General features: G+C 64.1%; 216 protein-coding genes and 1 pseudogene. 116 read left to right on the forward strand and 101 right to left on the reverse strand.

Annotation, left to right across the window (positions count from 1 at the left end; all coding sequences use genetic code 11):
- The first annotated feature begins 149 nt into the window (after positions 1–149).
- From hpnC to IVB13_RS18985, 5 genes are all read left to right on the forward strand, one after another.
- Positions 150–1,034, forward strand: coding sequence for a squalene synthase HpnC (gene hpnC / locus IVB13_RS18965; RefSeq protein WP_018456924.1), 885 nt, complete (start codon positions 150–152; stop codon positions 1,032–1,034).
- Positions 1,024–1,863 (forward strand): presqualene diphosphate synthase HpnD, encoded by an 840-nt coding sequence (gene hpnD / locus IVB13_RS18970; protein ID WP_018456923.1) that lies wholly within the window; start codon positions 1,024–1,026, stop codon positions 1,861–1,863. The genes hpnC and hpnD overlap by 11 nt, the downstream gene beginning before the upstream one ends.
- A complete protein-coding gene (gene hpnE / locus IVB13_RS18975) occupies positions 1,863–3,116 on the forward strand; it encodes a hydroxysqualene dehydroxylase HpnE (protein WP_085352235.1) in 1,254 nt (417 codons plus the stop codon). Before hpnD ends, hpnE begins: the two co-directional genes overlap by 1 nt.
- A 76-nt stretch (positions 3,117–3,192) precedes the next feature.
- On the forward strand, positions 3,193–5,160 hold the full coding sequence (shc, locus tag IVB13_RS18980; RefSeq protein ID WP_247490020.1) for a squalene--hopene cyclase: 1,968 nt from the start codon (positions 3,193–3,195) through the stop codon (positions 5,158–5,160).
- On the forward strand, positions 5,157–5,906 hold the full coding sequence (locus IVB13_RS18985) for a phosphorylase (protein WP_026233265.1): 750 nt from the start codon (positions 5,157–5,159) through the stop codon (positions 5,904–5,906). Before shc ends, IVB13_RS18985 begins: the two co-directional genes overlap by 4 nt.
- Positions 5,907–5,987: 81 nt before the next feature.
- On the opposite strand, the gene hpnH is transcribed toward IVB13_RS18985, so the two are convergent.
- Both hpnH and ispH read right to left on the reverse strand, forming a co-directional pair.
- Positions 5,988–7,148: an adenosyl-hopene transferase HpnH gene (gene hpnH, locus IVB13_RS18990; RefSeq protein ID WP_007593619.1), complete on the reverse strand. Its 1,161-nt coding sequence runs from the start codon at positions 7,146–7,148 to the stop codon at positions 5,988–5,990.
- A 35-nt stretch (positions 7,149–7,183) separates the two neighbouring features.
- The gene (gene ispH / locus IVB13_RS18995) at positions 7,184–8,110 is read right to left on the reverse strand and encodes a 4-hydroxy-3-methylbut-2-enyl diphosphate reductase (protein ID WP_035993095.1); all 927 of its coding nucleotides are present in this window, start codon (positions 8,108–8,110) and stop codon (positions 7,184–7,186) included.
- Positions 8,111–8,571: 461 nt separating this feature from the next.
- Here ispH and IVB13_RS19000 point away from each other — a divergent pair, with 461 nt between their 5' ends.
- Positions 8,572–11,160, forward strand: coding sequence for an MMPL family transporter (locus tag IVB13_RS19000; protein WP_018456918.1), 2,589 nt, complete (start codon positions 8,572–8,574; stop codon positions 11,158–11,160).
- Here the strand turns inward: IVB13_RS19000 and IVB13_RS19005 are convergent.
- Positions 11,128–11,760: a DUF2147 domain-containing protein gene (locus IVB13_RS19005; RefSeq protein ID WP_204510664.1), complete on the reverse strand. Its 633-nt coding sequence runs from the start codon at positions 11,758–11,760 to the stop codon at positions 11,128–11,130. The two genes, IVB13_RS19000 and IVB13_RS19005, sit on opposite strands and share 33 nt — an antisense overlap.
- Positions 11,761–11,901: 141 nt before the next feature.
- Between IVB13_RS19005 and hpnO the strand changes: the two genes are divergently transcribed.
- Positions 11,902–13,293 (forward strand): aminobacteriohopanetriol synthase HpnO, encoded by a 1,392-nt coding sequence (gene hpnO / locus IVB13_RS19010; RefSeq protein ID WP_026233264.1) that lies wholly within the window; start codon positions 11,902–11,904, stop codon positions 13,291–13,293.
- Positions 13,294–13,408: 115 nt separating this feature from the next.
- Positions 13,409–13,813, forward strand: a complete 405-nt coding sequence (locus IVB13_RS19015; RefSeq protein WP_247394057.1) for a GFA family protein — start codon at positions 13,409–13,411, stop codon at positions 13,811–13,813.
- A gap of 15 nt (positions 13,814–13,828) precedes the next feature.
- Here IVB13_RS19015 and IVB13_RS19020 read toward each other — a convergent pair whose 3' ends face one another.
- The 5 genes from IVB13_RS19020 to IVB13_RS19040 all read right to left on the reverse strand — a co-directional run bounded on the left by IVB13_RS19020 (position 13,829) and on the right by IVB13_RS19040 (position 18,397).
- Positions 13,829–14,584 (reverse strand): anti-sigma factor, encoded by a 756-nt coding sequence (locus tag IVB13_RS19020; RefSeq protein WP_247490023.1) that lies wholly within the window; start codon positions 14,582–14,584, stop codon positions 13,829–13,831.
- Positions 14,581–15,129 (reverse strand): sigma-70 family RNA polymerase sigma factor, encoded by a 549-nt coding sequence (locus tag IVB13_RS19025; RefSeq protein ID WP_247394035.1) that lies wholly within the window; start codon positions 15,127–15,129, stop codon positions 14,581–14,583. Before IVB13_RS19025 ends, IVB13_RS19020 begins: the two co-directional genes overlap by 4 nt.
- Positions 15,130–15,286: 157 nt before the next feature.
- Entirely contained in the window at positions 15,287–15,622 is a 336-nt protein-coding gene (locus IVB13_RS19030) for a cupredoxin family copper-binding protein (RefSeq protein ID WP_247394006.1), read from the reverse strand.
- Positions 15,623–15,645: 23 nt separating this feature from the next.
- Positions 15,646–16,590, reverse strand: a complete 945-nt coding sequence (locus IVB13_RS19035) for a metallophosphoesterase (RefSeq protein WP_247394004.1) — start codon at positions 16,588–16,590, stop codon at positions 15,646–15,648.
- A 187-nt stretch (positions 16,591–16,777) separates the two neighbouring features.
- Positions 16,778–18,397 carry a GMC family oxidoreductase N-terminal domain-containing protein gene (locus IVB13_RS19040; RefSeq protein WP_204510668.1) on the reverse strand — a complete coding sequence of 540 codons (1,620 nt, stop codon included), beginning with the start codon at positions 18,395–18,397 and terminating at the stop codon, positions 16,778–16,780.
- Positions 18,398–18,597: 200 nt separating this feature from the next.
- Here IVB13_RS19040 and IVB13_RS19045 point away from each other — a divergent pair, with 200 nt between their 5' ends.
- Positions 18,598–19,770: a M20 aminoacylase family protein gene (locus IVB13_RS19045; protein WP_018456909.1), complete on the forward strand. Its 1,173-nt coding sequence runs from the start codon at positions 18,598–18,600 to the stop codon at positions 19,768–19,770.
- A gap of 87 nt (positions 19,771–19,857) precedes the next feature.
- Here IVB13_RS19045 and IVB13_RS19050 read toward each other — a convergent pair whose 3' ends face one another.
- From IVB13_RS19050 to IVB13_RS19060, 3 genes are all read right to left on the reverse strand, one after another.
- On the reverse strand, positions 19,858–21,486 hold the full coding sequence (locus IVB13_RS19050) for an inorganic phosphate transporter (protein ID WP_247490025.1): 1,629 nt from the start codon (positions 21,484–21,486) through the stop codon (positions 19,858–19,860).
- Between the two features lie 98 nt (positions 21,487–21,584).
- Entirely contained in the window at positions 21,585–23,027 is a 1,443-nt protein-coding gene (locus tag IVB13_RS19055; protein ID WP_247490027.1) for a UdgX family uracil-DNA binding protein, read from the reverse strand.
- Positions 23,027–24,262, reverse strand: coding sequence for a putative DNA modification/repair radical SAM protein (locus IVB13_RS19060; RefSeq protein ID WP_247490029.1), 1,236 nt, complete (start codon positions 24,260–24,262; stop codon positions 23,027–23,029). Before IVB13_RS19060 ends, IVB13_RS19055 begins: the two co-directional genes overlap by 1 nt.
- A gap of 162 nt (positions 24,263–24,424) precedes the next feature.
- Between IVB13_RS19060 and IVB13_RS19065 the strand changes: the two genes are divergently transcribed.
- From IVB13_RS19065 to IVB13_RS19075, 3 genes are read left to right on the forward strand one after another with little or no spacing between them, the layout of a single operon-like run.
- Entirely contained in the window at positions 24,425–25,213 is a 789-nt protein-coding gene (locus IVB13_RS19065) for a DNA repair protein (RefSeq protein ID WP_247490031.1), read from the forward strand.
- On the forward strand, positions 25,110–26,702 hold the full coding sequence (locus IVB13_RS19070) for a DNA polymerase Y family protein (protein WP_247490033.1): 1,593 nt from the start codon (positions 25,110–25,112) through the stop codon (positions 26,700–26,702). Before IVB13_RS19065 ends, IVB13_RS19070 begins: the two co-directional genes overlap by 104 nt.
- Complete coding sequence (locus IVB13_RS19075; protein WP_247490034.1) at positions 26,699–30,067, forward strand: error-prone DNA polymerase; 3,369 nt, start codon at positions 26,699–26,701, stop codon at positions 30,065–30,067. The genes IVB13_RS19070 and IVB13_RS19075 overlap by 4 nt, the downstream gene beginning before the upstream one ends.
- Before the next feature lie 114 nt (positions 30,068–30,181).
- On the opposite strand, the gene IVB13_RS19080 is transcribed toward IVB13_RS19075, so the two are convergent.
- Both IVB13_RS19080 and IVB13_RS19085 read right to left on the reverse strand, forming a co-directional pair.
- Entirely contained in the window at positions 30,182–30,952 is a 771-nt protein-coding gene (locus tag IVB13_RS19080; protein ID WP_247393969.1) for an SDR family oxidoreductase, read from the reverse strand.
- Between the two features lie 175 nt (positions 30,953–31,127).
- A complete protein-coding gene (locus tag IVB13_RS19085; RefSeq protein ID WP_007593600.1) occupies positions 31,128–31,415 on the reverse strand; it encodes a hypothetical protein in 288 nt (95 codons plus the stop codon).
- A gap of 54 nt (positions 31,416–31,469) precedes the next feature.
- On the opposite strand from IVB13_RS19085, the gene IVB13_RS19090 reads away from it, so the two are divergent.
- From IVB13_RS19090 to IVB13_RS19100, 3 genes are all read left to right on the forward strand, one after another.
- A complete protein-coding gene (locus IVB13_RS19090; protein WP_247490036.1) occupies positions 31,470–32,882 on the forward strand; it encodes a CoA transferase in 1,413 nt (470 codons plus the stop codon).
- Between the two features lie 145 nt (positions 32,883–33,027).
- Complete coding sequence (locus IVB13_RS19095; RefSeq protein ID WP_247490038.1) at positions 33,028–34,272, forward strand: efflux RND transporter periplasmic adaptor subunit; 1,245 nt, start codon at positions 33,028–33,030, stop codon at positions 34,270–34,272.
- A gap of 38 nt (positions 34,273–34,310) precedes the next feature.
- Positions 34,311–37,427 carry a CusA/CzcA family heavy metal efflux RND transporter gene (locus IVB13_RS19100; RefSeq protein WP_247490040.1) on the forward strand — a complete coding sequence of 1,039 codons (3,117 nt, stop codon included), beginning with the start codon at positions 34,311–34,313 and terminating at the stop codon, positions 37,425–37,427.
- Positions 37,428–37,436: 9 nt separating this feature from the next.
- Here the strand turns inward: IVB13_RS19100 and IVB13_RS19105 are convergent, their stop codons facing one another.
- The 7 genes and pseudogenes from IVB13_RS19105 to IVB13_RS19135 all read right to left on the reverse strand — a co-directional run bounded on the left by IVB13_RS19105 (position 37,437) and on the right by IVB13_RS19135 (position 43,082).
- On the reverse strand, positions 37,437–37,832 hold the full coding sequence (locus IVB13_RS19105) for a LysE family transporter (protein ID WP_247490256.1): 396 nt from the start codon (positions 37,830–37,832) through the stop codon (positions 37,437–37,439).
- A gap of 1 nt (position 37,833) precedes the next feature.
- Positions 37,834–38,058, reverse strand: a pseudogene (locus tag IVB13_RS40465) (permease); the annotation flags it as partial.
- A 200-nt stretch (positions 38,059–38,258) separates the two neighbouring features.
- The gene (locus tag IVB13_RS19115) at positions 38,259–39,221 is read right to left on the reverse strand and encodes an amidohydrolase family protein (protein WP_247490042.1); all 963 of its coding nucleotides are present in this window, start codon (positions 39,219–39,221) and stop codon (positions 38,259–38,261) included.
- Between the two features lie 51 nt (positions 39,222–39,272).
- Positions 39,273–39,830, reverse strand: a complete 558-nt coding sequence (locus tag IVB13_RS19120) for a hypothetical protein (RefSeq protein WP_247490044.1) — start codon at positions 39,828–39,830, stop codon at positions 39,273–39,275.
- 24 nt (positions 39,831–39,854) lie between these two features.
- On the reverse strand, positions 39,855–41,252 hold the full coding sequence (locus IVB13_RS19125; RefSeq protein ID WP_247490046.1) for a TolC family outer membrane protein: 1,398 nt from the start codon (positions 41,250–41,252) through the stop codon (positions 39,855–39,857).
- A 222-nt stretch (positions 41,253–41,474) separates the two neighbouring features.
- The gene (locus IVB13_RS19130; RefSeq protein ID WP_018456894.1) at positions 41,475–42,254 is read right to left on the reverse strand and encodes an enoyl-CoA hydratase; all 780 of its coding nucleotides are present in this window, start codon (positions 42,252–42,254) and stop codon (positions 41,475–41,477) included.
- 162 nt (positions 42,255–42,416) lie between these two features.
- Entirely contained in the window at positions 42,417–43,082 is a 666-nt protein-coding gene (locus IVB13_RS19135) for a hypothetical protein (protein ID WP_247490047.1), read from the reverse strand.
- 293 nt (positions 43,083–43,375) lie between these two features.
- Here IVB13_RS19135 and IVB13_RS19140 point away from each other — a divergent pair, with 293 nt between their 5' ends.
- Together IVB13_RS19140 and IVB13_RS19145 are read left to right on the forward strand one after the other, a co-directional pair.
- A complete protein-coding gene (locus tag IVB13_RS19140) occupies positions 43,376–43,921 on the forward strand; it encodes a sigma-70 family RNA polymerase sigma factor (protein ID WP_247490049.1) in 546 nt (181 codons plus the stop codon).
- A gap of 2 nt (positions 43,922–43,923) precedes the next feature.
- The gene (locus IVB13_RS19145; protein WP_247371002.1) at positions 43,924–44,562 is read left to right on the forward strand and encodes a DUF1109 domain-containing protein; all 639 of its coding nucleotides are present in this window, start codon (positions 43,924–43,926) and stop codon (positions 44,560–44,562) included.
- A 10-nt stretch (positions 44,563–44,572) separates the two neighbouring features.
- On the opposite strand, the gene IVB13_RS19150 is transcribed toward IVB13_RS19145, so the two are convergent.
- A complete protein-coding gene (locus IVB13_RS19150) occupies positions 44,573–45,676 on the reverse strand; it encodes a DUF2336 domain-containing protein (RefSeq protein ID WP_247490052.1) in 1,104 nt (367 codons plus the stop codon).
- A gap of 63 nt (positions 45,677–45,739) precedes the next feature.
- Complete coding sequence (locus tag IVB13_RS19155; RefSeq protein WP_018456889.1) at positions 45,740–46,897, reverse strand: GGDEF domain-containing protein; 1,158 nt, start codon at positions 46,895–46,897, stop codon at positions 45,740–45,742.
- Between the two features lie 433 nt (positions 46,898–47,330).
- On the opposite strand from IVB13_RS19155, the gene IVB13_RS19160 reads away from it, so the two are divergent.
- The 4 genes from IVB13_RS19160 (at position 47,331) to IVB13_RS19175 (ending at position 51,461) form a co-directional block, all read left to right on the forward strand.
- Positions 47,331–47,897 (forward strand): sigma-70 family RNA polymerase sigma factor, encoded by a 567-nt coding sequence (locus IVB13_RS19160; protein ID WP_247490054.1) that lies wholly within the window; start codon positions 47,331–47,333, stop codon positions 47,895–47,897.
- Positions 47,894–48,589 (forward strand): hypothetical protein, encoded by a 696-nt coding sequence (locus IVB13_RS19165; protein WP_247490056.1) that lies wholly within the window; start codon positions 47,894–47,896, stop codon positions 48,587–48,589. Before IVB13_RS19160 ends, IVB13_RS19165 begins: the two co-directional genes overlap by 4 nt.
- A 15-nt stretch (positions 48,590–48,604) precedes the next feature.
- Entirely contained in the window at positions 48,605–50,311 is a 1,707-nt protein-coding gene (locus IVB13_RS19170) for a S8 family serine peptidase (protein WP_247490058.1), read from the forward strand.
- A 508-nt stretch (positions 50,312–50,819) separates the two neighbouring features.
- On the forward strand, positions 50,820–51,461 hold the full coding sequence (locus tag IVB13_RS19175; protein ID WP_018456886.1) for a TIGR03809 family protein: 642 nt from the start codon (positions 50,820–50,822) through the stop codon (positions 51,459–51,461).
- Positions 51,462–51,488: 27 nt separating this feature from the next.
- Here IVB13_RS19175 and IVB13_RS19180 read toward each other — a convergent pair whose 3' ends face one another.
- The 15 genes from IVB13_RS19180 to IVB13_RS19250 all read right to left on the reverse strand — a co-directional run bounded on the left by IVB13_RS19180 (position 51,489) and on the right by IVB13_RS19250 (position 65,742).
- The gene (locus tag IVB13_RS19180; protein ID WP_085352260.1) at positions 51,489–52,859 is read right to left on the reverse strand and encodes a TIGR03808 family TAT-translocated repetitive protein; all 1,371 of its coding nucleotides are present in this window, start codon (positions 52,857–52,859) and stop codon (positions 51,489–51,491) included.
- A 92-nt stretch (positions 52,860–52,951) separates the two neighbouring features.
- Positions 52,952–53,605, reverse strand: coding sequence for a pyroglutamyl-peptidase I (locus IVB13_RS19185; RefSeq protein ID WP_018456884.1), 654 nt, complete (start codon positions 53,603–53,605; stop codon positions 52,952–52,954).
- Entirely contained in the window at positions 53,602–54,591 is a 990-nt protein-coding gene (gene meaB / locus IVB13_RS19190; RefSeq protein ID WP_247490060.1) for a methylmalonyl Co-A mutase-associated GTPase MeaB, read from the reverse strand. The genes IVB13_RS19185 and meaB overlap by 4 nt, the downstream gene beginning before the upstream one ends.
- A gap of 51 nt (positions 54,592–54,642) precedes the next feature.
- The gene (locus IVB13_RS19195; RefSeq protein ID WP_247490062.1) at positions 54,643–56,157 is read right to left on the reverse strand and encodes a tripartite tricarboxylate transporter permease; all 1,515 of its coding nucleotides are present in this window, start codon (positions 56,155–56,157) and stop codon (positions 54,643–54,645) included.
- 4 nt (positions 56,158–56,161) lie between these two features.
- A complete protein-coding gene (locus IVB13_RS19200) occupies positions 56,162–56,656 on the reverse strand; it encodes a tripartite tricarboxylate transporter TctB family protein (protein ID WP_007608177.1) in 495 nt (164 codons plus the stop codon).
- A gap of 174 nt (positions 56,657–56,830) precedes the next feature.
- A complete protein-coding gene (locus tag IVB13_RS19205; protein ID WP_247490064.1) occupies positions 56,831–57,823 on the reverse strand; it encodes a tripartite tricarboxylate transporter substrate binding protein in 993 nt (330 codons plus the stop codon).
- 366 nt (positions 57,824–58,189) lie between these two features.
- A complete protein-coding gene (gene scpA, locus IVB13_RS19210; RefSeq protein ID WP_247490065.1) occupies positions 58,190–60,346 on the reverse strand; it encodes a methylmalonyl-CoA mutase in 2,157 nt (718 codons plus the stop codon).
- On the reverse strand, positions 60,343–60,528 hold the full coding sequence (locus IVB13_RS19215; protein WP_018456878.1) for a hypothetical protein: 186 nt from the start codon (positions 60,526–60,528) through the stop codon (positions 60,343–60,345). Before IVB13_RS19215 ends, scpA begins: the two co-directional genes overlap by 4 nt.
- A 9-nt stretch (positions 60,529–60,537) precedes the next feature.
- Positions 60,538–61,002, reverse strand: coding sequence for a GFA family protein (locus IVB13_RS19220; RefSeq protein WP_007608185.1), 465 nt, complete (start codon positions 61,000–61,002; stop codon positions 60,538–60,540).
- Positions 60,999–62,870: a methylmalonyl-CoA mutase family protein gene (locus tag IVB13_RS19225; protein ID WP_247456208.1), complete on the reverse strand. Its 1,872-nt coding sequence runs from the start codon at positions 62,868–62,870 to the stop codon at positions 60,999–61,001. Before IVB13_RS19225 ends, IVB13_RS19220 begins: the two co-directional genes overlap by 4 nt.
- 81 nt (positions 62,871–62,951) lie before the next feature.
- Positions 62,952–63,443, reverse strand: a complete 492-nt coding sequence (gene folK, locus IVB13_RS19230; protein ID WP_018456875.1) for a 2-amino-4-hydroxy-6-hydroxymethyldihydropteridine diphosphokinase — start codon at positions 63,441–63,443, stop codon at positions 62,952–62,954.
- A gap of 1 nt (position 63,444) precedes the next feature.
- The gene (gene folB, locus IVB13_RS19235) at positions 63,445–63,813 is read right to left on the reverse strand and encodes a dihydroneopterin aldolase (protein WP_018456874.1); all 369 of its coding nucleotides are present in this window, start codon (positions 63,811–63,813) and stop codon (positions 63,445–63,447) included.
- Positions 63,810–64,670: a dihydropteroate synthase gene (folP, locus tag IVB13_RS19240; RefSeq protein ID WP_247394557.1), complete on the reverse strand. Its 861-nt coding sequence runs from the start codon at positions 64,668–64,670 to the stop codon at positions 63,810–63,812. Before folP ends, folB begins: the two co-directional genes overlap by 4 nt.
- A gap of 272 nt (positions 64,671–64,942) precedes the next feature.
- Complete coding sequence (locus IVB13_RS19245) at positions 64,943–65,350, reverse strand: DUF4332 domain-containing protein (RefSeq protein WP_018456872.1); 408 nt, start codon at positions 65,348–65,350, stop codon at positions 64,943–64,945.
- A gap of 26 nt (positions 65,351–65,376) precedes the next feature.
- A complete protein-coding gene (locus tag IVB13_RS19250; RefSeq protein WP_018456871.1) occupies positions 65,377–65,742 on the reverse strand; it encodes a hypothetical protein in 366 nt (121 codons plus the stop codon).
- Between the two features lie 347 nt (positions 65,743–66,089).
- Here IVB13_RS19250 and IVB13_RS19255 point away from each other — a divergent pair, with 347 nt between their 5' ends.
- The 3 genes from IVB13_RS19255 to IVB13_RS19265 all read left to right on the forward strand — a co-directional run bounded on the left by IVB13_RS19255 (position 66,090) and on the right by IVB13_RS19265 (position 70,628).
- Complete coding sequence (locus tag IVB13_RS19255; protein ID WP_085362366.1) at positions 66,090–67,718, forward strand: helicase HerA-like domain-containing protein; 1,629 nt, start codon at positions 66,090–66,092, stop codon at positions 67,716–67,718.
- 133 nt (positions 67,719–67,851) lie between these two features.
- Complete coding sequence (locus IVB13_RS19260; protein WP_247456206.1) at positions 67,852–69,180, forward strand: glycosyltransferase family 87 protein; 1,329 nt, start codon at positions 67,852–67,854, stop codon at positions 69,178–69,180.
- Between the two features lie 53 nt (positions 69,181–69,233).
- A complete protein-coding gene (locus tag IVB13_RS19265) occupies positions 69,234–70,628 on the forward strand; it encodes a M20/M25/M40 family metallo-hydrolase (protein ID WP_247490067.1) in 1,395 nt (464 codons plus the stop codon).
- A 196-nt stretch (positions 70,629–70,824) separates the two neighbouring features.
- Here the strand turns inward: IVB13_RS19265 and IVB13_RS19270 are convergent, their stop codons facing one another.
- Together IVB13_RS19270 and IVB13_RS19275 are read right to left on the reverse strand one after the other, a co-directional pair.
- Positions 70,825–71,604 carry a class II aldolase/adducin family protein gene (locus IVB13_RS19270; RefSeq protein WP_018456867.1) on the reverse strand — a complete coding sequence of 260 codons (780 nt, stop codon included), beginning with the start codon at positions 71,602–71,604 and terminating at the stop codon, positions 70,825–70,827.
- A gap of 187 nt (positions 71,605–71,791) precedes the next feature.
- A complete protein-coding gene (locus IVB13_RS19275; RefSeq protein WP_247456204.1) occupies positions 71,792–73,441 on the reverse strand; it encodes a glycosyltransferase family 39 protein in 1,650 nt (549 codons plus the stop codon).
- A gap of 312 nt (positions 73,442–73,753) precedes the next feature.
- Here IVB13_RS19275 and IVB13_RS19280 point away from each other — a divergent pair, with 312 nt between their 5' ends.
- A complete protein-coding gene (locus IVB13_RS19280) occupies positions 73,754–74,629 on the forward strand; it encodes a DUF308 domain-containing protein (protein ID WP_247490068.1) in 876 nt (291 codons plus the stop codon).
- 189 nt (positions 74,630–74,818) lie between these two features.
- The gene (locus IVB13_RS19285; protein ID WP_018456864.1) at positions 74,819–75,235 is read left to right on the forward strand and encodes a MucR family transcriptional regulator; all 417 of its coding nucleotides are present in this window, start codon (positions 74,819–74,821) and stop codon (positions 75,233–75,235) included.
- 5 nt (positions 75,236–75,240) lie between these two features.
- On the opposite strand, the gene IVB13_RS19290 is transcribed toward IVB13_RS19285, so the two are convergent.
- Together IVB13_RS19290 and IVB13_RS19295 are read right to left on the reverse strand one after the other, a co-directional pair.
- Positions 75,241–75,672, reverse strand: coding sequence for a SufE family protein (locus IVB13_RS19290; RefSeq protein WP_018456863.1), 432 nt, complete (start codon positions 75,670–75,672; stop codon positions 75,241–75,243).
- A 68-nt stretch (positions 75,673–75,740) separates the two neighbouring features.
- Positions 75,741–76,166, reverse strand: coding sequence for a DUF5330 domain-containing protein (locus IVB13_RS19295; RefSeq protein WP_018458485.1), 426 nt, complete (start codon positions 76,164–76,166; stop codon positions 75,741–75,743).
- Between the two features lie 384 nt (positions 76,167–76,550).
- Here IVB13_RS19295 and IVB13_RS19300 point away from each other — a divergent pair, with 384 nt between their 5' ends.
- The 3 genes from IVB13_RS19300 to IVB13_RS19310 are packed head-to-tail and all read left to right on the forward strand — an operon-like array spanning position 76,551 to position 79,555.
- Positions 76,551–78,467, forward strand: a complete 1,917-nt coding sequence (locus tag IVB13_RS19300; protein ID WP_247490069.1) for a PAS domain-containing sensor histidine kinase — start codon at positions 76,551–76,553, stop codon at positions 78,465–78,467.
- Positions 78,460–79,155: a peptidoglycan-binding protein gene (locus IVB13_RS19305; RefSeq protein WP_247490070.1), complete on the forward strand. Its 696-nt coding sequence runs from the start codon at positions 78,460–78,462 to the stop codon at positions 79,153–79,155. Before IVB13_RS19300 ends, IVB13_RS19305 begins: the two co-directional genes overlap by 8 nt.
- Positions 79,156–79,210: 55 nt before the next feature.
- Positions 79,211–79,555 carry a DUF1491 family protein gene (locus IVB13_RS19310; protein WP_018458488.1) on the forward strand — a complete coding sequence of 115 codons (345 nt, stop codon included), beginning with the start codon at positions 79,211–79,213 and terminating at the stop codon, positions 79,553–79,555.
- Here IVB13_RS19310 and IVB13_RS19315 read toward each other — a convergent pair.
- Complete coding sequence (locus tag IVB13_RS19315) at positions 79,552–80,538, reverse strand: DUF2336 domain-containing protein (RefSeq protein WP_085352274.1); 987 nt, start codon at positions 80,536–80,538, stop codon at positions 79,552–79,554. The two genes, IVB13_RS19310 and IVB13_RS19315, sit on opposite strands and share 4 nt — an antisense overlap.
- A 254-nt stretch (positions 80,539–80,792) precedes the next feature.
- Between IVB13_RS19315 and IVB13_RS19320 the strand changes: the two genes are divergently transcribed.
- Entirely contained in the window at positions 80,793–80,981 is a 189-nt protein-coding gene (locus tag IVB13_RS19320) for a hypothetical protein (protein WP_018458490.1), read from the forward strand.
- Between the two features lie 15 nt (positions 80,982–80,996).
- Positions 80,997–81,758: a hypothetical protein gene (locus IVB13_RS19325; protein WP_247370947.1), complete on the forward strand. Its 762-nt coding sequence runs from the start codon at positions 80,997–80,999 to the stop codon at positions 81,756–81,758.
- Here the strand turns inward: IVB13_RS19325 and IVB13_RS19330 are convergent.
- A complete protein-coding gene (locus IVB13_RS19330; protein ID WP_247370944.1) occupies positions 81,755–82,612 on the reverse strand; it encodes a LysR family transcriptional regulator in 858 nt (285 codons plus the stop codon). The genes IVB13_RS19325 and IVB13_RS19330 overlap by 4 nt on opposite strands.
- A gap of 95 nt (positions 82,613–82,707) precedes the next feature.
- Between IVB13_RS19330 and IVB13_RS19335 the strand changes: the two genes are divergently transcribed.
- Entirely contained in the window at positions 82,708–83,535 is an 828-nt protein-coding gene (locus tag IVB13_RS19335) for an MBL fold metallo-hydrolase (RefSeq protein WP_026233595.1), read from the forward strand.
- A gap of 9 nt (positions 83,536–83,544) precedes the next feature.
- Here IVB13_RS19335 and IVB13_RS19340 read toward each other — a convergent pair whose 3' ends face one another.
- The 3 genes from IVB13_RS19340 to IVB13_RS19350 form a co-directional block, all read right to left on the reverse strand.
- Positions 83,545–84,138 carry an amino acid synthesis family protein gene (locus IVB13_RS19340; protein ID WP_018458494.1) on the reverse strand — a complete coding sequence of 198 codons (594 nt, stop codon included), beginning with the start codon at positions 84,136–84,138 and terminating at the stop codon, positions 83,545–83,547.
- Between the two features lie 9 nt (positions 84,139–84,147).
- Positions 84,148–85,011, reverse strand: a complete 864-nt coding sequence (locus tag IVB13_RS19345; RefSeq protein ID WP_247490071.1) for a fumarylacetoacetate hydrolase family protein — start codon at positions 85,009–85,011, stop codon at positions 84,148–84,150.
- A gap of 93 nt (positions 85,012–85,104) precedes the next feature.
- Complete coding sequence (locus IVB13_RS19350) at positions 85,105–85,806, reverse strand: FCD domain-containing protein (protein WP_018458496.1); 702 nt, start codon at positions 85,804–85,806, stop codon at positions 85,105–85,107.
- 112 nt (positions 85,807–85,918) lie between these two features.
- On the opposite strand from IVB13_RS19350, the gene IVB13_RS19355 reads away from it, so the two are divergent.
- From IVB13_RS19355 to IVB13_RS19370, 4 genes are all read left to right on the forward strand, one after another.
- Positions 85,919–86,911 (forward strand): zinc-dependent alcohol dehydrogenase family protein, encoded by a 993-nt coding sequence (locus IVB13_RS19355; protein ID WP_085352435.1) that lies wholly within the window; start codon positions 85,919–85,921, stop codon positions 86,909–86,911.
- A gap of 16 nt (positions 86,912–86,927) precedes the next feature.
- A complete protein-coding gene (locus IVB13_RS19360; protein WP_085352436.1) occupies positions 86,928–87,833 on the forward strand; it encodes a VOC family protein in 906 nt (301 codons plus the stop codon).
- A gap of 75 nt (positions 87,834–87,908) precedes the next feature.
- Positions 87,909–88,886: a tripartite tricarboxylate transporter substrate binding protein gene (locus IVB13_RS19365; RefSeq protein WP_247490072.1), complete on the forward strand. Its 978-nt coding sequence runs from the start codon at positions 87,909–87,911 to the stop codon at positions 88,884–88,886.
- Between the two features lie 497 nt (positions 88,887–89,383).
- The gene (locus tag IVB13_RS19370; RefSeq protein ID WP_247490073.1) at positions 89,384–90,445 is read left to right on the forward strand and encodes a carbohydrate porin; all 1,062 of its coding nucleotides are present in this window, start codon (positions 89,384–89,386) and stop codon (positions 90,443–90,445) included.
- 34 nt (positions 90,446–90,479) lie between these two features.
- On the opposite strand, the gene arsC is transcribed toward IVB13_RS19370, so the two are convergent.
- Genes arsC through IVB13_RS19385 form a run of 3 tightly spaced genes read right to left on the reverse strand, consistent with a single transcriptional unit; the run spans position 90,480 to position 91,937 of the window.
- Complete coding sequence (gene arsC, locus IVB13_RS19375; RefSeq protein ID WP_018458501.1) at positions 90,480–90,881, reverse strand: arsenate reductase (glutaredoxin); 402 nt, start codon at positions 90,879–90,881, stop codon at positions 90,480–90,482.
- The gene (locus IVB13_RS19380) at positions 90,878–91,582 is read right to left on the reverse strand and encodes an MIP/aquaporin family protein (RefSeq protein WP_247490075.1); all 705 of its coding nucleotides are present in this window, start codon (positions 91,580–91,582) and stop codon (positions 90,878–90,880) included. Before IVB13_RS19380 ends, arsC begins: the two co-directional genes overlap by 4 nt.
- Positions 91,575–91,937, reverse strand: coding sequence for a metalloregulator ArsR/SmtB family transcription factor (locus IVB13_RS19385; RefSeq protein WP_018458503.1), 363 nt, complete (start codon positions 91,935–91,937; stop codon positions 91,575–91,577). Before IVB13_RS19385 ends, IVB13_RS19380 begins: the two co-directional genes overlap by 8 nt.
- A gap of 129 nt (positions 91,938–92,066) precedes the next feature.
- Between IVB13_RS19385 and IVB13_RS19390 the strand changes: the two genes are divergently transcribed.
- From IVB13_RS19390 to IVB13_RS19400, 3 genes are all read left to right on the forward strand, one after another.
- On the forward strand, positions 92,067–92,384 hold the full coding sequence (locus IVB13_RS19390) for a helix-turn-helix domain-containing protein (protein WP_018458504.1): 318 nt from the start codon (positions 92,067–92,069) through the stop codon (positions 92,382–92,384).
- 51 nt (positions 92,385–92,435) lie between these two features.
- Positions 92,436–93,803 carry an NAD(P)-binding domain-containing protein gene (locus IVB13_RS19395; RefSeq protein ID WP_247490077.1) on the forward strand — a complete coding sequence of 456 codons (1,368 nt, stop codon included), beginning with the start codon at positions 92,436–92,438 and terminating at the stop codon, positions 93,801–93,803.
- A gap of 115 nt (positions 93,804–93,918) precedes the next feature.
- Positions 93,919–95,100: an MFS transporter gene (locus IVB13_RS19400; RefSeq protein ID WP_018458506.1), complete on the forward strand. Its 1,182-nt coding sequence runs from the start codon at positions 93,919–93,921 to the stop codon at positions 95,098–95,100.
- A 12-nt stretch (positions 95,101–95,112) separates the two neighbouring features.
- Here IVB13_RS19400 and fetB read toward each other — a convergent pair whose 3' ends face one another.
- Genes fetB through IVB13_RS19415 form a run of 3 tightly spaced genes read right to left on the reverse strand, consistent with a single transcriptional unit; the run spans position 95,113 to position 97,544 of the window.
- The gene (fetB, locus tag IVB13_RS19405) at positions 95,113–95,913 is read right to left on the reverse strand and encodes an iron export ABC transporter permease subunit FetB (RefSeq protein ID WP_247456200.1); all 801 of its coding nucleotides are present in this window, start codon (positions 95,911–95,913) and stop codon (positions 95,113–95,115) included.
- Entirely contained in the window at positions 95,910–96,506 is a 597-nt protein-coding gene (locus IVB13_RS19410; protein ID WP_247456199.1) for an ABC transporter ATP-binding protein, read from the reverse strand. The genes fetB and IVB13_RS19410 overlap by 4 nt, the downstream gene beginning before the upstream one ends.
- A 3-nt stretch (positions 96,507–96,509) precedes the next feature.
- A complete protein-coding gene (locus IVB13_RS19415; RefSeq protein WP_247490079.1) occupies positions 96,510–97,544 on the reverse strand; it encodes a Cj0069 family protein in 1,035 nt (344 codons plus the stop codon).
- A 481-nt stretch (positions 97,545–98,025) separates the two neighbouring features.
- Here IVB13_RS19415 and IVB13_RS19420 point away from each other — a divergent pair, with 481 nt between their 5' ends.
- From IVB13_RS19420 to IVB13_RS19475, 13 genes are all read left to right on the forward strand, one after another.
- A complete protein-coding gene (locus IVB13_RS19420) occupies positions 98,026–98,259 on the forward strand; it encodes a hypothetical protein (protein WP_247456198.1) in 234 nt (77 codons plus the stop codon).
- A gap of 16 nt (positions 98,260–98,275) precedes the next feature.
- Positions 98,276–99,184: a DUF1259 domain-containing protein gene (locus IVB13_RS19425; RefSeq protein WP_247490081.1), complete on the forward strand. Its 909-nt coding sequence runs from the start codon at positions 98,276–98,278 to the stop codon at positions 99,182–99,184.
- A 154-nt stretch (positions 99,185–99,338) separates the two neighbouring features.
- On the forward strand, positions 99,339–99,650 hold the full coding sequence (locus IVB13_RS19430; protein ID WP_247490082.1) for a conotoxin: 312 nt from the start codon (positions 99,339–99,341) through the stop codon (positions 99,648–99,650).
- Positions 99,651–100,060: 410 nt separating this feature from the next.
- Complete coding sequence (locus IVB13_RS19435) at positions 100,061–100,651, forward strand: Fe-Mn family superoxide dismutase (protein WP_247456195.1); 591 nt, start codon at positions 100,061–100,063, stop codon at positions 100,649–100,651.
- 388 nt (positions 100,652–101,039) lie between these two features.
- Complete coding sequence (locus IVB13_RS40225; RefSeq protein WP_256467037.1) at positions 101,040–101,174, forward strand: hypothetical protein; 135 nt, start codon at positions 101,040–101,042, stop codon at positions 101,172–101,174.
- A 90-nt stretch (positions 101,175–101,264) separates the two neighbouring features.
- On the forward strand, positions 101,265–102,014 hold the full coding sequence (locus tag IVB13_RS19440; RefSeq protein ID WP_085352285.1) for a sulfite exporter TauE/SafE family protein: 750 nt from the start codon (positions 101,265–101,267) through the stop codon (positions 102,012–102,014).
- Positions 102,015–102,021: 7 nt separating this feature from the next.
- Positions 102,022–102,291, forward strand: a complete 270-nt coding sequence (locus IVB13_RS19445) for a hypothetical protein (protein WP_247490084.1) — start codon at positions 102,022–102,024, stop codon at positions 102,289–102,291.
- Positions 102,276–102,869 carry a hypothetical protein gene (locus tag IVB13_RS19450; RefSeq protein WP_247456194.1) on the forward strand — a complete coding sequence of 198 codons (594 nt, stop codon included), beginning with the start codon at positions 102,276–102,278 and terminating at the stop codon, positions 102,867–102,869. Before IVB13_RS19445 ends, IVB13_RS19450 begins: the two co-directional genes overlap by 16 nt.
- A 14-nt stretch (positions 102,870–102,883) precedes the next feature.
- Positions 102,884–103,399: a heme-binding protein gene (locus IVB13_RS19455; protein ID WP_085352286.1), complete on the forward strand. Its 516-nt coding sequence runs from the start codon at positions 102,884–102,886 to the stop codon at positions 103,397–103,399.
- 285 nt (positions 103,400–103,684) lie between these two features.
- Positions 103,685–104,050: a hypothetical protein gene (locus IVB13_RS19460; protein WP_198959269.1), complete on the forward strand. Its 366-nt coding sequence runs from the start codon at positions 103,685–103,687 to the stop codon at positions 104,048–104,050.
- Positions 104,051–104,181: 131 nt separating this feature from the next.
- Positions 104,182–106,143, forward strand: coding sequence for a PAS domain-containing sensor histidine kinase (locus IVB13_RS19465; RefSeq protein ID WP_085352288.1), 1,962 nt, complete (start codon positions 104,182–104,184; stop codon positions 106,141–106,143).
- A gap of 236 nt (positions 106,144–106,379) precedes the next feature.
- A complete protein-coding gene (locus IVB13_RS19470; protein WP_085352289.1) occupies positions 106,380–106,568 on the forward strand; it encodes a hypothetical protein in 189 nt (62 codons plus the stop codon).
- Between the two features lie 264 nt (positions 106,569–106,832).
- A complete protein-coding gene (locus IVB13_RS19475) occupies positions 106,833–107,228 on the forward strand; it encodes a response regulator (RefSeq protein ID WP_247490086.1) in 396 nt (131 codons plus the stop codon).
- A gap of 36 nt (positions 107,229–107,264) precedes the next feature.
- Here the strand turns inward: IVB13_RS19475 and IVB13_RS19480 are convergent, their stop codons facing one another.
- The 3 genes from IVB13_RS19480 to IVB13_RS19490 all read right to left on the reverse strand — a co-directional run bounded on the left by IVB13_RS19480 (position 107,265) and on the right by IVB13_RS19490 (position 109,032).
- Positions 107,265–107,459 carry a hypothetical protein gene (locus tag IVB13_RS19480; RefSeq protein WP_026233604.1) on the reverse strand — a complete coding sequence of 65 codons (195 nt, stop codon included), beginning with the start codon at positions 107,457–107,459 and terminating at the stop codon, positions 107,265–107,267.
- A gap of 658 nt (positions 107,460–108,117) precedes the next feature.
- Positions 108,118–108,531 (reverse strand): nucleoside diphosphate kinase regulator, encoded by a 414-nt coding sequence (rnk, locus tag IVB13_RS19485; protein WP_039800433.1) that lies wholly within the window; start codon positions 108,529–108,531, stop codon positions 108,118–108,120.
- 9 nt (positions 108,532–108,540) lie between these two features.
- A complete protein-coding gene (locus tag IVB13_RS19490) occupies positions 108,541–109,032 on the reverse strand; it encodes a GreA/GreB family elongation factor (RefSeq protein ID WP_018458525.1) in 492 nt (163 codons plus the stop codon).
- A 478-nt stretch (positions 109,033–109,510) separates the two neighbouring features.
- Between IVB13_RS19490 and IVB13_RS19495 the strand changes: the two genes are divergently transcribed.
- The 9 genes from IVB13_RS19495 to IVB13_RS19535 all read left to right on the forward strand — a co-directional run bounded on the left by IVB13_RS19495 (position 109,511) and on the right by IVB13_RS19535 (position 117,529).
- Complete coding sequence (locus IVB13_RS19495) at positions 109,511–109,666, forward strand: hypothetical protein (protein ID WP_247455573.1); 156 nt, start codon at positions 109,511–109,513, stop codon at positions 109,664–109,666.
- 163 nt (positions 109,667–109,829) lie between these two features.
- Positions 109,830–112,751: a monovalent cation/H+ antiporter subunit A gene (locus tag IVB13_RS19500; RefSeq protein WP_018458527.1), complete on the forward strand. Its 2,922-nt coding sequence runs from the start codon at positions 109,830–109,832 to the stop codon at positions 112,749–112,751.
- Complete coding sequence (locus tag IVB13_RS19505; RefSeq protein WP_018458528.1) at positions 112,751–113,092, forward strand: Na+/H+ antiporter subunit C; 342 nt, start codon at positions 112,751–112,753, stop codon at positions 113,090–113,092. Before IVB13_RS19500 ends, IVB13_RS19505 begins: the two co-directional genes overlap by 1 nt.
- The gene (locus tag IVB13_RS19510) at positions 113,089–114,720 is read left to right on the forward strand and encodes a monovalent cation/H+ antiporter subunit D (RefSeq protein ID WP_018458529.1); all 1,632 of its coding nucleotides are present in this window, start codon (positions 113,089–113,091) and stop codon (positions 114,718–114,720) included. Before IVB13_RS19505 ends, IVB13_RS19510 begins: the two co-directional genes overlap by 4 nt.
- On the forward strand, positions 114,717–115,205 hold the full coding sequence (locus tag IVB13_RS19515; protein ID WP_085352293.1) for a Na+/H+ antiporter subunit E: 489 nt from the start codon (positions 114,717–114,719) through the stop codon (positions 115,203–115,205). The genes IVB13_RS19510 and IVB13_RS19515 overlap by 4 nt, the downstream gene beginning before the upstream one ends.
- A complete protein-coding gene (locus IVB13_RS19520; protein ID WP_085352294.1) occupies positions 115,202–115,483 on the forward strand; it encodes a K+/H+ antiporter subunit F in 282 nt (93 codons plus the stop codon). The genes IVB13_RS19515 and IVB13_RS19520 overlap by 4 nt, the downstream gene beginning before the upstream one ends.
- Positions 115,480–115,830 carry a monovalent cation/H(+) antiporter subunit G gene (gene mnhG, locus IVB13_RS19525; protein ID WP_247490088.1) on the forward strand — a complete coding sequence of 117 codons (351 nt, stop codon included), beginning with the start codon at positions 115,480–115,482 and terminating at the stop codon, positions 115,828–115,830. The genes IVB13_RS19520 and mnhG overlap by 4 nt, the downstream gene beginning before the upstream one ends.
- Before the next feature lie 415 nt (positions 115,831–116,245).
- Positions 116,246–116,419: a hypothetical protein gene (locus IVB13_RS19530; RefSeq protein WP_247490090.1), complete on the forward strand. Its 174-nt coding sequence runs from the start codon at positions 116,246–116,248 to the stop codon at positions 116,417–116,419.
- 207 nt (positions 116,420–116,626) lie between these two features.
- Positions 116,627–117,529 (forward strand): universal stress protein, encoded by a 903-nt coding sequence (locus IVB13_RS19535; RefSeq protein WP_247490092.1) that lies wholly within the window; start codon positions 116,627–116,629, stop codon positions 117,527–117,529.
- Between the two features lie 82 nt (positions 117,530–117,611).
- On the opposite strand, the gene IVB13_RS19540 is transcribed toward IVB13_RS19535, so the two are convergent.
- The 4 genes from IVB13_RS19540 to IVB13_RS19555 form a co-directional block, all read right to left on the reverse strand.
- Positions 117,612–117,788, reverse strand: coding sequence for a hypothetical protein (locus IVB13_RS19540; protein ID WP_018458535.1), 177 nt, complete (start codon positions 117,786–117,788; stop codon positions 117,612–117,614).
- 425 nt (positions 117,789–118,213) lie between these two features.
- Positions 118,214–118,798, reverse strand: coding sequence for a DUF1254 domain-containing protein (locus IVB13_RS19545; protein ID WP_018458536.1), 585 nt, complete (start codon positions 118,796–118,798; stop codon positions 118,214–118,216).
- Positions 118,795–119,373, reverse strand: a complete 579-nt coding sequence (locus IVB13_RS19550; protein WP_007593444.1) for a DUF1214 domain-containing protein — start codon at positions 119,371–119,373, stop codon at positions 118,795–118,797. Before IVB13_RS19550 ends, IVB13_RS19545 begins: the two co-directional genes overlap by 4 nt.
- 8 nt (positions 119,374–119,381) lie before the next feature.
- Positions 119,382–121,670 carry a PBP1A family penicillin-binding protein gene (locus tag IVB13_RS19555; protein ID WP_085352296.1) on the reverse strand — a complete coding sequence of 763 codons (2,289 nt, stop codon included), beginning with the start codon at positions 121,668–121,670 and terminating at the stop codon, positions 119,382–119,384.
- Positions 121,671–121,965: 295 nt separating this feature from the next.
- Here IVB13_RS19555 and IVB13_RS19560 point away from each other — a divergent pair, with 295 nt between their 5' ends.
- Both IVB13_RS19560 and IVB13_RS19565 read left to right on the forward strand, forming a co-directional pair.
- Positions 121,966–122,481 (forward strand): YcgN family cysteine cluster protein, encoded by a 516-nt coding sequence (locus IVB13_RS19560; RefSeq protein WP_026233606.1) that lies wholly within the window; start codon positions 121,966–121,968, stop codon positions 122,479–122,481.
- A 155-nt stretch (positions 122,482–122,636) separates the two neighbouring features.
- Positions 122,637–124,217, forward strand: a complete 1,581-nt coding sequence (locus tag IVB13_RS19565; RefSeq protein WP_018458540.1) for an MDR family MFS transporter — start codon at positions 122,637–122,639, stop codon at positions 124,215–124,217.
- 6 nt (positions 124,218–124,223) lie between these two features.
- Here IVB13_RS19565 and IVB13_RS19570 read toward each other — a convergent pair whose 3' ends face one another.
- The 3 genes from IVB13_RS19570 to IVB13_RS19580 all read right to left on the reverse strand — a co-directional run bounded on the left by IVB13_RS19570 (position 124,224) and on the right by IVB13_RS19580 (position 129,109).
- Positions 124,224–126,725, reverse strand: a complete 2,502-nt coding sequence (locus IVB13_RS19570; protein ID WP_247490094.1) for a GAF domain-containing protein — start codon at positions 126,723–126,725, stop codon at positions 124,224–124,226.
- 114 nt (positions 126,726–126,839) lie between these two features.
- Positions 126,840–128,474 (reverse strand): thiamine pyrophosphate-requiring protein, encoded by a 1,635-nt coding sequence (locus IVB13_RS19575; protein ID WP_247490096.1) that lies wholly within the window; start codon positions 128,472–128,474, stop codon positions 126,840–126,842.
- 215 nt (positions 128,475–128,689) lie between these two features.
- Positions 128,690–129,109: a hypothetical protein gene (locus tag IVB13_RS19580; protein ID WP_085362453.1), complete on the reverse strand. Its 420-nt coding sequence runs from the start codon at positions 129,107–129,109 to the stop codon at positions 128,690–128,692.
- Positions 129,110–129,307: 198 nt separating this feature from the next.
- Here IVB13_RS19580 and IVB13_RS19585 point away from each other — a divergent pair, with 198 nt between their 5' ends.
- Positions 129,308–130,750: a hypothetical protein gene (locus IVB13_RS19585; RefSeq protein WP_247490098.1), complete on the forward strand. Its 1,443-nt coding sequence runs from the start codon at positions 129,308–129,310 to the stop codon at positions 130,748–130,750.
- Position 130,751: 1 nt separating this feature from the next.
- On the opposite strand, the gene IVB13_RS19590 is transcribed toward IVB13_RS19585, so the two are convergent.
- The 7 genes from IVB13_RS19590 to IVB13_RS19620 all read right to left on the reverse strand — a co-directional run bounded on the left by IVB13_RS19590 (position 130,752) and on the right by IVB13_RS19620 (position 136,348).
- A complete protein-coding gene (locus IVB13_RS19590) occupies positions 130,752–131,435 on the reverse strand; it encodes a class I SAM-dependent methyltransferase (protein WP_162496368.1) in 684 nt (227 codons plus the stop codon).
- An 8-nt stretch (positions 131,436–131,443) separates the two neighbouring features.
- Positions 131,444–132,439, reverse strand: coding sequence for a glycosyltransferase family 2 protein (locus tag IVB13_RS40470; RefSeq protein WP_085352302.1), 996 nt, complete (start codon positions 132,437–132,439; stop codon positions 131,444–131,446).
- A 175-nt stretch (positions 132,440–132,614) separates the two neighbouring features.
- Entirely contained in the window at positions 132,615–134,177 is a 1,563-nt protein-coding gene (locus tag IVB13_RS19600; protein WP_247490100.1) for a hypothetical protein, read from the reverse strand.
- A gap of 185 nt (positions 134,178–134,362) precedes the next feature.
- The gene (locus tag IVB13_RS19605) at positions 134,363–134,527 is read right to left on the reverse strand and encodes a Flp family type IVb pilin (RefSeq protein WP_018458549.1); all 165 of its coding nucleotides are present in this window, start codon (positions 134,525–134,527) and stop codon (positions 134,363–134,365) included.
- Between the two features lie 192 nt (positions 134,528–134,719).
- Entirely contained in the window at positions 134,720–134,902 is a 183-nt protein-coding gene (locus IVB13_RS19610; protein WP_018458550.1) for a hypothetical protein, read from the reverse strand.
- A gap of 168 nt (positions 134,903–135,070) precedes the next feature.
- Entirely contained in the window at positions 135,071–135,307 is a 237-nt protein-coding gene (locus tag IVB13_RS19615; protein ID WP_018458551.1) for a hypothetical protein, read from the reverse strand.
- A 57-nt stretch (positions 135,308–135,364) separates the two neighbouring features.
- Entirely contained in the window at positions 135,365–136,348 is a 984-nt protein-coding gene (locus IVB13_RS19620) for a Ku protein (RefSeq protein WP_247455583.1), read from the reverse strand.
- A gap of 233 nt (positions 136,349–136,581) precedes the next feature.
- On the opposite strand from IVB13_RS19620, the gene IVB13_RS19625 reads away from it, so the two are divergent.
- The 14 genes from IVB13_RS19625 to IVB13_RS19690 all read left to right on the forward strand — a co-directional run bounded on the left by IVB13_RS19625 (position 136,582) and on the right by IVB13_RS19690 (position 153,578).
- Entirely contained in the window at positions 136,582–136,737 is a 156-nt protein-coding gene (locus IVB13_RS19625; protein ID WP_007593402.1) for a hypothetical protein, read from the forward strand.
- 231 nt (positions 136,738–136,968) lie between these two features.
- Complete coding sequence (locus IVB13_RS19630; protein ID WP_018458554.1) at positions 136,969–137,640, forward strand: response regulator transcription factor; 672 nt, start codon at positions 136,969–136,971, stop codon at positions 137,638–137,640.
- A gap of 121 nt (positions 137,641–137,761) precedes the next feature.
- The gene (locus IVB13_RS19635) at positions 137,762–139,138 is read left to right on the forward strand and encodes a sensor histidine kinase (protein ID WP_018458555.1); all 1,377 of its coding nucleotides are present in this window, start codon (positions 137,762–137,764) and stop codon (positions 139,136–139,138) included.
- Positions 139,139–139,296: 158 nt separating this feature from the next.
- Positions 139,297–140,697, forward strand: a complete 1,401-nt coding sequence (locus tag IVB13_RS19640) for a hypothetical protein (protein WP_018458556.1) — start codon at positions 139,297–139,299, stop codon at positions 140,695–140,697.
- 100 nt (positions 140,698–140,797) lie between these two features.
- Positions 140,798–141,067: a hypothetical protein gene (locus IVB13_RS19645; protein WP_007593394.1), complete on the forward strand. Its 270-nt coding sequence runs from the start codon at positions 140,798–140,800 to the stop codon at positions 141,065–141,067.
- Between the two features lie 131 nt (positions 141,068–141,198).
- Positions 141,199–142,314 carry a c-type cytochrome biogenesis protein CcmI gene (gene ccmI / locus IVB13_RS19650; protein WP_026233608.1) on the forward strand — a complete coding sequence of 372 codons (1,116 nt, stop codon included), beginning with the start codon at positions 141,199–141,201 and terminating at the stop codon, positions 142,312–142,314.
- A 37-nt stretch (positions 142,315–142,351) separates the two neighbouring features.
- Positions 142,352–142,861 (forward strand): cytochrome c maturation protein CcmE, encoded by a 510-nt coding sequence (gene ccmE, locus IVB13_RS19655; RefSeq protein ID WP_026233609.1) that lies wholly within the window; start codon positions 142,352–142,354, stop codon positions 142,859–142,861.
- Positions 142,858–144,840: a heme lyase CcmF/NrfE family subunit gene (locus IVB13_RS19660; protein ID WP_247490102.1), complete on the forward strand. Its 1,983-nt coding sequence runs from the start codon at positions 142,858–142,860 to the stop codon at positions 144,838–144,840. Before ccmE ends, IVB13_RS19660 begins: the two co-directional genes overlap by 4 nt.
- Positions 144,841–144,844: 4 nt before the next feature.
- Positions 144,845–145,327 carry a cytochrome c-type biogenesis protein gene (locus IVB13_RS19665; RefSeq protein WP_026233610.1) on the forward strand — a complete coding sequence of 161 codons (483 nt, stop codon included), beginning with the start codon at positions 144,845–144,847 and terminating at the stop codon, positions 145,325–145,327.
- Positions 145,328–145,559: 232 nt separating this feature from the next.
- Positions 145,560–147,143, forward strand: a complete 1,584-nt coding sequence (locus IVB13_RS19670; protein ID WP_247490104.1) for a Do family serine endopeptidase — start codon at positions 145,560–145,562, stop codon at positions 147,141–147,143.
- A gap of 283 nt (positions 147,144–147,426) precedes the next feature.
- Positions 147,427–148,107, forward strand: coding sequence for a response regulator transcription factor (locus IVB13_RS19675; protein WP_035969420.1), 681 nt, complete (start codon positions 147,427–147,429; stop codon positions 148,105–148,107).
- Positions 148,091–149,545 carry an ATP-binding protein gene (locus IVB13_RS19680; RefSeq protein WP_247394488.1) on the forward strand — a complete coding sequence of 485 codons (1,455 nt, stop codon included), beginning with the start codon at positions 148,091–148,093 and terminating at the stop codon, positions 149,543–149,545. Before IVB13_RS19675 ends, IVB13_RS19680 begins: the two co-directional genes overlap by 17 nt.
- Positions 149,542–152,532, forward strand: coding sequence for a bifunctional [glutamine synthetase] adenylyltransferase/[glutamine synthetase]-adenylyl-L-tyrosine phosphorylase (locus IVB13_RS19685; protein WP_247490106.1), 2,991 nt, complete (start codon positions 149,542–149,544; stop codon positions 152,530–152,532). The genes IVB13_RS19680 and IVB13_RS19685 overlap by 4 nt, the downstream gene beginning before the upstream one ends.
- Before the next feature lie 152 nt (positions 152,533–152,684).
- On the forward strand, positions 152,685–153,578 hold the full coding sequence (locus IVB13_RS19690; protein ID WP_018458564.1) for a LysR family transcriptional regulator: 894 nt from the start codon (positions 152,685–152,687) through the stop codon (positions 153,576–153,578).
- A gap of 3 nt (positions 153,579–153,581) precedes the next feature.
- On the opposite strand, the gene IVB13_RS19695 is transcribed toward IVB13_RS19690, so the two are convergent.
- The 14 genes from IVB13_RS19695 to IVB13_RS19760 all read right to left on the reverse strand — a co-directional run bounded on the left by IVB13_RS19695 (position 153,582) and on the right by IVB13_RS19760 (position 170,189).
- On the reverse strand, positions 153,582–155,912 hold the full coding sequence (locus tag IVB13_RS19695) for a PAS domain-containing sensor histidine kinase (RefSeq protein ID WP_018458565.1): 2,331 nt from the start codon (positions 155,910–155,912) through the stop codon (positions 153,582–153,584).
- A gap of 227 nt (positions 155,913–156,139) precedes the next feature.
- Positions 156,140–157,513 carry a cation-efflux pump gene (locus IVB13_RS19700; protein WP_085352309.1) on the reverse strand — a complete coding sequence of 458 codons (1,374 nt, stop codon included), beginning with the start codon at positions 157,511–157,513 and terminating at the stop codon, positions 156,140–156,142.
- A gap of 120 nt (positions 157,514–157,633) precedes the next feature.
- Positions 157,634–158,203, reverse strand: coding sequence for a hypothetical protein (locus IVB13_RS19705; protein WP_240544104.1), 570 nt, complete (start codon positions 158,201–158,203; stop codon positions 157,634–157,636).
- A 424-nt stretch (positions 158,204–158,627) separates the two neighbouring features.
- Positions 158,628–159,596: a zinc-binding dehydrogenase gene (locus tag IVB13_RS19710; protein WP_247370875.1), complete on the reverse strand. Its 969-nt coding sequence runs from the start codon at positions 159,594–159,596 to the stop codon at positions 158,628–158,630.
- A gap of 25 nt (positions 159,597–159,621) precedes the next feature.
- Positions 159,622–160,617: a nitronate monooxygenase family protein gene (locus IVB13_RS19715; RefSeq protein WP_247370872.1), complete on the reverse strand. Its 996-nt coding sequence runs from the start codon at positions 160,615–160,617 to the stop codon at positions 159,622–159,624.
- A gap of 1,026 nt (positions 160,618–161,643) precedes the next feature.
- A complete protein-coding gene (locus IVB13_RS19720) occupies positions 161,644–162,291 on the reverse strand; it encodes a hypothetical protein (RefSeq protein WP_247490108.1) in 648 nt (215 codons plus the stop codon).
- 70 nt (positions 162,292–162,361) lie between these two features.
- Positions 162,362–162,562: a hypothetical protein gene (locus IVB13_RS19725; protein WP_007608336.1), complete on the reverse strand. Its 201-nt coding sequence runs from the start codon at positions 162,560–162,562 to the stop codon at positions 162,362–162,364.
- 183 nt (positions 162,563–162,745) lie between these two features.
- Positions 162,746–164,152 carry a hypothetical protein gene (locus IVB13_RS19730; RefSeq protein WP_085385855.1) on the reverse strand — a complete coding sequence of 469 codons (1,407 nt, stop codon included), beginning with the start codon at positions 164,150–164,152 and terminating at the stop codon, positions 162,746–162,748.
- A gap of 274 nt (positions 164,153–164,426) precedes the next feature.
- Complete coding sequence (locus IVB13_RS19735; RefSeq protein ID WP_018458571.1) at positions 164,427–165,212, reverse strand: fumarylacetoacetate hydrolase family protein; 786 nt, start codon at positions 165,210–165,212, stop codon at positions 164,427–164,429.
- On the reverse strand, positions 165,212–166,231 hold the full coding sequence (locus IVB13_RS19740) for a 2-dehydropantoate 2-reductase (protein ID WP_247404495.1): 1,020 nt from the start codon (positions 166,229–166,231) through the stop codon (positions 165,212–165,214). The genes IVB13_RS19735 and IVB13_RS19740 overlap by 1 nt, the downstream gene beginning before the upstream one ends.
- Before the next feature lie 104 nt (positions 166,232–166,335).
- Positions 166,336–166,761, reverse strand: a complete 426-nt coding sequence (locus IVB13_RS19745) for a CBS domain-containing protein (RefSeq protein ID WP_018458573.1) — start codon at positions 166,759–166,761, stop codon at positions 166,336–166,338.
- A gap of 174 nt (positions 166,762–166,935) precedes the next feature.
- Positions 166,936–168,258, reverse strand: a complete 1,323-nt coding sequence (gene oxlT, locus IVB13_RS19750; RefSeq protein ID WP_018458574.1) for an oxalate/formate MFS antiporter — start codon at positions 168,256–168,258, stop codon at positions 166,936–166,938.
- Positions 168,259–168,513: 255 nt separating this feature from the next.
- Complete coding sequence (oxlT, locus tag IVB13_RS19755; protein ID WP_026233613.1) at positions 168,514–169,800, reverse strand: oxalate/formate MFS antiporter; 1,287 nt, start codon at positions 169,798–169,800, stop codon at positions 168,514–168,516.
- Positions 169,801–170,051: 251 nt separating this feature from the next.
- A complete protein-coding gene (locus IVB13_RS19760; RefSeq protein ID WP_018458576.1) occupies positions 170,052–170,189 on the reverse strand; it encodes a hypothetical protein in 138 nt (45 codons plus the stop codon).
- 280 nt (positions 170,190–170,469) lie between these two features.
- Between IVB13_RS19760 and IVB13_RS19765 the strand changes: the two genes are divergently transcribed.
- Positions 170,470–171,801, forward strand: coding sequence for an Hsp70 family protein (locus IVB13_RS19765; protein WP_018458577.1), 1,332 nt, complete (start codon positions 170,470–170,472; stop codon positions 171,799–171,801).
- A gap of 39 nt (positions 171,802–171,840) precedes the next feature.
- Here the strand turns inward: IVB13_RS19765 and IVB13_RS19770 are convergent, their stop codons facing one another.
- Complete coding sequence (locus tag IVB13_RS19770) at positions 171,841–172,284, reverse strand: SRPBCC family protein (RefSeq protein ID WP_026233614.1); 444 nt, start codon at positions 172,282–172,284, stop codon at positions 171,841–171,843.
- A 398-nt stretch (positions 172,285–172,682) separates the two neighbouring features.
- Here IVB13_RS19770 and IVB13_RS19775 point away from each other — a divergent pair, with 398 nt between their 5' ends.
- The 3 genes from IVB13_RS19775 (at position 172,683) to IVB13_RS19785 (ending at position 173,511) form a co-directional block, all read left to right on the forward strand.
- On the forward strand, positions 172,683–172,892 hold the full coding sequence (locus IVB13_RS19775) for a cold-shock protein (RefSeq protein ID WP_007593324.1): 210 nt from the start codon (positions 172,683–172,685) through the stop codon (positions 172,890–172,892).
- Positions 172,893–172,989: 97 nt separating this feature from the next.
- Positions 172,990–173,232 (forward strand): hypothetical protein, encoded by a 243-nt coding sequence (locus IVB13_RS19780; protein WP_026233615.1) that lies wholly within the window; start codon positions 172,990–172,992, stop codon positions 173,230–173,232.
- Positions 173,233–173,286: 54 nt separating this feature from the next.
- Complete coding sequence (locus IVB13_RS19785; RefSeq protein ID WP_247490110.1) at positions 173,287–173,511, forward strand: hypothetical protein; 225 nt, start codon at positions 173,287–173,289, stop codon at positions 173,509–173,511.
- 64 nt (positions 173,512–173,575) lie between these two features.
- On the opposite strand, the gene IVB13_RS19790 is transcribed toward IVB13_RS19785, so the two are convergent.
- From IVB13_RS19790 to IVB13_RS19805, 4 genes are all read right to left on the reverse strand, one after another.
- Positions 173,576–173,758 carry a hypothetical protein gene (locus IVB13_RS19790; RefSeq protein WP_007608360.1) on the reverse strand — a complete coding sequence of 61 codons (183 nt, stop codon included), beginning with the start codon at positions 173,756–173,758 and terminating at the stop codon, positions 173,576–173,578.
- Between the two features lie 373 nt (positions 173,759–174,131).
- Complete coding sequence (gene frc, locus IVB13_RS19795; RefSeq protein WP_018458582.1) at positions 174,132–175,409, reverse strand: formyl-CoA transferase; 1,278 nt, start codon at positions 175,407–175,409, stop codon at positions 174,132–174,134.
- Between the two features lie 64 nt (positions 175,410–175,473).
- Entirely contained in the window at positions 175,474–177,207 is a 1,734-nt protein-coding gene (gene oxc / locus IVB13_RS19800) for an oxalyl-CoA decarboxylase (RefSeq protein WP_007608367.1), read from the reverse strand.
- Positions 177,208–177,285: 78 nt separating this feature from the next.
- Positions 177,286–177,978: a GntR family transcriptional regulator gene (locus tag IVB13_RS19805; protein ID WP_162496371.1), complete on the reverse strand. Its 693-nt coding sequence runs from the start codon at positions 177,976–177,978 to the stop codon at positions 177,286–177,288.
- A gap of 348 nt (positions 177,979–178,326) precedes the next feature.
- On the opposite strand from IVB13_RS19805, the gene IVB13_RS19810 reads away from it, so the two are divergent.
- From IVB13_RS19810 to IVB13_RS19860, 11 genes are all read left to right on the forward strand, one after another.
- Entirely contained in the window at positions 178,327–180,456 is a 2,130-nt protein-coding gene (locus tag IVB13_RS19810) for an acetate--CoA ligase family protein (protein ID WP_204510723.1), read from the forward strand.
- Positions 180,457–180,517: 61 nt separating this feature from the next.
- Positions 180,518–181,360 carry an IclR family transcriptional regulator gene (locus IVB13_RS19815; protein ID WP_247490254.1) on the forward strand — a complete coding sequence of 281 codons (843 nt, stop codon included), beginning with the start codon at positions 180,518–180,520 and terminating at the stop codon, positions 181,358–181,360.
- Positions 181,361–181,463: 103 nt separating this feature from the next.
- Positions 181,464–182,432: a tripartite tricarboxylate transporter substrate binding protein gene (locus IVB13_RS19820; protein WP_247490113.1), complete on the forward strand. Its 969-nt coding sequence runs from the start codon at positions 181,464–181,466 to the stop codon at positions 182,430–182,432.
- Positions 182,429–182,914, forward strand: coding sequence for a tripartite tricarboxylate transporter TctB family protein (locus IVB13_RS19825; RefSeq protein WP_247490115.1), 486 nt, complete (start codon positions 182,429–182,431; stop codon positions 182,912–182,914). Before IVB13_RS19820 ends, IVB13_RS19825 begins: the two co-directional genes overlap by 4 nt.
- Positions 182,914–184,413 carry a tripartite tricarboxylate transporter permease gene (locus IVB13_RS19830; RefSeq protein ID WP_018458588.1) on the forward strand — a complete coding sequence of 500 codons (1,500 nt, stop codon included), beginning with the start codon at positions 182,914–182,916 and terminating at the stop codon, positions 184,411–184,413. The genes IVB13_RS19825 and IVB13_RS19830 overlap by 1 nt, the downstream gene beginning before the upstream one ends.
- A gap of 52 nt (positions 184,414–184,465) precedes the next feature.
- On the forward strand, positions 184,466–185,266 hold the full coding sequence (locus tag IVB13_RS19835; protein WP_018458589.1) for an NYN domain-containing protein: 801 nt from the start codon (positions 184,466–184,468) through the stop codon (positions 185,264–185,266).
- An 85-nt stretch (positions 185,267–185,351) separates the two neighbouring features.
- A complete protein-coding gene (locus IVB13_RS19840; RefSeq protein ID WP_247490117.1) occupies positions 185,352–187,154 on the forward strand; it encodes an adenine deaminase C-terminal domain-containing protein in 1,803 nt (600 codons plus the stop codon).
- A 153-nt stretch (positions 187,155–187,307) separates the two neighbouring features.
- Positions 187,308–189,098 carry a glyoxylate carboligase gene (gcl, locus tag IVB13_RS19845; protein WP_247490120.1) on the forward strand — a complete coding sequence of 597 codons (1,791 nt, stop codon included), beginning with the start codon at positions 187,308–187,310 and terminating at the stop codon, positions 189,096–189,098.
- 11 nt (positions 189,099–189,109) lie between these two features.
- Positions 189,110–189,895 carry a hydroxypyruvate isomerase gene (hyi, locus tag IVB13_RS19850; protein ID WP_247490122.1) on the forward strand — a complete coding sequence of 262 codons (786 nt, stop codon included), beginning with the start codon at positions 189,110–189,112 and terminating at the stop codon, positions 189,893–189,895.
- Positions 189,896–189,907: 12 nt separating this feature from the next.
- Complete coding sequence (locus tag IVB13_RS19855) at positions 189,908–190,795, forward strand: 2-hydroxy-3-oxopropionate reductase (RefSeq protein WP_247404482.1); 888 nt, start codon at positions 189,908–189,910, stop codon at positions 190,793–190,795.
- Between the two features lie 115 nt (positions 190,796–190,910).
- Positions 190,911–191,294, forward strand: a complete 384-nt coding sequence (locus IVB13_RS19860) for a DUF1236 domain-containing protein (RefSeq protein ID WP_018458594.1) — start codon at positions 190,911–190,913, stop codon at positions 191,292–191,294.
- A 43-nt stretch (positions 191,295–191,337) separates the two neighbouring features.
- Here IVB13_RS19860 and IVB13_RS19865 read toward each other — a convergent pair whose 3' ends face one another.
- The 3 genes from IVB13_RS19865 to IVB13_RS19875 all read right to left on the reverse strand — a co-directional run bounded on the left by IVB13_RS19865 (position 191,338) and on the right by IVB13_RS19875 (position 192,972).
- Complete coding sequence (locus tag IVB13_RS19865; protein ID WP_247404479.1) at positions 191,338–191,715, reverse strand: VanZ family protein; 378 nt, start codon at positions 191,713–191,715, stop codon at positions 191,338–191,340.
- A 76-nt stretch (positions 191,716–191,791) separates the two neighbouring features.
- Positions 191,792–192,394 (reverse strand): thiamine pyrophosphate-dependent enzyme, encoded by a 603-nt coding sequence (locus tag IVB13_RS19870; RefSeq protein WP_247393883.1) that lies wholly within the window; start codon positions 192,392–192,394, stop codon positions 191,792–191,794.
- A gap of 11 nt (positions 192,395–192,405) precedes the next feature.
- A complete protein-coding gene (locus IVB13_RS19875; protein ID WP_026233617.1) occupies positions 192,406–192,972 on the reverse strand; it encodes a thiamine pyrophosphate-binding protein in 567 nt (188 codons plus the stop codon).
- 264 nt (positions 192,973–193,236) lie between these two features.
- Between IVB13_RS19875 and IVB13_RS19880 the strand changes: the two genes are divergently transcribed.
- Together IVB13_RS19880 and IVB13_RS19885 are read left to right on the forward strand one after the other, a co-directional pair.
- Complete coding sequence (locus tag IVB13_RS19880) at positions 193,237–194,286, forward strand: hydroxyacid dehydrogenase (protein ID WP_247490125.1); 1,050 nt, start codon at positions 193,237–193,239, stop codon at positions 194,284–194,286.
- Between the two features lie 185 nt (positions 194,287–194,471).
- The gene (locus tag IVB13_RS19885) at positions 194,472–194,684 is read left to right on the forward strand and encodes a hypothetical protein (protein ID WP_007608382.1); all 213 of its coding nucleotides are present in this window, start codon (positions 194,472–194,474) and stop codon (positions 194,682–194,684) included.
- Positions 194,685–194,744: 60 nt separating this feature from the next.
- Here IVB13_RS19885 and IVB13_RS19890 read toward each other — a convergent pair whose 3' ends face one another.
- From IVB13_RS19890 to IVB13_RS19905, 4 genes are all read right to left on the reverse strand, one after another.
- On the reverse strand, positions 194,745–196,949 hold the full coding sequence (locus tag IVB13_RS19890; RefSeq protein WP_247474357.1) for a xanthine dehydrogenase family protein molybdopterin-binding subunit: 2,205 nt from the start codon (positions 196,947–196,949) through the stop codon (positions 194,745–194,747).
- Positions 196,950–196,956: 7 nt separating this feature from the next.
- Entirely contained in the window at positions 196,957–197,973 is a 1,017-nt protein-coding gene (locus IVB13_RS19895; protein WP_018458601.1) for a xanthine dehydrogenase family protein subunit M, read from the reverse strand.
- Positions 197,970–198,461 (reverse strand): (2Fe-2S)-binding protein, encoded by a 492-nt coding sequence (locus IVB13_RS19900; protein ID WP_018458602.1) that lies wholly within the window; start codon positions 198,459–198,461, stop codon positions 197,970–197,972. The genes IVB13_RS19895 and IVB13_RS19900 overlap by 4 nt, the downstream gene beginning before the upstream one ends.
- Before the next feature lie 139 nt (positions 198,462–198,600).
- Complete coding sequence (locus tag IVB13_RS19905) at positions 198,601–199,080, reverse strand: Lrp/AsnC family transcriptional regulator (RefSeq protein ID WP_018458603.1); 480 nt, start codon at positions 199,078–199,080, stop codon at positions 198,601–198,603.
- 134 nt (positions 199,081–199,214) lie between these two features.
- On the opposite strand from IVB13_RS19905, the gene ald reads away from it, so the two are divergent.
- A complete protein-coding gene (gene ald / locus IVB13_RS19910) occupies positions 199,215–200,330 on the forward strand; it encodes an alanine dehydrogenase (RefSeq protein ID WP_247490127.1) in 1,116 nt (371 codons plus the stop codon).
- A gap of 9 nt (positions 200,331–200,339) precedes the next feature.
- Here the strand turns inward: ald and IVB13_RS19915 are convergent, their stop codons facing one another.
- A complete protein-coding gene (locus tag IVB13_RS19915; RefSeq protein WP_204510736.1) occupies positions 200,340–200,975 on the reverse strand; it encodes a DsbA family protein in 636 nt (211 codons plus the stop codon).
- A gap of 201 nt (positions 200,976–201,176) precedes the next feature.
- Here IVB13_RS19915 and IVB13_RS19920 point away from each other — a divergent pair, with 201 nt between their 5' ends.
- Both IVB13_RS19920 and IVB13_RS19925 read left to right on the forward strand, forming a co-directional pair.
- On the forward strand, positions 201,177–201,395 hold the full coding sequence (locus tag IVB13_RS19920) for a hypothetical protein (RefSeq protein ID WP_007593267.1): 219 nt from the start codon (positions 201,177–201,179) through the stop codon (positions 201,393–201,395).
- A 149-nt stretch (positions 201,396–201,544) separates the two neighbouring features.
- Entirely contained in the window at positions 201,545–202,603 is a 1,059-nt protein-coding gene (locus tag IVB13_RS19925) for a putative sulfate exporter family transporter (protein WP_085352331.1), read from the forward strand.
- Positions 202,604–202,677: 74 nt separating this feature from the next.
- On the opposite strand, the gene IVB13_RS19930 is transcribed toward IVB13_RS19925, so the two are convergent.
- From IVB13_RS19930 to IVB13_RS19950, 5 genes are all read right to left on the reverse strand, one after another.
- The gene (locus IVB13_RS19930; RefSeq protein ID WP_026233618.1) at positions 202,678–203,550 is read right to left on the reverse strand and encodes an ABC transporter ATP-binding protein; all 873 of its coding nucleotides are present in this window, start codon (positions 203,548–203,550) and stop codon (positions 202,678–202,680) included.
- Positions 203,547–204,416: an ABC transporter permease gene (locus IVB13_RS19935; RefSeq protein WP_198288234.1), complete on the reverse strand. Its 870-nt coding sequence runs from the start codon at positions 204,414–204,416 to the stop codon at positions 203,547–203,549. Before IVB13_RS19935 ends, IVB13_RS19930 begins: the two co-directional genes overlap by 4 nt.
- Positions 204,417–204,451: 35 nt before the next feature.
- Complete coding sequence (locus IVB13_RS19940) at positions 204,452–205,873, reverse strand: ABC transporter substrate-binding protein (RefSeq protein WP_018458609.1); 1,422 nt, start codon at positions 205,871–205,873, stop codon at positions 204,452–204,454.
- Positions 205,874–206,053: 180 nt separating this feature from the next.
- The gene (locus IVB13_RS19945) at positions 206,054–206,830 is read right to left on the reverse strand and encodes a Crp/Fnr family transcriptional regulator (protein WP_198293387.1); all 777 of its coding nucleotides are present in this window, start codon (positions 206,828–206,830) and stop codon (positions 206,054–206,056) included.
- A 195-nt stretch (positions 206,831–207,025) separates the two neighbouring features.
- Complete coding sequence (locus IVB13_RS19950; RefSeq protein WP_018458611.1) at positions 207,026–207,322, reverse strand: gamma-butyrobetaine hydroxylase-like domain-containing protein; 297 nt, start codon at positions 207,320–207,322, stop codon at positions 207,026–207,028.
- Positions 207,323–207,531: 209 nt separating this feature from the next.
- On the opposite strand from IVB13_RS19950, the gene IVB13_RS19955 reads away from it, so the two are divergent.
- The 18 genes from IVB13_RS19955 to IVB13_RS20040 all read left to right on the forward strand — a co-directional run bounded on the left by IVB13_RS19955 (position 207,532) and on the right by IVB13_RS20040 (position 227,157).
- Positions 207,532–208,305, forward strand: a complete 774-nt coding sequence (locus tag IVB13_RS19955; RefSeq protein WP_085352335.1) for a ferredoxin--NADP reductase — start codon at positions 207,532–207,534, stop codon at positions 208,303–208,305.
- 104 nt (positions 208,306–208,409) lie between these two features.
- On the forward strand, positions 208,410–210,152 hold the full coding sequence (locus IVB13_RS19960; protein WP_247404460.1) for a fumarate reductase/succinate dehydrogenase flavoprotein subunit: 1,743 nt from the start codon (positions 208,410–208,412) through the stop codon (positions 210,150–210,152).
- Between the two features lie 28 nt (positions 210,153–210,180).
- Complete coding sequence (locus IVB13_RS19965) at positions 210,181–210,414, forward strand: ferredoxin family protein (protein ID WP_007593252.1); 234 nt, start codon at positions 210,181–210,183, stop codon at positions 210,412–210,414.
- Between the two features lie 2 nt (positions 210,415–210,416).
- Positions 210,417–211,394: a HEAT repeat domain-containing protein gene (locus tag IVB13_RS19970; RefSeq protein ID WP_085352336.1), complete on the forward strand. Its 978-nt coding sequence runs from the start codon at positions 210,417–210,419 to the stop codon at positions 211,392–211,394.
- A gap of 111 nt (positions 211,395–211,505) precedes the next feature.
- Complete coding sequence (locus tag IVB13_RS19975; RefSeq protein ID WP_026233621.1) at positions 211,506–212,678, forward strand: fumarylacetoacetate hydrolase family protein; 1,173 nt, start codon at positions 211,506–211,508, stop codon at positions 212,676–212,678.
- A gap of 445 nt (positions 212,679–213,123) precedes the next feature.
- Positions 213,124–214,089: a galactofuranose ABC transporter, galactofuranose-binding protein YtfQ gene (gene ytfQ / locus IVB13_RS19980; RefSeq protein ID WP_018458617.1), complete on the forward strand. Its 966-nt coding sequence runs from the start codon at positions 213,124–213,126 to the stop codon at positions 214,087–214,089.
- A 119-nt stretch (positions 214,090–214,208) separates the two neighbouring features.
- Positions 214,209–215,753 (forward strand): sugar ABC transporter ATP-binding protein, encoded by a 1,545-nt coding sequence (locus tag IVB13_RS19985; protein ID WP_247490129.1) that lies wholly within the window; start codon positions 214,209–214,211, stop codon positions 215,751–215,753.
- The gene (locus IVB13_RS19990; protein WP_018458619.1) at positions 215,750–216,742 is read left to right on the forward strand and encodes an ABC transporter permease; all 993 of its coding nucleotides are present in this window, start codon (positions 215,750–215,752) and stop codon (positions 216,740–216,742) included. Before IVB13_RS19985 ends, IVB13_RS19990 begins: the two co-directional genes overlap by 4 nt.
- A complete protein-coding gene (gene yjfF, locus IVB13_RS19995; RefSeq protein WP_247404455.1) occupies positions 216,739–217,719 on the forward strand; it encodes a galactofuranose ABC transporter, permease protein YjfF in 981 nt (326 codons plus the stop codon). Before IVB13_RS19990 ends, yjfF begins: the two co-directional genes overlap by 4 nt.
- Positions 217,716–218,495, forward strand: a complete 780-nt coding sequence (locus IVB13_RS20000; protein ID WP_018458621.1) for a FadR/GntR family transcriptional regulator — start codon at positions 217,716–217,718, stop codon at positions 218,493–218,495. The genes yjfF and IVB13_RS20000 overlap by 4 nt, the downstream gene beginning before the upstream one ends.
- Positions 218,492–219,418: a Gfo/Idh/MocA family oxidoreductase gene (locus IVB13_RS20005; RefSeq protein ID WP_247490131.1), complete on the forward strand. Its 927-nt coding sequence runs from the start codon at positions 218,492–218,494 to the stop codon at positions 219,416–219,418. The genes IVB13_RS20000 and IVB13_RS20005 overlap by 4 nt, the downstream gene beginning before the upstream one ends.
- 2 nt (positions 219,419–219,420) lie before the next feature.
- A complete protein-coding gene (locus tag IVB13_RS20010; protein WP_247394442.1) occupies positions 219,421–220,497 on the forward strand; it encodes an aldose epimerase family protein in 1,077 nt (358 codons plus the stop codon).
- The gene (locus IVB13_RS20015) at positions 220,497–221,375 is read left to right on the forward strand and encodes an SMP-30/gluconolactonase/LRE family protein (protein ID WP_018458624.1); all 879 of its coding nucleotides are present in this window, start codon (positions 220,497–220,499) and stop codon (positions 221,373–221,375) included. Before IVB13_RS20010 ends, IVB13_RS20015 begins: the two co-directional genes overlap by 1 nt.
- Positions 221,376–221,444: 69 nt before the next feature.
- Positions 221,445–222,518 carry a multiple monosaccharide ABC transporter substrate-binding protein gene (gene chvE / locus IVB13_RS20020; protein WP_007593237.1) on the forward strand — a complete coding sequence of 358 codons (1,074 nt, stop codon included), beginning with the start codon at positions 221,445–221,447 and terminating at the stop codon, positions 222,516–222,518.
- A 185-nt stretch (positions 222,519–222,703) separates the two neighbouring features.
- Positions 222,704–224,281 carry a multiple monosaccharide ABC transporter ATP-binding protein gene (gene mmsA / locus IVB13_RS20025; RefSeq protein ID WP_247393849.1) on the forward strand — a complete coding sequence of 526 codons (1,578 nt, stop codon included), beginning with the start codon at positions 222,704–222,706 and terminating at the stop codon, positions 224,279–224,281.
- Positions 224,278–225,468 (forward strand): multiple monosaccharide ABC transporter permease, encoded by a 1,191-nt coding sequence (gene mmsB / locus IVB13_RS20030; RefSeq protein ID WP_007608442.1) that lies wholly within the window; start codon positions 224,278–224,280, stop codon positions 225,466–225,468. Before mmsA ends, mmsB begins: the two co-directional genes overlap by 4 nt.
- Positions 225,469–225,538: 70 nt before the next feature.
- The gene (locus IVB13_RS20035) at positions 225,539–226,198 is read left to right on the forward strand and encodes an HAD family hydrolase (protein WP_247404428.1); all 660 of its coding nucleotides are present in this window, start codon (positions 225,539–225,541) and stop codon (positions 226,196–226,198) included.
- Positions 226,199–226,206: 8 nt separating this feature from the next.
- Positions 226,207–227,157 (forward strand): sugar-binding domain-containing protein, encoded by a 951-nt coding sequence (locus tag IVB13_RS20040; RefSeq protein ID WP_204510750.1) that lies wholly within the window; start codon positions 226,207–226,209, stop codon positions 227,155–227,157.
- Positions 227,158–227,268: the final 111 nt, after the last annotated feature.

A 227,268-nucleotide genomic window follows, 5' to 3' on the forward strand; every position in this document is an offset into this window, starting at 1 on the left:
TGATGCAATATTCGTTGTAATCATTGATAATTTCGCTCTTTGCCATCTCGCTTATATTCCCCTATATGGGGGCCGCGGCGGCATCGCCCGCACGGGCTCGCGCGAGCGAAAAAGCCCTTCCTGTCCAAACGATTGTAGACCAGCCCTCGATGACCTCTGCGAGCGAATTGCGATCCGGCAAGGGTGAGCGCGACGAGAATTTTCCCGTCGCGTCCTGGATCATTCATCCGCGTCATCGCGCGCTGATCCTGGCGTATTACAATTTCGTCCGCACCGCCGACGACATCGCCGACCACGCCACGCTGCCGCCGGACGAGAAGCTCGCTTATCTCGACCTGCTCGAGGCGGAATTGCTCGGCAAAGGCGACACCCAGGCCGAGGCCGTCAGCCTGCGGCACGCACTGGCCGAACGCGGCATGGCGTCGCGCCACGCGCTCGACGTGCTCATCGCGTTCCGTATGGACGTGACCAAGTTGCGCTACGAGAATTGGGACGAGGTCATCCATTATTGCCGCTACTCGGCGATGCCGGTCGGCCGCTTCATGCTCGACGTCCATGGTGAGAGCACCTCGACCTGGGCCGCGTCAGATGCGCTCTGCGCAGCGCTGCAGATCAACAACCACCTCCAGGATTGCGGCAAGGATTTCCGCGAGCTCAACCGCGTCTATCTGCCGCGCGATGCGCTGGCCGCGAGTGGCGCCTCGGTCGAGCAGCTCGGACTGGCGCAGTCGCCACCGGCGATGCTGGCCTGCCTTCAGGCTCTCGCCGTCCGCAACGAAGCGCTGCTCGCCGAGGGCAGGTCGCTAGCTGCGGAGATCCGGGATTTCCGCCTCGGCGTCGAGGTCTCGGTGATCCAGGCCTATGCCGACCGCATCGTGCGCCTGTTGAAGGTGCGCGATCCCCTGCGCGAGCGCGTGCACCTGAACAAGCTCGAGCTCCTCACCTTCAGCCTCGCCGGCATGATCGGCGAAGTCGGCCGCCGCACGGTCGGACGCAAGGCCATTTCCAGACCGGGGACTGCACATGACGCTTGAGGCGACCTCGCCCGGCGCCAATTATGGCTCGACCGCATCCGGCAGTTCGTTCTACGCCGCGATGCGCATCCTGCCGCACGACCAGCGTGAAGCGATGTTCCAGATCTACAGCTTCTGCCGCCAGGTCGACGACATCGCCGATTCCGATGGCCCGCGCGACGAACGGCTCGCCGCCCTTCAGGCGTGGCGCAACGACATCGATGCGCTCTACCAGGGCAATCCGCCGCCGCGGCTGAAGGACTACGTCACCTCGGTGAAGACCTTCGGCCTCAAGCGCGAGGATTTCCTCGCCATCGTCGACGGCATGGAGATGGACGTGCCGCAGGACATCCGCGCGCCCGACATGGCGACGCTGGATCTCTACTGCGATCGCGTCGCGAGCGCCGTAGGGCGGCTGTCGGTCCGGGTCTTCGGCTTGCCAGAAGAAGACGGCATCGAGCTCGCCCATCATCTCGGCCGCGCGCTCCAGCTCACCAACATCCTGCGCGACATCGACGAGGACGCGGGCCTCGGCCGGCTCTATCTGCCGCGCGAAGCGCTGCTGCATGCCGGCATCACCTCCAACGATCCGGACCGCGTGATCGTCGAGCGCGCGCTGCCGAAGGTCTGCCTGCCACTGGCGCAGCGCGCAAAGGTGTATTTCGAGAAGTCGGACGAGATCATGAACCGCAACCGGCGCCGCGCGGTGCGCGCGCCGCGGATGATGTCGAAATACTATCATGCCATTCTGGATCTCCTGATCGCGCGCGGGTTCAACGCGCCGCGCGAGCCGGTGCGTGTGTCGAAGATCACACGTATCGCCATCCTGCTCCGATACGCTCTCATCTGATGCAAAAAACAGCTCACATCATTGGCGCTGGAATCTCCGGCCTCTCCGTCGCCGTGCGACTTGCCAATGCCGGCTTCAAGGTCGCCGTGCACGAAGCGACGCAGCAGGCCGGCGGCCGTTGCCGTTCCTATTTCGATGGCGCCACCAATCTCACCATCGACAACGGCAACCATCTGCTGCTGTCCGGCAATAGCCATGCGCGCGCCTATGCGCGTTCGATCGGGACCGAGGCGGGCCTCGTCGGTCCGGAGCGCGCGCAGTTTCCCTTCGTCGATCTCAAGACCGGGCAGCGCTGGCAGATCGACCTCGGCGACGGCCGGCTCCCGACCTGGGTGCTCGACGAGAGCCGCCGCGTCCCCGACACTGGGCTGACCGATTATCTGAAGCTGGCGCCGCTGATCTGGGCATCGGAAGAGACGCTGGTCGGCAAGTCAATTCCGTGCGAAGGCGTTCTCTATCAGCGCCTGGTGCAGCCTCTGCTGCTCGCGGCCCTCAACGTCGATCCACCCGAAGGCTCGGCGGGGCTTGCCGGCGCGATCGTGCGCGAGACGCTGCTCGCCGGCGGGCAGGCCTGCCGTCCCCTGATCGCGCGCGACGGGCTCAGCGCGGTACTGATCGAGCCCGCCGTGACGTTCCTGCAGGGGCGCGGGCACAGCGTTCAGCTCGGCCATGAGCTGCGCTCGTTTGCGACCCATGACGGCAAGGTCGGCGCGCTGAATTTCGGCGGCGAGGATGTGATCCAGATCAGCGAAGGCGACGTCGTCGTGATGGCAGTGCCGCCGCGCGCTGCCTCCAACCTGCTGCCGGGCCTGAAGACGCCGACCGAATTCCGCGCCATCGTGAATGCGCATTTCCGCGTCGAGCCGCCGGCGGGATCGGCACCGATCCTCGGCGTGATCGGCGGCGTCGTGGAATGGCTGTTTTCGTTCCCGAACCGGCTGTCCGTCACCATCAGCAACGGCGACCGTCTGGTCGACATGCCGCGCGAGGAACTCGCGCAGGCGATCTGGAACGACGTCTGCAAGGCGGGCGGTGTTTCCGGCGAGCTGCCCCCCTGGCAGATCGTGCGCGAGCGCCGTGCCACATTTGCGGCGACGCCGGCGCAGAATGCCCTGCGTCCAGGGCCGGTCACTGCGCTGAAAAACCTGTTTCTTGCAGGCGATTGGACTGCTACGGGATTGCCTGCAACCATCGAGGGATCGGTCCGATCCGGTGATCGCGCCGCCGATCTGGTTCTGGCCGCCAAGGGATAGTGACAGGCGGCCCTGACGGGCATTTGTCCCAGTCAATTTCGGCCCATTCAATCGACTATCGGAGCAATCGAGCGAGATGGATTCCGTGAACGCGACCAGCCGCGAAGCCCAAGAATTCAGGAACTTGGAATCGAGCATTGCGTCGGCCACCGAAGGCGTCCTCGGCTTCCAGCAACCCGACGGCCATTGGGTGTTCGAGCTCGAGGCAGATTGCACGATTCCGGCCGAATACGTCCTGCTGCGCCATTATCTCGCCGAGCCGGTCGATGCCGTGCTCGAAGCCAAGATCGCCAATTATCTTCGCCGCGTGCAGGGCGCCCATGGCGGCTGGCCGCTGGTGCATGACGGCGAGTTCGACATGAGCGCCAGCGTCAAGGCGTATTTCGCGCTGAAGATGATCGGGGATTCCATCGACGCGCCGCACATGGTGCGTGCGCGCGAGGCGATCCATTCCCGCGGCGGCGCCATTCACAGCAATGTCTTCACGCGATTCATGCTTGCGATGTTTGGCCTCGTGACCTGGCGCGCGGTACCGGTGCTGCCGATCGAGATCGTGCTGCTGCCGTTCTGGTCGCCGTTCCACATCAACAAGATCTCCTACTGGGCGCGCACCACCATGGTGCCGCTGATGGTCATCGCCGCGCTGAAGCCACGGGCGAAGAATCCCAAGGGTGTCGGCATCGACGAGCTGTTCCTGCAGGATCCGCGCTCGATCGGCATGACCGCCAAGGCGCCGCACCAGAGCATGGCCTGGTTCGTGCTGTTCCGCGCGCTCGACGGCATTTTGCGCGTGGTCGAGCCGATGTTTCCCAAGAGCCTGCGCAAACGCGCCATCGACGCGGCGCTCGCCTTCACCGAGGAGCGGCTGAACGGCGAGGACGGCATGGGCGCGATCTATCCGCCGATGGCCAACATCGTCATGATGTACGACGCGCTCGGCAAGGACGAGAACTTCCCGCCGCGCGCGATCACGCGCCGGGGCATCGACAAGCTGCTCGTGATCAAGGACGACGAAGCCTATTGCCAGCCCTGCGTCTCGCCGGTGTGGGACACGACGCTGACCGCCCACGCGCTGCTCGAAGCCGGCGGCGACAAGGCGGTGCCGGCCGCCAAGCAGGGTCTCGACTGGCTGATCCCGAAGCAGGAGCTCGAGGTGAAGGGCGACTGGGCGGTGAAGCGGCCCGACGTACGCCCGGGCGGCTGGGCCTTCCAGTACAACAATGCCCATTATCCCGATCTCGACGACACCGCGGTGGTCGTGATGTCGATGGACCGGATGCGCCGGGAGCACGGTGCGGCCGGCTATGACGCCGCGATCGACCGTGCCCGGGAGTGGATCGAGGGCATGCAGAGCAACGACGGCGGCTGGGCCGCCTTCGACGTCAACAATCTCGAATATTACCTGAACAACATCCCGTTCTCGGACCATGGCGCACTGCTCGATCCACCGACCGAGGACGTCACCGCCCGCTGCGTCTCGATGCTGGCCCAGCTCGGCGAGACCGCGGAGACCAGCAAGCATGTCGCGGACGGGATCGCCTACCTGCGCAAGACCCAGCACTCCGAAGGGTCCTGGTACGGCCGCTGGGGCATGAACTTCATCTACGGAACCTGGTCGGTGCTGTGCGCCCTCAACATGGCCGGCGTCCGCCATGACGATCCCATGATCCGGAAAGCCGCCGGCTGGCTGGCCTCGATCCAGAACCAGGACGGCGGCTGGGGCGAGGATGCCGTCAGCTACCGGTTGGACTACCGGGGCTGGGAGGCCGCCCCCTCGACCGCCTCGCAAACGGCATGGGCCTTGCTTGCCTTGATGGCTGCTGGCGAGGTTGATCACCCGGCCGTCGCCCGCGGGGTGGAGTACCTGATTGCAACACAGAACGAAAAAGGACTGTGGGACGAACAGCGGTACACCGCCACGGGCTTTCCCCGTGTATTCTATCTACGGTACCATGGTTATCCGAAGTTCTTCCCGCTGTGGGCGTTGGCGCGGTATCGGAACTTGCGGAACACCAACAGCAGGGTGGTAGGGGTCGGAATGTGACTTTGGGGACGGGGGACTATCTTACCGCGGGTCAAACCGTTGATCCGCGGCCTATATTGATCGTGACTGGACTGGTTCAGGAGGCCCGCATCGCGGCCGGGCCTGGCATGGCGGTCATCTGTTCGTCGAGCAGCCCCACCCAGTTGCGGGCGCTGTTGACGGTGCTGGATCCCGAGACGATTCGCGGTGTGATCTCCTTCGGCGTGGCCGGCGGGCTCGACCCGACGCTGCGCTCCGGCGACGTCGTGCTGGCGACCGAGGTGCTCGCGGGCGATACCCGCTGGGCCGCTGGCCTCTCGCTCGGCGACGACCTCATCGACCGCCTGACGTCGGGGCGCCGCCGCGTTGTGCGCGGCAGCCTCGCGGGTGCCGAGGAAGTGGTCACGGGGCGCTCCTGCAAGGCGGCGCTGCATTCGGAGACGGGAGCGGCCGCCGTCGACATGGAAAGCCACATCGCGGCGGCCTACGCCGCCGAGGCCGGCTTGCCGTTCGCCGCGGTCCGCGTCATCAGCGATCCCGCCCATCGCGCGCTGCCGGCGCTCGCCCGCGCCGCCATCAAGCCGAATGGCCAGATCGACGTGCTGGCCGTGCTGCGCGGCATCGCGCGCAACCCGACTGCGCTGCACGGACTGGTCTCGACCGGCCTCGACTTCAACCGCGCGCTACGCAGCCTGCGCGGCTGCCGCGACTTCCTGATCGGCACCGAACTGGTCGACAGCGAGGCGCTGGTCTCCGAGGCGGCCTGAGCGGGTTCTGCGATCACTAAAAACAAAAGGCCCGGTCGCCATTGGCGATCGGGCCTTTTCTTGTTGGTGGGACTAGCGCGCTTACGCGGCGGTCGACGCCTTCCGTGCGGCCTTCTCCTGTGCGGCGGCGGCCTCGTCCTTGCGGATCTCCGACAGGCGCTTCTGCACTTCCGCGGAGAAGATGTACTGCGCAGGACGCTGCTTGGACATGTCGATCTCCGGCGCCATCGGACCCGTGGTCCTGATGCCGCGCAGCGACACCCACATCGCCTTCAGCGGGTTGTTGATGGCGGCGGTCGCCGCCGTCGGCTCGTAGCCGCAATGGGCCATACAGTCGGCGCACTTCTCGTACTTGCCGGTGCCGTAGGTCTCCCAGTCGGTGGTGTCCATCAGCTCCTTGAAGGTTTTTGCATAGCCTTCACCGAGCAAATAGCAGGGCTTCTGCCAGCCGAAGATGTTGCGCGCGGGCATGCCCCAAGGCGTGCACTCGTATTCCTGGTTGCCGGCGAGGAAGTCCAGGAACAGGCCGGAATGCATGAAATTCCACTTCTTGCCCTTGCCCATCGCAAAGACGTCGCGGAACAGCTTCTTGGTCTTGGTGCGGTTGAGGAAGTGCTCCTGGTCCGGCGCGCGCTCATAGGCGTAGCCCGGCGACATCGAGACGCCGACGCCGAGCTCGACGGTCAGGTCGAGGAATTTGGCGATCTCTTCGGCCGGGTGGCCGTCGAAGATGGTGGCGTTGACGTTGACGGTGAAGCCGCGGGCCTTGGCCGCCTTGATCGCGGAGACGGCGCGGTCGAACACGCCCTTCTGCGACACGGCCTTGTCGTGGTGCTCCTTCAGGCCGTCGAGATGCACGGAGAAGAACAGGTAGGGCGAGGGCTCGAACAGATCGAGCTTCTTCTCGAGCAACAGCGCGTTGGTGCAGAGCGAGACGAACTTCTTGCGCGCGACGAGGCCGCGCACGATCTCGCCGATCTCCTTGTGGATCAGCGGCTCGCCGCCGGGAATGGCGACCATAGGCGCACCGCACTCGTCGGCCGCGTCCCAGCACTCCTGCGCCGTCATGCGGCGGTTGAGGATCGCATCCGGATAATCGATCTTGCCGCAGCCGACGCAGGCGAGGTTGCAGCGAAACAGCGGTTCCAGCATCAGCACGAGCGGATAGCGCTTGCGGCCAAGCAGCTTCTGCTTGATCAAATAGCCGCCGATACGCATTTCCTTGAAGAAGGGGATAGCCATTACAAGTTTCTTTCTGGGCTTGAAATTCGGGTGGGTCAGCTCGCAGCCAGTTCGGCCGGAAGCCGGAATTCGATGTTTTCCTCGCGGCCCGGGAGCACCGAGACCTTGACCGGTCCGATCCGCCGCATTGCTTCGATCACGTCATCCACGAGTACCTCGGGCGCCGAAGCGCCAGCCGTGACACCGACGGTTCTGGCATCTTTCAACCACTCGGGATTGAGCGCGCTGCCGTCGGCAATCAGATAACTCGCGACACCGGCCTCAGTGCCGATTTCGCGGAGCCGGTTCGAATTCGAGCTATTGGCAGCGCCCACCACCAAGATCACGTCGACCAGCTTGCTCAAGTCCCTTACCGCAGATTGGCGGTTCTGTGTCGCATAGCAGATATCCCGGATATCCGGGCCTTGAATATCTGTAAAGCGGGCCTGCAGGGCCGAAATGATGTCCTTTGTGTCATCCACCGACAGGGTGGTCTGGGTGATATAGGCCACTGGCGTATCCGCCGGCAGCTCAAGGGCCTTAACCTCTTCAACGCTTTGGACCAGCAGTACGGGGGCGGGAACCTGGCCCATCGTACCCTCGACCTCGGGGTGGCCGGCATGGCCGATCAGGATCAGGGTGCGGCCCCTGGCGATGTAGCGCTTCCCCTGATTGTGAACTTTCGTGACCAAGGGGCAGGTGGCATTGAGCACCGGAAGGTCGCGCGCGGCCGCTTCTTCCTCGACGCTGCGGGCGACGCCATGAGCGCTGAAGACCGTCACCGCCTTCGGCGGCACCTCCGACAGTTCCTCGACGAAGATCGCGCCCTTGTTCTTCAGGCTCTCGACGACGTACTTGTTGTGCACGATCTCATGGCGCACGTAGACGGGCGGGCCGTACTTCTCCAGCGCCCGTTCCACGATCTCGATCGCACGCACTACCCCCGCGCAAAAGCCGCGCGGTTGCGCCAGATAAACTTCCATTGGACGGCCATCACGCAAGTTGCACCAATCCGCTCTCAAGTTCAGGGGACACCCCGATACGAACCAATGAGTTGCAATATCCGCACCATCGGTTCGGCGCACGCGGTAGCCGCCCACCCCTGCCGGGGCCCCGGTGCATGGAGGGGCAGTACTTTGTGTCAAAAAATCGGCAGTAAGGAAAGGTGGAATGAACTTTGGTTCCCTGCCGGATCAGTTTCGCGGTATTATAGTAGAGGGTGCCCGTGGCAGCAACGTGGCGACATTTGTGCGCACGCTTCGTCACTTTCCCGCCTCAACTCCTCGGCTATACCGATGGCCCGCATGATTATGCCATGGTCTTCCGCCGTTTACCTCGAAGCTTCTGACGGCGATAACCACTCAAAACAGCAATAGGTTTCGGCCGGGAACTCCGTTAAACAGCGGGCGTTTCCGGCAAGCTGTTAACCGCAGAAAGAAAAGTAGTGCTGCAAAGCGTCGTCGTTGCCATCGTCAGGGCCTGCACCCGGTTTGCCTCCCTCGTCGTCGTTCTCGGGCTCCTGCTGGCGGTGGGGGCGGGCTATTACACGTCCCAGCATTTCGCCATCAACACCGACATCAACTCGCTGATTGCCCAAAATCTGGACTGGCGCCAACGCGACCAGCAGTTCGATCGCGCCTTCGACCGCGATGCGACGATTACGGCGGTGGTCGAAGCCAAGACGCCGGAGATGGCGACCGCGGCGTCGGACGCGCTCTATGCCAAGCTGAAGGACAACAAGACCGAATTCCAGTCGATGCAGCAGCTCGGCACCGGCGAGTTCTTCGAGAAGAATGGTCTGTTGTTCCTGCCGACAGAGGAAGTTGCCAAGGTCACCGGCCAGTTCGAATCCGCAGCACCCCTGATCGAGATCATGGCGGGCGATCCCTCGATCCGCGGCCTGACCGGCGCGCTCGAGACGGGACTTGCCGGCGTCAAGCGCGGGCAGGTCAAGCTCGACAACACCGAACGGCCCTTCAACCAGATCGCGCAAACGGTCGAGACCGTGCTCAACAAGGGCAATGCGACGTTCTCCTGGCGCCAGCTCGTCAGTGACGAGCCGCTGACGGATTCGGACAAGCGCGCCTTCATCGAGTTCAAGCCGATCCTCGACTACAACGCGCTTGAGCCCGGCAAGGGCGCAACCGACGCGATCCGCAAGGCCGCAGCCGATCTGGATTTTGCCACCAAATATCAGGCGCGAGTCCGGCTGACCGGGCCGGTCCCGATCGCCAACGAGGAATATGCAACCGTCCAGGAAGGCGCCGTCGTCAATGGCATCGGCACGGTCCTCGTCGTGCTGCTCATCCTGTGGCTGGCGCTGCATTCGGCGAAGATCATCTTCGCGGTGTTCGTCAATCTCTTCGTCGGTCTTGCGCTGACCACCGCCGCCGGCCTGATGATGGTGGGCTCGCTCAATTTGCTGTCGATCGCATTCGCCGTGCTGTTCGTCGGCCTCGGCGTCGATTTCGGCATCCAGTACAGCGTCCGCTATCGCTCCGAGCGCTACAAGCACAACGATCTCTCGGGTGCGCTGATCCTGGCCGCCAAGCGCTCGGCAATTCCGTTGTCGCTGGCGGCAATGGCGACCGCGGCTGGCTTCCTCTGCTTCATCCCCACGGACTACAAGGGTATCGCCGAACTCGGCCAGATCGCCGGCGTCGGCATGCTGGTCGCGTTCCTCACTAGCATCACCGTGCTCCCGGCGATGCTGAAGCTGTTGAACCCGCCCGGTGAGAAAGAGCCGGTCGGCTATGCCTTCCTGGCGCCGCTCGATCACTTCCTGGAGAAGCACCGCGTGCTGGTCGTCGGTGGCACCATGTTTCTGGCGGTCGCCGGCCTGCCGCTGCTCTATTTCATGAAGTTCGACTTCAACCCGATGAATCTGCGCAACCCGAAGGCAGAGTCGATCGCGACCTTCCTCGACTTGCGCAAGGATCCCAACACGGGCGCCAATGCCATTAACGTGATGACCACGTCGGAAGAGCAGGCAAGGCAGGTGGAGGCGAAGCTGGAGAAGGTGCCGGAGGTGTTGCGGGTGATGTCGCTCAACAGCTTCGTTCCTGAAGACCAGCCGCCGAAGCTGAAGCTGCTCGCGCAGGGCGCCAAGGTGCTGAACCCCGCGCTCAATCCCGACCAGATCGACGCCGCGCCGTCGGACAAGGAAAACGTCGATGCGCTGAAATCGTCGGTCGACAATCTGCGCCGGACCGCAGGCGATGCGAAGGGCCCGGGTGCGGTTGCCTCGCGTCGGCTCGCGGATGCGCTGGAAAAGCTCGCCAATGCCGATGAAGCCACACGGAACAAGGCGCAGGACGTGTTCGTCGCGCCGATGAAGATCGTGTTCGACCAGCTCCGGAACGCGTTGCAGGCCGAGCCGGTCACCCTGAAGTCATTGCCGGCAGATCTCGTCAGCGCCTGGAAGAGCAAGGACGGTATCATCCGCGTCGAGGCGCTGCCGAAGGGTGATCCCAACGACAACGACACGCTACGCAAATTTGCGGCGGCGGTGCTCGTTGCCGAGCCGACCGCGATCGGCGGTCCGGTCTCGATCCTGAAATCCGGCGACACCGTGGTGAAGGCGTTCATCCATGCCGGAATCTATGCGCTGCTGGTGATCGGCCTGTTGCTGTGGATCACGCTGCGCCGGTTCGTCGACGTGTTGATGACGCTGGTGCCGCTGTTGGTGGCAGGCGCGGTCACGCTCGAGATCTGCGTGCTGATCGGCTTGCCGCTCAACTTCGCCAATATCGTCGCGTTCCCGCTGCTGCTCGGCGTCGGCGTGGCCTTCAAGATCTACTATGTCGTGGCCTGGCGCTCGGGCAGGACAAACCTGCTCCAGACCAGCCTGACGCGCGCGATCTTTTTCAGCGCGCTGACAACGGCCACCGCGTTCGGCAGCCTTTGGCTGTCGAGCCATCCCGGCACGTCCAGCATGGGCAAGCTGCTGGCGTTGTCGCTGGTGACGACGCTCGCCGCCGTGCTGCTGTTTCAGCCCGCCCTAATGGGCAAACCCCGCAATCTCAGGGAGTAGGCAGATGTCGCCGACCTGGTCGGCGGCGCCCTTCTGACCGGGTTTGGCGGTGCCGGCGGCCTTCGGGGCTGCGGGCGCAGGCTGCGCCACCGTAGCGCCGGTCGTTCCCGGGGCTTTCGGTGCCGCGCCGGTGGGCTTCGGCGCGCCCTTGGCCATGGCGTTGGCGGAGCTCAAGGGAATCGGGGGGCTGACCCGGGTCCAGGTCTCGCCACCGCACAGGAACCCCATCACGCAGCCCTTGATCTCGAGCTGGTCGGTGCCAACCGGCGTGATGGTTGCGCTGTAGAGCTGGCCGTCCTTGGCATTGTAGACCTGACCTTCCCATTGATCGGCGCCGGGCTTTTTCTTCATGTCGATCAGGGTCGCCATGCCCAGCGTGGGCCGGGTCTTTTTCGACGCGTCCGGATTGTTCTCGTCGCGGCCGCCGGGCTGTTTTTCCCAGGAAACCGCGCCCCACATGCTGCCATTGCATTGGGCGACACGAATGTTGGCGACGCCGTCGGCAACCCGCCAGTCGCCGGTCGGATCGGCCGCGAGCGCCGGGTTCAGGCAGGTGTAACCGCCAGCCAGTATTAGTCCGGTGTAAAGGGCTAAACGCATGATAGTTCCTTGGCAGTGCAACATGGTCTAAAGCTCTGCTTGCGAAGATGGTCCGAAAAAGGGCAAAAGGCCGCACAGACCGTTTTCAGCGACGTTCCGTTTTCAGTTGACGAGACGGCCCTCAACCGAAGTATGTAGCGGATGCACAGCCCAAATCCAGACATGTCTCAGCTGTTCGCGGACCGCCAGGCCCAGCGCAGCGCCCTGCATAATCGGCATCTGAACGAGCAGTTCGTTCGGGTTCTGAAGACCATCGGCTACGATGTCGGCTTCCAGAAGGGGCAGGGACAGTATCTCTACGACCGCGACGGGGCCCGCTATCTCGACCTCTTGTCCGGTTTTGGCGTGTTTGCGATCGGGCGCAATCATCCTGTCATGCGTGAGGCGCTCAAGAGCGTGCTCGATGCCGACCTGCCCAACCTCGTCCAGTTCGACGTCTCGGTGCTCGCCGGCGTGCTCGCCGAGCGGCTCCTGAAATACGTCCCCTATCTCGACAAGGCGTTCTTCGCCAATTCCGGCGCCGAATGCGTCGAAGCGGCGATCAAGTTCGCCCGCGGCGCCACCGGCCGTCCGGGGATCGTCTATTGTGCCCACGGCTATCATGGCCTGACCTATGGCGCGCTGTCGCTGACCGGTGATTCGAACTTCCGCACCGGCTTCGAGCCGCTGCTGCCGGGATGCACTTCGATCCCGTTCAACGATCTCGCCGCGCTCGAAAAGGCGCTGGCCTCGCGCGAGGTGGCGGCCTTCGTCGTCGAGCCAATCCAGGGCAAGGGCGTCAACATGCCCACCGACGAGTTCCTGCCGGGTGCAGCTGCGCTCTGCAAGAAATACGGCACGCTGTTCGTCGCCGACGAGATCCAGACCGGCATGGGCCGCACCGGCCGCTTCCTCGCGGTCGAGCACTGGAACGTCGAGCCCGACATGGTGCTGCTGTCGAAGTCGCTGTCCGGCGGCCACGTGCCGGTCGGCGCGGTGCTGACGCGCAAGAGCATCTTCGACAAGATCTTCAACCAGATGGACCGCGCCGTCGTGCACGGCTCAACTTTCTCCAAGAACGACCTGGCGATGGCCGCCGGCATCGCCACGCTCGACATCATGGAGTCCGAGAAACTGATCGAGTCCGCCGCCAAGCGCGGTGCCGAGCTGCGCCTCGCGCTCACGCGTATGGTGCCCGGCTACGAGCTGTTGAAGGAAGTCCGCGGCAAGGGCCTGATGATCGGCGTCGAGTTCGGCCCGCCGAAATCGCTGCGGCTGCGGGCGTCCTGGAACGTGCTGGAGGCGGCCAATAAGGGCCTGTTCTGCCAGCTCATCACCGTGCCGCTGTTCAAGGACCACAAGATCCTCACGCAAGTCGCCGGCCATGGCAGCCACACCATCAAGCTGTTGCCGCCGCTCACCATCACCGAGGAAGATTGCGGCTGGATCGAGCGTGCGTTCGACGACGTCATCGCCGGCAGCCACAAGGTTCCCGGCGCGATCTGGTCGCTCGGCAAGACGCTGGTGGACAATGCGGTGCGAAGGTCTGCGTAAGGCCTCTGCTGCGGCCTGATGTCGCGACGTGCGACCTGCTGAAGCAGTCCGTCTCCCGAAATTCCAAATCGACGCTTATTTTCCGGCATTGACCTGACCGGGAGAGGAGTGGGCGATGCCTTTGACTGGCGGCTGTCATTGCGGCGCGATCCGTTATGAAGTGAACGGCGACATGATGGTGCATGCGCTCTGCCATTGCGCGGATTGCCGCCGTCACTCCGGGGCACCGATGGTTGGCTGGGCGATGTATTCGCTCAAGGCGGTCAAAGTCGTGCGCGGTCAGCCGAAGATCTATCAATCATCCGAACATGGACGACGTCACTTCTGTGCCGATTGCGGCACGGGGCTGTTCTACATCAACGAAAACCTGATGCCCGATATCATCGATATCCAGAGCGGCACCTATGATGACCCCGATGCCATGCCGGCGACGATGCACATTCAGGTCGCCGAGCGGATTGGCTGGATGGAGCGGGCTCACGAACTGCCCGTCTTCGAACGATTTCCTCCGCTCGAATGACTGGATGCGCAGAGGCTAACCGTTCATCGCCGCCTCGAACTTGTCGACGAATTCGGCAAGCTCGTCTGCGCCGAGATCGCTGACGGCCCAGAAGCTCAGGCCGCGATTGCCCCAGCGCCGGCAGTTGAAGCCCTGCATGGTTTCGGTCTTGGGCGCGCGGTATTCCGCGTTCGATGTCTGCGACACGAACAGATTGACGACGTGCTGCCGGCGCTTGTAGACGACCGCACCGATCGCACGTGCGTCGATATAGTCGAGCCTGCCGCCGACCAGCGTAAACCCTTGCGCGGTGAGGTCGACGACGGGCGGAGCGACGTCGAGCTTGCCGTTGAACCACGGCTTCACCGTGTGCTGGTCGGTCGAGACCACGTCGATGAGGTGGCCGGCCTGGAGCGAGCGAAGATGCGCGGAGACGACCTCCGACAGGATGCGCTGCTGGTCGTCCTGGCGCAGCACCAATGCGGCGACGCCGGAGGCGGCGAGCGCGGAGACTGCCGAGCCCATCGCAAAGCCGCGCAGCACGGAGCGGCGGCTCGGCTGTTGATGCTGCGGCTGCGGCAGCGAGGCCTCGATACGCGCACGCAGGCTCGCCGGTGCGGTGTAGCGCAAATCGGCGTCTGCGAGCACGCGCTGCATCTCGCGCTGCGCGGCGAACTCCGCAGCGCAGGCCGGGCAGCCGGCGATATGGGCTTCGACCTCGCGCGCGTGGCCGGCATCGAGCTCGTTGTCGAGCAGCGCGTGAAGCAGGATTCTTGCTTCGTCGCAGGTCATCTTGCTTGCTCCTCATCCGCCGTCCAGCCCGCGCGCAGCATGGCGCGGGCGCGGGCGAGGCGGGACATCACAGTGCCGACGGGCACGCCGGCGGCCTCGGCGATTTCACGATAGGACAGGTTGTTGATCTCCCGCAGCACGAACGTTTCCTTGAACGGCTCGGCGAGCGCGTCGATCAGCTTGCGGATCGCGCTCGCATCGCGGCTGCGCAGCACTTCGGTTTCGGGGCTGGCCTCGGTCTCCTGCCAGATCGGCGTCTGCTCGGCAGCGCCGGGCGTATCCTCGATCGCGGTGTGCCTGTGTGCGCGCCGTGCATATTCGGCATTGCAGACGTTACGCAGGATCGCGAATAGCCAAGGCTTTATCGCCGGCCCACGATAGCTGTCGAAATGCTTCAGCGCGCGCAGATAGCACTCCTGCACCGCGTCCTCGGCATCGGAGGGGTCACGCAAGAGATAGCGCGCGAGCGTGTAGACGTCGTCGAGATGGGGCAGCGCCGCCTCGCGGAAGCGTTGCGCCTTCTGCAAATCGTCGTTGGCGGGCATCGCTCCTCGCTTTGCCTCTTGTTCTGCTCGTTGCTTGGTTTCGTCGCTGTTCGTCTCGTCCCTATTCGTTTCGTCCCTGAGTGTGACCGAAGGCACACGGGCCCGGCCGGTGTGGGACCACCGGCCGGGCAAGACGTTGATGCCTTGGTTCGAGGTGTTACTCAACCTTGATCATCCCCGTCATGTGCGGGTGCAGAGAACAAAAATATTTGTAGTCGCCCGCATTGGTGAAGGTGAACGAGAACTTGTCGTCAGTGTCCAGGGTCTTGGACCTGAATTTGCCGGCCGACACCACGGTGTGGGGGATGTCGTCCCGGTTGGTCCAGGTCACGGTGGTGCCGACCTTGATCCTGAGCTCGGCCGGCTGGAAGACGAAGTTGTCGATATGCACCTCCATGTCCTCGGCACGGGCGGTTGTGACGGGTAATAGCATGGCCGCGGCCAGAGCGAGACCGAAGGCGACACCGAGGTCGCGGCGATTGAGAATCTTCATTGTCAGCTTCCGTTAGCCTTGCATCAACCCTGGAGCGGCGTGTCGATGATCGCGAGCCGCTGCTCGTTCTGCTTGAAGTTGATGCTGGCAACGCCAAGCATCGCGCGGAGCTTTGCGTCCTCGACCTTCATCGGTCCAGGCGAGGGGGCAGCTCCCGGCGTCGGCTGCGGGAAGGCGGTCGAGCGTGCAGTGTGGAAGGTGACGTTGCCCTCGACCTTCTGCATCACCTGGTGAATATGGCCGTTCAGCACGGTGACCGAACCAAAGCCTTTTACCTGGTCCAGCGCGCGAGCACCGTCCTCGGTGCCCCAGCCCCATTCGGGGTAGACGGTCCAGAGCGGAATGTGGGCGAACAGCACGATCGGCGTCGATTTCGACTTGCCGCGCAGATCGTCCTCGAGCCAGGCGAGCTGCTCGGCACCGAGATTGCCGAGGCCGCCGGCCTTGAGGTCGACGACATTGACGAGGCCGATGAAGTGCACGCCGCCGGCGTCGAACGAATACCAGCCTGCGCCCTTGGTACCGCGGCCGTAGCGCTCGCGATAAAACTTCACCTCCTCGTCGAGGAAATCATGCTCGCCGGGCACGTAGTGCACGTCGAGCTTGCTCTGCGAGATGATGCGATCGGCATTGTCGAACTCGGCGGCCTTGGAGAGATGCGTGATGTCGCCAGTGTGGATCATGAACGACGGCTTGACCGGCATCGCGTTGATCTTGTTGACGGCTTCCTCCAGCGTGCCGAGCGCGTTGGGATTGGCCGGCTTGTCGAAGCCGACATGGCTGTCGCTGATCTGGAGGAAGGTCATTCCGGGCGCCGCCGCGGTCGCAGCCTGCGCGGAATCGATGATGCCGAGCGAGCGCGGGACGCCACCGGTGACGGTCCAGAGCACCCCGGTGCCCGCCCAGGTCATACATTCCAACACCTTGCGGCGGCTTAAGCCGTCCTCACCGTGATCGTGTCCGCTCATCGCGCAGCTCCACTCCGCCCGGAATTGGGCTTCGGAGATGTGATTGGGAGAGGAGGGGACTTATTCCCGGACGCGATGACGTTTTCGTGAGGTGGTTGGACGCGTAGCCCGTATGGAGCGTAGCGGAACACGGGACCAGACTTACGATACTCCCTGGATTTCGCTACGCCCGATCAAAGCTACGCATTCACTTTGCATCCTCCAAAATCATCGTCGCGCCTTTCTCGGCGATCATCGCGGTCGGCGTGTTGGTGTTGCCAGACGTGATGGTCGGCATGATCGAGGCATCGACAATGCGAAGGCTGCCGAGACCGTAGAAGCGCAGGCGTTCGTCGACCACCGCCATCGGATCATTTGCTGCGCCCATCTTCGCGGTACCGACGGGATGGAAGATGGTGGTGCCGATGTCGCCGGCGGCCTTGGCAAGAGAGGCATCGTCGTCGCCGACGGCGGGGCCGGGCAGATATTCGCTTGGGCGGTATTTTGCCAAGGCCTTCTGCTGCATCAGGCGGCGGGTGGTGCGGATGGCATCGGCGCCGACCTGACGGTCGTCGTCCGTTGAAAGATAATTCGGCGCGATGATGGGCTTCTCGTCCGGCGCCGCCGAACGCAGACGTACGGTGCCACGCGATGTCGGCTGGAGATTGCAGGCGCTCACCGTGATCGCGGGAAAGCGGTGCAGGGGATCGCCGAACTTGTCGAGCGACAGCGGTTGCACGTGGAACTGGATGTTGGCGCGTGCGCGCGTCGCATCGGAGCGGGTGAAGATGCCGAGCTGCGACGGCGCCATGGTCAACGGCCCGCGGCGGCGGAAGGCGTAGTCGAGGCCCATCAGGCCGCGTCGAACCAGGTTGTAATAGGTCTCGTTCAGTGTGCGCACGCCTTCGACCTTGTAGATCGCGCGCTGCTGCAGATGATCCTGCAGATTGCGGCCGACGCCGGGCTTGTCCATCACGATGTCGATGCCGAGCGGCGACAGCCAGTCGGCAGGTCCGATGCCGGAGCGATGCAGCACCTGTACCGAGCCAATCGCGCCTGCCGAGAGGACCACCTCGCGTTTCGCACGCGCCTCGATGATCTCGCCATTCTGGATGAAGCGCACGCCGACGGCGCGGCCCTGTTCGATGATCAGACGATCGACCAGCACATGCTTTTCGAGCCGCAGGTTCGGGCGGTTCAATACCGGCTTGAGAAAGCCGCGCGCCGACGACCAGCGCCGGCCGCGCTTCTGATTGACGTGGAAATAGCTGGTGCCTTCGTTGTCGCCGGTATTGAAATCCGGGATGCGCTTGATGCCCATCTCCTCGGCCGCATCGCCCACGGCATCGAGTATGTCCCAGGACAGCCGCGGCGCCTCGATGCGCCAGCCGCCGCCGGCGCCGTGATGCTCGCTTGCGCCGAGGAAGTGATCCTCGAGCCGTTTGAACAGCGGCAGCACGTCGTCATAACCCCAGCCGGTCATGCCGAGCTGGCGCCAGTGATCGTAATCGGCGGCCTGTCCACGCATCGAGATCATGGCGTTGATCGCCGAGGAGCCGCCGATCACCTTGCCACGGGGATAGGCGAGCGAGCGGCCGTTCAGGCCGGGCTCGGCCTCGGTCCTGAACATCCAGTCCGAGCGCGGATTGCCGATGGCGAAGAGATAGCCGACGGGAATGTGGAACCAGATCCAGTTGTCGTCGCCGCCGGCTTCGAGGAGGAGGACGCGATTGCTGGAATTGGCCGACAGCCGGTTGGCGACGATGCAGCCCGCCGTGCCGGCCCCAACGACAATATAGTCAAACTCACCTTCGAGCCGCCTTGGCATTCTGCTTCCACCCAATAGGCATTATGCCCAGGCTTGTCCCAGGCATCCACGCACTTTCCGTTCTAATAGTCAGACGTGGATGGCCGGGACAAGTCCGGCCATGACGGGAGGACAGAGCTACCCCAGATCCCCGCCAGTTGGGTGGACTGGTGCTTGCATGGTAGACAGGCCTGCATTTTCAACAAAGCTTGAGACCCTCCATGCCCATCGTGAACCGCGTCGCCGACCTTCAACCCGATATTCAGGCCTGGCGCCGGGACATCCACCAGCATCCGGAGCTGCTCTACGACGTCCACCGCACCGCAGCATTCGTCGCGGACCGCCTGCGCGAATTCGGCTGCGATGAGGTCGTGACGGGCATCGGCCAGACCGGCGTGGTCGGCGTGATCAAGGGCAGCAAGCCGGCCGGCGAGGGCCTCAAGGCCATCGGCCTGCGTGCCGACATGGATGCCCTGCCGGTCGAGGAACAGACCAACTTGCCTTACGCTTCGAAGACCCCCGGCAAGATGCACGCCTGCGGCCATGACGGCCACACCGCGATGCTGCTCGGTGCTGCGCGCTATCTCGCCGAGACCCGCAACTTCGCCGGCGATGCGGTGGTGATCTTCCAGCCGGCCGAGGAGGGCGGCGCGGGTGGCTTGGCCATGGTCAAGGACGGCATGATGGAGCGCTTCGGCATCGAGCAGGTCTACGGCATGCACAACGGTCCGGGCATTCCGGTGGGCTCGTTCGCGATCCGGCCGGGTCCGATCATGGCGGCGACCGATGAGGTCGATATCATGATCGAGGGCCTCGGCGGCCATGCCGCGCGGCCGCACAAATGTGTGGATTCCGTTCTGGTCGGTGCACAGGTGATCACGGCGCTGCAGTCGATCGTTGCGCGCAGCGTCGATCCGCTGGAATCGGCCGTGATTTCGATCTGCGAGTTCCACGCAGGCAATGCCCGTAACGTGATTCCACAAACCGCGACACTGAGGGGCACCATCCGCACGCTGTCGCCGGAGGTGCGCAAGCTGGTGGAGAAGCGCGTCCACGAGGTTGTGGCGGGCGTGGCGCAGATCACCGGCGCCAAGATCGATCTGCACTACAAGCGGAATTATCCCGTGGTGAACAATCACGCCGCGGAGACCGAGATCGCACGTCGCATCGCGGGGCAAGTTGCGGGCGAGGCCAATGTGCTCGAGATGTCGCCGCTGATGGGCGGCGAGGATTTCGCCTATATGCTGGAAGCGCGCCCCGGCGCCTTCATCTTCTGCGGCAACGGCGACAGCGCCGGCCTGCATCACCCCGCCTACAATTTCGACGACGACGCCATCGTTTACGGCACATCGTATTGGGTTAAGCTGGTCGAGGAATCGCTCGCGGCATCGTAAGGCCAAGCGCAAGATCAAGCCGAAAGCACAAACGAAAAAGGGCCCGCGCATCGCACGGGCCCTTTGTCTTCGAGTGACTGATCGGCTTCAGAAGATCCGCGAGAAGATCACGTACAGCGTGCCCGACAACAGGATAGCGACGGGCAAGGTCAGCACCCAGGCCATCACCATGTTCCTGATGGTGGCGACCTGGAGACCCGAACCGTTCGCGGCCATGGTGCCGGCGACGCCGGACGACAGCACGTGGGTGGTCGAGACCGGCAGGCCGAACGCGTCGGCGGCGCCGATCGTGGCGGCGGCGACGAGCTCGGCGGAGGCACCCTGCGCGTAGGTGAGATGGGTCTTGCCGATCTTCTCGCCGACGGTGACGACGATGCGCTTCCAGCCGATCATGGTGCCGAGACCGAGCGCGATCGCGACCGCGACCTTCACCCAGGTCGGGATGAACTTGGTCGCGCTGTCTAGCCCGCCTTTGTAGGCGTTCAAGGTCGCGACCTCTTCCTTGCTGAGGTCGTTTTCCTTGTCCTTCATCAGGAATCGGATCGCTTCCGAAGTCAGGTACATGTCGTTGCGGGTGTTGCCGACGACTTCCGCCGGCACCTTGTTCAGCGAACCGTATTTCGCGACCTGCTCGCCGACATCCTTCACCAGCACTGACAGCGAAGGGTAGGTGCCTTCGCTGATGTGATGCGAGGTGACGTACTGCGTCACCGCAGGACGGGGATCGCCGATGATCGCATGGCCGGCGCCCTTGGCCGCAACCACCTTGGAGGCGGCATCCGAGACCTTCGCGAACTGGGCGACCTGCGACTCCGGCAATGCGCGGTTGAGCGCATAGGCTGTGGGCACGGTGCCGATCAGGATCAGCATGATCAGGCCCATGCCCTTCTGGCCGTCGTTCGAACCATGGGCGAAGCTGACGCCGGTGCAGGTCAGGATCAGCAGGCCGCGAATCCACATCGGCGGGGCTTTGTGACCCTCAGGGGCGGCATAGAGCGCCGGGTTCTTGATGATCAGCTTGAGCAGCAGAAGCAGGCCGGCGGCGCAGATGAAGCCGACCAGTGGCGACAACAGAAGCGCATAGCCGATCTCCGTAGCCTTGCCCCAGTCCACGCCCGAGGTGCCGTCGCGGCCGCGCATCAGCGCGTTCGCAACGCCGACTCCGATGATCGAGCCGATCAGCGTGTGCGAGGAGGAGGCCGGCAGGCCGAAATACCAGGTGCCGAGGTTCCAAAGGATCGCGGCGATCAGCAGCGCGAACACCATCGCGAAACCGGCGCTGGAGCCGACCTGCAGGATCAGCTCGACCGGTAGCAGCGAGACGATGCCGAAGGCGACCGCGCCGGACGAGAGCAGCACGCCGAGAAAGTTGAAGAAACCCGACCACATCACCGCGACTTCGGCCGGCCGCGAATGGGTGTAGATCACGGTCGCTACCGCGTTGGCGGTGTCGTGGAAGCCGTTGACGAATTCGAAGCCGAGCGCGATCAGCAGCGCGACAAACAAGAGGATGTAGGGCAGATAGCTCGTGACCCGCGTGCCGGTCGCATCGACATCCGAATAGATGCTGTAGGCCACATAGAGCAGGCCCGCGGCGAGGATGCCGAAGAACAGGATCATCGTCAGCGGATTGAAGCCCTTGTCGAGATTTGGCCGCGAGGCCGGCTGGATCGGCGCGGGATCGGCTACCGCGCGGTCGAATGCAACATCGGTCATGTCTGGAGGCCCCTTAACTTTCTGTAGGGGCTATTGTCCGCGATGGATTTGAAGGCTGGATGACAGGCGAGGCATGAAAGGGGTTTTCCCGCCCGTATTCAGGCGGCGCGCGCGGCTTTCTTCTGCAACCCGGCGACGATCTTCAAATCTTCGACAAAGCGCCGATATTCCAGCACCTTGGCTTCCGGATCGGGCAGCCGCAGCAGATAGGACGGGTGCACCGTCACCAGCGCCTTGTGACCGTCGGGCAGGTCGATGAGCCGGCCGCGGTTCTTTCCGATCGGGGTGATCTTGCCGAACACGCTCTGCGCGGCGGTCGCGCCCATCGCGACGATGAGATCGGGCTGGATGACGGAGACCTCCCGCTCATACCACTGCCGGCAGGCCTTTATCTCCGGCGTATTCGGCTTCTGATGCAGGCGAATCTTGCCGCGCGGCACGAATTTGAAGTGTTTCACCGCGTTGGTGACATAGACCTTCTTGCGGTCGACGCCGGCCTCCTGCAGCGCCTTGTCGAGCATCTGGCCGGCTGGACCGACGAAGGGATGGCCGGCGAGGTCTTCCTTGTCGCCAGGTTGTTCGCCGACCAGCATGATATTGGCGGACTTCGGACCCTCGCCGAACACGGTCTGGGTGGCGTCCTTGTAGAGATGGCAGGCGCGGCAGTGGGCGGCCTCCTCGCGGAGCGCTTCGAGATCGTCGGCAGCGGTCTTGCGTTTCATCGGAGCCTCCGGCCGCTTTTGAGGCTTGTGCGGATCGGTTGGGGCATTGGCGATCATGGCGCCGGTCATGCGCTCGGCGTCCTCAATCAGGGGCTTAATGATCGAAGCCTCGGGCAGGTTCCTCCAATATTTCTTCGGCATCTCGGTCTGCATTGCCTTCACCTTCAGGCGGGCCGGATTGAAGATGCTGGCGTAGTAGCGCCGCCAGGTTTCCTCCAGCCGGTCTTCGCTCGGTGCCTCGCTCTTGCTGACGCCTGATGTGAACGAGAGCGCGTGGCCATCCCAATGCGCGCACAAATCCGGCGTCAGGATCGACCAGGGCATGTCGGCAAAGCGCTTGGCGAAGAACGGCGCGGCGAGCTCGACGATGTGATGCTCCGGCTCGAACCAGGCGACGTAGTGTGCTTCGCGTTCCCTGCCGATCTCACGGAAGCGCACGAAGGCATGCATCTTGTGCTCGTCGCGGTAGACCGCCTTTGCCATGGCCGCGACTTGCGCGACATCGGGATCGGTCGCGACCTCGATGAGGTAGTGATTGTCCTTCAGCCGAAACAGCAGGCGATAGAGGATCGCGAAACGCTCGGGATCGCGATGCAGGATCGCGGCCTTGGCGAGCTCGACGAATTTTGCCGGCACGTTGAAGGTACCGTCGCCAGCCGCCGGCAGCGCAGACGGCGAGGGCGTCGCGAACAGCTCCGCTTCGCCGCCCTGCACGGCCCAGGTGACATCGGCCGGTTTCGTTTGGTGAAGCACGAGGCTACGTGCGGCTTTACGCCAGCCGTCGAAATCGGTTTCGTTCTCGAGGGTGATGTACTGCATCAGAAGCCAAATCCCAGTTGTGTGGCCTTCGGCTTGAACCGTTCGATCAGCCGTGCCTCGTCGAGGCGGTGCGGCGCGGGCCGGTGATCGCTCAGCACGATGAACGGCAGCGCTTTGTTCCGGGGCACATGCAGCCGCGCGAGATCGGCGACGCGGATGGTGGTCGTGCGGCGCGCCGCGATGATGCGCTCGACCGCCTTGGTGCCGAAGCCCGGCACGCGCAACAACTCCTCGCGGCTGGCGCGGTTGACGTCGAGCGGGAAGCGGTCGCGGTGACGCAGCGCCCAGGCGAGTTTTGGATCGATGTCGAGCGGCAGCATCGCGCTATCGTCGGCGATCTCGCCGACGTCGAAGCCGTAGAACCGCATCAGCCAATCGGCCTGATAGAGACGGTGCTCGCGCAGCAAGGGCGGCGCGCGCAGAGGCAGCGCGCGGCTGGCATCGGGGATCGGGCTGAACGCGGAATAATAGACGCGCCTCAGCCTGTATGAACCGTAGAGATTGGCGCTGGTGTGGAGGATGGTGTGGTCGGAGGCCGCGTCGGCGCCGACGATCATCTGCGTGCTTTGGCCGGCCGGTGCGAAGCGCTGCGGCTTGGCTTTTGTGTTCGCGCTGCGGCTTTCCTCGGCCTCGTCCAGCTTCAGCCGCAGCCGGCCCATGGTGCGGCGGATCGCGCGCACGTCTTTCTCGGGCGCGAATTGCTGCAGGCTCGTCTCCTGCGGCATCTCGATGTTGATGGAGAGACGGTCGGCATATTTGCCGGCCTCGGAGATCAATGCATCGTCGGCCTCGGGGATCGTCTTGAGATGGATGTAACCGCGGAAGTGATGCTCCTCGCGCAGTTTGCGCGCGACGCTCACCACCTGCTCCATGGTGTAGTCGGGGTTGCGGATGATGCCGGAGGAGAGAAACAGTCCTTCGATGTAATTGCGCCGGTAGAAGTCGAGCGTCAGCTTGACGACTTCGTCGATGGTGAAGCGGGCACGCGGCACGTTGGAGGAGGCCCGGTTGACGCAATAGAGGCAGTCGTAGTTGCAGGCGTTGGTCAGCAGCACCTTGAGCAGCGAGATGCAGCGGCCGTCCGGCGCGTAAGAATGGCAAATGCCCATGCCGGGCGCGGTCGATCCCATGCCCTTGCCGTCGCTGGAATCCCGCCTCTCGGTGCCGCTGGAGGCGCAAGACGCGTCGTACTTGGCGGCGTCGGCCAGGATTTCCAGCTTGCGTTGCACGTCCATATTGGAATCCCTTTGATTCAGCTCATGAATCCCAAGGCCCGCCAATTCGATTGACTCCCGGGGCGTCGTTAGCTTTATATTAGAACATATCATGAACAAATGAGCTAGCCGCTGGTTCTCTTTTTGAGAGCCACCGGCGATCACCCTTGAGGAGCGGCGTATATGAGCGGCGCACGAACAAGCGCGCTTGCAGCCTTGCGCGGCCAGATCGAGCGCATCGAGACGGCGGAGGTCGTGCATCATCGCGACCGTGTCGCGCTCGGCCATCGCAAGGCCGACAGCGCGCTGAAGGGCGGGCTCGCGCGCGCGGCAATCCACGAGGTATTTTGCGAAGGACGTCAGGGCGCGGCCGCGACCGGCTTTGTCACCGGTCTTGCAGGGCGCGTGACGGCTCGCAAACCGCTGCTGTGGGTGCGGCAGGATTTTTCAGAAATTGAAACCGGTGCGCTGTCGATGAGCGGGCTCGCCGAGATCGGTCTCGATCCGCACCGCATGGTGATGGTGCGCGCCGCCGACGTGGAGAGCGCGCTGCGCACGTCGGCCGATGCGCTCGCCTGCGACGCGCTGGGTGCGGTCGTGCTCGAGCTCTGGGGCGAGACGAGGCAGTTCGATCTCGTGGCGAGCCGCAAGCTGACGCTGGCTGCGCAATCTTCCGGTGTCACCGGCCTGTTGCTGCGGATGGCCGCGCAACCTTTACCCTCGACCGCCGAGACCAGATGGATGCTTCGCGCGGCGCATTCGCCGCCGGGCGCGATGTGGAGCGCCTGGGGGGCGCCGCGCTTCGATGCCGAGCTCCTGCGCAATCGTCACGGTCCGTGCGGCCGGTGGATCATGGAATGGAAATGTGATGAGTGCCAGTTCTCTGAATCGTCGGCGTATCCTCAGCCTGTGGCTACCGCGCCTGCCCATCGATCGGATCCAGCGGTTCTTCGGCAACGTCGGACTGCATAAAAATAATGCGCCTAGCATCGTCGTTGCCAAGGATAGCAACGCGCTGGTGATCCATGCGCTGGACGAGGCGGCCGAGCGCCTCGGTCTGCATATCGGCCAGCCTCTAGCCAATGCCCGGGCGATGTGTCCAAATCTCAAGGTGTTCGACGCCGATGCCGTGGCCGATGCGAAGACGATCGGCGACATCGCGGACTGGTGCGACCGCTTCACGCCGCTGGTGGCGCTCGATCCGCCGCACGGACTGTTCCTCGACATCACCGGCTGCGCGCATCTGTTCGGCGGCGAGGCTGCGCTGTTGCAAACCCTTGTCCGTGCCCTCGACCGCCAGGGCTTTGCGGTCAGCGCGGCGATCGCCGGTACCTCGGTCTGTGCGCGCACGCTGACGCGCCATGCATCTGGTAGTATCGTTGCCGATGGCGGGGAGGCGGCGGCAATCAGCCGGTTTCCGGTGTCCGCGCTTGGTGCAGGCGAGGCCATCAGTACCGGCCTGCGTCGCGCCGGCCTGAAGACGGTCGGCGATGTCGCTTCCCGCGAGCCGCATGAAATCACGGCGCGGTTCGGCGCACGGTTCTCCACGCTGCTCGCGCATGCGCTGGGGCAGGGCGATGCGCCGATCAATCCGCGCAAGCCGCTGCCCGATTACATCGTGGAGAAACGCTTTGCCGAGCCGATCGCGACCGACACCATGATCGCGATGACGCTGTCGCGCCTGGCGGACACGCTGATTGCGTCTATGGAGAAGCAGGGCAAGGGCGCGCGCCGCCTGGAAGCTGCCTTCTTCCGCACCGACGGCGCGGTGCGCGCGATTATGGTCGAGACCGGACGTCCCGTGACGCAAAGCAAAGTCATCGACCGGCTGTTCCGCGAGCGTCTCGATGCCCTCGCCGATCCGCTCGATCCTGGCTTCGGCTTCGACATGGTGCGACTGTCGGCAAGCCGCACCGAGATCGTGCTGCAGGAGCAGCGCGATCTCGACGCCCATGTCCACGACAATGACGAGCTTGCCGCGCTGATCGACCGCATCGCCGCGCGCATCGGCGGAAAGCGCGTCGTCGTGCACCTGCCTGAGGATACCCATATCCCTGAATGTGCGGTGCTGGCGGCCCCTGCGCAACATCATCTCGCCGTGGCCATGCAGGCCGAATGGCCCGCGCGCACCGAGGGTGAGCCGCCGCTGCGTCCGTTGCGGTTGTTCGACAAGCCTGAGCCGATCAATGTGCCGTTTGCGACCGTGCCCGACGGCCCGCCGCATCAATTCACCTGGCGCCGCGCGCAGCATGCGGTGGTGCGGGTAGAGGGCCCCGAGCGCATCGCCATGGAATGGTGGCGGCAGGACGGCAAGCAACTGACGCGGGACTATTTCCGCATCGAGGATGCCGAGGGCCTGCGCTTCTGGATCTTTCGCGACGGTCTTTACGAGGGGGAGTGCTTCGACGGCGACGGCAAGCCTGCTCCTCCCGGCTGGTATGTGCACGGTCTCTTCGCATGAACACGCCCGCTTATGCCGAGATCGGCATCACCACGAATTTCTCCTTCCTGCGCGGCGGCTCGGATCCGCGCGACTATGTACATCAGGCCAGCATCCTCGGCATTCCCGCGATCGGCATTGCCGATCACAACACGCTGGCCGGTGTGGTGCGCGCCTACAAGGAGCTCGACAATGACGAGGTGCTGCACAAGCCGAAGCTTTTGATTGGCACCCGCATCGTCTTCATCGACGGCACGCCCGATATCCTGGTCTATCCGCGTGACCGCGCCGCCTATGGCCGGCTGTGCCAGCTTCTCACCCGGGGCAAGCGCGGCGACGGTATCACGCGGATCGCGAAGGGCGAGTGCCATCTCACCTTCGCCGATCTCCTTGCGTTTTCCGAAGGCCAGCTCCTGATCCTGACGCTGCCGCATCGCTTCGATGCGGCGCAAGCGCAGGACATCCTCGCCAAGCTGAAGGCAAGTCGCGCCGAGGGCGTGTGGCTGGCGGCGAGCCTGGTCTATCGCGGCGACGATCGCCGTCGCCTCGCGCAGCTCGATGATCTCGCCGCAAAAGCAAAAGTGCCGCTGCTTGCGACCAACGAGGTGCTCTATCACCACCCCGCGCGCCGTCCCCTCCAGGACGTTCTGACCTGCATCCGGGAAAAGACCACGATCGAGGCGGTCGGCCGGAAGCTGGAAGCCAATGCCGAGCGATTTCTGAAGACGCCCAGGGAGATGGCGCGGCTGTTCCGCGATTTCCCTGAGGCTATCGCGGAGACCATGCGCTTTGCGGACAAAATCACCTTCTCGCTCGACCAGCTCAAATACCAGTATCCGGATGAGCCGGTGCCACCGGGGAAGACCGCGCAGGGGCATCTGGAGGATCTGACCTGGGCCGGTGTCGACAAATATTTTGGCGGCAAGATCGACGACAAGCTGCGCGCCACCCTGAAGAAAGAACTCGCACTGATCGCCGATCTGAAATACGCGCATTACTTCCTCACCGTGCACGACATCGTGCATTACGCCCGCAGCCAGAACATTTTGTGCCAGGGGCGGGGATCGGCGGCGAATTCGGCGGTCTGCTACGTGCTCGGCATCACCTCGGTCGACCCGACCAAGGTCGATCTGCTGTTCGAGCGCTTCATCTCCAAGGAGCGGCTGGAGCCGCCCGACATCGACGTCGATTTCGAGCATTCGCGGCGCGAGGAGGTGATGCAATATGTCTATCGGCGTTACGGCCGCCATCGCGCCGCGATCATCGCCACCGTCATTCATTATCGCCCGCGCAGCGCCATCCGCGACGTCGGCAAGGCGCTGGGCCTGACCGAGGACGTCACTGCCGCACTCGCCGACACCGTCTGGGGAAGCTGGGGCAAGGGCCTCAACGACATGCAGGTCAGGCAGGCCGGCCTCGATCCGCAGAATTCAATGATCAACCTCGCAGTCGAGCTCGCGACCGAGCTGATCGAATTCCCCCGTCATCTGTCCCAGCATGTCGGCGGCTATGTGCTCACGCAGGACCGGCTCGACACCTATGTGCCGATCGGCAATGCCGCGATGGACGATCGCACCTTCATCGAATGGGACAAGGACGACGTCGACGCGCTCAACATGATGAAGGTCGACGTGCTCGCGCTGGGCATGCTGACCTGCATCCGCAAATGCTTTGATTTGATCGAGCAGCACAAGGGCGAACGCTGGATGCTGGCGAGCGTCCCGCAGGATGATTCCAGGGTTTACGACATGCTGTGCGACGGGGAATCGCTCGGCGTGTTCCAAGTCGAGAGCCGCGCGCAGATGAACATGTTGCCGCGGCTGAGGCCGCGGACCTTCTACGATCTCGTGATCGAGGTCGCGATCGTGCGGCCTGGTCCGATCCAGGGCGACATGGTGCATCCTTATCTGCGGCGGCGGAACGGCCTGGAAAAGGTGAGCTATCCGTCTCCGTCGCCGGATCATGGCGACAAGGACGAGCTTTACAGGGTGCTGCACAAGACGCTCGGCGTGCCCTTGTTCCAGGAGCAGGCGATGCGGATCGCGATCGAAGCCGCGAAGTTCACGGCCGAGGAGGCCAACGGCCTGCGCCGTGCGATGGCAACGTTCCGCAATGTCGGCACCATCGGCAAGTTCGAAGACAAGATGATCGGCAACATGATCGCACGCGGTTATGCGCCGGATTTTGCCAGAAACTGTTTCGAACAGATCAAGGGTTTTGGCAGCTACGGTTTTCCGGAGAGCCATGCTGCAAGCTTCGCGCAGCTTGTCTATATCTCCTCATGGCTGAAGCATTATCACCCTGATGCATTCTGCTGCGGCCTCCTGAACTCGCAGCCGATGGGCTTTTACGCCCCGGCGCAGATCGTCAGCGACGCTCGCAAGAACGGCGTCGAGGTGCGCGAGATCGATGTGTCCTACAGCTTTGCGCAGAACACGCTGGAGGAAGGAAGTGGCAAATATTGCGCCGTGCGCCTGGGCTTCCGCCAGATCGACGGTTTTCATTGGCTCGATGAGGATGAGGAAAGGCTGAAAAGAGGCGCGTCCCGGAATGACCGTGTGGAGAGAGCGCCCGACTGGGCCGACCGCATCGTCTCCGCGCGCAACCGCCGGCCCTTCACCTCGCTGGAAGATTTCGCCCGCGACACCGGACTGCCCAAGCGCGCGCTGATCCTGCTTGCCGATGCCGCCGCGTTTCGCTCGCTCGGGCTCGATCGCCGCGAGGCGCTGTGGCAGGTGCGGCGCCTGCCCGACGATGTGCCGCTGCCGCTGTTCGAGGTGGCCACCGCACGCGAGCAGCCGGACGAGCACGCCAAGCCGTTGCCGGTGATGCCGCGGGCCGAACAGGTGCTCGCGGACTATCAGACCATTCGCCTTTCACTCAAAGGCCATCCGGTGGAATTCTTGCGCGAGATGTTTACGCGCGAGCGCATCGTCGCCTGCAAGGACATCAATCACGACAACGAACGGCGGCGCGTCTGCTGTGCCGGCGTCGTGCTGGTACGGCAGCGGCCGGGCAGCGCCAGCGGCGTCGTGTTCATGACACTGGAGGACGAAACCGGCATCGCCAATGTCGTGGTGTGGCCGAAGATCATGGAGCAGTACCGGAAAGAGGTGATGGGCGCGCGCCTCATCCTGGTCGAGGGCTACATCCAGAGCAGTCCGGAAAAGGTGACGCATCTAATCGCCCAGCGGATGATCGACCGTTCGCACGATCTGGTCGGCCTTGCCAACGACGCCCTCGGCCGCAAGCATCCGGTGCCGGCAGGCGCCACCGTGGTCGAACCGCTCAACGACGACCCCCGCGCCCACACGGATGCGCCCGCGCAAAAAATCCGTCATCCCCGCAATGTCCGTATCCTGCCGCCGTCGCGGGACTTTCATTGAGGTTGTGGGACGCGCCGCTCTCGCACCGTCATTGCGAGCGCAGCGAAGCAATCCAGACTGTCACCGCGGAGAGATACTGGATTGTTTCGCTACGCTCGCAATGACGAGTTTGTTCTAGAAATTCACCCGGTTCGAGATCGCGCCGTCCACCACCAGGTTTGAGCCCGTAGTGAACCCCGACACCGGGCTTGCCAGAAACACCGCTGCGCTCGCGATTTCCTGCGGCGTCGCCATGCGGCCGGTGGGGTTACGCTTCATCGCATCATTGTAGCGCTCGGGCATGTTATGCTCGATCGTCTCCCAGACGCCGCCCTTGAAATAGACCGTGCCGGGCGAGACCACGTTGACGCGGATCTTCTTCTTCGCATATTGCCGCGCCAGTCCCTTGGCCATGTGGATCAACGCCGCCTTGATCGGACCGTAGGAGCTCGCTGTGTCCGCTTGCGCCGCGGAGATCGATGAGATGATCACGAAGGCGGCGTCGCCGCTGCTCGCACCGCTGGCCTCGAGGAACGGCCGCGCGGCGTCGAACGCATGCACGGCGCCGAGCAGGTCGAGCCGAAAATTCTGTTCCCACGATGCGGCATCATGGCCTTGCGCCATCGCGCCCGCGTTGGAGAACAGCATGTCGATGCCGCCAAGCTCCTTTGCAGCATTCTCGATCCAGGATTTCAGTGCCGCGCCGTCGGTGACGTCGACCGGGCCGCCGGTCGCGCGGATCCCGCTTGCCTTCAACTCCGAAACGGTAGCGGCAACCTGATCACCGTTGCGCGCGCACACCGCGACATTGCTGCCTTCGCCGGCCAACGTCGCCGCAATCGCCCGCCCGATGCCGCGCGTGCCGCCGAGCACGATGGCGTTCTTGCCCTTGAGACCGAGATCCATTGTTTGGTTTTCCTTTTTGTTGGTTGCAGCGAGTGTAGCTGTTCCGAGGGGCGCCTAAAAGCCTCCAGATCGTCATTGCGAGGAGCTCTTGCGACGAAGCAATCCAGACTGCCACCGCGGAAAGATTCTGGATTGCTTCGCTTCGCTCGCAATGACGTTGTGGAAACAGCGGCCCTCACTCCGGTGCCGCTCCCACCGGCGGGCCGCCGGGCGGGCGGTGCAGGAATGTCAGTGAGACGTAGGCGCCGGCCCAGGAGCCGATCGCCGCGAAAGCCACATAGAAAGCGTTTTCGGTGTAGCTGATCACCGCATAGGAGGAGAGCATGTACCAGACCGCGCTCCAGTTCGCCGCGGGCACGCGCTTGCGCGCGATCACGGCCGAGGTGAACATGACATAGACCGCGTCGGTGGCCGCCGTTGCGATGAACACGGCGCCTGCGGTGAGGGGATCGATGGCGGCCATTGCATGTCCTTGTGTGCTAATGCGATGGTCGCAAACTAAAGGGAGAGAAGGGTCATGCAAAGCCCCACCGAGATTCTCAGCAACATCTGGACCTCCGCCGGCGGTGACGCCGCCGCGCTCGCGCGCGTGCGGCTGACGGGCGAGGAGCCGCAGATCCCGTCCTCGTTTCGCGTCGCAATTGCCGGCCAGACAACGATCGCCGCCGCCGGCCTTGCCGCCGCCGAAATCTGGAGATTGCGCAGCGGCGAAGCGCAGGACGTCAGCGTCGACCTGCGCCATGCCGTCGCCGAATGCCGCTCCGAGCGCTACTTGCGCGTCGACGACAAGCCGCCGCCGCCCGCTTGGGACGCCATCGCCGGCGTCTACAGAACCGGCGACAACCGCTTCGTCCGCTGCCACACCAATTTCCCGCATCATCGCGACGCCGTCTGCAAGGTGCTCGGCTGCGAACCCGAGCGCGAGAAGGTGCAGGCCGCATTGATGCAATGGAAGAGCGAGGATTTCGAGACTGCGACCTACGCCGCGGGCGGCGTCGTTGCCCTGATGCGTTCGTACGACGAATGGTCGGCGCTGCCGCAGGCCCGCGCGCTCGCCGAATTGCCGCTGGTCTCGATCGAGAAGATCGGCGAGGCCCCGCCGAAGCCATGGCCGCAACGATTGCCAAAAGGCGATCGCCCGCTCGCAGGCCTGCGCGTGCTCGATCTCTCTCGCGTCATCGCGGGGCCCGTCGCCGGCCGCACGCTCGCCGCGCACGGCGCGGATGTGCTGCTCGTGTCAGGCCCCGAACTGCCGGCCATTCCGTGGCTGACCATCGACACCGGGCGCGGCAAGCTCACCACCTTCATCGAGCTGAAAAGCGAGGCCGGGCGTGCGCAGTTGCGCGAGCTCTTGAGAGACGCCGATATCTTCTCGCAAGGCTATCGCCCGCGCGCGCTTGCCGCTCTCGGCTTCACGCCGGAGGACGCAGCGACAATCAACCCCGGCATCGTCTACGTAACGCTGTCAGCCTATGGCCATGCCGGTCCCTGGGCTGAACGGCGCGGCTTCGATTCGCTGGTGCAGACCACGACCGGGTTCAACCATGCCGAAGGACAGGCTGCCGGCATCGATGGACCGAAGGAATTGCCGGCGCAGATGCTCGACCACGCCACCGGCTATCTGATGGCGTTCGGCGCGATGATGGCCAAGGCCCGCCAGGCCCGCGAAGGCGGCAGCTGGCACGTGCGCGTGTCGCTGGCGCAGACCGGGCGCTGGCTGTGGAATCTCGGACGGCTCGAAAAGGGCCTGAATACCCCGGATATTGCGGGTGAGGCCGTACATGCTGCATTCATCGAGGGCATGCCATCTGGCTTCGGCACGTTGAAGGCGGTGCGCCATTCAGCACTGCTGTCGAAGACGCCGGCGCAATGGAGCCGTCCGGCCATGCCGCTCGGCAGTCATCCGGCAGAGTGGCCGGTGACAAGCTGACGTGAAGCTGACGTGTCGCAAATTTTTAACGCAAACCGAAAGGCGCCCGGCGTTTTTTAGGTTGTTTGAAATTACAATTCGGCACTATTAGCGCGACCGATGACGCCGGCATCCGCTGGTATCATCGCAGACATGACCGGGCCCCATGGTAGTTGAAAATACCAAGCGTTTGCAGGTGCTTACAAAACAACGGGTAATTACATCCGTAGTTTTACTAGCTCTTGCCGGTGCCGGGGCCTACGGCTTCCTCTATGCGGGAGCCAAGGAGAAGAGCCACTCCGAGATCTCCAGCCAATCGCGCAGAAATGCGCAGAACTTCACGCCGACGCCGTCCGAATGGGCGACGCTGACGATCGAGCCGGTCAAGGCCAAGACCTTCCGCGCCGAGTATGTCACCGAGGGCAAGGTCGCAGTCGACGAGGACCGTTCGACGCCGGTGTTTTCACCCTATGCAGGCCGGGTGACCAAGCTGCTCGCCAAGCCAGGCGAGGTGCTGAAGCAAGGCCAACCGCTGTTCACGATCGAGGCCGCCGACACCGTGCAGGCCCAGAACGATTTCATTGCGGCGATGAGCTCACAGAACAAGGCCAAGTCGGCGATCGATCTTGCCGATATCCAGTTCAAGCGCGCCAAGGACCTCTACGAGGGCCATGCCATCCCACTGAAGGACTATCAGCAGGCGGAAGCGACCCAGGTTCAAGCGCTGAACGACATGCGCTCCTCGGCGACAGCGCTGGAAGCCGCGCGCAACAAGCTGCGGATCCTCGGCTTCACCGACGAGACCATCAAGGCGTTCCAGGACAAGGGCGTCATCAATCCGGAAGTCACGATCTATTCGCCAATCGCAGGCACGGTCGTGCAGCGTAAAATTGGCCCCGGCCAGTACGTCAATTCGGGCGCCAGCGATCCGGTCTTCGTCGTCGGCGACCTCTCCACGGTCTGGCTCACCGCCTTCGTGCGCGAGAGCGATGCGGCTGCCGTGTGCATCGGGCAGGACATCAGCGTCAACGTGATGGCGCTCCCGGGCCGTCCCTTGACCGCCAAGGTCAACTACGTCGCCGCCGCGATCGATCCGAACACCCGTCGCCTGCTGGTCCGCGCCACCATCGACAACAAGGACGGTCTGCTGAAGCCGGAGATGTTCGCCAACGTAACGATCTATTCGTCCGGCGACCGCGCCGCGCCGGCGGTACCGAAGCAGGCCTTGATCTACGAAGCCGACAAGGTCCGCCTCTGGGTGGCACGCGAGGACAAGTCGGTCGAGCTGCGGGAGATCAAGATCGGTCTCATCAATGGCAATCTCGTCGAGGTCACCAGCAATCTGAAGCCCGGCGAGCAGGTGGTCACCAAAGGCAGCCTGTTCATCGACCGCGCGGCGTCCGGCAGCTGATCGACGGGCCGGGAAAAAAAGACAAGCTGAAGACCTGAATGGATCGCCTCGTCGCCCTTGCCGTCAACCGGCGCTTCCTGATGGTCGGGATGTTCGTCGCCGTGCTCATCGGCGGCCTGATTGCGTTCAACCAGCTCAACATCGAGGCTTATCCGGATCCGACCCCGCCGATGGTCGACATCGTGACGCAGAGCCCGGGCCTGTCGGCGGAGGAGATCGAGCGCTACATCACGATTCCGATCGAGACCCAGGTCGCGGGTCTGAAGAACGTGACGACCATTCGCACCATCTCGCTCTACGGCCTCTCCGACGTCAAACTGCAGTTCTCGTTCGCTTACACCTATGACGAGGCATTGCAGCAGGTGTTGAACCGCCTGGCGCAGCTCGCGCCGCTGCCCGGCAATGTGCAGCCGCAGATCTCGCCGCTCAGTCCAATTGGCGAAATCTTCCGCTACCGTCTCGTCGGCCCGCCGAACTACAGCGTGCTCGACCTCAAGACCATCCAGGACTGGATCCTCCAGCGGCGCTTCCGTGCCGTGCCCGGCGTGATCGACGTCACCGGATGGGGCGGCAAGAGCAAGACCTACGAGCTCCAGGTCGACTTCAACAAGCTGGTCGCCAACGGCCTGACGCTGCCGCAATTGCTCCAGGCGGTCGGCAATTCCAACGTCAATGTCGGCGGCAACACCGTCAATATCGGTCAGCAATCGGCCGTGGTGCGCGGCGTCGGCCTGATCCGCTCGATCGACGACCTCGCCAACACCATGGTCTCGCAGACCAACGGCAATCCGGTGCTGGTCAAGGACGTCGCCACCGTCACCGTCGGCCAGAAGCCCCGTCTCGGCATCGCCGGTCTCGATGAGTCCGACGACATCGTGCAAGGCATCGTCCTGATGCGCCGCGGCGAGCAGAGCTCGCCAACCATCAAGCGCGTCCACCAACTCGTTCAAACCATCAACGACTCCAGCATCCTGCCGCCCGGCGTGCGCATCGAGCGCATCTATGACCGCGGGGACCTGATCGACCTCACGACCCACACCGTGCTCCACAACATGGTGATCGGCATTCTGCTGATCGTGTTGCTGCAGTGGATATTTCTCGGCGATCTCCGCAGTGCGCTGATCGTCGGCGCCACCATTCCGTTCGCGCTGTTCTTCGCGGTGATCATCCTGGTGCTACGGGGGGAATCGGCGAACCTGTTGTCGGTCGGCGCGATCGATTTCGGCCTGATCGTCGATGCCACCGTCATCATGGTGGAGGCGATCTTCCGGCGCCTGACGCAGACGACGCCGATGTCGGAATCCGAGCAGATGTCGTCCGAGACGCTGTTCGGCATGAAAAGCCACGCCATCCTCAGCGCGGCGGCCGATGTCTCTCGTTCGATCTTCTTCGCCGCGGCCATCATCATCGCGGCCTTCCTGCCGCTGTTCACGCTCTCCGGCGTCGAGGGCAACATCTTCGGACCGATGGCCCGGACCTATGCCTACGCGCTGGCCGGCGGTCTGCTTGCGACGTTCACCGTCACTCCTGCGCTGTCGGCGATCATTCTGCCGGCGCATGTTCATGAGACCGAGACCAGGGTGATGCTGATCCTGCATCGGATCTACATGCCGGTGCTGCATTGGGCGGTCGCCAACCGCGGCATCATACTCGGCGGCGCATTCGGCCTCGTACTGATGACGGTTGCGCTCAGCCGCTTGCTTGGCCTCGAATTCCTGCCGAAGCTGGAGGAGGGCAATCTCTGGATCCGCGCCACGCTGCCGCCGACCATCTCGCTTCAGGAAGGCAACTCTTACGTCAACGAAATGCGCAAGGTGATCCGCGCGCGGCCTGAAGTGGAATCCGTGGTGTCGCAGCACGGCCGCCCCGATGACGGCACCGACGCCGCCGGCTTCTTCAACGCCGAGTTCTTCGCGCCGCTCAAGCCCGCCAGCCAATGGCCCGGCACCCGCGACAAGGAAGAGCTGACCGCGCAACTGCTCAAGCAGCTTGACGATCGCTTCCCCGGCGTCGAGTTCAACTTCTCGCAATATCTCCAGGACAATGTCTCCGAAGCCGTTTCCGGCGTGAAGGGCGAGAACTCGATCAAGCTGTTCGGCAGCGATCTCCAGGCGCTGACCGACACCGCCAACAAGATCAAGTCGGTGCTATCAACCGTGCAGGGCGTCACCGACCTTGCCGTGTTCACCTCACTGGGGCAGCCGACGATCCAGATCGATATCAACCGTGCCAAGGCCGCGCGCTATGGCCTCGCGCCGGGCGACATCAACGCCACCATCAAGGTCGCGATCGGCGGCGACACCGCCGGTGACATCTACGAGGCAGGAAGCGACCGCCACTTCCCGATCATCGTTCGTCTTGCGCCGGAATTCCGCAGGAGCGCCGAGGCGATCCAGAATTTGCGGATCGGTGCGCCCGGACCGAACGGCACCGTCACGCAGATCCCCCTGAGCGAGGTCGCCACCATCAGCCTCGTCTCGGGTGCGGCCTACATTTATCGCGAGCAGCAGGAGCGCTATCTGCCGATCAAGTTCTCGGTACGTGAACGCGACCTCGGCAGCGCCATCCGCGAGGCGCAGCAGAAGATCGCCGCTCAGGTGCAACTGCCGCCCGGCGCGCACATGGACTGGGTCGGCGAATTCGGCAATCTCCAGGACGCGATCCGGCGATTGTCGATCGTAGTGCCGATCTCGCTGGCGCTGATCGGCGTCCTGCTCTGGTTCAATTTCGGCTCGATGACCGACACGCTGCTTGCCATGAGCGTGATCCCGATGGCCATCTTCGGCGGCGTGCTCGGTCTCTTGATCACAGGTACCGCCTTCAGTGTCTCGGCGGCGATCGGCTTCATCGCGCTGTTCGGCATCGCCGTAATGGACGGCATCATCATCCTGTCGCAGTTCAACCAACTCATCGAAGAGGGCATGGACCGCATGAGCGCGGTGATACGCACCGGCGAATTGCAGCTTCGGCCGGTGCTGATGACCTGCGTCGTCGCCGGCATCGGCCTGTTGCCGGCCGCGCTGTCGGAAGGCATCGGCTCGCAGGTGCAGAAGCCGCTTGCGGTGGTCGTGGTGACAGGCATGATGCTCGCCCCTATCGTGATCCTGGTGACGCTGCCGGTGTTGATCTCCTTCTTCTCCCGCCGCGCACGCTGACGCCGCCAATCACAGCATCCGCTGCGCGATCCGCACCAGCATCATGGTGCCGAGGCCCAGCAGCATCAAGCTGGCCAACCGACTGCTCATCGACAGCATGCACGGCGTCAGCCGTGACCGCGCCATTGCCACGATCGTGCTGAGCACGGTCCACCAGATCGCGGAACCGACGAAGACACCGGCGATCAGCGGGGCTGCCGCGGTCTGCATTGAAAAGGCGTGCAGCGCAGCCAGAAACAGGATGACGGTCAGCGGATTGGTGAACCCAAGCGCGATGGCGCTGAGATAGGCCCGCGCCAGATGCACGTTGTCGACGACGTCGGTCGTCTGGAGCGCGACCGAGCCGGGTCCGGATCGCGAACCACAGCAGCGTGAGCGCCGAGACAGTGCCGAAGCCGGCGGCATTGGCCTCGACCCAGGGCTGTGCCAGCGAGCCCAGTCCCAAAACCGCGAGGGCGCTGTAGGTGAGATGCACGGTCGCGGCGCCGAAGCCGGTCGCGAGGCCCGTGGCCATGCCGGATGCCAATGTGCGCTGTATGCACAGCATGCCCATCGGTCCGATGGGGGCGGCCACGGCGAAACCAATTCCAATGCCGGAAAAAAGCGCGGCAAGATAATGCGATAAAGGCATGCACCCGCACGAACAAATGAAATCTGTGCGTGTGCGTAGCCCCGAAAAAGAACCGCCGCCTCAACCAGAAGGGTGAGAAACGAACGAGAGCACAAACACGTTCGTGTGAGTCCAACGAGTTTGTGCCTTCGCGACAACAGTTCCACGCCTCATTGTGGAACCGTGTCGCGGTCGTTGAACCGAATTGCGCTTGGCGCGACTCAGAACCCGTAGAGTTGCGCCGGGTTGTCGACCAGGATCTTCTTGCGCACATCCGCATCCGGCGCCCACACCGGAAGCTGGTTGAGCAGGCGGCCGTCGTCGATCTGGTAGAGCGGCGCGATGTCGGTGGCTTTGCGTCCCTCGACACGGCTCGAATCCGGATGCGGCCAGTCCGTGCCCCAGACGATGCGGTCCGCATTCGCCGCGATCAGTGCGCGGGCATAGGGCACCATGTCCTGATAATCGGGCGCGAGCTTCGAGGAGCGATAGGCGCCGGAAATCTTGACATAGCCCTTGCCGGATTTCACCAGCGCGACCAGGTCGGAAAATCCCGGCTGCTCCAGCCCAAGCGAGGCCTCAAGCCCGCCGAAATGGTCGAATACAACGGGTACCGGCGCCGTCTCGACGAGGTCCTTGATCGCCGAGATCATGGGAAGCGTGGTGTAGAGCTGCACGTGCCAGCCCCGCGCCTTCATGCGCTCGACTGCGGCGGTGAAGCGCGGCCGGCCGACATTGGGGTCGTTGACGCCGCCGGTCGCGAGATTGAGGCGGACACCGCGAAAGCCGTCTGCCTGCATCGTGTCAAGCTGGGCCTCGGTCGTTTTGTCGTCGATCACGGCCACCCCGCGCGCGGCCGCGCCACGCGCTTTCATGCCGAACAGCGTCGACGAGTTGTCGGTGCCGTAGACGCTCGGCGTCACGATCACCACGCGCTCGATATGCAGCGCCTTGTGCAGCGCGGCCATCTCCTCCGGCGAAGCCGGTTCCGGCGTGTAGACGCGGCCCGCGAAGAACGGAAATTTTTCGACATCGCCATGGATGTGGGTGTGACAGTCGCAGGCATGGGCCGGGACGTCGAAATTGACCGGAGTGGCGGGCTGCGCGGCACGTGCGTGGGCTTTGTTCGACATGGCAACTCCGGCGGCAAGGGAGGCAAGCAGGACGCTGCGTCGGCTGAGCATGGTTTCTCTCCCTGTATTATTATTTGGCAGTGGCATCGTGACAGTATCACATCAGCCCGGCAGCCGCTGCGCTTCGCTGCATAGCTGCTCGACGAGGTCCGCAAGCGGGCGTGAGCCGTCGACGCGCACGACCGGGCAGGGCAGCTTCGCGAGCCACGCCTCATCTCTTGCGAGACTGCGACCCTCGCGATCGCCGGCTTCGTAGTGCGAGGCCCAGTCGACGAACGACTCCGCCTCCTCATGACGCCAGCCGCCCTGTGCGACGGCATCCGCTCCGAAATGCGTAGCCTCGCGGTCACGCAGGCGCTGCAAGCGAAGCTTGCGCGGCGTCGTCACAAAGACGACGAGATCGAAGAATGGGATGAACTCGTCGCCCCAGCCGGTGACCGTTCCGCTCAGCACCCAATCGAGCCGCGGCAGAAACATCTCGCGCATCAGGCGCAGACGCTCGGCGGCGGGGCGCGTAGTCTGGTAGGGCGGCGCCGTCGGCAGCCAGAAATAATCATCGCTGTCGTGATGCGGCAGCGCAAGCCGGCTCGCGAGCGCGCGGCCGATCGTCGTCACGCCGGAGCCGGAGGCTCCCATCAGATGGATGCGGCGGCTTTTCATCGGCACCAAGCCAGACGATTGAAACTACTGCCCCGATGGCGTGCGCAGGCCGTGCCAGGCGTCGCGGACCTGCTGGTAGTGCACCTCGGGCAGATAGTCCGGCGTGTTCAGGCCCAAGGTCTTGACGTCGAGATGGCCGACGGCGCTGAGCAGCGTGTAGGAAGCGATCACGCGGTCGCGGTTGGCGCCGATCAGGCGGGCCTTGGCCTGGATCAAATCGGCCTGCGAGTTCAGCACATCCACCGTCGTGCGCTGTCCACCGGCGGCCTCGCGCTGCACGCCCTGGAGCGCGACGGTCGCCGCCTTCACTTCGGACTCCGAGGCCGAGACCGCGATCTTGGCGCCTTCATTGGCAACCCAGGCGCTGACCGCCGCCGTGCGCGCCTGGTTGCGCACCTGATCGAGCACGAGCCGGCTCTGTGCCGTGATTTCCTTGGCCTGCCGGGTCTGTGCGGCGGCCTGGCCGCCGTCGTAGATCGGCACGGTGACATTGGCGACGATCGAGGCCTGATCTTCGGCGAAGGTGCCGAGCGTCGGGTCGTTGTTGCGGCTCTTGCTGGCGCTGCCCTGGACGCTGGCGCTCGGCAGCAGCGCGCCTTCGGCGACGCGGATGTTGGTGGAGGCGACATCGACATCGAAGCCAGCAGCCATCACCGCTGGGTGCTGACGGATCGCCATCGTCAGCGCGTCCTCGCGGCTCTTCGGCAGATAGCGGTCGACGACTTCGGCGGCCCGAAGCTGCGATGGCGCATTGCCGATCACTTGCGCGTAGATCGCCTGGCTCACCGCCAGCGCGACTTCCGCGGCGTTCAGATCGGAAAGCCCGCGGTTGAGCCGCGCCTCGGCCTGGGCACTGTCGGTCGGCGTGACGTCGCCAGCGTTGAGGCGCCGCTGGGTGACCGAGAGCGTTTCGCGCAGGAAGGCGACGTTGGAGCGCTGCGCCTCGACCAGTGACTGGTTGGCGAGCACGTTGGTGTAGGCGGTGACCGCGTCGAGCAGCACGCCCTGGCCGACGTTGCGCAGCGCCTCGCGGCCCGACTGGACCTGGAGTTCGGCGGCGCGCACGTTGTTGGCGGTGCGGAAACCGTTGAACAGGGTCTGCGACACGGTGACACCGATGATCCATGGCTTCAGATTGGCGGTCTGGACGGTGTTGTCGGGCAGCAGGTTGCGCACCGATTGCAACCCGGCGCTGAGGCTTGCCACGATCTGTGGCCGGTAGCCGGCGAGCGCCTGCGGCACGTTCTCGTCGGTGGCGCGCTGCCGCGCACGCTCGGCATTGAGTTGCGGATTGGTCTGGTAGGCCTTGGCGAGCGCCTCCGGCAGCGCTTCCGCCCGTGCGGCGGAGGGCAGGGCGCAACACAGCGCCAGCGTGGTCCATGTCGCGAGCACAGGAGCCACGCCCGATCGATGCCGCGTCATCACGCGACCAGCTCTGGCGGCACGCCCAATCATGTAATCCCGCAAATCCCGGCTGTCCGCCCCCGCCGACGGCGGCTCTCTTAGCTGTTTAACCAGCCGAGGTCCCGCAGGCAAACTGCCGCGGGGGAAACCCCCATGTATTCCGTGCTTGTTGCAGGCACGTCACACGGATTCTGCGGGAAAGCGGCAGAGCCTTACACCAGCCTGACCGCTCGCCTGCCTTTACCTGTTCTTGTTCACCGGCTTCCGCTTCTCGATGAACGCCGCCATGCCCTCGGAGCGGTCCTCCAGTGCGAAGGTCGAGTGGAACAGGTTGCGCTCGACGCTCATGCCCTCGGCGAGCGTGGTCTCGAAGGCGCGGTTGACCGCTTCCTTGGCCATCGCGACCGCGGGCCGCGACATCGCGGCGATCTTCTCGGCCGCGGCCATCACCTCGTCCATCAGCTTGTCGGCGGGAACGATGCGGCTGACCAGGCCGCTGCGCTCGGCTTCGGCCGCATCCATCATGCGGCCGGTGAGGCAAAGGTCCATTGCCTTGGACTTGCCGATCGCACGGGTCAGGCGCTGGGTGCCGCCGATGCCGGGGATGGTGCCGAGCGTGATTTCGGGTTGGCCAAATTTGGCGGTGTCGGCGGCGATGATGAAGTCGCACATCATCGCGAGCTCGCAGCCGCCGCCGAGCGCGTAGCCCGCGACCGCGGCGATCGTCGGCTTGCGGCAGCGCGCGACCCGATCGCCGCCGATCGCGGCAAAATCCTCCGAGAACATGTCGATGAAGCCTTTCGGCTGCATCTCCTTGATGTCGGCGCCGGCGGCAAACGCCTTCTCGCTGCCGGTCACGACGATGCAGCCGATGGCGTTATCGGCTTCGAGATCGTCGACGGCCGCGGCGATCTCGCGGAAGACGCCGAAGGAGAGTGCGTTGAGCAGCTTCGGCCGGTTCAGCTTGATGATGCCGACCGCGCCTTTGCTTTCGACGATGATGTGTTCGAAAGTGCTCATGCTCCACCCACGCTTTTGGTTGAGCGGGCAATGTGCCCGCTGGCGCGGTGGGCTTCAAGAGGCCGCAAAGCCATCGGCGCAAGGACGGCCGGAACACGCGGCCAGATGCGCGTTCCGGACCAGGTCCCGCGGGCCGGCGATCAGGCCAAAATCAAGCCAAAGTCACGCCATGAACATGCGCGCGGCTGAGGCCAGCGTCAGCAGCGTGCCGACGCCGATGAAGATTTTTCCGATCAGGGAGCTCTGGTCCCAGGCCGAGCTCTGCTGGCTGCTTGCCATCACCGGCGCCGGACGCGGCTGCGCGTCGGTTGCGGCGATCACCGCCCTCTGCGCCGGCGTGTTGTCCTGTTGCAGGGCGCGGTCGATGTCGTTGAGCTGATCGGGTGCGACGACCTGGCTCTCGGCGTTCGGGGCGGCGGTATTATCGGCCGCGGCCTGGACGTTGTCGTTGGCCCGGCCCGTCATTGCGGAAGCGGCAGCCGCGGTCGGCGTATCGGCGGCGGCGAGTTGCGCATTGGCGTTGGCGATTTCCGGCGGCATCTGGCTCGAGGTCGGCGCGTCACGATTGTCGGCCTTCGTCTCATCGGCCGTTGCCGCGGCGTCCTTCTTGTCGGCCTTGTCGTCGGATTTTTCTGCCGTCTTGGTGTTGTCGCGGTGACGCGACGTGTGATGCCGCTGCTTGGTTGGCTTGACCGTGTCGGCCTGTTTGCCCGCGCTGTCCGACTTGCTGCTTGCGGCTGAATTCGGCGCCGCCTGTGCAACGCCCCCGAACAGCAAGAAAAGCCCGGCCAGGAGAATCAGGGCCGCGCGCCCGCTGGCTTTCATCATGTTGACGATCTCCCCAAATTCCGCCCGTCCCGGGACTGAACAGAGACCCTGGGGCGTGACCACAGCGGGGCAGAAAATGGGAATCTTCGGGCCACACCGGGCAAAAGCGCGGCAAAACCGCTGCCTTCGCAGCCGGCCGCGGGGTGCGGACTGGACCGATCGGTGTTATGAGCCGTCGCAGATCCTGACGGCCGCATCGGTCGCGTGGCCAAGCAAGATCACGAATTCGTGATCTGGCTGATGCCAGCGTAACAAACTGAAAGAGCGGCCGAATTGCATGGTGAGGGGCGCGCGTGCGCGGACGTGAGGACGAGTGGACCGGCCTGATGCGGTCGGCCATGGCAGGCGATGACGCGGCGTATCATCGCCTGTTGAAGGCGGTCACGCCTGTGCTGCGCGCTGCCGCGAGGCGCGGCCTGGCTCGGGCCGGGCAGCCTCCCGACCAAGCCGAGGATATCGTGCAGGAGATTTTGTTGGCGGTGCATCTGAAGCGGCACACTTGGGACAGCGAAGCCCCCTTCGCCCCGTGGCTGTTTGCGATCGTTCGCAACAAGCTGATCGACATGCTGCGGCGACGGGGCAGGCGGATCTTCGTCAACATCGACGATTTCGCCGAGACCCTGCCGGGCGAGGCGCCGCAGGAGACCGCTTCGGCCAGCGAGGTCGCCAGCCAGCTCAATACGCTGCCGCAGCGCCAGCGCGACGTGTTGCAGTCGATCGCGGTCGACAGCACCTCGATCAAGGACACGGCGGTGAAATATTCGATGAGCGAGGGCGCGGTGCGGGTCGCGCTACATCGCGGACTTGCCGCGCTGACTGCCAAACTGCGGGACCAGTAGTCATGGACACCGATCAACTCATTCGCTCGCTCGCGGCCGACAACGCCCATCGTCCGCCGCGCGTCGGCGCGGTGCTGACCATGGCGCTGCTGGTCGCTGCGCCGCTGTCGATCCTGATCTTCGCCACCTTTCTCGGTGTGCGTCACGATGTGATGACGGCGATGCACAACCCGTTCTTCGACATGAAATTCGCGGTCACACTGTCGCTCGCGATTCCCGCGATCATCGTCAGCCTGCATCTGTCGCGTCCCGAAGCCTTGCTGCGTGGCTGGGGCTGGCTACTGCTGCTGCCGGTCGGGCTGCTCGCGGTGGCGATCGGTAGCGAGGCGATGATGGCGCCGGCCATGCCGATGACGATGCGATTGATGGGCAAGAATTCCAGGGTATGCCTGTTCGCAATCCCTGCGATGTCGCTGCCGCTGCTTGCTGGGGCCCTGTTCGGCCTTCGCCACGGTGCGCCGTCCCATCCCGCACTCGCCGGTGCGCTCGCTGGCCTGGTGTCGGCGGGCCTTGCCGCGACGCTGTACGCCTCGCACTGTACCGACGACTCGCCGCTGTTCGTCGCGACCTGGTACACGCTCGCCACCGCGTTGGTGGCGGCAATTGGGGCGCTGGCGGGGGCGAAGGTCCTACGCTACTAGCTTGCCGGCTTCACGCCGCCGGCGTCGCGCCCTGCTGCATGCGGTGGAAGCGCAGAACCTGCTGCGCCGTCGAGCTGCGCAGCGCCTCGTAAGCGTCGCGCAGCGTCAGCATGTCGGTCCGCGAGCCGCCTGAGAGCTTCTCGCGCAGGGCAATGATGGCGCGGACGCTCGACCATTGCATGGCCGCGACCTTGGCGAGGATCATCACGCCCTCGATCCGGCTTTCGATCATCATGGTCTCGGCGGTCTCGACTGCGACGCCCGCAAGCGCCGCGAGCCCCGCATTGGTCTCGTCGAACTTGCCCTGCTCCGCGAAGGTGGCGACCTGGAGCTCGGTGAGGCGGCCGTCCTCATGCAGCGACTTCACCAGCGCGCGCGCCCTCTCGGTCTGCCTGGTCATGCTGGCGGCGCGGATTCGCTGGGCCGCTTCCTGGACCACGCTGGACACGTCGTCCGCGAACTCGGGGTGCGCGGCCTCCAGCTTCCTGCGCACGGCCAAGGAGGCCTTTGCGACCAGCTTCAAATAATGATGGCGGGGCAAGTCGGGCCGCAGGCCGATGCAACTGGCGAGGTCGTCGTCACGCTCGGCGCGGGTCACGAGGTCGGCGAGACTTCCCTCCGACAGTTGCGCACCCGGATTGCTGACGGTCGATTGCACCACGTCCTCGTCGCCGCGGGTCACCAGCACGTCGGTCAGCGCTTCCGACAGCACCCGCCGTAGCGAGATCGCCTTGAGATGGGCTTGACCCCTGGTGCGCGCGATCTCGATCAGGATCTCCTCGTCCAGCCGTTCGGATTTCGACAGCACCGGGCCGGAAACCTCAATCACCTCGTCGAGCGCGAGCGTGCGGATGATCTTCGGCGGCGCAGCCGCGATCGGTGCGAGGCGGTCGGCGAGCAGCGCCTTGGCGGACGTCTCGATCTGCTCGATCAGGCACTGGAACACGTCATCGAACACACGAACGTGGTCGTCGGAATAGTCCGAGGCGTTGCCCACGAAGAGATCTGTGACGCGGCGCAGCGTCTCGACCCGGTGCGCGACGGTGCCGTGCGAGAGCGCGGTTTGCAATTCCTCGAGCAGATTCTCGGATGATTTGGCGGATTTAGATCTCATTGCCCTGTCCTGGCGCGTTCGGCCCGGCAGCGGCTTCGGTCGCGCCGGGAGAAAATGGATTGATCAGCTGGTTGCAATGCGGTTGCGCCCCTGTGCCTTGGCGGAATAGAGCGCGCTATCGGCGCGCACGAGAAACGTGTCGGCGGTATCGTTGTCGCGCAGCGTCACGACGCCCGCGGAAATGGTCACGCGCATGCCCGGGGAGAATGCGCTCCAGTCCAGATCGGCGACGATGCCGCGCAGCCGATCGAGCGTGCGCGATGCCGCATCGCCGTCCGTCCCCGGCAGCAGCAGCAAGAATTCCTCGCCGCCGTAGCGGCCGAAGCAGTCGGCCGGGCGGATGTTGGCGAAAATGGTGATTGCGAAGGTGCGCAGCACCTCGTCGCCGACGGGATGGCCATGGGCGTCGTTGATGCGCTTGAACCAGTCGAGATCGATGAGTGCGATCGCGCAAGGGGTCGATGTCTGCCGCGATTTTTCGATCTCGGCGTCGAGAAGCCGCATGATGCAGCGGCGGTTGTAGGAGCCGGTGAGTTCGTCGAGCTCCGCCAGCTCCTCGATGCGCTGATAGGCGGCCTTCAGCTCGATGCTGCGCCGGTACAGGATCTTGCGCAGCGTGGCGCCGAACAGGCCGAGGAAGGCGCACTGGCCAATCACCAGCACGAAGCACAGCATCGAGGCGGCCCGTTGCAGCTGGGTCGTAACCGGCAGTCCGATTGGCAAGTCCGAGGCGAGGAAGACCAAGGCGAGCCCGCAAGTGGCGAGGCCCCAGGTGAGCATCGCCTGGCTCGATGTCATACGAAGCGTGCCGAAGGCGAAGATCAGAAACAGCACGGCAAGGAACGCAACTCCGACTGTCGGCACCGCGAGCAGGAACAGCAGCTGCAGCGACATATGCGCCGAGATCTGGAAGACGGTGAGGTAATGATCCTCGAACCGGTCGCCGAAGCCCGCTTCCGACAGCACGGTGAAGGTTCCGATGGTCAGAAGGCCGCCGAGCCAGAACAGTGACGGAACGCCCATGGAGATGACGCCGTCATAGGCGTAGAGCAGCAGGACGGAGGCGCCGAGCGAGTAGCTCGCCACCTGGCCGACATACATCTGGCGCCGCTGCCGGATCCGGCGCGCCAGGACCTCGGGTGCCGCAGCCGCGGTCGTCAGGGCGAGATCCGCGGCCTCAGCGGCATTCCTCTCGGGAAAGGACGTCGCAGCCGTGCTCATGGTCCCGCCCAATGGTGGATGTCAGCCCAAAAATCTACGTGGCAAGCCTTTAGGTTTGGTATCCTTCGAAACCGAATCCACGCTGTGCAGCGCAGGAGCGGGGACGTCGAGCGGCCGAGGAATTTGCCGGCCATGAGGCGTCGTGTGCGACGCGGTCGAGCCAAAGCAGGGCTTCGGAAGACATATGTCGTGCTAGGCTGCTAAGGTTCCATGCACGTCGGCCCCTCTATGCTGGACGGCATTGCTCAGGAAAGTGCTTCATTACTATGTTACCGTTCTTGAGCGCGGCGCCCAGCCGCGGGTGGCAAAAGGAAATTTCGCGTATGTGGGGTAGATCACACAGCCTCCCGTATGACTGCGGTAGGCTGAACAATTTTACCCCTCCCGTCGAACCGTCTGCCGCATCGACCCGACCAATCTTGCGAGACGGCCTTTGAGCGTGACACAAGCGGCTTCGGACGAGATCCTGATCGCCAGGATCGCTCAAGGCGACCGGCTCGCCATGCAGGTGCTGTACGGGCGGCACCATGTCAGGGTGTATCGGTTCGGCCTTCGGCTCGTGCGGGACGAGCAGGCGGCGGAAGACCTCATCAGTGAGGTATTTCTCGACGTCTGGCGTCAAGCCGGCAAGTTCGAGGGCCGATCCGCCGTTTCCACCTGGCTGCTGGCCATTACCCGATTCAAGGCCCTGTCTGCGCTTCGGCGCAGGAAGGATTTTGAGTTGGACGACGCCGCGAACGCGATCGAGGACACGTCCGACAATCCGGAAACGGCGGTGCAGAAGAAGGATACCAGTGAAGCGTTGCGGGAGTGTCTGACGGGCCTCTCGCCGGATCATCGGGAAATCGTCGATCTCGTCTACTACCACGAGAAATCCGTGGAAGAGGTGGCCGAAATCGTTGGCATCCCGGAGAACACTGTGAAGACGCGCTTGTTCTATGCGCGCAAGAAATTGGCCGAACTGCTGAAGGCAGCCGGCATTGAGCGAGGCTGGCCATGATGGCTTTGAGCAAGAAGATGCTGGAGCAAGAGCCCGGTGAAATTGAACTGCTGCTGCCGTGGCACGCCGCGGGCACGCTGAACCCGCGCGATGCGCGCCGCGTCGACGAGGCGCTGGCGCGCGATCCCGAGCTCGCGAAGCAATATGCCGCGATCCGCGGCGAGTATGAAGAGACCATCCATCTGAACGAGAGCCTGGGTGCTCCGTCGGCACGTGCGATGCAGAAGCTGTTCGCGGCGATCGACGCCGAGCCGGCGCGGGCGGCCGGTTCGTTGCCGCTGGCGGCGCGAATCGCCACCTTCTTTGCGAGCCTGTCGCCGCGCACGCTGGCGTGGTCGGCTGGTCTTGGCGCCATGGCGCTCGTGCTGCAAGCCGGAATCATCGGCGCCGTGTTGACGAAGACCCAGACTGCGACCTTCCAGACTGCTTCGCTCTCGACCAGCGCTCCGATCACACGCGACCTCGGCACGACCGTCCCGCCAGCGCGCGCGTTGGTACGCTTCACGCCCGAGGCGCGCGTCGCCGACATCACCGCATTGCTCGACGGCTACCAGGCTTCGATCATCGGTGATGCCAAGGGCGGCATGTTCCGCCTCCAGTTCGACAAGGCGATGAGCCGTGACGAACTCAACTCGCTGCTTGGCAAGATGCAGCGCGAGAAGTTCGTCAATCTCGCCGTCGCGGCGCCGTAAGGCGCTTCCAAGCTGATGACGCGCAAGTCCGAAAGTGGAGTAAGAGCCGGGGTCTGCGCTTCGTCGGTCGCAGCCGCGCTTTTGCTCGCCGCCTGTCTCGGCGTCGAGGTTGCGCAGGCGCAGGCGATCATGCGCACCCCGACGATCAGCGTCCCCTCTCGAATGCCGACCATTTCTCCTGGCATCGCCGCACGCGTCAGTCCGGGCGTTACAGCCAGAGCGGTGGCCGTCGGCCGCGGTCCCGGTCCGATCGTGACGACGAGGATTTCGGCGCGGATGGGGCCGACGCCGGTGCTGCCTTATGCGCGCTACTCCCCGAACCTCTATCCCGCCTGTACCGCGCCCGATCGCGACGCCGCCGGCGAATGCCTGGCGCAGCAGAACGCAGGCGGCGATGGCTCGGGCAAATCGGGCAAGAAGACCGCCGGAAAGCGGCGCGGCAACAACGCGCCCGTCGCCGCGGATTTGCGTACCTTCGCCGACGAATTCGTCGCAGAGATCGATGGCGGGCTGTCGTCGACCGAGGCCGACGAGCTTGCGCGTCGCCATGGCCTGACTCGCGTGACTTCCGAGAATTTTCCGCTGATCGGGGCAACGTTCGGACTGTTCCGCATCACCGACGGCCGGCCCTCCGCGACGGTGCGGCGTGAATTCGCGGCCGACGGCAGCGTGCGCTCGGTCCAGCCGAACTTCCGCTACCTGCTCCAGGACCAGAAATCGTCGGTGCCGACCGAGGGAGATCCCGCGCAATATGCGCTGGCCAAGCTCCGCCTGCCGCAGGCACATACGCTGGCGCATGGCGCCAATGTGACGGTTGCCGTGATCGACTCCGGCATCGACGCCCGACATCCGGAACTTGCCAATTCCATTGCCGACAATTTCGATGCGCTCGGTAGCGCCGAAGGCCCGCACATTCATGGCACCGGCATTGCAGGCGCCATCGTGGCGCATGCCAAGCTGATGGGCAGCGCGCCCGAGGCGCGCATCATCGCCATCCGCGCCTTCGGCGGCACCACCGGCGGGGCCGAGAGCTCGTCCTACATCATCCTGCGCTCTCTGAACTATGCCGCCGAGCACGGCGCGCAGATCGTCAACATGAGCTTTGCCGGTCCCAAAGACGCGGTGATCGAGCGGGCCATCGCGGCGACCGCCGCGCGTGGCCTGGTGCTGATCGCAGCCGCCGGCAATGCCGGCGCGAAGTCGCCGCCGCTCTATCCGGCCGCCAATCCCAACGTGATCGCGGTCAGCGCAACCGACCAGCAGGACCGGCTGTTCACCGCCTCCAACCGTGGCAACTACATCGCGGTCGCGGCTCCCGGCGTCGATATCTTCCTGCCGGCGCCTGACGGCAAATACCAGATGACGTCGGGCACCTCGTTCTCGGCCGCGTATGTCTCCGGCGTCGCAGCGCTGCTGCTCGAGCGCAACTCCGCCTTGAAGCCGGAAGCGCTGCGCACGGCGCTGGCGAAGACGGCGCGTGACCTCGGTTCACCCGGGCGTGATGATCTGTTCGGCGATGGCGAGGCCGACGCGTTTGCCGCGGTCATGGCCGTTCCCGCCGCCGGCGCGACGCCGGTCGCGGCCGCATCCGGTACAACAAAACGTGAAGATATCGAGAAGCGTCGCGACGAGCCTGGCATCCGCGCATTAGAGCAACCCTCGTTGTCGAGCACCGAGGATAAAGCCACGGTTTCTCAGGCGGATAGGCCGGCGACGCGATAACGGCTGCGACAACTTTGCGCGCGGCGCGAAGGTTGAAAAATCAAACGCCGCATTGAACGTTCGGCCCGCTGCCACGACCAAATTATGTGGGAGCGGTTATCCCTCCCCATAAGTCATATCAGGCGCGAGCGCCCATCCACCCCAAGCGCCCATATGGCTCGACCCGTCCGGTTGTCCCCCCGGACGGGTCTTTTCTTTTTGGGCGTCCAATCCCTCGAAGCCTGCGCGAGATCAGCTTCCGGTTGAGAGATCGTGGCTCACTCATCGCCACTGCTCCGCCGGCACGCCGCAAGCGCGCTATGCTTGTGCGAAGCTTGACTCCAAAACCGCTTGAATCTCCGCACGACTACGGAGTTTGGCGACGAAAACATCGTCGTTGCTGGACAAGTCAAAACTTTTCCACAAAATATTCACGTCGCGTCTAAATTGATTCGTGTGCGTTGCGTCGCGTCCGTATTTTCTCCTGACGGGCTGATTTATGACACATCGCCAAGAGGCTATTCGCGACGTGGCTATTGGCCGCGACATTGCGGCACGCTGGTGCGCTCTCGCCGAGCAGCGGCTGGTGCATCTCTCCGAGATGTTCGAGACCGGGCGCTGGCGCCGCTATCACTCCGAGATCGCATTTCTCGAAAACATCCAGGAAGCGAAGCTCGCCGTCCAGACCTGGCGCGCCCTTGCCACCGGCGCTGACGTCGCCACGGCGGCCGCGAGCGTGTCGCCCGCATTCGGCTGGTCGCCGGCGACCATGCCCCGCATGTTTCCGCGCGAGCAGCAGGCGCAGACAGTGCAGCCGAAGGCCGTGCACATCGTCCCGGAGACCGCCGTGCCGGTCAGGCTCGATCCCAAGCCGGGCGTTCTCGCCGACATCTCCGAAGCCCCGGCCGCGCGGGTCGCCGCGCCTGCCCCGATGGCACCGCTCCAAGTGCCGGCTGCCATGGCGCCGCCCACCGCGCCCGTCGCGATGACGGGGCCCAAGGTGCCGGCCGCGACGGCAGCGCCCAAGGCGCTGGCTGCGATGGCGGCGCTTCTGCCGCAGTTCTCTCCGCCGGCAGCCGAAATTGTCGCAGCCCCCGAGCGCCTGGTTGAGTTCACCTTCAGCCTCGACGGGCTCGAAGCGAAGTATCCACTGCTGCGGAACGCGTTCTAGCGTTCGGGAGGAGGCGAGCAGCGGCAGCTATCGCCGCACCGCATTCCCGCCGACCACCAATTGCGCAAACCGCTGGGCGCCGTCCACCGACAGATCGGACGTCACGGCGCGCGCATGATCGAGCCCGACCACGGCGCCGCGCGGGGTTTCCGAGATCATGTTGTTGTTGACGAGCGCGGTGCCGGCGCCGGGCACGACGGACACCCCGACGCCGGCCAGTGCCTTGCGGATCACGTTGCCCGTGATCGCGACGTCGCGGAGATATTTGCCCCAGCCGGCGACGATGCCGTAGGACGGCGCGTTCTCGATCACGTTGCCGGTGACAGATGAATCCGCCTCGATGTAGATGCCGATGCCGGCATCGTCATCCGGCGCGGTGCCGATCGGCCGCTTCGGGATCAGATTGCGGATGATGTTGCCCTGGACCACGGCGATGCGGCCGCCTTCGTTGAAATTGCAGACGGAGACGCCGACCGCGGCGCCGTCCACAATGTTGTTGGCGATCACCGCGGCCTCGAAAGCGAATTCCGAATAGAGCGCGACCTCGCGCACATCGCTGACGCTGTTGCCGGTGATGTGGATGTTCGAGGCCGAGTTGCCGCGCACGGCGGAGTAATCGCAGTTCTTGATGCGATTGCCGCGCACGATGACGTTGCCGGCGCGGAACGTGTTGATGGCGTTGCCGTACTGGCCGGAGCCGCCGGGGCCGGCCTTGATGTCCTCGATGCGGTTATCGGTGACCAGCGTGCCGTCATCGCCGATGGCCGTGCGCAGGATCTCGATGCCGTTGTCGTTGGTGCCGGTGATGGTGTTGTGGGAGACGCTGAGACCCCTGGCGTCGAACGACACCACTGCCGTCACCGCGATGTTGGTAAAGATGTTGCCCGAGATGTCGCCGGAGACCTGCTCGAGCCAGATGCCGCTGCCGCCGGAGCCGGTGATCGCGCAATCGGTGATGCGGACGTCGCGTCCGCCGAGGATCTGGATCAGCCCGCGCCGCGTCGGCAGCGGAATGCCACCGCCGTCAAAGGTGATGCCGGAAAGGCCGATTGCATCGGAGCCGTCGCTCTGGATCGCCGAGGCCCCGCCGGTGAAGACGAATTTTGTCGCGCCGCGCACGCCGATCAGTTGCGCGCCATTTGGCAAGCGTAGCAACCCACTGCGGTAGATGCCGGGTGGCAGCGCTAGCGGCATCTGCGCCCGCGCAGCCTCGTCGATCGCCCGCTGGAGCGCGCGGGTCTGATCCTCGCTGCTGCCGGGCCGCACGCCATATTGCGTGGCATCGCGGCCGAGCAGCGACGTCAGCGGCGCCGCACGCGCTGCGTCGGCTGGTATCGCGAGCGCGCCGGCGAGGCCTGCGGTCGATGCTCCAATGAGATGGCGGCGATTGAGGTCCATGACGCGTCCTCCGGCGGACGCGGGGGTCCGCGCTGGTTAGGTAGCGCAGGGCGGCTAGTCGCGTGAGGATTGTTCGCGGTAGGGTTAAATGTTTACACAGTCGTGTTCCGAGCCTTCCGTGCCAACTGTACCATCTCCATCAGCATCGCTTCCCCGGCGTCCACCAGTTCCTCCAGCGTGATCCGCGGCGCGCCCTTGCGGCGCACGGCGCCACTGCGCGCGAGCAGGGGAATATGGATAAATGCGGCGAGCTTTGGCCCGCCGCCCCTGACGTTTTCGATCGCGCGCCAGCTCAGGTAATTGCAGAGATAGGCGCCGGCGTCGCGCGAGGGCCGCGCGTCGATGCCGGTGAGGCGGGCGGCGCGCAGCAGCCTTGCGGTGTGCGGGCCGAAAATCAGCGCGTCCGCATTACCGGCGATGCCGCGCTTGCTCGAGCGGGTGTTGGCGGCATCGGGCCAGAGCATGGTGACGGCGTTGCGCGCGCGGCTCTCGATGCGCAGATAGGGCGTGCGTGCGGCGAGGCCGAACATCAGCAGCGCGTCGGGCTTCTCTTTCGCGAGCACCTCCGGCAATTGCCGGTCCACCGCGGCATAGGTGACTGGGAAGATGTGGCTGGAGATCGCGGCATCGTCGAGTGCGGGACGGCGCAATTGCACCAGCCGGGCGACCAGCGGCTGGGTCGGATTGTAGGGCGCGCCGGGGAACGGGCCGAAGGCGGTGAGGAGAACGCGGAGCTTGTCGCTCATTGCAGCAACTCCAGGATTTTTTCGGCGGCGAGCGCCGGCGTGAGACGGCCGTCGGCCACCTCGGTCTCGATCTTCCGGACCTTGGTCCGCACCGACGCCTCGCTGCGCAACCGCGCCAGCATGCGCTGCTCCAGCATCGACCACATCCACTTCACCTGCTGCTCGCGCCGCCGCGCGGCGAAATCGCCGGAGGCGTTCATGGCCTTGCGATGATCGAGGACCTTTTGCCAGATCTTCGCGATGCCGTCGCCGGTCAGCGCCGAATAGGTCTCGACCGGCGGATGCCAGTGCTCGGAGCGTGGCGTCAGGATATGCAGCGCGCCGCGATAATCGGCGGCGGTGATGTTGGCGCGCTTGAGATTGTCGCCGTCGGCCTTGTTGATCGCGATCATGTCGGCGAGCTCGACCAGGCCCTTCTTGATGCCCTGCAATTCGTCGCCGCCGCCTGGCAGCATCAAGGCCAGGAAGAAATCGGTCATGTCGCAGACCGCGGTCTCGGACTGGCCGATGCCGACGGTCTCGACCAGCACGACGTCGAAGCCGGCCGCCTCGCACAGCAGCATCGCCTCGCGTGTCTTGGCCGCGACGCCGCCGAGCGTGCCCGAGGACGGCGAGGGTCGGATGAAGGCATCGTCGGAAGCCGACAGCCGGGCCATCCGCGTCTTGTCGCCGAGGATCGAGCCGCCGCTGCGGGCTGAGGACGGATCGACTGCGAGCACCGCGATCTTGTGACCCTGTTGGATCAGATGGATGCCGAGCGCGTCGATGGTGGTGGATTTGCCGACGCCGGGCGAGCCGGTGATGCCGACGCGGAGCGCTCTGCCGGTGTCAGGCAAGAGCATCTGCACCAGCTCGCGCGCCAGCGCCTGATGGTCGCTGCGCCGGCTCTCGACCAGCGTGATGGCCCGCGCCAGCGCCGCGCGGCTGCCGGCGCGAAGGTCATGGGCGAGGGATTTGATGTCCAGTGAAGGCTTTTTCTCAACCATGCCCTGCTTTACAACGCCCGCGTGGGGCAGGCGAGGGCCGCCCGCCCGATGTCACCGGGATGTCGCCGCCACTCCGGTCCGCACCGGTTTCAGCTTTCGCCACGCCCAGACCATCACCGGCCACAGCAGCGCCCCGATCGCCATGGCGGCGAGGATCGCGGCCACGGGGCGCTCAAAAAACGGCAAAATGCTGCCGTCCGACTTGATCAGCGAAGTGACAAAAGCCTGCTCGACCATGGTGCCCATGACGATGCCGAGCACCATCGCGGCGACGGGATAACCGTTGGCTTCCATGACATAGCCGATCACGCCGAAGGCGGCCACGGTGACGACGCCGAACATGTTGTTGCCGATAGCGAACGAGCCGACTGCGCAGCACAGCATGATGATGGGCATGATGGCGGAGCGCGGTGCCAGCAGGATGTAGGCGGCAACCCGGATCGTGGCGATGCCGAGCGGGATCATCAAAATGTTCGCGATGATGAACATCAGATAGATCGCGTACATGCTCGACGCTTTCTCGGTGAACAGCGTCGGTCCGGGGTTGAGCCCCTTCATGTAGAGCACGCCGATTGCGATCGCGGCGATGGTGTCGCCGGGGATGCCGAACAGCAGCGACGGCACCCAGCCCGAGGCGATACTGGCATTGTTGCTGGCGCCGGCCTCGACCAGGCCCTCGACATGGCCGGTGCCGAACTTTTCCGGTTCCTTGGAGAAGCGCTTCGACATCGCATAGGACACCCAGGCGGCCATGTCGGCGCCGGCGCCGGGCAGTACGCCGATGATGATGCCGACGATGTTTCCGCGCGTCATCTGCCAATGGTATTTCTTGGTCAGCTTCCACTGACCGGCCATGATGCTTCCGAATTTGCGCCGCGGCAGCGGCGGCGGCTCGGGCGTCAGCATCGCGCGCATCACCTGGGCGACCGCGAACACGCCGACCAGCGCGGGGATCGGCTCGATGCCGCCGAACAGATCGGTGAGGCCGAAGGTGAAGCGCGGCACGCCGCCGGGATTTTCGATGCCGACGCAGGAGACCAGCAGACCGAGGAACATGCCGGCGATCGCCTTCACCGGCGAGGAGCGCGCCACCAGCGTCGCGCACATCAGGCCGAGCAGCGCCAGCCAAAAATACTCGAAGGTCGAGAACGACAGCGCGATCTCGGCGAGCGGCGGCGCCAGGATCATAAGCGACAGCACGCCGGCGATGCCGCCCACGGCCGAGAACCACACGCCGGCCCCGAGCGCCAACTCGGCCTGTCCCTTCCGGGTCATGGCGTAAGCCTCGTCGGCATAGGCGGCGGAGGCGGGCGTGCCGGGGATGCGCAGCAGCGCACCCGGGATGTCGCCGGAGAAGATCGCCATCGAGGAGGCGGCGACGATGGTCGCAATCGCCGCGATCGGCGAGAGATAGAAGGTGACGGGGACGAGCAGGGCGGTTGCCATCGTCGCCGACAGGCCCGGCAGCGAGCCGATCACGAGCCCGTACACGGAGGCTGCGAACATCGCGATGATGACCTCCCAGGTGGAGATCAGTGCGAACGCTTCAATCAGGGTTTTCAGCATGGGGTCACCAGGGTGTCGGCAACAGGCCGGCGGGAAGCGGCACGCGCAGCAGCTTGCCGAAGATGAGGTGGATGGCGAACGGCGCCAGCGCTGCGAGCGGCAGCGCTAGCTTCCACTTCGCCCCCAACGCGGTCGAGGTGACGTAGACCATGATCGCCGCGGTGATGATGAAGCCGAGCCGGTCGGCCGCGACCACGTAGAACAGCAGCAGCGCCGGCGGCAGCAGCGCGCGCAGGCCGTACAACTTTCCCTGAGGCGGCGGGGCAGCCGCTGCCTGGCCATCCTCGAGCGGGATCAGCTCTTCCGCCTCTTCGAAGGTGTGACCGATCCCGAACACGATCGCGAGCCCGCACAGCGCAAGCCCAATGCCGATCACGAGCGGAAATACGTTGGGGCCGACCGGCTGCCCGGGCACCGGCGGCAGCAGCCAGCCGCCATAGGCGGCTGCTGTGCCGAGCACGACGAGAAACGATCCCGTGACGGAGTCGGGAAGGCGCATGGGAGGATCCTATGAGATTTCTTATCCCTCACCCCGTTCTTACGGAGAGAGGGTGGGGTGCGGGGCTGCGTGCACGATGGCAGTGAAAGCTGGACTCGCGGAGCCTCCCCCTCACCCGAATTTGGGCTGCGCTCAAATTCGACCTCTCCCCGCAAGCGGGGAGAGGTGACAAGATCACGCCTTGCTCAGACCCGCCGCCTTCATCGCTTCGCCCATCTGGGCGTCGCCCTTGTCCATGAAGCTTGCGAACTGGCCGGCATCGCCCCACACGGTGCCGAAGCCGCGATTGCTCATGAAGTCCTTGAACTCGGCGGAGTCGTAGACCTTCTGCAGCGCCGCGGTGAGCTTCGTTGCGATCTCCGGCGGCAGGTTCTTCGGCCCGGCGATGCCGCGCCAGGCGCCGGTCGCGTAGTCGATGCCCATTGCCTCCTTCAGCGTCGGCACCTCCTTAAAGATGGGATTGCGCGCCGGCGCCATGATAGCAAGGCTCCTGGCCTTGCCGGCCTCGATGATGGCGCGAGCTTCCGGCACTGAGCAGGTGGTGAGGTCAAGGCCGCCGGCGGCGAGGTCCTGCATCGCGGGTGCGGCGCCGTTGGACGGCACCCAGGCGACCTGGTTGGCAGGCAGGCCCATCGCCTGCATCCAGCCGACCAGCGCCAGATGCCAAATGCCGCCCTGGCCGGTGCCGGAGGCCTTGAACTTGCCGGGAGGGGCCGCCTTGATGGCTTCCGCGAGCTCCTTCACCGTCTTGTAAGGCGAGGAGGAGGAGACCTGGATGCCCGGGGGGTCTTCGTTCATCAGCGCCAGCGGGGTGTAGCTCTTCGGCGCCAGCTCGGTCAGCCCTTGCCAGTGCATCATCGAGATTTCGACGGTGAGCATGCCGATGGTGTAGCCATCAGGTTGCGCGGTCGCGATCGCGGTATGGCCGACGACGCCGGAGCCGCCGGTGCGATTGACCACGTTGAAGGGCTGGCCGAGATCCTTCTCCAGAAGCGCTGCGACAATGCGCGCGGTCGCGTCAGTGCCGCCGCCCGCGCCCCAGGGCACGATCACGGTGACGGGCCGCGCTGGATAGGCTTGCGCGCGTACGGGTGTGAGACCGAATGCGGCGGATGCCGCGACTGCGGCAGATGAAGCCGCAAAGCTGCGGCGCGTAATCTTGGACATCAATGCCTCCCAGCGGCGCCCACGACGTCGGGCGCTCTTGTCTATGGCGACATTCTAGTCGGCTTTGCGGCGCGGCTGCAAGGTAGCGCTACCAGCGCTCTGCGGGCAACGCGGCCCTCATGCGTGGAATAGTGGAAGGCGAGGCCGGGAGTCTTGCCCGCCTCGGTTGAGGACGCAAACGTCACCGCGCCCATCTGAGCAGGCTCCGCTTCAATTCCGCGAACCAGTCGTCGCAGTCGCGCTCGCATCGCGCTTCATCTTTGCGACCATGAGCGATGCAGTCACCCCCTTCACCATTGCGGTCATGGCGGCGTCGTTGTCGGCGGTCTCGGTGAAGAATGGGCGGATTGCCGAGCGGCGGCCGAATTACTCTGCCGCCTCGCTATGCCCGAGCCGGGCGTTCAGCTTGCGGATCAGCTCCTCGGCCGCGTCCGCGATCACCGTGCCCGGCGGGAAGATGGCTTCCGCGCCGGCCGCGTAGAGCGCATCGTAATCCTGTGGCGGCACCACGCCGCCGACGATGATCATGATGTCGTCGCGGCCCTGCTTCTTCAGCGCGGCCTTGAGCTCCGGCACTGCGGTGAGGTGGGCGGCGGCAAGCGAGGAGACGCCGAGGATGTGGACGTCGTTCTCGACCGCTTGGCGCGCGGCTTCGTCGGCGGTCGCGAACAGCGGCCCAATGTCGACGTCGAAGCCGATATCGGCGAAGGCCGACGCGATCACCTTCTGGCCGCGGTCGTGACCGTCCTGACCGATTTTTGCGACCAGGATGCGCGGACGGCGGCCTTCCGCCTCCTCGAAGGCGTCGATCAGCGCCTGAACCTTCTCGACCCGGTTACCCATGCTGGACGCCTCCCGCTTGTAGACGCCGGTGATGGATTTGATTTCGGCGCGGTGCCGGCCGAACACCTTCTCCATCGCGTCCGAGATCTCGCCGACGGTTGCCTTCGCGCGCGCAGCGTCGATGGCCAGCGCCAACAGATTGCCGTTGCCTTCGCCCGCCGAGCGCGTCAGCGCGGCGAGCGCGGCCTCGACGTCCTTTTGGTTGCGTTCGGACTTCAGCCGCGTCAGCTTGTCGATCTGGAGCCGGCGGACATTGGTATTGTCGACCTTGAGGATATCGATCGGAGCTTCGTCCGTCGGCTTGTATTTGTTGACGCCGATCACCGCCTGCTTGCCGGCGTCGATGCGGGCCTGGGTCTTGGCCGAGGCTTCCTCGATGCGCAGCTTCGGTACGCCGGCCTCGATCGCCTTGGCCATGCCCCCGAGCTCCTCGACCTCCTGGATGTGGCCCCAGGCCTTGGCGGCGAGGTCGCGGGTGAGACGCTCGACATAATACGAGCCGCCCCAGGGATCGATGATGCGGGTGGTGCCGCTCTCCTGCTGCAGGAAGAGCTGCGTGTTGCGGGCAATGCGCGCCGAAAAGTCGGTCGGCAAAGCGAGCGCCTCGTCGAGCGCATTGGTGTGCAGCGACTGGGTGTGGCCTTGCGTCGCCGCCATCGCTTCCACAGTCGTGCGCATCACGTTGTTGAAGACGTCCTGCGCGGTCAGCGACCAGCCGGATGTCTGGCAATGCGTGCGCAGTGACAGCGAGCGCGGATCCTTCGGATTGAAAGGCTTCAGCAGCTTCGCCCAGAGCAGCCGCGCGGCGCGCATCTTGGCCACTTCCATGAAGAAGTTCATCCCGGTCGCCCAGAAGAACGACAGCCGCGGCGCGAAGCGGTCGACATCGAGGCCCGCCGCAAGGCCGGCACGAAGATATTCGACGCCGTCGGCCAGCGTATAGGCGAGCTCGAGGTCCTGCGTCGCGCCGGCCTCTTGCATGTGATAGCCGGAGATCGAGATCGAATTGTATTTCGGCATTTTTTGCGAGGTATACGCAAAAATGTCCGAGATGATCCGCATCGAAGGCGCGGGCGGATAGATGTAGGTGTTGCGCACCATGAACTCTTTCAGAATGTCGTTCTGAATGGTCCCTGAGAGCTTCTCCGGCGGCACGCCCTGTTCCTCGGCGGCCGCAACGTAGAGCGCGAGGATCGGCAGCACCGCGCCGTTCATGGTCATGGACACGCTCATCTGGTCGAGCGGAATGCCCGCAAACAGCGTGCGCATGTCGTAGATGGAATCGATGGCAACGCCGGCCATGCCGACGTCGCCGCCGACGCGCGGATGGTCGCTGTCATAGCCGCGATGGGTGGCGAGATCGAACGCGACCGAGAGGCCCTTCTGTCCGGCCGCGAGATTGCGGCGGTAGAACGCGTTGGAGTCCTCCGCGGTGGAGAAGCCGGCATATTGCCTGACCGTCCAGGGCTGGTTGACATACATGGTGGGGTAGGGCCCGCGCAGATAAGGCGCGATGCCCGGATAGGTATCGAGGAAGTCGAGCCCGGCCAGATCGGCCTCGCTATAAGCGGGCTTCACCAGAATGCCCTCGGGCGTCAGCCACGGCTCGGCGCTGCCGGTCGGGGCGCCGGCGGCGGCGCGCTCGAAGGCGACGTCGGCGAAATTGGGAATGCGGGTCATTCCTTGGGATCCTCAAACCTGCGATTGCGCTCAATCAGCTTTTGCACATTTTTCTTGTAGACGGGATCGTCCAAGCGGCTCTGAGTAATTTGGCCGGTCCCAACCCAGAGCAGCCGCGCGAACAGCTTCCCAATCTTCCATTCTGCCAGACCGAGCAACGTTTGTCCGAGCAGCTGAAACATGGCGGCGCCTCAATCATGGTCCGGATGCTGATGGCTGACGATGGTCGCCATCTTCTCCGGTCCGTAATTCTGCTGCGTGGTCTGGCTTGGAAGATTGGCGATCCCGACCACCCAGCCGAGACGGGACTCGGTGCCGAACTGCCGCGTCGGCACCACGTGGTCCGGGCGGTCGAACGCGCCGGTCATGATCTCGATGCGGTCGCCGTCGATGCGGCCGAAGCTCAACGGCGTGCCGCAGGCGGCGCAAAAGCCGCGCTCGGCGATGGAAGAGGAGCGGAAGAACGACGGCTTTCCCTTGGTCCAGGCGAAGTCCGTCTTGTTGATGTCGGCAAAAGAGGCGAACGGCGCGCCGCTGGCCTTCTGGCACATTCGGCAGTGGCAGATCGAAACCCTGTTCGGCGCCGTCATGACTCCAAAGCGCACTGCCCCGCATTGGCAGCCGCCGGTGAGAACGGGTTTGCCTGCTTCCGTCATAGCTGCTCCATCCGTCGATACGTGTTTTGCAGCGTCGCAAGCGCATCGGCACCGGCAAAGACGAAGCCGGTGACGCCGGCTGCACGCAGCGCCGCCTCGGCCTCGGTCGGGCGGCCTGCCAGATAGATAAGTCGGGCCCCGGCGGTTTGCAGGGCCTGCGCCGCGGCTTCGGCGTGTTCCGCATAAACCTTGTCGCTGGAACAAAGACAGGCGAGCCCGGCGCCGGAGGCCTTGAAGGCGGCAGCCAACTGGGCCGGATCGGCGAAGCCCTGGCTGTCGACGGCCTGGATGCCACCGGTCTCGAACAGGCTTTTGGCAAAGGTCGCGCGCGCCGTGAAATCAGCGGGCGTGCCGAGATTGGCCAAGAACACTTTCGGCCGCGCACCGTGTGCCTTGAAGGCCGCATCGGATTCGTCCCGCAGCGCCTCGAACGGTTCCGCCAGCCGGATCGGCGGCAGCGCGTCGAACTTGTATTTTTGCTCGCCATAAGGCGCCAGCGCGATCGGCGTCGCCTTCAACACCGCAGTTTCGTTCTCGTGCAGGTTCGGAAACTCGCTGGCGCCGGTCAGCACGTCGCGGCGTTTTGCGATGTTGGCGTCGCGGGCTTTTCGCGCAGCCGCGACCTTGCTCTGGAACAGGCCCTGCTGAAGCGCAGCGAAGGCGCCGCCGGCTCTCTCGCTCTCCTGGAAGAGCGCCCAGGCCGCGTCGCAGAGCTGGCCGGTCAGCGTCTCGATGCCGCCTGCGCCTGCCGCGGGATCGCTGACCTTGGCGAGGTTGCTCTCTTCCAGCAGCACGAGCTGAGTATTGCGCGCCACGCGCCGCGCGAATGGATCGGGCAGGCCGAGCGCCAGCGTATGCGGCAGCACGGTGACCGCGTTGGCACCGGCAAGTCCGGCCGCAAACGTTGCCATGGTCGCGCGCAGCATGTTCACATAGGGATCGCGCTGCGTCAGCATGCGCCAGGCGGTATCGGCGGCGATGTACAGCGGTTTTGGCGTGAGCCCGCACGCCGTCTCGATACGCGCCCACAGCAGCCGCAATGCGCGGAATTTTGCCATGGTGAGGAACTGGTCTGCATCTGCGGCAAGCCGCGCATAGACCATGCCCTGCGCCTGCTCCAGAGGAACGCCCGCGCCCTCGATCGCGCGGAAATAAGCGACGCCGCAGGCGAGCGCGAAGGCGAGCTCCTGCGCCTCCGAGCCACCGGCATCGTGGATCACGCGTCCGTCGGCCGATGTAAACGGCCCCTTGAAGCCGAGCGCGGAGAGGCCCTTGACGCCGCCGGTGATGGCCGGAACGATCTCATCCCAGGTATAGGGGCTGTGGCCCCACACCGCGCAGGCCGCGAGCGGATCGAGCCCGAAGCGGATGTCGCAGGCCCCGGGATCGATGCCCTTGCTCTTCACATATTCCGCGACGTGGATCGCCGCCATCCGTGATTGCGGACCGATCTCGAGCTCGAGGCCGATGCCGGCATCGAGATGGACGTCCTTCAAGATCCTTGCGACTGCGTCTGCGGTCGGTTCCAGCCCGAAACCGTGAGCGGCATTGCCGCCGGCGAACACCAGCGCCAGACCCGTCGCACCATTTTCGAGATCGGTCAGTGCCTGCGCATTCGCCGCACTTGCATCGGGATGGTCGATCCGCTGCATGATCCGCCAGGGCGCCGCCGCCGGCCGGCCCACCACGGGCGCAACACCTTTGGCGCGCGGATAGAGCGGATCGATCTTGAGTCCGTCATAGGTCTTGCCGACCAGCTTCTCGAACGGCGCGCCCTTTAGCACGCCATCGACCAGCTTGCGCCAGTCGTCGACGGTCGCCTTGGGAAAATCCGCCGCCAGCGGCAGGTCGTCAGTCGCGGAGGTCATGCGGCGAAGGGCTCCCGAAAATCTTGTTGTTCGCAGGCGAAATTGGCACGGCCGGCCGTCCCTGCAAACGGTTGTTTTTGGTTAACCGGTATCCGGAAGCCGCTCAATGCCTTGTGTCGAGACGCTGGCGAGACCGTCATGGACACGAATGCCTGCGATCACGCGGTCGGGCGCGATCTCGGCCAGCGGCACCAGCACAAAGGCGCGCTCGAATAGGCGCGGATGCGGCAGGGTCAGGTCAGGCTTCTGCATCGACACATCGTCATAGGCGATCATGTCGAGATCGAGCGTGCGCGGGCCCCAGCGCCGCTCTTTATCGCGGGTGCGGCCGAATTTCTGCTCGACCTTCTGCATCACGAACAGGAGCGCATGCGGATCAAGGCTGGTCTCGATCTCGATGCAGGCGTTGATGAAGGGAGCCTGGTCCTCGTCGCCCCAGGGCGGCGTCGCATAGTCCGACGAGCGCGCGATCAAAGCGGCCTGCGCCATGCCGCAGATATGGGCGATTGCCTTCTGGAAGGTCGCGCGGACATCGCCGACATTGCCGCCGAGCGCAATCAGGACGCTCGCCATGTCAGGGGTGCCGCGAGCGCGTCAGCATGACGCCGACGTCGTCGAAGATCGCGGCGATCGGCGCATGCGGCTTGTGCACGGTGATCTTGACCGCACGGATGCGCGGAAAGTGCGACAGGATAGCGTCGGCCACCGCGCCGGCCGCGCGCTCCAGTAGCTTGTAATTGGTGTTCTTGAAGGCCGCGGTGGTGGTCGCCACGACGTCGGCGTAGGACACGGTGTCGGCGAGCCGGTCGCTGCGGGAAGGCTCCGACAGGTCGGTATAGAGCTCGAGGTCGATGACAAAGCGTTGGCCGACCTCGGTCTCGTGCTCCATCACGCCGTGGCGGGCATGGATCGACAGGCCGGTTACGAAGATCGTATCGGTCATGGCTTGCTCTCGATTGCGTGCGCCACTCGCAGGGCCTGCAAGGTCTCGGCGACGTCGTGGGTGCGGATGATTTTCGCGCCGCGTTGTGCGGCGAGCAGATGTGCGGCGATCGAGCCGGCGAGCCGCTCGGTCGGCTCCGACGGCGACACCGAGGCGATGAAGCGTTTTCGCGAGGCACCAACGAGGATCGGCAGGCCGAACATGTCGAGCTCGCGAAGTCGTGCCAGCGCAATCATGCTCTGTTCTGCCGTCTTGCCGAAGCCGATGCCGGGATCGAGCACGATCTTGTCGCGGGCGATGCCGGCTTGTGCCGCGATATCCAGCGAGCGCTGGAAGAACGCCTTCATGTCCGCAATGATGTCGATGGCGGGATCGACCCTGTCGCGGTTATGCATGACGATGACAGGGACGCTCCTCGCGGCCACCAGCGGCGCCATGCCGGCGTCGCGTTGCAGGCCCCAGACGTCGTTGGCGATCGCAGCGCCCTGGTCGAGCGCAAAGGCCACCACTTCCGCCTTCATGCTGTCGATCGAGACCGGCACGCCGAGCGCCACGATGTCCGATAGCACCGGCTTGAGCCGGGCCAGTTCGTCTGCCGCGGTGACCGGGCGGGCGCCCTTGTAGGGCCGGGTGGACTCGGCACCGATATCGATGATGTCGACCCCCACCTCGATCATCGCCCGCGCCCGCGCGAGTGCCTGCTCGGGCGCGATGAATTCGCCGCCGTCGGAGAATGAATCCGGGGTGACGTTGAGCACGCCCATCACCGCCGGGATCGGCCGCTCCAGCAGCGTCCGCAGCACGTCAGGCCCGACTGAACCGGCCGCCGGGACGGATGGGGAGTGCGAGGCATTCATGCGGCCCGCTTTAGCGGTCGGGGAGGGGGAGTCAAGACGGGAAGGCGTGGGTTGCCAGCGTTTGGGACAGGGCGTCGCACACCCTCGCTGTCATTGCCCGCGAAGGCGGGCAATCCAGTATCCAGAGACAGTGCCGCGATACGGAGGAGCCGCGGCGTACTGGATACCCCGCTTTCGCGGGGTATGACGGCAGAGTTGGGATGCATTGTTGCTCATCGGGCAAAACAATGCCGAGAGAGTAGCGCCCACCCCGTATGCGGAGAGCAGCAGTCCTAATACGAAATCTTTGGCGGCAGCTTCTTCGCCTTGGCGATGATGTCGCCGACCGACTTCTCCGAGGGCAGGATGCGGAGCAGCTTTTTCTTCTCGTTGGCGTCCCGCATGCTCTGGGCGAGCCTTGCCGGGTTACGGTAGGCGAGCTCGCGCACGGTGGTGACGCCGGCGGCGCGGACCAGACCGACCTTGGCCCTGCCCATGCCGGGGATGCGCATGTAGTCGGAGACGTTGGCCCATTCCAGCAGCAACTGCTCGCTGATGCCGGTCTTCACGGAGAGCGCCTTGCGGCCCTTCACGGTCGAAGCCGCCTCGAGCAGCGCGTCGGTGGTGCGGATACCCTGCGCCTTCAACTTGTTGGCGGCAAAGGCCGACAGGCCCTCAATTTCGGAGATCGGATATGTCATGATACTCGATGTGAAATGCGCAGGCGTCAGGCGAACTGGCTGAGGCCCGGGGTCCCCGCGATGATCTTGCCCATCTGATCCGCTCCGATTTTGTCTCGGCCGAAGCGAAAAAGTTCACGGGCGATGTTCTGAATCTCGGACATGCCAAGTCCCAGGCCCATCAGGCGCGTGCCGACCGCCATCAGGCCGCCGCCCATCAGCCGCGACAGTCCTCCGCCGGTGCCGGATGCCTCGATTGCCGCTTCTGCACCTGGAATCTGGTCGATCAGGACCTGGACGCTGTCGGAAGGACCCTCGTTGCGGAGGAAGCCCAAGATAATGCCGACGGTCTTTTCGGCGACAGCACTATCTATGCTGGCGTTTGTCGCCAGCCGCCCGATTAGCTCGTCCATATGGCCGCCCCTCAGCCGGTTCACATGCCGGAGTATTGCTTTCGAAAATGATCTTGAGCCGGTGTGGTGTGAAATACAAGCGATGAACGCCATCAACGTTCCGATTCATTCTCGAACGCGCGAGAAGTGTTGCAGTGATGCAAGAGCGGAGATGAAATCGGCAAAAAAATGCCGCGATGCGAATGCGTCCTTCCTACTTTCGGCGGATGTCCACCTGCATATTTCCGACGATGTCGCATGCCCGGAGCGCGTTGAATGGTTTCAATCAGCGCGCGACATGCGTTAAACTACGGAACTGGTGCATTCGAGTTTCGATATGCGAAACAGGGCAGAGAGATCAGGGAATAATGACCGCACAGGACAGCAAGCTCGGTGATACCGACGACAAAATCTTCGTCGGTAAAGGAAACGAGCAGGCTTGGCTGACGCTGGCGTTCGCCAATCGCCACGGCCTCGTCACAGGTGCAACCGGAACCGGCAAGACGGTCTCGCTGCAGGTTATGGCGGAAGGATTTGCGCGCGCCGGTGTTCCGGTCTTCGCGGCCGACATCAAGGGCGACCTCTCGGGCATCTCCGAGGTCGGCGTGCCCGCGGATTTCATCGTCAAGCGCGCCACCGAGATGGGACTGACGTTCGAGCCCGACCAGTTCTCGACGGTGTTCTGGGACGTGTTCGGCGAGCAGGGCCACCCGGTCCGTGCGACCGTCACAGAAATGGGCCCGCTGCTGCTCGCACGTATGCTGGACCTGAACGACGTGCAGGAAGGCGTGCTCAACGTCGCCTTTCGCGTCGCCGACGACAACGGGCTGACCCTGATCGACATGAAGGATCTGCGCGCGCTGCTCGATGCCATCGTGCCCGATGCGGGCAAGAAGGGGACGGATGCCGAGGACAGTCCGCTTGCCGAGATCAAGAAGGCGGCGCAGGGTTTTGGTAATGTCACCAAGGCCACGGTCGGCACCATCCAGCGCCAGCTTCTGGTGCTCGAGAACCAGGGCGCCACCAAATTCTTCGGCGAGCCGGCGCTGACGCTGAAGGACTTCATGAAGACCGACCGCGACGGCCGCGGCATGGTCAACATCCTCGTCGCCGACAAACTGCTGCAGAGCCCACGGCTTTACGCGACATTCCTGCTGTGGATGCTGTCGGAATTGTTCGAGGAGCTGCCCGAGGCCGGTGACCTGCCCAAGCCGAAGCTGGTCTTCTTCTTCGACGAGGCGCATCTGTTGTTCAACGACGCGCCCAAGGCGCTGATGGACAAGATCGAGCAGGTGGTGCGCCTGATCCGCTCCAAAGGCGTCGGCGTTTATTTCGTGACTCAAAACCCGGTCGACGTGCCCGACCGCGTGCTCGGACAATTGGGCAACCGGGTGCAGCACGCGCTGCGCGCCTTCACCCCGCGCGACCAGAAGGCGGTCGCCGCTGCGGCCCAGACCTTCCGCCCCAACCCGAAGCTCGACACCGCCAAGGTGATCATGGAGCTCGGCAAGGGCGAGGCGCTGGTGTCCTTTCTCGAAGGCAACGGCACGCCGGCGATGGTCGAGCGGGTGATGATCCGGCCGCCATCGGCCCGGATCGGACCGATCACGCCGGAAGAGCGCAAGGCGATCATGGATGCAAGCCCGGTGAAGGGCAAATACGACACCGCCGTTGATGCAGAGTCCGCCTACGAGATGATCCAGAAGCGCATTGCCGGCACGGCGGCGACTGCCGATCCCGGCGCGGCTGGCGGCATTGGAGGCGGTGGCATCCTCGGCCAGATCGGCTCGATGGTCGGCACCATCTTCGGCACGAACGTCAAGCGCGGCCGCCTCTCGACGGGCCAGGTCATCGCCCGCGACGTGACCCGATCGGTCACCAATCAGGTAATCGGGGGGATGGCGGCCAATATCGGCAAGTCCGTCGCCGGCCAGCTTGGTGGCTCGATCGGCCGCACGCTGGTCCGCGGCGCGCTCGGCGGCTTGCTGCGCAGGTAGGCAGAAAGCCTCGTTTGAGGCAACTCCTCCGCAAACCCGCCGCTTGTGCGCGGCGGGTACAAATTCGGGTGATCAGGACTCTCCAAGCGTTCGTTGGTCTGCTAGGTGCTATGGCCCCTGACTGGACCACATCGTGACCTCACCTAAATCTTTCGTTCGATCCGGCGCACTCCGAACCCTGTCGTTGCGTGCGCCACTCGACCTGCTCTTCCTGCTCTGCTGCTTCATCCTGGCTGCCGATGTCCTTGGTCCCGAGATCTTCGGGCACGGCAAGACCAAGGACTACGGCCTGTGGTACTGGGCCGGGCAGCAGGTCTTGAAGGGTGGGCCGCTCTATCCCGGCGATATCCACCAGTACTTCGAGTTCATCTACCCACCGCTGCCGGCGATCCTGCTGGCAGTCCCGAGCTGGTTCGGCAAGATCGCGCTCTACAGCGTGCTGTCGATCCTGAATATTGCGGCGTGGTGGTACACCGGGATGCTCTCCAATGTCATGAGCGGTTCGGGCCGCACGCCTGGCCCTTGGCTGGAGGCGCTGCCCGCTCTCGTCACCGTGACCTTCGTGTTCGACATGTTCGATCTTGGCCAGCCGAACCTCGTCTTGCTGGCGATGATGCTCTACGGCTTCTGGAGTTTGCAGCATCAGCGCTCCTGGCTCGCAGGCTTCATGTTCGCGCTCGCCGCCGCCATCAAGGTGTTTCCCATTGCGGTGCTGCCCTATCTGGTCTGGCGGCGAAAGTGGGGAGCCGCCGTCGCTACGGTCGCGTTCGCCGGCATCCTTCTCTATATCGTGCCGGCCCCCATTCGCGGCTTCGAGCGCAACGCCGCCGAGGTCAAGACCTGGTATCAGGGCATGGTCGGGTCGAGTTCGGAAAAAGGATTTGGCCAGCGCGACGAGCAGAACTGGTCGTGGGTGAACCAGTCACTCATTGCTGTCACGCACCGGCTGGTCCGGCCAATCAACTACAATCAGGAGGATCCGAGCAAGCCGCCGCGCACGATGAATGTCATCGACGTCGATTACAGGACGGCGAACTGGATCGTGCTGGCGCTGTCGGCGTTGCTCGGACTCGGCTTCGTCGCGGTCATGCCACGGCAAGCGCGGCGCACGGCGCGCTCGGACGCCGAGGAACTCGGCATCCTGTTCTGCCTGATGACGGTGGCATCGCCTCTGGCGCGGCAATACTACTTCATGTGGCTGTTCTTCCCGATGACGGTGCTGATGCATCGTGCCGCCTTCGACGAGCGGGCGAACGTGCGCCTGGGAACCTGGCTCGCCCTTGGCGCCGCCGGCATCCTCATGCTGCTGGCGCTGCCGTGGTTTCCAAATGTCTTGCAGGCCTGGGGCAACAACCTCGTCGCCACGGCGGTGCTCGCAGCTAGTCTCGCATGGCACATCCGGCATCCGCCGGTTGCGGCTGGCCCCAACGCCGCGGCAGCGCTAAAAGCCGATAGTTCTTGAGAAGACATCTTGAGCCCCGACGTCTTGGGATTCGAACGCAGGGAATACGACCAATGGCAAATGCGCAGCTTCAATCCGTGCTCGACCACATCGACAAGGAGTTCGACAACAGCCTGGAGCGCCTGTTCTCGCTGTTGCGGATCAAGTCGATCTCCGCCGATCCGGCCTTCGCGGCCGATTGCAAGGCGGCGGCCGAGCATCTTGCCAGGGACATCGCGAGCCTCGGCGTTGCCACTGAAGTGAGGCCAACCGCCGGCCATCCCGCGGTCGTCGGCAAGAGCGTCGCGGGCGGCCGTCCGCATGTGCTGTTCTACGGCCACTATGATGTGCAGCCCGTCGATCCGCTCGAGCTCTGGCACCGTCCGCCATTCGAGCCTGTTGTGACCGACCATGCCGATGGTCGCAAGATCATCGTGGCGCGCGGCGCCGAGGACGACAAGGGCCAGGTCATGACCTTCGTCGAGGCCTGCCGCGCCTGGAAGAGGGTGACGGGGTCGCTGCCGATCGACGTCACGTTCCTGATCGAAGGCGAGGAAGAAGTCGGCTCGAAGAACTTCGTGCCCTTCATCGAAGCCAACAAGGACGAGTTTAAGGCTGACTACGTGCTGGTCTGCGACACCGGCATGTGGGACCGCAACACGCCGGCGATCACGACCTCGCTGCGCGGCCTGCTCTATGAGGAGCTCAAGATCACCGCCGCCAATCGCGACCTGCATTCCGGCGTGTTCGGCGGTAGCGCGATGAACCCGATCCGGGTGCTGACCAAAATTCTCGGCGCGCTGTTCGACGACGACAATCGCATCACCATTCCGGTCTTCTATGATGGGGTGAAGGACACGCCGCCGGATATTCTCGCGCAGTGGAAGAAGCTCGATTTCACGCCGGACACATTCCTCAAGCCCGTTGGGCTATCGATACCGGCCGGCGAGAAGGGCAGGCTCCTGGTCGAGCAAGCTTCCACGCGTCCGACCTGCGACGTCAACGGCATCTGGGGCGGTTATATCGGTGAGGGCTCGAAGACGGTGATCCCGTCGCAGGCCTCGGCCAAGGTCTCGTTCCGACTGGTCGAAGGGCAGGATCCGCAAAAGATCCGCAAGGCTTTCCGTGAGTACGTGACGGCGCGCATTCCGGGAGACTGCAAGGTCGAGTTCGGCGACCACTCTGCCGGGCCTGCGATTGCGCTCGACTGGAACATGAAGCCGCTCGCCGCGGCCAAGACCGCGCTGACCGAGGAATGGGGCAAGGAGACCGTGTTGATGGGCTCGGGCGCCTCGATCCCGATCGTCGCGGACTTCAAGCGTACGCTTGGGCTGGATTCGCTGCTCGTCGGTTTCGGCCTCGACGACGACAATATCCACTCGCCGAACGAGAAGTACGACCTCCGCAGTTTCCAGAAAGGCATCCGTTCCTGGGCCCGCATCCTCGCGGCGCTGGCGGAGGTGAAGTAGGGCGCTCTTTCCTCGTCATTGCGAGCGTAGCGAAGCAATCCAGAAATCTCTCTCCGGCGCCAGCCTGGATTGCTTCGTCGCTTCGCTCCTCGCAATGACAGGGCCAAATAAAAACGCCGCCCGGAATTGGGCGGCGTTTCATTCCAAAAGGCGTAGAGGTTCGTTGACCGTTACCCTACACCAAATCCCGAAAATTTCAAGAGCGGTAGCCCGGAAGCTCGCGGTCCAGCTTGCGTAGCAGCGGTGGCCACACGAGGTTGGTGGCGCGCAGCTCGGCGCGGTCGCGGTTGGCGAGCAGCTCGGTGTTCTTGTCGATCGCGACATCGTCGACCGGGTAGACCGGCGTGCCCAGCGCGCGCGTACGCACCTGCATCGAGCAGGCTCGCTCGAGGTGATACATGCGCTCGAAGGCCGAGGCGACCGAGCGCCCGACCGTCAGCGTGCCGTGGTTGCGCAAGAGCATGTGGTTGTGGTCGCCTAGGTCCTTCTGCAGCCGCGGCCGCTCGTCGTGGTCGAGGGCGATACCTTCGTAGTCGTGATAGGCGAGGTCGTGGGTGACGAGCTGGGCGGTCTGGTTCAGCGGCAGCAGGCCTTCGGCGCTGCTCGAGACAGCGGTGCCGTCGAGGGTGTGAAGATGCAGCACGCAGATGGCGTCCTCGCGAACCTCGTGGATCGCCGAGTGGATGGTGAAGCCGGCGGGGTTGACGCTGTATTCGCTCTCGGAGAGCTGGTTGCCGTGCAGATCGACCTTGACGAGGCTCGACGCCGTGATCTCGTCGAACATCAGCCCGTAGGGGTTGATGAGGAAATGATGGTCGGGGCCGGGCACGCGCGCTGAGATGTGGGTGTCGACCAAGTCGTCCCAGCCGTAGAGCGAGACGAGGCGATAGCAGGCGGCGAGATTGACCCGTTGCTGCCACTCGGCCTCCGTCATGTTCGACGGCACTTCCTTCAGGCGCGCTTCAGCTGGCGACATGGCTGATCTCTCCGAACATCGTTGTTGCAGGGAGGGAGCGTAGTCCTGCCGCGACCTGCCAGCAAGGCACACAAAGCGCGGCAGTCCAGCGTAGCCCGCATGAGCGAAGCGACATGCGGGGCTGCCTAATAGGCCCCGGATGTCGCTGCGCTCATCCGGGCTACGGTCCTACAAGAGAGAAGAATTTTTACGGCGCCGGGATCGAGAGCAGGCTGGAAATGCTGCTGCCGCGGATATCGTAGACGCGGGCGAACACCACGTCGTCGCGCTTGATCTCGACCAGCACGGGGGCGGTGAGGCCCTTGCAGTAGAACTCACCGAGCGTCATGGCGAAATCGGCGGCATTGGAATCCCAGCCAATGGTGAAGTCGGGGCCGAGCGCGACCTGGGCGGGACGCTGCGGACCGCACACGGCAACCTTCCATTTCCGATTGCGCGGCGGCACTTCCTGCCGTTCGACCAGCTGCTCGCGCAATTCGTCGGAGGCCTGCTTCAGCGCGAGGCCCCAATAATCCAGCATGAAGCGGTCGTCGGCGCCGCGCACGGTGCCGGCGATGTGGTTGAAGTGGGTGTATTGATAGGGATGCAGGCGGATCATCTCGGCGAGCGAGAGCGCAAGGCCAAAGCAGAAGGTGGCGAGCACGACCGGCTGCCAGGTGCGATGATTGGCGCGCAGGCGCTCCATGGCCCAGCCAAAGGCGACGCCGCCGAGCACCGCCATCGGCGGGATCACGAAGACGAAATGGCGGATGCCATTGTACAGCGCCGGTCGCTTCACCATCGCGATCGCGAGCGGCAGCGTCGCGGCGAGCGTGAGCATCAGCAGGATGGTCTTGCGGCGGGCTGGGACCTCGCGGCGGGGCAGCATAACCAAGGTGCCGATCACGGCGCCGAACGTCAGCACCAGCATCACCTCGGGCAACTGAAGTGCGAACAGCGTCGGCAGATAGGACCAGGGCATGTCAGGCACGGATACGATCGCGCCGTCGAACATCTCCTTCCAGGGTTTCTCGAAGAAGTGCGAGAAGTAGGTCAGCGCCTCGAAGGGATTGCCGGGCTCCATGATCGACCACGGCCAGATCAGCCCCATCACGAGATAGCCGAGCACGAGGCCGGGCAGCAGCACGTAGACGACATGAGCGAAGCGTCGGACCGACTCGCGGAGGCCCTCGCTGCGCAGTTCCTCCAGGAACAGCGGCATGAAGCCGATCACGGCATAGACCAGCGCAAGCCCGCCGAGGATGCGGGTGCCGAGCGAGAGGCCGGCACCAAGGCCGACGATGAGGATCGTGCGCGGCGAAGGCTGCGGATATTCCTCGGCGAGGCGGACGAGACCCAGCATCAGGACGATCATGGCCACGGCGAAGGGCGCATCCTTCGGGTTCATGAACATGTGGCCGTAGAAGATCGGGCAGAGCGCGAGCAGCAAGAGTGAGGCAAGTCCCGCAAGCGGGCCGCCGATACGGCGGCCGAGCCGCCACGTCACGGCAAGTCCGATCACGCCGACGACGGCGCCGACCAGACGGCGCGTCTCGAACAGCTCGAGCGGAATCACCTTGTGCAGGAGGGCCGCGACCATGTCGAAGCCGCCGCCATACATATAGAGGTTGGCGAAGGAGAGTGCCGCGGTGTCCTTGAAACCGGAACCGAACATGCGCAGCAGCAGGTCGGCATATTCGGCGTGGGTGTAGTCGTCCCAGCCGAGCCCATAGTCGCGGAAGGTCAAGCCTGCAATGACGGCGACCGCAGCCAGCACCAGCATGGCGAGATCGTCGCAAGTCCGTTCAACCGAGCGCCGTAGAGGCGTGTCGATCGCCGAAGTCGTGATGGATGTCATGGCTATTGGTGACCCGGAATCCCCTCTTGGCCCTGCTGGTGCGCGCGGGCCGCTCCCCGGAATCCCTATAGCGCAGTTCCATTACCAAGTAATTGGGCATTATGGCTAAATTCCTGATGCAACGCAGCAAATCCGACCAACTTGAGAGCAGCCTAGAAGTAGCGAGCCGTAGCTGAAGGGAATGTGAATAAGTCCCTGATTTCCTTTCCTTTAGGAACGCAGCCTATAATTCGACGTTGGCGTGGAACACCGGATGACGGTATCGTGGCGTGACGAGTGTCGCGTATGGCTGCGCGGCCGGGGGTGAGTTCGATGGCGTTGGCATTGTTGATCGCGGGGATTTTCGCCGTTTTGGCGGGCCTCCTTGCGATCCTGTTCGGCTTCACCGCCAGGGAATTCAGTCTCGGCAGTACCCTCATAATCTCCGGTACCATCGGCGTCTGCTCCGGACTGTTACTGGCCGGCCTCTACGTGGTGGTCGCGGAGTTGAAGGGCATCGCTCGCCGGCTGGCTGGATCAATTGCACCATCCGACGTTCGGGTCAGGCCCGTGCTGCCGGGTCTCGGGATTGCCGGGACGCCTGCCCCCGCGCCTGAGCCGGCGGGCGCCGAGAAGATGGAGCCGGCGCCGCCATTGCCGGCCGCAGGACCGCCGCCTTGGCAGAACGAAGCAGCCGCGCGCGAGCGTCCGCGCGTCGAGCCGCCGCCAGCGCCGGAAGCTCCGAGCCCGCCTGAGGTTCCGGAACCGCCGCGCCGGCGCAACCTGTTGTTCGCCTCGACCTCCCGCAAGGAGCGTGAGCGCGCGGAAGCGAAGACCGGCGAGGGCTTGCCGCCGCTGCCGCATGCCGAGCCGTCGGCGGAGCCTGCCGCCCCGGAGACGCCGCCTGCGAGCTTTGACGACGCCTGGCCGAAGCCGGACCGTATGAGGCCTCCGGAGCCGCCGGCCGCCGCGCGGCGCCCGCCACCGCGCTCGCCGTCGACCTTCGCTGAGCCTGCTCCGCCGCCCGCACCCGAGCCTGCGGCTGCGGCCGAGCAGGCGCCTGTGACCGTGCTCAAATCCGGCATCGTCGACGGCATGGCTTATTCGCTCTATTCCGATGGCTCGATCGAAGCCCAGATGCCTGAGGGGATGATGCGCTTTGCCTCGATCGACGAGCTGCGCTCCCACCTCGACCAGCGCGGCGCTTGAGAGCGGGCGCAGGCAAATCTGGTGCAGGCAAAGGCTAGCGTAGACAAGTAAAGCGGTGGTGTTCTTGTCACTTCGTCAGTAATCAGCCCGGATTCCTTAGTCGTCCCATTTCAGCCGAACGTATTGTTGACACGGAATACTTTGGCGTCGTCTCTCGCGTGAGACGCAAGGTGGAGAAAGGCGGGGCCGATGTCGGATGCTGGGGCTAAGAATTTCGTTGAGCTGACGGCGGGCATCGTGTCGGCCTATCTCAGCAACAATCCAACGCCTGCGGCTGAGATTCCGAATCTGATCAGCCAGGTGCATGGCGCGCTGGTGCGCGTTTCGTCAGGCCGCACCGAGACGGCGCCGCTCGAGCCAGCGAAGCCGGCGGTCTCGCTGAAGAAGTCGATCGCGCCCGATTATCTGGTTTGTCTGGAAGACGGCAAGCGCTTCAAGTCGCTGAAGCGCCATCTGCGCACCCAATACAACATGACGCCGGAGCAATATCGCGAGAAATGGGGCCTGCCGGCCGACTATCCCATGGTCGCACCGAACTATGCGGTGGCCCGCTCGCAGCTTGCGAAGCAGATGGGACTGGGACAGCAGCAGCGGAAGCGGAAGTAGAGTTTCTACGACGCTTCCGCGAGCGCCTCTTTCGCGTCGGTCTTGATCCGCTCGACCATCGAGCGCAGGCCGTTGGAACGCTGCGGCGTCAGATGGTCGCGAAAGCCGAACTCGTCGAATACGGCAATGGCGTCGGTCGCAAGAATCTCCTGTGGCGTGCGGCCGGAGTAAAGCGACAGCACGATCGCGACCAGCCCGCGCACGATGTGGGCGTCACTGTCGCCGCGATATGTCAGGATCGGCGCGCCGTCATCGCGACGATCAATCAGCTTCTGAAGCCAGACCTGGCTGACACAGCCATTCACCTTGTTCTCGGCCGAATGCTCGGCTTCGGACATCGGTTCCAGGGTGCGGCCGAGCTCGATGACGTACCGATAGCGGTCGTCCCACTCGTCCAGAATCTCGAAATTATCCCTGATTTCATCGATCGTCGTCATGCTGGCCCAAAGTTCCCGTTCAGGCCAATATAGGGACGCAAAGCGCCGAAATCGATAGGGTTTGGGCCCTAATTCGCTGTCGCGGGCGCCGGGCCGCGCCATTCCAGCGCGAGGTCGTCCTGGGACAGGGTGTCGCGCGGCGCCTCGCTCGCAGCAAGATCGCCTTCGCCGGCCAGCGCGATCGAGCCGGTGTGGTCGGGCGCCTTCTTGTCGGGCTTCTCGAGCTGCTCTTTCTTGTCGTTGATGATCTGGTAGATCTTCTTTGCGCCGTCCTGCGCCCGCTGGCCGATGATGGTGGCGGCCTGTCCGCCGACCTCGCAGGCCGCTGGCTGGCGCTTGCAGAACTGGGTCATGTCGGAGACGGCCGCGGTCGCAGCCTGCACCGCGTCGGCAGCGCCGATCTGCGGCAGCTTGTCCGATTCGGGCGTCTTGTCCCGCGGCAGGAGCACCAGCACCAGCCCGAGCCAGAATGTGATGCGAAGCAGAAAGCGCATCTTGCGACCTGTATGTTAGATCCCGCCGCGGCGATCTCCGCGGATGTCGGACCTAGCAACTCTCGATAAATCGCAAGTGATTGCCTTCCGCTTAATTCGCGGAAAATTGACTCAAGAATCTTTGCTATCGATGGTGTCGTAAATTTTCGATTGACGTCCGTGCCGTGAGCGCTGCCGCCACGCCCGTCCACCATTTCGAAACCATGCGCATCACGGTGAAACCCTGTGTTCACCATCCTCGCCGATGACGTCGTCAAATCGTCTAAAAAGCCCTGCGATGACGGGGTGTCCGGCGGCGCGCCGCGATGCCTTAGTGTTCGTTTAAGGTCGCTCTGACACGGTGGCTCAACGATAAGGAGGCGTTCCGGCGCGTCTTCTCGACGAATGAGCCGAAGCGCGAGACCCGTGACAGTTTTGAGTATCATCCGCGATTGTCTCGATGCGCTGCTGCATCCCTCCGCGCGTTACGACGCGCTGACGCGAGCGCGCCATCGTGCCTTCATGGCCCCGCGGCTGCTCGGCAGCCTAGCCGCCTTTGCCGCATTCCCGGTCTATCTCGCCATGCGCGGCGCGCCGAGCGCGATCGAGGTGGCAGCCTTCGCCTGGCTGATTGCGCCGATCCTGTTGTCCTGGTTCCTGTCGCGCACCGGCCGTTACGAAGGCGCGCATGTGCTGTCGTCGCTGGCGCTCTCGGGCCTGATCATGGCGGTTGCGGTGACGACCGGCGGCATCGAATCATTCGCCGCAATCTGGCTGGTTGTCGTTCCCCTCGAAGCTGCGCTGTCGGCCTCGCGCCGCGTCGCGGCCTTTGCCTCGCTGCTGGCGCTGTCCTGCGCCGGCATCCTGATCCTCGTCAGCCAGCTCGGCTGGCTGCCGATTGGCGATACCAGCGCTGCGGAACGCGGCGTGCTGATAGCGTTCGGCGTCGCCTCGGCGACGCTCTATGCCGCAGGTCTGGCCTTCGGAGCGGAATCGCTCGCGCGCACCAGCGTTGCGCTGCTGTTGCGTGAGGAAGAGCGTTACCGCCTCCTGGCGCGGAACATGAGCGACGTCATCTCGCGGCATCAGCGCAACGGCGCGGTGCAGTTCATTTCACCGGCGGTGGAAGCCATGCTCGGCGTGCCCGTCGCGCAACTGCTCGGCCACGGCCTGTTCGATCGCGTCCATGTCGCCGATCGGCCGGCGTATCTGACGGCGCTGTCCGATGCCGCGCGCGGCGACGTGCGCAGTGTCGAGTTCCGGTTGCGCCGGGAGCGTGCCGGCTCTGAGCGCGGCCAGGTTGATTTCATCTGGGTCGAGATGCGCTGCCGCCCGCTCGATCAGGATATGGGCCGTGATGCCACGCGCGAGGCCGATGTCGTCGCCGTGATGCGCGATGTCACCGACCGCAAGCTCGGGGAGCAGGCGTTCGATCAGGCGCGCAGCGCTGCAGAGGCGGCGGACGCCGCCAAGACGCGCTTCCTCGCCACCATGAGCCATGAGCTGCGCACGCCGCTGAACGCCATCATCGGCTTCTCCGAGATGATCACGCAGGAGCAGACCTTGATGCTGGGCGCGGCCCAGCGGAGGGAATACGCCCAGCTCATCAACGATTCCGGCCAGCATCTGCTCTCGGTCGTCAACGGCATCCTGGACATGTCCAAGATGGAGTCGGGCAATTTCGAGATGGCGTCCGAACCGTTCGCGCCGCGTGCATCATTGATGCATTGCTGCAATCTGCTGGCGCTGAAGGCGCGGGAGAACGGCGTCGATCTCGTCACCGATGCGCCGCAGGATCTGCCTGTCATTACCGGCGATCCGCGCGCCTTCAAGCAGATCGTGCTCAACCTCGTCGCGAACGCCGTCAAGTTCACCGAGCGTGGCGGTCAGGTCACCGTAACGGCCGCGGTCTCGGGCTCGCAGCTTGCGCTGCGCGTCAGCGACACCGGTATAGGCATCGCGCCTGACGATCTCAAGCGCATCGGCGCGCCGTTCTTCCAGGCCGGCAAGACCTATCAGCGCCGTCACGAAGGCACCGGCCTCGGACTTTCGATCGTGAAGAGCCTCGTGGCGTTGCATCTCGGCGAATTGACGGTACAAAGCAGGCTCGGCGAGGGCACTGCCGTCACCGTCAAGCTGCCGCTCGTCTACACGCCGCAAGCCAAGACGTCTGATATGAAGACTTCTGATGGCAAGATGTCCGACAGCAAGGCGAGCGAGAGCAAGATCGCGACCCTGACGCCGGTGCTACGCCAGGAAGTTCAGGACCATCCTCACGACCAAGTTCAGGACCAACCCGCTCTGGTGAAGAAAAGTGCCTAAAAAGTCTGCCAAGGACGAAGCCGCTCCGCGCCGCCGTGGCGCCAAGGCCGCGGTCATCGATGTCGAGACCGAGCGCAATCTCGTGCTGCGCGTGCTGCTGCATAGCCCCAAGGATACCCTGGCCGGTCTCGTCGCCGTTGCCGCCATCGGCGCGATCGTTGCCAATGCGCTGTTCCTGCAGACCGGCCGGCATCCAGCGCCGATGTTCGGCACCGTGATCAATCTTCCCGCACCGTCGTCCCTGGCGCTGTCGAACCCCTTGCCGCGTCCGCGTCCCGTCGGCGCCGATACCTCGCCGCTCGAGCCGAGAGCGACGGAGTTTCGTGCCGAACCCAGACCTGCGGAAAAGCCGCCTGAAAGGCCTATCGAGGCGACCGCATCGACGTCGCGCTCGGGCGATCCCATGACCAATCTGGTCAAGCAAACGATTTCGGCGCCGCCCTCCGTCACGCGTCCTCCGGCGCCGATCCCCGTGCAGCAGAGCCCGGCCGCGCGGCGCATCGCCGGCGTGCAGCGCGCGCTGTCCGAATATGGCTACGGGAATTTGAAGATCACGGGCGCGATGGGCGCCGAGACCCAGTCCGCGATCCAGAAATTCGAGCGCGAGCACAAGATGCAGGTCACCGGCCAGCTGTCCGACCGCCTGCTCCGCGAGCTCGGTGCCGCGATCGGACACCCCGTCGAATAGTCGTGACTGTTGCGAAGGCTGGTGCTGATTGCAGCGCTGTCCTATCGTGCGCTCCATGCGTTTGAAATCAAATATCTGGGTCTCAGCCTATCTGCGCCGGTGCCAGACCGAGGGCGTGTACGGCGCGGTGCGGCGTCGCGGCGCGGAGGAGGCGGGTGCGGTGTTCGTGAAGGTCTCGCTGCTTGACGGCAATGCGATGCTCTATGTGCCGGCGCCGCAGACCTCTTATGACGACGGTCGGCCGGTCGATCGCTTCTTTGTGCCGCTTGCGCCGCAACCGATGCCGGAGCCCGCGGTGGAGGAGCGCCTGACCAAGGAAATCCGCTTCGACTCCGATATCTGGATCGTCGAGACCGAAGACCGCGCCGGGCGACATTTTCTCGAGCTGGCGAAGGCCTAACGATCCGATCCGTCAGTCCCTGTCCGCACCGCGGGCGCGGAGCCGGGCTGCACGCCCGGGCGCGTCTGGCTTGCGCCCGCACGTGCGCGCTGGCGCTCGCTGTCATGCAGCGAGGGCTGGTACTTTGCGCGGGTGACGGCGAGCGTCGAGCCGCGCCAGGCGGCCAGCATCACCAGCGCCGCGCGATCGCTGAGGCGATCGTAAAGACGCGACAGCCGGTACACGTCGGTCACGGAGTTGCCGATCTCCGGCTTGAAGAACAGCAGGATACGCTGGAACACCGGGCTCGGCATGTCGAGCGCGCGCGCGGCGACTGCGAGCGCTTCGCCGCTTGCATCGTCGACGATCTGGGCTGCGACGCGCGAGGGCAGGATCAGGCTGTCGCCGAGCTCGGAGGTGAAATTCTCGACATCGCCCGCGATCGCCGCCATCTCGAGGATCTGGATCGCGCGCTTGGCGCGCACGATCGGAATCCGCGGCGCCGCCTTCAGCGGGGTCTGCGCCAGATTGTGCAGGATCAGCGCGCGCTCGGGGGCGCCGGCGCGGAAGAACATGTCGTGGATATCGGCCGCGTCCGTTGGCTGCATTGCCATGTTCGAGGCCATGCGCAGCTCGGCGTCGCTTGGCGTGCGAACCGGCAAGGGGGCAGGAGGGGGAGCAGAGGCGGGCGCCGGGATTTCGCGCGCGAGCGGAACCCTGCGGCCCTCCTGCGCGGCCGACAGTCCGAGCTTCTGCATGATCGGGGCGGGCGTCGACGGATAGATCGCAAGCCGCGCCTTGACGGCCGCGCGCGTCGCGTCGTCGACCTGGTCGATCAGTCGTGTGGCGAGCTCGACGAACTGGCGCTGCTCGTCGTCGCTGTGGGTGCTCGACTGGACATAGAGGTCGGTCAGCACGCGCAGCAGCGTCGGACGAACATCGACGCCTTCGCGACGGGAGAGGGTCATCAGCCCGTCGAATCCTGGAAACAACGACTTGGTCATGGAGAGATACGCGACCTGGAAGAGATACTCGCCGGCAGCCTATCGCGGGCTCCTTTAAAGGCTCGTTAAGGAAAACGAGGCGTGAAGCCGAACGCCTGCTTTGAAGCGTTCTCGTGCCGCAACGGGACGGTGGGTCCCGCCCGTGCGGTTACGGTGCCGCCGGCACGTTTACACCCCGTTAATCATGAACTGATCTTAATGATCCCCATGTTGCAGAGGCGCGCCGGGTCGCGCGGCAATTGAAGAGAGCTGATATGGGGACCATCATCGAATTTCCGGCCGGTCGCCGGGTGGGCGCGTCGGTGGACGTGGCTCCGCGCGCGGACATGGGCACGATTTTGATCCTTCCCGTGATCCGCATCGAGCGCGAGAGCGACGAAACCAGCGGCGATCACGGGCCGGAGCAGGGCACAGCGCCGGGGCGCCGTCGTCGTCGCCGTTAGCCTTCGGCCTATGCAATGCCGGAGAACCTCCGCCAGATCCGGCCCGTCGTAACGGCCCTCATGCTCGCAGTGCTGGGCGCGACGCTTGCCGCCTGTAGTGGCGGCGATTTCGGCCGGACCCGTGCCGACATGCGCAGCGACGACATGCATCGCTGGCTGGGCGCGGAAGTCACCTCCAGCGTCGGCCTGAAGCCATCCCAATTCCAGCTCACCGACGAGGAGCGCCAGCTTCGCGACCTCGCCTATCCCCTGATCGAGCCGCCGCTGTCGCGGCCTGCCTGGAAGAGCGTGTTCGGCGACTACAAGACGCTGCCCTCACCCTGGCGGCAAAAGATCGTGTTCGACCGCACCATGTACGGACGCACGCTGATCGACGAGCCGCACCGTTCGCACTCCTCGCGCTATACGCAGCTGATGGAGGACGTGCGCAACGACATCACCCGCTTCGAGCCGTTCTTCGCCTCCGCGATCCGCGTCATCGACCTCGACAAGAAGCGCAATGCCAGCATGGCGCGCGTCTCCTCCCTCTCGCCGAAGGAGAAGGAGGACGCGGTCGAGCGCATGCAGGAGAATTCGCTGATCATCCAGTGGGTGCAGCAGTGCCTCGAGCAGCGCGTCTCGTCCTATCGCTGGGGGCTGGAGCGGCTGGTGATCCAGGCGCCCGACGGCATGGCCGCCGACGCCGACCGCCTGATCGGCGAACTCGCCGCCCAGACCGCCAACCCGCCGGTCGCGGCCCAGCCGCCCTACGGCCGTGCGGTCGTCTCGAAGGGCTAGGATTTTCCGCGGGCGCGCGATCGTTGCCCCGCGGGCTTGCGCCGCTGCTTCCGGAGCTTGCTGACAAGATCCTTCAGCGCATCCGGTAGCGACACGGATGCGCGATAGGCGACCCCGACCTCGCGCTTGACCTTGACCTCGATCTCGCGCACCGCGACATCCGGATTGCCGCGCGCTACGCCTTCCGGGACGATGGCGATGCCAACGCCGGCTGCGACCAGCGCCATGGCCCAATCCTCTGATTGCGCGATCGCCGCGGTCTGTCGGGCCTGCGGGTTGCGGCGGAAGAACTCGCTTTGCTCGCAATGGCAGCGGTCGATCAAGGGGACGCCGGCGAGATCGGCGGTGCGAAGCTTCTCCTTCAGGGCCAGCGGATGCGACGGCGGCAGCGCTGCGACATAGCGCTCGCTCCACAGCGCCACGAAATGTTCGTCAGCGCGCAGCATGCTCTTGGAGATGATCCGCGCGTCGGCGCGCTCGTCGCTGCCGACGAGGCGGAGTGCGATGTCGGCGCGCGCCGTCACCGGCTTGAGCAGTGCGATCGTCCGGGGCACGTCGAGCGTGCGCATCAGGCCGAGCGTCACATTGGTTTTGGTGCTCGGTCTCCTGAACAGGCTGCGCGCCGCGTCGGTCTCGTCGATGATGCGGCGGGCGAGCGTGTGAAACTGCTCGGCCGAGGCGGTTGGCGCGACGCCCTTCTTGTGCCGGATGAACAGCGTGGTGCCGAGCTCGGCCTCCAGATGGGTGATCGCGGTGGAGATCGACGGCTGCGAAACGAAGCAGACGCGCGCCGCCGCGGTCAGGTTGCGCTCGCGGTAGACGGCGGCGAAGTAGCGGAGTTCGCGTATGTCCATAGGATATGCCTAGAGATATTATCAATATTCGATATTTTACCTATGGATCTAACGATGACAAGAACGCTCTGCTCACAACAGGCAGGGAACGCGCGATGAAAATTCACCATCTCAACACCGGCACGATGTGCCCGATGGGGCGGCGCCTCGTGAACGGCACCGGCAGCCTGTTCCAGCGCGCCCGCATGGTCTGCCATTGCCTGCTAGTGGAGACCAATGACGGGCTCGCCCTGGTCGATACCGGCATTGGACTTGGCGATATCGCAACGCCCGATCGGCTGGGACGACGATGGCTGCGGCAGACCGCGCCAAGGCTCGATCCGGCGGAGACGGCGGTGCAACAGGTGAAGGCACTCGGCTATTCCCCCAAGGACGTGCGCCATGTGCTGCTGACCCATCTCGACCGCGATCACGCTGGCGGCGTGCCGGACTTCCCGCATGCCGCGATCCATGTCCATCGCGCCGAATACGACATGGCGGTGCAGCGCAAGCCGGCGCCGCCGGAAGGGCGCTATGTCACCGGGCAGTGGAGCCATGGACCGAGCTGGACATTCTATGGCGAAGCCGGCGAAGACTGGTTCGGTTTCAAGGGCGTGCGCGCCCTCGGCGACGCAGAGGCGGACATCCTGATGATCCCGCTCGCCGGCCATACGCTCGGCCATTGCGGTATCGCGGTGCGATCAGGCGACAAATGGCTGCTGCACGCCGGCGACAGCTATTTCCATCACGGCCAGCTCGACGCATCGCCCCGCATGCCGCTGGTGCTGGGCTATTTCCAGCGTCGCGCCGACATGGACCGCGGCATGCGGATCGCCAACCAGGTGCGACTGCGCGCGCTGAAGCTGAACCACGGCGAACGCGTCACGATCGTCAACAGCCATGATCCCGTCGATTACGAGCGTTGCCGCTGCAACGCGCATTGATCGCGCCCGTCAGCGCTGTCCGTCGTGCGCGGAGATCGCGGATGCCGCGAGGCCTCCGATGCGCGCGTGAGGCCGGCCGCCGGTCGCCATCACGAGCCCGAAGGCGATCTCGTCGCGCCGTGGTGAATCCCACAGCGTCATCTCCGCGGTGCCGAAATGGCTGCGGACATAGGCGGCGTGGATGTGCCCGAGCGGAACCATGAGCCGCGTGCCCGGACCGCCGATGGTCTTCGCCGCCGGAACGATCGCCTTGGGCTGACCGAGCACCTCGCGCATGCCCTGACCGCCGGCCTCGTGCCAGACCGCGCCGTGCTCGAGCTCGCCGTCCTCGCCGACGATGATGCCCTTGCCATAGGCTTCGATCTGCGCGGCGCCGCCGAGCTGCGCGATCAGCCGTGTTGCGAGCTCGCGCCCGAGTTCGCGCAAGGATGCCTGAAACGGCATCAGGTCGGGTTCGAAGCGGCCCGCGAAAGGATTGCGGATCACCGCAATGGCCGTCCCGACCAGCAGAGGCTTCTCCAGCCGGGGACCGCGCTCGTGCCAGGTGGTCTCGACGCTAAGCGCGGTCTTGCGGATGTCATGGGACACGTCTTGAGACGACATGCGCAGGTGCTATGCTTCGTCGACGACGGGATTGCGCAGCACGCCGATGTTCTCGATCTCGACCTCGACCACATCGCCGGGCGTGAGGAAAACAGGCGGCTTGCGAGTGAAGCCGACGCCGGCCGGCGTGCCGGTGACGATGACGTCGCCGGGGACGAGGTCGAAGATGGTCGAGCTGTACTCGATCAGCCGCGGAATCGAGAAGATCAGCATCGAGGTGTCGGACGACTGCACCACCGCGCCGTTGACGCGCGTCTCGAGCTTCAATTTGGTGGGATCGCCGATCTCGTCCGGCGTCACCAGCCATGGTCCGAACGGGCCGGTGCCGACGAAGTTCTTGCCGGAGGCGATCTGCTGGGCGTGACGCTGCCAGTCGCGCACGCTGACGTCGTTGTAGATCGAATAGCCCGCCACGTGATCCCAGGCGTCGGCCTGGCTGATGTGACGGCCGCTCTTGCCGATGACCACGGCAAGCTCGCCCTCCCAGTCGAAATTGTCCGAGACTTTCGGCCGGATCACCGGCGCGTTGTGCGCGACCTGGGAGCGCCAGACCCGGAGGAAGATCGGCGGAAATTCCGTGATCTCGCGCTTCATCCCGAACGCCACGGCTTCATTGTGGTGGTCGAGATAATTGCGCACGGCGCAGACGATCTTCTCCGGACGCGGGATCACCGGCAGATATTTGACGTCACTGAGCGCCATTGTGGGCTTGTGCCCGGCGACGATGGCCTCGCGCCGCGCATAGTCGTCGCTGCCGAGGAAGTCCGCGAGAACAGGATACTGGGGCAGGGCGCGACCGAGATCCACCACGCCATTCTCGGCAACGGCGCCCCAGCTCTCCCGATTCCCATCCAAGAACGACAGCAGCTTCATGGTACGCCTCAAAGGTTGGCATTTTCGATCTTGCCTATTATTTTCGAAAATCAGGCGAGGTGCAAGCCCGCGGCGATAAAAAGCCGTTGCCGCCTATTCGGTATCGAGCAGATGCGCGGCGTAGGTCGCCACGTTGTCGGCGGTCGTGCGGATATGCGCCTCGATCAGCTGCACCGCGAGATCCGGATTGCGCGAGATGGCGGCTTGCATGATCGCCTGGTGCTCGCCGGCCTTGTCGCGCGGGCGGGGGCGGAAATTGGCCGAAAGGTGCCGATAGCGCTCGGCGCGATCGAACAGATCGGCGCGAATGGCGAGGAGTGTCGCGGAGCCGCAGGCGGACACCAGCGCCTGGTGGAATTGGCGGTGGGCGATCTTCCATTCGGGATCGCGCAGGGGATGTTCCGGATCGCGCTGCTCGATTCGCTTCAATCTGTGCAGGGTCGAGATGACGGCGATTTCCCAGTCGTCGTCGCCCCGCTCGATCGCGCGGCGGATCAATTCCACCTCGATCAGCACCCGGGCATCGGTGACTTCCACCAGGTCCTGGCGGCTGACCGGCGCCACCCGAAATCCGCGCTGCTCCTGCGCGTCGACCAGGCCTTCGGCGGTAAGCGCCGTCAGCGCCTCGCGCAGCGTCGTGAAACTTACGCCGAATCGTTCGCGCAGGACGTCGAATCGCAGCGGCTCGCCCGGCGCCAGGCCGCAGGCAATGATCTCCTCGCGCAGCCGATGGGTGATGTCGGCGGCAACGGTCTTGCCGAATTCCTTGCGGGAGCGAATGGCGCTTTCGGACATGATTTCTGTCATTTGAATCGATGGCTCAACATGCCGCGCCAACGACCATCTTGCAATAATTTTCGTAAACGGTATGATTTTCGAAAATATGGCTGGGGAGGCGTGTGACATCATGAGAGCGGTGCTGGTGCGTCAGCCGGGTGGGCCGGATGCACTCGAATTGGTTGAGCTTCCGGTGCCTGTGCCCGGACCAGGCCAGGTGCAGATTCGCGCCGAAGCGTTCGGCGTTGGGCAGCCCGATGTGCTGATCCGGCGTGGCGTCTACAAATGGATGCCGCCACTGCCGGCCAATCCGGGCAACGACGTCGCCGGCCGCATCGCCGCGCTCGGGTCCGGCGTCGAGGGGCTTGCGATCGGCCAGAAGGTGCTGCTGAGCGCACGCGACCTGTCGCAGCGCGGCGGCTGCTACGCCGACTATGTGGTCGCGCCTGCGGACGCCATTCATGTGCTGCCCGACAATGTCGATCTGCAGGCGGCCGTGTGCCTGTCGAACTACCAGGTCGCTTACGCGCTGCTGCACGAGTGCCGCCATCCGCGCGCACCGGCGAGCGTGCTGGTGATCGGCGCGGCGGGTGGTGTCGGCACAGCGCTGGTGCAGCTGGCCAAGCTCGCACAGATGAATGTCATCGGCACGGTCTCCACCGAGGAGAAGGCCGCATTCGCGCGGGGCAACGGCGCCGATGAGATCATCTTCTACCGCCGCGAAGATGTCGTGGCGCGGACCCGCGCGCTGACGAAGGGCGAGGGCGTCGGCCTCGTGCTCGATCACGTCTGTGGGCCCGAGTTCACCGGCTATCTCGGCGGGCTCGGCAAATGGGGGACGCTGCTGTCGTACAACGCCTTCGCCGGGTTACCGGAAGAAAACCTGATGGCGGCGATGCGCGACCATCTCGACATCTGCCCGGCGATACGCTGCTTCTCCTTTCACATCTACGACCACGATCGCGACGGGCGTCGCGCGCTCATGCGCAATGTGATTGACGCGCTGAGCCGCAATGCGATCAAGCCGGCGATCTCAGCGGTCCTGAAGCTCGACGAGGTCAGGCAGGCCCACACGCTGCTCGAGCAGGGCTCCGCGCTCGGCAAGATCATCATGACGCCATGAGGGGGTGGATCGCACGATGACGACACAAGCACCCATTGCACGCTTCAGCCGGCTCCGGCACGCGAGCTTTGCCTCGCCAGATCCCGAGCGGTTGCTCGACTATTACCGCGCCGTGATCGGTCTTGGCCTCGTCGGCCGCGACGGCAACCGCATCTTCCTCGCCAACGATGCCGAGCAGCTTTCGCTGGTGATCGAACCCGGCGACGCGGCGCTGACGAGCATCGCCTTCGAGATATCTCCCGATGTCCAGATCGAGACGCTCGGCGCGGCGCTGAAGCAGGCCGATCTGCGGCCCGAACTTCAGAGCGATCCGCTGCCTGGCGTTTCCAGGCTGCTGTCGTTCAGCGATCCCGAAGGAACGCGCTTCGAGTTGATCCAGGGCTGGACGCCGACGCCCGCGCAGGAGCGGATCGGAGCGCTTGCCGTCAGCAAGCTCGGCCATGTCGCGCTTGCTACGCCCGATCCGCGCGCGGCCTCTGAGTTTTACGCGAACATGATGGGCCTGCGCGTCTCCGACTGGATCGAGGATCGCTTCGTGTTCATGCGCAGCGGCTTCGAACATCACACGCTGAACTTCGCCCGCGCGCCCATCCGTGGCCTGCATCATGTCGCGTTCGAGCTGCGTGGTGCCGCCCACATGCACGAGGCCTGCGATCATCTCGCGCGGCACAAGCTGCCGGTTCTCTGGGGACCGGTGCGTCATGGCCCCGGGCACAACACCGCGATCTACCACCGCAATCCCGACGGGCATGTGGTCGAGCTGTTCTTCGATCTCGACCGCATGACCGACGAGGCGCTCGGCTATTTCGAGCCGCGTCCCTGGCATCGCGACCGACCGCAGCGGCCAAAAGTCTGGGTCGGCCTGCCGCGCGATGTCTGGGGCATGCCGCCATCGCCTGAATGCACGGAGTTCGCCCGGTAGCGGATCAAACGCGAGTTGAAGAAACGCCGCCTCGTCGCGGCCAACGATAGAACAACCAAAAGGGAGGACGCATCCATGCAACGGATGAAGCGGCTTGCTGCGGCGATTTTTCTGTTTGGCGGTTTTTTCGCAACCACTTCGGCGTCGGCGGAGAATTATCCATCGCGCCCGATCCGCCTGCTGCACGGATTTGCAGCGGGCGGGGCGGCCGACACGCTGTCGCGCATCATCGCCGACGGGCTCTCGAAAAAGCTCGGACAACCGATCATCGTCGAGGCCAAGCCCGGTGCCGGCGGCAACATCGCCGCGGATGCCATCGCGAAAGCGGCGGCCGACGGCTACACGATCGGGCTCGTCACCGGCGCTCACGCCATTTCCGCGGCGACCTACAAGAGCCTCGCCTACCAGCCGGCCGAGAGCTTCGAGATGATCTCGACGCTGGTCTATTACGCGCTCGTCATTGCCGTGCGTAGCGACTATCCGGCAAAATCGCTGGGCGAGCTCGTCGCCATGGCAAAGCAGAAGCCCGGTGCGCTCAGCTTTGGATCGGTCGGTTTCGGCAGCACGCATCATCTTGCAGGAGAGCTGTTGAACGCAGCCGCTGGCGTCGAGATCGTGCACGTGCCCTATCGCGGCGATTCCCAATCCGTCACCGCGCTGCTCGGCGGAGAGGTTCCGGTGATCGTCGGCACGCCGGTCCTGCTCGCCCCGCAGATCCAGGCCGGTGCGATCCGCGGCCTGGCGGTGACCTCGCCGACGCGCACCGCATTGTTGACCGACGTGCCGACCGTTCAGGAAGCCGGGATCAAGGGATATGACGTGCGCACCTGGGCCGGCCTGCTGGCCCCGAAGGGAACGCCGCCCGGCATCATCGCCGCACTCAATGCGGCCACGCTGGACGCTCTCAAGGATCCCGACCTCAAGCAGCGCCTGGAGACCGCCGTCGGCGGCGAGGTTCGCGGCAGCTCGCCGGAGGAGATGAAGACGCTGATCGAGACCGAGATCAGCAAATGGATCGGCGTGGTGGAGCGGGCGAAGATCCCGAAGATCTGATGGTCGAAAGTGCAAAAGTGAACATAGTACCGCCTCGCGCATGCGGTAGTTCACAGCGCGCGAATCGGATCGCCGCGCCGGCGCACATTGTTCGACGGCCCGCTTGAATGTCGGGCAGCGGCGTGCGTCATTGATCGCTCGGGAGGTGAGCGTGGACGCGACAGCAATCAGGCATTTGAGGCGGGCGTTGATCGTTGCGGCTTGCCTGGTCGCGGCTGCCCAGTCCGCGGCTCAGGAAGACAAGAAAACCGACGACGACAAGCCTGCCGATCCCGATACAGGCGAGAGCACCATCGAGGAGAAAACGCTCGGGCTGCTGCCGAACCCCTGGCAAAAGTACGGGGTGAAGTTTGCGGCCACCTATATCGGCGAGGTGCTCGGAAATCCGATCGGCGGTCTGAAGAAAGGTGCGGTCTACGAAGGCAGGCTCAATCTCGCCGTCGATCTGGATTTCGAAAAACTCGTCGGCATCGACAAGCTGACCTTTTCACGCCAACATGTTTCAGATCCACGGCGAAGGCCTCTCGCGCTCGAATCTGCAGAATTTCTTCGTCGTCAGCGGGATCGAAGCGTTGCCCTCGACGCGACTCTACGAGGCCTATTTCGAGAAGCAGTGGGGCGACAAGAAACTATCGCTCAAGCTCGGGCAGCTGGCGGCCGACAGCGAGTTCTTCAATACCAAGTACACGGATGTGTTCACCAACGCCTCGATGGGTTGGCCGGCGATCACGTCGCTTGCTTTGCCAAGCGGCGGGCCGTCGCCGCCCTTGGCGGCCGTGGGCGCGCGCCTCCTGTGGAACGTGACGGACCAGTTGTCCGTCCTTGGCGCGATTTTCGACGGCGACCAGGCCGGGCCCGGTTCCGGCGATCCGCAGGAGCGTAACCGGTATGGCGTCAATTTCCGGGTCAACGATCCGCCGCTTCTGCTCGGCCAGGTTCAATATGCCTGGAATAACAGGAATCGTGACCCGAACTTGACCGGCCAGTTCAAGGTCGGTGGCTGGCGTCATTTCGGATCGTTCGGGGATCAGCGCTTCGCATCCAACGGCGTCTCGCTGGCCGCGCCAACGAGCAGCGGGGAACCGCGGCTCTTGTCGGGCGATATTGGAGCCTGGGCGGTCTTCGAGCAGCAGATTTATCGGATGCCGAACAGCGACGATCGCGGCATCGGCATTTTCGCACGCGTGTCCGGCGCGCCGGCTGACCGCAATCTGGTCGATCTCTATGCAGATGGCGGCGTCGAGCTCATCGGGCTCAGCAATGCACGCCCCGACGACAAGTTCGGCATTGCCGCCGGATATGCGCATGTCTCAAAACGGGCCCAGACGCTCGACGCCGATTATGCCAGGTTCGTCGATCCGCGCTGGCCGGTGCGAAGCTTCGAGGGGCTGCTCACGGCCGTCTATCAATACCAGATCAAGGATGGCTGGACCGTTCAGCCGAACTTTCAATACATCGTCCATCCCGGTGGCGGCGCGACGGCTCCGGCTAGTCCGCTGCCGGGACGGGCATTGCGCAATGCCTCGGTTTTCGGATTGCGCACGACCCTGAAATTTTAAGTCGAGGCAAACGCGAGTGAGGCCATGTCGGCAATCATCGCGCCTCGACCACCTCGCCATCCTCCTTCACGAACCGGCCGACGGGATTGTCCAGGAGATCGATGACGGCTTCCGAGGGCCGGCACAAGCGTGTGCCCTTGGGCGTCACCACGATTGGACGGTTGATCAGGATGGGGTGCGCGAGCATCTGGTCGATCAGCTCGTCGTCCGACCATTTGGGGTCGTGGAGGCCGAGCTCCTTGTAGGGCGTGCCTTTTTCCCGCAGCAGCGCGCGAACGGAGATGCCGAGGGCCTTGACGAGCTCGACGAGCTTTTCGCGCGACGGCGGCGTCTTCAGATACTCGATCACGTCGGGCTCGACGCCGCTCTGCCGGATCATCGCCAGCGTGTTGCGCGAGGTGCCGCAGGCGGGGTTGTGATAGATCGTGACGCTCATCGGGTTGTCTCCGCGATTGGGATGGGGCCTCGCGCCTGGGGGTGTCCGAGCAGCCAATTCATCAACAGCATGGCGGCTAAGGCTCCGCAGAGCTCCGCGAGAATGAATCCGGGCAGGTCGGCGGGACGTATGCCCGAGAACGTGTTCGTCAGCGACCTTGCGATGGCCACGGCCGGATTGGCGAATGAGGTCGAGGCCGTGAACCAATAGGCCGCCGTGATGTACAGGCCGACCAGCCAAGGGACCGCCGTCCGCTGAAAACGGATGCCGGCCAGGATCGTCGCGATGAGGCCGAAGGCGGCGACGGCTTCGGCGAACCATTGCGGTCCCCCGGTTCGCATCTTCGCCGAGAGGTCGATCAACGGCAGTCCGAACATCAGATGCGCCGCCATCGTTCCCGCGATGCCGCCGGCAACCTGCGCGACGACGTAAAGTGCGGCGTCGTTCACCGGTAGCTCGCGCTTGCCGGTGAAGACCAGCGTGACGGCCGGATTGAAGTGCGCGCCGGAGATCGGTCCGAGCACGGTGATCAGGACGACCAGAATGGCGCCGGTCGGCAACGTGTTGCAGAGAAGCGCAAGCGCGACATCCTTGGTCAGCGTCTCCGCCATGATGCCGGAGCCGACCACGGTGGCGACGAGAATGCCCGTGCCGAGCGCCTCGGCCGCGAGGCGGCGCGGAAGATCGAATTGATCAGGCACGGCTCCGCTCCCTTCGTCTCGGCTTGCAGCAGGCTTGCAGGGTTTCGACGACCGGCTCGCAAACTTCCGGCCGCCCGCCGCAGCAATCCCGCAGCAGGAAGACCGCAACGTCGCGGAATTCGGTGAGGTTGGCGCGGTAGACGATCGAACGGCTGTGCCGCTCGGAGGTGACGAGGCGCGCGCGCGTCAGGATCGACAGATGGGCAGATAGCGTGTTCGATGGGACTTCCAGCAGGCGGGCGAGATCGCCCGCCGCAAGGCCATCGGGCTCGTGCCGGACAAGCGTTCGGAACGCCTCCAGTCGGGTCGGCTGGGACAGCGCGGCGAGCGCCAGGACGGCTTCTTCTGTTTCCATATATCCAGACTTATGGAACTAATTGGAACGCGTCAATCCGGAATTCCATGGTGGGCGACCGAATAGTTATTTCGAATATTCTAGAAATATGGTTTGACAGTTGACATCGGCAGGCGCATCGTGGCGGCCATGAAGATCGACGACGCAGCAGCACGCCTCGAAGCTTTGGGTAACCGGACGCGACTCCAGATCTACCGGGCCCTGGTCCGGGCCGGGCACTCCGGCATGCCCGTCGGTCGCTTGCAGGACAAGCTGAAGGTACCGGCGTCGACCCTGTCGCATCACATCAAGACCCTGGTCTCGGTCGGGCTCGTTAGCCAGGTCCGGGAATCGACGACTCTGATTTGCCACGCAAACTTCGACGCGATGCGGGGTCTGGTCGATTTCCTGGCGGCGGAGTGCTGCGCAGACGAAGTCGGATGCAAGACGACGCAAACGGCGGCGTGATCTTTTTTGGCTAGTGTTGTTCGACGATTCTAGAAGTATGGGAGGAGCCGAATGAACGCTAAGACGGTCGCCATCATCGGGGCAGGGCCTGTCGGCCTCGCAGCAGCTGCGCACGTCCTGGAGCGTGGCATGTCACCCATCGTTCTGGAGGCAGGATCCGAAGCGGGGCACGCGGTGCGCCAGTGGCAGCATGTCCAGCTGTTCTCGCCGTGGGAATACAATATCGACAAGGCCGCGGCGCGCCTGCTCGCGCCGACGGGATGGAATTCGCCGGACCCGGGCTCCTATCCAACCGGTGGCGAACTGCTCGATCGATATCTGACGCCGCTTGCGACGCGAACGCCGCTGCGCGAGCTGATCCGGACATCCAGTCGCGTCTCGGCCATTAGCCGCGTCGGTTTCGACAAGGCGAAGACGAAAGGGCGTGAGCAGGCGCCGTTCGAAATTCGCTACCAGAACGGCAAAGGTCCCGAAGTGCTGCGCGCCGATGCCGTGATCGATACATCAGGCACATGGTTCTCTCCCAATCCCGCCGGAGGTAACGGTCTGCCCGCAATCGGTGAACACGAATGCGCAGGCCACATTGCCTATGGCATGCCCGATGTCCGGGGGGCCGGTCGCGCCAGATATGCCGGGAGGACCGTTGCGGTGCTCGGCGCTGGCCACTCCGCGGTGGGCACGCTGATCGATCTCGTGCATCTCGCCGAGGAAGTGCCGGGGACGCAAGCTATCTGGCTGTTGCGCGCCGCCGATCCCGCCAAGGCGTTTGGTGGCGGCCGGAATGACAAGCTCGCTGCACGCGGAGAGCTCGGCAGTGCGTTCGCTGCGCTCGTTGCCTCTGGCAAGATCAGGGTGGAAACCGAATTCGGCGTCACGCATCTGGCGGAGGCCGAAGGTCGCCTCGAGATCGCGGCTGGCTCGGATGGTGGTGCGCGAAGCGTGATCGTGGACGAGCTGATCGTCTCGACGGGCTTTCGTCCCGACTTTTCGTTCCTGTCCGAATTGCGCCTGCGGCTCGATCCCGCTATCGAGGCGCCGGTCGCCCTGGCGCCGCTGATCGATCCTAACGAGCACAGCTGCGGCACCGTGCGCCCGCACGGCGCCCGCGAGCTCGCGCACGAAGAGCCGGGCTTCTACATGGCGGGCATGAAGTCGTATGGTCGCGCGCCAACCTTTCTCATGATGACAGGATATGAGCAGGTGCGCTCGATTGCGGCCGATCTCGCCGGCGACAAGAAAGCCGCCGCAAGGGTGGAGCTCGTGCTACCGGAGACCGGCGTCTGCACGCGCGGCGGCGTCGAAGCCGCCGGCGCCGTATCAGGATGTTGCGGTGGGCCGGCGAAGCAGGAATCAACGGCCTGTTGCGCCGCCGACGAAGCAGCAAAGAAGGCCGGCGCTTCGGGGTGCGGTTGTTTATGAAGTCGGTTCTTGCAGCTGATGCCGGAGAGTTATCCATTGTGGTTCGTGCGCCGTTTCGGCGTGGGGGCGGGAGGACAGCATTCGTAACTTGAGCGGCCGGTCTCTGATCGCGGTGATGTGCATCGGCCAGGTCGGCAATCTGCTGCCGCACGTGACGCTATCCGCCAATCTGGCGCAGCATCTGATGCCGACGTGGGGCCTCTCGGCGGCCGAAGGCGGCTTGATGGCGAGCGGTTACGCGTTCGGCTACATGCTCGCCGTGCCCGTGCTGACGACATTGACCGACCGGATCGACGCACGGCTCGTCCTGCTCTGGGGCTCGATCGTCAGCGGGCTGGCGACCGCAGCGTTCGGAATCTTCGCGCAAGGGTTTTGGTCCGCGACCGCGATCTGGTCCCTGGCAGGGCTTGGATTTGCCGGCGCCTACATGCCGGGCCTGAAGGCGCTGACGGATCGGCTTCCCGCCGGCGATAGTTCACGCGCCGTCACGCTATACACGTCGAGCTTCTCGGTCGGCGTCGGTCTCTCGTTCCTGGTCGCGCAGCTGATCGCCGACCGTTGGGGATGGCGGACCGCCTTTCTTGTCACCGGCTTCGGTCCGATCGCGATGGTCGTCGCGTGCCTTCTGATGCAGGAGCAGCGGCCCGCGCCGAAGGCGGGACGTCTCTTGAACTTCGCGCCCGTCTTCGCCAATCGCGAGGCGCTCGGATACATCTTCGGCTACGGCGCCCATTGCTTCGAGCTCTACGGCATCCGCACCTGGCTGGTCGGGTTCTGGACCTTCGTCGTCGCCCATCAAGGCGCCCCGTCGTGGCTGAGCCCCGTCGTGCTGAGCTTCTGCTTTGCGGTGATCTCGATGCCGGCCAGCATCCTCGGCAACGAGGCCGCGCTGAAATTCGGGCGCCATCGCGCGATCACGGTCGTGATGATCGCGTCGGCCTGCGTCGCGCTGGTCATCGGCCTTAACGCGACAGCGCCGGCATGGGTGCTGGCACTGCTGCTGCTCGTCTATGGCCTGACCGTGCCCGCGGATTCGGGCGCATTGACCGCCGGCATGTCGGCCGCGGCTGTGTCCGAACATCGCGGCGCGACCCTGGCTCTGCATTCGACGGTCGGCTTCGGCCTGTCGGCGGTCGGCGCCTGGGGCACCGGCGCCGCCCTCGATGCAGCCGGCGGCCCGCAGAGCGCGACCGGCTGGCTCTTGGCGTTCAGCGTCCTCGCGGTCGGGATTGCACTGGGGCCGCTGGCGCTGCTGTGGGCGCGGAAGGTGCAGCCTGGTGGGGCGAAGTCGATATGAGGTCGCGCAATTCTACTCGGCGGTGGAAAATCGATCGAGGCGCAATCGATGCCGATGATCGGTCAGAAGGCGAGCGCCTCCCGTCACGGCGGCGAGCGTCCCCAATCCCGTCCCGCCGGCGATCAAGAACATGATCAAGAGTTGATACTTGACGGCGTCGATCGGTTCGACGCCTGCAAGGATTTGACCGGTCATCATCCCCGGCAAAGAGACAAGGCCGATCGCAGCCATGCTGTTCATGATTGGCGTGAAGCCGCTTCTCAATGCGTCCCGCAGGACCGGCAGCAACGCCTGATACCGGGTACCGCCAAGAGCAAGGCAAGCTTCGACGGCGGCTCGTTCGCGCACCAGTGTATTCGTCAGCACGTCCAGGCCCAGGCTTATTCCCGTCATGGTGTTGCCCAGGATCATGCCCAACAATGGCAGCGCATAGCGCGGATGATACCACGGATCCGGACGTAGCTCCGTCAGAAGCGCGAACATCGTGACGGTACCGGCCGCCAGCAGCATGCATCCCGCTCCTAAGCCATAGCTCCAGATACCCGGCAGGCGTCGCTTTTGCCGAGCGACGATTTCCCGTGACGCGAAGAGAACCATGATGACGGCGGCGAGGGCGGTCCAGAGCGGCGAGACCGCGGCAAACAGGAACGTCAATACGTATCCAACGAGCACCAGCTGAAGCACCATCCGCACGGTGGCGATGGCCAGCTGCTTTTCAAGCTTGAGGCGGAGAGCGAGCGAGAGAGCGCCGTCCATGATGACAAGGAGCGCGGGCAGAACCAAATCGCCGTATGCCAAGTGAATGTAACTCACGGCCGATTGTCCTCGATCCCGCCGTCGGCATTCATCACAAGGACCCTCGACCCGACGCGGCAGGCCTGGGCGTTGTCGTGAGTGCTCCAGACGACACTCGTTCCGTTCGAAATGCGTTCCGCGATCAAAGATTCCACTGCCGCCGTCGATGCCGAATCGAGGGCCGATGTCGGCTCGTCCAGGAGAAGAACCCGCGACCGCAGCATCAGCGCCCGCACCAGCCCCAGCCGTTGTCGCTCGCCGGTCGACAGTCTTTGGACCGGCCAGGGACCGCAACTGCACGGCAACCCCAGTCTCATGACCAGCGGTAAGGCATCATCCCAGCAGCTGAAGTGATCTTGCACGATGTCTGACCACCAGCCCGGCTCGGCAGCGAGGTAGGTCACCCGCTTGCGCCAGGCCGGGGCGGGCATCGCCTCTCTGAGCGTTCCGTCCAGTTCGACCATTCCTTCGTTGGGATCGAGATCCGCGATCGAGCGAAGGAGTTGGGTCTTTCCGACGCCGGAGGGCCCTTGCAGGGCGACGCATTCGCCGTCCTGCAAGTCGAATGAAACGGAGATGTGCAAGCGCTTGAGCGCGCGGACCGTCAGCATGTGTCAAAGCTTGCGCCGGAGCCGATCGGCAACTCGCCTCGCGATCTCCGCCGGCGCCTCGTCCGGATAAGGATGCACCGAGCTGACATTGATCTCGCCGAGGACATAGCTGTCGGTCCCGTCGGGAAGGACCGGACCAAGCATGAAGTCGGCGTCCCAAATCGCAGGCAGCTCAAGTCGCGCAATATCCAGCAACGACGTCAGCTGGGGCGTCCACTCGTCTTCCATCAACCGACGCAGCCGCTGGAAACGCGGCTCCGCGTTCGAGGTGTAGAGGCGCGGTCCGGCCTCGGAACGGGCGGCCGGCGAGTCGACCAGGGCTTTGACCTTGTGATAGCCGAAGCCGGCACAGCGATCGCCCGCCATGTAGCAACGCACCACGCCTTCGCTTAAGCGAGGCTGGAATGGTTGGTCGATCACGCTGCCGTTCTCGAAATACTCCGCGCAACGACGGAGAAAATCATCCAGCGTCAGTTCCTCGGGCGCGTCTTTCGTCGCGTCCAGCACCTTTATCATGGAGGAGGTCGGCAGACTCTCGACCTTCCAGACGCCTTGGCCGCCATTGCCCCGGTTGCGCTTGATCACGCGCGGACCAGCGGCGAGCCGTGTCGGCAACTCGGCGCGCATGGCCTCGGCGCTTTGATATAACGCCGTGTCGCTTCCCCAGCTCATCGAGCGGGTACGATAGAGTACCTCCTTGGTGCCCATCTTGAGGATGACATCGGGATGAGCGCTGACCCACACGCCCCGCGCCGCGACGTCCCGCAGCAATGCGTCGAGACCAGCGCGATCTCGACGATCTTGAATGGGGTTGACCCAGACCAGCACGCCGTCCACTGCGAGCAATTGTTCACGGACGTCCTCGGCGAAGCTTTCGTCATAGATCGCCGGCTGGGCTTCAATGCCGGCGGCGGCGAGTGCTTCGAAGACGTGTACGAAGCGGCTGTTTTGCGCCGTCGCATCCCGCCGCGCGGCAGCGTCTCCGCGTGAGAGGATGGCGACGGTGTGTCGATGAGAAGGGTGTCGTTCGATGTCCATGCGCAAGCTCCACGAATGGCGTGCTGCGCAGAGCTTGGACCGAGGCCTCACGGGGAGTCTGCTTTGTCCCCACGCAAAGGACACTAGCGGGGCCGTCCGCGAGTTTCAAGACATGGCTGGCGCGGTTCCGCGGAGCGGTGAATTCTTTGTGACGTTCGCCGGCGACTTCGGTGGGCCGCCCGAAGCCTACGCCCGTTGACAGCCGCCGCCCTCGGGTTTTTACTTGGGGTTCGGGGATGTGCGATCTCCCCGTGAGGCGACATGCCCAAGCATCGCGTCCTGATCACCAAGGGCGCACCATGTCATCATACTTTCCTCGATTGCATCCAGCAGACTGGCTCGATTTCTCGGCACGGCGTCCGCGCCGGTCGCATCGCTGTGCGCATTGATGCCCGCGCTCTGTTGCGCCGTGTTGGCACCGAGTAGGGGAAGATCGCGAAACGGACTTCACCTGGGGCAGGACAAGACCAGGAGAATGATCATGCGAACACGAGCAATCTTCCGCACGGTCCTGTTGCTTGCGATCGCGGGCGTACCGTCGAGCGCGCACGCTCTGACGCAGGAGGAGTTGGTCGCCAAGATCCAGGCGGCCGGCTACGCGCAAGTCAGCGATATCAAGTCGACGGCTGAAGGCGTCACCGCCAAGGCGGTGAAGAACGGCAAGGCGGTGACGCTGGTCGTCGACAGCAGTGGTCGGGTTAAAGAGCGAAACTAAGCCGAGGAGTAGCACGATGAAAAGAATCATCTGGGCCGTGGTCGGCATTGGCGTCTGCCTTCTTGCATTTCGCTTCGCCCCCTTCATCCCGGCATATGCCCAGGATGCCGACTGGCAGAAGGTGGACGAGACCCTGGGCCGCAAGCCCGCCGTCTCGGACGACGTCCGCCGTTACGGCTTTCCCCGCACCGATCTCTCCGTGACGTTGGACGGCGTCGCGATCAAGCCGGCGCTGGCGCTCGGTGGCTGGATCGCGTTCAAGCCTGCGCATGGCGGCGCCATGGTCATGGGCGACCTCGTGCTGCTCGAGACCGAGATCAATCCGGTGATGGCGAAGATGATCGCGAGCGGGCTCGAGATCACCGCCGTGCACAATCATCTGCTACGCGCGAGCCCGGCGACGTTCTACATGCACGTCGCCGGACATGGCGACCCGCTCAAGCTGGCCTCGGCGATCCACGACGCCCTGGCCGAAAGCAAGACCCCGCTGACGGTCACGGCGCCGGCGAATCCGCCGCCCGCCATCGACCTCGACACGGCGAAGCTCGACCAGATCATCGGCGTCAAGGGGCAGGCGAACGGCGGCGTCTACCAGTTCAACGTGAAGCGGCGCGACCCCATCACGGAGGACGGCATGCTGTTGACGCCCGTCGCCGCCATGGGCGTCGCAATCGCCATCAACTTCCAGCCGACGGGCGCGGGTAGGGCGGCCATCACGGGCGACTTCGTGCTGACCAGCGACGAAGTGAACCAGGTCATCCTCGCGCTTCGGACGCACGGCATCGAGGTGACCGCGCTGCACAGCCACATGCTGGACGAACAGCCTCGGCTCTTCTTCATGCACTTCTGGGCCAACGACGATGCCGTCAAGCTTGCCGAAGGCCTCCGCGCGGCGCTCGACAAGACGGCGAGCACGAAGAGCTGATCTCGGCGAAGGAGCTGCGCACATAGATGTTCGGTGAAACGGAGCTCGGCCGAATTCGTGCGCTAGCGCCGCAGTGCAGCAGTGAAACGGATCCGATCGTTCCGAACCCGAGCTTGTGTCTGTCGTTATCCTTCAACGAACCGAGGAGGAAACAATGCGTGTCCTAGTGATCACCGCGGCAGTATTACTGTCTTGTACGCTCGGTCCCTCACGCGCCGACGAGACGGCTCCTGCACGTCAGGCGCAGGCGACCGTTCGGGTGCAGCCGGATCGAACTCCCGAGCAAGCTGAACAGGCCCGAGACCAAGACAGGAAGAACGCCGAAGACGTTAAGATCGAACGTGATTGGAAGCCGCAAGGCGGCACCGATGGCGATCGCGCCGGCCGAGCCAATCAATCGGATCAGGATCATCAAACGGTGGGACGTGATTGGCGGGCCCGGCCAGACAACGCCGAGCGTCGTTGAGCCACAATCAAATCCTCTGCGGTCCAAAGCCGACAACGACATATATGGCTGACTATACGATCACGATCACCAGCAGGTGACGAAGAGAAGCTTGGTCGGATCCGCGCCGTCTAGTTGTTAGAAACAAAGCTTCGACAGCATTGACAAATTCGACCGGCGCGTAATATTTGCCTCACGGGGAAGCGATCTCCCCGCGAGGCGACATGCCCAAGAATCGCGTCCCGGTTTCGACAAGGACGCTGCATGTCTTCCGTTTTCCGATCCCCTCTCCAAGCCCCTTTATACGTCTCGCGCCCGCCAGGGCCTCGCTGTCGGCGGTGGGATCACCGTGCCGACGGACTCTGCCGGGCGGGCAGCGATCGTGAACCATCCAACTCGAAATTTATCCGTGATCTCAACGGAGGACTGCCATGACCTACGTCATGAAGCCGCTGTCGTGCGACCCGAGTCGAATCCGCGGCATGTCGGAGCGGATGATTATCAGCCACTATGAGAACAACTATGGCGGGGCGGTCAAACGGCTGAATTTGATCGAAGAAAAACTGACCGGACTCGACTTTGACAATACGCCAGGCTTCCTGATCAACGGGCTGAAGCGCGAACAGCTCATCGCGGCCAACTCGATGATCCTCCACGAGGTGTTCTTCGATGGCCTTGGTGACGAGAGCGAGCCGGGCGCCGACCTGAAGGCGGCTCTGGCGCGTGACTTCGGTTCGTATGAGCGGTGGCGGTCCGAATTCATGGCGATGGGCAAGGCGCTTGGCGGTGGCTCCGGCTGGGTCTTGCTGACGTGGTCGCCACGCGACCGCAAGCTCGTCAACCAGTGGGCGCCGGATCACTGTCACACGCTGGCCGGCGGAACGCCGGTTCTGGCGCTCGATATGTACGAGCACTCCTATCACATCGACTATGGCGCCAAGGCCGGCAGCTATGTGGATGTCTTCATGGCGGCGGTCAATTGGAACGTCGTCCAGCGGGCTTATGACAGGATGCAGGAATGAGGCGAGGCTCACTCTATGCTTTGCGCCTGATTGGTTGTGCGGTGTCAAAATGAACTGTCCTGCGCGTCGCGCCGGACGCACCTCACGAAAGGAAAGTCGAATGCGAAATGTGGCTCTTCGCTTGTGCCTGCTGATGTGTCTCCTTGCTGCGAACGCGACGGCGCAGGCTCAGACATCCTGCGAGGTATGCGCCGAACAGCAAAAGGCGTGTATGAAGAACTACGCCGGGCCGGCTTGCAAGACCGAGTACCAGATGTGTCTCAAAGCCTGCAAGAAGTGAGGGCCATGGCGTCGACATGTTTGCGAGCGACTGGTTTCATCGCGGCTCTCGCTGCCGGCGTTGGGAGGGCCGTTCAGCTTCCACGCTGGGTTCGCTACAGCCAAGGGTATGCAGACCCTCACCGGCGAGCAGATTCGAGCAAGGTTTGCAGGCAAGCAGCTCACGGACGAAGTCCATTATCGCTTCGTCTACGACCAGGACGGCACGCTTCGAAGCTATTCGATGGGCGAGAGAAGCATCTGACATAACAACTGACGATTCGGGGATACCGAGACCTCCCCGTGAGATGGAGTCCCATCCAAGCGCTCGCCACCTCGATCCGGGGACGATCATATGGACGCACTTGGCTTCGCTATCTTTGCTCTTGCCGCCCTTGCCGGTGGCTTCGTCAGCGGCTTCTCTGGCTTCGCGATGGGCCTGGTCGTCTCTGGTGTCTGGCTGCACATCATCACGCCGATCCAGACCGCCACTTTGATCGCGGGGTACGGTCTGCTCACCCAAGGCTACGGCATTTATAGGCTGCGACATGTCCTGGATCTGCGCAAGGCATGGCCTCTCGCGCTTGGAACGGTCATCGGCATTCCGATTGGCGTTGAAATTCTCGTCTATCTCAATCCCCTCTATCTGAGGTTCGGAGTCGGTGTGTTGTTGATGATTTACTCCATTTACGGCTTGGCGCGCCCTGTGTTCGCGCCCATGAGAATCGGCACCGGAGCAGACATCGCAATAGGCATCTCGAATGGGATGCTTGGCGGGTTGACGGGGCTCGGCGGCGTGATCTCCACGATATCGTGCCAATGGCGCGGTTGGCCGAAGGATCTACAGCGGGCCGTGTTTCAGCCGGTGCTGTTCATCGCCTTCGTGGTCATCTCCTTGTCCCAGGCGGCGGCCGGCACCATTACCAGGGAAACACTGGTGCTGTACGCGTTGGGCGTTCCCTTCATGGTCGCCGGCCTTTGGTCCGGCTTCAAGATGTTCGGGACCATCCAGGACGAGACCTTTCGCAAGGCTGTGTTGGCACTGTTGCTGTTGGCGGGGCTCTCGCTGGTCGTCTCGACCCTCCCTTTTTCCGCTGATCGATGAGGGCATCATGCCATTGAAGCGACTGGGCGTCATCGCCATCCCGAACGGACTGAACAGCGATTTCGATCACGCCGCGTTCGATCCGAAGACGCGCCGCGTCTTCACGGGGGCCTCCTGGCATTCTCCGATGAGTGATGAGTGCAGATCGAGCGCGGCAGGCCGCGCGCGAATTCAATCTTCTGCATGGGCCAGGCTTGCGCTGGCATCCATGCTGGCTTTTTTGGTGGGAGGAAATGCGATGGTTTGGTGGGAGGAAATGCGATGGCCGAGACCCTGAATTTCGACAACGCTGCCGCCGGAACTTCGCCCGACGGATGGACTTTGACGATGACCGGCAAGGGACAGCCGAAATGGACCGTCGAGGCCGAGGCTACGGCGCCAAGCAAGCCGAACGTTCTCAAGCAATCCGGACGGGCGACGTTTCCCCTCGCCATCAAGCGCGATACCGCCATCCGTGACGGCTTCGTCGAGGTGAAATTCAAGGCCGTTGCCGGCTCCGAGGATCGCGCCGCGGGAGTCATTTGGCGTGCGAAGGATGCCGACAATTACTACGTGGTCCGGGCTAACGCGCTGGAGGACAATGTCGTTCTCTACAAGACGATCAATGGCGTTCGAATGTCGCTCGAGATCGTGGGTCGCAGAGGCGGCTATGGCGTCAGCGCGCCGGTGTCGTCCGGGCAATGGCACCTGCTGCGCTGCGACTTTGCAGGAAGTCGGTTCAAGGTGAGCTATGACGGAAAGCAATTGTTCGAGGTGGAAGACGCCACCATTCCGGACGCGGGCATGATCGGCCTGTGGACCAAGGCAGATAGCGTGACCCTGTTCGATGATCTGACATATGGTGAGATCAAATAGGCGTTTGGTCACCTATGCCGGAGATTGCCGTGAACGTTCGATGCCTGTCGGTCGCGACGGCCCTGCTGATTGCGTCCATCTGCCCACTGCGGGCGGAGGAAGGTCTGGTCGCCTACAAATCGCTCGGTCCGGAATTGGCGCTCGATCTTGCGCGCGCTGCGTTGGCGAACTGCCGCACCCGTGGATACCAGGTTGCAGTTGCCGTCGTCGATCGCTTCGGCGTCACGCAAGTGATGTTGCGCGATCGCTTTGCAGGCCCTCACACGCCCTCGACGGCAGCAGGCAAGGCGTGGACAGCAGCCTCGTTCAAGACCAGCACGTCCGAGCTGAATGCGATCAGCCAGCCGGGGATGATGCAGGCGGGCATTCGCAACCTTCCCGGAGCGGTCGTCATCGCCGGAGGACTGATCGTTGAAGCCGGCGGCTCCCTGGTCGGAGCGGTCGGCGTGTCCGGCGCGCCGGGCGGTGACGCGGACGAAGCGTGCGCGAAAGCCGGAATTGATGCCATACGCGACAAGCTGGACTTCTGAGAAGACGTCAAGATCGCGGTCAAAAAGTCCTTCGGCCTTTCACGAGCCTGGCGGCCGTCTGATCCACAGGGACAAGCAGACGCGCCGCCTTCGCACGCGCAGGTGTGGGGCGCTCACCGACAGGAATCGACAATATCCGATTTGTCGCGCCAACCTGAGAAGTAACACCGTCGAGCTTCCCCAACGATTGTTCTCGATAAGCCGATGTCCGCGAGAAGCCGGTCATCCAGTTCGAGAAGCTCGTCGTATTGGCGGCGCCGTGTGATGCCGTCCAGCAGCGCGAGCGTGAGTTTCCAGAACCATCCAGGGCTTGGAGAAGGAACGAAGGCTGCGCTGGATGTGCCGATTGAGCCAGTGGTGCTGTCGCAAGACATGTTTCACCTCCATAATGGAGCGAAACAACGCTTGGCTCGAAAGCTGGTCGGGCGGTTGTGTTTGACCCGATGGCTTTTTCTATCATGCTCGTCTCTGCCGCACAAGCGATCCGCTGATATGGAAGCTGGAGGCGTCGCTGGAGTGCCGGTCATGCCGAAAGGGACGTTCGGCGCCGCCCGTCCACTGGATCAAGCTGACCGCAACGCGGAGCATCACACCCTGCAAATGAGTGTATCCGACCGAGGAGCACTGATCGGAGCGCCGCCTGATGGTTGAGACCCTCGCTCCCTCACTGGTACAACTGAGATCCAGATCCCGACAGAGGCATGCAACGCACCAAGCAGCACCACGGAACAATAAAAAGACTTCGCGGTTAAACGGTTTCCCCCGACACCGGAGTCGACCATTTGCAAGCCCATCAGTCAAAACTTGACGGGATCGACGATACTGCGCGCCTTCAACTGCTCATTGACGCAATCGTTGATTACGCCATCTACATGATCGACCTCGACGGCACAGTCCGCAGCTGGAACTCCGGTGCCCAGCGGTTGAAGGGCTACTCGCCCGACGAAATCATCGGCAAGTCGTTCGCATCCTTCTATACGCCAGATGATCGCGCCAATGGGCTTCCAGAGCGCGCCTTGAGCGTCGCAGCACGAGAAGGCCGCTTCAGTGCCGAAGGATGGAGAGTCCGCAAGGACGGAAGCCGTTTCTGGGCATCGGTCATCATCGATGCCGTCCGCAATCAAGCCGGCGAAGTGATCGGCTTCGCCAAGGTCACGCGAGATGTTACCGAACGTCAGGAAGCCCATGAAGAGCTTCTCAATAGTGAGCGGCGCTATCGCCAGCTAATCGAGGCCGTGGTCGATTACGCGATCTTTCAGCTCGACCCACTGGGCAACGTGACAACCTGGAATCCCGGAGCAGAGCGGATCAAGGGCTACGCGCCGCCGGAGATCATCGGTCAGCATTTTAGCGCTTTTTACACGCCCGAAGACATCGAACTCGGTGTGCCCAAGCGTGCGCTTTCAGAGGCGGCGGAGCATGGTCGCTTCGAGGCGGAAGGCTGGCGCCTGCGAAAAGACGGCTCCCGCTTCTGGGCATCCGTCATCATCGATCGCATCACGGACGAGGCCGGAAACATTGTCGGGTTCGCCAAAGTCACGCGCGACGTTACGGACCGGAAGCGCGCCGAGGACGAGCTCAAGCACGTTCAGGAGCAACTCGCCGCATCCCAAAAGCTGGAAGCGGTGGGGCAACTCAGCGGTGGCATCGCGCACGACTTCAACAATCTGCTCATGATCGTCCTTGGCAATCTCGAAACAGCTGAGCGGCACGCCAAGGCGCCCGGAGCCAATCTGAACCGGGCGCTCGCAAACGCGAAGCGCGGCGCACAGAGAGCCGCGGCGTTAACCAGTCGCTTGTTGGCATTTTCGCGCCGACAAGCGCTCGATCCCAAGCCAATCAACGTAAACAACTACGTCAATGGCCTGCAGGAATTCCTTCAGCGCACGCTCGGAGAGCGCATCGAAGTCCAGACCGTCGGAAGTGCGGGTCTTTGGGAAATCGAAGCCGACGCCAATCATCTGGAGTCAGCCATCGTCAACCTGGCAATCAACGCTCGTGACGCCATGCCCGACGGCGGAAAGCTGACTTTGGAAGCAGCCAACATCTCCGCCGACGATGATTACTGCCGGCTCAATCCTGAACTGGCGCCCGGTCAGTACGTCGCCATTTGCGTGACTGACACCGGAGGCGGAATGTCGCGGGACGTTCTCAGTCACGCTTTTGAGCCCTTCTTTACGACAAAGGAGCCGGGCCACGGCACCGGCCTTGGCCTGAGCCAGGTCTACGGCTTCGTCAAGCAATCCGGAGGCCACGCAAAAATCTACAGCGAGGTGGGGCAGGGCACCACCATCAAGATGTACTTTCCGCGCTTCTCCGGAAGCACACGGCCCGAAGAAATCGCACCTGAGGAAATTGCCGAGGGTGAGCTATCCGAGACCGTTCTCGTCGTCGAGGACGATGAGGATCTGCGCGTCTATATTTCTGACGTCCTGCGGGATCTCAACTATCGCGTCCTCTCGGCCCGCAGCGCTCAGGCCGCTCTGACCATTCTCCTGCAAGACGATTCGAAGGTGGACCTTCTTCTCACTGACGTGGTCATGCCGGGGATCAATGGTCGCGAGCTCGGCAGGCGCGCGCATCAAATTAGACCGGGACTGAAGATCCTGTACATGACGGGCTATTCGCGTAATGCCGTGGTCCATCAGGGAAGGCTTGATGAAGGTGTCAACCTGCTGGAGAAGCCAATCTCGCAAGCAAAACTGGCGCTGAAGGTGCGAGAGATTCTGGATCAGTTTGAATGACCAGGGTCTGACCAGCGGTACTATCCTGACCGCTGGCCGGCGGCGGCCACCGTAGCACCCGTCCGTTCTCTGGGCCTTAGCCGTTATCCCTTCCCTGACTGCCTGGTGCCTCAACGGGCACCAGGATTCCCATACTGCGCTCATCCTGAGGGAGTGGATCGGTAGCCGGACTTCCCCGCTTGACCTTTTTTCGCGCCGTGAGATTTTTAAGGGTCCGAAAAAAGCCGGGGGCGGCGATGAAACTGTTGAACGAATACCTGGAGCGTGCCGTCAGTCTGGAGAAATTGGCGGCGGGCGAGCAGGATTCGACCTTCAAAACTCAGCTGTTGAACCAGGCGGCGGCTTACAGAAAGCTGGCGGCAAAGCGCGCCTTGGAATACGGACTGCCGCCACCAAGCCCGCCAGAAGACCCGCCGCAGCCCTGAGAGAGTTAAAAGATCGATCTGGATCAGGGCCGCCTGCGGCCGTGCGGCTGGTCAGCGAGGGCGACGAGGCCCGGTGGCGCATCCTCCAAGAGTATGTCGCGGGCTTTCGCGAATTGATCGGGAAGTTGCGCAAGAAGCTGCACTCCTGAAGTCGAGCTGACATCCGTTGGGCGGGGGACCCTTGCTCCCTGTGTTCAAAATGGAACATAACTCTTTATCGCGAGTTCCTTCCCGATCGCACAGCGGGGTGCGCAGGGGGCCAGCATGCAAGGGACGGGAGTTACTATCCTCGTCGTCAAAGACGAACAGCTTATCCGCGACATGGTGGCCGACGCATTGTCAGATGGCGGCTTTGAAGCCGAAGTCGCCGTCAGCGGGGAGGATGCAGTTAGTCTTCTGCAGGGCAACCAAACCAAGTATCGCGCACTCGTTACCGATATAAATTTGTTCGGAAAGCTCGATGGCTGGCAAGTCGGCCATCGCGCCAGGGAGCTAAATCCGGACATCTCTGTGATTTACATGACAGGCGCGGCGGCCGATCAATGGCCCGCCCACGGCGTGCCCAACAGCATCTTGCTGACCAAGCCATTTGCACCTGCGCAAATCGTGACCGCCGTAGCTCAACTTCTGAATACCGGAACTCCGCCCGCTCAGTCCTGAGGGGAGTGGACGAAGCCTTCTCCGACCGAGGCAGCCTTAGTTCTTCGTCAAGGGCTTGGGCGGCTCTTCGGCCATGGCCTCGACATCAATGGCAGGAAGCTCGCCAGTGCGGTCTTTCAGGTCTGCCGCACGCTGGACCAAGCCAGCAGCGACCGTGGGATTTTTTGTTGTTTTTGCCATGCGCAGCAATGCCGCTGCGGCCTCACGGGCGAACTGATTTAAGCGCGACACGGTTGGACATCCGACACTTAGCCGACGTGGAATGATTCAAGGGTCGAATATTCGTTCCGAATTCGGCTTAAAAATGCGCGCACGACACAAGAAGGGCTTCAGCTCGGGGCTGGGCCAGCTGAGGTCCTTCGTGTGTCGGCACCACGTTATTGGAGCGCGGTTCCGAATGATGCCCAACTAAAGAGGTGGTTCTTGGTTCCCGGTTATCAGCCCAAATTTCGAGAAAAAAACGGGCCCCAGCTCGCGGGGCTATTGGGGGGCATGGAGCTGGGGGCCACTCGGGGTCGCCCTTGGGGAAGGGCATCGGGAAAACTTGGCAATCGCAGGAATGTTCCTGTCTTTTCCAAAGAGCGAGTGTGTAGATCAACCGCACGGCCGCGACTTGAGACGTCCTCGTGAAGGACTTCATGACCCCCTGAGCCCCGGTCCTCCGGGGACACACCGCGTTGCAAACTCGCTATGATGGATCGAAGCCGCGCAGAGTCGTTGGGCGACCAGTCCTGCAATAGTGAGAGGCGCGGTGATCCACAGCGCTACGAAACCAAGGCGTGTGCGCTGTCGAATTCATACGAAAGGGCCAGATCCGGGCGCGACGCCCCCGGGACTACGCGCCCACATCGCAAGACGGCGATGCTCGGTCTGACTTAACGTACGTGCCTTATTCGGACACAGCGAGAACGGTCAGGCCCCTGGTGCGCTTGTGGGGCGTCTCGAAGTCGATCCGCTGCCCCGGCGATAGGCCGATCAAAGCCGCTCCAACAGGCGTCAGGACCGAAATCCGACTGAGCTCGATGTTTGCCTCATGCGGATAGACCAGCACGATCTCTCGGCTCGCACCCGTCTCGTCATCGCGATAGGTCACTTTCGATCCCATCCTGATCACGCCTCGCAAGTTGTTCTCGTCCGTCACCGTGGCACGTTCCATCTCTCGAGCCAGAAAATGGGCCACTCGCGGAAACAGATCCATGCTCGAATTGGCCAAGGAACTGAGGCGCCGTGATTCGTCCTCAGTAATCTTGATCGGCGGCAACGCCGACTGTTCTCGCCGGCTCTCAGCTTCGAAATTGCGCATTGGTCGCTCCTATGCTGCAGTTGGTCCGGGGTCGTCATCGAACGGGTTGCCTGACCGCGTCGGCCCTCTCCGGAAGAATGGGACGACCTTTGAATCCGATGGGGTCAGGCTTTGGACCCTGACGACATTCAGACATCCGGCGACGAAGTACGGCATCTGATCGCCGACCCGCAGTCCGATCAAAGCTGTACCCAGCGGGGTCAACACCGAAATGCAGGCGGGATCCGACCAGCACTCCTCGGGCCAGACCAGTTGCACGGTGCGACGCGGAACGCCCCAATTCGTGCAATGGGTGACCCATGATCCGATCGTCACGAAAGGACGGACGTTGTCCGTTTCGTCCGCGACGATATCGGCGCGGTTGATTTCGCCCATGAGGAATATCCCGTCCAAATCTCCTTTTTGGACGGCGAGGCGGGCGAGCTGTTCGAGCCGCGGATAGTCTGATGAGGTCAGTGCGATTTTCGGAAGAGGCAGCACGGCGCACTCCTTCTGCTTCAAGACGACCTCTCGAGTGGAGGTCACGAAAGCTGGAAAAGAGCCCGGACGGCGCGAACACCGTCCGGCTAACCGCCTGCTTGGAGGCGGCCGGCGTGAAGAGCAAAACGCGCGGTGCGCGCATCAATGTCGATGTCATAAGCCATGTTGCTCTGACTATAGTGGTTCATTTCCCTGGAAACATTGCGACGAAACCGCACAGCACCTGTACACGCGAAGTATCGAGAGGAGACAAGGAGCGTCATTGAAGTGAGACATCGAACAATCACGCGGGTCTACCCAGCTGCGCAAGAACGTGCGTCGAAGATTACATCGCGTGGGATGGACAGGCTGACGTTGCTGCAGGCGAACGCTCTTGTCGCACCGGTAGGCCCCGGGCGGCGGTTTGACGTGAATGTGAGCCGTAGTTCTACAGAACCATTATTATAGTCGGCATCGATCGCTTGCACCTGGCGATGGAACACTGAACGGGCGCCATGACATGCGATACCGCTTCGAGGTCAGCCCAGCTGAGGACACCGAGCCGGTCGAGATGAGTGGCTGGCGGGGGATCGCGCTCTGCGGATTCTACGCGTTGCTGGGCGCTCTCGCCGCCGTCGTTGCCGCCGCGACTGGCACCCTTCCACACTGGATCTGAACCGCTCGATCGCGGAGCCAGTGTCCGCGGGAATGGCGGTTTCCGGCCAAACCATCACAATGGCGCTAAAATCTAGCAGTGGAGATATCGATCCGCCTCGGCTAAGCAATTGAGGATCGGCGAAAGCATCTCTCCACCTCGCAGCCTGGGGCAATGAACGCAAATGTTCCTGCTTGCCGTTCTCGTCCTTCCTTTCGCGGGAAGCTTTATTGCGGCACTCTTGCGGGTCAATGCACGCAACGCTGAGGCATGGCTCGCTGGAGCGGTCGCACTTACAGCTTTTTGCCTCATCGGCGCGGCTTATCCGAACGTGACGAATGGTGGCGTTGTCGGGTGGCGAACGGACTGGGTCGCTGAACTTGGACTCGCATTTGTGCTGAGGCTTGACGGGTTCGCATGGGCCTTCGCCATGCTGATCACCGGCATCGGTTTTCTGGTGGTGCTGTATGCCCGGTACTACATGTCACCCAGTGATCCCGTTCCGCGGTTCTTCTCCCTGCTGCTCGCCTTCATGGGAGCAATGCTGGGAATCGTGCTCTCCGGCAACCTGCTCCAACTGGTTTTTTTCTGGGAGCTGACCAGTCTCTTTTCATTCCTGCTGATCAGTTACTGGCACCACAACGCGGCGGCGAGAGACGGCGCGCGGATGGCGCTGGTGATCACGTCGACGGGTGGGCTTTGCCTCTTCGCCGGCGTGCTGCTCATCGGGCACATCGTCGGCAGCTATGACCTGGAGCAGGTGCTGGCTTCCGGAAACGCGATCCGTTCGCACGCGCTTTATGTCCCCGCACTCGTTCTGATCCTTCTCGGCGCTCTCACAAAAAGCGCCCAGTTCCCGTTTCATTTCTGGCTGCCGCACGCGATGGCCGCTCCAACTCCCGTTTCAGCTTATCTCCATTCGGCAACAATGGTGAAGGCCGGAGTGTTCCTTCTAGTGCGGCTCTGGCCGGCAATGGGTGGAACGAATGAATGGCTGTGGCTGGTGGGCTCGATCGGCCTGATCACGTTTTTTCTGGGCGCCTTTCTCGCCGTGTTCCAGCAGGATCTGAAGGGGCTATTGGCCTACTCGACGATCAGCCATCTCGGATTGATCACGCTTTTGACCGGACTCGATACCCCATTCGGACAGATCGCGGCGATTTTCCATATCATGAACCACGCGACCTTCAAGGCATCGCTGTTCATGGCGGCCGGCATCATCGATCACGAAACCGGCACGCGCGACATCCGCCGCCTTAGCGGGCTATGGGCCTTCATGCCGATTACGGCGACGCTGGCCATGGTGGCTGCCGCGGCAATGGCGGGAGTGCCGTTGCTGAATGGTTTTCTGTCGAAGGAAATGTTTTTTGCCGAGACGATCGAGGTCCATGACAATTCCCTCGTCGATCAGGCGCTGCCGTACATCGTCACTCTCGCCAGCACGTTCACGGTTGCCTATTCGCTGCGCTTCATTCGCGACGTGTTCTTCGGCCCGGCTCCAACCGGCTTGCCACGCGTTCCACATGAGCCGCCCCTGTTGATGCGACTTCCGGCCGAACTGCTCGTGCTGGCATGCCTCATCGTCGGTGTCGCGCCGGCTCTCACAGTGGCGCCGATCCTCGATACGGCTGCCCGGGCGGTTCTCGGCTCCGCGATGCCGGAGTACAGCCTTCGTCTCTGGCACGGAATTACGCCTGAACTTCTGATGAGCATCGTAGCGATGGCCGGTGGGTTGGGCGTCTACGTCATGCTGCGCTCCTACCTGCTCGCGCATGAGGGACCGCCCTTGCTCGGTCGCATCAATGGCAAGCGGATCTTTGACTGGGTGTTGGTGACATTGTCCTGGCGGTTTGCGCGATGGCTCGCCACCAATCTCGGCACGAGGCGTCTCCAACCACAATTGAGACTGTTGGCTGGCGTGGCGTTCGTCGCTGCCCTGCTGCCCCTCTACGCCCGCGGCCTCTCGCTGACGGGACCGTCAAGGAGGGAATTCGACCTCGTCTTTGGACTACTCTGGGTGGTGGGCGTTGGCTGCGCGGTGGCGGCCGCGGTCCAGGCCAAATTTCATCGGGTGGTGGCGCTGATACTGCTCGGGACCGCGGGTCTCGTCACCTGCGTCAGCTTCGTCTGGTTATCCGCTCCCGATGTCGCGCTGACGCAGATCGTCGTTGAGACGGTTACGACGGTTCTCCTGTTGCTCGGCTTGCGGTGGCTGCCGAAACGCATCGCGCGACCAGGCCCGGCAGAGGCGCCCGACAGCATTCGGTGGCACCGCGTTCGCGATTTCTCCATCGCGCTCCTCGCCGGGCTCGGTTTGGGCACGCTTGCGCTGGCGGCCATGCAGCTCCCGGACAACCACAGCATTTCGCGATACTTCGTGGAAAACGCCTACACGAAGGGGGGCGGAACCAACGTGGTGAACGTCATCCTGGTGGATTTTCGCGGGTTCGATACGCTCGGCGAGATCACCGTGCTTGCGGTCGTCGCACTGACCGTCTTTGCGCTTTTGCGCCGTTTCCGTCCGGCCCCCGAAAGCATTCCCGTTCCCGAACAGCAGCATGCCCAGGATGCCCACGACGAGGCTCATCCCGATCGACAGAAGGGCGACACTGCCAAAGACACGCTTGCTACCGCGGCATTGATGATGGGGCTGCTGTTTCCCGTGATCGGCGTCGTGGCCATTTTCCTTCTCTTGCGCGGGCACGACCTTCCGGGCGGCGGCTTCATCGCCGGCATCGCCATGGCAACAGCATTCATCCTGCAGTATATGGCTCGCGGCACGGTGTGGGTGGAAGCTCGTCTTCACGTCATGCCGGTGCGTTGGATGGGTTTCGGCCTCTTGCTGGCAGGGTGTGCGGGAGCTGCCGCCTGCGTTTTCGGACACCCCTTCCTGACCTCGTACTTTGCATATGCCGAACTGCCTCTGCTCGGTCGCGTCCCCACGGCCAGCGCTCTTCTCTTCGATATCGGTGTGTTCTCGCTCGTCGTCGGCGCCACGGTATTGATGCTCATCGCAATCGCGCATCAATCGCTGCGTCGCTATGGCGTGCCGCTCCAGGCGGGGCAACGCGCGCACGATGAGCGAGCGAAAGAGGAGTTGGTGTAATGGAGCTTAGCCTGGCCATCGGCATAGGTGCGCTTACGGCGTCCGGAGTGTGGCTGATCCTCAGGCCGCGCACGTTTCAAGTCATCATCGGGCTTTCGTTGCTCTCTTACGCCGTCAATCTCTTCATCGTGGCCATGGGACGGGTGCGGACGGGAGCGCCGGTGCTGATCGCAAAGGAGATCGGGGATGCAACGAAACATGCTGACCCGCTACCACAGGCGCTCGTACTGACTGCAATCGTCATCAGTTTTGCGACGACGGCGTTGTTCCTTGTCGTTCTCCTCGCGTCGCGCGGCCTGGCTCGCACCGATCACGTCGATGGTCAGGAGCCCGAGGCGTGAGCGGAATCGCAAATCTCGTCGTTGCGCCTATCGTCCTGCCCCTGCTTGCCGGCGCAGGCATGCTGCTCTTGAATGGAGAGCGGCACCGCAACATCGTGGCTGCGGTCAATGTCGCCGCAACGGTTGCACTCGTTTGCGTCGCGGTGATCTTGCTCGGAATGTCTGATTCGGGTCACCCCGGAATCAGGGAAGTCTATCGCCTGGGCGATTGGCCTGCTCCGTTCGGAATTGTCCTCGTTCTCGATCGGCTCTCCGCGCTCATGCTGCTCCTGACCAGCATCCTGGCGTTGGCGTCGGTTGTGTTCTCTCTTGCCCGTTGGCACCGGACAGGCGCGCATTTTCATCCGCTCTTTCAATTTCTGTTGATGGGCCTCAATGGTGCCTTCCTGACCGGCGATCTCTTCAACCTGTTTGTCTTCTTCGAGTTGTTGCTGGCCGCTTCGTACGGACTTCTGCTGCATGGTTCCGGTCTTGCACGGGTGAAGGCCGGGTTGCACTACATCGTCGTGAATCTGGTCGCGTCTCTATTGTTCCTGATCGGGGTCAGCCTGATCTATGGCGTCACCGGGACGCTCAATATGGCGGACCTCTCGGCGCGGATACCTGCAATCGCTGCGGAGAGCCGCGGTTTGCTCGAAGCAGGCGCCGGCATGCTGGCCGTGGCCTTCCTGCTCAAGGCCGGCATGTGGCCTCTGTGTTTCTGGCTGCCGACGGCCTACGCATCTGCGAGTCCACCGGTGGCGTCGATCTTTGCGATCATGACCAAGGTCGGCGTATATATCATCCTGCGTCTATCGCTGTTGCTTTTCGGTGAGGGCAGCGGCGCGTCAGCGGGCTTCGGCAGTGACTGGCTGTTGTGGGGCGGGGTGGCGACGATCGCCTTCGGAGCAATCGGCACATTGGCATCCCAGGACACCGCCCGTCTCGGCGGCTTTTCGGTGCTCGTATCCTCCGGAACCGTGCTGGCAGCCACCGGGACCGGGCAAGTCAGTGTCGCCGGCGGAGCACTGTTTTACCTGGTCAGCTCGACTCTCGGCATCAGCGCGTTCTTCCTTCTGGCCGAACTCATCGAGCGCGGCCGCGAACCCGGAGCTGACGTGATCGCCGTCACGCGAGAAGCTTACGGAGAAGACCACGGTGCGGACGATACCGAAGAGGAAGTCGGCATGGCCATTGTGGCCACGATGGGATTGCTCGGCGTCGCCTTTATCGGATGCGCCCTGGTCATCGCCGGGCTTCCGCCGCTGTCGGGGTTCATAGCCAAATTCGCGCTGCTGACGGCGGCGCTTCATCCTTCAGACATGCATCCGGGCGGTGCCGTTCCCGGCAGTGGATGGGCGCTCCTGTTGGCGCTCCTCGTGTCCAGTTTTGCGGCGTTGGTCGCGCTGACCCGAGCAGGTATCCGCTCCTTCTGGGCCTCGCCAGATCGCACCGTGCCGCGTGTGCGCCTGATCGAAATGGCGCCCATCATGTTCCTGTTGATCATTTGCGCGACCCAGACAGTGCTCGCCGGTCCGGTGATGCGTTTCATGCAGGCAACGGCGCAATCGCTGCACGCCCCGGCGGGCTACGTCAGCGACGTCCTGGAGATCAGCGTCCAAGGCAGCCGAAAGGCGGGTGGCGAATGACGCGATTCCTGCCCTTTCCGCGGGTGAGCTTCTGTCTTCTCGCATTGTGGCTGCTGCTCAATCAAGCAGTCACGGTCGGACATGTCCTCCTCGGTTGTGTGATCGCGCTCGTCGGCGGGCGGATCCTCACCGTGCTGGAGCTGCCAAGCACGCACGTCAGGCGACCCGGCGTCCTTCTCCGCCTGTTGGGATTGGTAGCGATTGATATCATCCGCTCCAACTTGGCGGTTGGCCAGATCATTCTCGGCTTTGGGCGCCGGCAGCGAAAATCCGGGTTCGTGAACATTCCGCTCGATATGCGCAATCCCTACGGACTGGCCATGTTGGCTTGCATCATCACCTCGACGCCCGGAACGTTGTGGGTGAATTTCGATGCCCAGAAGGGCTTGTTGATGATCCATGTTCTCGACCTGGTCGATGAAGCCGAGTGGATCCGCACGATCAAGCAGCGCTACGAACGCCATCTGCTGGAGATATTCGAATGAGCCAGCTCTTGCTGATCTACGCGCTTGTCGCCGCGCAGGTACTTCTGGTGTTGGCTATCGGCTGTGGCGCGGTTCGCATCTTTCGGGGGCCGCGAGCACAGGATCGCGTTCTGGGCTTCGACACGGTGTCCGTGAACGCGATGTTGTTGCTTCTGACGTTCGGGATTCGATCCGGCGAAACGCTCTATTTCGAGGCGGCTCTGGCCATGGCCCTCTTCGGTTTTGTTGGTACGGTTGCGCTAGCGAAGTTTCTGCTGCGCGGCGAGGTGATGGAATGAACAGCATCGAACACCTGCCGCCCTGGGCTGCGGCTCTCACGGCATTTCTCCTTCTTGTCGGCGCCGCCGCCACACTGGTCGGTTCGCTGGGCCTTTTGCGGTTCGGCACATTCTACGAGCGCGTCCACGCGCCGACGCTCGGGACAACGCTGGGCACCGTATTCATTGCAGCTGCTTCAATCGTTTGCTTTTCGGTACTTCAGAGCAGGCCCGTGCTGCACGAACTCCTGATCATCGGGCTTGGCGTGGTAACCACGCCTATTGCGCTGACCGTATTGGTGGGCGCAGCGCGATTTCGCGATACCGCCGAAAAGAGTGCGCAAGTTCGCGGACCAGAGGGCAATTAGCGCGAGACGCGCGATTTTTTGCGGCAGGTTCCTTGATCGGCCAGTCGGCCAATCCAGGCCAAATGTCGCATTTGATTTCCTGCATCGCATGCCCACCTCTAAGTACATGATGCATGACGCTGAGTAGTAGGCGAGTTCGCCGAAGTCTTTGCATGTTGGCCGCCTGATCGGAGGCAATCAGCCCCGAACTCAGTCCATGCCGCGTTCGCGAGGGCTGGAAGCTCGGTGCCCGGCAGAGCAGAGCAATGCACATGCCGCTCGCAAGCGAGCCGCACCGCAAACAGAGGCAGTGATGACTACAACGCTACGACGCCGGATTTATAGGACCCAGCTGCAGATCCGCCGGTAACCCGGACGATTCAGATCGTCCGGGATGGTACCTCAACATTTCTGCAACCAAAGCCGGGAGTTTCTCATGTCGGTGTTCTTCGCGCTGCTCGTCCTGACCTCATGGGCATGTTCATCTGGATTTCAGATCCCGATGGCTTCCGCGAGGCATTCGCTCGCCGCCGAGCGCCAATTCCTCACGATCCTAAAAGGTGACGTTGGGAGGTTCACCTCCGTCACCGCGTACAACAGTTGCTTATGAGCGAGAAAGATATCGTGCGCCGCATGTTCGCGGGGCGCGATGCTTGGTTGCTTCTCGGCTCCAGATCGTCGGTCCAGGCCAACCTGGACGAACGAAGCTGGCAGGCAACAGCGTCATAGGCCCTCCGCAAGGCAACCGAATTGCCGCGCTGGTCGAGCTTGGCAGGCCATCGGGCCGGCGGCCGTTCGCAATTGTAAGGATTCTGACATGAATATCGTCGCTGCGACAGATTTCTCGACGCGGTCCAATCGCGCTTTGCGGCAGGCCGGCCTCCTGGCGCGCTCCCCTGATGCAACTCTGCACCTTGTTCATGTCGTCGACGAGGATCAGCCAGCCGAGCTGATCCGCATCGAAGAGCGTGAGGCACAGCGGGTGCTGGTTGAGCAGATCGCATCCATGCCGGAGCTGCAAAACGTTCAGTGCTACCCGATCGTGGTCAAGGGCCATCCCTTTGTCGGGATATTGCGAGCGGCTGCAGCAGCCGACGCGGATCTCGTTGTAATGGGAGCCCATCGCAAGCAGTTTCTGCGCGACATCTTCACAGGCACCACAATCGAGCGTGTAATTCGCGGAGGAAGGTATCCGGTTCTGATGGTGAACAACGAGGCGCAGCGGCGCTATGAACGCGCTCTGGTGCCGGTCGATATGTCGGATACATCCGCCGATGCAATCCGCGTGGGGCTGTCCACCGGACTCTTGACACAGGGCGCAACAACGATCCTTCACGCCTTCTCGCCGATGACGAAAGCGCGATTGGTCCGCTCCGGTGCGAGCGCGGCCGTCATCAGCAGATATGTCGATAGCGAGCGTCTGAAGGCAACGGAGGAGCTGACGAAGTTTCTGGTGGCGAACAAGCTCGGCACGCAACGATGGTCTCTCCAGGTCGGCGAGGGCGAGCCCATGCAGGTCATCACCCGTGCTGTTTCGGAGAGGCAGCCTGACATGCTGGTGATGGGGACGCACGGGCGATCTGGATTGGTTCGGGCCTTGATCGGGAGCGTAACGGAAGAAGTCCTGCGTTCGTTGAGTGTGGACGTTCTCGTTGTTCCTCCCGCGGGCTCTGAACGCACAATGTCAAATCCGCTGATCGGCACCGACCCAAAGGCGTGACGCGTACCGCGGCTCATCGCTCGCCGGCGAACCCTTCTTTCCGCGAGACCACGGCTCCCGCTCTGTCCGGATGATCGATAGACTAGCGGCGCCGTCGTTCGCTGTCGCGCGCAGCCGGCTTTGCTGCTTGTGGTTTAGTTGAGCCCCGCGTGATCTTCAGCGGATCGCTGGCCGGAAAGGTTTGCTGCAATTGCCGGTCCAATTCCTCGTCGAGTTCCCGCTTCTCTCGCTGCTTCGATGTTTCGTCATGCTTTGGCATTGCTCAATCTCCGCGTTTAGCACTTGGTGACCGGCCGTCCGTGACCGGGAACAGTTGACGCCAAACCGAGCGGAATTGAGGATTTGGAATCAGCAAGGATCTTGAAGTAACAGACCGGGGCTCGGGACATCAGCGTCGCTAGTCCCGCCCGCACGGGGGACAATAGTGTTTCTCGATCATGGCACCTGCGCTCCGGCATGAAAAAACCCGCGGCGGATTGCTCCGCGCGGGTGAACTTTCGATGATGCCATTCTGCCAGTGTTTTGCCCGACGTGTCAAAGCTGAACAGCACGACGGGCAGGGATGTATCGGTTCGGCAAACGCCTAGTTGGTGCAATCAAAATGGCTAATGATTTCAATACCCCCGCTACTGTGCATGGGGTTGTTTTTCGATTTTTTTGTTTTTGCGCCGCCGAAGCCGCGCCTCAGCGCCGTCCGCGCGGTGCTTCCGCCTTGGCCGGCGGCTCGGTCTGCGGTCCGCAGCTCGCGGCAGCGAGGGTTGACTGCGCTTGCGGCATCAGGCCGGGCTCGGGGGCGAGCGCCTTCATCACGATCAGGCCGGTGGTGCTGGGGGAATCGATGATCAGGCGGTCGGCGGCGGTGATCTCTTCGTCTTCGGGCAGCTCGTTGTGCTGCGGCTCGGTCATCAGGTCGAGCTCGATCACCTTCTTGCCCGCCGAGCGGTCGTTGATGGCGTAGTAGGCGATCTCGTTGCGAGTGTAGAACGACACCGAGGTATAGGCTTGGCTGACGGGGACCGTCAGCTTGATCGGCCCGTTCGACAGATCGTAGCGGCAGATCGCGAGCGCAAAGGCCGGGTCCATGAACGGCATCGGCGAGGTCTGCGGATCGGCGAGCGGAAGCTGCGTGACCGCGTTGAGCTTGGTCATCGGCGTCAGCCGCGAATAGGCGTCCTGGGTCGCGATCCGCGGCAACGCCAGCACGCTGACGAGATGGACCACGAGGCCCAGCACCACGCCGGCAACGATGGTGAACAACAGCCGGATCATGAGCAGCCCGCCGTCGTGATCGTGGGCATCGGCGCGTCGCGCTGGGTGCGCGTGGCAACGCCGACCGGGGTGTCGTAGAGCCGCAGCATCAGCGCGTAGCGTTCGATGCCGCCGGTCGGCAGCCAGTTGCCGGCGCGCGAGCGCGAGGCGATGCGGATCTCGAACGAGCCGTCGGACTGCCGCACGATCTCCTGGCTGGTGAAGCCGTAGCGCTGCAGCGAATTGGGAACGAGATGACCCTTGCGGTCATAAAGCGTCAGCGTCCAGAACCGTGCCGGCGGTGTCACGCCGGAGACCACGACGTCGCAGCGGCCGTCGAGCACCTTCTTCTTGTCGTCGGCGGTGGCGGTGAAGGCGACGCCGTCGCCGGTGCCGATAGGCAGCTCGCCGTTGCGCACGATGGTGGCGCGCGAATAGGGATCGACGTCGGCGGTGCCGGTGCGCGGACGCGCGGTCCAGGGGCCGATGGTCAGCGCGCCGATCTCGGTGCCGCGCGTCGTCGTCATCCAGGTCGCGCCGACGCCCACCACGGTTGCGAGCAGAAGGGCCGTCAATGTGATCAGGATCAGCCGCACTTGTTCGGTCAGTTCTTGCGCGGGGCGGATGCGTTCGCATTCTCTTCCGCATAGTTCTGCGGGAAGGCGAGCGCGCTCGTGGACGATGCCGGTTTGGCTTGCTTGGGGTCGGTGGCGGCCGCTTTGGCCGCGGTCCTGGCCGCGTCATCCAGCAGCTTCTCGACGCGCACCAAAACGTCGGCGCCGCGCTTGGTCAATACGGGCGGCGGACCGGGCTTGGTCTCCAGCACCTTCGGCGCCGCATTGGCCTGTGCGTTGGTGATCCGCTCGGGCGGCAGCTTCTGGCCCATGCCGATACCGGCGATCTCCCGGACCTCGACGCCCTGATGCGCCGCGAGCATGATGTCGTGCCAGGTCTGCGCCGGCAGCGAGCCGCCGGTCATGCGGTTAGTCGGCGAATAGTCGTCATTGCCGTACCAGACCGCGCAGGTGAAATTGCCGGTGTAGCCGACGAACCAGGCGTCGCGATAGGCATTGGTGGTGCCGGTCTTGCCCGCAGTCGGAATGCCGTCGAGCGCTGCGCGGCGCGCGGTGCCTTCGCTGACGACGTGGCTCATCATGCCAGCCATGTCGGCGGCTACGGAGGCGGGAATCGCCTGGCGCGGCTTCGGCCCGTCGCGGTCCCAGCGCCAGACCGGATCGCCCGCGCCGGTGCGCACTTCCAGCACGGAATGCGGCGTCACTGCCTTGCCGCGGTTGGGGAAAGTCGCGTACGCCACCGCGTGCTCGAGCACGGTGACTTCGTCCGAGCCGATCGGCAGCGACGGCGTGTCGGGCAGCGGTGCCTTGAGGCCGAAGCGGCGCGCGACCTCGACGATCTTGGCGCGGCCGATCTTGGCCGGGTTCGGCGCCTTCGGCTGCTCCTTCTGGCCGATCGCGATCGACAGCTTGACGGGTACAACGTTGATCGAGCGCGTGATCGCCTGCGTCAGTGTCACCGCGCCGGAATAGGAATGACCATAGTTCTGCGGGCACCAATTGCCGATGCAGACCGGGCCGTCGACCACGATCGAATTCGGCGTGAAGCCGTTGAGGAGCGCGGTGGTGTAGACGTAAGGCTTGAACGACGAGCCCGGCTGGCGGTAGGCGTCGGTGGCGCGGTTGAATTGGCTGGCGCCGTAGTCGCGGCCGCCGACCATGGCGCGGATGCCGCCGTCGAGATCGGAGACGACGGTCGCGGCCTGCGTCGCGTGATAGTCGCGGCCGAACTGGCGCAGCTGGTTCTCGACCGCGTCCTCCGCCGCCTTCTGCACGTTGGTGTCGATCGCGAGCCGGACCACGAAGACGCGCTCAGTGTAGGATTTCGGGAAGGTGTCGACCAGCTTGCGCATCTCGTCGAAGGCGTAGTCGAGATAATAATTCGGCGACGCCTCGTAGCGGCGGTCGACCGCGAAGGCGGGGTTGCGGCGGGCGCCGAACACCTGGCCCTCGGTCATGAAGCCGGCGTCGACGAGATTGTCGAGAACGACATTGGCGCGGGCGCGGGCGGCGGGCAGGTTGATGTGGGGCGCGTATTTGGTCGGCGCCTTGAACAGGCCGGCGAGCATCGCGGCTTCGGCGAGCGTCACGTCACGTGCCGACTTGTTGAAGTAGAAATGCGCGGCGCCGTCGACGCCGAAGGTGCCGCCGCCCATATAGGCGCGGTCGAGATACAGCTTGAGGATCTCGTTCTTGGTCAGGCGCCATTCCAGCCAGACCGCGAGGAAGGCTTCGTTGACCTTGCGCTCGATGGTGCGCTCGTTGCTCAGGAACAGGTTCTTGGCGAGCTGCTGGGTGATCGAAGAGCCGCCTTGGCGGACGCCGCCGGCCTGGGCGTTGGTGACGAGCGCGCGCGCGGTGCCGGCGATGTCGATGCCGAAATGCTCGTAGAAGCGGCGGTCCTCGGTCGCGAGCGTCGCCTTGATCAGCACGTCCGGAAAATCTTCCAACGGGATCGAATCGTTGTGCTTGATGCCGCGGCTGCCGATCGGGTTGCCGTAGCGGTCGAGGAAGGTCACCGCGAGGTCGGACTTCTTCAGCCAGTCCTCGTCCGCGGTCTCGCGGAAGGCGGGAATGGCGAGGGTCAGCATCACCACCAGGCCGCCGAGGCCGAGGGTCGCGGCCTCCGACAGCGGCTCGATGAACACCCAGCGCTTCCAACGCCCGACATAGAAGCGGTCCATGAAGGTCGAGTAGCGCTCGTAGAGCTCGCGGATGCCCTTGGCCGAGGAGAACAGCGAGGAGTCGATGCGCGCATCGAGGTCCAGGAAGAAATTCCGGATCCGGGCCTTCCAATGCGGTGGTATGATCTGGCGCACCTAGAACCCTTGCGGCTTGGTTCGAAAGCGTTCAAGCACCCGGCCGGGGGCGGCATCGAGACGTCTTGCGGGAGTGTTGCGGCAAACCCAAGGCGCCCGGCCAGCGACGGTGGGGACTTGCTGTTCCTTCTAGCCGAGCAGGGCCTATAAACCAATGGTCACGCTTGCGATTTTGAACAACAGGCCTAATTGACCCCGGTTCATTACGGGCCTCACGCGGGCGTTGCTTGCAGCCCCACGGCCGCACGCCCTAGATGGCACCAACCGTAGCTCTTTCGAACTTTTGTTGAGGCGCATGACCGCAGCTCCCAAACGACCTTCAGGCCAGGAAGGATTCTTCTGGAAAACCAAGACGTTGGAAGAGATGTCGGGGCCCGAATGGGAGAGCCTGTGCGACGGCTGCGGCCGCTGCTGCCTGAACAAGCTCGAGGAAGATGGCACCGGCGACATCTATTTCACCCATGTCGGCTGCAAGCTGCTCGATGGGGTGACCTGCGGCTGCAAGGACTACGCGAATCGTTCCGACAAGGTTCCGGACTGCGTCCGCCTGACCCCGGCCAATGTCCGCACCCTGAACTGGCTGCCGCCGAGCTGCGGCTACAAGCTTGTTGCGGAAGGCCGCGACCTCTATTGGTGGCATCCCCTGGTGTCAGGCGATCCCGACACCGTGCATGACGCGGGCGTCTCCGTACGCGGACGGGTCGAAGGCAGCGAGGTCGAGATTCCGGACGATGAGCTCGAGAACCACATCGTGCAGTGGCCGGCGCAGCTGCCAAAACGGGCGCGCCTGAAGCGACGTCCGAAGGACTGATCCGCCGCACCAGGTAGATCACGTCCTCGCGATGGCCGTGGGGTGGGATGCTCCCATGCGCCGCGGTGCCTGCCTGAGAAGAACTTTGCTGTCTACATTGACTGCATAGAACGAATCCTTCGCGGTGTTGCGCCGCCTCATGGCTTCCGGTCGAGATGAACAAGTTCGAGCGGCAGAGCAGTTCTGCCGACACCCAGACATTGCCCGACGACATCGCCGAGGAATTGTCGCGCCTTCCGAGCGAGGTCTTGAGCGTCGATGACGCTCCTTCGCTCGCGCCGCCGGCGCCGCTGTCGCAGGACGAGGTCCGCACCATCGTCATCAGCCTGATGTTGACGATGTTCCTGGCCGCACTGGACCAGACCATCGTCGCCACCGCGCTGCCGACCATCGGACGCCAGTTCCACGACGTCTCCAATCTCTCCTGGGTCATCACCGCCTATCTGCTCGCCTCGACCGCGGTCGCGCCGGTTTTCGGCACGCTCAGCGACATCTACGGGCGCCGTGTGATGATCATCATCTCGCTCAGCCTGTTCGTCGCGGGCTCGGTGCTGTGCGCGATCGCTCCGAACCTGCCGATGCTGATTCTTGCACGCGGTCTCCAGGGACTGGGTGGCGGCGGCATCATGCCGGTGGTGCAGACCGTGATCTCCGACGTCGTGAGCCCACGCGAGCGCGGCCAGTATCAAGCCTATTTCTCCAGCGTCTGGATGGTCGGCGGCATTCTCGGCCCGGTCATCGGCGGCGTGTTCGCCGAGCATCTGCACTGGTCGATGATCTTCTGGATCAATGTGCCGCTCGCGGCGGCGGCGATCGCGTTGCTGCTGCCCAGGATGAAGAAGATTCCGGTGTTCCACCGCAAGCGCAAGGTCGACTGGATCGGCGGCGTGCTGCTGATGGCCTCTGCCGTCGTCTTCATGCTGGTGCTGACCTGGGGGGGCACGCGCTTCCCGTGGCTCTCGCCCACCGTGCTTGCGATGGTGGGCGGCGCTGTAGCGCTCGCGGTCACCTTCGTGTGGCACGCGCGCCGGGCGGAAGAGCCGTTCCTGCCGCTGCCGCTGCTCGGAGGATCGGTTGTGCCGTTCGGGCTGACGGCCGGCGGTTGCGCGCTCGGTGCGATCACGGGCCTCACGGTGCAGCTGCCGCTCTATTACGAGGCGGTCTATCACCTCAGCGCCAGCGAAGCGGGCCTCGCGCTGATTCCGCTCGCGGCGGTCTCGACCTGCGGCGCGGCCATCGCTGGTCGCACCATGGCGCGGGCCAAGCACTACAAGCGGGTCGCCATCGTAGGAACGTCCTGGGCAGCGCTGTGCGGCCTCGGCCTCACGTTGACGACGTTGCCGCTCTGGGCGCTGCTGACGCTGATGGCTGCGTTTGCGCTTGGCCTCGGCACCACCTTTCCGGTCTGCGTCGTCTCGGTGCAGAATTCGGTCGCCCGTCCGCAGGTCGGCACCATCACGGGCGCGTTGAACTTCTTCCGCTCGCTTATGTCCTCGTTCACGGTTGCGGCGTTCGCGGCCATCCTGCTCATCGCACTCGGTGCCGACGTTCCGCTCGCCGGCGAGCATCACGGCGCCGTCAATGCGATCCCCGCGGACGACATGCGGCATGCGTTCCGCTACGTCTTCGGCGCCGCCACCGCGCTGATGGCTGGCGCCGCGCTCTGCCTGATCATGATGGAGGAGCGGCCGCTGGCCGGTCCGTCCACGACGCAACCCGTCGAGATGGCGGAATAAGAACCGCTAGCCGCGGCGTCCGTCCGGAAAGCTGCTGCTTCGCGGCAATCGAATCGTGAACTCGGTGAACGCGCCGGGCTCCGTCGCGACGTCGATTGTGCCGCCGTGCTGCTTCACCACGATATCGTGGCTCATCGACAATCCGAGGCCGGTGCCTTCGCCGGCCGGCTTGGTGGTGAAGAACGGATCGAACATCTTTTCCTTCACCTCGTGCGGAATGCCGGTGCCATTGTCGCGGATGCGGATCTCGATACTGTCGCCCCGGTCGCGTGTCGCGGCGATCACCACCGGCTCGTAATCGGCGGCGCCGTCATCCGACTTGCGCTTGGCGACCGCGTGGAAGCCATTCGAGATTAGGTTCAGCAGCACCCGGGTGATCTCCTGCGGAAACACTTCCGCTTGTCCGGCCGCCGGATCGAGCTCGCGCTTCAGCGTCACGTCGAACTGTGGCTTCTCGGCGCGGACGCCGTGATAGGCGAGGTTGAGGCTCTCCTCGACCAGTGCGTTGATGTCGCTCAGCCGATGCTCGCCGCCGCCCTCGCGGGAATGCAGCAGCATGTTCTTGACGATGGAGTCGGCGCGCCTGCCATGCTGCACGATCTTCGCGAGATTGTCCTTCAACAGTCCGGTCAACTCGTCGACCTCGCTGCGGACGTCGTCCGCGAGCGGGACAGGCGCGAGCGCCGCGTTCAGCTCGTCCGTCAGCTCGGCGGAGAGCGATGCAAAATTGTTGACGAAGTTGAGCGGGTTCTTGATCTCGTGCGCGATGCCGGCGGTGAGCTGGCCGAGCGAAGCCAGCTTCTCGGTCTGGACCAGCCGGTCCTGGGCAGCGCGCAAATCGTCGAGCGATTTGGCGAGGTCCCGGGTGCGGTCCTGCACCTCGTTGAACAGGCGCGTGTTCTCGATGGCGATCACGGCCTGGTCTGCAAAGGTCTTGAGCAGGGCGATCGCCTTGTCCGGGAAAGGACCGGCCTCCGGCCGCGTCACGCCGATGGTGCCGATCGCGACGCCGTCGCGTAGCATCGGGATCACGAGGATGCTGCGATAGCCTCGCGTCCGCGCCAGCTCTCTCATGGCGTCCGTGAGGTCGGGCTCGTTCTGCATGTCGCTGCGGAATGCGAACTCTCCGCTTCTTGCCACCCGGCTGTGAATGCCGGATGCCGACAGCGGCACCGGGAACGAATTGAGCAGCTCTTCATTGCCGGCTTCGTTGTCGGTGCTGAAGGCGGCCAGGTGCAGCAGGTCGTCGATGACGCGCGTGACGGTGGAGGAATGTCCGCCGACCAGGGACTTGGCGCTGTCGGAGATCGCCTGGAACACCGGCGTCACATCCGCGGGCGAGGCCGCGATCACCTTGAGGATGTCGGCGGTCGCGGTTTGCCGTTCCAGCGCTTCCCTCGTGGTGTTGAACAGGCTGACATTCTTGATCGCAATCACCGCCTGGTCAGCGAAGGTTTGCAATAGCCGCACGTGATGCTCGCCGAACGCGCCGGTCGCGCGCCGCGTGGCGATGATGACGCCGATCGCCGCGCCGTCGCTCATCAAGGGCGCGAACAGCATGCTGCGGTAGCCCCGGGCGCGCGCGATGTCGCGGGCTGCGGGTTCGACTTCGGTGTCGGGCAATTGCGCCGCCACACCATTGGCCACGAGCCGGTAGGGCGGGAACTGCGCGAATGGCACCGGGAACGAGGCCTGCAGCACGCGATCGCCGGCCGGATCGGTCGGCGTGAACGCCGCAAGGTGCGCCGCGCCCCCAATGTAGCGCAGCACCGCGGTGGAGAAGCCGCCGATCAGCCGGTTGGCATTGGCCGCGATGGCGTCGAACACCGGCTGTACGTCGGACGGCGAGGCGGCCATCACTTTCAGAATGTCGGCGGTGGCGGTCTGACGCTCCAGCGTCTCGCGTGTCTCGTTGAACAGGCGCGCATTCTCGATCGCGATCACTGCCTGATCGGCGAAGGTCTGGAGCAGCTGGACGTGGTCGGCTGCGAACGCGCCGGGCTCGGCGCGCGTGACGCTGATCATGCCGACTGGCGTCCCCCGATTCATCAGGGGCATGAACAGCACGCTGCGGAAGCCGCGCAGCCGCGCAAGGTTCCGATTCAGCTCCGGGACCTCCGCGGCTTCGCTATCGGGAAACTGGATCGTCTCGCCGCCACGCACCAGCGCAAAGGTCGGAAAGTCGGCAATCTTGCGCGGGAACGACGCCTTGAGCCCTTCGTCCGCCTCGGGGCTCGTTGGTGTAAACGCCACGAGGTGGAGCTCGTCCTCGATAAACTGAAGCACGGTGGCGGAGAAGCCGCCGAGCAAGCGCCGGGAGCTGGACGCGATCGCCTCGAAGACCGGCCGGGCATCGGACGGAGAGGCCGCGATGGTGCGCAGAATCCCGGCGCTGGCGTTCTGACGATCGCGCGCAATCGCGAGCTCGCTGCGAAGCTGCGCGTTCTCGGCTGTGGCCGCCTGCAACAGGCGTTCAAATTCCGCGATGTCGTTGGAAGGGGCGGTCATTCGCAATCCGGCTTGATGCCGCGACAAGCGCGGCACCGAGGCGGATTATCACATCTCCTGCGGCCGGAGCCAGCCTCCGCGACAGCGAGTTTTGCTGCCGGAATCCGGCCCGCTTCACGTGCCCGGCCGCGACACCTCGGTCTCCTTGCTGGTGATGAACTCCAGCAGCACGGGAACGCCTTCCTGCGTCTTCTGGATGCCGCGCCTGATCGCGGGGGTGATGTCCTCAGGTCTCGTCACCCGCTCTCCATAGCCGCCGAAGGCGCGCGCCATCGCGGCGTAGTCTCCGGAAATGTCGGTCGAGCGATATTTCTCGGTCGAGACCGGCATCACCTTCAATTCGATCGCCATTGAAAAATTGTTCAGCAGGATCGACATGATCGGGATGCGCTCGCGCACCGCGGTCTCGAAATCCATGCCGGTGAAGCCGATCGCGGCGTCGCCCCAGACATTGATGCAGAGCTTGTCAGGCTTTGCGAGCTTTGCGCCCATGGCCAGCCCAAGGCCGTAGCCGAGTTGCGTCGTCTTGCCCCAGCCGAGATAGGTGAGGGGCTCGACCGACTTCCAGAACGGCGAAAGCTGGTCGCGGGGGCTGCCGGCATCGTGGGTGATGATGGTGTCGCGGATGTCGACGGTATGTTGCAGGTCCCACAGCACGCGATAGGGGCTCAAGGGCGCATCATTGCTGGTGAGCTTCGGCATCCATTTCGCCAGCCACTCCTTGTGCGAAGCCGCGATCTCGGCTGCCACCGCCGACGCGTCGCGATCCGCACTGACGGTCTTGCCGATCTCCTCCAGCAGCGCGTCGAGCACAAGCCCGGCATCGCCGACGAGGCCAATCCTGGCTTCCACGTCCTTGTTGAGATGGTTCGGATCGAGTGTGGAGTGGATGATGGTTTTGTCTTTGGGCATCGCGATGCCGAAGCTTGTTTCAGTGAAGGAGCAGCCGATGCCGAAAATGAGGTCGGCCTCAGCCAGAAACTTCGGCACGGCGCGCGGCACCGCAAGGCCGCCGGAGCCGAGCGAGAGCGGATGCGTTTCCGGGAAGGACGATTTGCCCCCAAGGCTGGTCGTGACGGGAATGGCGAGCCGTTCGGCCAGCCGCTTCAGTTGTGGCCACGCCTGGGCGTAATGCACGCCCTGGCCGGCATAGATCACCGCGCGCTTGGCGTTGACGAGCAGGTCGGCCGCCTCCTTCATATGAATGGGATCCGCGCCGTAGCGGGTGCGCAGCACAGGCGTGTAGTTCAGCGGCTCCGGCACCTCCTCGTTCCACATGTCCGCAGGGATCTCGACGATCACAGGGCCGCCGCGGCCGTTCTTCAGCTTGGTAAAGGCGCGGCGAAAAATGTTGGCGACTTCCGCGGCCAGGATGATCGGCTCCGACGATTTCGAAAACGCCTTCATCGCCTCGCTGGAATTGAAGTTCGGCTCGATATGCGCAAGCCTGCGCTGATAGCCCATTGGCAGCACCAGTACGGGAACGGATTCGCCGTAGCATTGCGCAACGCCGCCCATCGCATTCTCCGCACCGGGGCCATGCTGCATGCAGAACGCGCCGATCGAGCGTCCCGATGTCACCCGCGAGATCGCATCCGCCATGTGGATGCCGACGCGCTCCTGCCGCACCATCACCGGCCGGATATCGGCCTTGGCCGCATGCTCGATCAGATGGTTGACCGGATAGCCGCAGAGGATCCCGATCCCCTCGCGCTTCATGATTTCCGCAATCGCGGTGCCGAGCTTCATGGCGTCTCTCTCCCTGGCGTAGGCCGGTTGCTCCGGCCGATTAGGGGAGAGAGGATCAGGAAATCCGGGGAGGGTAAAGCGCGGACGATGAGAGTCGCGGTAGGTCAGCTATGCAGCGAGCTGCCGTAGCCCGGATGGAGCGCAGCGCAATCCGGGGCCGTTCCACCGGATAGACCAGTGACGAATTTCGCTGCGCTCCATCCGGACTACGACCGCTACTTGCAGCTTTGGCAGATCATCAGCTTGCGTTTCAGCGACTCGTCTTCTTGATCGATCAATTGCTCAGCGGCGCCTTTCGCACCCGGATCGGCCCTGGAGCCCTTCGCATTGCGTGACCTCACAGGCGGGACTACCTGGCTCGAGGTGTCGTTGCCGTCGCCGATACCTACGCTGAAGCCATCGTAGTCGGCAGCTGGGTTCGGCGCCGATGGAAGCCCGCCGATCACCGGCGGCGAAGCTTCTCTGATGGATGCTGCCGGCGGAGGTCTGGAAGTTTTGGCGCCCGCATGCGGCGGCGATGCATTGGGCGGAGAAAGCGAAACCGGCGGCGCGGCCGAAGTCTGCCCTCTCGCGCTGTCCTGCGACCAGACGCCAACAAAGATGAGGCTGAAAGCCAAGAGCATCACGCTTCTCATCCGCATCCTTCAGACCGCCGTGGTTCGTCGATTGACAGTGTGAAGCGTATCAGGACCCGCATGGTCGTCAAAGCGCCGCAGCCCGGATTTCGCTACCGGGAATATGGTTCACAAAGCGTGACCGGCCCGCCGCGCACCAAGCCAGGCCCTGTCAAGTCAAAGAGGAATTTAACGCTTGCGCCCTAACTTGCGCTCGCCATGAGTGACCAGGTCGTCCACAGCGAGGTTCAACCGTTTTCGGCGCGTGCGGCGCTTCCCGGGCTGGTGAGCCTTGGCGTCTATGGCCTGCTGCTGATCCTTGGACCGCGGCTGCTCAATGATCCCGACAGCTATTCCCACATCGAGGTCGGGCGCTGGATCATTGCGCACGGCACGCTGCCGGCGACCGACCCATTTTCTTTTTCGAGGCACGGCGCCCCCTGGATCACCTTCGAATGGCTCTCGGAGGTCATCTACGCCGGAGCCTACGCGCTTGCCGGCTGGCAGGGCGTCCTCGTCGTCGCCGCCGCGGCGATAGCGCTCGCCTTTGGCCTGTTCACGTTCTTCCTGCTGCGCGAGCTTTCGCCGACCCAGACATTGCTCATGGTGATCGCGGCCGTCATCCTGTTGGCGCCGCATATGCTGGCGCGGCCACATGTGCTGGTGCTGCCGCTGATGGTGACCTGGGCGGCTGCCCTGGTACGCTGCATGGATCGTGAAGGGCCTCCGCCGTACTGGGCCCTTCCGCTGCTGGTCGTGTGGGCCAATCTGCACGGCAGTGTGGTGCTGGCACTTGGACTGATCGGGCCTGCGGGGCTCGAGGCGCTGCTGCGCGAGAAGCGCAGCGAATGGCCACGCGTATTCCTGCGATGGCTACCGTTCACCGCGCTCGCGGTCGCGGCCTCCTGCCTGACGCCCTACGGGCCGGAACCGCTGCTGATGCCGCTGACCACACTCGGCCTCGGCCCGGCGCTCGGGTGGATCGCGGAATGGCGGCCGCAGGATTTCAGCCACATAGGTTTCTTCGAGTTGCTGCTGCTGGCCGGCATCTTCGCGCTCTCGCGTGGCGTGACGCTGCCGGTCGTGCGGGCCTTGGTCGTGATCGGCTTGCTGCATTTCGCGCTGGTCCAGATCCGCAATGCGGATCTGCTGGCCATGCTGGCGCCGCTCTATCTGGCGGCTCCGCTGGGGCGGAAGTTCGGCGGACCGATTGGGGAAGACGCCGGCTCGTCACGCGGCCTGAACCTCGCCGTGCTCGGTGTGCTGATCGTGGTAAGCGGGGCGACGCTGGCCCGGGATATACGGCCGGCTCCGGCCATTACCCCTCAGGCTGCCATCGCTGAAGCCAACCTCGCCGCAGCGGGGCACGTGCTCAACGATTATACCTTCGGTGGCTATTTGATCTCTGCCGGCATTCCCACCTTTATCGACGGTCGCGGTGAACTGTACGGGGGAGCGTTCATCAACCGCTACAATCGCGCCCTGGCGCTCGTCGATCTCGGCGACTTTCTCAGATTGCTCGACGAATACAGCATCGGCGCGACGTTGCTCGCGCCGGGGACGCCGGCTATAGCGATGCTGGACCGGCTGCCCCAATGGCAGCGCGTCTACAGCGACGACGTGGCGGTCGTGCACAAGCGGCGAGATATACCGCAAAGATAGATCAAGCGGTCCCGTAGGCGGCGTATTGGCCGCCGAGCGGCACGCCGCTCAGGGTCGCTTCGAGACGCCGCGACGGCTTGGTGTCCCAGGGCAGCAGCAGGAAATGGCGCGCACCGATCTCGCGCAAGCCGCCGGCAGCCATCAATTTTCGGGTTGTGCCGGCCCCGAGCAAGACGGCGTCCCGGTCGAACTCACAACGCGCGACGGCAAGACGGGTCAGCGGGTTGTACGGATTGTGCTCGATGACGCAGACGAGTCCACCGGGGCGCGTCACGCGCCGCATCTCCGCGATGAATTGCGCCCATTCCGTTGGCACGAGATGGTGCATCACGCAGACGGCCGTGACCAGATCGAAGCTGGCATCGTCGAAAGGAAAGGTGCGGCCGTCGAACTCACGGTAGTCGACCCTGCCGTTGTCAGCGCGCGCCTGCGCCAGGCTGGCCGACGAGACGTCGATGCCGCTCAAGCGGCCGACCATGCCGTGCAGCAGTGGATGAAGGCTGCCTACGCCGCAGCCGACGTCCAGCATGTCGGGCCTCTCCGTGTCGAGCCGCTGCGCGATCAGGTTGCCCAGCAGATCGGCCTTGGCGCGCATGAAGAAATGATGCGGCAAGCCGGAGAAGTCGATCGAGGATTGGACCACGTCACGGTAGTTGTCGTGATAGCCGTCGAAGAGCTCGGTCATGCGCTGTGTCACTCGTTGACGGCGTGGATCGCGGGTGCGGCTGCCGCCTCGTTGCGGTCGAAGCCAGCGCGGGTCTGCACCACGTAGAGCGGTCGACGTTTCACCTCGGCATGGATGCGGCCGACGTAAAGCCCCACGATACCCGTCATCAGCATGTTCATTCCACACAGCAGGGACACGACGACCATCGTCGAGGACCAGCCGGTCACGAGATGACTATCGTTGCTGAGCCACAACAGGATCACCCAGCCGCCATAGAGCAGTGCCAGACCTGAGACCGTCAATCCGCACCAGATTGCCAGGCGCAAGGGCAGATCGGAAAAGCCGAGCGCGGCGTTCATCGCGAGCCGCAGCATCTTGAACAGCGGATATTTGGTCTCGCCCGCTGCTCGCTCGAGGCGGTGGAAGGTGACCTCCGCCTGCCGGAAGCCGAGCCAGGCGATCATGCCGCGTACGAAGCGGTCCTGCTCCGGCATCTGCCGAAGCGCGTCGAGCACCTTGCGATCGATCAGGCGGAAGTCGCCGACGTCGGCGGGGATGCCGACCGAGGACATCCTGCCGAGAAGCCGGTAGAACAGATGCGCGGTCGCGCGCTTGAATCGGCTTTCGCCGTCGCGCGACAGGCGGCGGGCGTGGACGATGTCGTTGCCTTCCTGCCATTTTGCGATCAATTGCTCGATCACTTCGGGCGGATCCTGCAAATCGGCATCCATGACGATGATCGCTTCACCTTGCGCGGCGTCCATGCCGGCGGTGATGGCGATCTGATGCCCGAAATTTCGCGACAGGCCGATATAGCGAAAGCGCGGGTCGCGCGTGGCGAGCGCCTGTAGCACGATCGAACTGGAATCGCTGCTGCCGTCGTCAACGAAGATCGCCTCTGCCGGCCCGTCGAGCCGGGACAAGACCAGGTCGAGCCTGCGCAGCAGCACCGGCAGCACGGCTTCCTCGTTGAACACGGGGATGACGAGGCTGTAGCGGATCGACTGGAAATTGGCCGCCATGCGAGAGAGTCCAACTCGTTGCAGGAGCGGAAGTCTATGCCGGCGGTGGTTAAGGTCGCCTTGCCACAACCATTAAGGATATGGGGCACCGCGGTGGCTTCCAAAAGGCGGGTGCAGATGGTGATGCCCGATTAACCACGCTGGGCAGCCGCGGCTTCGGCCTAGGACTTGCGGTCTAGGACTTGCGGCGGATCTTGTAGAGAACAAATCGCTCAGAGGTGTCCAGCGCTTCCAGCAGATCCGGCAGCGGGTTTGCGGCTCGCGGCCCGAGGACATAGAGATAGTCGAAGTCCTGATGCCAGGTGCGGACGAACGGCGGAACGCCTGCCGGCGGCCGGCTTGCCGCAATCGCGGTAAGCACGCCCAGCGGCACCGGCCCCCCGTAGGGAATGGCAAGACGGCGCACGTCCTCGCGTGGCCGCACGGGCTGCTTGCCCGCTTCCGTGAATAGATTGGGCACGAACGCGTTGGCATAGTGCACGGCCAGCGTAGGTGCATAGTACATCGGATATGAGGTGAGGTCGGCGAAGGGCGGGTCTCCATTGTCGTCCGTGCTGGCGACGAGGATGCGCGAGCCGCGATCGATCTTGTGGAACGACTCGACGATGGCCGCATAGTCGGTGCGGTAAGGCAGCCACACCGTGAGCACGACGGCGAGATTGATCAGTATGACGCCACTGATCGCGGCGAGCGCTGCCATTCTCCACGCCCGGCTGGGCAGCGTCAGCGAGCAGAAGGCCGGCAGGATCAGAGCCGCAGCGGGAATGACGCGCAGGTCGACGAACGAGGTTCCGAACAGCTTCGAGGGAATGACGACGTAGAGCAGCGCGAAGCCGATCGCGAGCCAGGTCCCGGCTGTTTCGAGCTTGAGGACGCCGCGTCTTGCGGCGAAGAACAGCGAGACCATCAGCGTAAGCCCCGTCGCCGCTGCGATCGTCAGATTGTAACCGTTCATGATGCGCAACGGCCAGATCGGCTTGAATCCGATGAACCAGCTCGTTCCTTCGCTTCCGATCGATCCCGCGGTCATGCGCATGATCCCAAAGAGGGCAAGCGCCGGTATGGCCAACGCGCCGAGCCGCGCGGCGGCGACCCCGTACGACCTTCGCCCATGGCGGATGCGCGAGAGCTCGTAGACGCCGAGCGTCGCGCCATAGACGCCGAGGGAGAAGAAATGCGCCGCAAACAGCGCAGCGACGAAGACCATGTTGACGACGAAACGCAGTGGCCATGGGCGCTCCGCGAGCATCAGATAGACGGCGATGCCGCAAAGAGCGAGGCCCAGTCCGAACTCGAAATTCACGAAGCCCCAGCTGAACGGCAGACAGTAAAGGAAAGCGAGCGCCGCAAAGCCGGCGAGATGGACCCGTCCCTTCCGGGCCCATTCGAGCAAAAGCGCGCCTCCGACGATCAGCAATTGGCTCAGGAGCAGAAACAGGCGCGTGGCGTTCTCGACGTTGATCAGCCGCGCCATTCGCGGGACCAGCAGATCCATTCCAAGGTTGGGATAGAATGCCCAGGCCACTTCGTAATACGGATTGGCATTGGGAGTGCCGTTCTGGCTCAGAATGTACATCCGGGCGAGATGATTGGGATAGTCGACCATCGCGGGGATAGGGGTCAGCAGCACCGGAAGAAACGACAGGGCCGCCAGGACAGCAAGGACGCTGATCGGCGTCGATCGGTCCGAGCCAAGACGAGCCCAGATTGTCGAGGTCGGCTTGTCGGAAGGAATCATGTCATAGGGCCGCTAGAGTTTGAGCTTACGCTCTACGACGGCGCAACCGCGCGACACAACGCCAATAATGTGAACTTCGCGAAAATCAAACTGGGGTCGCCGCCGCATCGGAAGGAGGAGCCTATCATCCGGCGCGCTGCACGCGGATTCGTGCTGATGCGATTGCGGCGCGCCGGCTATGCCAGCTACTTCATCGCCGCGCTGATCGAGTTGAATTTGCTGCTCAGGAGTGCGCTGCCCGTGTTGTTCACGGCCGTGATGATCGCGAACGCGATGCCGGTGGCGATCAGACAATACTCGATGGCGGTGGCACCATTTTCGTCGGCAAGAAATGACTTGAGCAAAGTCATCGTCAACTCCTGTTCATCCGTCCAACCTAGGCTGGTGCCGTTTTCGGAATGGTAAATTGATTCACTAAGTTTTCGTGAGCGCGCCAAAACGCAGGGCGGATGGTCCTCACCTGCCGTTTGATATGGTGACATCGATTGACTTAAGGTTTCGTCACCCAATTCGGACGCATTTGGCGATGTCGTCATCCCGTCTCAGGACGAGATCTGGCGTTCCGGTGCGGCCTTGCTGGAGCGTTTCAGCACTATCGCCAGACGTCCGACCAGATAGCTGACCACGGACGGCTGCGCTCGCGCGGAGCTGCCGGCCAGGCTTTCTTCCTCGGCCGCGTCGTTGACGATGCCGATGTAATTCTTTCTGGCGTCCTGCTGCTTCACGAGCCTGCAACCCCGAGTTCAATCGAGGGGCGACGATGCTGCGCTGAGCGGGAAGCGTCGGTTAATTTTGTCTTCCGTAGGATTACGTGCCCTCCGGCCGCAGGCAGACGCTGAAAGCGCGGCTTGACTTAACGGATTGTTGAGCCTGTTCTCGAGCGGGCGCCCGGCTCACTCGCGCCGACCGTCCGCATTCAGCGCCCGCAACACCGCGATGCGGGCGAACATCATCCAGCCGCCGCCGGTCTCGGCCGCGTTGATCAGGGTTTCGATCGCGGTCTGCCAGTGGCTCGCATCCTGCGTATCCTCGGGCAGTCGCATGATGTGATCGGCAGCTTCTTGCAGCGTCCGCAGCTTGCGCCCGCCACGTAACGAGATGGGTTCGTCGAACGCGGTCGACCAGGGCATGTCAGGTCGGCCGATCGACGAGGGGCAGCATCACGGCGTCGGCGCTGTGCGATGCCGCTAGCCGGCCTTCTTCGCCCGGGCCGGCGCGCGCACCGGCTTGTCCGCCTTTTTGGGAGCGGCTTTCGCAGCAGTGTCCTTGCCGCCCTTGCCGGTGATCGGCAGCAGCATCTCACGCTGGCCTTCGACGCGCTTCTTCGGCTTCTTGCCCTTGACGGCGTCCTTGGTCACGTCCTTGGCCACCTTCGCCGCGGGGCCTGCGTCCTTCTCGTTCGCGATGCTCTTCTTCAGCGCGTCCATGAGGTTGATAACGTTGCCGCTGGTCTTGGGCGCGGCCTTTGCTGCGATGGGCGCGCCGCTGCGCTTGTTGTTGATGAGGTCGATCAGTGCGGTCTCGTAATGGTCCTCGAACAGCTCAGGCTCGAACGCGCCGGACTTCTTCTCGACGATGTGCTTTGCAAGGTCGAGCATGTCCTTGGTCAGCTTCACGTCCTGGATGTCGTCGAAATAGTCCTTCTCGCCGCGCACCTCGTAGGGGTAGCGCAGCAGCGTCCCCATCAGGCCGCTCCCGAGCGGCTCCAGCGCGATGATGTGCTCGCGGTTGGTCAGCACCACGCGGCCGATCGCGACCTTGTCCATGCTCCGGATCGTCTCGCGGATCACCGCAAATGCGTCGTGGCCGACCTTGCCGTCGGGCACGAGATAGTAGGGGCGGATCAGATAGCGGCTGTCGATGTCGGTCTTCGGTACGAACTCGTCGATCTCGATCGTGTGGGTGGACTCCAGCGCGATGTCGTCGAGCTCGTCCTTGGTGACCTCGATATAGGTGTCGGTGTCGACCTTGTAGCCCTTGACGATGTCCTCCGAAGTCACCTCGTCACCGGTCTCGGCGTCGACCTTGAGGTACTTGATCCGGTGGCCGGTCTTGCGGTTTATCTGGTTGAACGAGACTTTCTCGGTATCCGAAGTGGCCGGATAGAGCGCGACCGGGCAGGTCACGAGCGACAAACGCAGAAAACCCTTCCAATTGGCGCGGGGGGCCATGGGCTACTCCAAACGCAACGGGGACAGAAGACGAAGATACCATCGGGGAACACCGAATCATAGCAAGGCGGATCGCTGAATCTTGCAACTGCGTTAATCGGCCGCCCGGCGCGCGGTTGCAGCCCGATCCGGCTGCAAAAACCGGAACATCATATCCGATCATGCGTTGCCACTGGACATCCGCCGCGAGGAGTCGCGGCCATCCGATGCGACGGCCAGAAATTGAGGTCACCATGGCAACCACGCGAGACCAACGTCAGATCGTGGAAACTCCGACGGAGGCGCGCCAGGGCGAGCCTGGGCCGTCGGTGGCGGCGCTGCTCGCCATATCAACCGGGCTCGCGATCCTGATCCTCGCGGTCATCTGGTTCGTGTTCTTCCGGACCTGATCGGCAGATCGACCGGACGGTTTGCACCTTCCGACTCGCCGCGTAACGCGGCACATTGCGCCCGCCATGCCGTCGGTTCGTCCGGTGGCATGGCGGGCGCAGTGCGTTGACTGCGAACTGGTCGGATATGACCAAAAAGTAACGCGGCCGGTTCCCCGGTGTTCATATTCAGTTCACGCCGGAATTGCTCATCTGTGCAGGTGTTCATGCGGCCCAATTCTGGAGAGAAGCGTGCGCCTGCTCGTCGTTGAGGACGACCCCGATCTCAATCGCCAGCTTACCAAGGCGCTGACCGACGCCGGCTATGTCGTCGATCGCGCCTTCGACGGGGAGGAGGGGCATTTTCTCGGTGACAACGAGCCCTACGATGCCGTGGTGCTCGACATCGGCCTGCCGAAGAAGGACGGCATCTCGGTGCTGGAGGCCTGGCGGCGCAACGGCCGCACCATGCCGGTCCTGATCCTCACCGCGCGCGACCGCTGGAGCGACAAGGTCCAGGGCTTCGATGCCGGTGCCGACGACTATGTCGCAAAGCCGTTCCACCTGGAGGAGGTGCTGGCGCGGATCCGCGCGCTGCTGCGCCGCTCCACCGGCCACGCCCAGAGCGAGCTGACCTGCGGCCCCGTCACGCTCGACACCAGGACCGGCCGGGTCAGCGTGTCGGGTAATCCCATCAAGATGACGTCGCACGAATATCGGCTTCTGGCCTACTTGATGCACCATTCGGGGCGCGTCGTGTCCCGTACCGAGCTGGTCGAGCATCTCTACGACCAGGACTTCGACCGCGACTCCAACACGATCGAGGTCTTCGTCGGCCGCATCCGCAAGAAGCTCGACGTCGACATCATCCAGACTGTCCGTGGCCTCGGCTATCTCCTGACCCCGCCGGCCCCCGGCGCTTGAAGCGCGGTGTCTCGAACTATCTCGTCTAGACGTATCTTGGCTTGACGGGCGGCGCAGCAGGGGCCTTGTTCGGGTCATGAGTTCCGACGCCATGCCACCCCGCGCCTCCGGGATCATTCCGATGCCCGCCAGCTCGCTTGCGAACCGCCTGTTTCTGTCGGCGACCGCGTGGCTCGTCGTGATCCTGGCCATCACCGGCGTGGTGCTGTCGTCGGTCTACAAGAACGCCACCGAGCGCGCCTTCGACCGCCGGCTCAATCTCTATCTCCGCACGCTGATCGCCGAGGTCGCCACCCCCGACGAGCCGCCGGACCGCCAGTTCCAGTCGCTCGGCGAGCCCTTGTTCGAATTGCCGTTGTCCGGCTGGTACTGGCAGATCACGCGGACCGACACCGAAAAGCCGGAGGTGCGCTCCTCGCGCTCGCTCTGGGACAAGAAGCTGCCAAAGCTTGAAGAGCAGGGCACCGAGCTCACAGCCGCGGGCATCCGGATCGCTTATGTCGACGGTCCAGAGGGACAGAACCTGCGCATGGTGGAGCGGCCGGTCGATCTCGGCGCGGACGGCAAATTTCTCGTCAGTGTCGCCGGTGACGACACCGAGATTTTCGACGAGACGCGCAGTTTCGATTACTACCTCGGCGGCACCTTCACCGCGCTCGGTATCGTGTTGCTGCTGACCACCGTGTTTCAGGTCCGCTTCGGTCTCGCGCCGCTCAAGCGCATCTCCGAATCCATCGCCGACATCCGGTCCGGGCGGGCGGAGCGGCTCGAGGGCGAGTTCCCGGTCGAGATCGCACCGCTGGCGCGCGAGACCAACGCGCTGATCGACGCCAATCGCGAGATCGTGGAGCGCGCGCGCACCCATGTCGGCAATCTCGCCCACGCCATCAAGACGCCGCTCTCGGTCATCGTGAACGAGGCCGGCGCGCATGCCACCGATCCGTTCGCGGCCAAGGTGATGGAGCAGGCCGACGTGATGCGCGACCAGGTCGCCCATCATCTCGAGCGCGCGCGCATCGCGGCGCGGGTCTCGGTCGTTGCGACGGTGACGGAGGTGGCACCGGCCATCGAGGCACTGCGGCGGACCATGGAGAAGATCCACCGCGGCCGCGGCATCGTGGTCGAGGCCGAGGCCGATCCGTCGGCGAAATTTCGCGGCGAGCGGCAGGATCTGGAGGAGATGGTCGGCAACCTCGTCGACAACGCCTGCAAATGGGCGGCGTCGCGGGTCTTCATCGAAGTTCTGGCGGAAGCGCCGCAGCAGGCGAGCATCGGTCCGCGGCTGCATATCATCGTCGACGATGACGGCCGCGGCCTGTCGGAGGCCGAGCGCACCCAGGTCTCACGGCGCGGCCAGCGGCTCGACGAGTCCAAGCCCGGATCGGGCCTGGGACTGTCGATCGTGACCGAGCTCGCTGCGCTCTATGGCGGCAGCCTCTCCCTCGGCCGCGCACCGACGGGGGGCCTGCGGGCGGAGCTGGTCCTCCCCGGAATATAATCCCTTGTTCCGACGCGACTATTTGGCTTGCGGCACCCCGATCCGGACGAAACCAGGGGTATTCGGAGCGACTTCCTAAACGGCTTCTTAAGTGGCCCCACCTATGATCGAGGAGGACGGATCCCACGTCCGCCATTTACCGTTCATTACCCGGGCGCATGAGCCAGACATCGATCGAGCGGCTGAGGGACTATCTCGCGCAGCTCCCGCCGCAGGCGCAGGCGCTGCTGATGCGAGAGTTCGAGCGTGCGCTCGAGCGCGGCCAGGACACGGCCGTGGCAACCCTCGTGCTCGACCAGCTGCGCAAGATTGTCCGCAAGACGGAAGCCGACGAGGCCGCACCGCCGCGTACGGACGATCTGTCGCGGCTGCTGTTCCAGGTGCTGGAACCATTCCTCGTCGAAGCAGGCGCTCCGATCCGGGTCGGGCAGGTCCGCCGCTCCTCGCTGGCTCCGATCTGGCAATGGCTCGGCCGCGACGGTGCTCCGGACAAGCTGAAGGAACTCGAGGCGGCGCTGGCGCGCACGCCGGCCGACAGCGCAGGCCAGGTCGAAGCGCTGACCTCGAAGCTCCAGGCGGTCGCTGCGGATGCCATCTTCGAGCTGACGGGGCCGGGCGGGGGCGACAAGTCGCGTGCGCTCGCCCGCGTTGGTCCGCCCAACGTGATCGAGGACTTCTATTCGAGCGGGGCGGTGCTCGCGGTCCGCGACGCCATTGCCACCTTGAACGAGAAGCTGCCGCGCTCTTTGCGCGCCTTCGGCGATGCCCAGATCGCATCGGTGACTGCAGCGCTCAACATTCCCGTCCTCCAGACCCCGCAGATGCTGCCCTTCGCGCTCTCCATCGTCGTGCAGCGGATGACCGCGCCGTGGCAGATCATCCGCCTCGCCATCAAGATTGCCGCATCCGACGACGAGATCCGTGTTGCGGCAACGCCCTATGGCGTCGCCGTCACGATCGCGCTGCATGATCTGTCCTGCGTGGCGGCCATCCTGCGCATGGACATCAAGCGCGGCCATTTCGACAATGTCGCCGCCAATCTCAAGACGCTGCACGACGGCGTGCGAGGCCTGCGTACCGAGCTCGACCTGCGCAACGATTCTGCCTGGGGCAAGCAGTTGACCTCGATCCGGGCCGACATCTCTAACGCGCTGCAATCCGAGATCGACAGTGTTCCCGGCCGCGTCCGCCGCATCCTGCGCCAGCGCGCCGAGAAGGACATTCCGCCGGGCGCGCGGATCGACAGCACCGAGGTCGAGGAAACCGTCGCGCTGATCGATTTCGTCGCCACCTGCCGCAATTATGCGAGCGAGCTTGCGATCAACGAGGTGACACTGCGCACCTATTCCGACCTCCAGCAATATGTCGAGCGTTCGACTGAGCAGCTGGTGCAGTCGCTGCGCGGCGCCGATCACAAGGTCCGCACCTATCGGCAGCAGCAGGTGCAGGCCGCGATCCGCTTCTGCCAGGTGCTGTTCGGCGATGATTATGCCTCGCTGATGAGCCGCGCCGCGGAGAACGCGGCCACGGGCGAGCGCAAATCGTCGCGCGCTAGCTGATCCAGGCGCATATTTCAGCAGTCACAATTTCAGGTTGACGGTGTCGGTGGCTGGCCCTACGGTCGCCGTGCAGGTTTTTTATATTTCTATCCGTGGGCGCATGAAATCCGTTATCAGTTCCATCGAAATCGAGAATCGCGTCGTTGTTGCCAAATATCAAAGGCTGATGGTCGGCGCGAAGGTGGTGCTGGTCGAGAAGGCAAGCGGTCGGCAGCTTCCTGAGACCGTCACCAGGGTTGCATCACCCGTTCCCGTCGGGGCGTTGCGCATCAGATTGCCCGACGCTATCGAGCCGGGAACATATTTCCTGAAGGCCTTCAACGGGCATGGCGAGGACGCCGCTCAAAGCGCGGACTTCGAGATCGGCTAAGCCGTTGGATTTTCACCATTTCGGGACTGTGCGCGGTCGCGCCGAATTGACAATTGTCAATTGCCGCATCGTCCGGCCGTGGTGTAAAGCGACCTGTGGGCGCGGCTTGCGCGCTGCCGGAAGCTTGCCAGATGATGCTATGGTTCGTGTTCGCGCTGATGACGGTCGCGGCGATCTTCGCCGTGCTTTTGCCGCTCGGCCGTAGCGGACGCGCGCAAAATCAGGGCAGCGAGGTCGCGGTCTACAAGGACCAACTCGCCGAGATCGAGCGTGATCTTGCCGCAGGGCTGATCGCCGCGCCCGAAGCCGAGGCCGCGCGCGTCGAGGTCAGCCGCAGGCTGCTTGCCGCGGCCGGCAGCGAGCCCGCAACGGCACCGAAATCCAGCCTCAAATGGCGCCGCGCGGCGGCCGTGCTGGCGCTTGCCGGCCTGCCGCTGGTTGCGATTGGTGTCTATGTGCCGCTCGGCTCGCCCAGGCTTCAGGACTTTCCACTGGCGCAGCGGGAGCGCGGATCCGGGTCCGGCATGGCGCAGTCGCTCGAGAATCTGGTCGTACAGGTCGAGCAACATCTGGAAAAGAATCCGACCGACGGGCGCGGCTGGAACGTGATCGCGCCCGTGCTGGAACGGCTCGGTCGCTTCGACGACGCCGTGCGCGCCTATCGCAACTCGCTCACCTACAATGGCGAGAGCGCGGAGCGCCGGTCCGATCTCGGCGAAGCGATCTCGGCCGCCGCCGGCGGCGTCGTGACCGCCGAAGCCAAGACCGAGTTCGAGCGCGCGCGCGCGCTCAGCGCCGACGACCCCAAGGCGAACTATTTTCTCGGTCTCGCCGCCGAGCAGGACGGCCGCAAGGCCGATGCCGCCAATATCTGGCGCGCGCTGCTGGCGAAAGCGCCGGCGGATGCGCCGTGGCGACCTCTGGTGCAGACCTCGCTCGCGCGGGTCGGTGGCGGTGGCGCGACGATGCCGGCGCTGTCGGATGAGACCCTCGCAGCTTCCAAGGACATGAAAGAGGTCGATCGCAACGCGATGGTTCGCGGCATGGTCGAACGGCTCGCCACGCGCCTCAAGCAGAACGGCGACGACGTCGAGGGTTGGCTGCGCCTGGTGCGCGCCTATCTCGTCATGGGTGATCGCGACAAGGCGGTGGGGGCATCGACCGATGCCCGCCAGGCGGTTGCCAACGATGCAGCACGGTTGCGCCAGCTTGATGAAGGCCTCAAGACACTCGGGCTCGACGGATGATGATGTCAGGACGAGACGGGCAGGGAATGGATACGCCATGACGCGCAAGCAGCGACGTATGACCATCATCGGCGGCTCGCTTGCCGTGCTCGCCCTCGCGGCCGCGCTGGTGCTCAACGCTCTGCGCGATTCCATCGTGTTCTTCTCGACGCCGACCATGGTCGCCGAGAAGCACGTTGCGCCCGGCAAGCGGTTTCGCCTCGGCGGCCTGGTGCAGCCCGGCTCGCTCCAGCGCGGCGACAATCTCGCTGTGACCTTCGAGGTCGCCGACGGCGGCGCAAAGCTTCCGGTCGCCTTCAAGGGCATTTTGCCCGATCTGTTCCGCGAAGGGCAGGGCGTCGTCGCCGAAGGCGCGCTCGATGCTGACGGCGTGTTCAAGGCCGACACCGTGCTCGCCAAGCACGACGAGACCTACATGCCAAAGGACGTCGCCGATGCCCTGAAGAAGCAGGGGCACTGGAAGGATGATTACGGCGCCAAAGCTTCCGACGGCGTCAAGCCCGCGGCCACGACCGCGCAGGGCAATCCGCAGGGAGCAGTTCGGTGATCGCGGAGTCAGGACATTACGCGCTGGTGCTGGCGCTCGGACTGGCACTGATCCAGTCCATCGTGCCCCTGATCGGCGCGCGGCTGCGCGATGACGCGCTGATGAATGTGGCGCGCTCCACTGCGCTGGCGCAGCTTCTGTTCGTCGGTGCGTCGTTCATCGCGCTTGTGATGCTGCACGTGGAGTCGGACTTCTCCGTCGTCAACGTCTACGAGAATTCCCACTCCATGAAGCCGCTGCTCTACAAGATCACTGGCGTGTGGGGAAACCATGAAGGCTCGATGCTCTTGTGGGTGTCGATCCTCGCGCTGTTCGGCGGATTGCTCGCGGCCTTCGGCAACAATCTGCCGCTGTCGCTGCGCGCGCACGTGCTGGCCGTACAGGCGTGGATCGCCAGCGCCTTCTATCTCTTCATCCTGGTGACCTCCAACCCGTTCCTGCGCATCACCAACCCGCCGATCGAGGGACGCGATCTCAATCCGGTGCTTCAGGACATCGGTCTCGCCGTGCATCCGCCGATGCTCTATCTCGGCTATGTCGGCTTCTCAATTTCGTTTTCCTTCGCGATCGCGGCGTTGCTGGAGGGGCGGATCGATGCCGCCTGGGCGCGTTGGGTGCGGCCGTGGACGCTGGTCGCCTGGATCTTCCTGACGCTCGGTATCGCCATGGGCTCGTACTGGGCCTATTACGAACTGGGTTGGGGCGGCTGGTGGTTCTGGGACCCGGTCGAGAACGCCTCGCTGATGCCTTGGCTTGCCGGCACCGCGCTGCTTCATTCGGCTCTGGTGATGGAGAAGCGCAACGCGCTGAAGGTCTGGACCATCCTCTTGTCGATCTTGACCTTCTCGCTATCGCTGCTTGGGACCTTCCTGGTGCGCTCGGGGGTCATCACCTCGGTGCATGCCTTCGCGACCGATCCAACCCGCGGGGTGTTCATTCTCCTGATTCTCTGCCTGTTCATCGGGGGCAGCCTGTCGCTGTTCGCGGGGCGCGCGACGTCGTTGAAGCAGGGCGGCCTGTTTGCACCGATCTCGCGCGAGGGTGCGCTGGTGCTGAACAATCTGCTGCTCACTGTGGCCTGCGCGGTGGTGCTGTTCGGCACGCTCTATCCGCTGGCGATGGAGATGCTCGCCGATTTCAAGATGTCGGTCGGCGCGCCGTTCTACAATCTCACCTTCGCTCCGCTGTTCACGCTATTGCTGCTCGCCGTGCCGTTCGGGCCGATGCTGGCGTGGAAACGCGGCGATCTGCTAGGCGTCACCCAACGCCTGCTGGCGGCCGGCGTTGCCGGGCTTATCGCCGTCGCGATGGTCTGGGGCTGGGTGCGCGGCGGCAGCGCGCTCGCGCCATTGGCAATCGGACTTGGCGTCTTCGTCATTGCCGGCGCCGTCACGGATCTGGCCGAACGAACCGGCTTGTTCCGGCTGCCGTTCGCGACGACGCTGCATCGTGCCCGCGGTCTGCCGCGCTCGGCCTGGGGCTCGGTATTTGCGCATGCCGGCCTCGGCGTTGCGCTGATCGGAATCGTCTGCGAGACCACCTGGAACAGCGAATATATCGCGACGATGAAGCAGAACGACGTCGCCCATGTCGCCGGCTATGACGTCAAGCTGGACGGCCTGTTTCAGCGCCAGGGACCGAACTTCCACGAGATGATCGCCGAATTCAACGTCAGCCACGACGGCGAGATGCTCAGCGTGATGACGCCGTCCAAGCGCAGCTTCACCACCCGCGGCTCCTCGACCACCGAGGCCGCGCTGCTGACGCGCGGCGCCAGCCAGCTCTACATCTCGCTCGGCGACGCCACTGCCGAAGGCGCCATTGCCGTGCGCATCTATCACAAGCCGCTGGTGCTGCTGATCTGGTGGGGACCGGTGCTGATGGCGTTCGGCGGCGTGCTATCGCTGTCGGACCGGCGCCTGCGAGTCGGCGCGCCGAAACCGGCGCGTGCCAAGCAGCGCCTGCAGCCGGCGGAGTGATCTGATGCGCCGAATGATGGTCGCGTTCATCGCGCTGATGCTGCTGGCCTTGCCTGCGGCGCATGCCGTGCAGCCGGACGAGATCATGTCGGATCCGGTGAAGGAGTCGCGTGCACGCGATCTGTCGCGTGAGCTGCGCTGCATGGTCTGCCAGAACCAGTCGATCGACGATTCCGATGCGCCGCTGGCGCGCGATTTGCGGCTCCTGGTGCGCGAGCGTATCGCGGCCGGCGACAGCAATTCGCAAGTGCTCGATTTCCTGGTCGCGCGCTACGGCGAGTTCGTGCTGCTCAAGCCGCGCTTCGAGCGCCAGAACATGCTGCTGTGGCTGCTCGCGCCGTTGCTGCTGATTGGCGGCAGCCTGGCGCTATGGCTGCAAATCCGCCGGCGCGCGCGAAATGGTGCAGACCTACCGGCTCCGCCGCTCACGCCCGACGAGGAAGCGCGGCTCGCCGCATTGATGGCGGATGAAGCCAAATCCAGCTAGCTACGTTGCTGCGCGCATCAAGCCGGCACTGCGCGGGGGGTCCTGGAACTTGGTTAAGTTCCTGCAGGTTCACTAGTTTTGGCCGCGATAAACTGCCGCATCCGCATGTCCGGTTCATTACAAAAGTTTAACCCCGCCGCCAGCGCACGGTAAGGCGACAGCCCCCATCTTCAGGTCCGTAAGGTGCCGCCGTCAGGCGCCAAATGGATTTCAAGGCCCTGGAGATCTCTGCATGACCGACCGTTCCGACCTCTCGAACCTTCCGTCCTACCGGCAGCCCCGCCGGCCCGTTTTCTCGGCCCGCAAGATCGCGCTGATGGCCTCGGTCGTCGCCGGCCTCGGCGCCGCCGTCTACGGCTTCGGCACGTCAACCTCGCCCGCCGACCTGTTCTCGAGCCCGGCACATGCACAGGTCAACAACGAGGTCCGCAAGGTCGAACGCCCGATCGGCTTTGCCGACATTGTCGAGCGCGTGAAACCGTCGGTCATCTCGGTGAAGGTCAACATGAAGGAGAAGACCGCGAGCAACGATGACGGCGATGATTCCTCCTCGCCGTTCCAGCCGGGCTCGCCGATGGAGCGGTTCTTCCGCCGCTTCGGCGGTCCGGATGGTATCCCTGGCCTAAAGGGTGGTGGCGGTCGTGGCCGCGTCGTGCAGGGCCAGGGCTCCGGCTTCTTCATCTCGGCTGACGGCTTTGCCGTGACCAACAACCACGTGGTCGACGGCGCCGACAAGGTCGAGGTCACCACCGACGACGGCAAGACCTACACCGCCAAGGTGATCGGTACCGACCAGCGCACCGACCTTGCCTTGATCAAGGTCGAGGGCAGCTCGAACTTCCCGTTCGCGAAGCTTGCCGACGGCAAGCCGCGGATCGGCGACTGGGTGCTCGCGGTGGGCAACCCGTTCGGCCTCGGCGGCACCGTGACTGCCGGCATCGTTTCGGCCAGCGGCCGCGACATCGGCAACGGCCCCTACGACGATTTCATCCAGATCGACGCCCCCGTGAACAAGGGCAATTCCGGCGGTCCCGCGTTCGACACCAATGGTGAGGTGATGGGCGTCAACACCGCGATCTACTCGCCTTCCGGCGGCAGCGTCGGCATCGCGTTCTCGATCCCCGCCAGCACCGTGAAGAGCGTGGTGGCGCAGCTCAAGGACAAGGGCTCGGTCAGCCGCGGCTGGATCGGCGTGCAGATCCAGCCGGTGACACCCGACATCGCAGACAGCCTCGGCATGAAGAAGGCCGAAGGTGCGCTGGTTGCGGAGCCGCAGGCGAATGGTCCGGCGGCCAAGGCCGGCATCGAGTCCGGTGACGTGATCACGTCGGTCAACGGCGAATCGGTCAAGGACGCGCGCGAGCTCGCCCGCACCATTGGCGGCCTGGCGCCCGGCGCGACCGTGAAGCTCAACGTGCTGCACAAGGGCCAGGACAAGGTGGTGAACCTCACCCTCGGCCAGCTGCCGAACACGATCGAAGCCAAGGCCGACATCGACAAGGACAGCGGCAAGGGCGCGAGCCGCGGCACCGACGTGCCCAAGCTCGGCATGACCGTCGCGCCCGCCGATTCCGTGGCCGGCGCCGGCAAGGAAGGCGTCGTGGTCACCGAAGTCGATCCGAAGAGCGCCGCAGCCGAACGCGGCTTCAAGGAAGGTGACGTGATTCTCGAAGTCGGCGGCAAGAGCGTGAGCACCGCCGGCGAAGTTCGCGACGCCATCAACACGGCGCGGACTGACAACAAGAACAGCGTCCTGATGCGGGTGAAGAGCGGCGGTCAGTCGCGCTTCGTCGCCGTGCCCATCGCGAAGGGCTAACCAAGGGCTCGGCCTCAGGAGGCCTCCGAGATGAAGGGTGTCGCCGGCATCAGTCGCCCCCGCCGACGGCGCCCTTCGGGGGAGCAGCGCAACGTTTGCTTCCCCTATCTACCTTCCGGTGGAATACGCCCCCCTCCGTCGGAAGGCCTAGGGCGGTGAAGTCCCCCCAGCTTCACCGCCCGCCTTTTTCTCGATGCCAGAGTCTCTCACTCGGCTTGCATGCGATTGCCGCTCGCGCCATGTTTAGAGAAGGTTCACTCCCTTGACCGTTGCCGAACGCACGATGCGCCTCCTCATCATCGAAGACGACCGCGAATCCGCCGACTACCTCGTGAAGGCTTTTCGTGAGGTCGGGCACATTGCCGACCACGCCGCCGACGGCGAGGAAGGCCTTGCCATGGCCGAGAACGGCGATTACGACGTGCTGGTGGTCGACCGCATGCTGCCCAAGCGCGACGGCCTGTCGGTGATCGGCGCGCTCCGCGACAAGGACGATTCGACGCCAGTGCTGATTCTCTCCGCGCTCGGCCAGGTCGACGACCGCATCAAGGGCCTGCGCGCTGGCGGCGACGATTATCTGCCGAAACCCTATTCCTTCGCCGAGCTGTTGGCCCGGGTCGAGGTGCTGTCGCGCCGCCGCGGCGGTCCGGCCGAGGACACGCTGTACCGCGTCGGCGATCTCGAGCTCGACCGGCTCTCCCATCGCGTCGCGCGCGGCAAGGACGAGCTGACGCTCCAGCCGCGCGAATTCCGCCTGCTCGAATACCTCATGAAGCATGCGGGCCAGGTGGTGACCCGCACCATGCTGCTGGAGAACGTCTGGGACTATCATTTCGATCCGCAGACCAACGTCATCGACGTGCACATTTCGCGGCTGCGCTCCAAGATCGACAAGGGTTTTGAGCGGCCGCTGCTGCACACGATCCGCGGCGCGGGATACATGATCCGTGACGGCATTCGGTAAACTCGTCCGCACCACGGCATTCCGGCTGACGCTGGTCTATTTGCTGTTGTTCGCGATGTTCGCGGCCTCGCTGCTGGCCTATTTCGCCTGGAATACGCGGCGGCTGATCACCGAGGAGATCACGCAGACAGTCAATGCCGAGACCTCGGAGATCAGCGAGATCTACGGCCGCCGCGGCTTGCGCGCTCTCGTGCTCGCGATCGAGTACCGGGCGCTGCGTCCGGGTGCCAACCTCTATCTCGTGACGACGCCGACCGGGCAGGCGATCGCCGGTAATGTCGGCTCGCTGGCGCCCGGCGTGATGGCGAAGCGCGGCTGGTCCGAGACCGCCTACCGGCGTATCGAGGACGCCGACGATCGCGACCACCTTGCGCTCGTCCGCGTCACCGAACTGGAAAACGGCTTCCGGCTTCTGATCGGACGCGATCTGGCCGAGCGGCGACGGCTGTTCGGCATCGTGGCGAAGGCCGCGCAATGGTCGATCCTGATCGTCGTTGTGCTCGGCCTGGGCGGCGGCATCTTTGTGGCGCGCAGGGTTTTGAGGCGCATCGATGCGATGAGCGGCACCGCCCATCGGATCATGACTGGCGATCTCAGCGAACGCCTGCCGGTAGGGCGCAGCGGCGACGAGCTCGACCGTCTCGCCGAAAATCTCAACGCCATGCTGGAGCGGATCGAGGCGCTGATGGCGGGGCTGAAGGAGGTCTCCGACAACATCGCCCACGATCTCAAGACGCCGCTGACGCGCCTGCGCAACCGCGCCGAGGAGGCGCTGGCGAAATCCGGCGGCGAGGCCGATTACCGCGCCGCGCTGGAGCGGACCATCGAGGAATCCGACGGGCTGATCCGTACCTTCAACGCGCTTCTGATGATCGCGCGCGCCGAGTCCGGGCAGGCGCGCGGCAACATGGATGATTTCGACGCGGCCGATGTCGCCAACGGCATTCACGAACTCTACGAGCCGCTGGCCGAAGACGACGGCATGACTTTGAAGGTCAGGTGCGAGCCGACGCCGGTTCACGCCAACCGCGAGTTGATCAGCCAAGCCCTCGCCAATCTTGTCGAGAATGCGATCAAATACGGCAAGCCGGTCGCGCAATCCGCGGGAACCGTGGTCAGCATGGAGGGCAGGCAGATCACGATCGAATCGAGGCGCGAGGGCGATCAGGTGCTGCTCAGCGTCACCGATCGCGGTCCCGGAATCCCCGAAGGCGACCGCAAGCATGTGGTGGAACGATTCGTGCGGCTGGAAGCGAGCCGCACGCTGCCTGGATCCGGCCTCGGTCTCAGTCTCGCCTCCGCGGTCGCGACATTGCATGGCGGTGAGTTAAGGTTGGGTGACGCCCAGCCCGGTCTTGTCGCCACGCTGGTGCTGCCGGCGCGCGCGGGCGACAGGGTTGCTCCGCCAATGCCGGATGTGCCACAGAAGGTGGCATGAACCACTCCGCGCCGGGAAACGCGGACAAGCATGGTGAGAGACTTGCCGCACGCTTCGCGGAGGCTCCCCATATTGCCGCTTCCGTCACCGACCAAGGACGTTTTGAAAGCTGGCTGGCCGAGCTCGAGCCAGCGCAATTCACCCGTCTTGAAACGCTGCTGGCTCATCCCTTCGCGCGGGACACGCTGGCTGGCATCGCGGAATTTTCGCTTTATCTGTTCGAACTGGTGCGCGCTGATCCGCAGCGCCTGATCCGGCTGCTGGAATGCGATCCGGATGCGCATCTCGCCACGCTGATCGCGGAGGCGAACGGCGCCGTGCTCGCGGCATCCGATGAAGCCGAGGTGATGCGGCTGCTTCGCCGCATGAAGGCGGAGGCCGCGCTCCTGATCGCATTGTGCGACATCGGCGGGGTCTGGCCGGTGATGCGGGTGACCGCAGCGCTCACCAATGTCGCGGTGTCCTCGGTGCGGGCGGCGCTTCAGTACCTCCTGCGGCAGGAAGCCGCACGTGGCAAGCTCTCGCCGCCCAATCCCGAGGCGCCGGAGGAGGGCTGCGGGCTGATCGTGCTTGCGATGGGCAAGATGGGCGCAGGCGAGCTGAACTATTCCAGCGACATCGATCTCATCGTGTTCTTCGATCCCGACAATACGACGCTCGCCGCCGATATCGAACCCCAGCCGTTCTTCGTGAGGGTGACGCAGGGGATGGCGCGCATTCTCCAGCAGCGCACTTATGACGGCTACGTCTTCCGCGTCGATCTGCGCCTGCGTCCCGATCCATCCTCGACGCAGGTGGCGATTTCGCGCGACGCCGCGCTGAACTATTACGAGCGGGAAGGGCGTACCTGGGAGCGCGCCGCGATGATCAAGGCGCGAGCCTGCGCCGGCGATCCCAGGGCGGGCGCGGCGCTGCTCGCGGAGATCGCGCCCTTCGTCTGGCGCAAGCATCTCGACTTTGCCGCGCTTGCCGACGTTCACGACATGAAGCGGCAGATGCAGACCTATCGCGGCCAGAGCGAGGTTGCGGTCGAAGGGCACAACGTGAAGGTCGGGCGCGGCGGAATCCGCGAGATCGAGTTCTTCGCCCAGACCCAGCAATTGATCGCCGGGGGGCGACATCCCGAACTGCGTGTGCGGCCGACGCTCGCCGCGCTCGGCGTGCTTGCTTCCAGCAACTGGATCACGGTTTCGGCGCGTGACGAGCTGACCACGGCCTACCAATTCCTGCGCCGGGTCGAGCATCGCCTCCAGATGATCGCAGACGAGCAGACCCACACGCTGCCCGAGGACAAGGAGGCGGTCGAGCGTTTCGCCTGGTTCTTCGGCTATCCGGATCGCGAGGCCTTTGCCCGCGACCTTCTGCGGCAGCTCGAGATCGTCCAGGGCCACTACGAAAAACTGTTCGAAGGCGACGATCCGACCGGCACGGCCAAGCTGCCGGCGCTCGACTACAGTGCGGGTCCCGACGATCCGCGGCTGCTTCAGTATCTGGCCACGCTCGGCTTCAAGAAGCCTGCCGCCGTCGCGCAGACCGTGCGTGACTGGATCACCGGCGAGTACCGCGTGTTCCGCGTCGAAGCGACGCGCAACGCATTCGTCGAATTCGTGCCGGCTCTCATCGACGGTCTCGCTCATGCCGAGGAGCCGGATCGGGCCGTCGTGGCGTTCGACCATTTCCTTGGAGCGCTTCAGCGCGGCGGCCGGCTGATCACGCTGCTCGGGCAGAACCGCGATCTCGTCGCACTGGTCGCCCTGGTGCTGGGCGCGGCGCCCCGACTCGGCGAGATGCTGGCGCGGCAGCCGCAGCTCATGGACGGCCTGATCGATCCGCGCTTCTTCGGTGCCATGCCCGACAGGCAGGAATTGTCGGGGCGGCTTGCGAGCACGGTGCAGGATGCCGGCTCTTACGAAGAGTTCCTCGACCGCCTGCGCCTGTTCGGGCAGGAGAGCCTGTTCCTGATCGGCACGCGCATTCTCTCGGGCACGGTCTCGGCGCAGCAAGCGAGCACGGCCTTTGCTGACGTCGCCGAGGGCATCGTCCATACCGTGCATGGCCTCGTCGCCGACCGCTTCGCCGCCCAGCATGGCCGGATCAAGGGGCAGGAGACCGCGATCATCGCGATGGGCCGGCTCGGCAGCCGCGAGATGACCGCGTCGTCCGATCTCGACCTGATCCTGCTTTACGATTTCGACGGCGACAGTCCGGACTCCGACGGTGCGAAGTCGCTGCAAGGTGCACATTACTTCGCGCGTTTCACCCAACGCCTGATCAGCGCGTTCACGACGCGCACCAATTACGGAGTGCTCTACGAGATCGACATGCGGCTGCGCCCTTCGGGGCGTGCCGGCCCTGTGGCCTCGAGCCTCGTCTCGTTCGCGGACTACCAGGCCAACGAGGCCTGGACCTGGGAGCACATGGCGCTGACGCGCGCGCGCGTCGTGTCCGCTTCGCCCGAATTCCGGGAACGGATCGAGCGCGTCATCCGCGATGTCCTGACCCGCCGCCGCGATCCCGGAATCATCGCCAACGATGTTGCCGACATGCGGCGCGCGATCGCCCAGGAGAAGGGCGAGGCCGATTGCTGGGATCTCAAATATGCCGCCGGCGGCATGGTCGACATCGATTTCATCGCGCAATATCTCCAGCTCGTGCATGCGCACGAGAAGCCGGAGATTCTCGACGCCGGCACCATGCAGGTGCTGGAAAATGCATGTAGGCTTGGCGTGCTCGCGCAATCGGAGACCGAGATATTGCGGGCCGCGGCGCGGATGTATCACGACCTGACGCAGATCCTGCGGCTCTGCGTCAGCGACCGGTTCAAGCCGGAGACCGCCGGCACCGACCTTCTGCGCGTGATGGCACGCGCCGGCGATGCGCCGCATTTCTCCTCGCTGGAGGCGCGCGTGAAGGAGACGCAGAGCGAGGTGCGCCGTGTCTTCAGGGCGCTGCTGGAAGGGACGTCGTCGTCGGCTTCAGCGAGGTGAGCGCCTCCCGCACGTTCGGCTCCAAGCCCGCGCCGCGGGCGTCGCGGCGACGCGCTGGATGCAGCGCTAGGCATTCGTGGCGGTTTTTGCGTGTCGCAAGGGGTAGGGCATGCTAGCTTGCATGCCACCATACGATCCGAGGGAACGAACGGTTGCTCGACAAGCTTGAACTATTGCTGGCGCTGGCGAAGGAACGGCATTTCGGCCGGGCCGCCGAAATGTGCGGCGTGACGCAACCGACGATGTCGACCGGGCTGAAGCAGCTCGAGGAGATCCTCGGCGTGATGCTGGTCCAGCGCGGCTCCCGCTTCCAGGGTTTTACGCCGGAAGGCGAGCGGGCGCTGGATTGGGCGCGGCGGATCGTGGGCGATGCCCGCGCGATGCGTGACGAGATCAACGGGCTGAAGCATCAGCTCTCCGGCGAGATCCGAATTGCGGCAATCCCGACCGTGCTCGGTATGGTCGCTGCGCTGACGACGCCGTTCCGCGCCAGGCATCCCGAGGTGCGTTTCCGCATCCAGTCCACCACCTCATCCGAGGTGCTGGGGTTGCTCGAGAATCTCGAGGTGGATGCAGGCCTGACCTATATCGAGAACGAGCCGATCGGCAAGGTGCGCACCATTCCGCTCTACAGCGAGAGCTATCGTCTGCTCACCGCGCCGGATGGAATGTTCGGTGATCGCGAGACGGTGACGTGGCGGGAGGTCGGACAGGTGCCGCTGTGCCTGCTGACGCCCGACATGCAGAACCGCCGCATCATCGACCGCGCGTTACGTTCGGTCGGCGCCGAGGCGACGCCGACCTTGACCTCGAATTCGCTGCTGGTGCTGTTCACGCATGTGAAGACGGGGCGCTGGGCCAGCGTGATGCCGGCCAAGCTCGCCGAGACGCTCGGCCTGTCCGATACGGTGCGCTCGATCCCGATCATCGATCCCGATGTCAATTACAGCATCGGCATGGTGATCCCGCAGCGTGATCCGATGACGCCGCTGATCGCGGCGCTGGTCAATGTCGCGCGAGAAGTCGCGCCGTCGCTGCAATCGTAGAATTCAGGCCGCGGCCGATATTCCGGACGCCGACTTGATCGCGTTGCGGGGCAGGGTGACGCGCACGACGGTGCCGACCTCGAGTTTGGAGCGCAGCCGCATCGAGCCGCCATGAAGCTGCGCCAGCGAGCGGGCGATCGCCAACCCCAGTCCCGAGCCGTGATAGGTCTTGGTGAGCTGGCTCTCGACTTGCTCGAAGGGGCGGCCGAGCCGCGCCAGCGAATGCGGCGCGATGCCGATGCCGGTGTCGGCGATCATCAGCACGATCCTGTCGTCGAGCTGCCGGCTGCGCACCACGATGCGTCCGCCGTCGGGCGTGAACTTCACGGCGTTGGAGAGCAAATTGACGATGATCTGCTTGGTGGCGCGACGGTCGGCGACGACGGAGATGGACTTTGCGATGTCGGCGTCGAGCGTCAGGTGCTTGTCCTGCGCGCGGCCGGTGACGACCCGCAGGGATTCCGCCAGCGTCTGCGCCAGGTCGAGCTCTTCCATGTCGAGCTTCATGCGGCCGGCCTCGATCTTGGACATGTCGAGGATGTCGTTGATGACTTCGAGCAGGTAATGCCCGCTGGTCAGGATGTCGTGGCAGTATTCCTGGTACTTCTCCGAGCCGAGCTCGCCGAACATGCCCGAGCCCATGATTTCGGAAAAGCCGATGATCGCGTTCAGCGGCGTGCGCAGCTCGTGGCTCATATTGGCGAGGAATTTCGACTTGGTCTGGTTGGCTTCCTCGGCGCGGGTCTTCTCGCGCTGGTATTTCTCGGCGAGATCGGCGAGTTCGCCCGCCTGGCGCTCCAGGGCTGCCTGCGAGCGCTTAAGGTCGATGACGGTGGCGCGCAGGCGTAGATCGTTGTCGACCAGCTTCTGCTCGTGCTCCTTGATGCGGGTGATGTCGGTGCCGACCGAGACGTAGCCGCCGTCCTTGGTGCGGCGCTCGCTGATGTGCAGCCAGCTGCCGTCGTCGAGCTGCGCCTCGAAGGTCCGCGCGCCGGGGCCCTGGCTCGCAGTCTCGTTGTGCCGGGTGCGAACCTCCGGCATGCGGCCGACCTCCAGCACGGTCTCGTAGGAGGTGCCGGGGATGACGGCGCTGTCGGGCAGCTTGTGCAGGCGCTGGAAGTGTGAATTGCAGAGCACCAGGCGGTCGCTCGCGTCCCACAGGACGAAGGCTTCGGGAATGGTCTCGATCGCGTCGCGCAGGCGCAAATCGGCTTCCACGGTCCGCTCGGCGAGGCTCTTCTGCTCGGTGATGTCGACCGCGATCCCGATCAGGTGAACGCTGGAATCGGTCGCGCCGCTGGTCTTCTCGCAGCGGACGCGGAGCCAGATCCAGTGGCCGTCGACATGCTGCATGCGGAAGGTCTGGTCGATGTGGTCGATCTTCTCGGAGATGAGCTGGTCGGCGATCTCGAACAGGTCGATGTCGTCGGACTTCACCAGCGCGTTGACCTCGCCGAAGGTGAGGAGCTCGTTGCGGCCGTCGAGGCCGAGCATTGAAAACATTGACTGCGACCAGAAGATGCGGCCGCGCGACAGGTCCCAGTCCCACAGCCCGCAGCGGCCGCGGTTGAGCGCGGTGTCGATCCGGCCGCGCACGGCGTCGTTGATCAGGTCGCCCTCGCGGGCACGGGTGGACTGCCAGTGGAAGGCGAAGCCGAGGATCAGGACCACGAAGCCGGTGGTGGCCGACAGCGTCACCGATAGCGCGGCGTCCGAGCCCCAGATCGGCTCGTTGCGCTCCTGGATCACGGTCACGAAGCCGGGCAACGATTTGATCTGCCGCGCGGTCGCCATTGCGGCGTTGCCGTTCGGCAGCGTCATGTCGGAGATGTTGTCGTCGCGCGGCGGTGCCGCCAGCAGTTGCGCCGTCGTGATTGCGTCGAGCAGGCGGTCGTTGCCCGAGGGATCGCTGTCGATCGGGATGCGAGCGAGGATGCGGCGGTCGATTCCAGCCGAGGTGACGATGACGTGGCGGCCCGAGGCGGTGCCCCAGGTTGGAATGAGGTCGGGCAGCAACGCCGGGAGGCTCTCGATGTTCTTCAGCCGCTCCTGTCGCCCGGAGGTGAGGCGGTCGATACGCTCGGCGAGCAGGTCGGCGAGCGCCGAGATGTCGTGGCGGATCACCAGCCGCTTCTGGCGCGTCTGGTCGACGACCTGCACGAACGCGCCGAGGCAGATCGTGATCAGGAATGCGATGATGAGCGTCGGCACGGCGCGGCGCAGCGCAGGCTCCGCTATCAGGAGCCGATGATAGGCAGGTTTCGCGATCGATTGCGCCAATCCTTTGATCGAATCGGATTGGACGCACGCGTTCGCGGCGTCTGCACGCGACATGCCTAAAGCCCCCTGGAAACCTGCTTGCAACTTGAGTTCGGAAGCAGCCCCACATCGCTTCCGAATCATGCTCGATTTGAATCCAGATTTCGCGGGCTGTCGAGAGTCAACGAATCGTTAACGCGAATTTATTCTTATCCAACGCGCAGTTTGTGCGTCGTGCGTCCGCAAACTTACGTGCGCGGCGAGTCCGAAACGAGAACGTGTGACTCCTCGCACATTCTCTGTCACGCACGCGGCGGTTCGGCGTGACTGATGACGCGCTTCACGCTCGGGAACGCGCGCCGCAACGCGCGCTCGATCGCATCGACATGCTCGTGCACCCTGATGACGCTCATCGACGGCTCGGCGCGGCAGTGGAAGTTGACGATCTCGCCGGCGTCGGTGTTGCGGACGCGGACATTATGGATGTCGTGGATCTCGCCGCCGGCGGCATATTCAGTCAGGGCGGCGGCAATGGCCCGCACCCGTTCCGACTCCGCATCGACCCCGAACGGCAGTTCCGGTTCCAGCGGCTCGATGTGGACGTCGACCTCGACGTCCGCGCCGAATTCTTCCTGGATGTTGCGTTCCAGCGTGTTGGCGACGTCATGGGCGGCGTCGAGCTGCATCCCGGCGTCGACCTCGAGGTCGATGCTGACGATCAGCTTGGCGCCGAGATCGTGCACCGTGACGTGGTGGATGGCGAGGCCCGAATTGTGGGCGATGACCATGATGCGGTCGCGCACGGTCTCGTTGTCGCGCGCCACAGGGACTGCGGTGAAGGTGAGGTCGGTGTCGCCGAAGGCCTTCTCGACGGCTGCTTGCGCGTTGCGCTTGATGTCCTCGACCCGGTCGATGGGATAAGTCCGCGGCACCTTTGCGATCGTGTCGATAAACGTGGTTGCTCCGACCATGCGCACGCGGAGCCGCTCGACGTCGATCACACCCGGCACGCTGCGGATCGCGGCCGTGGCCGTCTCATGCGCGCCTTCCGGGGCGCGGTCGACCAGTGTCTGCACCGTCGAGCCGGCCATGCGCAGGCCGAGCAGGGCGATCATCACGGCCACCGCGGCGGCGGCAGCCGCGTCACCCCACCAGAAGCCGAGGCCGGCGAGGATCAGGCCCACGATCACGGCGAACGAGCCCATCACGTCGGAGGCGAAATGCAGCGCATCGGCGGCGAGCGCCTGGCTCCTGGTCTCCCGCGCGGCACGGTGGAGGGCACGGGCGCGCCAGAGATTGACGACGATGTCGATCACCAGCACCACGAACGGCACGGCCGAAATGGTCGGTGGCGCGGTTCCCTCGCGCAGCCGGCTGTAGGACTCGACCAGAATGCCGCCGGCGAGCACGTAGAGCAGGGCGGTAACGCCCAGTGCCGAGACGCTTTCGAGCTTGCCGTGGCCGTAATGATGCTCCTCGTCCGCCGGCTTGTCGGACACCCGTACCACCGCCCAGGTGATGATGGTCGCGACCAGGTCGATCGAGGAATGCAGCGCCTCGGAAATCAGCGCCAGCGAGCCGATCGCGATCCCGACCGCGAACTTGGCCGCCGCCATGCCGCCGCTCGCGAAGATCGAGATCGCTGCGACCGAGGTCTTGTTGTGTTGGACTGTCATGGCGGGGGATTTAGCAGGCCACGAGTGAACATCAAGCGACGATCCACAGGCGTAGACGCTAGTGAGTTGCAGGAGCGCGCTGTTGCGAATGCTTCCGAGTTTCGAAGATGATTGGTCGTGTCACTGGTTTAGGGTCCTGCGGAAGAAAGCGATCATCTCGGGTTCGAATGCCTTGTGGAAGGCCGTGCGATCGAAGCCCGGCGGCTCGGCGCAAATCCTGGGGGCGTCCAGCGCCAGTTTCTGGGAGCAGACCGCGAGAAATGCGAAGTGGTTCGCATTCGCGACGAAATGCCATTCGGGCTTGGATGCCAGTTCGTCCTTGATCGTGGCTGCGCAACAGCCGGATACGCCGTCGGACTGATGCATCGGGTCCGAGCTCCACAGTTGAATGGGTATGGTCACGGCCGAGAGATGATCGGCAGGCAGCAGGAATGCCGGCCAGGGATCGATGATGACTGCTGCCTTGATGCGTGGATCATGTGCGGGGGCTTCGCGCGGAAGCTCGCCGTTCTCGAGCTGCGAGCAGACGGGCAGGGCACGCAGATCGGTTCGCGCGCAGCGAGGATGGCCTTTGCGGAAATCGGGATTGCCACCAATGACGACGAGGCCGGTATAGCCGCCGACCGAAAAGCCGAATAGGCCGATGCGCCCGCTGTCGATCCGGCCGGCGTCCGGCCAGTCCGCCAGCATGAAATCGACGAGCCGTTTGATATCCCGGAACGACCTGCGAATACCTCGAGGCTGTCTGTTCCGGTGTGATAACGTTCATTGTCGTTGGGATGATCGATGGCGGCGACCACGAAGCCGGCATCAGCCAGGGCGGCTGCGACATTGTGATGGCCGCCGAACCATCCGGTCCGGCCGTGCGAGACCACGATGAGAGGGAGCCTGTCGCCGGCGATGGGACAGTCCTTCACGCCCGACAGCGCGACGCTGCCCTCGCCTGCGTCTTGCACGGCTGTAACGCAGGGGTACCAAACCGCACCGGCGATAAACGGTCCGGCTGCGTTCGCCTCGATCCTGATCCGTCTGATGCCGGCCGCCTGCGTCTCGCAGGCGGCAACGAGCAGCAGCATCGCGATCGCGAGCCTGAGCACCCCCATGCAATTCACCGCTAGACCGTCACGACGATCTTGCCGAGGTGCTTGTTGGCCTCCATGTGCTCGAACGCCTTGTCGATGTCGTCGAAGGCAAACACCTTGTCGATCGGCAGCTGCAGTCTTCGCGACTCGACCGCGCCCCAAATGTCCTTCTTGACCTCGTCGAAGATCTCACGGATCTCCTCGATGGTGCGGGTGCGGAAGGTGACGCCGACATAGTCGATGCGGCGGGCCGCGTGCAGGTCGAAATTGAAATCGGCATGGGTGCCGCCGAGCCGGCCGACATTGACGATGCGACCCTTGACCCTGGTCGCCGCGAGGTTCTGGCTCGCGACCTTGCCCGAGACCTGGTCGACGATGAGGTCGACACCTTCGCCGTTCGTCGCCTTCAGCACCTCGTCGACCCATGTGGGGTCGGAGGAATTGACCGCGAAGTCGGCGCCATACTCCTTCAGCCGGCCGCGGCGGTAAGCATCGGTCGAGGAGCCGATCACGAGCCTGGCGCCCTTGAGCTTCGCAATCTGCATCGCCATCAGGCCGACGCCGGAGCTGGCGCCCTGGATCAGCACGGCTTGCCCGGGCTGCACGCCGCCGATGGTGACGACGGCGTTGTGCATGGTCGCGAGTGCCACGGGCAGGGTGGCGGCTTCCTCGAAGTTCATGTTCGAGGGCGTGTGGAAAAGCCGGCCGTGATCGGCCAGCGTGTATTCGGCAAACGCCGCGCCGCCCGAGCCCATGATGCGGTCGCCGACCTTGAGGCCCTTGGCATCCGGTCCGAGCGCGGCGACCTCGCCGGCCCATTCCATGCCGAGCACGGTGCCGGCGCCGCCGGCCGCGCCATGGGCGTGGCCCTTGCGCATGCCGGTGTCGGCGCGATTGAGGCCACAGGCGCGGACCCGGACCAGCACCTGCGTGCCTTCAGGCTTTGGTTGAGCGACGTCGGAAATCGTAGCGCCACCAGGGCCGTAGACATAAGCCTTCATGAATTGCTCTCACTTCTTGCAGTGATTATTCCGCAGCCTGCGCTGTCGGATGAACGATCATGCCTTCGAGCCGGCTGCGGATGATGGCCTCCGCTTCGCGCACGATGCGGGAGATCAGTTCGACGCAGGTCGGGATGTCCTGGATCAGGCCCTGGACCTGGCCCGCCGACCAGATGCCTTCGTCCGAGTTGCCGGTCGCGTAGACCATCTTGCCGCGGGCGCCCGCGACGAGTTCGCGGATGTCCTCGAACTTGGCGCCTTCCTTCTCCATCGCGACGACCTTGGTCGAGATCTCGTTCCTGGCGACGCGGGAGGTGTTGCGCATGGTGCGGAAGATCAGCTCGGTCTCGCGCTCGTCATTGGCCACGATCTTCTCCTTGATGAGCTGATGAATGGGGCTCTCTTTGGTAGCCATGAAGCGGGTGCCCATGTTGATGCCTTCGGCGCCGAGCGCCAGTGCGGCGACGAGGCCGCGGGCGTCGGCAAAGCCGCCGGAGGCGATCATCGGGATCTTGATCTTGTTGGCGGCGGCTGGGATCAGGATCAGGCCGGGGGTGTCGTCCTCGCCGGGATGGCCGGCGCATTCGAACCCGTCGATCGAGATGGCGTCGACGCCCATGCGCTCGGCCGAGAGCCCGTGACGGACGCTGGTGCATTTGTGCACGACCTTGACGCCGTGCTTCTTGAACTCGTCGACATGCTCCTGCGGCTTGTTGCCGGCGGTTTCGACCACCTTGATGCCGCTCTCGATGATGGCGGCGCGATATTCGGCATAAGGCGGCGGCTTGATTGCGGGCAGGATGGTGAGGTTGACGCCAAACGGCTTGTCGGTGAGATCGCGGCAGCGGGCGATCTCCTTCCTGAGGTCCTCCGGTGTCGGCTGGGTCAGCGCCGTGATGAAGCCGAGCGCGCCGGCATTGGCGACGGCGGCGACCAGCTCGGCGCGCCCGACCCACTGCATGCCGCCCTGGACGATCGGGTGCTCGACTCCGACGAGCTTGGTGAACCGTGTCTGCAGCATGATCTGTTTCCCCGCTTGCGTGGCGCTCTTTTATCGGTCGATGCCGGCAGGATGCCGCCCGGGTCGGGAAAAGTCTATTGCGAGGGCGTGCGGTGGAGGCGGGGCGATCATGCGGGGAGTGGGGGGATTCCGTGAGGCGGATAATTGACGCGGGCTCGTGTCCCGGACGCGCTGCAACGCCTCTTCGCGTTGCCGCGCAGAGCCGCGACCCATGCCCAGCGAGCGCTCTGAAAGATGGGCGCCGGCTCTGCAGCGCACCGTCGAACCGGACGATGCTTCGCTCTGCCGGGGGATGCTGCGCTGCGTCCGGGGCACGGACGCACAATCTTCCGATCAATCTCGATCCGACTTGCAAACAGCAGACGCATCTTCGCATCCTCGCGGCGCATTTCGCCCGAGCTTTGCCTGATCGCATCGCCCTCGTCATGACAAGGGCGCAGGGAAGGCCGGGCGCCGGCTGGCACCCGCAAGTCCGTGCGCCAGAAGAATGCACACGGGGTGGACCACAGGTCAGCCAATCGCCCGGCCTTCCCTGCGCGGTGGTTTACGGCTTACTTCGTGCTCTCCCCGGGGAGCGATGCACTATTGCCCCCGTCGCCCCGCAGATGGCTGATGCAAGCGCCCGGTCGGGCAGCACGCATCACCACAGGACTTGACGCACAGACCCCGGGCGTCAGGACCACACGACTTCGCCGTCCGCGCACGTCCTCGCTGGGTCTTCGGGAGCTGGCGTGTGCTCGCACCCGAAGCCATGCGAAGACGCTGTCGGCGCCGTGTCGTAGGCGCGAAGCCTGTGCTCACGGTTTCCCGCCCTGCAAGGCTCGCCGCGCCCGACGCCGTCGCGTCTATCGCTGCCCAACCCGCGGTCCGTGACGATCGCGATCCGCCCCTTGTCCCGGGTCAGGGTGTGTCGTAGGTACGCCAAATCCGAATTTCGGTAAAGTGGAATATTTTGGCAGACGGGGATTGACAGGCGGCGCGCGAAATTTGTGCGGCTGTTTTGCCCGACGGGCGAACCCTGCCGGGCTATTCCGTCGACAGCCGCACCATCTGGCGGCCGCCGTTCATTTCCTTGAGGCTGTTGACAAAGTTTTCGGGGCGCTGCCAGCGGTAGGGGACCTTCAATCCCATGTACTCGGCGATGTCGCCGATGAAGCCGGTGCAATTGGTGGTCTCGGCGTTCCAGACCGGCGAGCTCGCCTGCAATTTCTTGATATAGGCAAACACGCGCTTGGCGTCGGCTTCGTTCAGATAGACGCGGTAGTTCGCGGTCAGATACTCCGGGTCGAGATCGCCGTAGCTCGCGCCGGTCTCCGCCGGCACCCAGGTGAGGTGACCAAGCACATAGGCCCAGGTGTCGCCGGCGGGCGTGAGCCCTGCCACTTCGACGGCGCGCTCGCTGGTCTTGCCGTACCAGACGAAGGCGTGGCCCCAGCTCGCCGCCGTGCGGGCGCGGAAATCGACGTAGTACGGACCTTTTTCCGCGCGCGCGACCGGGCGCCGGGTCGATGGCGCCGGCCGTGATACGGTGTCGGTCGTGGCAAGCGCGTTTGCGTCAGCAACGCGCTTGTTCGCTTCGTGGGCCGAGGCCGAAGGTGTCGTACACGCGAGCATGGCCGCGAGCGCGAATCCCGCAAGGATGCAGGGTCCCGATCGATCAGGATTGTTCGTCACGCTGTGCCCCTCGACTGTCGGCCACTCACGCAGAGTCTACGCTTGCTTCTGCGGGTATTTCGCTAACGCGTCAGTAGCGCGCTGCGACGGGGCCGGGCGCCTTGCCGATCGGGGCCTTTCCAACCGGGCTCTTGCCAATCGGCATCTTGCCGATCGGCGCCTGCTCCGAATAGACGGGAACGGGCTGGCGGCGCGGCAGATCCGCGGCATTCGCGACCGTTACCAGAGCAAGCGTAGCACCCACGACAAATACAATCTTCTTCACAGTCATACCCCTAGAAGGTTTGGTCCAAACACGGCACCGCCGTGCCCCCAGACACGCCTCACAGAAGGGCGGCCGAATGCGTCCACAGTGCGGCATCGGCGCGACATGTTGGCGGCATCTGCCGGCCGCGCGGAGATGTGATGTGTCTGAATGTTTCGGCGCGCTCTGCCCAGCCTACGCGACTCGGCCTCACCCGATCCGGTTCAGGCTGTTCCTGATCGTCGAGAAGATGCCGCCGATGTCTTTTCGCAAACCGTCGAGCGCGTTGAAACTGTCGAAGATGCGGGCGAGGCGGTCTTCGACCTCGCGTTTGCTCTTGGTCAGCGCGTCGACGCGCGAGGCGAGGGTGACGTCGCCGTTTGCCTCGATCTCGCCGACGGTTTTGGCGAGGAGGTCGTGCGTCGTGCCGACGTCCGCGATCATGGCCTCGATTCCGAACACGGGCGCCTTCAGCGGGACGAGGTCAGCCTGCGACTTCGACAGCTCTGTCTTGAAGGCGTTCAGCGTCGCCAGCGTTTCCTGTAACGCACCGAGGCGCTGGCGCGACTGGAGAACAAAATCGTTCAACGCATTCTGGCGGTCGGCAAGCGTCTTGCCCTCGGCGTCGATCTCGACACGGGCGAGCGAGCGTTCGAGCTGGGCCCGGCGCTCGCCGAGCTCTTCGAAGTCGAGCCCGATGCCTTTCAGGATGTGGAAGCTGTCGTCGATGCGGGCCAGGCGCTGCTCGATCTCGATCTTGTTCTTCGACAGCGTCTCGACGCGGGCGCCGAGCGGTGCTTCGCCGCCGGTTTCGAGCTCGTCGACGCTCTTGGCGAGGCGCTCATGGCTGAGGCTCAGCTCGCCGATCAACGCATTGAGGCCAGCGTCCGACGCGCGCAGCGGCACCAGCTCAGCGTGGGACTTCGCTAGATCGTCCTTGTACTGGTTCAGGGTCGCAAAGGTGTCCTGGACCGCGCCGACCCGGGACAGCAGCGTCGATACGTCGCCCGCGATGTCCTTGAGCCGGTCGGCGAGGTTGTTCTTGCGGTCGTCGGTCTCGAGGTCGTGCAGCGAGCGTTCGAGCTGGTTCTGGCGGTCGCGGATCTCAGTGAAAACCGGCTCGACCGCGCGGCGCTGCTCGGCGATCTTGCCGACCATATCGCGCAATTCCTGCTGGCGGCGGCGGATTTCGGCGAGCTGGTCGTGCATGTCGGTGGATTCGTTGCGGCCCCGCTGCAGCAGGGCGCGCTGCTCGGTCTCGCCCAGCTTGTCGTGCAGGGCGGAAACGGCCTCCCGGGGATCGCTCTCGATCAGGTGCTGGACGGTGGCGTCGAGGTGGTTCTGCAGGGCGTGGGCGACGACCACGTCCTCGCGGGTCTTCTTGAGGCGGTCGCGCAATGTGTCGAGGCGCCGGTCCTGGCGCGAGAGCCGCCAGGCGGAGGCGCCGATCAGTGCCAACGCCAAGGCCAGGATCGCGCCGGTCGCAACACGCTGCGGGACGGGCAGGCCTCCGAACCAGGCAGGCAGGTGGCCGACATCGTAACCGAGCGCCTGCTGGGCGAAGATCGCGATGGCAGTGAGCAGAACAAACCAGGCAACCAGGAAAAACAGCCACATCGTGACTTCCTCACGCCGGCACATTATCGCCATAATTGCTATTGGAGAGCGGAACCGAGATCAAGGGCGGCGGGAGCTTGCTGGATAGGTCCGGCCTCACGATCCACGGCTGAATGCGTCAGCCGATCGGTGGAGGGGGAGAGGGGCGTTTCCCGTGTTGGGGGCAGACGTTCAGCGCGCTGGTCATGCCCGGGCTTGTCCCAGGCATCCACGCGCCTCCGCGCCAACAGAACGTGGATGGCCGGGACAAGCCCGGCCATGACGGAGAGAGAAGCTACAGCCGAAACTCGTTGGTCAGCTCGCCGATGCCGTCGATCGCGACGGTCACAATGTTCACCGGCTCTTTCATCACGCCGACGCCGACCGAGGTGCCGACGGCAATGAGGTCGCCGGGGAGCAGGGTCATGTCGTGGGAGATCCTGCTGACCAGCTCCTGCGCGGTGAAGATCATGTCCGATATCGGATAGTTCTGTCGCTCCGCACCGTTGAGGATGGTGCGGACCACCAGCCTGACCGGATCGAGACCGGTCGCGATGACGGGGCCGAACGGGCCGTAATCGTCGATGCCTTTGGCCCGTGCCCATTGCGGGAAGGTCGGGTCGCTGGTCAGGATGTCGTTGGCGGTGATGTCGTTGACGCAGGTGTAGCCGAAGATGAAGCTGTCCGCTTCCGCCGGCGACACCCGGGCACAGGTCTTGCCGATGACGATGCCGAGCTCGCCTTCATACGTGGTCTTGCCGTCGTAATAAGAGGGACGGCGGATCACCGCGCCTGGCGTCGTAATGCTGGTGGTGGCCTTCAGGAGGTAGAGCGGCTCCGGTGGCTCGGGCTGGTTGAGCTTGGCCGCGAGTGCATGAAAATTGTTCCAGAGCGCGACGATCTTGCTGGGCACGCAGGGCGCGAGCAGTTCGACCTCCGACAGCGCCAGCGTCTTGCCGGTGGCTGCATGGCGGCCAAACATCTCGCCCTCATGGACGCTGATACCCGACGACGTTAGCGTGCCGAAGCCGGTCGCACCGCTATTCCGGAAGCGGAGCCATTGTTTGATCTCGCCAGCCATCACGCCACCGCCAGTGCGCGCGGATCCGATGGGGTCGGGATGCCGTCGTAGAGACCGGCAATGCGGGCGCGCTGGGTCACCATCGCCAGCACTGAATCGAGGGCGGGGGTGGCGACGCCGGTGAGGCGGCCCATCTCCTGCACGACGGTGACGAGCGGGTCGATCTCCATCGGGCGGCCGCGCTCGAGATCCTGGAGCATCGAGGTCTTGTGCGCGCCGACCTTGCGCGCACCTTCGATGCGGCGCTCGACGTCGACGCGGAATTTGACGCCGAACGTTTCGGCGATGCCTTGCGTCTCCATCATGATCGCGCGCGACAGCGCGCGAGTGGCCGGATCGGTGCAGATCACGTCGAGCGTTGCATGGGTGAGTGCGCTGATCGGGTTGAAGCAGACATTGCCCCACAGCTTGAGCCAGATCTCGTCGCGGATGCGGTCGAGCACCGGCGCCTTCAGCCCGGCTGCGATGAAGAGATCGGCGAGGCGTTGCACGTCCGGGGTAATCTCGCCGGAGGGCTCGCCGAGCGGAAAGTTGTTGCCGTAGACGTGACGGATCACGCCGGGCGCCTCGATCTCGGTGGCGGGATAGACGATGCAACCGATGGCGCGCTCGGCGCCAATTTCGCGCCACTGCCGTCCTCCGGGGTCGATGCTCTCCAGCGTCGAATTCTCGTATTGGCCGCCGTGCTTGTAGAAGTACCAATAGGGGATGCCGTTGACGGCGGTGACGATGCGAGTGTGGGGTCCGAGCAGCGGCTGCATTGTCTCGATCACGCCGGTGATCGAGTGCGCCTTCAGCGTGATGATGATGTAGTCCTGCACACCGAGCTCGGCGGGATCGTCGGTGCAGCGCGGATGCACGGTGTGCTTCTCCTCGCCCGCGAGCAGCGTCAGGCCGCGCTCGCGCATCGCGGCAAGGTGCGCGCCGCGTGCGACGAGGCTGACGTCGGCGCCCGCGCGCGCGAGCTGAACCCCGAGATATCCGCCGATTGCGCCGGCGCCGTAGATGCAGATCTTCATGGAATCCTCGCGAAGCAGCGGAAGCCGGATTTCGGGACGAAAGATCCGGTCCGGCTCGGAAGGTCCGAGCCGGGGATGGTAGTCGCAGGGGGAAGTGAGACGCTTTAAGCTGCTTGCGGCGTGCCGTTGATCGCTTCGTCCACGAAGGAGGCGATGTCACGCATGCTGATGACCGAGACGAGGCTGTAATCGTCGATGACAGGCAGGTGCCGGATGTGATTCCGGTTCATCAGATGGCGGACGTGCTCGATCGTGTCGTTTGAGGTGCAGGATACGAGCTGCTGCACCGAGACGAGCTGCGAAACCTTGACGTTGACGGCATTGGCGCCGTGCTCGGCGACGGCGCGCACGACGTCGCGCTCGGTGAACATGCCGACCGCGGTGTTACCCTCGGAGCGGACCACGTCCTTCACCACAAGTGCGCTGATATTGTTGGCGCGCATCAGCTTGGCGGCGATACCCACCGTTTCGTTCATTCGCACCGTGACAACGCGCGGTGTCTTCTTGCGCAGAATGTCTCCGACCAGCATTGCAACCTCCCTGGGTGAATGATGCGGCAAGTGTGGTATACATAATGCCAATCGTCAAGCACTCGATTTGGCTGTTCCGAAAAATCTTGAGGCAACAATGCTGACGTTTGCCGTGAGCCAAAAAGAAAGAGGCGCATCGCTGCGCCCCCTGTCTCACCGTGCAAGGAGTGTTCGTTATGCCGTCTCGGTCTTGGCGTTCCCCGTCGCGGCGTTGGCGCTCTCGGCTTCCTTGCCGAGGATGAAGGAGCGGCGCATCGGCTTGATCACGAACAGCGCCGTCAGGGCCGCCGTCGCGTTCAGCGCGACTGCGACCACGAACACGGCCTTCCAGCCATACGTGGCCGAGATCACGCTGGCGAGCGGAACGAGCAGGGACGCGGTCCCCTTCGCCGTGTAGAGCATGCCGTTGTTGGTGGTTGCGAACTTCGAGCCGAAGGTGTCGCCGCAGGTCGCCGGGAACAGCGAGTAGATCTCGCCGAACACGCCGAAATAGACCGCGGTGGCGAGCACGAAGACGACAGGGACGTGGCCATAGGCCGACAGCGTCAGCAGCATCAGCGCGGCAGTGCCGAAGGCGATGAACATGGTGTGCTCGCGGCCGATCGTGTCGGAGACGAAGCCGAAGAACGGCCGTCCGAAACCGTCGAAGATGCGGTCGAGCGAGATCGCGAACGTCAATGCCGCCATCTGGAATCCGGCGAGCGTGACCGGCGTGTCGGCGATCTTGAAGTCGTGTGCGATCGGGGCGATCTGCGCCGCGGTCATCAGGCCGCCGGAGGCGACCATGACGAACACGAGATACATGACCCAGAAAATAGGGGTGCGCAGCACCTGGGGCGGGGTGAAGTCGATCTTGGTCTGCGGCAGATTGAGCTGCTTCTTCTTCGGCGGGATCGAGATCCGCGGCGGCTGAATGAAGAAGGCGAGCACGAAGACGATCACGCCCTGGCCGATGCCGAAGGTGAGGAACGCGTGCTGATAGCCGCTCGTTGCGATCATGGCTGCGATCGGCACGACGGTGAGTGCAGCGCCTGCGCCGAAGCCGGCGGCAGTCGCACCGGCGGCAAGGCCCCGGCGATCGGGAAACCATTTCAGCGCGTTGCCGACGCAGGTGCCGTACACGGCGCCCGCGCCCATGCCGCCGATGATCGCGGCCGCGTAGAGCAAGGTGAGGCTATCGGCATAGGAGTTGAGAATCCACGACAGCGCGATCATGACGCCGCCGAACATGATGACGATGCGCGGGCCGTATTTGTCGACGAACCAGGCCTCGATCGGCACCAGCCAGGTTTCGGTGACGACGAAGATGGTGAAGGCGAGCTGGATCGCGGCGCGTCCCCAATGGTGCGCGTGATCGATCGGATCGACGAACAGGGTCCAGCCATATTGCAGGTTGGCGATCATCGCCATGCAGACGATGCCCATGACCAGCTGGAGCCAGCGGAAACCTGTGCGGAGAGGCGCGGCCGTGACAGCGCCATCGGTGCTGGAAATCATCAAGAACCTCCCAAGCGCCTGTCTGGTTCGACACCGGTCGCAAGATGACCTGATGTCGCAATATTGTGGCTTATCGTCGCAAGCGCGGTGGCGACCTTGGTATACCATATTCCAGATTGCAAGCCCTATCTTGGCGCGCGCCTGAAAATTTGCGGAGTTCCTTTAGGGACGGCGGGTTCACGAAAACGTCGCGCACAACGAAAACGCCCGGCCGCGAGGCCGGGCGTTTTGCGCGAGAAGCGCTTTTGGAGCGCGTCAGACGGTCGATTGCGCGACCACGACCTTGCGCCAGGGCTTGAGCACCGCGATCGCCAGCGCCGAGGCCAGGATGTTGGCGCCGGCTGCGATGATAAACACGTTGTCCCAACTGCCCGACGACTGCTGCATGTAGTTGCCGATCGGGACCAGCAGCGCGGCCGTACCCTTCGCGGTGTAGAGCAGGCCGGCATTGGTGGTCGCGAACTTGGCGCCGAACGTGTCGGTGCAGGTCGAGGGGAACAGCGAGTAGATCTCACCCCAAGCGAAGAACACGAAGCCCGAGAGCAGCACGAACCAGAGCGGATCGTGGCCCCAGAGGTAGAGCATCCAGATGCCGATACCTTCCATGCCGAAGGCGATGAACATCGTGTTCTCGCGGCCGATCATGTCGGAGATCCAGCCGAAGAACGGACGCGTCAGGCCGTTGAGCACGCGGTCGATCGTGGCCGCGAAGGTCACCGCGGTCATCGTCACCGCCATCAGCGTGACCGGCACGTTGTCGATCTTCCAGTCCGCCGCGATCGGCTTCAGGTTCGCCGTCACCATCAGGCCGCCAGCGCCGACAATCACGAACATGAAGTACATCAGCCAGAAGATCGGCTGACGCAGCACCTCGGTCGGCTGGTAGTTGCGCCGGGTCTGCTGCAGATTGGCGTTCACGACCGCGTTCGGCACCTGACCTGCTTTCGGCGCGAGCAGGAAGAAGGCCAGGATGCAGATGATAATGCCTTGTCCGAGGCCGAAATAAAGGAAGGTGGTCTGGAAACCGCTGTCCTTGATCATGGCCTGGATCGGCGCGACGGTCAGCGCGGAGCCCGCACCGAAACCAGCGGCCGTGATGCCCGCGGCAAGACCGCGCTTGTCCGGAAACCACTTCAGCGCGTTACCGACGCAGGTGCCGTAGACGCCGCCGGCGCCGATGCCTGCGATGATCATGCCGAGATAGTAGCCGTTGAGCGTGGTCGCCTCCGCGTTGATCGCCCAGCCGGCGGCACAGAGCACGCCGCCGACCAGCACCACGATGCGCGGACCGTATTTGTCGACGAACCATCCTTCGATCGGCACGAGCCAGGTCTCGAACAGCACGAACAGCGTAAAGGCCCATTGGATCGACGCACGATCCCAGCCGAACTTCTTCTGGATGTCGGGGACGAAGAACGTCCAGCCGTATTGATAATTGGCGATCATTACCATCGCCGCGACGCCAACTGCCAATTGCGTCCAGCGATACGTGTCGCTAACGCGCGCGGCTGTCGGGGCGGTTGCTTGCACCATGTCCGTCATAAAGCCTCCCGTGGCGCCTCTCATTTTTCTGCGAGCGCTGGAACGGCATTCTTGTATGCATTATGCCAAGCTTCAAGCGCTGGTCCGGTCACCGTGCGCAAATGCCGCAGGACCTTGCCCGGTTGCGGCTGTGACTCAGGACAGCACAAGTAGAAATGGCCCCGTGATCCGGGGCCATTCATCAAAAGTAGTATGCGGACTGATCTAAAACCGTCTCCCGCTGCGCGCGCAGGCGCGGGCGGCTGTCCGGCCTACAGGCCAAAGCGCGGGAGGTCGCCGTTGTGATTCGAGATCTCGGCGCTCGCCATCAGGAGGCGGTCGATCGTTGCCATCAGGCGGGCGAACAGCGTGGAGGAGGGCGCGAGAGCGACGGAAGCGGTCTTGGACATCGGAAATCCCTTTCTCGAGAGACGGTCAGTAGTGCTGTCTCATTTCGAAAGGGAATTTATGTATACCAGATGCCAATGTCTATGCATGCCATTGCATAGCAGCATTTAGCTCTTCGCATTGCAGCATAATAATCAGTTAAATGGGCCGATTTGAGCGGGATATGCCCAAAGCCGGCCGAAACTGAACCATTTGACCGTCGATATCCAAAAACGGAGCCTTGGCAGCGGCACATGAAGCCGTTAGTGGTCTGCCCCCTCCAATCATCTGTCAGAGTGGTTCATGTCGAGCGCCTCGCCCGCCGTCTCGATCGGCATCGATTTTGGGACCAGCAACACGGTCGTGGCCCTTGCGGCGGACGATCGCCGGGTCGAGGCCATCCGCTTCGACCATGGTGAGCAGCGCCACAGCGTCTTCGTGTCAGCGCTGTGCTTCTGGGAGGACCGGCCGGGAGCCGGCGCCCAGGCTGAAGGCGGCCCGTGGGCGATCGAGCAGTTCCTGGAAGGACGCCATGTCTACCGCTTCCTCCAGTCGTTCAAGACCTTTGCCGCAAGCTCCAGCTTCAACACCACCCAGGTGTTCCGGCAGCGCTACAAGTTCGAGGATATTTTGGCGGCGTTCCTGCGGACGCTGGCGCGGCATGGCGGCGATAAATTCGGCTTCGAGACGTCCACCATTACAGTCGGTCGCCCCGTCCGCTTCGCCGGGGGCAATCCCGACGAAGCGCTGGCGATGCAGCGCTACCGGGCCGCGTTCGAGCGCCTCGGCGCCGGCCACGCCCGCTATGTCTACGAACCCGTGGGCGCGGCGTTCTCCTTCGCCCGCCGGCTGGAGCGCGATGCGACCGTGCTGGTCGCGGATTTCGGTGGCGGCACCAGCGATTTCTCGGTGATGCGGTTCTCGCGTGCCGGCGGCGCCTTGCGCGCCGAGCCGCTCGGCCATGCCGGCATCGGGATTGCGGGCGACACCTTCGACTACCGTATCGTCGATCACGTCGTCTCGCCGCGGCTGGGCAAGGGCTCGAGCTTCCGCTCGTTCGACAAGGTGCTGCCGATCCCCACCGGCCACTACACTAATCTCGCGCGCTGGCATCAGCTCGCGATGATGAAGAGCAACGGCGACCTGCGCGAACTCCGGGAGCTTGCGCGCACCGCGGTGAAGCCGGCTCTGCTCGAGGATTTCATCACCATCGTCGATCTCGACCTCGGCTTTGCGCTGTACCGCGCGGTGTCCGACGCCAAGGTCGCGCTGTCGGCCCAGGATCAGGTGGAGTTCCGCTTCAAAGGAGGCGGGGTCGATATCGGCTCGACTATCACGCGGAAGAATTTCGAAGCCTGGATTGCCGACGACATCGCGAGGCTCGGGGCCACCGTCGACAAGGTGCTGGGCGAAGCCGGCATCACCGCGCGCGAGGTCGAGAAGGTGTTTTTGACCGGCGGCACGTCTTTCGTGCCGGCCGTTCGAAAACTGTTCGCCGAGCGGTTCGGCAACGAACGGCTGATGTCGGGCGATCAGTTCGAGTCGATTGCGTACGGCCTTGCTTTGATCGGACACAGCCCGGACCCGGACCGCTGGACCGCAAGCGGCGGGCTCCAGTCGAGGGCGGGCGCGTAGCCTACGGTCACGCGGCCGCCCCTAAGTCGCGTCCGATCGCTATTGCTTGATCTCAGGCTCGACGAGCTTCGCCAGATTGCGCAGCGATTCCTGCCAGCCGAGATAACAAGCCTCCGGCGGGATGACGTCGGGGATGCCGGCCTGCGTGATATCCAGCTCGGTGCCTACGGATACTTTCTTCAGGATCACGGTGACCTGGATCTCGCCCGGCAGATTGGGGTCGTCGAACCTGTCGGTGTAACGGAGACGTTCGCCGGGGACGAGCTCGAGATATTCGCCGCCGAAGGCGTGGCTGTTGCCCGTCGTGAAGTTACGGAACGACATCTTGAACGTGCCCCTGACCTTCGGCTCGAAATGATGGACGGTGCAGGTGAAGCCATTCGGCGGAAGCCATTTTGCCAACGCATCCGCCTCCAGGAAGGCGCGATAGACTTTCTCCGGGCTGGTCGTGAGAACGCGGTGCAGGCGGACAGTGCTGGGCATGATCATTCTTCCTCATGAATCGCCGGGCTCGACGTGGGCGTCTACTGCCCGTTCATGTCCAGATGACGAAGGAGATGCTGCCGATCCGACGCGGCGTCTCGATTTTTTTTGATGGATCCACGCATGGGGCGCTCGGCAGCCTTCGAGAGCAGCTCGCCGGGGGGCGAAAGATGAGCGCTGAATAGCGCGCGTCCTGCACCTACCGCCGGGCTCCCGAGCCGTTAAATTCCGTCAAGCCTTGCAAATGGCGAGGATGAGGTATACGTTGAGGCTGTTCGTTCAGCCGCTGTGCCTTGTTGAATGCGCCCGCGGGCTCCTTTTCCATAGACATCGACGGATAGAATTTGTTCTGCGTGACGATCACGCGGAGCCTGCGCGTATGCGCTTTGGAGAAGAAAATGACGACAGGTACTGTAAAGTGGTTTAACGGCCAGAAGGGCTTTGGATTCATTCAGCCGAACGACGGCGGCAACGATGTGTTCGTTCACATCAGCGCGGTCGAGCGGGCTGGTCTTGCAGGTCTCGCTGAAGGCCAAAAGGTCAACTTCGAACTCAAGACCGACAAGATGCGGGGCAAGGTCAGCGCTGAGAATCTCTCGCTGGCCTAAGCCTTGGTGCCGTTTCACGGATGTACTGAAACGGCCATGCCACCCGCTCGATCCCAGGATTGAGCGGGTTTTTGTCCGTTGCAGAGCAGGGTGAATAATGAGCGCCAAGAGACCGGCCGAACCGTCACCCGAAAGCATCGCGCGTTCTAACCGTCAGCGTTTGGCCGCTGAGGAAGGCGCGCGGGCGATGGTGGACGTTGGAAAGCAAGCCGTCGATGTTCGCAAGAACATGGCGCGGCTTCGAGAGCTGCGCCAGGCCAAGGAAGCGGCAGACGCCGCCCTTCAGGCGTCGCTGCCGCCGCCCGTCCCGACGAAGCGCAAGAAGAAGGTGACGCCATAACTGGCTTCCATTGCGCCGAGGACAATTTGGAGAGGGCCGATCACATGCCAAAGAGTGCGGGTCGTGCCTAGAATAAAGTCGGATGGCGGTGGCACCATCACCTTCTTTCTCGCGCTTGGCGCGGGACGACAGATGTGCCGTCTTGCGACGACGTTCCTGATGCAGAAGCAGGCTTTCAGTTATCTTCGCAAGAACCGGACCGAGTTCGAGCGCATGGCGCGGGCGCAGCTCGCTTCTGGTGCAGTCGAAGACGGAATCGTCGTGCTCTCGATGCTGTAGACCAGGCGGATTTCGGCGCCCCGCCTTTAGCGGAATTCGCGGTCGGAGTCTGGGATCGTCGTGCCTATTCGGAGCCGCTTCCCGGCTTCGCCTCCCGGGCCAATCGCTCCGCTTTCAGCCGTTCGCGATTCTCGTTGAAGGAGTTCTGGTCCTTCGCATAGTCATTGATCGGCTTCTGCGTTGTCGCAGGCTTGAACGCCTTGTTGGCTTCACGCTTGGCGCGATCAGAGGATTGATCTTTCGACATTTAAGCCCTCAATTTGATCAACGAGCGTGGTCCTGGCGAGTGCCGGACGCGACGCCACCCGTGCCCGAACTGAAAGGCCGACTTGCCATCCTCGGAAGCGAAGGCGACCAGTTCTTCAGCGTGGGGCAGGGTCTTTGCGAGGCGTGCTGCACTCGCCGTGGAGATGGCATGCTGGCATTTCCGGCATGCTCGCATTTCCGGGAGCACACCGGTCGAGGGAGCAACGGCCGGCCACCGCATCTGTTCCTCGCGAACCAATCTTTAATCCAGCCTTGGCGGCGCGGCAAGCGCGCCGATCGTGCGATGCAGCCTTTGCGCGCCAACAAAAAGGCCGCCGAAGCCGGCGGCCTTTCGCGTCGTGAGATAAGCCCGCTTATTCGGCGGCCTGCTTCTGCGGCGGATCGAGCGCGCCGGACTTGTGGATATCGGCGACCTGATGGTCCGAGAAGCCCAGCACGGTGCGCAGGATCTCGTCGGTGTGCTCGCCGAGCAGCGGGGATCGCTCCACCTCGCTCGGGGAGTCCGACAGCTTGATCGGGTTGCCGACGGAGATGTACTTGCCGCGGGTGGGGTGGTCGACCTCGACCACGGTGCCGGTCGCGCGCAGCGACTGGTCCTCGGCGATCTCCTTCATCGACAGGATCGGGCCGCAGGGAATGTCGTCCTTGTTGAGGATTTCCATCGCCTCGAACTTCGTCTTCGTCATCGTCCATTGTTCGATGCGGCCGAAGATCTCATTCAGGCGCGGCAGGCGGACGGCCGGCTTGGCGTAGTTCGGATCGGTCTTCCAGGAGGGCTCACCGATCACGTCGCAGATCTTCTCCCAGACCGGGGCCTGGGTGATGAAGTAGATATAGGCGTTGGGATCGGTCTCCCAGCCCTTGCACTTCAGGATGCGGCCGGGCTGGCCGCCGCCGGAATCGTTGCCGGCACGCGGCACGGCATCGCCGAACGGAATGCCTTCGCCGAACTGGCTGTATTCCTTGAGCGGACCATGGGCGAGGCGCTGCTGGTCGCGCAGCTTGACGCGCGCGAGATTGAGCACGCCGTCCTGCATCGCGGCGGTGACGCGCTGGCCCTTGCCGGAATGGGTGCGCTGATAGAGTGCGGTGACGATGCCGAGCGCCAGATGCAGACCGGTGCCGCTGTCGCCGATCTGCGCGCCGGTCACGAGGGGCAAGCCGTCGCGGAAGCCCGTGGTGGAGGCGGCGCCGCCGGTGCACTGGGCGACGTTCTCATAAACCTTGCAGTCCTCGTATGGTCCGGGACCAAAGCCCTTAATAGAGGCGACGATCATCTTCGGGTTGATCGCCTGGATCTTCTCCCAGGGGAAGCCCATGCGGTCGAGCACGCCGGGGCCGAAATTCTCGACCAGCACGTCGCACTTCTTGATGAGCTCGGTGAGGACTTCCTTGCCCTTGGGGTTCTTGGTGTCGAGCGTGATCGAGCGCTTGTTGTGGTTGAGCATGGTGAAATACAGGCTGTCCACATTCGGGATGTCCTGCAGCTGGCCGCGGGTGATGTCACCCACGCCCGGGCGCTCCACCTTGATCACGTCGGCGCCGAACCATGCGAGCAACTGCGTGCAGGTCGGCCCGGACTGGACGTGGGTGAAGTCGAGAATGCGAACGCCCTCGAGCGCTTTTGTCATCGTGTTGCTCCGTACTCTGATCTACCCCTGCACCCGCAGGGACCTTGTGGGTTGAAGGGGATGCTTACTTCTTCTTCTGCAGAACGCTCTGCGGATTGAGATTGCCGATGCGGCCGCTCTCGGAACCGGCGGCCGGATCGATCACGGCGTTGATGAGCGTCGGCTTGCCCGAAGCCATGGCTTCGTTGACGGCGCGCTTGAGCTCGTCCGGCGAAGTCGCGTTGACGCCGACGCCGCCGAAGGCCTCCATCATCTTGTCGTAGCGGGCGCCCTTGACGAACACCGTCGTCGCCGGATCGGCGTTGGCGCCGTTGACGTCGGTGCCGCGATAGATGCCGTCATTGTTGAAGATGACGACGCAGATCGGCAAATTGTAGCGGCAGATGGTCTCCACTTCCATGCCGGAGAAGCCGAACGCCGAGTCGCCTTCGACCGCGAGCACGGGATGGCCAGTCTCGAGAGCCGCCGCGATTGCCTGGCCCATGCCGATGCCCATCACGCCCCAGGTGCCGACGTCGAGACGCTTGCGTGGGCGATACATGTCGATGACACCGCGGGCGAGGTCGAGCGTGTTGGCGCCCTCGTTGACGAGGATCGCCTCGGGATGATCCTTGATGACGTTCTTCAGCACGCCGAGCGCGCCGTGATAGTCCATCGGCGATTTGTTGTTCATGAGCTTCGGCGCCATCTTGGCGACGTTCTCTTCGCGCTTGGTCGAAATCGCCTTGGTCCATTCGGCGGGCGGGGCGGTCCAGCCCGAAGCCATCGCCTGATTGAAGGCGGAGACGACCGAGCCGATGTCGCCGACGACCGGCGCGACGATCTCGACGTTGGAGTCCATTTCCCTGGGTTCGATGTCGACCTGGATGAACTTCTTGGGCGCTTCGCCCCAGTTCTTGCCCTTACCGTGCGAGAGCAGCCAGTTCAGCCGGGCGCCGATCAGCAGCACGACGTCGGATTCCTTCAGCACCGTCGAGCGGGCGGCGCCTGCGCACTGCGGATGGGTGTCGGAGAGGAGGCCCTTGGCCATGCTCATCGGCAGGAAGGGAATGCCGCTCTTCTCGACGAAGGTTTTGATCTCCTCGTCGGCCTGCGCGTAGGCCGCGCCCTTGCCGAGGATGATGAGAGGGCGCTTTGCGCTCTTCAGAACATCAAGCGCGCGCTTGATCGAAGCGGGCGAGGGGATCTGCGCGGGAGCCGCGTCGATTACCTTGACCAGCGACTTCTGGCCGGCATCGGCGTTCATCACCTGGCCGAACAGCTTTGCCGGCAGGTCGAGATAGACGCCGCCCGGACGGCCGGAGACGGCGGCACGGATGGCACGGGCAAGACCAATGCCGATGTCCTGGGCGTGCAGCACACGGTAGGCTGCCTTGCACAGCGGCTTGGCGATCGCGAGCTGGTCCATCTCTTCATAGTCGCCCTGCTGGAGGTCGACGATCTCGCGCTCGGAGGAGCCCGAGATCAGGATCATCGGGTAGCAGTTGGTGGTGGCGTGGGCGAGCGCGGTGAGACCGTTGAGGAAGCCGGGCGCGGAGACGGTGAGGCAGATGCCGGGCTTCTTGGTGAGGTAGCCGGCGATGCCCGCCGCATAACCGGCGTTCTGCTCGTGGCGGAACGAAATCATGCGAATACCGGCCGCCTGCGCCATGCGGCCCAAATCCGTGATCGGGATGCCCGGCACATTATAGATGGTGTTGATGCCGTTCAGCTTGAGCGCGTCAATGACGAGATGAAAACCATCCGTCAATTCCTGCTCGGTGCCCGGTGCTTCGGACTTGGTCGCGGTATTCAGCATGGGCCTTGTCTCCCTGGTCTCAAGATGCCGTTTCAGGCTTTTGGGGGCGATGCCTCGCCCTTTGGTGAACGTTGCCGGCTAGAAGAGTTCCTGACCATGCGCTTCGACGTAAGCGGCAAGGCCAAGGGTGTGATCGCGGGCGCGCTTCTCGGCGAGCTCGGTATCGCGCGCCTCCAGGGCTTCGATCATGCCGAGATGCTCGGGAAGCGACGTCGCGGTGCGGTCCTTGCGTCCGATGGTCAATTGCCGATAGCCACGCACATGCAGCAGCAAGTCGTTGGTGAGATCGACCAGCACCGGTGATTCCGACAGCGAGATCAGCGCCTGGTGGAAGGCGATGTTGGCGCGCGAATATTCCTCGACGTGATCCTCGGGCAGGCGATCCTTGCCAAATTCCTTGAAGTAGTCGCGCAGCGCCGTGATGTCTTTCTTGCGCGCTGTGGCGGTGATGAGGCGAGCCGCCATGCTCTCCAGCGCCGCCCAGGCGCGGATCATGTCGACGATCTCGCTCTTGGTCCTTCGGACCACCATGATGCCGCGGCGAGGAACCGTCTTCACGAAACCGTCTTGCTCTAGCATCGCGATGGCTTCGCGGATCGGCGTGCGGCTCACGCCGAGGCGCTCGGACAACGCGCGCTCGTCGAGCATGACGGGTTCGGGCGTCGAGTAGATGTCCATCTTGAGGATGGCTTCCTTCAAGGCGTCATACGCCTTGTTCTTGAAGCTCGACTCCGGGGCAATACGAACGATTGCGATATCTGCCTCGGCCATGTTCGGCAACGCCTTGGTTGGTTTCCGCAGTGACACGACGAATCTCCTCCAGTGGGAGTCGTCTTTTACAGGATTATTAACGGGAAAGTTTTTGGCATACCAAATACCAGAATGTCAAGCTGCCTATTTTTTGCAGCGTTCTAAGGTGCGCTGCAGCTTGACAAGTTGGCTTCTGGCATACCAAATGCCATCGCCAGCCATTTTTGATCCAAGCCGGCGGAGTAATCTCGGCTTTATGCCACTCCGTTCCGCGACATGGAACAGAGCGCGGCGAATGGAAAGCATCACGGGCAGCCGCAACGCGCGCGCGCTTTGAGAACGCAAGAACCAAGGTCAAGGGAGAGCCACATGTCCAATTCCAAAGATGCCGTCCGCAAGGTGCTTGACCAGGTCAAGGCGGACAAGCGCACCAGCCTGACCGCGCCGGAAGGCAAGCTGGTCTGCGACGCCTACGGCATTGCGGTGCCGAAGGAGGGGGTGGCGAAATCGGCCGGCGAGGCCGGCAAGATGGCCGCCTCGATGGGCTTCCCGGTGGTGATGAAGATCGTCTCGCCGGACATTCTTCACAAGACCGAAGCCGGCGGCGTCATCGTTGGCCTCAAATCGGCAGAAGACGCCGAGAAGGCCTACGAGACCATTCTCGGCAACGCCAGGAAGTACAAGTCTGATGCCAAGATCGAGGGTGTCCAGGTGCAGCAGATGCTGGCCGGCGGCACCGAAGTGATCGTCGGGTCGATCACCGACGCCTCGTTCGGCAAGCTGGTTGCCTTCGGTCTCGGCGGCGTGCTGGTCGAAGTCCTGAAGGACATCACCTTCCGCCTCGCGCCCGCGACAAAGCAAGATGCGCTGTCGATGCTCGACGGCATCCAGGCGCATGAAATTTTGAAGGGCGTTCGCGGCGGCGAGCCGGTGAACCGCACGGCGCTCGCCGATGTCATCGTCAAGGTCTCGCAGCTCGTCACCGATTTCCCCGAGATCGTCGAGCTCGATCTCAACCCGGTGTTCGCGACGGCCAAGGACGCGATCGCGGCCGACGTCCGCATCGTCGTCGACTTCGCTTACGTGCCCAAGCCGAAGCCGCGCCCGACCGAAGAGATCGTCGCGGCGATGAGCCGCATCATGCAGCCGAAGGCGGTTGCCGTGGTCGGCGCTTCGGCCGAAGACGGCAAGATCGGCAATTCCGTGATGAAGAACCTCATCAACGGCGGCTACAAGGGCGACATCTACCCGATCCATCCCAAGGCCGCCGAGATCCTCGGCTACAAGGCCTACAAGAGCGTCAAGGACGTGCCCGGTGTGATCGACACCGCGGTGTTCGCAATTCCCGCGAAGTTCGTGGCCGCGGCGCTCACCGAATGCGGCGAGAAGAAAATTCCCGGCGCGGTTCTGATCCCGTCGGGCTTCGCGGAAGCCGGCGCGCCGGAACTCCAGGCCGAGATCGTCGAAGTCGGCAAGAAGTACGACATCCGCCTGATGGGACCGAACATCTACGGCTTCTATTATACGCCTGCCAATCTCTGCGCGACCTTCTGCACCGCCTATGATGTCAAGGGCCACGCGGCACTGTCTTCGCAATCGGGCGGCATCGGCATGGCCATCATCGGCTTCTCCCGTTCGGCCAAGATGGGCGTGTCGGCGATCGTCGGCCTCGGCAACAAGTCCGACATCGACGAGGACGATCTGCTCGCCTTCTTCGAGCAGGATCCGAACACGAACCTGATCGCGCAGCACTGCGAAGACCTCAAGGACGGCCGCGCCTTTGCGGAAGCCGCAAAACGCGTCTCCAAGAAAAAACCGGTCATCGTGCTCAAGGCCGGCCGCACCTCCGCCGGTGCTAAGGCGGCCTCGTCGCACACCGGCGCGCTCGCCGGCAACGACAAGATCTACGAGGATGTCCTGGCGCAGTCCGGCGTGATCCGCGCCCGTAGCTTGCGGCAGCTGCTCGAATTCGCGCGGGGCGTGCCGGTGCTGCCGACGCCGAAGGGCGAGAACGTGCTGATCATTACCGGTGCAGGCGGTTCGGGCGTGCTGTTGTCGGACTCCTGCGTCGACAACGGCTTGTCGCTGATGTCAATGCCGCCGGATCTGGATGCGGCCTTCCGCAAGTTCATCCCGCCGTTTGGCGCGGCCGGAAATCCCGTGGACATCACCGGCGGTGAGCCGCCGATCACCTACGTCAACACCGTAAAACTCGGCCTGACGGACGAGCGCATCCACTCGCTGATCCTCGGCTACTGGCACACCATCGTCACGCCGCCGATGGTGTTCGCCCGCAACATGGTCGAGGTGAAGAAGGAGATGGAGGCCAAGGGCTTCGTGAAGCCGATCGTCGCCTCGCTCGCCGGCGACGTCGAGGTTGAGGAAGCCGCCGAATATCTCTACCAGAACGGCATTCCGGCCTATGCCTACTCGACCGAACTGCCGGTCGAGGTCCTCGGTGCCAAGTACAAATGGGCGCGCGGAGCAGGGCTGCTCTGAGCCGACGATGCCGCTTCACCTCTCCCCGCGCGCGGGGAGAGGTGAGAACAGTCAGGTCGCGATGGGCAGGAACGTGATCCGGCGCAAATCGATCGAGCCCCGATCGCCAGCGGCGGCCGATCACGACGCGCGCGACGGCGGCGTGCAGTCCGTCGATCGCGCGCTGTCGATCCTCGAGACATTGTCCGAAGACGACGAAGGCTATCGCCTCAGCGATCTCGCCGTCCGCACCGGGCTCTCGGCCTCGACCGTGCATCGCCTGCTGGCGACGCTGGAAAGCCGCCGCTTCGTGCAGTTCGACCGCGCCGAATCCAAATGGCATGTCGGCGTGCGCAGCTTCACGGTGGGCGCGAGCTTTGCGCGGCGGCGCAATTTCAGTGCCCAGGCCATTCCTTACTTGCGCAAGCTGCGTGATCTTACCCGCGAGACCGCCAATCTCGCCGTGGTCGACGACGAGTTCATCATCGTGCTGACCCGGATGGAGAGCCGCGAGATCATGCGCTCGCTGACCCAAGTCGGCGGCCGCGTTCCGATGGTGACCTCCGGCGTCGGCAAGGCGGTGCTCGCGACCTATTCCGACGAGGACGTCGGCGCCGTCATCCGCCATCACGGCATGCCACGCCTGACCGAGAAGTCGATCGTGCGGCCGAGCGACCTGTTCAAGGAGCTCGAAAAGATCCGCAAGCAAGGCTACGCGCTGGATGATGAAGAGGCCTGCATGGGCCTGCGCTGCGTTGCAGCGGTGGTCTACAACGCCTGCGCCGAGCCGCTTGCTGCGATTTCGGTGTCCGGCATGACCAGCCGGCTGACCGATCAGCGGTTACCGGAAATCGGGCAAATCGTCCGTGATGTTGCCGCCGAACTGACGGCAGCGCTCGGCGGGGCAATTCCGACGCCCCGCTAATCGGAAACCGGGGGTATGTCACTGGACAGTGTCGGCCGTTTTGGCTGATATGCGACCAAACGACACGATGCGGCAAACGTCCGCATGAGCCCGGAGACGTCCCATGTTTCAACTTCCCGCGCGCCTCGTCGGCGCAGCCGTCGCGCTGACCCTTGCGGCAGCCACGCCGGCCTTTGCCCAGCAGCTCGAGCTCAAGCTGATAGCACCGGCGGCGCCGGGCGGTGGTTGGGACCAGACCGCGCGCTCGATGCAGCAGGCGCTGGTCGCTGCCGGCGTCGCACGCAGCGTGCAGGTCACCAACGTTCCCGGCGCAGGCGGCAGTGTCGGCATCGCGCAGTTCGTCAACGGCGCCAAGGGCGACGGCAACCAGCTGATGGTCAACGGCTTCGTCATGGTGGGCGCGCTCGCCATGAACAAATCACCCGTCACGCTCGAGCAGGTGACGCCGATCGCGCGCCTCACCGAGGAAATCCAGGTGATCGTGGTGCCGGCCAATTCGCCGATCAAGACCGCGCAGGATCTGGCCGCCGCGGTGAAGGCCGACATCGCCAAGGTGACCTTCGCCGGCGGCTCGGCCGGCGGCGTCGATCACGTGATGGCGGCATTGTTCGCTGGTGCCGTCGGCGCCGACGCGAAGAAGATCAACTACATCCCGTTCTCGGGCGGCGGCGAGTCGCTCGCCGCCATTCTCGGCGCGAAGGTCACTGCCGGCATTTCCGGCCTCAGCGAATATGATGGGCAGATCAAGTCGGGCAAGCTGCGCGCGATCGGCGTGACCTCGGAGAAGCGCATTCCAGGCAGCGACATCCCGACCTTCAAGGAGCAGGGCATCGACCTCGTGATCGCCAACTGGCGCTCGGTGGTCGCGCCTCCCGGAATCACGCCGGAGCAGCGCAAGACGCTCAGCGACGCGGTCGAGAAGATGGTGAAGTCGGACGCCTGGAAAGACATCCTCAAGCAGAAGGGCTGGGAGGATGCCTATCTCGGCGGTGACGCCTTCGCCGATTTCCTGAAGAAAGAAACGGTGCGTGTGACGGACGTGCTGAGATCAGTCGGCCTGGTCAAGTCATGACCACAGGCGATCCCGTCCAGCCACCGCGGCGCATCGATCGCGCCGGCGTCGTCATCGCCGCGCTGCTCGCAGGTCTTGCCGCGGTGCTGGTCTGGGATGCGCACGGCCTGCAATCGACCGCGATGTACGGGATGGGGCCGGAAGCCATGCCGGTCGTGATCGCCTCCGGCCTCGCGCTGCTCGCGATCGGCAATCTCGTTGACGCGCTGCGCGGCAATCTGCCAGAGCGCGAAAGCGCCGATCCCGTGCCTGTGGTCTTGATCCTCGCCGGCCTTGCGCTGCTGATCGGCATCATCGGCTTCGGCGGCGGGTTCATCCTGGCGACGTCGGCGCTGTTCGTCACGACCTCGGCGGCATTTGGGCGCCGGGCTGTCCTCGTCGATTCCGCCATCGCCCTCGTGATGTCGACCCTCATTTACCTCGCGTTCGACCGCCTGTTGACGTTGAGCCTTCCGGCCGGCCCCCTGGAGCGACTGCTGTGATGGAAACTTTCGCGGCGCTGGCCCACGGCATGGCGGTCGCCGTCCAGCCGATGAATCTCCTCTACGCCCTGATCGGCGTGTTCCTTGGCACGGCCGTGGGCGTGCTGCCCGGCATCGGCCCGGCGTTGACGGTCGCGCTGCTGCTGCCGGTGACGTACAAGCTCGATCCCGGCGGTTCGCTGATCATGTTTGCCGGCATCTATTACGGCGGCATGTATGGCGGATCGACTACGGCCATCTTGATCAACACGCCCGGCGAGAGCGCCTCGATGGCGACGGCGCTCGAAGGCAACAAGATGGCCAAGGCCGGCCGCGGCGGACCGGCGCTCGCGACCTCCGCGATCGGCTCCTTCGTCGCGGGCACCATTGCCACCATCGGGCTTGCCTTTCTCGCGCCGTGGTTGGTCGATTTCGCCGTGCGCTTTGGTCCGGAGGATTATTTCGCGCTGATGTGCGTCGCCTTCGTCACGGTGTCGGCGACCTTCGGCGATTCTCCGATCCGCGGCCTGACCAGCCTATTTATTGGTCTGACATTAGGTCTCGTCGGTATAGACAAGCTGACCGGTCAGGCGCGGCTTGCGTTCGGGGTGCCCGAGCTGCTCGACGGCGTCGAGGTGACGACGCTCGCGGTCGGCCTGTTCGCGGTGGGCGAGGCGCTCTACGTCGCATCGCGCCGCCACCACACCGAAGAGAAGCTCGAGCCGGTGCGCGGCTCGCTGTGGATGACCAAGGAAGACTGGAAGCGATCGTGGAAGCCGTGGTTGCGCGGCACCATGTTCGGCTTCCCAATCGGTGCGCTGCCTGCCGGCGGCGCGGAGATCCCGACTTTCCTGTCCTATTCCTGCGAGAAGCGACTGACCAAATACCCCGAAGAATTCGGCAAGGGCGCGATCGAAGGTGTCGCAGGACCGGAGGCCGCCAACAACGCTTCGGCTGCCGGCACGCTGGTGCCGCTCTTGACGCTGGGATTGCCGACCTCGGCGACGGCCGCGATGATGCTGGCGGGCTTCCAGCAATACGGCCTCAACCCGGGGCCGCTGCTGTTCGCTGAGCGGCCCGACCTCGTGTGGGGCCTGATCGCGAGCCTGTTCATCGCCAATTGCATGCTGCTGGTGCTCAATCTGCCGCTGGTTGGCCTGTGGGTGCGGCTGCTGGCGATCCCGCAGCCGTGGCTCTATGCCGGCATCCTCGTGTTCGCGACCATGGGCACCATCGCCGCAAAGCCGTCGGTGGTCGAACTGTCGATGCTGGCCGGCTTCGGCGTGCTCGGCTTTCTGATGCGGCGGTTCGATTTTCCGATCGCGCCCGTCGTGGTCGGCCTGATCCTCGGCCCGATCGCCGAGAGCCAGCTGCGTCGCGCGCTCGCGATCAGTCTCGGCGATCCCATGACGTTGCTCCAGAGCCCGATCTCGGCGACGCTGCTTGCGCTGGCGTTCATCGCGCTGCTGGCACCCTTCGTGCTGAAAGGGATGGGACGCTTCAAGGCGAACGAGGACTAGCCATTCCGCCGCGAGCGTCTTCTAATGTTACGTTCATCTCGTGGGAAAAGTCATGCCGTCAGAGCTCCGTTCGCCCCGTCTCGCTGTCCTGATCGATGCAGACAATGCTTCGGCAAAGATCGCCGATGGGCTGTTCGACGAGATTGCCAAGATCGGCGAGGCCAGCGTTCGCCGCATCTACGGCGACTTCTCCAATGCCAGGTCGAGGGGCTGGGCCGACATCCTGTCCAAACACGCCATCATCCCGCAGCAGCAGTTCGCCTATACGACGGGGAAGAATGCCTCCGACATCACGCTGGTCATCGACGCAATGGACCTGCTTCACAGCGGCCGGTTCGATGGCTTTTGCCTGGTGTCGTCGGACAGCGATTTCACCCGTCTGGCCGCCCGCATCCGGGAGCAGGGCATCGACGTCTTTGGGTTCGGCGAACAGAAGACGCCGGAGAGCTTCCGGCAGGCCTGTCGAAGGTTCGTCTACACGGAGAACTTGCTTGCCGCCCCAGCGAACACCCAGGACGCCGCCTCGAGATCGACGTCGCTTCAGCCGCTCGATGCCGCAACCCCCATCATCAAGAAGGTCATCACCCAGATGGAGAGCGAGGACGGCTGGGTGACGCTCGGGGAAGTTGGCCGCCAGCTCGCCAATCTCGCGTCCGATTTCGATCCGCGAACGTTCGGCTTCCGCAAGCTGAGTGACCTCGTGCGCAAGACGAATGCGTTCGAGATTGACGAGCAGAACGGGAGGTCGATGCGGATTCGGGTCAAGCCCGCTGCCGCACCGGCCCCGCGACGACGGAACTCGCGCAGACCTGCGAGGCCAGCGGCGGCAGGCGCTTCTCCGCCTAAAGCGTAAGCAGAGCCTGCCGTTATATTTGCGCTTGCCCGGTCGGGCGCAGGGCGTAACCATCGCAGGGCCATAACGCTACGCGAGGGTTCTGATGACCAGACTTACCCGCTTCGCCGTCGCACCGCTGCATTCGATGACCCGGCGTCTCGCCGATGTGGCCTCGGCGCGTGTCGCGCCGGATCTCGTCGTCACCGGCGCGCGGGTGCTCTCGACCTATTCGGAGCGCATCCATGCGAACCGCGAAATCTGGATCACCGGCGGCCGCATTGCTGCGATGAAGCCGGCCGGCGCTGCGAAGAATGTCTTCGGCGACGTGCCGGTTTACGACGCGGCGGGCGGCATCATCGCGCCGGGGCTGGTCGACCCGCACATCCACATCGAATCCTCGATGGTGACGGCCTGCGCCTATGCCGAGGCCGCCCTGCTCAACGGCACCACCACAATCTTCTGCGACAGCCACGAGATCGGCAACGTCATGGACGTCGTCGGCGTCGAGGCGATGCTGGAGGACGCACGCGAGGCTCCGCTCTCGATCTTCCTGACGGTGCCCTCGACGGTTCCTGCGACTTCGGCCGCACTGGAGACTGCGGGCGGCGATCTGACGCCCGACAAGATCGCCGGCCTGTTCGACCGTTGGCCGGAAGCCGTCGGGCTCGGCGAGAAGATGGATTTCGTGCCTGTCACCATGGGCGATGAGCGAAGCCACGCCATCCTCGCTGCCGCCCTGAAGCGCGGCCGGCCGGTGTCCGGCCATATCTATGGCCGCGACTTCGTTGCGGCCTATGCGGCGAGCGGCATCACCGACACCCATGAGGCGATCGACCGCGACATCGCCGACGATCTGCTCGATGCCGGGGTCTGGGTGTTCCTGCGCGGGGGACCGCCGACCACGCCCTGGCACTCGCTGCCGCAGGCGATCCGGACCATCACCGAGCTCGGCGCCTCGCACAAGCGCACGGCCGTGTGCACCGACGATCGCGACGCCGACGATCTCCTGCTGTTCGGTCTCGACTGGGTGGTGCGCGAAGCCGTGAAAGCAGGGATGTCGCCGGAGCAGGCCTGGTCGATGGGCTCGCTGCATGGCGCGACGCGCTTCAACATGGACAGCGATATCGGCGGGCTCGGCGGCGGGCGCCGCGCCGATCTGGTGCTGATGGACGACAATCTGAAGCCGCAATGCACCTGGTATGGCGGCGAACTCGTGGTCGAAAACCGAAAGATCACGCCGAAGCTCGAGCAGGCGCTGTCGCAGCGCTATCAATATCCGCAGGCGGCCTATGCGACGGTGAAGCTGCCCGAGAAGGTCAAGCTGACGCCGGAGCTGCCGGCGAAGGCCTGCACTGTCAACGCGATCAAGACCGCGTTGCCCGGCATCACGCTGATCCATGAGAAGATCGCGATCGAGCCCGCAAAGGACTGGCCCTCACTGTTCGCCCGCTACGGCCTATGCTTCGTCACGGTGGTCGAACGCCACGGCAAGTCGGCCGGCAATGTCGCCTACGGCCTGTTGAAGGACTTTGGACTGAAGCGCGGCGCGGTCGCCTCCAGCGTCGGGCACGACAGCCACAACATCATCGTTGCCGGCACCAACGAGGCCGATATGCAGGTCGCGGTCGCCGCCATCAAGGAGCAACAGGGCGCCGTCTGCCTCGTCGCCGAGGGCAAGGTGAGGGCGCTAGTGCCGCTGCCGATCGCTGGGCTCTTGTCCGACAAGCGCGTCACGGAGGTGGCGGAAGAGGTCAAGGCGCTGAAGAAGGAATGGGCGGAGGCCGGCTGCACCATCCCCTACATGGGTTTCAATCTGATTCCGCTATCGGTCATTCCGGAAATTCGTATCACCGACAAGGGCCTCGTGCTGGTGCCGCAGATGCAGCTGGCGCCGCTGTTCGAGTGATCGCTTTCACGGATATTTCGATCTAACCGATTGAGACCGCCACGTTTTTTCCGCGGCTGCCGCATCGTGGAAAATAAAATCGATCTCGTTGAGTGAAGCCCTCGCGGGCCCGATGATCTCGCTCGAGCCAATGCAACTCAAGCGAGGTCCGATATGGCGAAGATGCGAGCCATCGATGCTGCCGTGCGAATTCTGGAGAAGGAGGGCATCTCGACTGCCTTCGGCGTTCCCGGGGCCGCGATCAATCCGCTTTACTCGGCGCTGAAGAAGCGCGGCTCGATCCGCCATATCCTGGCGCGCCATGTCGAGGGTGCCTCGCACATGGCCGAGGGCTATACGCGGGCCAAGGCCGGCAATATCGGCGTCTGCATCGGCACCTCGGGGCCGGCCGGGACCGACATGATCACCGGGCTCTATTCCGCGATCGCTGATTCCATCCCGATCCTCTGCATCACCGGGCAGGCGCCGCGCGCGCGGCTCTACAAGGAGGATTTCCAGGCCGTCGACATCGAGTCGATCGCAAAGCCCGTGACCAAATGGGCGGTGACGGTGCGCGAGCCGGCGCTGGTGCCCCGCGTGTTCAGCCAGGCGTTTCACGTGATGCGCTCGGGAAGGCCCGGCCCGGTGCTGATCGACATGCCGCTCGACGTGCAGCTCGCCGAGATCGAGTTCGACGACGAGACCTATGAGCCATTGCCGGTCTACAAGCCGACCGCGACCCGCAAGCAGGTCGAGAAGGCGCTGGAGATGCTCAATGCGGCCGAACGGCCGCTGATCGTCGCGGGCGGCGGCGTGATCAATGCCGACGCCTCGGATCTGCTGGTGGAATTCGCCGAGATTGCCAACGTGCCGGTCGTGCCGACGCTGATGGGCTGGGGGGCCATCCCCGACGACCACGTGCTGATGGCCGGCATGGTCGGTCTTCAGACCAGCCACCGTTACGGCAATGCCACCATGCTCGAATCCGATTTCGTGCTCGGCATCGGCAATCGCTGGGCCAACCGCCACACCGGCTCGGTCGAGACCTACACCAAGGGGCGCACCTTCGTGCATGTCGACATCGAGCCGACGCAGATCGGGCGCGTGTTCAATCCCGATCTCGGCATCGTCTCGGACGCGAAGGCCGCTCTCGAACTCTTCGTCACCGTCGCCAGGGAGTGGCGCCGGTCCGGCAGGTTGCGCGAGCGCCAGGCGTGGCCCGCTGCCTGCCGCGACCGGAAGACGACCATGTTGCGCAAGAGCCATTTCGATAACGTGCCGATCAAGCCCCAGCGCGTCTACGAGGAGATGAACAAGGCGTTTGGCCGTGACACCTGCTACGTCTCCGTGATTGGCCTGTCGCAGATCGCCGGCGCGCAGTTCCTGGGCGTCTACAAGCCGCGCAACTGGATCAATGCCGGGCAGGCGGGCCCGCTCGGCTGGACGCTACCCGCGGCGCTCGGCGTGCGCGCGGCGTGTCCGGATCGCGATATCGTCGCGCTCTCAGGCGACTACGATTTCCAATTCCTGATCGAGGAGCTCGCAGTCGGGGCGCAATTCAATCTGCCCTACATCCACGTCGTCGTGAACAATTCCTATCTCGGCCTGATCCGCCAGGCCCAGCGCGGCTTCGACATGGACTACCACGTCCAGCTCTCGTTCGAGAACATCAACGCGCCTGAGCTCGGCGGCTACGGTGTCGATCACGTCGCTGTCGCCGAAGGGCTCGGCTGCAAGGCGATCCGCGTCACCGACCCGAAGGACTCGCAGGCGGCGTTCGCGACCGCGCGCGAATGGATGGCCAAGCATCGCGTGCCCGTGATGGTCGAGTTCATCCTCGAACGCGTCACCAATATCGCGATGGGCACCGAGATCGACAACATCGTCGAGTTCGAGGAGGTGCTGGATCTGCCGCTCGACGAGGTTGCGACCGCGTGGCCGGGCGTGCTTCAGCCGGCGGAATAGGGAACAGCAACATGCCGAGATTCGCTGCGAACCTCACCATGCTCTTCAACGAAATGCCGTTCGTGGACCGCTTCGCAGCGGCCAAAGCAGCGGGCTTCGACGGGGTCGAGTACCTCTTCCCCTACGAATTCAACAAGGCGCAGCTGCGCGAGCAGCTCGACGGCCATGGGCTGACGCAGGTGCTGCACAATCTGCCCGCCGGCAATTGGGCCGCCGGCGAGCGCGGCATCGCGATCCTGCCGGATCGTGTCAGCGAGTTCAGGGACGGCGTGTTTCGCGCCATCGATTATGCCAAGGCGCTCGATTGCGAGCAGCTCAACTGTCTCGTCGGCATCGCGCCTGTTGATGCCGACCCGCGCGAGCTCAACGAAACGCTGGTCGGGAATCTGCGCTTTGCGGCCTCGACCCTGGCGCGGGAAAACATCAAGCTGCTGATCGAGCCGATCAACACGCTCGACATCCCCGGCTTCTTTCTGAACGGCACCGAGCAGGCCGTGCAGCTGATCTCCGAGGTGCGCTCGAACAATCTGTTCGTCCAGTACGACATCTACCACATGCAGATCATGGAGGGCGACCTCGCCCGTACTATGCAGGAATACCTGCCGCAGATCGCGCACATCCAGCTCGCCGACAACCCCGGCCGTCACGAGCCTGGCACCGGCGAGATCAACTATCCCTTCCTGTTCCGCCATCTCGACGCGATCGGTTACCGCGGCTGGGTCGGCTGCGAATACAAGCCGCGCACCACGACGCTGGAAGGCCTGTCCTGGCACGCGGCGCAGACGTTCGAGACCTGAGGAAACGTTGACATGATCGACATCGGCTTTATCGGACTTGGCACCATGGGACGGCCGATGGCCGGCCATCTTCTGACCGCAGGCCATCGCGTTCTCCTGCACGATGTCGGGCCGGTCGCGCCCGAGCTGATCGCGGCCGGCGGCGTTGGCTGCCAGTCAAGCAAGGAGGTCGCGGAGGAGGCGGATGCGGTCATCATCATGGTGCCGGATACGCCGCATGTGGAGGCCGTGCTGTTCGGCAAGGACGGCGTCGCGGGCGGCATTTCCAAGGGGAAGATCGTGGTCGACATGAGCTCAATCTCGCCGCTGGCGACCAAGGAGTTTGCGAAGAAGATCGAGGCGCTCGGCGCGGATTATCTCGACGCACCGGTGTCAGGCGGGGAGGTCGGTGCCAAGGCGGCAAGCCTCACCATCATGGTGGGTGGCCCCGAGCGCGCTTTCAACACCATGAAGCCGATCTTCGACCGGATGGGGAAGAACGTCACCCGGGTCGGCGCCAATGGCGACGGCCAGACGACGAAGGTCGCCAACCAGATCATCGTCGCGTTGACGATCGAGGCGGTCAGCGAAGCGCTGCTGTTCGCGTCGAAAGCCGGTGCGGATCCGGCGCTGGTGCGGCAGGCCCTGATGGGCGGCTTTGCGTCGTCGCGGATTCTCGAAGTGCATGGCGAGCGCATGGTGAAGCGCAATTTCGATCCCGGCTTCCGCATCGAGCTGCATCAGAAGGATCTCAACCTCGCGCTTGAAGGCGCCCGCGCGCTCGGCCTGTCACTGCCAAGCACGGCAGTGGCGCAGCAATTGTTCTCGTCTTGCACCGCACATGGCGGCAAGGGTTGGGATCACTCGGCAATGGTGCGTGCGCTGGAACTGATGGCGCGGCACGAGATCGCCGCAGCCTGAACTGTTACCAGGTAACAGTCTCCACTTGTAGTTCTGCCTAGATCCGGCGGGGAACCGGAACAATGATCCGGCCCCGCGGTTGAAGGCGCACAACAATCACTGGAGACATAAGCACATGAAGACCCGTCTTGCGATTACGTTCGCTGCCGCGTCGCTGCTGGCGTCGAGTGCAGCCTTTGCCCAGTCGACGACCGAACAGGGCGCCAGGGATGGCGCTCGCGCGGGCGGCGACATCGGCGGCCCGGTCGGAGCGATGGTCGGTGGTACCGTCGGTGCGGCGGTCGGCGCTGGTCTGGAAATCCCGAATGCGATCCTCGGCGGAATTCCGCGCGATGATTCCGTCGTGGTCCACGAGCGCGTCGTGGTCGGCGAGCCACTGCCGCCGACCGTGGTGCTGCGGCCCGTGCCGAACTACACCGAATATCGCTATGCGGTCGTGAACGATCGCCGCGTGATCGTGGAGCCGCGCACGCGCCGCGTCGTTAAGATCATCGACTGATCGACGGGAGCGTGAGCTTTGAAGAGACGGGCCCTGCGGAGCGTCACTCCGCGGGGCCTTGACTCGTCAGGGCCGGATTTGCGCGAAGCCGCGTCATGGCCCAATCGGCGATGGCCGCCAGCGCGAAACCGATGCAGGTGGTGCCGGCATCGACCAGAAAGTCCTCCAGCCGCGCATGCCGTCCCGGTGCCCAGAATTGCATCAGTTCGAGCAGGCCGATCAGCACCACGGCGATCGCTGTGGCCGACAGGCGGCGGCGCGGATAGGCGATGCCGAAGGCTAGTCCCACCAGGACGAAGGCAAGGGCATGTTCGCCGTCCTGGCCAAGGTCGGAATGGGGCCGTAGGCCTGGCGGGCCGAGGGTTGCAAAGGCGACGGCGGCGGCAAGCAGCCAGGCAGAGGAGCGAAGCAAAATGGACATCCGCACCGCTTAGCACGGATTGCAGCAGCCTGCCGAGGCGCCAGGATCAGATCGCCGTGTAGTTAATGACGAACCGTTAAAGTGGCTCGCGCACGCCAAGGCCGTGCATGAAGCGTTCCCGGATTTGTACGGGATCGCGTCGGGTGGCGCCGACGCCGGGCTTGTCATCGATGCGGACGGCGATCAGGCTGGGCTCGCCGGCCGACATGGCTTCCTCGACCAGACGCTCGAAATCCGCCTCGTCCGCGGCCCAGGCGCTGTTGGCAAGCCCGGAGCCGGTTGCGATGGCGACGATGTCAGCCACGTTCGCGGCCGGGGTCGACTGCGCGCCCGTGATCTGGTAGATGCCGTTGTCCATCACGATCATGATGAGGTTCTTCGGCTTCAACGCCGCGATCGTCGAGAGTGCGCCGAGCTGCATCAGCAGCGAGCCGTCGCCTTCGAGCGCAAAGACGCGCCGGTCCGGCTGCGCCAGCGCCACGCCCAGCGCGATCGGGAAGGCGAGCCCCATGCTGCCGAGCATGTAGAAATTTTGCGCACGGTGGCCGGCGGCCCAGAGGTCGAAATTGGTGTTGCCGATGCCGCCGATCACGGCTTCCTCGTGCTCGAGTTTCGCGATCAGGCGCGAGGTGACGTCGAAGCGGTTCATCACTTTGGTGTTGCGCACGTCTGTATTCATTTGGGCCGGACTCACTTGTCGAACACCTTGCCGCCCGTGAGCAGCGGGTTGAGGATCAGCGCGACTGGCGCCTGCGTCGTGACGGCCTGCTTGATCGAACGATCGGCAATGAATTCGAGCTCGTCGAGCCGGGTGATGGTGTGATGCTCCAGCGCCAGCGAATCCAGCACCGGACGCATGGTGCGGCAGACCAGTGACTGGCCGTAGTTGAACTCGCCGAGCGTGCCGCGCTCGGACACGAACATGATAAGCGGAATCTGGTAGGGCACCGCGAGCGAGGCCAGCACGTTGGCGAGCGTCGCAAAGCCTGAGGTCTGCATCAGCACCGCACCGCGCCGTCCGCCCATCCAGGCGCCCGAGACGATGCCGACGGCCTCCTCCTCGCGGGCGGTGGCAAAGGTGGTGAAGAACTGATCGGCGTGCAGGTTCTTGATCAGCGGCGTCAGCACGCGGTCGGGCACGTAAGGGACGAGGCTGATCTCATTCCGCTTTAGGGTTTGCAGGATGATGCCGTGCCAGCTCTTGTCACTGGAGGTCTGCGCCGCCTCGGACGAGGTTTGTTGCTCCGCAATCGGCATTGCGTTCTCCCTTCGGCCGCGCATGCTTCTTGGTCTTTGCCATTGTCTTGGCCGTCGTCTTCCGTCGCGGCGGTCTGCCGAACTTGACGCAGGCAGCGGGATTGTCAACATGTCCGGACTGCACCGTGATCTGCGCCAGACGGCCTGCCGCAGCTGGTGCCGCCGTGTCATAAGCGGCAACAACAAGAGAACGGAGGAACGCATGACAGGAACGCGCGAAGCGCTGGCCCTGCGGATCTCCTGGAGAAAGCCGGGAGGGTCCTGATGTCCGTCAACAGCAAGCGCGTCTTCTACGTCAAATATCTGGCCAATCCGATCTATATCGACATCCTGAAGGCGCGGCCCGACGTCCGGCTCGATCGCATCGAGAACGAGAGCCCCGAGGAATATTTCGCGCCGATCATCGAGGCGGCTCATGTCTACCAGATCGGCGCCGCCCGTGACGAACTGGCCCCGCACTTCCATGTCGATGCTGCCTTCCTGAAGCGCGCGCCGAACCTGCTGCTCGTCTCCAGCAACGGCGCGGGATTCGATCCTGTCGATGTCGAGGCTTGCACCGATGCCGGCGTGCTGGTCGTCAACCAGTCCGGCGGCAATGCCCACTCGGTCGCCGAGCATGCGCTGGCGATGATGCTGACGCTGTCCAAGCGCATCATCCAGTCCGACCGCAAGCTCCGCAGGGAGTCCAACGTCAACCGCAACGAACTCGTCGGCAACGAGATCGAGCACAAGACCGTCGGCATCATCGGCCTCGGCAATGTCGGTCGCCGCATCGCCGCGCTGTGCAAGGGCCTGTTCGGCATGAAGGTGCTGGCCTACGATCCTTACCTCGCGGCCGAGGTGATGGCCGAGCGGGGCGGCGAGAAGGTCGAGCTCGACGAGCTGCTGCGCCGCGCCGATTTCGTCTCCATCTCCTGCCCGCTCAACAGGGGCAGCCGCAACATGATCAGCGTGCGCGAATTTGCGTTGATGCAGCCGCATGCGTACTTTATCACCACGGCGCGCGGCTTCATCCACGATGAGGATGCGCTGCTCCAGGCCTTGCGCGAGAAGCGCGTTGCGGGCGCCGGTCTCGACGTCTGGTCCAAGGAGCCGCCGCCGCCGGAGCATCCGCTGCTCCAGCTCGACAACGTGCTGGCGAGCCCGCATACCGCGGGCGTCACGATCGAGGCGCGGCAGAACATGGGCCGCATCGCGGCCGAGCAGGTGCTGGATACGCTCGATGGCAAGCGGCCGCCGCGCATCATCAATCCGGAGGTCTGGCCACGCTATGTGGAGCGATTCAAGCAGGCGTTTGGTGTGACGCAGGCGTAGTTGACAGTCGCTCTGTCCTTCCGGGGTGCGATGCTCCTGCTGCCCAATGTCCCGGTTAGCGCTACGCGCCACGGAACGATCGGCGGGGGGAACCGCGCCCGACTTTGATCCGTGTCAAAATCTCCCTCCCGGATTCCGCCTAAATGGGATAAGAGTGAGCGCCGCCGGGGCAGGCAGGAGGTCCCATGTCAACTTATGTGGTCCGGTTCATGAAGGACGTGCTCGGCCAGTACGGCCGGCAGATCGAGGTGTGCCAGGGCACGCTCGAGATCGACGCTTCCGACGAGGACGAAGCCAGAGAGCGGGCGAAGGCGAGGTTTTGCGAGGATCAGGCGTTGCACCACTGGTCGCTGCATGCCGACCGCATCCAAGTCAGACCGGCTGACTTTCCCTCGTGAGGCCTGGCGGCCGGGCGCCGTGAGGTGACGCCGGCGCCGAGAGGGGACTGCTGCACCGTCTCAGTCGAGCAGCTTGTCCAGTGTGATCGGAAATCGACGGATGCGTTTGCCGGTGGCGTGATAGACGGCGTTCGCGATCGCGGCGGGAACGCCGACGATGCCGATCTCGCCCAGCCCCTTGATGCCGAGCGCGTTGATGTGCGCGTCCGGCTCGTCGACGAAGATCACGTCGATGTCGTGAACATCGGCATTCACGGGAATGTGGTACTCGGCGATGTTCGCGTTCATGATCCGCCCGAAGCGGTGATCCATCACCGTCTCCTCGTGCAGGGCCATCCCAATCCCCCAGACCACGCCACCCATGATCTGGCTGCGGCCTGTCTTGGTGTTGAGAATCCGCCCGGCCGCGACGGCGCTCACGACCCGCGTCACGCGAATGACGTTTAGCTCTTCGTCCACCTTGACCTCGGCGAAGACGGCCGAGTGGGTGTTACGCGCGTGCTTCTTGTCCTCGCCGAATTGGTTGAGCTTTTCCTTCTCGATGCGTTCGACGCCGCCGTGACGCATCGCGTCGGCGATCGAGACCGCGCGGCTGTTGTTGCTGGCGCTGGCAATGCTGCCGTCGGTCAGCACCGTATCGGCTAGCTCGGCGCCGGCGAGCGGCGAGCCTGGCATCTTCCCGGCCAGGCGTAATAGTTCCTTGCGCACTTCCTCGGCGGCTGCGAGCACCGCATGCGCGCTCGAAGCGGCCATCCAGGAGCCGCCCTCCACAGGCGCCTGCGGCAGACTGGAATCTGCGAGCCGGACGCTGATGTTCTCAATCGGCAGGCCGAGCGCATCGGCTGCGACCTGAGCCACAATGGTGTAGGTGCCGGTGCCGATGTCGGATGCGGCGCAGGACACCTCGGCATGTCCGTTCGACGTCAGCACGATACGGACGGCGACCGGCATCTGCAGTGCTTCCCACACACCCGTCGCCATGCCCCAGCCGATCAGATCCTTGCCGTCGCGCATCGAGCGCGGCGCAGGATTGCGTCTGCTCCAGCCGAAGGCGTCCGCGCCGCGCGCGTAGCATTCGCGCAACTGCTTGCTGGTGTAGGGCAGGTTTTCGCTCTGGTCGCGATCCGAGTAGCACTTCAGCCGCAATTCGATCGGGTCGACCTTGAGTGCGACGGCGAGCTCGTCCATCGCGCATTCCAGCGCGCAGACGCCCGACGCAGCGCCCGGTGCGCGCATGTCGCAGGGGGTGGAGACGTCAAGGTGCACCAGCTTGTGGGAGAAGCGGCTGTTCGGGCTCTTGTAGAGCTGTTCGGCCCAGCCGGTATCGTTGCGGGCAAAATCCTCATAGCGCGAGGTGACGGCAATGGCCTCGTGCGTGACCGCGTCGAGGGCGCCATCGGATCTTGCGCCGAGCCCGACGCGCTCGATGGTCATCGGCCGGTAGCCGAGCCCGTACATCTGCTGCCGCGTCAGTACGACGCGAACGGACCGCTTCAGCGCGAGCGCGCCGAGTGTTGCCAACACCACCTGATATTGCGGCCGCAAGCCGGAGCCGAAGGCGCCGCCGACGTACGGCGAGACCACGCGAATGTCGTCCGGCTTCTTGTCGAACACGCTGCAGAGAAATTTGTGGACGTTCTGGACGCCTTGGGTCTTGTCGTAGATCGTGAGCTTGCCATTGCTGTCCCAGACCGCCGTGGTCGCATAGAGCTCCATCGGGTTGTGATGCTCGGTCGGTATCACGTAGTCCGCCTCGTGGCGCACATCAGCTCCCGCAAGGGCGGCTGCGGCGTCGCCCCGCGGTTTATGCGGCTCGTTCTTCTCGGCGGCGTTGCTGCGTTCGCCTTCGAGGTCGGTTGCAAAACCATGCTGCTCATATTCGACCCGCACGAGCGTCGCGGCGAATTTCGCGGTTTCCCAGTCCTCTGCGACGACAAGTGCGATCGGCTGGCCATTGAACTTGATCTTGTCATCATAAAGCGGACGGAAAGGCGAGCCTTCCTCGGGCGCCACCTCGTCCTTCCACGCCTCGTCCTTGTCGGCCAGCGGCGGACGGTTCGCATGCGTGAGCACGTTGAGTACGCCCTCGACCTTCAACGCCTCGCTCGCGTCGAGGCGGGCAATGCGCCCGCATGGAATGATGGCCTCGACCACGAAGCCATGGAGGAGCTTGTCGGCTGGAAATTCGCCGGCGTATTTGGCGGCGCCGGTGACCTTGGCCCGGCCGTCGACACGCGACGTTGGCGTTCCGACATAAGCGTTCATGGGGTCCTCACGCGATCTTCTTGTGCGCCTGAGATTGCGGCGTGGCGTTCGCCGCCTGTGTCAGCGTCCGCACGATGGCGCGGCGTGCGAGCTCGACCTTGAAGCCGTTATGTGAGCGGGCTGTTGCTCCCTGGAGCAAGAGATCCGCGGCGTGCGAGAAGTGATCGGGCGTTGCGGCCTGGCCGCGCAACGTAGCTTCGGCCTCGAGGCTGCGCCAAGGCTTGTGAGCCACGCCGCCGACCGCCACGCGTGCCCCGCTGATCGCGTTGCCCTCCAATTCGAGCGCGGCGGCAACCGAGACCAAAGCAAAAGCATAAGACATCCGGTCGCGAATTTTTAGATAGCTGTAGTTTTGAGCAAAGCCGCGCGGCGGAAGCTCAATCCCGGTGATGATCTCGCCGGTGCCGAGATTGGTATCGACATGAGGCTTGTCGCCGGGCAGCCGATGGAGATCGGTCAGCGCGATGGTGCGTTCGCCGGAGGGACCCGCGATGTGCACGAGCGCATCGAGCGCGGCGAGCGCCACGCTCATGTCGGATGGATTGGTCGCGATGCAGGCGGCGCTCGTGCCCAGGATCCCATGGTTGCGGTTCAGCCCGTCCATTGCCGAGCAGCCGCTGCCGGGATGTCGCTTGTTGCACGGCGTGGCCGTGTCATAGAAATAAGCGCAGCGCGTTCGTTGCATCAGATTGCCGCCGACCGATGCCATGTTGCGCAGTTGCGCCGAGGCGCCGGCCAGGATGGCGCTGGCGAGCAGGGGATAGCGCTGCTCGATCAATGGATGATAGGCGAGGTCCGAGTTCGGCACCAAGGCGCCGATGCGCAAGGACCCGTCGGGCGTCTCTTCGACCTTGCGGAGCGGCAGGCGGGAAATGTCGATCAGCCGGGAGGGGCGCTCGACATTCTCTTTCATCAGGTCGATCAGATTGGTGCCGCCGGCAATCAGTTTGGCGCCGGGACCGGCGGCGAGCAAGCGGATGGCGTCGGCGACATCAGTGGCTCGAGCGTACTGGAAGTTGTTCATGGCTGGCCCATTGCCTGCTGGATGGCGGCGACGATGTTTGGATAGGCGCCGCAGCGGCAAAGGTTTCCGCTCATCAGCTCCCGGATCTCGTCGGTATCTTTGGCACGGCCTTCGGCGAGCAGTCCGGCCGCCGAGCATATCTGTCCCGGCGTGCAATAGCCGCACTGGAAGGCGTCATGGTCGATGAACGCCTGTTGCAGGGGATGCAGCGCGCCATCCTTGGCAAGACCTTCGACAGTCGTGATCTCCGCGCCGTCCTTCATGACGGCGAGCGTGAGACAGGAATTGACGCGCCGGCCGTCCACCAGCACCGTGCAGGCGCCGCACTGACCATGGTCGCAGCCCTTCTTGGTGCCGCTCAGTGCAAGATGGTCCCGCAAGGCATCGAGCAATGTGGTCCATGGCACGAGATCGAGCGTGTGACTGACGCCGTTGACGACAAGATGGATCGGAATGCGTTCGGAAATCTGATGCGTGACATCGCCCATGTCCTGCTCCCTGCGACGGCGACCGTGCCGGACGTCAGCCGTGTTGACGCGGGGGCACGCCTCCGCCGGCCAATAGCGCCCAACGGACCACCGACCGGTTGGTTCCTTGCCAGCAGTTCGCCTTTCCGAGAGGTTGCGGTCAGCGCTTTGCTTCGCCGAACACCACATTCGGCACGGCGCGGTCGACAACTTCGCGCAGCGCGAAGCTCGATTGTACCCTCGCGACGCGCGGCAGGCGCGACAGCTCCATGCGGTGGATGCGCTCGAAATCCTGGATATCGCGGGCGAGCACGATCAGGATGTAGTCGTCGGTCCCCGACATCAGGAAGCAGCGCACGACGGACGGGCATTTCACCACCTCCGCCTCGAACGCCTTCAGCGCCTCATCGCTCTGGCTTTCCAGCGCGATACGGACCAGCACCGTGGTGGTGAGGCCGAACTGCGCGAGGTCGAGCGTGGCCTGATAGCCCTGGATATAGCCGTCGTCTTGCAGCGCCTTCTGCCGCCGCGCGAGCGCGGTGCTTGATAGCCCGACCTTGTGCGCGAGCTCGGTGTGACTGGCCCGCGCGTTGGTCGTGAGCTCCGCGAGGATGGCGAGATCTTTCCTGTCGAGGGCCAAGGTTTCGTTTCCAGCGTGAAAGGGCGTTTGCGCGCCGGAAACCGGCGCAGGGAGGCCAAAGCTAGCGGATATTTGCACGAAACCAAACAGGGCACGTCGCTACGATCATGAGGTGAATCACAAGGAGGCCCGGGATGCGCGTCGGTGTGCCCAAGGAAATCAAAGTGCAGGAATATCGCGTCGGGCTCACCCCGGGTGCGGTCCGCGAATATGTCGCCGTGGGGCTCGAGGTGACGGTCGAGACCGGTGCGGGCGGCGGCATCGGCGCCTCCGACGAAGACTACCGGCGGGCAGGGGCCACCATTGCCGAGAGCGCGCGCGATATCTTCGCGAAGTCCGACATGATCGTGAAGGTGAAGGAGCCGCAGACAAGCGAGTGGCCCCAGCTCCGCGAAGGCCAGATCCTGTTTACTTACCTTCATCTTGCGCCGGATCCCGAACAGGCCAGGGGTTTGCTCGCCTCCGGCTGTACTGCGATCGCCTATGAAACCGTCACCGACGCGGCCGGTCACCTCCCCCTGCTTGCGCCGATGAGCGAAGTCGCCGGCCGCCTCGCTATCGAGGCCGCCGGCGCCGCGCTCAAGCGCTCCGCTGGCGGTCGCGGGCTGCTGCTGGGCGGTGTCCCTGGCGTGCAGCCGGCGCGGGTCGTCGTGCTCGGCGGCGGCGTGGTGGGAACGCAAGCCGCGCGCATGGCCGCGGGCCTTGGCGCCGAAATCACCGTGATCGACCGCTCCATTCCAAGGTTGCGGGAGCTTGATGATCTCTTTGTCGGACGCGTGCGCACCCGCTTCTCCACCATCGAGTCGGTCGAGGAGGAGGTGTTCGCCGCCGACGTCGTGATCGGCGCGGTACTGGTGCCGGGCGCGAGTGCGCCCAAGCTCGTCACGCGTGCGATGCTGACATCGATGCGCCCAGGCGCCGTGCTGGTCGACGTCGCGATCGATCAGGGCGGCTGCTTCGAGACCTCGCACCCGACCACGCATGCCGATCCGACCTATCTTGTCGACGGCATCGTGCATTATTGCGTGGCCAATATGCCCGGCGCGGTGCCGGTGACGTCGAGCCAGGCGCTGAACAACGCGACGCTGCCGTTCGGCTTGATGCTCGCGAACAAGGGTTTTGCTGCTGTGCTGGAAAATCCACATCTGCGCAACGGACTGAATGTGCATCGCGGCCGCATCACCAATAAGGCGGTGGCGGAGAGCCTCGGGCTGGAGTTTGCTCCGCTGGGGAGCGGACTGGCGGCGTAGCGTTGCTGCTCATGCTGGCTTGCGATGGCGTCTGCCGAGCGCGGCTTCGATCGTCTCAGGCTTCTCGATGCGTTCGATCAGCATGTCGATACGGTCGCCGCCCCAGAACAACTCGCCGTTGAACACCATGGTCGGCACGCCGAACACGCCGAGCGCTTCGGCCTCGTCGATGATACGGTCATGCTCGGCGCGGGCGGGGCCATGGACGTAGGCTTCGAACTCACTGGCCGAGCCACCGCAGGACGTGATGACGTCCGTGATTGCGGCGAGATCGTCGATCTCGAGCTCATGGCTCCAGAACCGACGAAACACCGTGTCGTGATACGGACGGAAGAAGCGGTGCTGTTGGGCGAACAGCATGCCGACGCTGGAATAGAACGCGTCGTAGATCCGCCGGGGCCCTTTCATGATGAGCCCTTGCGCATTGGCATAGCGCCGGGCGTCCATATAGGCGTAGCGCACCTTGCGCCAGAAATGCGGCGTGCGCTGTTCCACGGTCCCCATGAATTCGGCAACGCGCAGCGTATAGGGCAGCCATTCGAGCTCGACGCCGTGCGTCTCCTGCAGTTCGAATAGGCGCTTGTTGGCCACGAACGCGTAGGGGCTCTTGTAGTCGGTGTAGACGCGCACGCGGGGGTTTGGCATTGGCAGATTCCTTTCATACGCGCGGCGCTACCTGCTAGCCGTGGCGCCGGTGTCCAAATAGGCCGGAAGAAGAAAACTATTGCTCCGGGACCGTCCGGCGAAAGGAGTTTCCCCTCCGGCAGGCAAAAAAGCCAATCGCTTCCATTGCTGTTTGGGGCCGAAACGACGACATTTCCGTGAGAAATTGATGGATTGACTGCCATGGAACGCACCAGGTTTGAACCTTTCGGCGAGCAATTGGTGTCCGCAACGGACACCCAGCCGCGCTCGCGCGGGTCAAAGCTGCTGCTGCGGGTCGGCACCGGGCTGTTCTGGTCGCTGGTCGCCGGTATCGTGCTGGCGCGCGCGGCCTTCTTCGAGCCCGGCGTCTATGACGGCTTCAGCCGCGTCGCCTCGCTGGCCAAGAGCCTGATCTTCTAAGGCGCGCCTGATCTTCCAACGGGCGCCTGATCTTCCGAGCCAGATTATTCCGGATTGAGGATAGAACTTCCCTCGGCCCTGATATGTCGAAAACTTATTCCCCAATCGGATGGCGCTGCGTATAAATCCTTCTCCTTGGGGAGAGATTTGTGTCGCAGAATCAAGCATCCAGCCCGGCCGACGCCAAGCGGACCACGGCCATCAGCCGCATCGTCGCGCTGATTCCCGGGATCCTCCTCTGCATCGCCGTGGCCGGCGTTTCGGCCCTGCTCGAACGGGCGGAATTGGGCATCTTCGAACATCCCTATGTCGAGGCGCTGGTGATGGCGATCTTGCTTGGCATGGCTGTGCGCAGCTTTTGGAAGCCCGCGCCGCGCTGGCAGTCCGGCATCGCCTTCAGCGCCAAGCAGCTGCTCGAAGTCGCCGTCATGCTGCTGGGGGCCTCGATCAGCTTCGCTGCTATCGCGGCGTCCGGCGTCGCGCTGTTGGCCTCGATCGCGGCCGTCGTTGTGGTCGCGCTCTGCGTTTCCTTCGGCATCAGCCGGCTGCTTGGTCTCTCGACGCGGCTCTCGATCCTGATCGCCTGCGGAAACTCGATCTGCGGCAATTCGGCGATTGCGGCGGTGGCGCCGATCATCGGCGCCAACAATGACGAGATCGCATCCTCCATCTCCTTCACCGCGATCCTCGGCGTGATGATGGTGCTCGGCCTGCCGCTGCTGATTCCGCTGCTGCAGCTATCGGCTACGCAATACGGCATCCTTGCAGGCCTCACTGTCTATGCCGTGCCGCAGGTGCTGGCTGCGACGGTGCCGGCGGGACTCGTCTCGACGCAGATCGGCACGCTCGTCAAGCTGATGCGCGTGCTGATGCTCGGGCCGGTGGTCGTCGGCCTCTCGCTGACGGCGTCGCGCTGGCACAGCGATGCCAAGAAGACCAATGTCGGCTTCTTCCGCCTGGTCCCGTGGTTCATCCTCGGCTTCCTTGCGCTGGCGACCTTGCGCTCGCTCGAGATCGTGCCGTCCACGGTGATTGCCCCGATCACGCGGATCACGGGTTTTCTCACGGTGGTATCGATGGCCGCGCTTGGCCTCGGCGTCGATGTGAAGGTGCTTGCCAATGTCGGGGGACGGGTGACGGCGGCCGTGACCTTGTCGCTACTGCTGCTGCTCGGCATTAGCATCGCGCTGGTGCACTGGTTCAAGTAAGGCAAGCTGCTGCGCATACTCCACTTCCTTCTCCCACAAGGGGAGAAGGAAGTCAGCGCGCAAGTCGAAGATCCCTAAATCACATCCGCGAGCGAATGCCCGTGCAGCTCGATGTTCAGCCCCTGCATGCCCATGTCGTTGAGCTCGCCGCCCATCGCCTTGATGCTCTCCTCGCGGATCAGCGACATCAGTCCGCGGCGCAATGCCAGGAATTCCGACGACATCATCATCGACTGCTGCCGCGGCCGCTCCAGCGGGATCGGAATCTCCGCCTTGATCGAGCCGGGGCGTGCGGTCATGCAGTAGACACGGTCGGACAGGAAGATCGCCTCGTCGATGTCGTGGGTGACGAACAGCACCGAGATCTTCAGCCGCTGCCACATGTTGGTGAGGATCTGCTGCATGATGACCCGGGTCTGCGCGTCGAGCGCGCCGAAGGGTTCGTCGAGCAGCAACACTTTGGGTCCCGTCGCGAGCGCGCGGACGATGCCAACGCGCTGCTTCATGCCACCTGAGAGTTTCTCGGGGTAATGCTTTTCGAAGGCTTCGAGGCCCGCGAGTCCCAGCAGCGTGCGGGCGGCGCGCTCGCGCTGCGAGCGCGGCATGCCGCGCATCTTCAGGCCGAACTCGACGTTCTCCCGCACGGTCTTCCAGGGAAACAGCGAATATTGCTGAAACACCATGCCGCGCTCCGCGCTGGGGCCGTTCACCTTCTCGCCGTCGACGGTGACGATGCCCGTGGTCGGCTTGAGGAAGCCGGCAACCGCGTTGAGCAGCGTCGACTTTCCGCAGCCGGAGGGCCCGACGATCGAGACGAACTCGCCAGGCTTCACATGAATCTGCGTATCGGCGACGGCTTCGACCGGCCCCTCGATGCTGTCGTAGCTGAGGGAGAAGTTCTTGACCTCGATATGGCCTTGCGGTGCCTTGACAACGATCTCACTCATCTTGACCTCCACGGCATCACCAATTGTCCGGCGCCTCGGATCAACATGCTCGATCCGAGGCCAAGCACGCCGATCGCGATCATGCCGAGCGCGATGTCGGCATACTGGACCAGCGAATAGGCCTCCCAGGTGAAATAGCCGATGCCGTACTGTCCGGAGATCATCTCGGCAGCGATCAGCGACACCCAGGCCACGCCCATGCCGACGGTGAGGCCGGTGAAGATGTGCGGGAGCGAGGCCGGAAAATACACATCGCGGAAGATCGAGCGCTCCCGCGCGCCGAGACATTGCGCGGCACGCACCAGCACGGGATCGACCAGCGACATGCCGTGCAGCGTGTTGACCAGGATCGGGAAGAACGATCCGAGGAACGTGATGTAGACGATGCTCTGCTCGTTGGTCGGCCACAGCATGATCGCCATCGGCACCCAGGCGATCGCCGGGATCGGCCGCAGCACCTCCGCCACGGGAAAGATGATCTCGTGGACGAGCTTGAAGCGGCCCATGATCAGGCCGAGCGGCACCGCGACGATCGCCGCGAGCGAGAAACCGAAGAAGATGCGGCGGCAGCTCAAGAGGACGTGCAGCAGGAATTTCGGATCGTGGATAGCCTTGGTGAAGCTCGCATAGACCGCGAGCGGCGAGGGCACGTTGGTGAAGCGCACGAAGAACACGACGCGATAGGTTGTCAGCAGATGCCAGACCAGCAAGAAGGCGAGCAGCGAGATGATGCCGATCGCGGTCGCGCGCAGCCCGCCCCGGTTGAGCCGGTACCAGCGCAGTGCGAGCGTGCCGAAGGAGGGTGGAGACGCGGGTGGCGTGGAGGCGGGCATGGCGCTTGCCTCCGCGATTGCACTTGCCGGCATGCTGTCCTCGGAATGTCTGAGGAGGGCGGGACTGCTCACGTCTTGCCCCCGCCGACCGCCGCCTTCACCGCGTCGTCGAAGCCGAGCACCTTGCCGCTGATCTTGGCGGCATAGGCTTCGGCGTCCTTCTTCAGCAGGAACGGCGCAACCTCACCATTGCCGACCGCGAAGAAAGCCTGGTCTGCGAACAGCTTGATGCCGCGGGTGGTATCGAAGACGTAGGCGACGTTGATCTTCCTGCCCTTGGCCTTGTAGTCGGCATAGGCGCCGAGCGTGCAGCTGGCTGACGAGAAGGGCACGATGCCTGAATCGTCGACCCAGACCTCGCCGGCCTTGCGCGGATCGGCGATCGGCTTCTTGCAGAAGGAATCGTCGCCGGAGATCTCGTAATTCTTGGTGCTCGCAAGCTGCGCGTCGTAGTCGAGCTTCATCTCGGAATAAGCTTTACGGATGTAGCTGTCGTCGACCCATTTCTTCGGCTCGAACTCCTTCATCCGGCCGAGGTTCTGCAGCACCTTGACGTCAGCCGCGGCGGCGTCGATCAGCGCCGGCTTGATCGAGGGATCGGTGGTCATGTTGCCGCTGGGGCCGAGGAAGATGTAGACGACCTCCTTGCTGATGCCGGTCCATTCCTGGATCTTCTCGGCGGCGAGCTTGGGATCGTCCCGCAGCCATTGATTGGCGGCGATCACCGCCTTGAAGTAGGCGACGACGACTTCCGGGTATTTCTCGGCGAAATCGGTTCGCACGACGATGCCGTGGAAAGTCGGGAGATTGGTCTCGACGCCGTCAAAGATCTTTCGCGCGAAACCGCGGAACGGCAGCAACTCGGCGAACGGAACGAAGTCGGCATGCGCGTCGATCTTCTTCTCCTGGAGATTGGTCGAGCCGACCTCCGGGCTTTGGCTGACCAGCTGGAAGAAATCAGATGCATAGCCGCGGTCCTGCATCGCCTTCAACACCATGCCGTGCGCGGCAGAGCCGAACGGCACGCTCACGAGCTTGCCCTTGAGATCGGCGAGATCGTAGTAGGGCGAATCCTTGTGAACGACGATGCCGTTGCCGGAGCCCGACAGGCTGTAGGCGGCGATACCGATCAGCCGGCTCTTGCTCTCGGGATTGCTGTCGAAAGTGAAGCCGTTCACGATCAGCGGATAGTCGCCCATCATGCCGATCTGCAGCTTGTTGGCCATCATCGCGTTGGTGACGGGCGGGCCGGAGGTGAAGTTCTGCCACTCCAGCTCGAACTTGATGTTGGCGTATTTGCCGTCCTTCGGCAGATATTTTTCGAGGAGATGGAGCTGGCGGATGACGACGCCGGCGGTCACCGTGTTGGTCGTGGTGTCCTGCGTTCCGATGCCCAGCGTGACGGTTTCCGCCGCGGCCGGCTGCGCGAGGAGAAGCGCCAGCGACGTCACCGACATCGCGATCGAGAGCGTGGGAAGATGGCGGACCATTCTCATCCTCATTCGGTTGGATGTGCTGTGGTTGCCATGATTGGGTGAGGGCGTGGGCAGGGCAAATCCGGAATGAGCGCCACAGTCGATTAGTTGCCGGGAAAAGTTGATTGCATACTCCTTGGGCAGTCCTGCACTATTAAGCCGCTTGCATGGGCACCGGCCTGGTCGCAAGCTCGGTCAGTCGGCCGCCTGCCCTCGCATTTCTTCCAGCACGTCGGACCGGCAGACCACGATCTGCGAGCGCTTGGTCAGCACGATTCCCTTTTCCTGCATGCGCTTCAGGCTGATCGTGACCCATTGTCTGGTGGCACCGACCATGTGGGCGATATCGGCATGGGTGAAGGCGGCCGCGATCACCCGGCCGTCGGCGTCATCGACGCCATAGAGGTCGACGAGATGCAGCAACAGATGCGCAAGGCGCTGTGTGATCGAGCGGGTTCCCAACATCTGGGCCAGCGCCGAATAGCACTTGCCCTTGAAGGTCAGGCCTTCGATCAGGCCGATCGCGAGGTTCGGGATCTCGACCGCAAGGGATCGTAGCTCCTTTCCGGGCAGATGCACCACGCTGCAATTGCTGGATGCAACGCCGGACCATTGATGCACGGTGCCTTCGAACACTTCCGGCCCGCCGACGAAATTGCCGACATGCCAATAGGCCAGCGTGATCTCGCGGCCGAGCGGAGAGGTGTAGAACACCCGGATCCGGCCGCTCTCGATCAGCCAGATACCGTCATGCTTGCCACCCTGGCTGAACAGCGTCTGGCCACGGTTGAGCACTTTTCGGCGGCCCTGCTTCAGCACCAGCTCCCGCTCGCGCTGGCTGAGCTTGTCCATCAAGGGCGGCGGTCCGCCGATCCATTGCTGGTTCTCGGTGAGCAGCAGCGAGGAACCGCCGGTAGGCCGGACCGTTGCGGGAACCGTCCCGCGAACCACATTGGCCGCCGCCTGCAACATCATCTGCCTCCGGAACGTTCAAACCGTTCTAAAGAGGAGCAATGTCCGTGCCAGATTCACTCCGCTGTCATCGCCCGGCTTGACCGGGCGATCCAGTATTCCAGAGACGTCAATGGGCTATCGAGAAGCCGCGGCGTACTGGATTCCCGCCTTCGCGGGGAATGACAGCGAAGCTTGGAAGACGACCTGTGGCGTCTACCGCCCCACCAGGCTCAGCAAATACGGCTTCGGGTAAATCCCCCGATTGTGCCCATCCGAAAACGAGATGTTCAGCCCGTAACCGAGATCGCCGATCTCGGTGATCGCGATGCCTGGAAACCGCTCGGGAAAGCGGCCGTCGAAGCGGGCGCGGGTGCAGTGGGCGCATTTGCAGGAGAGGCGGAGCGTTTCCGCCGCCAAGTCCAGCGTGTCGTCCTGAGCGGTGCGGACGCGGAGCGTCGCGAGGTCGGCGCTTGCTTCGTAATCTGCCACGGTCGGTCCCACCAAGGTCATGATGTGTCTCCGACCCTTCTCTACCTTGCCGCAGCACTGCCGCGATAGCAACTAATTGCCAGGCGCAGGGTGCGCGGCGCTGATCGTCGCTGCCTGCTGTTCGATCATCGCCCACGAAATGTGAAACTAATCGACCGGCAATTTCAGTTCGGCGTTGCCGGATTCCTGTCTCTCCGAAACCTTGTGCGCAATCGAGATCAGGAGAGACAATGAGCGCATTTCAGAAGGAAACGGTTTTGTCGGTCAGGCACTGGACCGACAGCCTGTTCAGCTTCACCGCGACGCGCGATCCGGGCTTCCGCTTCCAGAACGGCCAGTTCGCGATGATCGGGCTGGAAGTCGAGGGCAAGCCGTTGCTGCGAGCTTACAGCATGGCGAGCGCCAATCACGAGGAGGCGCTCGAGTTCTTCTCGATCAAGGTGCAGGACGGTCCGCTGACCTCGCGCCTCCAGAAAATCAGGGAAGGCGACGTCATCCTGGTCGGCCGCAAGGCCACGGGCACGCTGATCACCGGCAATCTCATTCCCGGCAAACGCCTGTTGCTGCTCTCGACCGGAACGGGACTCGCGCCGTTCGCCAGCCTGATCAAGGACCCCGACGTCTACGAGAATTACGAGACCATCGTGCTCGCCCATGGCTGCCGCCAGGTCTCCGAACTCTCCTATGGTGAGCACCTCGTCGAAGGCCTGCGCAGTCACGAGTTCTTTGGACCGCTGATCGGCGACAAGCTCGTCTACTATCCCACAGTCACCCGCGAGCCGTTCAGGAACCGCGGACGCATCACCGACCTGATCGCGTCGAACCAGCTCTTCGAAGACATCGGTCTGTCAGGCCTCGATATCGAGACCGACCGCATCATGCTGTGCGGCAGCCCGGCGATGCTGGAGGAACTTCCCGCGATGCTCTCTGGGCGCGGGTTTGTCGAGGGCAATCACAGCAGGCCCGGCCATTTCGTGATCGAAAAGGCCTTTGTCGAGCGCTGAGGCGCAAATCGCAGCCCCGCGACAACTAATTGCTATCGCCGGGACGCCTGCTGAACAAATCTGATGCAAAGGCGCCGGACCTGCCGGCGAACCAGGAGCAAGCGATGTCACTAGATCAGATCGTCGACGGACTTTCGGAGGTTTCCTGCGACGTGCTCGTCATCGGCGGCGGCACGGCGGGCCCGATGGCGGCGTTAAAGGCGAAGCTGAAGAATCCGAAGGCCAATGTCGTGCTGCTCGAGAAGGCCAACGTCAAGCGCTCCGGAGCGATCTCGATGGGCATGGACGGCTTGAACAACGCCGTCATTCCCGGCTACGCGACGCCGGAGCAGTACACCAAGGAAATCACCATCGCCAATGACGGTATCGTCGATCAGAAGGCGGTCTACAAATACGCGCAGAACTGCTACTCGATCATCGAGGAGCTCGACAGTTTCGGCATCCGCTTCCTGAAGAACGAGAACGGCGACTACGCTGTCAAGAAGGTGCATCATATCGGCACCTACGTACTGCCGATGCCGAACGGCGAGACCGTGAAGAAGGCGCTGTATCGCCAGCTCCGCCGCGCCCGCATCCTGATCTCCAACCGCTACATGGCGACGCGGCTGCTCAAATCCGCCGGCGGCCGCATTGCCGGCGCGATAAGCGTCAATACCCGCACCGCCGAGATGCTGGTGATCAAGGCCAAGGCCGTCATCCTGTGCATGGGCGCCGCCGGCCGTCTCGGCCTGCCGACCTCGGGCTACATGTTCGGCACCTACGAGAACGCGGCCAATTCCGGCGACGGCTATTCCATGGCCTATCACGCCGGTGCAGCACTGGCGAACCTCGAATGCTATCAGATCAATCCGCTAATCAAGGACTATAACGGCCCGGCCTGCGCCTACGTCGCCGGTCCCTTCGGCGCCTTCACCGCCAACAACGAGGGATCGCGCTTCATCGAATGCGATTACTGGTCCGGCCAGATGATGCTGGAGTTCTACAACGAGCTGTTGTCCGGGAAGGGCCCGGTGTTTCTCCAGCTCAAGCATCTTCACCCCGACACCATCTCGGAGATCGAATCGACGCTGCACAAGGTCGAACGTCCCACGCGCGGCCTGTTCCAGCAGGGGCGCGGGGTCGACTACCGCAGCGAGTCGATCGAGATGCACATCTCCGAGATCGGCTTCTGCTCCGGTCACAGCGCGTCGGGCGTGTTCGTCGACGACAACGCGCGCACCACCGTCCCGGGCCTCTATGCCGCCGGCGACATGGCGAGCGTGCCGCACAACTACATGCTCGGGGCCTTCACCAACGGTTCGGTCGCCGGCGTCGACGCGATGGAGTTTGCGGACAATCACGACTTCGCGGAATTCGACGCGGCTGAGGTCGCCCGCGAACGTGACCGCGTCATGGCGCCGACCAAACGCGAGGACGGTATTCCGCCGAACCAGATCGAGTACAAGACGCGGCGTCTCGTCAATGACTATCTCCAGCCGCCGAAAGTCACGCGCAAATACGAGCTCGGCATGCGCCGGCTCGCTGAAGCGAGGGAAGACATGCAGGAGCGCATGATCGCGCGCAATGCGCACGAACTGCTCCGCGCGCTCGAAGTCCAGTCGATCATGGATTGCGCGGACATGGCTGTGCATGCCTCGCTCTACCGCGAAGAAAGCCGTTGGGGCCTCTATCACTGGCGGACGGATTTCCCGGAGAAGGACAACGAAAACTGGTTCTGCCACACGCTGCTGAGTAAGCAGGACGGCAAGATGACCAGCGAGAAGCGTGCCGTGGAGCCCTATATCGTACCGATCGCCGACGATGAGAAGGATCTCTACGACAAGCAGCGCATCCGCGCGACAGCCTGACCCGCCGCACAAATACAGGAGACATACGATGCCTCTCGCTTCCTATCAGACATCGGTTCCGGTGGTCGTCGATGACGCCAAATGCATCGCGGACAAGGGCTGCACGGTGTGCGTCGATGTCTGTCCGCTCGACGTACTGCGTATCAGCGATATGACCAACAAGGCCTACATGGCCTATGACGAATGCTGGTACTGCATGCCCTGCGAGGCGGATTGCCCGACCGGCGCCGTCACCGTCAACATTCCTTATCTCCTGAGGTAGCCATGTCGAGCCCGTTCGAATCCTACGACGATCTCGAAGACGCCGACGAGCGGCTCCAGGCTGCCGATCCAGGGGAGCGCCGCGTCGCGATCATCGCGCTCGGCCATTCCGGCGATCCCGCCGCCGTCGGCCATCTCGCCAAAATGGTCGCCGATCCTGATGCCGGCGTCCGCCAGCAGGTCGCGATGGCGCTCGGCGAGTTCGACGGGCCGGAGGCCGCGGCTGCGCTGGTGAAGCTGCTCGTCGATCCTGAACGAATCGTTGCGTCCGCCGCGGCCGACAGCATGGCGGAGTTCAAGGATCCGGCTTGCGCCGAGATCATCCTGCCGCTGGTCAAGCATGCCCACGCCTTCGTCCGCATGGGCGCGTTGCGTGCGCTGAAGGAGCTGCGCTGCAAGGACACACTGAAACCGGCGCTGGAAGCGCTCCAGGATTCCGATGCCGCCGTGCGGGTGCAGGCGATCGGCGTGATCGGGTTCCTCAAGCTGGAGGAATCAATTCCGGCGCTGACCGCGCTGATCAACGATCCCGACGCGCATGTGCGCCGTGCCGCCGTCAGCGCGCTCGCCTTCTCGCAGATGAAGCCCGCGGCCGAGATGATCACGCGCGCGTTGAAGGATTCGGACTGGATGGTGCGGGAGATGGCCGCGGAAACGCTGGGCCTCAACGTCAACGGATCGATTGCCGCCGACCAGCTCATCGCTTCGCTCAGTGACGAGTTCTGGCAGGTGCGGCTGAAGGCAATCCGCAGCCTTGGCCGGATGAAGATCGAGCGCGCGGTGCGCCCGATCGGCAACTGCGTGAACCATGAGCAGGCCAATCTGCGGAAAGAGGCGGCGGCTGCGCTTGGCGAGATCGCCCACCACGACGGCGAAGCGTTCCTTGCCGTCATCGCCGACGATCCCGATCCCGAGGTGCGCAAGAACGCGCGCTGGGCGCTTCAGCAGATTGCGGCCCGAAAAGCGCGGGCGGGGGCATAGAAGCGCGGCGGGCTGCCGCGCTGGACTTCCCGTCCCAGACGTTTATTGGTCTTCGCCAATGTGATAGGCCTCCGCGAGCGAGGCCGATCCGAAAAGAGCGAGGATACGCCCATGACGACATTGACGGTAAAGGACCTTCTTCCCGAGGACGGCACGCGGGGAACGCTCGTCGGCCGCGTCTGGCTGCCGCAGGCGAATGGCCCGGCCGTGGTCGCCGTGCGCGGCGATGGTGTGTTCGACGTCACCGCAAAATTCCCGACCGTCAGCGCACTCTGCGAGGAAGACAATCCGGCGAAGGCGCTTGCCGCGACCAAGGGCGAGCGCATCGGCGATCTCGAGGCCATCGTCGCCAACACGCCTCCCGATCAGCGCGATCCGAAAAAGCCGTGGTTGCTTGCGCCCGTCGATCTCCAGACGCTGAAGGCGGCCGGCGTCACCTTTGCCATCTCGATGCTGGAGCGCGTGATCGAGGAGCGGGCAAAGGGCAATCCGGCCTCGGCCGAAGCGATCCGGAAGGAAGTGACCCGGCTGATCGGCGACGATCTGTCGAAGCTCAAGCCGGGCTCGGACAAGGCGATGCACCTGAAGCAGGTGCTGATCGACCAGAACGCCTGGAGCCAATATCTCGAGGTCGGCATTGGCCCCGATGCCGAGGTCTTCACCAAGGCGCCGACCTTGTCGTCGGTCGGCACCGGCATGGATGCGGGGCTGCATCCGAAGTCGACCTGGAACAACCCCGAGCCGGAGCTGGTGCTGTTCGTCTCGAGCCGCGGCACGATCGTCGGTGGCGCCCTCGGCAACGACGTCAATCTGCGCGACTTCGAGGGCCGTTCGGCACTGCTGTTGTCGAAGGCCAAAGACAACAACGCCTCGTGCTCCATCGGCCCGCTGCTGCGCCTGTTCGACGACAGCTTTACCCTCGACGACGCCCGCAAGCTCGACATCAGCCTGAACGTCAAGGGGCAGGACGGTTTCGTCCTCGACGGCCATTCCTCGATCAGCATGATCAGCCGCGATCCGACCGATCTGGTCGAGCAGACCATCGGCAAGGTGCACCAATATCCCGATGGCTTCGTGCTGTTCCTCGGGACCATGTTCGCGCCGGTTAAGGATCGCGACGCGCCGGGACAGGGGTTCACCCACAAACGCGACGACATCGTCACGATCTCGGCGCCCCAGCTCGGCAAACTCGTCAACCGCATGCGGGCCAGCGACGAATGCGAGCCCTGGACGTTCGGCATCGGCGCGCTGATGAAGAATCTCGCGCAGCGCAAGCTGATCTAGCTCACTGCACGCCGGATGTGGGGGACTCTCCACGAGTCGCTTTGCCTCGATCGACGCAGAAACTCTCTCCCCACCGTCATTGCGAGCGGAGCGAAGCAATCCAGAATCCCTCCCCGGAAAGACTCAGGATTGCTTCGCTGCGCTCGCGGTGATGGGGGGAGGGGTTGCGGGTTCGCCTTTCACCATCCTCCTAGACAGTGTCTTCGCCCCAACTGCCGCATCATTTCGTTCATCTCCGCGTTGCATCCGTGGAATAAAATCGCGCTGCGCGTGACATAGAAGTCGCTCATCCGCTCGCGCGCGCTTTCCCCCTCAATAGTCAAATAATATGACTAGTCGGAACCAAACTTCCGTGAAATAGTCCCTCCCGCCACCTCAAAGGTCGGCCTGTGGGTGCGATGCTACCAATCGGCGCCCCCGGATAACATTTTGGGAGACACGCCTGATGATCGTCAAAGCCCTCTTTGCGGCCAGCGCGACGGCCGCGTTGCTGCTCGCGCTGCCGGCGAATGCCGCCGAGCTCACCATTGGCTTCTCGCAGATCGGATCGGAATCCGGCTGGCGCGCGGCCGAGACCTCGGTCTCCAAGCAGGAGGCCACCAAGCGCAAGGTCAATCTCAAGATCGCCGACGCGCAGCAGAAGCAGGAGAACCAGATCAAGGCGATCCGCTCCTTCATCGCGCAGAATGTCGATGCGATCTTCCTCGCGCCCGTCGTCTCAACCGGCTGGGACTCGGTGCTGAAGGAAGCCAAGGAGGCCAAGATCCCGGTCGTGCTGCTCGACCGCGACATCGATCCCTCCGGCAAGGAGCTCTATCTCACCGCCGTGACCTCCGACAGCGTTCACGAAGGCGAGGTCGCGGGTGACTGGCTGGCGAAGACCGTCGGCGCCAAGGCCTGCAACATCGTCGAATTGCAGGGCACGGTCGGCGCGAGCGTCGCCGCCAACCGCAAGAAGGGGTTTGACACCGCTATCGCCAAGCATGCGAACCTGAAAGTGGTGCGCAGCCAGACCGGCGACTTCACCCGCGCCAAGGGCAAGGAAGTGATGGAAAGCTTCATCAAGGCCGAAGGTGGCGGCAAGTCGATCTGCGCGGTCTATGCGCACAACGACGACATGATGGTCGGCGCGATCCAGGCGATGAAGGAAGCCGGGCTCAAGCCGGGCAAGGAGATTCTCACCGTCTCGATCGATGCAGTCCCCGACATCTTCAAGGCGATGGTCGCCGGCGAAGCCAATGCCACGGTCGAGCTGACGCCGAACATGGCAGGCCCCGCTCTCGATGCCATCGCGGCCTTCAAGGACAAGGGTACCGTTCCGCCGAAATGGATCCAGACGGAATCCAAGCTCTACACCGCCACCGATGATCCGCAGAAGATCTACGACAGCAAGAAGGGCCTCGGTTACTGAGGCGAGAGTGTCGCCGGACGGCCGTGCTTCGGCAGTCCGGCGATCCCGCTCGAAACCGCTGCGCGAACGAACAGGCTCCGTGTCCGCATTGTCAGCGGGCGCCCTTGGGAGTGAATGTCATGGAGAACAGCCAGGATTCCGCTGCTTCCCTGCTGGAGGTGCTTGGGATCAGCAAGAGCTTTGGCGCCGTGCGTGCGTTGCAGGAGGTCGACTTCACGCTTCGCGCCGGCGAGATCCATGCGCTGCTTGGTGAGAACGGCGCGGGCAAGTCCACGCTGATCAAGGTCGTCACGGGCGTATTTCCGCGCGATGCCGGCATCGTCAGACTGGGCGGCGAAGAGGTCGCGCCGCGCTCGGCCAAGGCGGCGGTTCAGGCCGGCATTGCGACGGTCTATCAGGAAGTCAATTTGCTGCCGAATCTCTCGGTGGCGCAGAACCTGTTCCTGGACCGGCAGCCGACGCGCTTCGGCGTCGTGCGCGAGGGCGAGATGCGACGGCGCGCGAAGTCGCTGCTCGCGGATTTCGGTCTCGACATCGACGTATCAGCGCCGCTTGGCAATTACTCGGTGGCGATCCAGCATGTCACCGCGATCGCGCGCGCCGTCGATCTCTCCGCGCGCGTGCTGATCCTGGACGAGCCGACCGCGAGCCTCGACCGCCATGAGGTCGAGATCCTCTTTCGCATCATGCGTCAGCTTGCCAAGCGCGGCATTGGCATCGTCTTCGTCAGCCATTTCCTCGACCAGGTCTACGAGATCTCCGATCGAATCACCGTTTTGCGAAATGGTCGCCTTGTCGGCGAGCGCGAGACCGCGTCGCTGTCGCGGCTCGAGCTGATCCGGATGATGCTCGGCCGCGAACTGGCCGAGACCACCAGCGCGCGGGCCGCGACGCGCGACCATCAGGCCCGCGAAGTCTGCGCAAGCTTCGAGAATTATGGCAAATCAGGCTATGTCGCGCCGTTCAATCTCCAGCTGCGCCATGGCGAGGTCGTCGGCCTCGCCGGCCTGCTCGGTTCGGGCCGGACCGAGACGGCGCGGCTGGTGTTCGGCGCCGAGCGCGCCGATGGCGGGCAGGCGAGGGTGGAAGGCGCGCCTGTCCGGCTTCACTCGCCGCGCGACGGCGTGCGCCACGGCTTTGGCTATTGCCCTGAGGAGCGCAAGACCGACGGCATCGTCGCCGAGCTCACCGTGCGCGAGAACATCGTGCTCGCGCTCCAGGCCAAGCGCGGTCTACATCGGCCGCTGTCGCGACGCGAGCAGGACGAGATCGCAAGCCGTTACGTCAAGATGCTCGACGTTCGCCCGCCCGATCCGGAGCGTCCCGTTGGCCTGCTGTCCGGCGGCAATCAGCAGAAGGTCCTGCTGGCACGGTGGCTTGCGACCTCGCCACGGCTGCTCGTGCTGGACGAGCCGACCCGCGGCATCGACGTCGGCGCGCATGCCGAGATCATCCGCCTGATACGCGAGCTCTGCGACGACGGACTTGCGCTGCTCGTGATTTCCTCCGAGCTCGACGAGATCGTGACCTATTCCGACCGCGTGGTGGTGCTGCGCGACCGCGCTCATGTCGAGGAGCTCGCCGGCGAGGCCATCGACGTCGGCAGCATTCTCGCCGCGATCGCCGCCGATGGGGCCAGTGTCGCGCATGAGGGCAGGGCATGACCGCGCTGTTGCCGCGCCGCGGCCTTGCCCAGATCCTCGCGTTGATCGTCATCCTGGCGGTCGATCGCGTGGTATCGCCGCAATTCTTCGATCTGCGCCTCCAGGACGGCCGGCTGTTCGGCAGCCTGATCGACGTGCTCAACCGCGGCACGCCGGTGGCGCTGCTCTCGCTCGGCATGGTCCTGGTGATCGCGACGCGCGGCATCGATCTGTCAGTTGGCGCTGTGATGGCGATCTCGGGCGCGATCGCGGCGAGCCTCGCCGACAACCACAGTCTGGTCGTGGTGCTGGCGGCTGCGCTCGGCACCGGCCTGATCTGCGGGTTGTGGAACGGATTTCTCGTCGCGGTGCTCGGCATGCAGCCGATCGTGGCGACCCTAATCCTGATGGTTGCGGGGCGCGGCATCGCCCAGCTCATTACCGAGGGCCGCATCGTGACCTTCTCCTCGCCCGATCTGGTCTGGCTCGGCAACGGCTCCATCCTCGGCGTGCCGGTGCCGGTCGCGATTGCGCTGGGCATGCTGATCCTCACCGGCGCGGTGGTGCGCGGCTCGGCACTCGGATTGCTGATCGAGGCCACGGGCGGCAATGCGCGGGCAAGCGAACTCGCCGGCGTCGGCACGCGCGCGATGATTTTGGCGGTCTATGTCTGGTGCGGCGTTTGCGCTGCGCTTGCCGGCGTCATCGCGGCGGCCGACATCATGGGGGCGGATGCCAACAATGCCGGCCTCTGGCTCGAGCTCGACGCCATCCTCGCGGTGGTGATCGGCGGCACCTCGCTGTTCGGCGGCCGCTTCAGTCTCGTGCTGGCCGTACTTGGCGCGCTGATCATCCAGACCATGAACACCGGCATTCTGCTGTCGGGCTATCCGCCGGAGTTCAATTTGCTGGTCAAGGCGGTGGTGGTGCTCGCCGTGCTGCTGCTGCAATCGCCGAAGCTGTCCGGCTTTGCCGGCGTCGTGACGCGGCTGCGGAGGACCAAGGCATGAAAGGCCTGCCGCCCGTCCTCATTACCGCGGTCGTGCTCGTCGCGGGATTTGCGCTCTGCGCGATGCAGTTTCCCAACATCGCTTCCACTCGCGTGGTCGGCAATCTCCTGACCGACAATGCCTTCCTCGGCATCGTCGCGACCGGTATGACCTTCGTCATCATTTCCGGTGGCATCGATCTCTCCGTCGGCTCGGTAATCGGCTTCACCACGGTGTTCGTCGCGCTGGCGATCGAGCGCTGGGGAATGCCGCCCCTGGTCGCCTTCGTCGCCATTCTCGCGCTCTCGGCCGCCTTCGGAGCGGCGATGGGCGCGGTGATCCATGTCTTCGATTTGCCGCCTTTCATCGTGACGCTCGCCGGCATGTTCTTGGCCCGGGGTGCCAGCTTCCTGCTCTCGACGGAATCGGTGCCGATCACGGCACCGGTCTATTCCACCGTGTCGGACTTCGCACTGCGACTACCCGGCGGTGGACGGCTGACGGCGGTCGCGATCATCATGCTTGCGATCGTGATCGGCGGCGCATTGCTGCTGCAGCTCACCCGGTTCGGCGCCAATGTCTATGCGCTCGGCGGCAGCCGGGCGACCGCGAGCCTGATGGGCGTCGCCGTCGGCAGGATGACGGTGAAGATCTACATGCTATCGAGCCTGCTCGCCGGCATCGCCGGCATCGTCTTCTCCTTCTACACCAGCGCCGGCTACTCGCTGTCCGCCGTCGGCGTCGAGCTCGACACCATCGCGGCCGTCGTGATCGGCGGCACGCTGCTCACGGGCGGTCAGGGCTCGGTGATCGGCACCTTCCTCGGCGTGTTGATCCAGGGCATGATTCAGACCTACATCAATTTCGACGGGACACTGTCGAGCTGGTGGACCAAGATCGCGACCGGCGTGCTGCTGTTCGCCTTCATCGCCTTGCAACAAGGATTGGTCGCGCTCGCGCGCCGGCCTGTGGCAAAGCGCGCGGGAGTAGTCTCATGACCACCTCGCGCATCCTCGTCATCCCGACGCGCCGGGCGCACTCCAATCACGCGGAGGTGGCCCGTTCGATCGGCGTTGACATCATTGCCGGCCGCTACGCGGAGGGAACGCGCCTGCCTGGCGATGCCGAAATGATTGCGATGTTCGGGGTGTCGCGGCCGGTATTGCGGGAGAGCGTGAAGACGCTGGTCGCCAAGGGTCTGCTCACCACCAAGGCCCGCGTCGGCACTGTCGTGCGCGAACGCGTCGCCTGGAACATGTTCGACGCCGACGTGCTGGCCTGGCACCTGGACGCCGGGATCGACAAGCGTTTCCTCAACGACCTGGCCGAGATCCGCCTCGCGGTCGAGCCGCGCGCGGCGATGTTGGCGGCGGCGCAGCGGTCGGAGCAGGATCTATCCGAGCTTCGGCGCTGCATGGAGCGGATGCGACTTGAAGCCTCCGACTCCGTTGGCTTCGCCGATGCCGACCTCGCGCTCCACGTCGCCGTGGCGCGCGCCTCCGGAAATCTGTTCATGCGCTCGATCGGGCACGTCATCGAGGCTGCGTTGCGCGCCTCATTCCTGCTCAGCGCACCGGTCGAACCGGAGGACCGCGACACCGTTCTGCTCTGGCATCAGAAGATCGTCGATGCCATCGCCGCCGGTGATGCCACGACTGCGTCGGAGGCGATGGTCTACGTCATTCACAACGGCATGCGCCGCCACGAGGGTACAGTGATCGAGACTGTACCGGCCGAAGCGCTGCCGTCCGCGGAAGCTGGAGAAACATCGTGACTGAACTTCGCATCGCCATCGTCGGCTTCGGCAAGATCGCGCGGGACCAGCATGTCGGCGCCATTGCAGCGGTTCCCGGCGCGACGCTGGCCGCCGTTGCCAGCCGCAATGCCTCGTTCCCGGATCTGCCGCATTTCGCGACCATCGAGGAGCTGCTGGAAAAAGGTCCGCCGATCGACGCGGTGTCGCTCTGCACGCCGCCTCAAGTGCGCCGCGCCCAGGCGGTCGCAGCGCTGAGGGCCGGCAAGCACGTCATGCTGGAGAAGCCGCCCGGCGCCGGCGTTGCCGAGCTCGATCCGCTGATCGCGATGGCGGGTGAAACCAAGCGAACGCTGTTTGCGACCTGGCATTCGCGCCATGCGCCGGCAGTCGAGCCGGCGCGCGAGTGGCTCGCCGCGCGCCGCATCCGTTCCGTGCACGTCAACTGGAAAGAGGACGTCCGCGTCTGGCATCCCGGGCAGGCATGGATCTGGGAGCCGGGCGGGCTCGGGGTGTTCGATCCCGGCATCAATGCGCTGTCGATCCTGACCAGGATCCTGCCGAAGCCCGTGTTCGTCAACGCGGCCGAGCTCGCCTTCCCCGCCAATTGCCAGGCGCCGATCGCCGCGAAGCTGACGCTGACCGACATCGACGGCCTACCTGTGACCGCCGAGTTCGACTTCCGCCAGACCGGGCCGCAGAGCTGGGATATCCTCGTCGAAACCGACCAGGGCCGGATGACGCTATCACGCGGCGGCCGGATCATGGCGATCGACGGCAAGACCGTTGCCGAGGCGCCCGATGAGGAATATCGGGAGCTTTACCGGCACTTCGTCGCGCTCGCCGCGACAGGCGCGAGCGACGTCGATTTGGCGCCGCTTCGTCTCGTCGCGGACGCCTTCCTGCTCGGCAGGCGCACGATCGTCGAACCGTTTGTGGGTTGATCATGGCTGGATCGAAAACAGAAAGAGACGTGTTCGGAACGCTGCCGCACGGCCGCAAGGTGGACCGCATCGTGCTGCGCGGCGAGGGCGGGTTCGAGGCGCGCATCATCACCCATGGTGCAGTCTTGCAGGCCTTGATCGCGCCGGACGGCAAGGGCGGCCACGACGACGTCGTGCTCGGCCATGATGGGTTTGCCGGCTATCTCGCCGAACGAAAGTTCTTCGGCGCCACCGTCGGCCGCTACGCCAATCGCATCGCCAACGGACAATTTTCGCTGGACGGCGAGACGGTGCAGCTTCCCGTCAACAACGGTCCGAATGCGCTGCATGGCGGCCTCGACGGCTTCGACCGCAAGCTCTGGGACATTGCGGAGGTCGACGATGGCGCCGAGCCCGCGGTCACGCTGACCTACACGAGCTCGCATGGCGAGGAAAACTATCCCGGTCGGCTCGATGTGCGCCTGACCTATCGTGTTACCGGCCCGGCTGAGCTATCCCTGATCATGGAGGCGCGGACCGACCGGCCGACCATCGTCAACCTGACCAACCACAGCTTCTTCAATCTGGAGGGCGCGACATCAGGCACGCCCATTCTCGATCACAAGCTGACGGTCGCGGCCGGGCATTTCCTCGCGATCGACCCCACGGCCATTCCGTTGCCGGAGCCGCCGCGCAGCGTTGCCGGCACGCCGTTCGATTTCCGGGAGCCTCGGCCGATCGGCGAGCGCATCCGCGAGAGCGACCAGCAATTGCGCAACGGCAGGGGCTACGACCATACCTACTGTCTCGCGCGCGACGGTAAGCTCAGTCTCGCGGCGCGACTGGAGGCGCCGCGCTCGGGGCGCATCATGGAGCTGTTCACCGATCAGCCCGGTCTGCAGGTCTATTCGGGCAATTATCTCGACGGCACGATTTCGGGCAAGGGCGGCAAGCTCTACCGGCAGTCGGACGCGATGTGCCTGGAGCCGCATATCTGGCCGGACGCACCGAACCGGCCGGATTTCCCGAGCCCGCGCCTAGCGCCCGGCGAGGTCTATCGCCATCATACGGTCTATCGCTTTGCGGTGAGGACGTCCTGATGGAACAGGTGCCGACCTCGGTTCTTTCGGACGATCCTTGCCATCTCGGCGAGGGGCCGACCTATGACGTGACCACGGACACCGCCTGGTGGTTCGATATCCGGGAGGGGCGACTGTTCGAGGCGCAGCTCGGCAGCGGCAGCATTCGCGTTCATGCGCTGGGCCGGATGGCGAGCGCGCTTGGGCGGATCGATGCCGAAAGGCAGTTGATCGTCGCGGAAGACGGCCTCTATATCCGCAAAATTGCCGACGGCGCGATGAGGCTGCTCTGTCCGCTTGAAGCCGACAATCCCGCGACCCGCTCCAACGATGCCCGCGTGCATCCCTCCGGCACGTTCTGGATCGGCACTATGGGTCGGAAGGCGGAAGCAGGGGCAGGCGCGATCTACGCGTTCCATCACGGCGAGATATCGATGCTGTTTCCGCGCATCAGCATTCCCAACTCGATCTGCTTCTCGCCCGATGGCGCCACGGGCTACTTCGCCGACACGGCGCGCGCGGTGCTCTACGCGGTGCCGCTCAATCCCGTCACCGGCCTGCCGCGCGGCGAGCCGGAGGTGCTGCTGCGCCACACCGGCGTTGGCGGCCTCGACGGTTCGGTGTGCGATGCCGACGGGCAGATTTGGAACGCGTGCTGGGGCGCGAGCCGCATCGACGTCTACTCTCCGCAAGGCGAACGCCTGCGTTCGCTGAGCGTGCCGGCAAAGCAGGCGAGCTGCCCCGCTTTTGTCGGTCCTGGTCTGTCGCGTCTCCTCGTCACCTCGGCCTGGCAGGACATGGATGCGGCGGCGCGTGCCGCCGATCCGCAAGCCGGCTACACCTTCCTGTTGGAGGCCACCGCGCGCGGTCGCGCGGAGCCTGACGTCAAGCTCGCATAGGAGGCTAGAAGCCGCACACCAAATTTCTCGACGACAGAAAAAACAGTCTGACATCCAAGGGAGTGAAACATGTTGAAACTGAAGACGACCTTCCTCGCGCTGGCGCTGGCCGGCGCTGCGACGATGGCCGCGGGCGTCACCGCCTCGGCCCAGGACAAAGCAACAGTCGGCATCGCCATGCCGACCAAATCGTCGGCGCGCTGGATCGACGATGGCAACAATATGGTGAAGGTGCTGAAGGAGCGCGGCTACAACACCGACCTGCAATATGCCGAGGACGACATTCCGAACCAGCTCTCGCAGGTCGAGAACATGGTGACCAAAGGCGCGAAAGCGCTGGTGATCGCCGCGATCGACGGCACCACGCTCTCCGACGTGCTCAAGCAGGCGAAAGCAAAAGGCATCACCGTGATCGCCTATGACCGCCTGATCCGCGGCACGCCGAACGTCGACTATTACGCCACGTTCGACAATTTCCAGGTTGGCGTGCTCCAGGCCGAATCGATCGTGCAGGGCCTCGGTCTTAAGGACGGCAAGGGCCCGTTCAACATCGAGCTGTTCGGCGGCTCGCCCGACGACAACAACGCTTACTTCTTCTACAACGGCGCGATGAGCGTGCTGAAGCCGTACATCGACAGCGGCAAGCTCGTCGTCGTCTCCGGTCAGATGGGCATGGATAAAGTCGCGACGTTGCGCTGGGACGGCGCCACCGCGCAGGCCCGCATGGACAATCTGCTCAGTGCCTACTACGGCAACAAGAAGGTCAACGCGGTGCTGTCGCCGTATGACGGCCTGTCGATCGGCATCATCTCCTCACTGAAGGGCGTCGGTTATGGCAGCGCCGGCCAGCCGATGCCTATCATCTCGGGCCAGGATGCCGAGGTGCCCTCGATCAAGGCGATGCTGCGCGGCGACCAGTATTCGACCATCTTCAAGGACACCCGCGATCTCGCCAAGGTGACCGCCGACATGGTCGACGCTGCGCTTGCCGGCAAGCAGGTCACCGTGAACGACACCAAGACCTACGAGAACGGCGCCAAGACCGTGCCGTCCTATCTGCTCAAGCCGGTCGTGGTCTACAAGGACAATTGGGAGAAGGTCCTGGTCGACAGCGGCTACTACAAGAAGTCGCAGTTCCAGTAGGCTTCTTTTCTTTTCCCTCTCCCCGCTTGCGGGGAGAGGGTTAGGGTGAGGGGAAGCCTCCGCGAGGAAGGAAGCAGTGCGTCTCGCGGAGACTCCCCCTCACCGGATCGCATCGAACGATGCGATCCGACCTCTCGCCGCGAGCGGGGAGAGGTGATCTAACACTGATTGAGGGACGTGAAATCATGACCGCAATGCTGGAGATGCGTAACGTCAGCAAGAGCTTTTCCGGTGTGCAGGCGCTGCGTGATGTCAACTTCTCGGTTGAAGCCGGGCAGATCCACGCCCTCGTCGGCGAGAACGGTGCCGGCAAGTCCACGCTGATGAAGGTCCTCAGCGGCGTCTACCCGGCCGGCAGCTACGAGGGCACCATCATCTTCGATGGCGAGGAGCGCCGCTTCCGCGACATCAACGATTCCGAGGCGCTCGGCATCATCATCATCCATCAGGAGCTGGCGCTGATCCCGCTGATGTCGATTGCCGAAAACATCTTCCTGTCGCATCCGCCGTCCAAGCTCGGTGTGATCGATCGCGACGAGGTCTATCGGCGTACCCGGGAACTCCTGGCTCAGGTCGGCCTCAAGGAATCGCCGGACACGCTGATCACCGATCTCGGCGTCGGCAAGCAGCAGCTGGTCGAGATCGCCAAGGCGCTGTCCAAGCGGGTGCGGATGCTGATCCTGGACGAGCCGACCGCCAGCCTCAACGAGGCCGACAGTGCCGCGCTGCTCGAACGTCTCATGGCCTTCCGCGAGCAGGGCATCGGCTCGATCCTGATCTCGCACAAGCTCAACGAGGTCGCCCGCGTTGCCGATCACATCACCGTCCTGCGCGACGGCCGCACCGTCGACGGCATCGACTGCCGCGCCGAGCCGATCCAGGAGGACCGCATCATCCGCAGCATGGTCAACCGCGATCTCGCCCATCGCTTTCCGGAGCGCAGCGCAAAGATCGGCGAGCCCGTTCTCACCGTCGAGAGCTGGTCGGTCTACCATCCCATCCATCCCGAGCGGCAGGTGATCAAGAACGTCGATTTCAGCGTGAAGCGCGGCGAGGTCGTCGGCATTGCCGGATTGATGGGCGCCGGCCGCACCGAATTCGCCATGAGCCTGTTTGGCCGGTCGTGGGGCACCACGATCAGCGGTCGCATCCGGCTCGAGGGCCATGAGATCGTGCTGCCAAACGTGGCGGCCGCGATCGACGCCGGCCTTGCCTATGTCACGGAGGACCGCAAGCAGCTGGGACTGATCCTCGCCGACGACGTCCGCAAGAACATCACGCTCGCAAGCCTCGACCAGGTCGCTCCTCGCCGCGTCATCGACGACATCGCCGAGCTGAAGGTCGCCAGCGACTACCGCAACCGGATGCGCATCCGCTGCTCCGACGTTTATCAGGAGACCAGCCAGCTCTCCGGCGGCAACCAGCAAAAGGTCGTGCTGTCGAAATGGCTGATGACCGACCCCAAGGTCTTGATCCTGGACGAGCCGACCCGGGGCATCGACGTCGGTGCCAAATACGAGATCTACTGTATCATCAACGAGCTTGCAGAGGCCGGCCGCGGCGTGGTGGTGATCTCATCGGAGATGCCCGAGCTGCTCGGCATCTGCGACCGCATCTGCGTCATGAACGACGGTGCCTTCGTCGGCGAGTTCCCCGGCGCCGAAGCGACACAGGAAAAGATCATGCGCGCCATCATGCGCAACGACACAAATTATGGAAGCCGCGCCCTGGCGGGTGCAGAGATGGGAGGATCGCAGCCATGACCGACAAGACGGTTTCGCTGCCCGAGGAGGGTCGGCACGGCAGCTTCATCAAGAACAATCTGCGCAATTACGGCATGCTGATGTCGCTGATCGCGATCATGCTGTTCTTTCAGGTCATGACTGGCGGCACGCTGCTGCAGCCGCTCAACCTGACCAATCTGGTGCTCCAGAACAGCTACATCGTTATCATGGCGCTCGGCATGCTGCTCGTCATCGTCACCGGCCATATCGACCTCTCGGTCGGCTCGGTCGCGGGCTTCGTCGGCGCGGTCGCTGCCGTGCTCATGGTGACCTACAAGGTCGACTACACGCTCGCCTTTATCGCCTGCCTGCTGCTGGGCGCGGCAATCGGCGCCGCGCAGGGCTATTGGGTGGCCTATTTCAAGATACCGTCCTTCATCGTGACGCTGGCCGGCATGCTGGTGTTCAAGGGCCTCGCGCTTGCGGTATTGCAAGGCCAGTCACTAGGACCGTTCCCGGCCACCTTCCAGAAGCTGTCCTCCGGCTTCATTCCGGAGATGCTGCCCGAGGCCGGCACGCTGCATCCGACGTCGATGCTGGTCGGTGCGGTGCTCGCGCTCGGCCTCGTCTACGCCAGCGCCAAGGGGCGCTCGCGCGAGCAGCTGCACGGCATCGAGGTCGAGCCTTACGCGTTCTTCCTCGGCAAGAGCATTCTCCTGGCTTGCGCTGTGCTCTATTTCACCTATCTGATCGCCTCGCATCGCGGTCTGCCGAACGTGCTGGTCATCATGACCGCGCTGATCGCGCTGTACGGTTTCGTCACCCGCCGCACCGTCATCGGTCGGCAGGTCTACGCGGTTGGCGGCAATGCGAAAGCGGCAAGCCTGTCGGGCATCAAGACGGAACGGTTGACCTTCCTCACCTTCGTCAACATGGGCGTGCTCGCTGCGCTCGCCGGCCTCGTCTTCGCCGCGCGCCTCAACACAGCAACGCCGAAGGCGGGCCTCGGCTTCGAGCTCGACGTCATCGCGGCCTGCTTCATCGGCGGCGCCTCGGCCTATGGCGGTGTCGGCCGCGTCGGTGGCGCCGTGGTCGGCGCCATGATCATGGGCGTGATGAACAACGGCATGTCCATCCTCGGCATCGGCATCGACTATCAGCAGGTCATCAAGGGCCTGGTCCTGCTCGGGGCGGTGTGCATCGACGTTTATAATCAGCGGAGATGAGGCTGCCGCCGACTACGATCGGCTTCAGTGAGCTATTGCTCAACAGGTGAGCATATGATCGAATGGCCGAATGGATCCTGGTCAGTTCGATCTCATTATCTTCGATTGCGACGGTGTGCTCGTCGACAGCGAGCTGTTGAGCTGTCAATGCCTGTCGGACGAGCTGTCCGAATCCGGGATATCGCTGACACTTGCACAAGCGCTGGAGCTGTTCCTTGGACGAAGCACGAGCGCAATTACTCAGCATTATCGCGAGCTCGGCCACGCAATGCCGGTCGATTTTCCGTCCCGGCTGAAGTCGCGCGTGTTGATGGCGTTCGAAAAGGCGCTTCATCCGGTTTCTGATGTCGATATGATCTTGTCGGGCCTGCGGGCACCATTCTGCGTGGCTTCCTCCAGCGACATCGACCGTGTCGCGCTCTCCCTTGACGTCACCGGCCTGCGGGCGCATTTCGGCGACCGGATCTACACCGCGCAGATGGTCAGGCACGGCAAGCCGGCGCCCGATCTCTTTCTGTACGCGGCCGAGCAGATGGGCGCGCAACCTGCGCGCACGCTGGTGATCGAGGATAGTCCGAGCGGCGTGCAGGCGGGCAAGGCGGCCGGCATGACGGTCTGGGGATTTGCCGGCGGCAGCCATTATCGCGGACGCGACGGGCAGGCTATACTGTCGGGTGCGGGGGCCGACCGGGTCTTCGCGCGCATGATCGATTTCTGGAAGGACGCCTGACGCCTGCCATGGCCGCCGAGAACGAAAAGTCCAGGCTCGACGACGCTGCGCGTGCCGGCTGGCTCTATTTCATTGCCGGTCACACCCAGGACGAGATCGCGAAGATGCTCCAGGTGTCGCGCGCGTCGGCGCAGCGGCTGGTGTCGCTATGTCTCGCCGAGCGGCTCATCACCTTCCGGCTCGAACATCCCATCGCCGCGTGCATGGAGCTGGCGGCGCGGTTGAAGGAACGTTTCGACCTTGCCCATTGCGAGGTGGTGCCGGCTGATCCCGCCGCGCCGCAGGCCACAGCGGGCATTGCCGAACGCTGCGCCAACCTGCTCGATTCCACCCTGCGTTCGGAAACGCCCGTCATCGTCGCGCTCGGGACGGGACGCGCCGTGCGCGCCGCGGTCGAGCGCGTCACGCCGATCGACCGGCCCAATCACCAGATCGTCTCGCTCGTCGGCAACATCTCCGCCGACGGTTCTGCGAGCTTCTACGATACCGTCGGCCGGCTCGCCGATCGCACCGGCGCACGGCATTACCCGATGCCGCTACCGTTCCTGATGTCGTCCGAGGACGAGCGCAACAAGATGGTCCGGATCGAGCCGATCGCGAAGGTGAAGGCGGTCGCGGAGAAGGCGGATTTGCGCCTCGTCGGCATCGGCCAGATGGACCAGAAGGCGCAGGTCCATGTCGACGGCTTCGTCACCCGCGACGAATTGTTCGAGATGATGCGGCAAGGGGCGATCGGCGAGATCACGGGCTGGGCCTATGATTCCAAGGGCCGCCTGCTGAAGGCCGGCACCAACAAACGGTTGACCAGCATTCCGCCGGAGGTCCCGGCGAAGACCACGACGATCGGCGCCGCCGTCGGCGCAGCCAAGGTGCCGGCGATCGCGGCGGCGCTGAATGGGCGGCTGATCAACGGTCTGATTACGGACGAGGCGACCGCAAGGGCGATTCTGGAGCGCTGAGGCGGTTCGTCGTTTCCCGCGCGGGGCGCGAGGCAGGGATTTCGCCACCCACGCCGCTGTCGTCGTCCGCGACCCGGCTACGCCAAGGCTTCGCCGGGGTTGAGGTCTGGG

It is taken from the genome of Bradyrhizobium sp. 17, from assembly GCF_023073515.1.
In the GTDB taxonomy this organism is placed as follows: domain Bacteria; phylum Pseudomonadota; class Alphaproteobacteria; order Rhizobiales; family Xanthobacteraceae; genus Bradyrhizobium; species Bradyrhizobium canariense_D.

Bases quoted from the DNA above. Each gene is read 5' to 3' on its own strand.
- IVB13_RS19250 (WP_018456871.1), bottom strand. From the start codon at position 65,742: ATGGACGAGCTAATCGGGCGGCTGGCGACAAACGCCAGCATAGATAGT.
- IVB13_RS19535 (WP_247490092.1), top strand. From the start codon at position 116,627: ATGAATATCGTCGCTGCGACAGATTTCTCGACGCGGTCCAATCGCGCT.
- IVB13_RS19100 (WP_247490040.1), top strand. From the start codon at position 34,311: ATGGATCGCCTCGTCGCCCTTGCCGTCAACCGGCGCTTCCTGATGGTC.
- IVB13_RS19915 (WP_204510736.1), bottom strand. From the start codon at position 200,975: ATGCCAAACCCCCGCGTGCGCGTCTACACCGACTACAAGAGCCCCTAC.
- IVB13_RS19695 (WP_018458565.1), bottom strand. From the start codon at position 155,912: ATGTCGCGTGCAGACGCCGCGAACGCGTGCGTCCAATCCGATTCGATC.
- IVB13_RS19700 (WP_085352309.1), bottom strand. From the start codon at position 157,513: ATGACAGTCCAACACAACAAGACCTCGGTCGCAGCGATCTCGATCTTC.
- IVB13_RS19030 (WP_247394006.1), bottom strand. From the start codon at position 15,622: ATGAAGATTCTCAATCGCCGCGACCTCGGTGTCGCCTTCGGTCTCGCT.
- IVB13_RS19415 (WP_247490079.1), bottom strand. From the start codon at position 97,544: ATGGACATCGAACGACACCCTTCTCATCGACACACCGTCGCCATCCTC.
- IVB13_RS19625 (WP_007593402.1), top strand. From the start codon at position 136,582: ATGGCAACCACGCGAGACCAACGTCAGATCGTGGAAACTCCGACGGAG.
- IVB13_RS19605 (WP_018458549.1), bottom strand. From the start codon at position 134,527: ATGACTTTGCTCAAGTCATTTCTTGCCGACGAAAATGGTGCCACCGCC.
- IVB13_RS19515 (WP_085352293.1), top strand. From the start codon at position 114,717: ATGACGCGATTCCTGCCCTTTCCGCGGGTGAGCTTCTGTCTTCTCGCA.
- IVB13_RS19960 (WP_247404460.1), top strand. From the start codon at position 208,410: ATGTCACTAGATCAGATCGTCGACGGACTTTCGGAGGTTTCCTGCGAC.
- IVB13_RS19325 (WP_247370947.1), top strand. From the start codon at position 80,997: ATGCCGGAGAACCTCCGCCAGATCCGGCCCGTCGTAACGGCCCTCATG.
- IVB13_RS19495 (WP_247455573.1), top strand. From the start codon at position 109,511: ATGCGATACCGCTTCGAGGTCAGCCCAGCTGAGGACACCGAGCCGGTC.
- IVB13_RS19120 (WP_247490044.1), bottom strand. From the start codon at position 39,830: ATGAAAAGCCGCCGCATCCATCTGATGGGAGCCTCCGGCTCCGGCGTG.
- IVB13_RS19930 (WP_026233618.1), bottom strand. From the start codon at position 203,550: ATGAGTGAGATCGTTGTCAAGGCACCGCAAGGCCATATCGAGGTCAAG.
- IVB13_RS19455 (WP_085352286.1), top strand. From the start codon at position 102,884: ATGCCGGAGATTGCCGTGAACGTTCGATGCCTGTCGGTCGCGACGGCC.
- IVB13_RS19825 (WP_247490115.1), top strand. From the start codon at position 182,429: ATGACCACAGGCGATCCCGTCCAGCCACCGCGGCGCATCGATCGCGCC.
- IVB13_RS19300 (WP_247490069.1), top strand. From the start codon at position 76,551: ATGAGCCGAAGCGCGAGACCCGTGACAGTTTTGAGTATCATCCGCGAT.
- IVB13_RS19285 (WP_018456864.1), top strand. From the start codon at position 74,819: ATGTCGGATGCTGGGGCTAAGAATTTCGTTGAGCTGACGGCGGGCATC.
- hyi (WP_247490122.1), top strand. From the start codon at position 189,110: ATGCCGAGATTCGCTGCGAACCTCACCATGCTCTTCAACGAAATGCCG.
- IVB13_RS19360 (WP_085352436.1), top strand. From the start codon at position 86,928: ATGACGACACAAGCACCCATTGCACGCTTCAGCCGGCTCCGGCACGCG.
- IVB13_RS19990 (WP_018458619.1), top strand. From the start codon at position 215,750: ATGACCGCGCTGTTGCCGCGCCGCGGCCTTGCCCAGATCCTCGCGTTG.
- IVB13_RS19040 (WP_204510668.1), bottom strand. From the start codon at position 18,397: ATGCCAAGGCGGCTCGAAGGTGAGTTTGACTATATTGTCGTTGGGGCC.
- IVB13_RS19320 (WP_018458490.1), top strand. From the start codon at position 80,793: ATGGGGACCATCATCGAATTTCCGGCCGGTCGCCGGGTGGGCGCGTCG.
- IVB13_RS19500 (WP_018458527.1), top strand. From the start codon at position 109,830: ATGTTCCTGCTTGCCGTTCTCGTCCTTCCTTTCGCGGGAAGCTTTATT.
- IVB13_RS19670 (WP_247490104.1), top strand. From the start codon at position 145,560: ATGACCGACCGTTCCGACCTCTCGAACCTTCCGTCCTACCGGCAGCCC.
- hpnO (WP_026233264.1), top strand. From the start codon at position 11,902: ATGCACAGCCCAAATCCAGACATGTCTCAGCTGTTCGCGGACCGCCAG.
- IVB13_RS19615 (WP_018458551.1), bottom strand. From the start codon at position 135,307: ATGCCCTGGTCGACCGCGTTCGACGAACCCATCTCGTTACGTGGCGGG.
- IVB13_RS19395 (WP_247490077.1), top strand. From the start codon at position 92,436: ATGAACGCTAAGACGGTCGCCATCATCGGGGCAGGGCCTGTCGGCCTC.
- arsC (WP_018458501.1), bottom strand. From the start codon at position 90,881: ATGAGCGTCACGATCTATCACAACCCCGCCTGCGGCACCTCGCGCAAC.
- IVB13_RS19870 (WP_247393883.1), bottom strand. From the start codon at position 192,394: ATGAATACAGACGTGCGCAACACCAAAGTGATGAACCGCTTCGACGTC.
- IVB13_RS19440 (WP_085352285.1), top strand. From the start codon at position 101,265: ATGGACGCACTTGGCTTCGCTATCTTTGCTCTTGCCGCCCTTGCCGGT.
- IVB13_RS19965 (WP_007593252.1), top strand. From the start codon at position 210,181: ATGCCTCTCGCTTCCTATCAGACATCGGTTCCGGTGGTCGTCGATGAC.
- IVB13_RS19770 (WP_026233614.1), bottom strand. From the start codon at position 172,284: ATGCCCAGCACTGTCCGCCTGCACCGCGTTCTCACGACCAGCCCGGAG.
- IVB13_RS19820 (WP_247490113.1), top strand. From the start codon at position 181,464: ATGTTTCAACTTCCCGCGCGCCTCGTCGGCGCAGCCGTCGCGCTGACC.
- IVB13_RS19950 (WP_018458611.1), bottom strand. From the start codon at position 207,322: ATGACCTTGGTGGGACCGACCGTGGCAGATTACGAAGCAAGCGCCGAC.
- folB (WP_018456874.1), bottom strand. From the start codon at position 63,813: ATGACCGATACGATCTTCGTAACCGGCCTGTCGATCCATGCCCGCCAC.
- IVB13_RS19540 (WP_018458535.1), bottom strand. From the start codon at position 117,788: ATGCCAAAGCATGACGAAACATCGAAGCAGCGAGAGAAGCGGGAACTC.
- ccmE (WP_026233609.1), top strand. From the start codon at position 142,352: ATGACGCGCAAGCAGCGACGTATGACCATCATCGGCGGCTCGCTTGCC.
- IVB13_RS19725 (WP_007608336.1), bottom strand. From the start codon at position 162,562: ATGACTGTGAAGAAGATTGTATTTGTCGTGGGTGCTACGCTTGCTCTG.
- IVB13_RS19015 (WP_247394057.1), top strand. From the start codon at position 13,409: ATGCCTTTGACTGGCGGCTGTCATTGCGGCGCGATCCGTTATGAAGTG.
- IVB13_RS19055 (WP_247490027.1), bottom strand. From the start codon at position 23,027: ATGCAGTACATCACCCTCGAGAACGAAACCGATTTCGACGGCTGGCGT.
- oxc (WP_007608367.1), bottom strand. From the start codon at position 177,207: ATGCTGAATACCGCGACCAAGTCCGAAGCACCGGGCACCGAGCAGGAA.
- IVB13_RS19730 (WP_085385855.1), bottom strand. From the start codon at position 164,152: ATGTGGCTGTTTTTCCTGGTTGCCTGGTTTGTTCTGCTCACTGCCATC.
- IVB13_RS19050 (WP_247490025.1), bottom strand. From the start codon at position 21,486: ATGACCGATGTTGCATTCGACCGCGCGGTAGCCGATCCCGCGCCGATC.
- IVB13_RS19810 (WP_204510723.1), top strand. From the start codon at position 178,327: ATGTCCAATTCCAAAGATGCCGTCCGCAAGGTGCTTGACCAGGTCAAG.
- IVB13_RS19430 (WP_247490082.1), top strand. From the start codon at position 99,339: ATGCGTGTCCTAGTGATCACCGCGGCAGTATTACTGTCTTGTACGCTC.
- IVB13_RS19450 (WP_247456194.1), top strand. From the start codon at position 102,276: ATGGCCGAGACCCTGAATTTCGACAACGCTGCCGCCGGAACTTCGCCC.
- IVB13_RS19675 (WP_035969420.1), top strand. From the start codon at position 147,427: ATGCGCCTCCTCATCATCGAAGACGACCGCGAATCCGCCGACTACCTC.
- IVB13_RS19255 (WP_085362366.1), top strand. From the start codon at position 66,090: ATGACCGCACAGGACAGCAAGCTCGGTGATACCGACGACAAAATCTTC.
- IVB13_RS19295 (WP_018458485.1), bottom strand. From the start codon at position 76,166: ATGCGCTTTCTGCTTCGCATCACATTCTGGCTCGGGCTGGTGCTGGTG.
- IVB13_RS19710 (WP_247370875.1), bottom strand. From the start codon at position 159,596: ATGAAGGCTTATGTCTACGGCCCTGGTGGCGCTACGATTTCCGACGTC.
- shc (WP_247490020.1), top strand. From the start codon at position 3,193: ATGGATTCCGTGAACGCGACCAGCCGCGAAGCCCAAGAATTCAGGAAC.
- IVB13_RS19020 (WP_247490023.1), bottom strand. From the start codon at position 14,584: ATGACCTGCGACGAAGCAAGAATCCTGCTTCACGCGCTGCTCGACAAC.
- IVB13_RS19205 (WP_247490064.1), bottom strand. From the start codon at position 57,823: ATGTCCAAGATTACGCGCCGCAGCTTTGCGGCTTCATCTGCCGCAGTC.
- IVB13_RS19545 (WP_018458536.1), bottom strand. From the start codon at position 118,798: ATGATCCGGCTGTTGTTCACCATCGTTGCCGGCGTGGTGCTGGGCCTC.
- IVB13_RS19635 (WP_018458555.1), top strand. From the start codon at position 137,762: ATGCCCGCCAGCTCGCTTGCGAACCGCCTGTTTCTGTCGGCGACCGCG.
- IVB13_RS19640 (WP_018458556.1), top strand. From the start codon at position 139,297: ATGAGCCAGACATCGATCGAGCGGCTGAGGGACTATCTCGCGCAGCTC.
- IVB13_RS19620 (WP_247455583.1), bottom strand. From the start codon at position 136,348: ATGGCCCCCCGCGCCAATTGGAAGGGTTTTCTGCGTTTGTCGCTCGTG.
- IVB13_RS19600 (WP_247490100.1), bottom strand. From the start codon at position 134,177: ATGATTCCTTCCGACAAGCCGACCTCGACAATCTGGGCTCGTCTTGGC.
- IVB13_RS19590 (WP_162496368.1), bottom strand. From the start codon at position 131,435: ATGACCGAGCTCTTCGACGGCTATCACGACAACTACCGTGACGTGGTC.
- IVB13_RS19790 (WP_007608360.1), bottom strand. From the start codon at position 173,758: ATGTCGAAAGATCAATCCTCTGATCGCGCCAAGCGTGAAGCCAACAAG.
- IVB13_RS19035 (WP_247394004.1), bottom strand. From the start codon at position 16,590: ATGAGCGGACACGATCACGGTGAGGACGGCTTAAGCCGCCGCAAGGTG.
- IVB13_RS19560 (WP_026233606.1), top strand. From the start codon at position 121,966: ATGACCGCAGCTCCCAAACGACCTTCAGGCCAGGAAGGATTCTTCTGG.
- IVB13_RS19835 (WP_018458589.1), top strand. From the start codon at position 184,466: ATGCCGTCAGAGCTCCGTTCGCCCCGTCTCGCTGTCCTGATCGATGCA.
- IVB13_RS19570 (WP_247490094.1), bottom strand. From the start codon at position 126,725: ATGACCGCCCCTTCCAACGACATCGCGGAATTTGAACGCCTGTTGCAG.
- IVB13_RS19390 (WP_018458504.1), top strand. From the start codon at position 92,067: ATGAAGATCGACGACGCAGCAGCACGCCTCGAAGCTTTGGGTAACCGG.
- IVB13_RS19025 (WP_247394035.1), bottom strand. From the start codon at position 15,129: ATGCCCGCCAACGACGATTTGCAGAAGGCGCAACGCTTCCGCGAGGCG.
- mmsB (WP_007608442.1), top strand. From the start codon at position 224,278: ATGACCGACAAGACGGTTTCGCTGCCCGAGGAGGGTCGGCACGGCAGC.
- IVB13_RS19145 (WP_247371002.1), top strand. From the start codon at position 43,924: ATGGACACCGATCAACTCATTCGCTCGCTCGCGGCCGACAACGCCCAT.
- IVB13_RS19180 (WP_085352260.1), bottom strand. From the start codon at position 52,859: ATGGACCTCAATCGCCGCCATCTCATTGGAGCATCGACCGCAGGCCTC.
- IVB13_RS19860 (WP_018458594.1), top strand. From the start codon at position 190,911: ATGAAGACCCGTCTTGCGATTACGTTCGCTGCCGCGTCGCTGCTGGCG.
- hpnC (WP_018456924.1), top strand. From the start codon at position 150: ATGACCTCTGCGAGCGAATTGCGATCCGGCAAGGGTGAGCGCGACGAG.
- folP (WP_247394557.1), bottom strand. From the start codon at position 64,670: ATGAATGCCTCGCACTCCCCATCCGTCCCGGCGGCCGGTTCAGTCGGG.
- IVB13_RS19045 (WP_018456909.1), top strand. From the start codon at position 18,598: ATGCCCATCGTGAACCGCGTCGCCGACCTTCAACCCGATATTCAGGCC.
- ccmI (WP_026233608.1), top strand. From the start codon at position 141,199: ATGATGCTATGGTTCGTGTTCGCGCTGATGACGGTCGCGGCGATCTTC.
- IVB13_RS19355 (WP_085352435.1), top strand. From the start codon at position 85,919: ATGAGAGCGGTGCTGGTGCGTCAGCCGGGTGGGCCGGATGCACTCGAA.
- IVB13_RS19155 (WP_018456889.1), bottom strand. From the start codon at position 46,897: ATGAGCACGGCTGCGACGTCCTTTCCCGAGAGGAATGCCGCTGAGGCC.
- IVB13_RS19900 (WP_018458602.1), bottom strand. From the start codon at position 198,461: ATGGGCGATGTCACGCATCAGATTTCCGAACGCATTCCGATCCATCTT.
- IVB13_RS19865 (WP_247404479.1), bottom strand. From the start codon at position 191,715: ATGTCCATTTTGCTTCGCTCCTCTGCCTGGCTGCTTGCCGCCGCCGTC.
- IVB13_RS19065 (WP_247490031.1), top strand. From the start codon at position 24,425: ATGAGCGGCGCACGAACAAGCGCGCTTGCAGCCTTGCGCGGCCAGATC.
- IVB13_RS19890 (WP_247474357.1), bottom strand. From the start codon at position 196,949: ATGAACGCTTATGTCGGAACGCCAACGTCGCGTGTCGACGGCCGGGCC.
- IVB13_RS19315 (WP_085352274.1), bottom strand. From the start codon at position 80,538: ATGACCAAGTCGTTGTTTCCAGGATTCGACGGGCTGATGACCCTCTCC.
- IVB13_RS19350 (WP_018458496.1), bottom strand. From the start codon at position 85,806: ATGTCCGAAAGCGCCATTCGCTCCCGCAAGGAATTCGGCAAGACCGTT.
- IVB13_RS19475 (WP_247490086.1), top strand. From the start codon at position 106,833: ATGCAAGGGACGGGAGTTACTATCCTCGTCGTCAAAGACGAACAGCTT.
- IVB13_RS19745 (WP_018458573.1), bottom strand. From the start codon at position 166,761: ATGCTGGTCGGAGACATTCTGCGCAAGAAGACACCGCGCGTTGTCACG.
- chvE (WP_007593237.1), top strand. From the start codon at position 221,445: ATGTTGAAACTGAAGACGACCTTCCTCGCGCTGGCGCTGGCCGGCGCT.
- IVB13_RS19815 (WP_247490254.1), top strand. From the start codon at position 180,518: ATGGGCAGGAACGTGATCCGGCGCAAATCGATCGAGCCCCGATCGCCA.
- IVB13_RS19840 (WP_247490117.1), top strand. From the start codon at position 185,352: ATGACCAGACTTACCCGCTTCGCCGTCGCACCGCTGCATTCGATGACC.
- IVB13_RS19425 (WP_247490081.1), top strand. From the start codon at position 98,276: ATGAAAAGAATCATCTGGGCCGTGGTCGGCATTGGCGTCTGCCTTCTT.
- IVB13_RS19410 (WP_247456199.1), bottom strand. From the start codon at position 96,506: ATGCTGACGGTCCGCGCGCTCAAGCGCTTGCACATCTCCGTTTCATTC.
- IVB13_RS20035 (WP_247404428.1), top strand. From the start codon at position 225,539: ATGGATCCTGGTCAGTTCGATCTCATTATCTTCGATTGCGACGGTGTG.
- hpnH (WP_007593619.1), bottom strand. From the start codon at position 7,148: ATGGCTATCCCCTTCTTCAAGGAAATGCGTATCGGCGGCTATTTGATC.
- IVB13_RS20000 (WP_018458621.1), top strand. From the start codon at position 217,716: ATGACCACCTCGCGCATCCTCGTCATCCCGACGCGCCGGGCGCACTCC.
- IVB13_RS19740 (WP_247404495.1), bottom strand. From the start codon at position 166,231: ATGAAGATCTGCATCTACGGCGCCGGCGCAATCGGCGGATATCTCGGG.
- IVB13_RS19530 (WP_247490090.1), top strand. From the start codon at position 116,246: ATGTCGGTGTTCTTCGCGCTGCTCGTCCTGACCTCATGGGCATGTTCA.
- IVB13_RS19505 (WP_018458528.1), top strand. From the start codon at position 112,751: ATGGAGCTTAGCCTGGCCATCGGCATAGGTGCGCTTACGGCGTCCGGA.
- IVB13_RS19885 (WP_007608382.1), top strand. From the start codon at position 194,472: ATGTCAACTTATGTGGTCCGGTTCATGAAGGACGTGCTCGGCCAGTAC.
- IVB13_RS19310 (WP_018458488.1), top strand. From the start codon at position 79,211: ATGCGTTTGAAATCAAATATCTGGGTCTCAGCCTATCTGCGCCGGTGC.
- IVB13_RS19580 (WP_085362453.1), bottom strand. From the start codon at position 129,109: ATGAGAAGCGTGATGCTCTTGGCTTTCAGCCTCATCTTTGTTGGCGTC.
- IVB13_RS19345 (WP_247490071.1), bottom strand. From the start codon at position 85,011: ATGAAGCTGCTGTCGTTCTTGGATGGGAATCGGGAGAGCTGGGGCGCC.
- scpA (WP_247490065.1), bottom strand. From the start codon at position 60,346: ATGACCCGCATTCCCAATTTCGCCGACGTCGCCTTCGAGCGCGCCGCC.
- IVB13_RS19385 (WP_018458503.1), bottom strand. From the start codon at position 91,937: ATGGAAACAGAAGAAGCCGTCCTGGCGCTCGCCGCGCTGTCCCAGCCG.
- IVB13_RS19760 (WP_018458576.1), bottom strand. From the start codon at position 170,189: ATGTCCAAGACCGCTTCCGTCGCTCTCGCGCCCTCCTCCACGCTGTTC.
- IVB13_RS19220 (WP_007608185.1), bottom strand. From the start codon at position 61,002: ATGACGGAAGCAGGCAAACCCGTTCTCACCGGCGGCTGCCAATGCGGG.
- IVB13_RS19685 (WP_247490106.1), top strand. From the start codon at position 149,542: ATGAACCACTCCGCGCCGGGAAACGCGGACAAGCATGGTGAGAGACTT.
- gcl (WP_247490120.1), top strand. From the start codon at position 187,308: ATGGCGAAGATGCGAGCCATCGATGCTGCCGTGCGAATTCTGGAGAAG.
- IVB13_RS19340 (WP_018458494.1), bottom strand. From the start codon at position 84,138: ATGTCGTCTCAAGACGTGTCCCATGACATCCGCAAGACCGCGCTTAGC.
- rnk (WP_039800433.1), bottom strand. From the start codon at position 108,531: ATGCGCAATTTCGAAGCTGAGAGCCGGCGAGAACAGTCGGCGTTGCCG.
- IVB13_RS19195 (WP_247490062.1), bottom strand. From the start codon at position 56,157: ATGCTGAAAACCCTGATTGAAGCGTTCGCACTGATCTCCACCTGGGAG.
- IVB13_RS19225 (WP_247456208.1), bottom strand. From the start codon at position 62,870: ATGACCTCCGCGACTGACGACCTGCCGCTGGCGGCGGATTTTCCCAAG.
- IVB13_RS19895 (WP_018458601.1), bottom strand. From the start codon at position 197,973: ATGAACAACTTCCAGTACGCTCGAGCCACTGATGTCGCCGACGCCATC.
- IVB13_RS20015 (WP_018458624.1), top strand. From the start codon at position 220,497: ATGGAACAGGTGCCGACCTCGGTTCTTTCGGACGATCCTTGCCATCTC.
- mmsA (WP_247393849.1), top strand. From the start codon at position 222,704: ATGACCGCAATGCTGGAGATGCGTAACGTCAGCAAGAGCTTTTCCGGT.
- IVB13_RS19645 (WP_007593394.1), top strand. From the start codon at position 140,798: ATGAAATCCGTTATCAGTTCCATCGAAATCGAGAATCGCGTCGTTGTT.
- IVB13_RS19575 (WP_247490096.1), bottom strand. From the start codon at position 128,474: ATGAAGCTCGGCACCGCGATTGCGGAAATCATGAAGCGCGAGGGGATC.
- IVB13_RS19470 (WP_085352289.1), top strand. From the start codon at position 106,380: ATGAAACTGTTGAACGAATACCTGGAGCGTGCCGTCAGTCTGGAGAAA.
- IVB13_RS19765 (WP_018458577.1), top strand. From the start codon at position 170,470: ATGTCGAGCGCCTCGCCCGCCGTCTCGATCGGCATCGATTTTGGGACC.
- IVB13_RS19075 (WP_247490034.1), top strand. From the start codon at position 26,699: ATGAACACGCCCGCTTATGCCGAGATCGGCATCACCACGAATTTCTCC.
- IVB13_RS19370 (WP_247490073.1), top strand. From the start codon at position 89,384: ATGTTTCAGATCCACGGCGAAGGCCTCTCGCGCTCGAATCTGCAGAAT.
- IVB13_RS19945 (WP_198293387.1), bottom strand. From the start codon at position 206,830: ATGTTGCAGGCGGCGGCCAATGTGGTTCGCGGGACGGTTCCCGCAACG.
- IVB13_RS19330 (WP_247370944.1), bottom strand. From the start codon at position 82,612: ATGGACATACGCGAACTCCGCTACTTCGCCGCCGTCTACCGCGAGCGC.
- IVB13_RS19715 (WP_247370872.1), bottom strand. From the start codon at position 160,617: ATGCTGCAGACACGGTTCACCAAGCTCGTCGGAGTCGAGCACCCGATC.
- oxlT (WP_026233613.1), bottom strand. From the start codon at position 169,800: ATGACGGACATGGTGCAAGCAACCGCCCCGACAGCCGCGCGCGTTAGC.
- IVB13_RS19445 (WP_247490084.1), top strand. From the start codon at position 102,022: ATGCCATTGAAGCGACTGGGCGTCATCGCCATCCCGAACGGACTGAAC.
- IVB13_RS19400 (WP_018458506.1), top strand. From the start codon at position 93,919: ATGTGCATCGGCCAGGTCGGCAATCTGCTGCCGCACGTGACGCTATCC.
- IVB13_RS19805 (WP_162496371.1), bottom strand. From the start codon at position 177,978: ATGGCCGAGGCAGATATCGCAATCGTTCGTATTGCCCCGGAGTCGAGC.
- hpnD (WP_018456923.1), top strand. From the start codon at position 1,024: ATGACGCTTGAGGCGACCTCGCCCGGCGCCAATTATGGCTCGACCGCA.
- IVB13_RS19735 (WP_018458571.1), bottom strand. From the start codon at position 165,212: ATGGCTGGCGAGATCAAACAATGGCTCCGCTTCCGGAATAGCGGTGCG.
- ytfQ (WP_018458617.1), top strand. From the start codon at position 213,124: ATGATCGTCAAAGCCCTCTTTGCGGCCAGCGCGACGGCCGCGTTGCTG.
- IVB13_RS19060 (WP_247490029.1), bottom strand. From the start codon at position 24,262: ATGGACGTGCAACGCAAGCTGGAAATCCTGGCCGACGCCGCCAAGTAC.
- IVB13_RS19115 (WP_247490042.1), bottom strand. From the start codon at position 39,221: ATGCTCAGCCGACGCAGCGTCCTGCTTGCCTCCCTTGCCGCCGGAGTT.
- IVB13_RS19270 (WP_018456867.1), bottom strand. From the start codon at position 71,604: ATGTCGCCAGCTGAAGCGCGCCTGAAGGAAGTGCCGTCGAACATGACG.
- IVB13_RS19920 (WP_007593267.1), top strand. From the start codon at position 201,177: ATGGAACGCACCAGGTTTGAACCTTTCGGCGAGCAATTGGTGTCCGCA.
- IVB13_RS19245 (WP_018456872.1), bottom strand. From the start codon at position 65,350: ATGACATATCCGATCTCCGAAATTGAGGGCCTGTCGGCCTTTGCCGCC.
- frc (WP_018458582.1), bottom strand. From the start codon at position 175,409: ATGACAAAAGCGCTCGAGGGCGTTCGCATTCTCGACTTCACCCACGTC.
- IVB13_RS19005 (WP_204510664.1), bottom strand. From the start codon at position 11,760: ATGCGTTTAGCCCTTTACACCGGACTAATACTGGCTGGCGGTTACACC.
- IVB13_RS19975 (WP_026233621.1), top strand. From the start codon at position 211,506: ATGACGACATTGACGGTAAAGGACCTTCTTCCCGAGGACGGCACGCGG.
- IVB13_RS19335 (WP_026233595.1), top strand. From the start codon at position 82,708: ATGAAAATTCACCATCTCAACACCGGCACGATGTGCCCGATGGGGCGG.
- meaB (WP_247490060.1), bottom strand. From the start codon at position 54,591: ATGGTTGAGAAAAAGCCTTCACTGGACATCAAATCCCTCGCCCATGAC.
- IVB13_RS19520 (WP_085352294.1), top strand. From the start codon at position 115,202: ATGAGCCAGCTCTTGCTGATCTACGCGCTTGTCGCCGCGCAGGTACTT.
- IVB13_RS19780 (WP_026233615.1), top strand. From the start codon at position 172,990: ATGAGCGCCAAGAGACCGGCCGAACCGTCACCCGAAAGCATCGCGCGT.
- IVB13_RS19165 (WP_247490056.1), top strand. From the start codon at position 47,894: ATGATGGCTTTGAGCAAGAAGATGCTGGAGCAAGAGCCCGGTGAAATT.
- IVB13_RS19280 (WP_247490068.1), top strand. From the start codon at position 73,754: ATGGCGTTGGCATTGTTGATCGCGGGGATTTTCGCCGTTTTGGCGGGC.
- IVB13_RS19420 (WP_247456198.1), top strand. From the start codon at position 98,026: ATGCGAACACGAGCAATCTTCCGCACGGTCCTGTTGCTTGCGATCGCG.
- IVB13_RS19665 (WP_026233610.1), top strand. From the start codon at position 144,845: ATGCGCCGAATGATGGTCGCGTTCATCGCGCTGATGCTGCTGGCCTTG.
- IVB13_RS19185 (WP_018456884.1), bottom strand. From the start codon at position 53,605: ATGAGCGACAAGCTCCGCGTTCTCCTCACCGCCTTCGGCCCGTTCCCC.
- IVB13_RS19855 (WP_247404482.1), top strand. From the start codon at position 189,908: ATGATCGACATCGGCTTTATCGGACTTGGCACCATGGGACGGCCGATG.
- IVB13_RS19875 (WP_026233617.1), bottom strand. From the start codon at position 192,972: ATGCCGATTGCGGAGCAACAAACCTCGTCCGAGGCGGCGCAGACCTCC.
- IVB13_RS19830 (WP_018458588.1), top strand. From the start codon at position 182,914: ATGGAAACTTTCGCGGCGCTGGCCCACGGCATGGCGGTCGCCGTCCAG.
- IVB13_RS19955 (WP_085352335.1), top strand. From the start codon at position 207,532: ATGAGCGCATTTCAGAAGGAAACGGTTTTGTCGGTCAGGCACTGGACC.
- IVB13_RS19215 (WP_018456878.1), bottom strand. From the start codon at position 60,528: ATGTTTCAGCTGCTCGGACAAACGTTGCTCGGTCTGGCAGAATGGAAG.
- IVB13_RS19880 (WP_247490125.1), top strand. From the start codon at position 193,237: ATGTCCGTCAACAGCAAGCGCGTCTTCTACGTCAAATATCTGGCCAAT.
- IVB13_RS19705 (WP_240544104.1), bottom strand. From the start codon at position 158,203: ATGCTGGCGGACTGGCCGGACGCCGGCCGGATCGACAGCGGGCGCATC.
- IVB13_RS19365 (WP_247490072.1), top strand. From the start codon at position 87,909: ATGCAACGGATGAAGCGGCTTGCTGCGGCGATTTTTCTGTTTGGCGGT.
- IVB13_RS19985 (WP_247490129.1), top strand. From the start codon at position 214,209: ATGGAGAACAGCCAGGATTCCGCTGCTTCCCTGCTGGAGGTGCTTGGG.
- IVB13_RS19290 (WP_018456863.1), bottom strand. From the start codon at position 75,672: ATGACGACGATCGATGAAATCAGGGATAATTTCGAGATTCTGGACGAG.
- IVB13_RS19585 (WP_247490098.1), top strand. From the start codon at position 129,308: ATGAGTGACCAGGTCGTCCACAGCGAGGTTCAACCGTTTTCGGCGCGT.
- IVB13_RS19935 (WP_198288234.1), bottom strand. From the start codon at position 204,416: ATGCCGGCAAGTGCAATCGCGGAGGCAAGCGCCATGCCCGCCTCCACG.
- IVB13_RS19095 (WP_247490038.1), top strand. From the start codon at position 33,028: ATGGTAGTTGAAAATACCAAGCGTTTGCAGGTGCTTACAAAACAACGG.
- oxlT (WP_018458574.1), bottom strand. From the start codon at position 168,258: ATGATTTCCAGCACCGATGGCGCTGTCACGGCCGCGCCTCTCCGCACA.
- IVB13_RS19940 (WP_018458609.1), bottom strand. From the start codon at position 205,873: ATGGTCCGCCATCTTCCCACGCTCTCGATCGCGATGTCGGTGACGTCG.
- folK (WP_018456875.1), bottom strand. From the start codon at position 63,443: ATGGCGAGCGTCCTGATTGCGCTCGGCGGCAATGTCGGCGATGTCCGC.
- IVB13_RS19085 (WP_007593600.1), bottom strand. From the start codon at position 31,415: ATGGCCGCCATCGATCCCCTCACCGCAGGCGCCGTGTTCATCGCAACG.
- ispH (WP_035993095.1), bottom strand. From the start codon at position 8,110: ATGGAAGTTTATCTGGCGCAACCGCGCGGCTTTTGCGCGGGGGTAGTG.
- IVB13_RS19565 (WP_018458540.1), top strand. From the start codon at position 122,637: ATGAACAAGTTCGAGCGGCAGAGCAGTTCTGCCGACACCCAGACATTG.
- IVB13_RS40225 (WP_256467037.1), top strand. From the start codon at position 101,040: ATGCAGACCCTCACCGGCGAGCAGATTCGAGCAAGGTTTGCAGGCAAG.
- ald (WP_247490127.1), top strand. From the start codon at position 199,215: ATGCGCGTCGGTGTGCCCAAGGAAATCAAAGTGCAGGAATATCGCGTC.
- IVB13_RS19080 (WP_247393969.1), bottom strand. From the start codon at position 30,952: ATGGATCTCGGTCTCAAGGGCAAGAACGCCATCGTGCTCGGCGGCACG.
- IVB13_RS19265 (WP_247490067.1), top strand. From the start codon at position 69,234: ATGGCAAATGCGCAGCTTCAATCCGTGCTCGACCACATCGACAAGGAG.
- IVB13_RS19130 (WP_018456894.1), bottom strand. From the start codon at position 42,254: ATGAGCACTTTCGAACACATCATCGTCGAAAGCAAAGGCGCGGTCGGC.
- IVB13_RS19135 (WP_247490047.1), bottom strand. From the start codon at position 43,082: ATGATGAAAGCCAGCGGGCGCGCGGCCCTGATTCTCCTGGCCGGGCTT.
- yjfF (WP_247404455.1), top strand. From the start codon at position 216,739: ATGAAAGGCCTGCCGCCCGTCCTCATTACCGCGGTCGTGCTCGTCGCG.
- IVB13_RS19105 (WP_247490256.1), bottom strand. From the start codon at position 37,832: ATGCCGCCGGCTTCGGCACTGTCTCGGCGCTCACGCTGCTGTGGTTCG.
- IVB13_RS19970 (WP_085352336.1), top strand. From the start codon at position 210,417: ATGTCGAGCCCGTTCGAATCCTACGACGATCTCGAAGACGCCGACGAG.
- IVB13_RS19090 (WP_247490036.1), top strand. From the start codon at position 31,470: ATGCAAAGCCCCACCGAGATTCTCAGCAACATCTGGACCTCCGCCGGC.
- hpnE (WP_085352235.1), top strand. From the start codon at position 1,863: ATGCAAAAAACAGCTCACATCATTGGCGCTGGAATCTCCGGCCTCTCC.
- mnhG (WP_247490088.1), top strand. From the start codon at position 115,480: ATGAACAGCATCGAACACCTGCCGCCCTGGGCTGCGGCTCTCACGGCA.
- IVB13_RS19275 (WP_247456204.1), bottom strand. From the start codon at position 73,441: ATGACATCCATCACGACTTCGGCGATCGACACGCCTCTACGGCGCTCG.
- IVB13_RS19170 (WP_247490058.1), top strand. From the start codon at position 48,605: ATGACGCGCAAGTCCGAAAGTGGAGTAAGAGCCGGGGTCTGCGCTTCG.
- IVB13_RS19775 (WP_007593324.1), top strand. From the start codon at position 172,683: ATGACGACAGGTACTGTAAAGTGGTTTAACGGCCAGAAGGGCTTTGGA.
- IVB13_RS19125 (WP_247490046.1), bottom strand. From the start codon at position 41,252: ATGACGCGGCATCGATCGGGCGTGGCTCCTGTGCTCGCGACATGGACC.
- IVB13_RS20040 (WP_204510750.1), top strand. From the start codon at position 226,207: ATGGCCGCCGAGAACGAAAAGTCCAGGCTCGACGACGCTGCGCGTGCC.
- IVB13_RS19200 (WP_007608177.1), bottom strand. From the start codon at position 56,656: ATGCGCCTTCCCGACTCCGTCACGGGATCGTTTCTCGTCGTGCTCGGC.
- IVB13_RS20010 (WP_247394442.1), top strand. From the start codon at position 219,421: ATGGCTGGATCGAAAACAGAAAGAGACGTGTTCGGAACGCTGCCGCAC.
- IVB13_RS40470 (WP_085352302.1), bottom strand. From the start codon at position 132,439: ATGGCGGCCAATTTCCAGTCGATCCGCTACAGCCTCGTCATCCCCGTG.
- IVB13_RS19435 (WP_247456195.1), top strand. From the start codon at position 100,061: ATGACCTACGTCATGAAGCCGCTGTCGTGCGACCCGAGTCGAATCCGC.
- IVB13_RS19150 (WP_247490052.1), bottom strand. From the start codon at position 45,676: ATGAGATCTAAATCCGCCAAATCATCCGAGAATCTGCTCGAGGAATTG.
- IVB13_RS19070 (WP_247490033.1), top strand. From the start codon at position 25,110: ATGAGTGCCAGTTCTCTGAATCGTCGGCGTATCCTCAGCCTGTGGCTA.